The sequence below is a fragment of the Clostridium rhizosphaerae genome, from assembly GCF_016765585.1.
GTDB classification, from domain to species: Bacteria; Bacillota; Clostridia; order Clostridiales; family Clostridiaceae; genus Clostridium_AT; species Clostridium_AT rhizosphaerae.
Genome location: NZ_JAESWC010000014.1, coordinates 230,687 through 433,230, shown reverse-complemented (window position 1 = coordinate 433,230; position 202,544 = coordinate 230,687). Strand labels below are relative to the sequence as shown.

Here is a 202,544-nt window from a genome sequence, read left to right as displayed (position 1 = left end):
ATGATGCAAAGGTTACACCCGTTCCCATTCCGAACACGAAGGTTAAGCTTTGAGATGTCGATGGTACTGCTCGGGAGACTGAGTGGAAGAGTAGAGAGTTGCTAGATAATATATGGATCTTTAGCTCAGTTGGTTAGAGCAACCGGCTCATAACCGGTCGGTCCGGGGTTCGAGTCCCTGAAGGTCCACCATATGGGGGTATAGCTCAGCTGGGAGAGCATCTGCCTTGCACGCAGAGGGTCTAGGGTTCGAATCCCTATATCTCCACCAGAAAACAGTCCAAAAGGGCTGTTTTTATTTTGCAAATAATTAAATTGTTTCCTATTATATATATAAGTTTAATGAAAAAGCTAGCCCTTAAGAATGGCTAGCTTTTTTGTACTTTAAATATCTAATATAAAAGGAACCACTAGATAATAACCTCAGTACTCCGACTACTAATAGTGCAGTATATATATTTGTTAATCCTTTTAGCTTCATTCCAAGGATTGGAGCAAACATAAGAGTAATATTTGTTAAAACTGTATAAACTGCAATATAAAGCGTTCTATCTTTATTGGGAGCGGCCTCATATAAGTTACTTAAAAGCAGTAATGTAGTCCCAGCAACAGCACTGCCTGTTATTGTATTAAAAAGAACAACATGAATTATGTTTGTAGATAAAAGATATAAAAATGGAGTAACTCCCATTAGAAATATTGCTATAAATATTGCAAAAGCATTACCTTTTTTCTCAGAGAGCTTTTGCCATAAAGGAAAGGTCGCTGCTTGTGCTATACAAGAGACTGTAGCTATAATTGATGACCAAGATTCATTAGAATGAAGTACATCGAACTCATAGCTAAAAAATAGCGGCCAACCCATCTGCCAAGCAAAGTGAAATAGGACTACACATATACAGTAATCTAAAAAAATTCTGTTTTTTACTACAAGTTTAAATATATTTTTAAGTTGTAATGAGAGAGATTCATTTTGAAATTCTGTTATAGTCTCAACTTGTCTATTATTTTTGTCGAGTTTATGTTTAATTAAAGAAAATATTTCAAATACAGCTAATATGAAAGCTATTATAAAAAATATTTGATATAATCTAATTCTTTCAGTATCACTCTTAGGAATAAAATAAAGTAGATTGCCAGTAATTAATGTAACGACTAAAGCACTTAAAGTTGATAGAGTACTTCTTTTCGAAAAAGCTCTTCCTCTCCACTTTTCAGGAAATAAATCTGCTAAGTAAGACTGCCAACCCATATTTGCAATTGAGTTTGGAAAACTCATAGCACCATATAATAGAACGAAAAGTGAAGCTTGAATTAAAGGAGGCAGAAAAGGAATAAAGACAAATAATAAAAAGAAGGAACGGCTAAATCCGAAAAATAAGGCTGTAACTTTTTTCTTGTTTTTATATTTTCTAAAAAGATAGGTACCGAGGAAAACTGAAAGTATTGCAAAGATTGAAGGATAGGCGTTTAAAAGTGCTATGTCATTATCCGTACCATTTAAACGTTTTGTATAAAGGCTTGCAAAAGGCATTACAAGATTTATAGAAAGTGCTTGTAAAATTCCGTTTAGATTATTTATAGATAAATTATAATCTAATGTAGTTCCTTTAAATTTTTTAAAAAATTTCATATTTTAAGCCCCCCAATAAAGTATATATAATGTAATAAAGTTCTTACATTAACGATGTCATAAAATATCCAATATTCAAGGATTTTTGGGACATCGTTAATGTATTAGAACTTTTGAATTGTATATATTAAAAAGCCCCAATTTAATGCACTATAAATATATTAATCTAAAATATAATTAAAATCAAAATATTTAGTTAAGGTATGCTTTCATTAACAAATTGTTAATAGACTATGATATATAAATGTATTAAAATGTAAGTGAATGTCAAAAGTATAGAAGGTGAATAAAATATGTCTATCTATAGAATAAAACAATTTTACTGGTCAATAACGGCTAAGATAGATTCAAATGATATAGAAATAATAAATAAGTATTTAAATAAAAAAGAACAAGATTTATTTAAAAAGCTTTCAGAATATGAGCAAAAGCACTGCGTAAATGTAACAAGAGATATTATAAAATTTTGCAGTAAAAATAATATTGATAGCGATAATTTAATAAGAGCGGCTCTTCTTCATGATATTGGCAAAATTTATAGCAAATTAAATCCAATAGAGAAATCTCTTGTGGTTATGATTGATAATGTTTCAAAGGGAAGGCTTAAAAAATTTAAAAGGCTCCAAAAGGTAGATATATATTATAATCATGCTGAAAAAGGTTATAAACTCTTAAAGTCTTTTGGAGATTATAATGAAAGATTTCTTTACCTAATAAAAAATCATCATAATGACTATTTATTTGGAGATAAAGAGCTTGATATATTAAAAAAATGTGATAGTATGAATTAAGAAATAGGTTTATCTGAGCGTGGTTATTCCACGCTTTTAGAATAGGAGAGAGGATAATGAGTTCAAAGGATAGGAGAAAACTAATCGAAGAACTTCTAATCAAAAGAGCAGAACCTCAAAAAGGAAATAATCTTGCAGTGGAGCTTGGTGTTACAAGACAGGTTATAGTTAAAGATATTGCAATACTCAGGGCTGAAGGCATTAATATAATAGCAACACCAGAAGGTTATATGATGCCTAGAGAAAATAATCATAGAATAAAAAGAGTTATTGCAGTGAGCCATAAGCCGGATGAAATAGAAGATGAACTTACTTGTATAGTTAAATTTGGAGGAAAAGTTGAAGATGTTATTATAGAGCATCCTTTATATGGAGAAATAAGAGGTATGCTTATGCTTAAAAACTTGTATGATGTTCAAAGCTTTATGCAAAAATGTAAGGAGTATAAGGCAGAACCGCTTTCAGCACTTACTAGAGGAGTTCATATACATAATATTGAAGCAGAAAATGAAGAAGCTATTGAAAGAATTTTAATTGAATTAAAGAGTAGAGGATACCTAATTTCAGACTAGGCGGGGGACAATTTATGGAAAAAGTAGCATTATTAAAGTGTACGGAATATGAGGTTGATGTTCTTGAAAAAAAGCTAAGAGAAGGTTTTGAACTTTTAGGGGGAGATGATTACCTTAGAAAACTTATACCAGAGGGAAGCAAGGTTTTATTAAAACCTAATATGCTAAGCGTGGAACAAGCTGGTTCACCTGTTGTAACTCATTATGCTGTTTTTGAGGCAGTTATAAGGATAGTTAGGGAATATTCAAAGGATATAACCTTTGGTGATTCACCAGGTTTTGGTGATTCTAGAAAGGCTGCAGAGAAAAGCGGGCTTATGGAGGTTGCTAAAAGGTATGATGTTAAGTTTGATCCATTTACAGATACAGTGCATGTAAAGCTTGATGATTCTATTTTATGTAAGTCCTGGGATGTAGCAAGAGCACCTTATGAAGCTGACGTCGTTATAACACTTCCTAAGCTTAAGACACATGCTATGGCCTACTTTACAGGAGCTGTTAAAAATCAGTTTGGCTGTATTTCAGGTACTCAAAAGGCAGGATGGCATACTAGAATGCCTGATGCTCGCAATTTCTGTAAAATGCTTTTAGATTTAAATACATTAGTAGGTACTAATTTTGCAATTTTAGATGGTGTAACGGCAATGCAGGGTAATGGACCTAAAAACGGAGAACCATATAAGATGGATACCATCATTATGGGAGAATGCATGAGTGCTGTAGATTCTGTTGCAGTGAGACTAATAGGGTATGATGATCCTTTAAAAACTCCTACATTAAAGGAAGTTTATGATAATAAATGGGGAGCTGTACTGCCTGATGAAATAGAGGTTGTAGGAGAATCGATGGAGAGCATGAAGGCTAAGAACTTTAAGCTTGCGAGACATGGAGAGGGATTTCACTTCACAAGTCCTGTAGTTTCAAAATTTTTATCTGGAATGCTTGCACCAAGTCCAGTGTTAACTAAAGATGATAAATGTATAGGCTGCAGAAGATGTGAGGAAGTTTGTCCGGAACAAGGAAAAGTTATTACTATGGTAAAAATAAATGGTAAGCTAAAACCTAGCTGGGATATGAAAAACTGTATAAGATGTTTCTGCTGTCAGGAGCTATGTCCTGTTGGAGCAATAGAAACTAAAAGCACGACCTTAGGAAAACTATTAGGTATGAGTGGGAGGTAAAAGCCCTAAATGGGCTTTTACGGGCATCCTGCGAGGTTGAAGTCCTAAATGGACTTCAACGGGTAATCTATGAGCGGAGCGAATGCGTTAGATTACCCAGTGTTTCGAGTGAAAGGAGAAAGTATGAAAAAAAAGTATTTTGGAATTACGACTCTATTTATAATAATTTTAGCGGTTATATTCTTTGATAGAATAATTAATTTTGTTGTAAATATTAAATGGTACGGTGAAGTAGGATATCTTTCCGTTTATTTTACAAAGATATTGGCTATAGTTAAGCTTATGGTTCCTATATTTATTATAATGTATGTTGGAATCTGGCTTTATTACAGAAGTTTAAGAGCAAGTATTATGAGGCTTGCTAATGTTTTAGAGGTTAGTTCAAAAAGCAGAGCTTTAGAAAGAAAAATATTTGTATTAGCTAATACTGTAATCTCTCTTTTTATATCCTTTGGCATAGCTTCAAGCTATTGGTACAGGATACTTCAGTTTGCTAATTCAACAAACTTCGGAACAAAAGATCCTATATTTAATAAAGATGTATCCTTTTTTGTATTTAAGCTGCCATTAATAGAATCACTTTACTCGGCAGTGATGATTTTACTTGTATTACTAATAATAATAACTTTGGTTTCTTATTTTGCGTTAAGTACAAGGGATAAATTTTTTAATGGAGATTTTAGAGGCAATGTAATTAGAATGAAGGGGATAAGAAGCGGAATTACCAAGTTTGCAGGGAAACAACTTGCTGTGGTATCTGCACTTATTTCACTAATGATAGCTTTAGGATACTTTATAAAGGCATGGAATATAGTTTACAGCCCAAGGGGAGTTGCTTTTGGAGCAAGCTATACTGATATGCATGTAAGTCTTCCATTTTATAGAGTAATAAGTGTAGCAGCAGTGGCAGCAGCAGTTATTATTTTTATAAGCGTTTTAAGATCTAAGGCAAAACCTATAATTGTATCTATTATAGCAATAGTAGTCCTTATGGTTGGAGAAGGCCTAGTTTCAGTAGTTATTGAGAATTTTTTAGTTAAATCTAATCAAATAAGTCTTGAAAAGCCTTATATTGAAAACAATATAAATTACACAAGAAAGGCTTTTAACATTGATAATATACAAGAAAAGCCCTTTGAAGTAGTTAATAATTTGACTAAAGATGATATTAAGAGTAATAAAGATACTATTGATAATATTAAAATAAATTCTTTTACTCCAGCACTTGAATTTTACAATCAAGTTCAAGTAATAAGATATTACTACAGCTTTAATGATATAGACGTAGACAGATATAATATGAATGGTAAGTACAATCAAGTGTTTGTAGCACCAAGAGAAATAGACTTAAGCAAATTAGAAGGCAATGCTACAACCTGGCAGAATAAGCATTTGATTTATACGCATGGTTACGGTGTAGTTATGAGCAAGGTTAATTCAGTAACCTCAGAAGGACAGCCAGACTTTGTTATAAAGGACATACCACCAGATAACAGCACTAATATAGAGCTGAAAAATCCAAGAATATACTTTGGAGAAAAAACAAATGATTATGCTATAGGAAATACTGATACAAGCGAGTTTGATTATCCTAAAGGCGGAGACAACCAAGTAAACAAGTATGATGGAAAAGCAGGCATAAAGATGAGCTTTCTTAACAGAGTATTGTTTGCTATAAATGAAAGAAATATTAACTTCCTTCTTTCAAAGGATATAAGCGGTGAAAGTAAAATTCTTATAAATAGAAATATTAAAGACAGAGTAGAGAAAATAGCGCCGTTTTTAAGTTATGACAGCGATCCATATATGGTTATAAGCGGCGGAAAGCTTTATTGGATTATAGATGCTTTTACTACTTCTGATAGATATCCATATTCACAGCCTTATAACAATATAAACTATATAAGAAATTCAGTTAAAGTAGTTATAGATGCTTATGATGGAGATACTAACTTCTATATTGTAGATAAAAATGACCCTGTGGCAGCAAGTTATGCTAAAATATTCCCAAGTTTATTTAAAGATGCAAGTACCTTGTCTCAAGACATCAGGGATCATTTTAGATATCCGGAAGATTTATTTAATGTACAGTGCAACGTGCTTGGCAAATATCATATGACAGATCCAACAGTTTTCTATAATGGTGAGGATTTATGGCAGATAGCTGAAACTCAAAAGAAGGTTGGAGAGCAGAAGCAAAATAATGAAGGTGCCTATATGATTACAAGGCTCCCTGGTAATCAAAGTGAAGAAATGGTACTGCTTGAATACTTCAACATGAAGAGTAAGGATAATATGGTTGCTTTATTTGGAGCTAGAATGGATAAAGAAAACTACGGTAAAATGGTTCTTTATAAATTCCCTCCGCAAAAAACTATATACAGCCCATATTTGTTTAAGCAGAAGATAAATCAGGACCCTTCAATTTCCAAGGAAATATCTTTATGGAACAAGGAAGGCTCTGAAGTCATTTATGGTGACACTATGATTGTTCCTATTAAGAGTTCGCTTTTATATGTTGAACCGATATATATAAGAGCTACAGGAAAGAATAGTATACCGGAAATGAAGAGAATAGTTGTAGGTTATGATGATAAATTACTTCTTTCAGATAGTATTGAAAATGCTTTAGAGCAGATATTTAACTATACAGCAGAACAGCAACAAACACCAAATGCACCTTCTGTGCCTTCAAATGTAGATGCAAATATGAAAGAAAAAATAAAGAGTGCAAAGGAAGCTTTTGATAAGGCAGTAGAAGCTCAAAAGAATGGTGATTGGGCTAAGTATGGAGAATATATTAAAAACCTGCAGGATATTCTAGGAGAACTAAACAAGTAATGGAGGCATAACCATATGGATTATGATGTTCTTATTTTAGGAGGTGGAATAATAGGCTGTGCAGCTGCATATGAACTTTCGAAGTACAGCCTTAATATTGCACTTATAGAAAAGGACTATGATATAGCAGATGATGTTGCTCTTATAAACTCAGCTATTGTGTACGACGGAATAGAAAGCAGGGATACACTTGTAGCTAAGCTTGAGCGTATGGGAAATGAAATGTTTGATGACCTGTCTAATAAGTTTAATGTACCATTTAAAAGAACAGGCGGACTTATAATAGCAGGAAATGAAAATGAAGAAAAAGCATTGATTGAAATGTACGAAAGAGCCCTAAAAAGAGGAGTCCTAGATATAAGTCTTATAGATAGTAAAGAAATATATGAAATGGAGCCTAATTTCAATGGTAAAGCTGTAAAGGCAATACACTCCAAAAACCTTGGGGTGCTTTGTCCTTATGACTTGGCTATAGCTTATGCAGAAATTGCTTTTGATAATGGAGTTAATTTTAAACTTAATGAAGAGGTAATTGATATTGTTAAAATATCAAGAGGATTTAGAGTTGAAACTAACAAAAATAAATTTACCTGCAAGATGGTTATAAATACAACTCCAGGAAAAAGCTATAGTATAGATAACAGTGATAAAACTATACAAAGCAATGTGTTTTATCAGAAATATTTTATGCTTGACAGCACCTTTAAGGAGATTTATTCAAGTATACTGTTTACTATTAATGAACAAGGCGAAAGAGTTTATACTGTACCTTCTGTTCAAGGAAACACTATAGCGGCTTTAAATACAAAGGATAATCTTAAGTATAATGAAGCAGTTAACAAAGTTTCAAACCTTGTTAATGGGATTGTTGACGATAATATAACAAATTACTATCAAGCCTTATCTTATAAGAATGACGTACTTATTGATGACAGTTCTGTAGATAAAGGATATATAAAAATATCTGCAAAGCATTACGGAGAGGTTACTATGACTCCGGCTATTGCAAAAATAGTTTGTGAAACTATAGTAAGCAATATAAAATGTACTTTAAAAAAGGATTTTAATGATAAAAGAAGAGAATTTTATAGGTTTAGAGATTTATCCAATGAAGAAAGAAATCAATTAATTCAGCTGGATAAGAGATATGGAAAAGTAGTTTGTCTTTGTCAGCTTATTACTGAAGGAGAGATTATAGAAGCTATAAGAAGGCCTCTAGGAGCTCGTACAGTTGAAGGAATAAAGAGAAGAACAGGAGCAACTCTTGGAAGCTGCCAAGGCTCTTATTGCTTGAATAAGATAGTTTCAATACTAGCAAGAGAAACAAATAAAAAAATAACAGATATAGTTAAGGACTCTAAAAATTCTAGAATTATATTAAATAGAATTAAGGAATTCGATGGAGTGTAATTTATGAGTGAGCAGATAAAAAGTGATATTTTAACTACCTTAGTTAGAATTAAAGGTTCAAAATATAGTGTTGTGCCAGTTAAAAGCAGTAAGCCTATTGATAAAAAGCTTTGGATAGAATGTTCCAAAGCCTTGAGTCGAATTTATGTTGGTGCACCTATAAATATAGGAGATGTAGTCTGCAAAAATATTTTGAATACAGGAGTAGATATAATCTGTACAAAAAATATAACTAAGGAATAAATTAATAAAGGCAGGAGAGAAATAAATGCTAGACATAAGAAGAATAAGAAACAATCCGGATGAAGTAAAGAAGTTAATAAGCAGCAGAGGAGAGGTTTATGTTGCATACATAGATGAAATACTTCAGCTGGATGAAAAAAGAAGAGAACTTTTAGTACAGGTTGAAACTTTAAAAAGCAAAAGAAATCAAGTTTCAGCTGAAATTCCAAAACTTAAAAAAGCAGGTCAGGATGTAACTGAAGTTATGGCTGAAATGAAAAAAGTTGGGGATGAAGTTAAAGAGTTAGACTCTAACTTAGCTGAGATTGATGAAAAAATACAGAACATACTGCTTAGAATACCAAATACTCCAAATCCAAATGTTCCAGAGGGAAAGTCCGATGCGGATAATATAGAAGTTCGAAAATGGGGAGAGCCTTCAAGTTTTAATTTTGAACCAAAGGCACATTGGGATTTAGGTACAAAATTAGATATTCTGGATTTTGATAGAGCAGGAAAAATAACTGGTTCAAGATTTACTGTATATAAAGGTTTAGGAGCAAGGCTTGAAAGAGCTATAATAAATTACTATTTAAATACTCATATAGATGTAGCTGGCTATACAGAAATACTGCCTCCACTTATGGTTAATAGAAAGAGTATGACAGGTACAGGACAGCTTCCTAAATTTGAAGAAGATGCTTTTAAGATTACAGGAACTGATTATTTCTTAATACCTACAGCAGAGGTTCCAGTAACTAATCTATATAGTGATGAAATATTAAGCGGTGAAGAGCTGCCTATAAAACATGTAGCTTATAGTGCCTGCTTCAGATCAGAAGCTGGTTCAGCAGGAAGAGACACAAGAGGTCTTATAAGACAGCATCAATTTAATAAAGTTGAGCTTGTTAAATTTACAAAACCAGAAGAATCCTATAATGAGCTTGAAAAACTTACTAATGATGCTGAAAGAGTGCTTCAGGGGTTAGGTCTTCCTTATAGAGTAGTTAGACTTTGCATGGGAGATTTAGGCTTCTCATCAGCAACAACTTATGATATTGAAGTTTGGATGCCAAGCTATGGAAGATATGTTGAAATATCAAGCTGCAGCAACTTCGAAGACTTCCAGGCAAGACGTGCAAACATCAGATACAAGGAAACTCCTAAAGATAAACCTCAATACATTCATACACTAAATGGATCAGGAGTTGCTATAGGAAGAACAGTAGCTGCAATACTAGAAAACTTCCAACAAGAAGACGGCAGCGTTATTGTTCCTGAAGCTTTAAGACCTTATATGGGCGGAGCAGAAGTTATTAGGTAGTTAATAATTAAGAATGAAGGGGATGTCTCAAAACAGCATAAAACTACCGCGTGTTATTTGAAACCTATAGAACTTTCGCTGTAATGTTCCTAATGTTTCAAATAACACGCTAAGTTTAGTTGTTTTGAGACAGTCCATTTAATTCTTCATTTTTAATTGTTCATTACAATTTTTGCTATAAAAATTTTTAATAAAAAATGTTGACACGTTAAAAAGTCTTTGTTATAATAAACCTTGTCATTAGACGTGGAAAGATGGTCGAGTTGGTTTAAGGCACCGGTCTTGAAAACCGGCGTACGGGTGACCGTACCTAGGGTTCGAATCCCTATCTTTCCGCCATTTTAATATTTTTGGAGATGTACTCAAGTGGCTCAAGAGGACGGTTTGCTAAACCGTTAGTAGGGGTAACTCTAGCATGGGTTCGAATCCCATCGTCTCCGCCACAAAGGCACCTAACTTAGTTTAGGTGTTTTTAATTAAATTTAATATGCGATAGTAGCTCAGTTGGATAGAGTAGCTGGCTACGAACCAGTTGGTCGGGGGTTCGAATCCTCTCTGTCGCACCAGAAAGCATCAAGGGTTGAACTAATTCAATTCTTGGTGCTTTTTTATTTCAATGGAAATTAGATTTAAATAAAAATATTTTTTAAAATTTTGTGTATAAGTTGCTTTTTAACAGGTAATATTATATAATATAAGTGCAAAAGTAATGTTTGAGGCGTTTGTCGGAAGTGCCTGGCTAACAAAAAACCGAAAAAAGTTTGAGGTGTTTGTCGGAAGTACCTGGCTAATAAAAAACCGAAAAAAGTGAATTTGTAAGGAACATCGTTACGATGTTCCTTTTATTTTATCGGGGTGATGGTGAATGGATGCAGTAAGTAAGGAAAGCTGTACTATTATCTATGTTAGATTGGACAAGCAATATTTTAAAGATAACTCACATTTTATAGAAATGTTAGATCCTAATGATCCAGTAGAACAGAACAAAAGAATGTATTTGTTTTTAAGTGTTATTTATGAAAATAATACTCTTCTAGTACCCTTAAGAACTGAAAATGAAGGGGAGAGATCATTTGGTATCATAGGTTATTCTGTACCCTCAAGCACAAGACCCAATGCAGGCCTAGATTATAGGAAAATTTTAGTAGTCAATGATAGCAAATATGTAATGCCTTTGGAAAATGACGGAGTATCAAGTAGTCAACAAAGAATAATACGTGAGAACTATTCGACAATATGTAATCAAGTTATTGCTTATGTTAAAGGTTATGTAACTGCTGCAATAAAAAAACGTGAAAGAAGAGAACCAAAGTATTGTTTCTCTACACTACATAATTTTCATAAGGAATTAGGTGTTATTGAAGGTAGAAAGAAACGAAATGAGAAGAAAGAAAAAGTTTTGGACAAGATAGAAGTATGATAAAAATGATAAACTTCGCTTGTTAATGAAAAAAAATTTTATGTTCAAATGATGTGTTAATTTAATAAAAGTAAAATAATTAAAAAGCTCTCTAATTTTAGAGGCCACTGAAAAAGCTAAGTTTTTTCAGTAAACATTGAATTAAGTTTTAAAGGAAGCACGAAATATTTCAGCATTTTATGAAATACTTCGTGCTGTTTTCTTTTTTGTATATTTTAGAGCACTCGTGTTTTCGTTTCCACTAGCATACTAACACCAATATGGATTGAAGATTATTAGTTATTTAATATTCAAAAATGCTATAATTAAATAAATGGACATGTTCTAAAATAATAAAGAGTCTTTGAATAATTATATATTAACTATTATTATATAAAACATTTTTAGGAGGAGGTTAAATGAACTCAAAAATTACAACAGAAGCAATTGAGATATTAAAAAAATCAATTGAAGAGCTAGAGTCTTCTAAAGGAAGTGTATTATCAGGTGTTCAAAAATTATCCCGTGCTGCTCAAATACTTAGTAATGAAAAAGTTGTTATATGGTGCGAAATACAGTTAGGTAACTCAAAATATACTGAAGTATTAGAAAAATATTTAGATACTTTAATTGCAATAAATAAGAAAAAGAGTGAAGCTACTGAGAAGTCTTGTAAAGAGGCTGAAGATAATCTTATTGAACTTGGCTTAATTAAGGCTGAACATTATTCATTAGATGAGCTAAATGCAAAAGCAGCTAAATCAGGTGGTGGATATATAAATATAGGGTTTGTAGAAGAAAAATATGCAGACTTAGTACGTAGGAAGACAGGCAATGATGGAACTTATTACAAGTCTAACCTGAATAATCATCTTAATTATGTTAGAAAAGCTGCTCATAACAGGGCTACCTTATTATACAATAGTTTAGCATTTAGTGATGATCTTCAAACTAGTTTTGATATATTAAAAAATCAAATTGATGATAAATTATTAGATTTAAATCCAGAATTGGCTGAAAAACTTATGATAGCTTTTAAAGGTGTAGCTAACAATAATTCAGAGGAGTGGTCTCAATCTCTTACTACATGCAGAAGATTTATTGAAAATCTAGCTGATTTTTTATATCCTCCTAGAGAGGTACAGAAGAATGATAGACAACTTGGTCAACAACAGTACATTAATAGGATTTGGGCGTTTATGGATGAAGCTATAAAAAGTGAATCGAATCGTGAGCTTGCGAAATCGCATGTAGATTTTTTAGGTGCTTACCTCCAAAAAATTCATAAATTATCTAATAAAGGTGTACATGCAAGCTTAAGTAGAGTAGAGGCTATTAAAACAGTATTTCATACATATTTAATGGTAGCAGATATCTTGGAATATCTGGATGAAGATATGATTAATAAAGATGATGTATTGAATATTCATGTTGCATCTTTAGATGAGTTACAAAGCTTTTTAGATATTAGCAAAAATGCAGCAAAAGAAATAGTTAAACTTAGAGTACAGAAAGGTAAATTAGATCCAAGTGATTTATTAACTATCAGAGGTATAAGTACAAAAACAGTTTCTAAAGCAGAGGAGATGTTTTCATTTGTAGCTATTGATTAAGAGTTTGATATGATCAACTTTAGAATTGAGTGAGATACCCGTACTAGTGCATAGGAATATGTTTGTTTTTATAATTATAGAATTGATTTAAACAGTATATTTGGGTGTTGCGTTGATATGAAAAGTTACGAGTGAAGCTCTGAATTATATAATATGGATCGGTAATTTATTAATATATGTAATTGGGAATGTAATTATGGTAACAAATAAGATTTTATTTAATATCGTTGTTTTTCCCCAGATAGTCGTAGTTTACATAGGAGTATGTAATTATAGAAATTTAATAAACTTAATTGAAAAAGAAGTTATATGTCTAGGTTCCAGTTGGTCGGGGGGTCGAATCCTCTCTGTCGCACCAGAAGTTATTAAAAATATAGGGTTTACAGAAATGTGAAGCTTGTATTTTTTATTTTTTGGCATAATATTTCTATATAAAAAAGAAAAATAATTGGGAAATAATTGATATATGGTTATTAGTATTAGCGAAATAAATGATAATAGATTGAAATATAAAAAATCATGCTATATAATATAAAAAATATTTGATATAAGATATAGATAAACAATACGTAAACTTAACTTACAGACAATAAAAACAGCAAAGCTTCAATGCTTTTTTATTGTCTGTAAGTTAATAGTTGAAGTTGTTTATCTATATACACAATTTTATGATAGAAAAGTTGGGTGAATATGAATATAAAAAGGAGAATACACAAAAATTCTTTGGTATTTAAGCTTTCAGCAGGAACTGCAGTAGTAATGATAATTCTTTTTGCGGTGTTAATTACAAGTAACCTCTATTCATTGTATGTTGTAAGAACTAATACCATCAATTCTGCTATGAGTGAAATGAGAATTCACATCCGCGATATAGATAATTCTTTAAATAATGCGGTAAATGATTTAAATGAAGTTGCTATGAATATTGATGATATTACGGCTTTAAGAAGCAGTAATGAGTCGGAAAGGTACTTTTCCACAATGAGGTTATCAGATATTTTATCTGAAAGAATAAATATAAGTAGAACTACGGATGCATTAGCTATATATAATCATGAGCATGGAATATTATTGTTTAGCAACAGCAGCAGACTTTCATCACAAGAGAAGATTTCAGCAACTGATGTTATAAGGGCCGGATTAGCAAGTCAGAACCATAAACTTAATGATTTGTGGTCAACCATTGAGATTGATAAAAAGAACTTTTTTATTAAAGCATATGATTTTTCCGGAATTACAATTATTTCTTTAGTTAAGGCAGATACATTGATGGCTTTAGCTAACATAAAGGGTCTTAGTACAGATGAACAGATAGTTTTAACTGATAAAGCGGGCAATTCCTTAGCTAGGTCAGGGAATATGAGCCTTTCAGATATAAAATTTCCCTTAAAGAATGGCCAGCAAGTAGTAAATAATTTAGCAGGTAAGTATCTAATGGTTTCAACAGATTTAGATTCAAGTTATGCTAGGCTTTCTACAATAGTAAAAGAAAAAAGCGTATTGCTTGGACTTGGATATATTCAATGGGTTATTGTCATTTTAGGTATTATATCTATATTTTTGATGCCATATATTATTAATTATTTGAATAAGGAAATTATAAAACCAGTAAGAGCATTGGTTGTTGGTACAAGACAGCTTGAACAGGGAAATCTGGATTATCAGGTTGAAGATAAGGGGAGTTCATTTGAATTCCAAACCTTGAATAATTCCTTCAATTCTATGGCGAAAGAGATTAAAACTCTGAAAATAAGTGCTTATGAAGAAAAGATTGAATTGCAGAAGGCAGAGCTGAAGTACCTTCAGATGCAAATAAGACCTCATTTTTTCTTAAATGCATTAACAACTGTACATAGTTTAACATATAAGGATAAGAATGAGGATATTAGAAAGTTTATAGATGCCCTATCGAAGCATTTGAGGTATATGTTTAAAGGTGGACTTAACATGGTGCCGATAAATGAGGAAATAGAGTATATTAAAAATTACTTTTGTATGCAGGAAATTAGGTTCCCCAATAGTATTTTCTATGTTTTTGATGTTGAGTCATCTATGGAACAAGAACAAATACCACAATTTATTATTCATACCTTTGTAGAAAATTCATTTAAGTATGCAATGACACTAGAAGAGCCGCTTTCTATTTTTATTAAGATAAATAAAGATACTTTAGATGGAGAAGACGCTGTGAAGATTGTCATAGAAGATAGTGGTGAGGGGTTCCCTCAAGAGGTTTTAGATAAAGTTAACAACTCTGATGATACAAATACACTTGATGGTTACAGAATTGGAATTGCTAATATAAAAAGGACGTTATCATTATTGTATGGCAAAAATAATCTTTTAAAAATTTCAAATGTGGAAGCCTTAGGGGGCAGGGTTGAAATAATGATTCCTACTCAGAAAGGGGATAAAAATGAGACTGATAATAGTTGAAGATGACTTGCTCACAGCAGAAGTAGTACGTGATTCTATTAACTGGGGTGTGTTTGGAATACATGATGTTCAAATGGCTCATAATGTTACGGGTGCCCAAAAGCTCTTTGAAGAAAATATACCTGATATTGTTATCTGTGATATCGAGATGCCAAAGGGCTCTGGATTGGACCTTTTAAAATGGGTTCGAAGCAATAATTATAAAAGTGAATTTATATTTTTGACAAACCATGAAAACTTTCAATTTGCATCAACAGCATTGGAATACAATGCTATAAGTTATATAACAAAACCTTTTAATATTGAAAAGACAGAGATGGCTATTTCAAAGGCAGTTGATAAAATTAGAAAGGAAAATCACCTTCAGCAATATAGTGAATATGGACAATACTGGCTTGAAAATAAAAAGCTTATAGTAGAAAGCTTTTGGAGAGATATATTATTTTTTAATATACCGCCTGAACAAACGGCAATAGCAGAGGAAATAACAAAGAGAAAACTTTTACTGAATATAGATGAGTTATATCATTTAGTGCTGGTCAGTGTAATAAAATTTGAAAATCAGGGGGATGAACCTAATGATCAGACCTTTGAATATGCTTTAAAAAAGCTTTCATCAGAAGTTATACTTGGTGAATTGGATTTCGAGCATACAATTTATTATGTTACTGACAGAAATCATTATGTTGCCGTTCTCCTAGCTGATACATTTTCTGATGAGCAGATAAAGGATAAATGTGCAGAGTTTATTGAAAACTGTAAAAAATATTTGAAATATGCTGCAGTATGCTATATTGGCAATAAGACTACAATAAATGCGTTAGCTAAAAATAGAGTGAAGCTGGAGGAAATGGATCAGAATAATTTTATATTAAGAAATAATGTTTTATTTGAAAGTGACGTTGAAACTCTTAATCTTAAAGGTCAATATGCCCTCGATACAGATACACTTAGAACCATGTTTGAAAAGAGGGAGAAGATTCAAATTGTAAACTTTTTAAAGAGTGAGCTAGAATTATTAGTTGCAAAGAATAGTTTGGATGGTTCCACTATGTATTCAATTCATCAGGATTTTATGCAAGTAGTATATACTTTTTTGCATAAGCAAGAAATACAGGCACATAATCTATTTTCCGATAAAGTATCCCAAAAACTAAACCAAAGAGCGGATAATTCAGTATTTGATATGTTGAAGTGGGTACATTTTGTTACAACGAAGACAATTGACTATGCAGAAGAGGTAAGAAAGTCGGATAGTATTATAGATAAGGCTAAGAAATATATACAAGAACACTACAAAGAGGAAATCACAAAAAATGATGTAGCAGCAAGTGTTTTTCTTACACCGGACTATTTGGCTAAAATGTTTAAGGCAGAAACAGGTGTAGTTATTAAAGATTTTATTAATAATTGCAGAATTGAAAAAGCCAAGGAGCTGCTTAGAAACAGTGATGCTAGTGTTAGTATGATTGCTTCAGAGGTAGGCTTTGATAATTTTTCATATTTCTCCACTATCTTTAAAAAGTTAACTGGGGTTAGTCCACAGTCGTTTCGTAAAGAGGATGAAAGGTAAATTTCGTCCTCTTTTTAAAATTGCTTAAAATTGAAAACTCATCACTTGTTTTTGAAAGCGTTTACCCGGACTAAGAAATTATAATAGAAATATAGTAAAAACTAAATAATATAAAATATAAAAAGAACAAGGGGGATTCATATGAAAAGGTCAAAAAAACTTCTTAGTGCTTTAATGGCAGTGACTCTTTGTGGCTCAGTATTTACCGCTTGTAGCAAAAGCTCACAGGATTCAACAGACGGCAAAAAAGGCGAGCCAGAAGAAATAGTTTACGCTTTTACAACATTTAATAAGGTTTCAGAGGACTTGGGAACTGTAGAAAAAGCTATAAATGATATCACTGTTCCTAAAATAAATGTAAAGGTTAAACTAAAGCCTATGGCTATTTCAAACTATACTCAGCAGGTTAATTTGGCTATACAAAGTGGAGAGCAGCTTGATGTATTCCATACGCTAGGTGATTTAAATCAATATATTTCTAAGAATGAATGTGCTCCACTTGATGATCTACTTAATAATTATGGTAAAGACACAAAACAGATTGTAGGAGATGCTTTCTTAAAAAGTACTCAAGCTAATGGAAAAACTTATGCTATTCCAGCATATAAAGGCTATGCTCTTGCCCCTGACTTGGTATATAGAACTGATATAATGAAGGAACTTGGAGTTTCTCCAGATAGCATCAAAACAATAGCTGATTTAGATGCACTTTTTGCAAAAGTAAAGGCTAAGTACCCAAATATGATTCCGATTGCACCAACAAATCAAGGATTTTCAGGTGTTTTATCAACATTAAATGGTGTTGATTATCTTACAGATGATTTTATGAAACCAACTGCTGTATTGATTGGTGATAATACTAAGGTAGTTGATTTCTATGAAACAGATCTTTTTAAAGAAAGAGTAAAGTTAGCTAGAGATTGGTATAACAAAGGATATATTATGAAAGATGCAGCTACCTCAGCAACTTTAGCTACAGAACTTATTTCTTCAGATAGATGCTTTTCATATATAGCAAGCTACTCAGGAAAAGAAGCAGGAGCTCAAATTTCAGCAACTACAGGAAAGCCAATAGATATGATAAGAATAGATCAACCATATTTATCAACTACAAGTGTAAATGCTGTAAGCTGGGCAATATCTGCTAATAGTAAAAAGCAAGAAGCAGCAATGAAATTCTTAAATTTAACTTATTCTGATAAAGCTGTTGTTAATTTACTTATATACGGAATAGAAGGACAGGACTATGTTAAAGTAGATGCTGACCACGTAAAGTATCCAGAAGGAAAAGATCCAAATTCAGTACCTTATACTGCTCAACTTAGCTGTGGAATTATAGGAAATATGTTCAATCAATATGCAATGCAAGGTCAAAGCACAAATGACCTAAAGCTTATGGATAGTGAAAATAAATCTTCTGCTAAATCAAAGGCATTTGGATTTACTTTTGACAGCTCACCAGTTAAAACTGAATATTCTTCAGTTATGAATGTAATAAATCAATATTTACCTGGATTAAACTGTGGAAGTTTAGATCCTGATAAGGAAATTCCAAACTTCGTTAAGAAGCTAAAAGAAGCAGGTATGGATAAGATAGTTGCAGAAAAGCAAAAGCAGCTTGATGCATGGCTTGCTAAACAAAAATAAATATAAATTTTGTGAAGTGAAGTGTTTTTTAAACCTTCACTTCCTTTATAAGGTGGGAAGGAAAGTGAATATGGAAAAAGGTATTAAAAGAAAAAAAGCTAAAAGTTCATTGCCTTTATTGATGCTTACAATTCCAGGATTACTTTATCTGTTAATAAATAATTATATTCCAATGGCAGGAGTAATTATAGCATTTAAAAATCAAGACTTTTCAAAAGGAATTTTTGGAGGCAAGTGGATTGGGTTTAAAAACTTTGACTTTTTATTTAAGACAAAAGATGCTTGGATTATGACAAGAAATACAGTTTTATATAATCTTGCATTCATTGTTATAGGTACAATTTGCGCTATAATAGTTGCAATATTAATGACAGAATTAACTAAGAAGACAATATCAAAATTTTATCAAAATGCACTAGTACTACCAAGTGTTATTTCTATGGTAGTTGTATCTTATATTGCATTTTCATTTTTAAATTCAGATTCAGGACTTATAAATAAATCAATTTTACATCTCTTAGGAATGCCGGAAATTTCATGGTATTCAGAGCCAAAATACTGGCCTGTTATATTAATAATTGTTTTTTTGTGGAAAAATACAGGTTATGCATCAATAGTTTATATGGCAAGCATCGCAGGTATGGATAAAAGCATTTATGAGGCAGCCAAGATTGACGGAGCAGGAAAGCTTAAACAAATTACAAGTATTACATTGCCTTTACTAAAGCCTACAGTAATTATTATGACGCTTATGGCTGTAGGTAGGATAATGGCTTCAGATTTTGGGCTTTTCTATCAGGTGCCAATGAATTCAGGTGCATTATATAGTACTACTCAAACAATAGATACCTTTGTATATCGTGCTATGATGCAGCTAAATGATACAGGAATGGCTGCAGCTTCAGGTTTATATCAATCTATTGTTGGGTTTATTTTAGTAATTGTGGCTAATGGAATTGTTCGAAAACTAGATCCGGAAAATTCATTGTTTTAGGAGGTTAAAGTCCTAGATGGACTTTAACGGGTAATCTGGCGAGTGGTAACGAGCTAAGATAGATTACCCCATGTTCCGACTATAAGGAGGTAAGAGTCCTAAATGGACTTTTACGAGTAATTTTCGAGCGGAGCGAGAGTTCTAAATTACTCAGTGCTTCCGACTATAAGGAGGTTAAAGCCCTAAATGGGCTTTAACGAGCAATTAGCGAGCGGGAGCGAGTAATCTTTAATTGCTCAGTGCTTCCGACTAAAAGGAGGAAAGAAAATGGAGGAATTAAAAACTCGTGGAGAAAGGGCGTTTAGTATTTTTGCAGCAACAGTAATAACTGTACTAGCTCTATTATGCCTTGCACCATTAATTTTGATTTTTATTGCATCATTTACAAAAGAAAGTTATTTAGTAGCTAATGGCTATAGTTTTTTTCCTAAAGCTCTGAGTCTTGATGCCTATTATTACATGGTTTCTCAATCTAAAATAATTTTGAGAGCTTATGGTGTTTCAATACTTGTTACCGGAGTTGGTACTTTTTTAAGTATTATCATGACTGCTATGCTGGCATATCCACTATCAAGAAAAGATTTTAAGTATGGAAAAATTATTTCTTTTATTGTTCTGTTTACTATGCTTTTCAGTGGAGGTATAGCTCCAGCTTATATTATGTGGACAAGGGTTTTTCATATTAAAAATACAATATTTGCTTTGATGATTCCTAATTATTTAATGAATGCTTTTAATGTTTTTCTTATGACAAATTACTATAAGAATAATGTTCCTGATTCATTAATTGAGTCAGCGCAAATTGACGGAGCAGGCGAATTAAGAATATTTTTCAAGATAATGTTACCTCTTTCTACTCCTGCTATTGCAACTATTGGAATATTTACTGGACTAGCTTATTGGAATGATTGGATAAATGGATTATATTACATTACTAACCCAAAGCTTTTTGGAATACAAAATTTATTGGTTAGAATTATGGATAATATTCAATTCTTAAAGTCAGGATCCGCTACCAGTGCTGTAGGATCTGTAGCTATTCAACTGCCAAGTAATGCAGTTCGTATGGCACTAGCTGCAATTGGAATACTACCAATCCTAATAATATTCCCATTTGTTCAGAAGTATTTTATAAAGGGTGTTGTTGTTGGAGCTGTTAAGGGATAAAACATTTAGCAATTAAAATCATGAGGAGGTTATATTATGAAAGTAAAACAAATTATAGATGAAATTATTAATAAATTTGGAGGAATTAAATTTGAGCATACTTGTGATCAGCTTATGAGTGGAAGTTTTGACACAGAAGTAACTGGTGTTGTAACTACATTTATGGCTACTGTAGATGTTATTAACCAGGCTATAGATTGTGGAGCAAACTTTATCATTACTCATGAGCCAACATATTATACAGGACTTGATAAAACAGAATGGATTGAAAATGATCCTGTATATATAAAAAAGAAAAAGCTGCTTGAGGATAATGGTATTGCAATTTGGCGTTTTCATGACCATATGCATGCTGCGCCAACAGATTTGATATATGACGGATTATTAAAAGAGATAGGATGGGGAGATTACTTGATTAAAGGACTGCAATTTCCTCATTGTTATGAAATACCTGAAATGTCCTTAAAGGAATTAAGCGACTTTTTTAAAGAAAAATTAGAGATGGATGTGATTCAAATCGTTGGATCACCTAATACAAAATGTAGACGTGTAGGAATTTTAGTTGGTGGCGGAAGTCTTGGACTAGGAGTTGAAGAAATGCCTATGAAACTTATGAAAGATCAAGATTTAGATGTTATGGTTTGTGGTGATATTACAGAATGGACTTTATGCCCATACATCCGTGATGCGGCAGCACTTGGTATGAATAAAGCAATGCTTGTACTAGGACATGAGCGCAGTGAAGAAGCAGGTATGAAATATATGGCTGAATGGCTGGCCCCTATGGTGGCTGGCACTCCTGTATATTTTATAGATGCAAAAGAACCTTTTAGTTATTTGTAAAATTTAAAGGATAACAGAGATTTGTAAGAGAAAAGTATACATTATCTGATAATTATTCTATAAGAGGTGTTTTATTTATGTCATATGAAGATAAAGTTTTGCCTGAACTATTGCCAATGCTGCATAGTAACGTAATATTTGATTTAAACAAAGATTTAGTGATGATGAGGAACCTCAAACAGCCAGCTTTAGAAAAGTCCCCTCATGTATTGACAGTTACTCGTATGATTAAAGGCCCGGAATCACAATTGCTGGTTAAAATTTATGAGCCAAAGCATAGAAAGAATGAAAAACTCCCTGCACTATTTTGGATTCATGGCGGTGGTTATGTACTTGGTCATCCTGATGGTGATGATGGACTATGTGAGTGCTTTGTAAATGAAGTAAATTGTGTTGTAGTTTCAATTGATTATAGGCTGGCACCAGAGCATAAATATCCAGCAGCAATTGAAGATTGCTATGCAGGATTAAAATGGACAGCTGATAACAGTGAAGACCTAGGAATAGATGCTTCGAGAATAGCAATTGCAGGGGCTAGTGCTGGAGGCGGATTGACAGCAGCTCTTGCTTTGATGGCTCGTGATAAAGGAGAACCTAAAATATCATTTCAAGCTCCCTTATATCCTATGTTAGATGACCGTAATGTAACTCCATCAAGCTATGAGATTAATGAAGAGAATTTACCGGCAGCATGGAATAGGGAAGCTAATATAGTTGCATGGAATATGTATTTGGGACAAAATGCTTCAGCTGAAGTTTCACCTTATGCTGCTCCGGCTCGAGCTAAGGATTTGACTGGGCTTCCACCAGCATATACTTTCATAGGACAGTTGGACCCTTTTAGAGATGAAACAATAGAGTATGTTGCACGACTAGCTCAGGCTGGTGTACCGGTTGAATTTCATTTGTATCCTGGATGCTTTCATGGCTTCGATTCAATTATTAATAATGCGGAGATTAGTAGGCGAGCCAGAGGAGAGTTTATAAATGCATTAAAGAGAGCTTTGAATAAGCAAATATAAGAAGGAGTATATAAAAAATGGCTTTTTTACAGGTGAACTTTTATTCAAAAGCATTAAAAAGACTAGTTAATTTTAATGCTCTTGTACCAATAGATACTTTTGAGATACCAGGTCAGGAGAGGATTGATAGAGGACCAATGAAGTCCATTTACCTTTTGCATGGCTACTCAGGAAATCATATGGACTGGGTTTCTGGTTCTAAAATTCAGGAATTATCACTAATTCATAATGTAGCAATATTTATGCCTTCTGGAGAAAACAACTTTTATATAGATGATGTTGATAGGGGAGCGTTATATGCTGAATATGTTGGAAATGAGCTAGTTGAATTTACACGCAAGATGTTTCCGATTTCAGATAAGAGAGAAGATACATTTATAGGTGGATTGTCTATGGGAGGATATGGCGCAATAAGAAATGGATTAAAGTACTCTCATAATTTTAGCCGTATTATAGCATTATCTTCTGCCCTCATAACTCATAATATTGCTGGAATTCCTGTTGACTTTAAGGATTCAATAGCTGATTATAAATATTATAGGAGTGTTTTCGGAGATTTAAATGAGCTTCTTGGAAGTGACAAAGATCCTGAGGCTCTAATTATTAACTTAAAGAAAGAAAATGCAGCTATACCTCAAATATATATGGCTTGCGGAACAGAAGACTTTTTGTTAAATGAAAATCGTAGTTATCATGATTTTCTTACTTCAGAAGATGTAGAACATACCTATGTAGAAGGACCTGGGGTTCATGATTGGAACTTTTGGAATGAGTATATAGAAAAAGCAATTCTTTGGGCATTAAAATAAAGTGTGGTGATTTATGAATGATTAAAATAATTAAGCTTTTTCCTGGTGGAAATAAAAAAGCTTTTACGCTAAGTTATGATGATGGAATTACTCAAGATAAGAAACTTGTTGATATATTTAATAAATATAAACTAAAAGCTACTTTTAACTTAAATTCAGGACTTCAAGGGATAGAAGGTTCTTTTGTTATAAATGATTTGCTCATAAAAAGGATGGATAGAGAAGAGATAACTCATTTATATGATGGACATGAAATTGCAATTCATGGTTTAAGACATCTTTCATTAATTGATATACCTAAGGAACTTATGATTGAAGAAGTTCTAGAAGATAGGAAAAATCATGAAAGGATGTATGGATACCCTGTTAGAGGAATGGCTTATCCTTATGGTACTTATAATAAAACTGTTTTAAAGGTGTTAGAAGCTCTTGGAGTAGAATATTCAAGAACAGTAAATAACCATAGGGGATTTAGTTTACCTTCAAATTTTCTAGAATGGAATCCTACAGCTCATCATAATGATGCTAATTTAATGAAGCTCGCCGAGAGATTTGTTGAAGGTGATTCTTTAGGAATGGAGCTTTTCTATTTGTGGGGTCACAGCTACGAATTCGATTTGGACAATAATTGGAACGTAATAGAAGAGTTTTGTGAGTATATAAGCAATAAGGACAATATTTGGTATGCAACCAATATACAGATAGTAGATTACCTTAATGCTGTGAACAACTTGAAGTTTTCTGCAGATTTTACTTCTGTATTTAACCCCTCAGCTATTTCAACATGGATAGAGTTAAACGGAACGAAAATTGAAATAAAACCAGGGGAAACTAAAAAGTTGTAAGGATGTGAGAGCAAATGCAATTAGAAGCGGATTTAGTCCTAGAATTAGATGTAGAAGTTGGAGAAGTTCAGGAGGTTGGAAAAACTCCAGAGGGTTTTTTGAGACTTATTCCAATCACAGGAGGAACCTTTAAAGGAACTAATATAAAAGGAAAAGTAATATCCGGGGGTTATGACTGGAATATAGCCTTAGATGACAACATGGCACATGTCTTTGCAAAATATGCTCTACAGACAGATGATGGTGTCTATATTTCTGTTGAAAACGAAGGATATTTAGATTCCAGAACACAAGACAGAGTTATAAAGACAAATCCTCGTTTTCAGGTAGCTGATGGTAAATACGACTGGCTCAGAAGCGGAGTTTTTGTTGGAAGCTTGGAGGCTGCAAAAACTGAGAAACCTGGTGTATGTATAAAGATTTATAGGATGAAATAGGCGATTAAAAGGAGGTTAAAGTCCTAAATGGACTTTAACGGGTAATTTGTGAGCGGCAGCGAGCGGGTTAAATTACCCAGTGCTTCCGACTAAAAGGAGGAATTTATAATGACTTTTGAAAAAAATAATCATGATATAAAGTGGACTGCTCCTAAGATTTCTGATTTTAGTACAATACAAAAAGGGGACATGCCAGCGGATAAAATTGTTATAAATGAAGGCAATGTAGATAAGGCAAATGTTATTTTTCCAGAATTGCTAAGGTTTTTGAATCCAATATTGAAGGCACAGCCAAGTGAGAAGGCTGTTATTAGCGTACATGGCGGGTCAGGTGTTGGAAAATCAGAAATAGGTTCATTAATCGGATATTATTTAAATGATTTAGGAATAGGCAGCTATATTTTGTCCGGAGATAACTATCCACATCGTATACCTAAAGTAAATGATGCGGAAAGAATGCGTGTTTTTAGAGAAAATGGTATAAAAGGTCTTGTTCGAAAAGGTGAATTTACAAAGGAAAGAAATATTAAGCTTCAGGAATTGCAGGATCAAGGCAGTGATTCTAATCCTGAATTATGCAAGGAACTTCCATGGCTAGCTGTTTATCAGGAAGCAGGAAAGAGTGGACTTAGTAATTACCTAGGAACAAATAATGAAATAGATTTTAATGAAGTAAATCATATTATTGCTGAATTTAAAAATGGCGCAGAGAGCATAATGCTTAAACGTATGGGAAGAGAAGAAAAAGAACTTTGGTATGATGCCGTTGATTTTAGTAATGTGAAGGTTTTAGTCATTGAATGGACTCATGGAAATAACGATAATCTAGTAGGTGTAGATATACCTATATTACTTAACAGTACACCACAGGAAACCCTTGAACACCGCAGATCTCGTAATAGAGATGGCGGAACTGACAGTCCATTTACAATGATGGTGCTTAATATCGAGCAAAACTTATTGTGTTCACAGGCACATAAAGCAAAGATTATTGTAACTAAGGCCGGAAATGTAATTTCTTATGACGATTATCTTAAATTGATGAATGAATAATTGAAGGAGGTGAAGGACTATGTCCACAAGCACTTTAAATACATCAGAAAATAAGACTATTAAGGCAGGGCCTATGCTTAATGCATATCCTGATAGTATTGGAGGAACTTTAAAAGACATTGCTCTATTTATTAAAAATCCAAAGCTTAAAGATGTCTTTCAGTCCTTTTATATTCTACCAAGTCTTTTTAATACGGATTTAGACAGAGGTTTTTCCGTTATTAACTATGAGCTAAATGAAATGCTTGCTTCTTCAGAGGATTTAGAGGATTTAAAAGAATGTGGTATTGCATTTAAGTTTGATTTTATATTGAACCATGCTTCTGTGCTTTCAAAACAGTTTCAGGATATTATAAAAAATGGTGAGGCTTCTAAATATAAAGACTTTTTTATTAACTGGAACAAGTTTTGGGAAGGTCATGGAGAGATGACAGCTGATGGATATATACAGCCTGACCCAGAATTAATAAAGGATATGTTTTTTAGAAAACCTGGACTACCTATTCTTATGGTTCGTATGCCTGATGGAAAGGAAGTTCCTTACTGGAATACATTTTATCAAGAAGTTAAATATGAAAAAATCGATGCCCAAGATATTATGGCAGCTATAAATATCCAATATGCAACTTCAGATGCTATAGGGAGTTTAGTAAATGACTCACTTGATGCTAAGAAAAGACCTAAGGAAATAGACTTTGGCAGATTTGAAAAATACAAAGATAGTGTTGTAGAATTACTTGAATCAAGACGAAAATATTTAGGACAGATGGACTTAAATATTAAGTCACCGCTAGTATGGGAATTCTATGAGGATACCTTAAAAAAACTTGCTGGTTATGGTGCGGAAATAGTGAGACTGGATGCATTTGCATATGCACCTAAAGAGACAGGAGAAAAGAATTTTTTAAACGATCCAGGAACATGGGATTTGCTCGAGGGTGTTAGGGAACTGGCAGATAAATATGGTCTAGTGCTTCTTCCTGAGATACATTCAAAATATGAAGAAAAAATTCATGAAAAAATAGCCGAAAAAGGATATATGACTTATGACTTCTTTTTACCTGGATTAATTATTGATGCCTTTGAGAGAAATACAAATGAGACTTTACTAGCATGGATTAATGATATTCAGAAAAAAGGAATTAAAACAGTAAATATGTTAGGCTGCCACGATGGCATACCATTACTTGATTTGAAGGGATTATTGCCTGATGAGCAAATAGAAACCCTTATTAAAACTGTGGTTGAAAGAGGCGGCTATGTGAAGGATCTGCATGGTCAGAAAAATATGTATTATCAAGTTAATGCCACTTATTTCAGTGCATTAGGTGAGGATGAGCAAAAGCTTCTCCTAGCTCGTGCTATTCAGATGTTTATGCCCGGAAAGCCACAGATATGGTACTTAGACCTTTTTGCTGGCAAAAACAACCACGAGGCTGTAGAAAAAGCTGGCTCTGGCGGACACAAAGAGATTAACCGTACGAACCTTTCATTGGAACAAATTGAAGAAGGATTAGAGAAAAAAGTTGTTCATGAACAGCTTGAACTTCTTAGATTTAGAAATACTTGCCCTGCATTTGGATTTGATGCTAAGTTAACCATATTACCATCTGAAGCACATATTTTAAAATTGCAGTGGGAAAACAATGGCTGTAAAGCAACACTGGAAGCTGACTTGAAGAATTACAGTTATAAAATTAGTAAACTCCTATAATATGAACCAGTTGCTCGAGAGTTCGAACCCTCTCTGTCTCACCACAAAAACCCTAGAAGTTGTAATGCTTCTAGGGTTTTTTGTCGTCCATAAAATTAATTTGCTGATCATCCCTTCATATCCAATAATCAGCCTTTATGCAATCAGCAGCAATAGATTTCTCATACTTATAAAAGATTATAAAAATAAAAAAATGATATTTTTAATACTTTAAATGAAAAGCCTTCACATTCTGCATATTTATGTTTGTGACAGTAAGTCATAAAAATTCAAATTGGAGGTGAGAATTATTATAAGCGGTGTAAGATTATGCAGGTTAAAGGCTGGGCTTGAAACCAGCGAGGCAGCAGAGCTGCTTGGAATAGCTAGAGGTACTTTGTATAAGCTTGAACAAGGATATTTATATCCAAGCATTAAGCTGTTAAATCGGATGAGAAAGCTATATAAATGCTCAGCTGATGAGATTCTTAATGGGCTGAATATGAAAGAATCTTCAAAGGTTTCTGAGTGCGGTAAATGAAGTTCCATGTGGCTATTCTTTGTAAAAGAGACTTCTATAACTAATCCTGACGGCTCCATAAGGATAACTAAGACTACTAAGGTAACAGGCGAGGGGCAGATGTACTTTATAAATAAGTTTCAAGATAGTATGTTGAGCTAAAACAAAAGGAGGCTAAAGTCCTAAATGGACTTTAGCGGGTAGTCTGCGAGTGGAAACGAGCGTTTTAGACTACCCAGTGTTCCGACAAAAGGAGGAAATAAAATGTTAAATCTTACATTAACCATAACGGCTGCACCGGAATTACTGGCAGCAATGACAAGCTTCACAAGTGCTATTGTATCAGCAAAGATGGCAGCAATTCCAGAATACACATTAGATTTTACAGAGCCTAAGGCTTCTAAGGAGAATGCTATGCAGGTGCCAGTGCAGACAATACATACACCAATACAGGTGCCGGTGCAGACGGTACCAACTCAAGGGGTTTCTGTACCAACCTCAGCTCAAAGCTTCACCATGGAACAGTTAGCGGTTGCTGCAACTCAGCTAGTAGATGCAGGGCATCAAGCTGAGCTTGTGAGACTTTTAAGTTCCTTTGGAGTACAAACAATAACTGCACTTTCTAAGGAGCAGTATGGAGCCTTTGTAACTGAGCTTAGAAGTTTGGGAGCAAAGATATGATGGAAAGGAGGTTAAAGCCCTAAATGGGCTTTAACGGGTAGTCGCGAGCGAGAGCGAGTATGATAGACTACCCAGTGTTTCGAGTGAAAGGAGGTTGAAGTCCTAAATGGACTTCAACGGGTAATCTATGAGCGGAGCGAATGTGTTAGATTACCCAGTGTTTCGAGTGAAAGGAGAAATAATATGGCAAACATAAACAATCAAGATGTAGTAACAGGAAAGGTAAGGCTGAGTTATGTGCATTTATTTACACCATATGTAAGTGCTCAGGGGGGAGAGGCTAAGTACAGCACAACAATCCTTTTACCTAAAACAGATATAATAACCAAGCAAAGAATAGATGCAGCTATCAATGCCGCAATACAGGAAGGTATAGTTTCAAGATGGAACGGAGTAAGACCAACCGTACTTGCAATACCGGTTTATGATGGAGATGGAGTCAGACCTTCTGACGGTATGCCTTTTGGAGAGGAGTGCAAGGGACACTGGGTTTTCACAGCTTCTTCAAAGCATGCTCCTGAGATAGTTAACGTCACAATGCAGAGAATATTTAATGCGACAGAAATATATTCAGGCATTTATGCCAGGGTATCAGTTAGGTTTTTACCTTATGCTTCAAACGGTAAAAAGGGTATAGGTTGCTGCTTAGGTCCAGTGCAGAAGCTTGAAGATGGAGAGCCCCTTGGAGGAAGAGTTTCAGCTGCTGAAGCCTTCAGTGAGCCAATATATAAAGTGCAGCAATTTCAGATTGATCCAATAACAGGAGCACCGGTTAATGGCGGTGTTATGGGGCTATGAGGCATTTATCTATAGACATTGAAACCTTCTCGAGTATTGACCTGAAAAAGAGCGGACTGTACAAATATGTGCAGTCCCTTGATTTTCAGATACTGCTTTTAGCTTATTCCATGGACTATGAGCCAGTAAAAGTAATTGATTTGGCTCAGGGTGAAACTTTACCCATGGAGTTTGTTGAAGCTCTGCAGAATCCTGATGTAATCAAGCATGCTTATAATGCATCTTTTGAGTGGTATGCACTGAACAAGTTTTACCATTCACCTTTAGATCAGTGGAGATGCACTATGCTTCATGGACTTTACTGCGGATATACAGCTGGACTTGCTGCTACGGCTACAGTCCTAGGACTTTCTGAGGATAAAAAAAAATTATCAGTAGGCTCTGCCTTAATTAGAACCTTTTGTGTTCCGGTTAAACCAACAGCAAAAAACGGTCAAAGAACAAGAGATCTTCCTCATCACGAGATAGAAAAGTGGAATTTATTTAAAGAATACTGCAGGCAGGATGTAGCTGTAGAAATGGAGATTGAAAGAAGATTATCAGCCTTTCCGGTGCCTGAGGCAGAGCAAAAGTTATGGGAGCTTGACCAGAGAATTAATACCTATGGAGTAACGGTGGACAAAGAACTTATTGAAGGAGCTTTGTACTGTAGTGAGATGATAAACTCAGAGCTTACGCAGGAGGCAGTAAAGCTTTCAGGACTTCAAAATCCTAAGAGTGTTAAGCAGCTGACTAAGTGGCTTGAAGAGGAAACCGGAGCGGAAGTAGCAGACCTTAAAAAGGGAACGGTTAAAGAACTTATTAAAACTACAAACAGTGATGCAGCAAAGAGAATGCTTGAGATAAGACAGGAGCTTTCAAAGACCAGCGTTAAGAAGTACAAGGCCATGGCTGATGTCGTGAATTACGACGACAGGGTAAGAGGGCTTTTGCAGTTTTACGGAGCAAACAGAACAGGCCGCTGGGCAGGCAGGCTTGTGCAGGTGCAGAACCTTCCTAAAAACTATCTCGAAACATTATCTCATGCAAGGGATTGTGTTAGAGAAAAGAAGGTAGATGCACTGAAGCTTGTTTACGGAAATGTGCCTGATACCTTATCTCAGCTTATAAGAACAGCTTTTGTGCCTTCAGATAATAACATATTCCTAGTGGCGGACTTTTCAGCAATAGAAGCAAGAATCATAGCCTATCTTGCAGGGGAGCAGTGGAGACAAGAGGTGTTTACCTCCCACGGAAGGATTTACGAAGCGGCGGCTTCGAGGATGTTTGGAGTGCCTATAGAAAAGATAGTAAAAGGAAATCCGGAATATGAGCTTAGGCAAAAGGGCAAAGTAGCAGAGCTTGCGCTGGGTTATCAAGGCTCCACAGGTGCACTAATTGCCATGGGAGCTTTAAAGATGGCCCTAAAAGAAGAGGAGCTAAAAGATTTAGTAAAGAGATGGAGAGCTTCAAACAAAAGGATAGTTGACCTTTGGTACAGCATAGAAAATGCGGCTCTTGAAGTAATGAAAACAGGACAGGTAGTAGGAATTAAAGGGCTCATCATAGCTCGAGAAATAGATTTTAATAATAATCAGGATTTTTTAACTATAAAGCTTCCAAGTGAAAGAAAGCTGTTTTATGCAAAACCATTTCTAAAGACTAATGAAATGGGCAGAGAAGCACTTTACTATAGAGGCATAAATCAGGAAAAGAAGAAGTGGGAGAGCATCCCCACCTATGGAGGCAAGCTGACGGAAAACATTGTACAAGCAATAGCAAGAGACTGCCTGGCAGAAAGCCTCAAAAGGCTTGAGGCAGCAGGGTATCAGACCTGTTTTCATGTCCATGATGAAGTTATACTGGATGTGCCTAAAGATAAGGCGGATATAAAGGCTGTGACTGACATAATGGGACAGCCTATTGCATGGGCTCAGGGACTGCTATTAAAGTCAGAGGGGTATGAGACTGGGTTTTATAAAAAGGAATAAAGTATTAATAACAAAAAAATGATCTTTGAAAAGTGAATAATACGGTGTTGAAAAATATGATTCTAAATCCAATGATAAGTATATTAGTGTAATTGCTTCAAGTATATGGTACAATTTAGTTAGAATTTAATTCGGAATTGTAACCTATTGCGAAGCAAGAAAGGGGGATTTAGATAAATTTATGAAAAAAATAATATGTGCTTTTATTCTTATATTGGGGCTGATATATTGGGGTCATAGCACACCTGAAAATGCTATTCGCACTAGTATAATATTCTCTGGTCATCCTATCAAGGGTATACAAACCACCATATACAAAGGTTCTGTAGATAAAATATATGGACAAATATATTACTGCAAAAATCCAGAAATATATGAAGATCACTGGGGTTATTCAGTTCAACGGGGTATACTTGGAATATGGGTCATTAATGTTAGTGGTACAGGAAGAGGATAATACTTGCTTGTAACTGTATCAGAATCTTCTTATATGATTCGCTAGTTCAATACATAGATTAGGGAATCATAGTAAAAAAAGGGCGAAATAGATACGCAACGAGGTGTAAACAATGAAAAAGTTTTATTATATATGCTTAAAACTGCTTTGGTACTTCTTAATTACCGTTATAGCAACAACATACAAGCAAAACTACGGATGGTTATTTTTAGTGGTTTGTGCAATTATATTGGCTGTTGGAGATGCTGTATTATCAAGGCTCTTTAAAAAATAGTTAGGACACAATATTTTTATATGGTTGACTAATGATGCAAATGCAATAAATGAATAATGGTAAAGTATGGTGAACTATGAAGTGAAAATATTGTGGAGTTCTCTGCAACAGTAAAGATATACCGTCCTAATAAGATTATATTAGATGGGAGGAATCAGATGATGTATAAATGCCCTAAATGTAAATTACCTATGGGCAGGGCTGAAGTAGGAGCGGCTGGTGGTATCGGAATTTTTAAGAAAACAGGCAAAATATCTGCAAAGTGGAGTAATATACATTGTTATGTGTGTGCTACATGTGGATATATTGAACTTTACGCTGAAAAGCCAGATATATTTAAAGTTGATGAAAATAAGTAACACAGGAATTATGAAATTTAAACAAGTTCAGAATCTTCTTATCTTGCGACGCAAGAGTAATTTATTGTGCAGCAAAATTTATTGGAGGAAAAACTTTATGAATAAGTATAAATTAACGCGAAATCTGTGGTTATTTGCTGGAATATGTTTTTTAATATCCTCTGTAATTAATTTAAAAACTAATAAATCATATTTAGCGCTTATTCTAAATGTAATTACGAGCATTCTTATGTTTATTAATGCTTACATTAATCACAAGAAAGTTACCAAAGGTAGCAAGGATTAGAACTACGAGTAATATATTATATTGATAAACAATTTTAATCTATTGCAATTCACTTTAGTAAAAGATTTATTGAAAATTATATTTTATGAGATAAAAGTATAAGCAGTGTAAATTGAAAAAGAGTTTTAAGTTAGTTTATGGGGTGACGAATATGAGGTATAAAGTAAGACAGAGAATTTTTAGTCTCGGTGACAGCTTCACTATTAGGGATGAGTATGATAATGATCGCTATGAAGTGCAAGGAAAAGTTTTTTCTCTTGGAAATAAGCTGAGGATATATGATTTGGCAGGAAAAGAACTTGTCTATATCGAACAGGAATTATTTCACTTCTTTCCAACTTATAATATTGATCTAGAGGGTGGTCATGCAGCTTCCGTGAAAAAGGAATTAAGCTTTTTCAGGCCCAGTTTTATAATAGATAGTTCTATGGGAAACTATACTGTAGACGGAGACATATTTTCACACGAATTTCAGATATTAAAGAATGGCAGACCAGTCGCTAGTGTCAGTAAAGCTTGGTTCTCTTTTTCTGACAGCTATGGTGTAGATATTGATGATACTGAAAATCAAGCTTTTATGCTGGCTTTGGTAATTGTAATTGATCAAGTGCTTTATGATAAGAAGGACTAAAAAATAAAATTAAGCTAAAAACTATTTTTCTAAAAGAGTCACTAATTATAGTTATAGGTTAGTGGCTCTTTGTAAAATATTGTGCATTAGTGTAATAACAGGGGGCATTAGTTATAGTGATAAGAAATTTAGAAACAGATAGATTAATCATTAAAAAAACTATGAAAGAGGATACTGATTTTTGTTTGGATATATGGCTGGATAATGAAATGGGGAAATATTTATCAGACCCACCTCGTGAAAAAGCAAATGATACCTATTTAGAGTGGAAAGAGAATGTAGAAAATTATGATGGGTGTTATTACTTTGTTGCAATTTTAAAGGAAACTGGTAATTATATTGGAACATGTAGTGCTGTTCCAAGTGAAGATAAAAAGCATTGGGATTTAGGCTACGCTATTCATAAAAATTATTGGCGTCAAGGATATGCTACAGAAATGATAAAATCATTAATTGATTTTTGTCATACTAACGGTGGAAGAAAAATAACCGCTCCTGTTGCGAAAGAAAATATTGGTTCAAATGCTGTATTGAAAAAACTTAACTTTTATGTTGAAAAAGAAGGTGTTTTTAAAAAAAGTGGTACTGATATTATATATGACGAGTACACATACAGACTTGATTTAGAATAATTTTTAATTGGTTGTTTTAAGCAACTTATAATGAACAATCTTCTTATATAGCGTCTCAACTGTAAAATATCACGAATTGATTGGGGGATTTATAATGAAGACAAGTGAAAAGACAAAGTTTGCTTTTATATTTGGGGACCTTATCCTAGGAATGTCTATTTGTATTATTTACTCATTTTATAAGTTCTATTTCATGAGATATTACGGTTTTAATACGGTTTTATTTAATATCATTATCCCAGATATTTTGATACTATTAATATCCTATTTTATAGGTTTGGTTATTTATTCTTTAAGGCAACATATAAAGTCAAGAAATAACAAATTATAATTAGTTAGGTTATCATATGTTAATTGCTTTCTCGTAGGATATTACACAAAGGTAAAATATTGTGAATTATAAAAGGAAAATTATTATGAAGATTAACAGAGAGTTTTTTGATAATTATCTTAAATATTTATTATCGGCATTGTTAATTATTGTAATAGCAGTTGTGGTTTTATATAGTATAAAGACTGCTGTACCAAAGGTTGAAGCTGAAGGTATAAAGGTTTCAGGTATGTATAACTTAGATTTAAAATATGAGGATATACAGGATATTAAATTAGAGGATACTCTTCCGGAAGGTTTAAGAAAAGTTAATGGAATCGATCTTTTTGGTACTGCCTTTATAGGTAATTTCAGCTCACCAAATATGAATAAACTAAAAGTTTTTGTAGTTTCTGATAAAGGCCCTTTTATTTATATAACAACAAAAAATGTAGACTACCAGTATGTAATTATAAATAGAAAAGAAAAGAATAAGACAGAAGAGCTATATAACAATATCAGGTCAAAAATCAAAAAATAGTATTTATTTTAAATGGCTGGACTCAAAGTTTAGTCAATTCAAATACACAATTTTTATATGGTTCTCCAATCATTCAAATACGATAAATGATTAATGGTATTTTATTATGACTTAAAGAAAAATGAAAATTTGGTGGAGGGGGATATAAATGGAGTATAAGGAATTAAAACTGTTAAAAAGTATAAACTGCGATATTTACAAGGAGGATTCAGTTCAATTTAATATTTTGAGCCTAATATTAGAAAGTGAGCATCTAGAATTGTACTCTGATAATAGTCATATTATAATTTGTCGGTCAAGCCCTGATACAGCAGTATGGATTTGGACAGATTATACAATAACAAAGGATAATTCTCAAATGTTATATGAATGTATTTATAATGAATTTGAAATCAATACAAACATAACTTTTGTTATTAAACCTGTTATGTGTGATATTATAAAAAAAGTAATAAAGGATAAGATAGGAAAAGATAGTTGTATTATTACAGATATGATGACTTACCACTGTGTTGAGCCTATACAACCTAAAGATATTGATGGATTTATGCAACAAGCAGACTTGAGTGATATAGATATAATTGCTGGGTATAGAGCAGATGACTTAAAAGAAATGAATAACATTAATACATCAAAGGAAGAACAATCGAATAATTCGAAATCATTAATTGAAAGTGGTAATTTATATGTGTGGAAAAATAGTGATGGCGATATTACTTCAATAGCATTTGTTGCTCATCGTTCACAAGAACAAGCCAGAATAAACAGAGTATATACAGCACCAAAATATAGAAATAAAGGATATGCAGGTATGCTAATGTATGAACTATCAAAAATGCTTTTAAATGAAGGAAGAATTCCTGTAGTTTATACTGATAATACATATCCAGCTTCAAATAAGGCTTATAAGAAAGTGGGATACAGGGAATGCGGTGGTCTTTATGAAATAGGTTTAAACAAATAAAAATAAAGTCCATGTGAAGTTGAGTTAATTCACATTAGTAAAATATTGTTCGTTAATAAGGCGCTATTTAAAAGGCATTTGGAGGGTTTTATGCTCGATAAATCTATACAGTATTACGACGTGCTTATGAAAAGAAAAATAGGTACAGTAATTTCTAATCCATCACTTCCACCTGGATTTACTTTTAGTTTTTTTAAATTAGGAGATGAGAAAAGTTGGGCTGAAATTGAAACTTATGTTGGTGAATTTGAGGATGAAAAAAGGACTAAAGTTGCAACAATTACAAGTTGGTGGAATTATACAGAACTAAAACGAGACCCTTGGATACATTGGATGGCAGTTAAACCACAATATCAAGGTCTTGGATTAGGAAAAGCAATTGTATTTAAAGCAATGATGAATTTAAGAGAAATCGAAGGGGATAAAGATGTATATTTGCATACTCAAACGTGGAGTTATAAGGCTATAAATATTTATAAAAAGGCAGGATTTGATATAACTTCAGAACGTGGGCTTGGAGGGTATGAGAATAATAATTACGGAGAAGCTTTATTTATACTTAAGAACTATATTAGATAAGTTTATATGAATACCCTCATTAAAATGTGAATCAAGCTAATAAAAAATAGCGTTGAAAATTTTTGTTGTTTATTGTAAATACTACCCATTTGCTATATGATAGATTTAATTTGTGCTTGATGGAGGAAATTATATGATTCATCTCGAAAGAGTCAACATTGAGGATGCAGAAAGAATTGTTGAAGTGAAACGCCTTGCGTATACAGATGAGGACATCAGATTTGGCGGTGGTAGAGGAGAAAAATTAAAATATGTTGGAAATATTGATTTTATTAATTGGTGCATGAATAGATTTCATCTTTACAAAATAATGTTGGATGGAACAATAATAGGCACATTTTGGTTAGATCACGAGACCGATGAACGTCTTAATTACTTTGAATTACAGGATTTCTGCATTGCTCCAGAATACCACAATAGGGGGTATGGAGCACAAGCATTAGAGCTTATGGAAAAATTACATCCAGACATAAAAATATGGTCATTAAGTACATCAACCTTTAGTGTTAGAAATCAGCATTTATATGAGAAAATGGGATATATATAAAGTGGACAAACAGAAGAGAAAGTATTCTACGAAAAGGCTATTGACAGGAGGTGAAATACATGACAAAGCAATTTAATATGTATTGTAGAAAAGTGAGAAATTCCATTATATAACCAAATTAAATTAATGGAGGTTAATAATGGAAGAAAGATTTATAAATAAGTTTACAAAGGAAGTAATTGCAGAATCAGTCCAGAGGTACTGTGCGAAAAATACTGATATAACTATGATGGGGAATCATCAAAACTATGTATTTAGAGCTTATATACATGACAGAACAATATTCATTAGAATAACTCATGAATCTCATAGAACTAAACAGCTTATTCAGGCAGAAATAGAGTGGATTGAATACCTGTCAAACAACGGTATATTAGTTGCAAATCCTGTAACTTCAAGGAATGATTTACTCATAGAAACAGTTATAGCTGAAAATGATACTTTTTTTGTTGTAGCTTTTGAAGAAGCAATTGGAAAAGGCATCGGGCAGTATCCTTGGAGCACTGACAATGTTGAATTACTTGGTAGACTAACTGCAAAAATGCATATCTTATCGCAGGACTATACACCAGTTAGCAACTGCAGAAGGTTTGAGTGGTATGAAAATAATTTCATCTCCAGGGCTGGTGAGTATTTGCCCAAGGGACATTCAAAAGTCATTGAAGCATTAAATGAATTAATAGAGCAAATCAATAGATTACCTAGAAGCATGGATTCCTATGGATTGATACATGGAGATATGGTAGCTTGCAATTACCATGTTGATGGAGACAGAATTACCATATTTGATTTTGATGAATCAAGTTATTGCTGGTTTATTAATGATATAGCAATCCAGTTGTTTTATGAAAGCTTAACCTGGAGAGGAGAGCTAGATATAGAGGGGTCCAGACTAAGTGCCACACACTTTTTAAAAGGCTATTGTGAGAATAAAGCACTAGATTCCTTTTGGCTAAAACAGATACCATTGTTTGTTAAGCTTAGAGAGATAATCCTTTATATTGCAATAGTAAGAAGCAGAGACTTAAATGATTTGGATGAATGGAGCATGAATTTTATGAAGGGAAGAAAAGAACGAATAGAGAACAGGATTCCCTTTATTGAAATTGATTATTCCAAATTACTATAATTAATTATTTGCAGGGTCCGTAACAGTTCCAGTTACGGACTTTGTTTACCATTTACACGTAGTTTAAATTAGATAATTTGTATCGCAATATTCTTTAAGGTTGCATCAAGTATTTTTTATGACTGCTACAATTTGATAAATAATGGTAAACTATATATTATTTATATAATGGGTGGTGGAACATGAGAAGAAAATATATTGCAAAGAGTCAATGGCAAAGAATAAAGACAAGCAAATGTGTGCTATTTAATACATATCAAGAATGCTTTAATGGCTATGCATCAGCGATATTTGTTGAGAAAGTTCACGAAAAGCTTATATGTAAGTTAGACAGCAGGGAATTTTGCCTTGTAGATGATGGTTATTCGTGGATACTACGCTTACCAATCGGTAAAAATTGGTCAGTTACTACTATGTTTGATGACAGAAATAATATAATTGAATGGTACTTTGATATAACAAAACAAAATTCTATCGATGAGAATGGTCAGCCGTTTTATGATGATTTATACCTTGATATTGTTGTATTTCCATCAGGTGAGGTAGTCTTATTTGATGAAGATGAACTTAAAGAAGCTTTAGAAAGTGGAGATATTACACAAAGTGATTTTAACCTCGCATATAGTGAAGCTCATAAAATTTTGAAGGGTATGGCAAAAGATATTACATATCTGACAAATATGAGCTACAATGATTTAGAATTTTTCAGAGCTCAACTAAATACCTCAAACTCCACAGTATAAGCATAATAGAAGTTGTTTTAATTCGCCATCTTCTTATATCCCGATATAACTTCAAGAATTAAATAATCATATATAACACCGTATTATTCACCCCTGAATTCTACGGTGTTTTTTATTTACCAAATTTCAGAAAAAGGAGATTAAAGCCCTAAATGGGCTTTAACGGGTAACCTGTGAGCGAAAGCCAACATCTTAAGTTACTCAGTGTCCGAAGAGAAGCACTTTACTATAGAGGCATAAATCAGGAAACAAAGAAGTGGGAAATTTAAAGTCTGTGATTGACATAATGGGACAGCCTATTGATTGGCTCCGGGGCTGCTTTTAAAGTCAGAGGGGTATGAGTCTGTGTTTTATAAGAGGAGTAAAGAATAATGTTCGTTGAAAAGTGAATAATAAGGTGTTAAAAAATATGGCTTTCCTTTTAGTTGGAAGTATATTGCTGTGCTGATTTTAAGAATGTGGTACAATTGATTATAGCTAATTCGGAAGCGTAAAAAGTGTGAACTTAAAGATTATTTATATAAGGAGAAAAAATGATCTACTTAAATTGTTTTACATTTCCCAATGAAGATATGGAATTTGACTTTTTCTTGAAGATAAAAAGAACATGCTATGACTCCTTTTATCCCTTTAAGGTATTATCAGTACATGGTCTTGAAAGAATTGACTTTGAGCCAGTTACGATTCTATATGGCGGAAATGGTTCAGGAAAATCAACGGCATTAAATGTTATAGCAGAAAAAACAGGAATCGGACGTGATTCAATCTATAATAAATCAAATTTTTATCCTGACTATGTAAATATGTGCGAGATGTATCTTGAAACTGACATTCCTCTAAATAGCAGAATTATTACAAGTGATGATGTATTTGATTATATGTTGAATATACGTAACCTCAATGAAGGAATTGACCAAAAACGGGAAGAGCTTTTTGAAGAGTATTTAGATACGAAATATTCTCATTTCCAAATGAAGTCAATAGCAGATTACGAGCAGCTAAAAAGAGTAAATAATGCTAGAAGTAAAACACAGTCACGATTTGTGAGAAGTGAATTGATTGATAATGTCAGGGAATATTCGAATGGAGAAAGTGCATACAGATATTTCACTGAAAAAATTGGAGAAAATGGACTCTATATATTGGATGAACCTGAAAACAGTCTTTCTCCAAAACGTCAGATGGAATTAATGGGTTTTATTGAGGATTCTGCACGTTTTTTTGGATGTCAGTTTATTATATCAACTCATTCTCCATTTCTGCTGGCTATGCGAGGAGCAAAAATATATGATCTTGATGAAAATCCTGTTGATATAAAAAGGTGGACAGAATTGGAGAATGTACGCACATATTATGAATTTTTTAGGCTACATAATAATGAATTTTGATAATACTATGTATATTAATAGGTTGAAGTCAATAATTGATATGTATGGAGCTTATATTCCCATGAAGCTATAAAACAAAATAATTACCCAGAACACCGTATTATTCACTTCTGAATTTTACGGTGTTTTTTTTGCATAAAGGAGGGAAACCATGCTAATAAATGACAAACAAATTACAATATCAGCTGCGGGCAGCCGAAAAGCTACCTTCTGGCCACAGCAGAAGCTTTATTGGTCAGAGCTTGTGGAGAAGCTTAAAACGCCTGCCAGAGGAACAGAAACCTTGGCAGAATATCTACGCTATCCTAAAACTAGGCAGGACGAGCTTAAGGATATAGGCGGCTTTGTAGCTGGAACACTTAAAGACAACAGAAGAAAAGCAAGCAATGTGCTGACGAGAGATATTATAACTTTAGATTTAGACAACATTCCGACTGGTGGTACGCAGGAGGTTTTAAGAAGAATAGATGGTCTAGGCTGCAGCTATGCAGTTTATTCTACAAGAAAGCATGAAGAGGCAAAGCCAAGGCTTAGGGTACTTGTACCACTTAATAGACCTGCCACAGCAGATGAATATGAGCCTATAGCTAGAAAACTAGCTCAGATAATTGGCATAGAGCTCTGCGACCCAACAACCTTTGAAGCTTCAAGACTTATGTATTGGCCAAGCTGCTGTCTAAACAGCAATTATGTTTATGCATATGGTGATAAGCCCTTTCTTGATGCAGATGGAATACTTTCACTATACAAGGATTGGAGAAATGTTTTAGAATGGCCGGAGGTGACTGGAGCGCAGCTTAACTCTGTAAAACAGGCAGCAAAGCAGGGGAATCCGATTGAAAAAACCGGAGTTATAGGAGCCTTCTGCAGAACCTATGACATATATAAAGCTATGGAGGTATTTCTTTCCGGAGTTTATATACCTTGTGAGGATGGCTCAGGCAGATTTACCTACAGCGGCGGCTCAACTACAGGGGGTGCAGTAGTTTATGAGAACGGAAATTTCCTGTATTCTCATCACTCCACAGATCCTGCAGGTGGGAGGCTTGTAAACTCCTTTGACCTTGTTAGGCTTCACAAGTTCAGCGAAATGGATAATGAAGCAAAGATAGATACACCAGTCAATAAGCTGCCTTCCTATACAGCCATGTGCGAGCTTGCGGTTAGTGATGTAGAAGTTTCAGCCTTATTAAACAAAGAAAGGTATGAAAAAGCAGTGCAGGATTTTGCTTTGTCTCCTGAAGCTGCCGGCAAAAATGATTTCTCCTGGATAGCAAAGCTTAAGATAATACCTTCCACAGGAGCCATAGCAAAGACTACAAACAATCTTCTTATTATCTTTGAAAATGATCCGCTTTTAAAAGACAAAATAGCTTTTGATGAATTTGCAAGCAGAGCTGTGGTTATGGGAGCTGTGCCTTGGGATGCAAATCCAGAGCAGAGGCAATGGGGAGATTTAGACGATAAGGGAATCCGTTGGTATGTGGAAAATACCTATGACATAGTAAGTCCAAATAAAGTTGATGATGCTCTTGGAATATGTGCCAATAATCATTCTTTTAGCAGAGTGAAGGACTATCTTACTAAGCTTCAATGGGACGGCATAAAGAGGCTGGATACTCTCTTAATAGATTACCTTGGTGCAGTTGATACTACCTACACCAGAGCAGTTATGCGTAAATCCTTAGCTGCAGCAGTGGCTCGTGCCATGACACCGGGCTGTAAATATGACTATATGCCGATACTTGCAGGACCTCAGGGCATAGGCAAAAGCACCTTTTTAAGAATTCTTGGACAAAGCTGGTACTCAGACAGTCTTCAGACCTTTGAAGGAAAGGAAGCTTCAGAGATGCTTCAGGGTATATGGATTAATGAAATTGGAGAGCTCAGCGGCTTTAATCGTTCAGAAACTAATGCAATAAAGCAGTTTTTAAGCAAAAATGAAGATATCTACAGAGAGCCCTTTGGAAAGAGAACAAAGGCTTATCCAAGACGCTGCGTATTCTTTGGAACTACCAATGACAGCGAGTTTTTAAAAGACAGGACAGGCAACAGACGTTTTTGGCCTGTGGATGTGGGATTAAAGCCTGCCGCTAAAAACGTGTGGAACAACCTGCCTCTGGAAGCAGATCAAATATGGGCTGAAGCATATCTCTACTGGCAGCTTGGAGAAAAGCTGTTTTTAACTGATGAAGCAGAGCTGCAGGCAAGGCTTGAGCAGGAAGCACACTCTGAAAGCAATGCAAAGGAAGGTATTATCCGAGAATTTGTTAATAGACCTATCCCGATAAATTGGGATAAGCGTACCTTAAATGAAAGGCGGCTTTATTGGGCCGTAGAGTATGAAAATGATAATTCAGAAACGATGGAGCGGGACAGAATATGTTCGGTGGAGATATGGTGCGAGTGCCTTGGAGGGGATTTGAAATATATGAGAAGGGCAGATTCCGTTGAGATAAACAGTATTTTAGAAAAGCTGCCAGGCTGGAAAAGGCTTAATACGCTGTATCGTTTTGGAAGCGCTTATGGTCATCAAAGAGGTTTCATTAAAGACTAAATTCTGTTAACATTCACCTGTTAACATTGTTAACATTCAAAAGCACAATGTTAACGAGAATGTTAACGGCTTGAATGCTGATGAATACTAGCTTTATATTACTTTGTTATTATTGTTAACATTAAATTATATATAAATATAAAATAGATAATATAGGTATATATAGGTTATATATAATATACCTAATAAGCCTATATAAGTATATATAGTAGGTGAATGTTTTAATGTTAACAAACTCAAAGATGACTAGATAGCCTGAGGAAAAATATCATTGAAGAATATCTTAGAAACAAAGTTAAATCAATGTGAGGAAAAGGTGCAGGAATATGGAGGGACTAATTAAAGAAGTTTAACTGTTTTGCCCGGCTGGGTATAAATATGAGATTGAGAAGGCGCTGGGGAGGGTGAACTAATCAGCTGGAAGATACTTGGTGAAGACTTGTATATTGTTGCAACTTCTGAAGAAATATAATACTTTTCTTCAGAAAGATAAGTGGAAAGCAGTTTAAGGGGGTTAAAATCACCTTAAACTGCTTTCTATTTTTTAAAGCGAGCAGCATTTATCTCTGTAAGTACCATCTGTATATCTTCATTAAAAGTTAAAGATTTAGATAGTAGCTTTTCAGGTATATCAGGATACTGCATATTCATTCGAATAAGTACCGCATTAAGATGTTTCATTGTGATTTTTTCAAAAGGCCAGCGTATAATTCCAGGTGTATTAAAGCCGACACCTAACTCTATAAGAACTAATTTACCATCCATGGAATTGTTGACGTAATCCATATAATCCTTTTGTTTTTCCATATGTGGGGCTTCAACAAAGGTATCATCTACACGAAGATTTTTTGACATGTAGGAGCCGCATTTAGGACAACGAGGTATGTCTTCTTCCCGTATTTCAAACTTATCTTTATCCATATTAGCAATCATTTTATCAATGAAAGTCTTATTATCATAAAGATCATTACTACAGGGTTTGTCACATTGGAAAAGGCCGTAATTGCCCTGAGGAGCAAAGATTTTTTCTTTATCAAAACCAGCCTTAACAAATTGCTCATCTACATTTGTAGTTATAATAAAATGATTTTTATCCTTCAGTATTTCGTATAAATCGAGATAAGGCTTTAGTGCAGGGGCTTCATAACGTATTTTATTAATGTGATTTGCCCAATAGGCCCAAAAGCTTCTTCTATTTGAATCATCCGCATTCCAGTAGAATGAGATTGCTTCACCTATGGTTTCAATACCAAGCTCTGATAACTTCGGGAACCATTCTATAAATAATTCACTATCACCATAATTTAATCCTCCGGCTGCTGAAAGACCTGCGCCGGCACCTACAAGTATATAATCTGCTTCCTTAATAAGCTTCGCTGCTTTAGTTATATTATCTGAATAATTTTGCATATTCATTATAATCCTCCCCTGTGAAAACATTAAAAATAATTCTGTCAAACCTTTCTGGATTTTCCCTAAGCCAGTTACATACAGATTCTACTGCTATTTGTGAGGCCTTGTCTTTAGGAAACCTAAATTCTCCGGTAGATATACAGCAGAAGGCAATTGTTTTTATATCAGAATACTCACTGGCTTTGTTTAGACAGGAGGTATAGCATGATGAAAGCATTCGGCAGTCTTCCTTAGTTAATTTATCATCTATAATTGGGCCAACAGTATGAAGAATATATTTACTGGGGAGATTATAAGCCTTAGTAATTTTAGATAGACCTGTAGGTTCATCAAACCCTTGATTTTCCATAATCTCATCACATTCAAGTCTTAACTCTACACCAGCAGCTGAATGAATAGCATTATCTATGCACCTATGAAGAGGTACAAAACAACCGAGAAGCTTTGAATTGGCGGCATTAACAATGGCATCTGCACTTATAGAAATAATGTCACCCTGCCAAAGTACCAATTTTTCAGAAAAGGGTATTGACCTTCCCTTAAATGCCTCTGCTATGGTAGGTAATTTGCATGGATCAACCGGGTTTCTATTAACTGTTTCTTCCTTTAAAAGTTCATCCTGTAATTTAAGAATTTTTGAATCTATGGGCTCAGGTTCTCTTATATTCATTAAAGCTCTTAGAAGGTTTCTTTTTTCTTTATAATCAGAGGGAATAGAATTAATGTGTACATCTCTATTTTCATTTATAAAATATTGTAATAATTCATTTAAAATTTCTTCTTTATTCATAACATCACTACTTTCTAATTGATAGCAATTGAATTGCATTTGAAGGACAGCTCTCTAGGCATAGTCCACAATGCAAGCAGTTTTCCTGTCTTATAAAATAAGGTGCTCCTTTATCTATACATTGCTCAGGACAGATTTTTGTGCATTCATTACATCCAATACATTTCTCATCAATTACATACTGTGAGTGTTTTTCTTTTTTATCACCTAGAGTAAAAGTATCTCGGTATATAGGTTTAGATGACAAATCAAAATACTCACCTTGACCTTCATAAAGCTGAAAAACTTCAAGGGCATGACGGGCATTTTCATGATATATTTCTTTCATGTAGGGATTTTGTTCAAAACTTCATTTAACAAATGCTGTCCTACATTTCTTACTTTACCTCTAATAGAGATTGCTTTTTTCGTAAGAGAGTCCCCACTTCCAGAAGTCATGCCGGTAATTGCAACAAATTTTTGCTTTTCAAGCTGTCTGTAAAACTCCTTGCCCTTTGCAGTTATAAAATAGAGGCTGTCATCATCCACTAACATAATATCGATGATTCGGACCTGGGGAAGTCTACTTTCATCCACAGTTGCAAAGGCTGTAGAGTGAATTTCCTTATGAAGTATTTGAAGATATTCTTTTGCGTCCATTATATAGCCTCCCTAATATTTCTAATTCTATATCAAAAGATTATAAATCTTTAAATTTCGCTTTTATAAACTTTTACTACCTTCTAATCATTAGTATAAACAATATAGTATAAATAGTTAAGTAAACACTTTATAGTAACATAGTTATCTCTCGGTAACTATTAGTATTGCTAGTTTAAGCAGCATATTATCTTTCTACATACAAACAGGGTAAGTGTCCCAGTATTATAAAATATAACTGGGGCACATCATAATATCCTAATGAGGACTTAAATTAAAGAGTGTATTCTGCAGGGGGATTACCTGAGAAATCAGCTATAACTGCCTTTGCATCCTCTAGATAGAACACTTCAAATATTGGATTATCTGCAGTCTGATATTGACCTTTTACAATAGGGTTATTCATGCATGCTTCTTTTACAGTCATGTTGTTTTCAAATACAACCTTGCCGTTTAAGCGAATCCATGCATAGGTTGGACTGGAAACTGAAACTTCTACATAAGGATTAGCTTGTATATCCTTGTAAACATCCTTTGTATTGTTAGTGCAGAACCATAGATTGCCCTCTTGTTCAAAACAGAACATGAAAGGACGGCACTTTGCCTTTCCGTCTACACCAACAGTTGCAAGATACTGCACAGGGTTTTCTTGTAAAAACTTTACTACTTCATTCATATTTAACATCTCCACTTCAATTGATTTTTATCGGCTACAATTATATAATAGATTCAATAGTATAGTTTCGCAAGTAAGCACTTTAAAGTGCTATAGGTACCTAAAAGTAACTAATGGGTATTTTTATGATTTAAAAGAAAGAAGGATAGTTGATGAAAAAAGAATTACCTGCTTGTCCGGTTGAAACAACTCTTTTGCTTATAGGAGATAAGTGGAAAGTATTAATATTAAGAGACTTAATTGAAGGCACTAAAAGGTTTGGAGAATTAAGAAAATCTATTGGATCTATAAGCCAAAAGATGCTTACACAGCAGTTAAGAGACATGGAGGAAGATGGTTTAGTCGAGAGAAAAGTTTATGCTGAAGTACCCCCAAGAGTTGAGTATTCTCTTACTGAAGACGGAATTAGCTTGAAGCCTATCTTGGATTCTATGTTGGCTTGGGGCGAACAATATAAAGAAAAAATCAAACCATAATTCACAGGCAAACTTCCTTAAAAGCTATGTTATGAATATAATCAGTGATAAAAATATGGATGATAATATCCTACATATGAAAATTGGCAGCGAAGGCTCTAAAAGCAAGTAAATAACTATAGAAAATAATAACAGCACTTGGTTTAAATTTCAAAAAACAAGTGCTGCTATTTATTGTATTTACTTTATAGATTTTATTATGTTTTCAACTTCCTTTAAATAATCTTGACGAGTTTCATCTGGAACATAAGGTACAGCACCAAAGAAGGTGTGATTGATTACTTCTATTCCACAGAAATTAAAGATACCTTGGTCAGTTGTTTGCTTCATTGAATTGTGCATTCCGTTCTGAGCGTAAACATCATTTGGAGTTCCAGTCGTGCAGAATAGTAATCCTTTCTTGCCTTTTAGTAATCCATTTGGTGCTCCGTTTACATATTCATAGCCAAATCCATAGGATAAAACTCTATCAACATAACCTTTTAGCATAGCTGGCAGTCCAGCCCACCAAACAGGATATACAAACGTAATAACATCAGCCCATTTAACATGTTCCTGTTCAGCTTTAATATCTTCTGGTGTATTCCCACTTTGAAAAGCTACGAAATCTTCTGGCTTAAGTATAGCATCGAATCCAATTTCGTAAAGATCTCTAATTATTAAGCTGTCTCCTTTTTCTTCAACGGCCTTTTGAATAGTATCAACTATTCCTTTGCCAAAGCTCTTTGGATTTGGGTGTGCAAAAACTACTAGATGATTCATAAAATAACCCTCCTTTTTATTTCCAGTTTTAATAAATATTCAATACTTATATAATATAACCATCACCTGCATATGTTAGACATTATTAATCGTTTGAAGATATATGCTATAAATATTGATAAAATTTATTAAGCTTTAAGTAAATATTATATTATAAAGAAAAATACAACAAGTAAGCACTTAGAAGTGCTATACTTACCTGCAGGTAACTAAAATAATATCCAAATGAGTGAATGATGTTTATAATTTGATTTGTAATTTATCTTAGATGTTAGAACTGGAGGCAATTAGGAAGAATATTTACAAAAAAAGAAAATATTGATTTGTTGAAAGCAATTATTAGACTTAGACTTGACTCTTACACATAATAGGTATTTTAGAAGCTATGAATATTATTATTTTGATATATAGATTAACAAACATCTTATAGATATTTTAAGTCACAACATGCTTATATGATTACCTGCAATATAAGCAAACTAAAAGAGGTACCGCTCGGTACCCCTCCAATTATCTAACTACAAGATCAGTAACATTTTTCTCAGTTACCTGAGCTGAATGTTTAGTTATTAAATCTCCGCCGGTTGAAGAAAATATGTTTCCTGCTATTATAGTATCCATAACAACAGACACTTCCTGCTGACTTACATTATCTTTAACGCCTGGAAGCGTAATATTGGCTTTTGTGCCTTCTTCATTTAAAAAAGTCATTACTAAACTTTTATCTGCCATTTAAAATTCCTCCTTTCACATTAATAGTCAGTTCAATTATTCATTAACTAAAACACTGTCGTCGCTTCTTCCTACGCTTACAAACTCATTCTTTAACAGGGAGCCTAAAGCTGTTCCTATTTCAAGAAGCTTATCAGGAGTTGCTGTCACTTTTACATTTGAAAACTTCTTAGCCTTTATAATGTCCTTTCCATTTGAGTCGATTCCGGCCTTAAACTTGATGCTTAAAGCTGAGCTTACAGGTGTGCTTACTACTGCCATACTTATTCACCTCCTTGTTTGAATTCTGATTACAAACATATATATGCAGTTTTGAGAGCATTTTAAGGTTTGACTTGGGATGTATATACAAAAAAATCACTCCCGTAACAATTAAAGTTGTTACAGGAGTGATTTTTGCTTATGCGGATTTTCGCTCATCATTGCCAGCAAGCTTTACTGAAAGTATGGCTGAAAGCTGGTTTATTGAAGCAGCCAGACTGTCAATTTTCCCTTCAATCCTGATAAGTAAATAAGCAGCAACTGCTATGGGAAAACCTACATTTGCAATAGCTTTTAGAAAATCTTCCATGGTATTCCTCCTCTCTTGATAGGATATTTATAAATATGCAGAAAGAGAGGAGGTTTTGGAAGTTATGATTATTTAGACTTTTAGGAAATCATAAGAGAAAATTATGTATTTAAAATTTACAGTCTCGCAAGTTGTTTAAAAGTTCTTTATGTACTCGAATTAAAACCTGAACATCCTCTTGGCTTATTTTTTTTAAAGCTAAAGCCATAGCTCTATATGATAGGGCGTTTTCAGAAGACTTTTGAGATAGTTCTTTACCTTTTGGCGTTGAAGTTAAATGAATTTCCCTTCGGTTTTCTTCAGTAATTTTCCTATCAATAAGTTCTAAATTAACAAGACTATCAACATTGACGCTAACCGTACTTTTGGGGAGATTTAACTTGTCCGTAATCTCTTTAAGAGTTATTTCAGGAAAGGCACTTACTGTATTCAAAATACCCATCTGCTGTAATGTAAGTCTGAGACTATCAGCATTTTGTGATGTAAACCTTGTTAGAGTTCTGCTAATTGACATAAAAGATTGAACCACTTCTCCAGCCTGCTTAACCTTGAGAGTGTTGTTATCCATAATAGTAATCCTCCAATAAAAATTTAAAATAATCCACAATGGAACGGTTCAATCATGAACTATATTAATTATATCACTCATTATTAAATTTGCAATAAGTGATAACAGGTTTCTTAAAGGAAGGGTTAAGGAGCCTGAGGCTGCGGGGATAAGAGAGATGAGCAGGTTGTAATTTTTGTAGAGAAGGAGAGCAGCTGGAGCAATTAGAAAAAGGAACAGTCATTTTAATATCGGGATCTGTTTTGGAGTGCAAAACGAAAAATCACACCGAAGTATTAGTGTGATTTTTGTTTATTTACTTACTGGTAATTTTTTGATATTTTTAAAACTAAATATCTAATAACAAATCCAATGACTAACCCAATAAAAATACATGCCATAGGTAAAAATATGGGTCCCAGAAGCACTCCTTTTATTCTGTATATCTTGGAGTAGATTACACCCACTGTTTCAACATATGCAGCAATAGCAAAAGGCAAAAACAGCAAAGGTTTCTCTTTTTCTTCGCAGGCATCTTTGTATGCATCCCATATTGAATATAAATAAACACACGGGTAAAACATTAACCATTGATAGTTAGATAACTCCACTGCTTGCTCAGTTTGGCCTAAAAAACTTAAAACAATTGCTGTGTTTATATTTGCTTTAACATTAATAATAAGTTCCAAAATAATTAAAATAATTCCTTTAAAGTATTTTTTATTCATTAACTGTCCAAATCCGGGTATAGCTATGCTCCACAAAGCCTTTTCAAGTCTGCTCTCTATTGCCTGATTCAATTATTTCAGCCCTTTCCTATTTGCACGCTTAATTTATACATCTCTTGTTTAGTATAATCAATAAAGTTTGTTATTATATATAAATATTTTTCCTTAAATGAGGAATTATAACCATAGATAAAGACTTGTCTAATAGAGCAGATAGTATTTTACTAGAGAAAGGACTTTATATAAGACCTCCATACATTCAAATTCCTGATAGAGTGGAGTTTATGAAAGAAAAAACTTATATGGGTGGTTTTGTAGTAGATTTTCTAGGTAAAGAAAGACACATAAATGCAATGGAAGTTGCTCATGCTCAAATCAACTCAATGGGAAATGCTTTAATAGCAGGCTTCTCTCAAGTAATTAATGTATAATATTATAAGAAGCTGGGTATCAGCTTCTTATGTTCTTTGATTTTCAATTATTTCTTCAGCCATGGCCGTCTCCATTGCTGTAGGTTTTTCACTATTTATATCCAGTATGTTTTAACATACTTTTATTATTTAAGCCTTTTGCTTCACTGTTTTGGAGGTTCTTTTTTTTGGAGAGGTCAGCTTTGATATTTTTTCCTCAAGATCTAAAGCTTCTTGTGCTATTGCCAAACACTCAAGTTCCAGACGTTTCTGTTTTGAATGCAGCTCCTCCAGAATAGTGTTTTGAACTTCTGGCTTCACAGCCTTTAAAAATTTTTCAAAAGCCTCAGGATACTTAAATGCCTTATTACCAATATCATCTGTAAACTGCACTAAAATTTTAGTGGCCTCCTCTTCAATAACTACTCCTAAACCATAACTGATGTGTTCTACTTTTTCATTTATTAAAGTCATACCAATACCTCCTAAAAGTTTTTATACATAATAGAAACAATTTCTTAGCTTGTAAAATTATTTGTTCTTAAAAGCGCTCGGTAAACGTTTACATATTTACTTTCAAAAAAATATTTTTAAGTAAATTTAATTTTTTTTGCTTCAGACCACGGCATTTCCCCACCATAGTATCTATTTGCAATGCGTATTTGTAGTGAAAGGTCAAGAGCAGCTAAACGTTTATAAGCATATTCAAATGAGTTTATGTCTTCTTCGCAGGAATGCTTAAAGGTACATCCTTCTCCTTGACAGATAGAAAGTGTTAGCCGAGTACATCTTCCTCTTGTAGTTAAAGCACTGCAATTAGGAAATATCATTATATCCTGATGTATACTTTTCGGCATGCTATTCCCCCTTTCCAGGTTATTTTATAATAATTGGGGTATCTTTATATTCTATCACATAAAAATTAGCTGATGTAAGTAAAACTTTTTTAAATAAATTAACCAATTCTGTAAATGTAACAAGATTCTTTAAAACATGATAATAAAGTTTTAAAATAAGGTTTCTAATTTAGTTACAAGTATATTTGTGCATTATTTACAATAATATGGTATAATTAATAGTGGTCAATTAGATTTATCAAAGGAGGTTGAAGTCCTAAATGGACTTCAGCGGGAATCTTGTAAGCAGAAGTGAGCGTTCTAAGATTCCCAGTGTTTCGAGTGAAGGAGAAAGCTTAATGAAAGAGTATTTTTTAAACAAAACTAATTGTATGCTTCGCTATAATGATTTTCCGGGCAGCGATATGCCTATTATATTTATTCATGGACTTGGATGTGCTAGCTCGTTTGATTATCCGCAAGTTGCTGCACAAGAAGCCTTGAAAAATCATCGTTGTATTTTAGTTGATCTTCTAGGTGCAGGATACAGTGATAAACCTAATGACTTTGGTTATTCTGTTAAAGAACATGCAGAATATTTAATAGAATTTATTGATTTTTTAAAAATAGATTCATTTATATTATTTGGACATAGTCTTGGAGGGGCAGTTGCACTTTCTTTGGCTGAAATGTGTAAAAATAGAATTTCTAAGCTTATCTTAAGTGAATCAAATCTGGATCAAAGTGCTGAGGGTTCAACAAGCAAGTATATTTCTAATTTTGATATGAAAGAATTTATTAATTATGGATTTAATAAGTTGGTACAGGATAGCCGAATAAGTGGAAATGAGATGTGGTCAGCATCATTATCCATTTGGTTACCCAAAGCTGCCTATTTGATATCTAAATCAGCGGCAAAAGGTGAAGAGCCATCATGGAGAGAAATATTATATTCACTTGAATGTCCTAAAACATTTATTTTTGGAGAAAATTCATTACCAGACCCTGATATGCAAGTTCTATCTGATCATGGTATAAAAATACAGATTGTTAAGCAAGCTGGACATTCCATGGCTTGGGAAAACCCAAAAGGACTAGCTGAGGCAATTATGGAAAGTATCTATATAGAAAGTAATAAAAATCTTCACATTGAGCTGTCACAAAATATCCAATCTTCAAGGATTTATGGGACTGCTCAATGTGATTAGATTTTTACTTTCTATCTAGCCCCAAAAATTATATGAATCAGTGGAACTGAAGACTGTTGGAAATCTATATGTATATTTGTTACCATATTTGTGGTATACTATTATAATAGAAGATAAAAATGCTTATTTAAGCTTTTTATGTAACGAGAGCGTGTTATGCCACCTGAAGAAGGGTGGCCTTTTTAGATAATTAATTTTGGCACTAATATAATATATTATATAAAAAGGAGATTATTTATGTTTAATAAAAACTATGCTAGAAAAAGTAACATATCTATAAAAATGTTTATAAAGGAATTTGGAGGAAGTTTTACAGAGCATATGAAAGAGAGATTGATGGATCTTGAAGTCAGATGTTTTTTAACAAGGAAAGACATAGCTTACAGATTTGACTTGAAGCATGTTGAACATCTACAGTATGAATGTGCTGCTGATGGTGAAGATTCTGTTGCTGTTTCCAGTAAGGAATATGCCTATGGACAATTTGTAGTTATTGAGGAAAATCTTTATTTCTCTGAAAGCTGCCTTGAGAATAAAGATATTATGCAGTCGCCAATGGTAAGCACTATATACAATGCTTTAGACAGCGAAGGTTCCATTTTTGATGAAGGCAGAAACTTGAAGATACTAAATGATAAAAATATTGATTTTGTTGTGGATAGCATATTATCCTCATGTCCGGAAGTATCTGAAGCTTATCGTGATATTGTTAAAGGAATGATATCGAGGGCAAATAACAAATAAATTTTGGTGTTATTAAATTTTTTGATATTTTGTTTTTTACATAAACGATATAATATTGTAGTGTATTGTTTTACGACATAATGGTAATATTATTATTGAGTAAAGAAAGGGCAATACGAAAAATCAAAATGATTGCTTATTTCTGGCAATAGTGATATACTTGACGAGCTAAAAGAAAAATGTTTTTGATATAAATTTGATGTATCAAGGAAGAGATATTTTTCTAAGGAGGAAATTATGAAAACAGGTACAGTTAAATTTTTTAATACAGAAAAAGGATTTGGATTTATCGAAGTAGAAGGAGAAAAGGATGTTTTTGTTCACGCTTCTGCACTTCAAGGAGTAAGCCTTCAAGAAGGAGATAAAGTTCAGTTTGACGTTGAAAGAGGAACAAAAGGACCACAAGCATCCAACGTTGTAAAATTATAATATAAAATTGTAATATAATTTTGAAATGTCATGCCGCCTTGATAAGGTGGCTTTTTTTTATATCATTTTTTTTATAAGGTTTCTAATAATAGTACTCTCATGGCATCCTATAAATTTAAACAGAAAAATATCCCTGTTCTTGTAACCAATCCTATTCTTAATCATAAAATATAATTGATAAGGATTTTAGTTTTTTAAAAAGTATAGGATGATGCAATAATTTTAATAAGGGTGAGGATATGCTATGAAAAAGGTACCAAAATATAGGTTTGAGTATTTAGGATATGATGTAACTAAGTTAAAGCTTATAGGTCAGGGACATCAAGGCAAGGTTTATATGCTGCCCAATGACAAGGTATTAAAGATATTTTATAATCCAGAAGCATGTAAAAAACAACTAGAGGTACTTATGAGCGCAAAAAACAGCAGGTTTTTTCCTACTGTTTATGATTTTGACAGTCATTCTATTGTTATGAGTTTTGTATATGGAAGCCGTTTATCATACTATTTAAAGAATAATAACATTAATAAATCACTTTCCATTGAACTTGTAAAACTTATTGATGAACTGAAAAAACTAGGATTTACAAGGCTTGATGCGAGACTTGGCCATATATTTTTACAGCCGGACGATACTGTTAAGGTTATTGATCCAAGAGAAAGTTATGAAAGAAAACAGCCTTATCCTAAGTCTATGCTAAAGGGACTCCAGAAGCATGGCGACTTAATGCTTTTCTTTGATTATATTAAGCACGACTATCCTGAATATTATAAAAGCTGGAGAAAAATGATGTCTAGAGAGCCTCGTCATTAGAAATTTATAGGAACGCAAGTGAATTTTATAAATTCAAATCTACTTACGTTCCTTTTTAGGGAGATTATAACTTAACCTCCCCATCCGAAAGAGTGATTATCTTGTCTGCTCCTGCAGCTATTTCTAAGTCGTGAGTTACAATAACAAGTGTTTGATTATATTTTTTAGAGGATAACTTAAGCAGGTCTAATACCTCTTTTGAGTTTTTCTTGTCAAGATTTCCGGTAGGTTCGTCTGCAAATATAATAGAAGGCTTGTATATTAATGCTCTTGCTATAGCTGCACGCTGCTGCTGGCCTCCGGATAGCTGTGAGGGAAGGTGAGACCTTCTGCTTGTTAAACCCAATAGTTCTAATAACTCATTCATATAAGGTTCATCTACTTTTTGATGATCCAGCAGCACAGGCAGCTGTATATTTTCTTCCAAGGTTAACACAGGAATTAAATTAAAAAATTGAAATACAAAACCTATTTTTCTTCTTCTGAAAACAGCAAGATCATCTTCTTTCAAAGTATATATATCCTGGTCATCCATAATTATACTGCCTTTTGTAGGCATGTCTAATCCGGCCATGATGTGAAGAAGGGTGCTTTTACCGGAGCCGCTGGACCCTACTATAGCAACAAATTCTCCTTGGTTAATAGCCAAATTTATATTTTTTAAAGCTTCTACCTTTACTTCTCCGCTTCCATAGGTTTTATAGAGTTCTTTTATTTCTAACATTAAACTACCCCCAAATTTAATATTCTTTATATTGCAGTAGATTTTCTTTTTTAATTTTCCTTAAAGGAAAATATATTGCCGATATACCAACAATTATGAAAAACATTATACTTATTAAGGTTTCTTTATAAGGAAATACGTATGCTATATCATGTCCACTTCTAAAGATCTTACCGATTATTATAGAATTTAACCATCCTAAAGCAGTTCCATAGATTATTCCTATAATTGAGTATAGAATGCCTTCTAAATACATTATTTTCTTTATGCTATTCTTAGAAGCACCCACAACACCTAAAAGAGCCAGTTCCTTACTTCTTAAAATTACATTAGTATTTACTATATTAAATACATTTGCCATACTTATAAGAGCTATAAATGCTATAACACTAAAGTAAAAGAGTTTGCTAAACTTAATATATTTATCATTTTTTTCGCTAAAAATAGAACAACTATTAACTTTGCCATTGTCATAACATGTCTTCCACTTTTCTAACAGCTCGGAGCCAATATCTCCTCTTTCTTTATTGCTTACATTATCCTTATAGCTTACGACCATGCCTTTAAGCTGTGCAGGCTGTAATTTATCAAGCTCCAGCTTTTTATCAGCATCTGCTCCAATATTTTTAGGTATATTTACAGATTTTTTTTCAATCATCTTATTGTAAAGCTCCGTAGGCATGTATATTATTGGGGATGCATCACTAAAGTTTCCCTTATCGAAGAGTATGACTCTAACAATACCTAAGACCTTTACCTTCATAGCTTCACTCACTGTATTATCATTACTTTCAAATTTGCCGGCATAGGTCAAATTAGCTGTATCAATTAATATTTCATCTCCTGCCTTCAGAGTTGAAATATCTTTCTTCTTGTATTTTGTGCCGCTTAAACTTTTAAGATCTTGTTCATAGTATATTTGAGTAATAAATACACCATTTTCTTTTTTCATTTTTTCTTTGTTATTGAATTTGTTTAAAAGATATGGTGAAAGCTGATCAATAGTATCCAAATCAATGGGGACTATTTCAGATTTTATATTTGTATAATTATTGCCCTTTATATTAATTGCATCACCCTTTACCATTACTTTTTTCTCTGGTAAAAAGGTGTAAGATTTTATACATTGATATATGCTGTAAACATCTTTAACTCCATAAATTTTTTTTGTATTGTCTGCAACTAACTTTATTTGTTCACTATTATTTCTTATCATATCTTTGCTGTCTTTTTCTGTATACAAGTTAGAAAAATAATGGTTATGACTACATAGCTGCATGTCTATCGGCAAAGCTTCATAAGGAAGCTGTTCTATATTGCCGACTAAACTGCTAAATGTAATAAAGAGGGTTATTGAAAGTACAATAGAAACCACCGTTGTTCTAAATCTTCCTTTATTACTTCGAATATTTCTATTTGCTATAATTCCTTCAATGTTAAAAAGCTTATTAATAAAAGTCCATTTTTTTATATTTATCTTTTTAACCTCATAATTTCTGTTAGTGAAACAATCGAGAGGCGATATCTTTTTTACTTTTCTAAGCATAGACATTACTGATAAGTACAATGTTATAACAGTTAAAAGTATTGTTACTAAGATGCTGTACAGGGAATAATAAGTTTTTACAGTAATTGATTTGCTTAAAATCAAACTATTAAAGGCTTTAAACAGTAATGAGCCTGTGGACATACCTAACAGCAGACCAATAGGCAGGGCTATTATACCAACTATAAAAGCTTCTTTTAAAATAATTCTTTTTATCTGCTTATTAGTTCCGCCTATAGCCTTTATTAATCCATACTCCTTCATTCGTTCCATGGTAGATATATTAAAGGAATTATATATAAATACTAATGTTGAAATCATTACAATAACAGCTATCATAAAAAAAGTAATATAGTCTAATAGAGCACTTTTGCTTCTGCCTTCTCCTAATGCAGTTAATAGTGGTTCATTTTTTAAGACTTTATTAGCATCTATACTAAAGTCTTTGACTAAGCTTTCAATTTTACTATTTAATTTTCCTACTTCCTTTAACTTTACATAGACATCTGCACTATCAGACTGCATATTACTGCTTACTGAATATGCATCAAATGTCCTCATAAAAGCATTGTTAGTATATTGTGAAAAGCCTACAATAGTATAATCTATATTTGTATTATCATTTAGTCTGAAGGTTACTTTATCCCCGATATTTTTTTGCTGCTTATCTTTAAAGTCTGAATTTAATATTAGCTCATCAGCATGCTCAGGCAATCTTCCTTCTTGCAGCTTTACACCCAATAAATCAAAGCCATCTTTATTTATTTTATTGAGCAGCAGTGTTCTGTCTCCTAATTGTGTGCTTCCAAGCCTTTCGCGAAAGGCTGCTTTTTCTACTGCTGAATGTACTTTAATTGCTGGAAATTTATCCTTTTGTGTTAGCTTAAAGATAACATGATAATCTCCATCTTCCCGTAACATAGTAATAATATTTTGCTGTGAAGAATAAATCATGTGTCCTGTGCCGCTTATAAACATAGTAGCCAGTATTATTGCAATAATATTAACCAAGGTTCTTTTTTTATTTTGCTTAAAATACTTATTAGATACCTCTAAATACCCATTCATTTAGATTTCCACCCCGCTTTCATCTATGCTTATAAATATACTCTCTAATTCTTACTGCAAGATAAATACCTTCCTTACACATTTGTAAGAAAGGTAATTGTAAACTTGCTGCCATATTCCTTTGTGCTTTCTACCTGTAAAAAGCCGCCCTGACCTTCTATTATACTTTTGGAAAGAGCTAAGCCTATTCCTATGGATTCAGTGTTCTTAATACTGCTTCTGCTTTTTCCTTTATAAAACCGTTCAAAAATATGAGGCAAGTCTTCTTTATCAATACCTTCTCCATTATCGCTTATGGTAATTTTATGATAGAGAAGATTGTTTTCATAGCAAATAGAAATCTCACCCTGCTGTTTTGTATGTTCAACAGAGTTTTTTATTATATTTGTTAATGCTTCGCTTGTCCATCCTATATCATGAGAGTATGAGCCATCTTCAAGATTTACTGAAAGGTTTATATTTTTTTCTTCTATAATTATTAATAAAGGCTCTATAGCTTTTTCTATAGTTTCTTTAAAGCTTCTGCTTACCTTATTGTACTCTATTACTCCACTTTCGATTTTAGCCAGTTTTAATAATTTTTTTATAAGCCACTCCATGCTGTACAAGGAACTCCTCATTTTGCAGCCTATTTTTTCTATCTCGTTTTCATCCATGGAAGAATTGTTAATCAATGCTTCAGTAAATAAGTTCATAGAAGTTATGGGTGTTTTAAGCTGATGGGATATGTTGGCTAAGGTATCCTTTAAAAAAAACTTTTCCTTAGTAAGTTCTTTTAATGCATTTTCAAGTCTTTCTGCCATTTGATTAAAATTATGTGCAAGTACACTAAAGGAATCTTCTCCTATAAATGAAAATCTTAAAGAAAAATCTCCTTCAATAACTTTTTTTATTCCTTGATTTAGTTTTTCAATATAAATATTAATCTTCCTATAAAATAAGAGGGTAATTAAATATAACATTATAATAGAAAGGACAATAAGAATATTCACCCGTAATTTCAGGCTTTCGTAGGATTTATTTACACTAGGAATTAGCTTGATGTCCATGTCCTCTTTATAACCATAGGTAGCCATAATTTGCTTTCCGGCTTTATAATATTCTATTTTTGTATCTTGTGTAAAAACTGAAGCAATTTTATCTTCCTGAATAGAATGTGTATTTGAAAGAGCTCCAATTAATGCATAGCTTTCACTTATGTAATTGCTTTTGATTTTATCAAAGCTTATATTAATAAAAATATTCAATACAGCTATTAAAACAATTATATTTATAAGCCATAGGAGACTAAATTGTTTTAAAAAATTGTTTTTAAATATATTATTCATTTTAAAATTTACTCCTCTATAACATTTTTATCCCACTTATACCCTAAGCCTCTAACTGTTATTAGATAGCTTGGATTTGATGGCTCGTCTTCAAGTTTTTCTCTAAGTCTTCTCACATACACAGCAGCTGTATTTTCATCTACAAAATCTCCTTGAATATCCCACAGCCTATGGAGAATTTCTTCCTTAGAAATAACCTTATATGGGTACCCCATAAAATATAAGAGCAACTTATATTCAACAGCTGTTAGAATAATATCCTTTTTGTTTTTATAAACCTTTGCTGCTAAACTATTTACTTCTATATTTCCGGAAATAAGTCTTGTTTTTTGAGAATTGCTTGTCCTTCTAAGTACCGCTTTAATTCTTGACAAGAGTTCCTTAATTCTAAAGGGTTTTGTAATATAATCATCACCACCAAGATCAAAGCCTAGGACTACATTTACTTCTTCATCTAATGCTGTTAAAAAAATTATTGGAATCATGCTGTTTTCTCTTATGTACTTACAAAATTCATATCCATTGCCGTCGGGTAATCCAATATCTAAAAGAATAAGCTGAAACTCATCGCTAAATAATTGCTTTGCACTTAATAGGTCACCTGCTCTGATTACTTCGAAGCCTTCATTTCTCAAATTGTAATCTATTCCTAAGGCAACAGCCTCATCATCTTCAATCAGTAAAATTTTAATGTTATCCATACTTTCCTCCTAAAGCTTATATGAAGTAACGTATTAACAATATTCTCTTATGGAATTTATAACTAAAAAGTTAATTGATGGGTATTTATTTTATTCTAGCATAGAATCCTATTTCAGTGAATCTTGGCTAAAAACTGTAGAATAGATTTTATTAAAAAAATAAAGCTCCAAAGCACCTTACTGGTACTCTAGAGCTTCTAACTTTATCTATACTATATATTAACTTTTTTATTTTTATTAATTTTGCTATATCCTTTTTTGATAAGATAAATAACTAACCTGATGGCAAGATATACTCCAAATATTTCAATAAATCCCCATAGCCCGGCAGTTATATCCTTAAACTCCATATTACCTCTTTTTGTAATTTTCTGCTCAATCTCTATGGCAAATACAAAGACAACCATAACGGTAAAGGTATAAATAAAAGATATAACCTCAACACTGTATTTTGCTAATTGCTTAAATATAAGATTTGTAATAAGGAATATAATCATTCCTATAATACCAATTATTAAAAAATGAAGCTGCTTGTCAGTCATATTGTAACCCATGGTTTTAAATAACTGTATAAGCAGGTCATGTATATTATTAGTTATTGAAGAAATCATTTTTAACATATAAACCATTTTTATCACCCAATAATATTATAGCATACTTGTACGCATTGTTACATGGAAGATAAATTAGAAGCCGACATATAAATAGCTTATACAATAAATTTATTTTACTTCAATTTGACCATCTTCAATTAATTTATCAGCAATCCATCTTGCTACTTTTCCTGTTATGGTTATACAGTGATTTTTTCTTTCTGGGCTCTTAAAATTATCTCCAGCCCATTGTCTTGTTATTACACGGCAGCAGTTTGATTTATATTCACTTATTATATAATCATGAAGTGCTTTAGACATTTCAAACATTTTGTCATTCATAGCTTCACCTTGAACTCTTCCGTATACCATACCTAAAGCCATCTGTCCGCCTGATACAGCACCACATAAGCAGCCTGCCTTACCCATCCCGATAGGAAATCCACTTGCTAATTTAACAATGCTAGGATCATATGGTTTCCCTAAAAGTTCATTTATAGTTTGTACTACTGATTCACTGCAAAAATATGTACCACTTCTAAAAAGTTCTTCTGCATTTTCTTGTACTTTATCAAGTATTTCCTCTTTAATAAGTTCTTTAGTATCTAAAATAGTCACTATATATTCCCCCTCAAGCATATAACATAGTTATGGATAAACAACTTCAACTATAAACTTATATAGTATGAAAAGGCGGTGAAGTTTGGCCATTTTCCTACTATATAAGTTAAGTTTACGTATTGTTTATCTGTAATACGATTTTTATTATATAGTACATAACTTAAATCTACTAATAGATAAATCCAATAGAGCAGGCTGCAACTATTAAAAAACGTAATAATAAGGCTTGTCTATACTATGTTATAATATTAACATTGTTTGAAAATTTTAAGAACTTATAATGTAAGGAGCGGCATTTATGAATGAATTTTTAAAGAAGTATCCGGTACCTATAGTAGGACTCATATTAGGACTTGCAGCAGCAGGAAATCTTGTACAAAGTTATGGTAATACATACAGAAATATCTTTGGTATAATATCATCTATACTACTTATTTTAATGCTTTTAAAACTTGTGAAATATTTTAAAGGTGTATCAGAGAGTTTGGAAAACCCAGTAGTAGCCGGAGTCTTTCCAACACTTACTATGGCAATTATGATATTATCAACATATTTAAAGCCTTATAACTCAAAATTAGCGTATGCAATTTGGATTATTGGGTTTATAGGTCATGTTTGCCTAATTATTTGGTTTACAAAAAAGTTTGTAATAAATTTCAGCATAAAAAAGGTTTTTCCATCTTGGTTTGTTGTTTATGTAGGGATTGTTGTGGCAAGTGTTACAGGACCGGTTTATAACATGGTATCTATAGGAAAGCTATCATTTTGGTTTGGATTTGTCATCTATTTAATACTTCTTCCTGTAATATTATATAGAGTTGTGAAAGTTAAGGAGTTACCTGAGCAGGCTCTGCCTACACTGGCAATATTTTCAGCCCCTGCAAGCCTCTTGCTTGCAGGATATATGAATTCTTTTCAAGCAAAGAATATGGCTATAGTTTGGTTTTTGATGACATTATCAATTGTTATGTACGGTGCAATTATCATTATTTTGCCTAGATTATTACGTTTAAAATTTTACCCAAGCTATTCATCATTTACCTTTCCTTTTATAATAAGTGGAATAGCAATAAAATTAACCAATGGATTTTTAACTAAAATAGGACAACCTATTTTTATACTTAAGTATTTGGTTAAGTTTCAAGAAATACTAGGAATAACACTTACACTTTATGTTTTATTTAGATATATTCTATTTCTATTCCAAGGTAATAAAGTAGCGTTAAGCTCTAAAAGTGAAGCAAGATAATATTAATATAATAGGCTATGTTAAAGAATCATGTTGAAAACGGAACACCCTATTTATATACAGAATTATCCATATAATATATAATTGAATTAGTTCGCAGTTGTAATCCAATACGAATTAGTTTACTCTATTTAGCTCTTAGCAATTATTAACTTGATTTCATGAAGGAGAAAATTACATGGAGAATTGTGTAAGTATTTTAGGTATAAAATTTTCAAAGTTAAACCTCAAGGAAACAGTAGACCTAATAGATGCTAAGGTATCGGAATGTAGTAATAGTGTGTTTCATCTTATTACTGTAAATCCAGAAATTGCAGTTCAAATTCAGGATGACCCAGAATTAAAAAAAATATCACTTGAGGCAGACTTAAGAACGCCTGATGGTATAGGCATTGTTTTTGCTTCAAGATTAAAAGGGAATCCTGTACCAGAACGAGTTACAGGTTATTACTTACTTTTGGAAACACTTAAAGTTGGGAATGAAAAAGGATGGTCTTTTTATTTGTTAGGTTCAGATGAGGAAGTCAATAGGAAAGCATCTGAATATATTGCAAGAAATTATCCTAACGTTAAAATTACTGGAAGATATCATGGCTATTTTAAAGATGAAGAAGATTGTTTAATTGTTGAAAATATAAAGAACGCAAGCCCAGATATTCTTATTGTTGCATTGGGGTCCCCACTTGCAGATAAATGGATTTATAGCCATAAAGATAAGATAAACGCTAAGGTGGTTTTTGGTGTAGGAGGAAGTCTCGATGTGATTACAGGAAAAGTTAAACGTACACCAAGAATTTGGGAAAAGTTGAATTTGGAATGGTTACATAGAAGAATAACTCAGCCTTCAAGAAAAGAAAGACAAAAGAAATTAAAGGTTTTTGCATATAGAGTTTTCATAGAAATAATTCGTAAAAATACAATATAATTATTTCGCAATCTTCTTATGGGCTGCATTAATTAAATTTTTAGGATTAGTTTAGCCATGTAAACAATTATAAGCCAAGGGATCATTGGGAGGTTATAAATGATGATAAAACAAGCAGGTATTGATAACAGCAAAACAGTTGCAGAATTGGCTATGTTACTATGGCCAGACAATGAGATTAGTGATTTAGAAAAAGAAATGACAAATTACATTACTTCTGAAAATGGAGCAATTTTTATTTATTTTAATGGAACTTTACCAGTTGGTTTCGCACAGTGTAGTTTAAGAAACGATTACGTTGAGGGAACGGAAAGCAGTCCCGTTGGCTATTTGGAAGGTATCTTCGTAAAAGTTGAGTATCGTAAGAGAGGTGTTGCGAAAAACCTTCTTATTCAATGTGAAGAATGGGCAAAAGGTAAGGGATGTAGTGAATTTGCAAGTGATTGTGAGTTAAATAATACGGAAAGTTTAAAATTTCATTTATTAATTGGTTTCGAGGAAGCAAATAGAATAATTTGTTTCAAGAAAAATCTGTAAGGATAGAGTTTTAGTTCGTAATCCTCTTCTATGACGAACTAAAGAAGTCCATTAACTGGACTTCTTTTAATATGGTTATAATATCAACACTATTCTTTAACAAAGCTATATAATAAAATTAAGGGGGCTGTCCCCAAAATGACTTAAATCTATCGCGTGGTATTTGAATTCTAGGAAACGTTCGCTTCGCAGATAAGACTAATAATTAAAAAATTTATAAATCCTAAATCTTATAAACTCACTTCGCTCGGACAGTATAAGATTCTTAACGGCTTTATAAATTTTTTAATTAAAGTCTTATTGCTGCTTGCTCAAATGTTTCTACGTATTCAAATAACACGCTATGTTTAGTTATTTTGAGGACAGCCCCTTGTTTATTATTTATTAAATATACTATAATCAGGATTCTTGCCGTCTAATATATTCTTAACTCTAAGTCCTATAACAGGAAGATACTGAGGATGAGTAAGTATATAGAACTGCTCTTCTTCTATTGCAGTAAATACACTCATAGCTATTGAATGTATAGGCATACCTGTTTTTATAACAAAGTGAGCTCTTTCTAAACCAGCCTTATAAGATTCACTTTCATAGTAAGGATCCTTAGGGTCTATAGCAAATCTTTCAGGACGATGTCTGTCGCAGTTATCAAGATCTGTTTGTACAAAACCCGGACAGAAAACAGACATCTTTATTTTTGAGTTCATAGCTTGAAGGCTGTAGTTAACTGATTCAGTGAAGGCAACTGCAGCATGCTTTGTTGTATGATACGCTGCCATGCTTGGTGTAGTTAAAAGTCCAGCTACGGATGCTACATTAACTATATGGCATGGAGTATCCTGCTTTAGCATTATTGGAACAAAAGCTTTTACACCGTGAATTAATCCATATACATTAGTACCAAATATCCAATCCCAATCTCTAAGAGGAACCTCCCAGGCAGGACCTGAAACAACAACTCCCGCATTATTTATAAGAAGGTCCACTGAGCCAAATTTATCAATAGTAAGCTTTGATAGATTTTCTACATCTTCATATTTAGTAACGTCCATTACTAAGGTTTCAACTTCTGCGCCCATTTCTTTAACTGTGTCAGCAGTTCTCTTTAAATCAGCATCTATATCTCCTAGTACAAGCTTCATGCCTTTTCTGGCAGCTTCTTTTGCAAATTCTGCTCCAAATCCGTTTCCTGCTCCTGTTATTACCGCAACTTTGTTTTTAAATTCCCTCATTATAATATCCCCCTATTCTAAAACATAAGCTTTTTCAAAACCAGCTCTTACAGCTTCTGCAATTCTTCCTGGTTTGTCAGCATCACCAATTACTCTAACTTTATCAAAATGTTCTTCAAGAACTGATACAAGAGCTTTGTTTGATCTTATTCCAAGTGAAAGAACAACTTTATCAGCTTCTACCTTTATTGTTTCATTAGTTTTAGTGTTTACAAGTTCTATGAAACCTTCGCTGATTTTAGATAATCTATGTCCTGGAAGCATATTTACTCCGTGCGTTTGGAAGTTTTTCATAACAGTTGCAAGATTAGCAGGGTAGATTCCTGCTCCTATTGTAGGAAGCATATCTGCAACTGTTACTTTGTTGTTTCTTACAGCAAGGTATTCAGCAGTTTCTAATCCTGTCATACCTGCTCCAAGTATAACTACTTTTTCATTTTCGACTTTAATCTTACCGCTTAATATATCTGAAACATTATATACATTTTCTCTATCTATTCCTTCTACAGGAGGAACTACAGGATTTGAACCGGCACCAACAAATACAGCATAAGGATTTAATGCTTTTATAGCTTCTAAAGTAGCTTCTGTGTTAAGTCTTACTTCTACGCCAAGCTTCTTAAACTGAATATCATAGTATTCTACAAGCCAAGTAAGCTTATCCTTCTTTGGAGGTTTGTTTCCTAATGCAAGCATTCCACCAAGCTCACTTTCTTTTTCAAAAAGAACAACTTTAAATCCTTTAGTAGCTAAAACTCTAGCGGATTCCATACCTGAAGGGCCTGCACCTATTACAGCAACTGTTCTGCCTTCTCCATTTTTATCCATGCCATCAAATTCAAGTTCTCTTCCCATTCTTGCATTAACCGCACATTTGATTGTCTTGCAGCCTTCTAATTCTTCTATGCAGTGAAGACAAGAAATACATGGACGAATATCTTCATCTCTTCCTTCCATAGCCTTGATTCCCCATTCAGGATCAGCAAGCTGTGCTCTTCCAAGTGCCACAAAGTCAACATTGCCTTCTGCTATTAGACTTTCAGCAAAGTCAGGCTTTCTGATAACATCTGTTGCTATAACAGGAATCTTAACAGCATTTTTAACAGCTTGAGCCAAGTGTCTCTTCCAGCCTTGATCAAAGGCAATTGGCTCTATAATAGTATAGCCCGATTCATAAAGACCGCTGCTTACATTTATTGCGTTAACTCCTATGCTTTCAAGATAAAGTGCTGCCTTAACAGCTCCTTCAAGATTAAGACCGCCTTCAACAAACTCATCTCCGCTGATTCTTACGCTTATCGGGAAGTTAGGGCCGCAGATATTTCTTATTCCCATGATAATCTCTGTTATGAATCTCATTCTGTTCATAAAGCTTCCGCCGTATTTGTCAGTTCTCTTGTTTGTATATGGGCTTATGAATTGACCAATTAGATAACCGTGAGCACCGTGAAGCTCTACCCCGTCTATTCCGGCAGTCTGAGCAATTTTAGCTCCTGTTACAAACTTTTTAACTAAATCTTCAACTTCAGCAGTTGTAAGTTCCCTAGGCATTTCCTGACAAACCTTGCAAGGTATTGGACTTGGCGCTACTATCTGTCTTCCGTTTATTACTCTTCCATGGCTTTCTCTTCCCGGGTGGTGAAGCTGTACAAATATTTTTGTATCATGCTTATGAACTGTTCTTGCCAATCTCTCTAGTTGAGGGATATGGTTTAAAGTCATAGCGCTTAGCTGGTTTGGTGTTCCAACACCGGTTTCGCTATCGATTCTTGTTATTTCAGTTATTATAAGCCCGCAGCCGCCTTTAGCTCTTTCTTCATAATATCTTATAAGCTCTTGAGTAGCTTCTCCTGTTGAACTTGCCAGTGAAGTTCCCATTGCAGGCATAACAATTCTGTTCTTAAGTTCCAGATTGCCAATCTTACCTTTTGAAAAAAGATTTTTGTACTTCATATAAATCCTCCCCTAATCCTAAATTTAATGAAAACCTTAAAGTATGTTTATAATTTAACATACCAGGACTATGAATACATTGTTAATAAACCACAAAAAATCTTGCTGTAATTGTGCATGATGACATATAATTAAGCTGTGAGGTGATAGAATGTCCATAGAATTTAGTGAAATTTATAACAAAATAAAAAAGCAGCTTCCTGCCATAGATTTATTAAATGATATTAAAAGCTGCAGCTTAAAGGATATAAGATTTATTACTAAAACTTCAAACCTAGAGCAAAAAGACATTCTTTATGTTGGAAAAGCCTCACAACTTGAAAATATTAAAAGCAATAAGAATTTAGGAAATTTTATAATTTATAATGACAGTAATGAAAATGTTGATGGAAGCTTTACAAATATTGCAGAAGTAAAGGATGAAGAAGATTTATATACCGCTTTTAATCTAATAAAGGATATGTTTGTTAAAGACATGAAAGTTTCAAATCCTGCATCTACGCTTTTAAAGTCACTGGCTCAAGGAAAGGGACTTAAGTACCTTCTAAAAATAGGAGCAGAGACACTAAATAACCCTGTTATTTTAATAGATGCTAATTTTTCTATCATTTCTTATTCTAATAATAAACATATAAGCGATGAGATTTGGAGTAAAAATATTCAAACAGGCTACTGCAGTTATGAGTTTATAGCTGAGGTTCAAAAGCTAAAATCAGTAAGGAACTCTCCTTCAAACAACGAGCCTTTTATAGTTACCTGTGATGCAAGTCCTATAAAAAGAGTTGTAAGCAAGGTTATGCTGAATTCAAAGTTTATTGGATATCTGCTGCTTTTAGAATGCGGGGATACAATTACCGAAGATCATCTAGAACTTTTTAAGGTATTAAATAGTGCTATTACAGAGGAATTAAAAAATAATTCTTTGTATGGAAATATCAAAGGCTTAAAATATGAAAATCTAATTTATGATCTCTTAGAAGGTAAAATTGATTCAGAGGAAATAGCAAGAGAAAGAATGAAAAATGCCGAGTTTTCTTTTGGGGTCAATCTTTTTGTATTGACTATAAGTTTATCTGAATACAGTGCAAAAAGTACTCAAGGAAGAAATCTTAAAGAGAATATAGAGAAGCTTTTAATAGCTTCTAAGTCAGTATTTTATAAAGAAGATATAGTTATATTAGTAGATATGAAAGATAATAAAATAAATGATAAAGATTTTATAACTAAAATAGAAGGTTTTTTACAGGATAATAATTTAAAGGCAGCAATAAGCAGTAAATTCTCAAGACTAATTGAATTAAATAATAACTACTTGGATTCAAAAAAAGCTTTAGATATTTCAAAATCTCTAAATAGAACTAATAATTTTATTAAATATGATGACTATAAGTTCTATGCACTTTTAGGTAATATTTCAGGTGATATAAAAAAATACTGCCATCCAGCAGTTTTAAAACTTATAGAATTTGATAAAAGTAATTCTACAGATTATTTTGAAACACTAAAAACCTTTCTTATAAATAATCAAAATACAAACCTTACTTCAGAAAGGCTTTTTATTCATAGAAACACTCTAAATTACAGAATAGCAAAGATAAAAGAAATTATAGGATTAGAATTAAAAGACAGCGAGGAAATATTTAATATAAGCTATACTTATAAGCTCTTAGAATTTTTAGGATATAAAAGCCTCAATTGGACTGAGAAATAGTTCAATTGAGGCTTTTATAATGATAAAATAATATTAAAAATAAACTGGCAACTAAAGTTATCGCAGGCTTCGCTTTAAAGTCCGCAGTGCTTTGCGTGGAAAATAATATATAATCTTGGTGAGTACTTTGCGGATGTTCTAAGGTTCGTGAAGCCATAAAACCAAGAGCCTCTAGAAATTCGCTTTAACTTTTGCTATCTTTAAAGCGAAGCTTCTATTATAAATGTTAATATCATATTTTACTTTTGTTAGCTCAGAAGAGAGGCTCTAAGTTTTATGACTTCACTTCACCAAGAACATTGGCAAAGTACTCAATCAATCTTATATATTATTTTCTACACTGCCCTACATACTTTGAAGCAAGCCTATAATACTTTTGTTATTCTCTAGTTAATCAGGTTAAATATTAGGCTTTGTTAAAAGCAAATAATGGCCTTTTTATCATTTGTATATTTATATATAAACCTATTTAAATATTTAAATATTTAAATATTTACTTGAGCCATGCAGGTTTGCAGTAGAATTGCTTATATCAACACTATTATTAAACATCGCAAAATATTAAAAAGTTTTAATTATAAGACCAATCATTGCGTAAGTCGTATAGATATTATAATTGCGTATAAAAAATACATAGGCTGGGTGTAAAGACCGAGAGCAGGTGTAGAAAATAATATTTTAATTTAATTAATGACTTTGCCCATGTTCTTGGCGAAGTAAGGCCGAAAAGCTTAGAGCCTCTCCTCTGAGCAAGCTAAAAGTATTTTAAGTTTACTAAAAGTATTTTGAAGCCTACGGCTATTAAAGAAACAAGAAGTCAAAGCGAATTTATAGAGGCTCTTAGCTTTTCAGTATTACAAGCCCTAGAACATACGCAAAGTCATCATAAAGTAAAATATTATTTTCTACACTAGGCTCTATGGTCTTTACACCTCAGCCTGCGGCAATTTATTTCGCAATTTTATTAAATGGAGTAGAAAAAATGCAGATAACAATAAAAGATAAAAAAATAACTTATACTTTACAAAGAAAAAATCGTAAAACTATTTCTATAAAGATAACAAATAAAGGAGAGGTAGTAATAAGTGCTCCTTTGCATATAAGTGATGAAAAAATAAATGAAGTAATAGAAAAAAAGTCTAATTGGATTTTATTAAAGCTTGAAGAGTTTAGTTTAAGAGAGCCTTTAAAGGAAAATACTTTTTTAGATGAGAGAAAGTTGAAATTTTTAGGTGAAAAATATAATTTGAGTTTATTTGATACCTTTAATTCTAATATAGAAATAATATTTGATAGTAAAAATTTCAAGATATATGTTCCAAAATCAATAAAGGAAAATAAGGAAGATTATATAAAGGCAGCTCTTGTAAGCTGGTATAGAAATAGAGCTGAAAAAATATTTACAGAAAAAGTTAAATCTTATGCCGAAAAACTTAAGGTTTATCCCAAAAGAATAGTAATAAAAGATCAAAAAACAAAGTGGGGGAGCTGCTCATCAAAAGGAAACATAAATTTTAATTTTAGAGTTATTATGGCGCCTGAAAATATAGTAGATTATCTTGTAGTACACGAATTATGTCACTTAGTGCATATGAATCATTCAAGTAACTTTTGGAATTTAGTTAAAAGTATACTTCCTAATTATAAAGAAGCTGAAGAATGGCTTAAGATAAATGGTATAAATTTAAATATATAAAAGATTATTATATTAAAAAAGTATTAGAATTTTGCCGAAAAGTTGGTGTAATATAGCTAAAACTTTTTAATATATGTATAAAATATTAAATTTTATCGACCAAAAACGACAAAATGTTAAAAATATTGTATATTTTTTGTAGAAATATATTGACTATAAATATAAACAGTGTAACATAAAAAGTGAGACATTTTGTTTATTGATTTCTCATTTCTCATTTAAAAGAATAACTAAATTATAAAGTAATTGTTATTAATACCTTAATTTTAATATACAATGCAATAGTTCTAATACATTAATGTGAGAGCTATATTTCATTGTACATAGGTTAAGGTTGTATATAAGGTGGGTTAATTAATGGATATTAAGAGTGCAATAATTGAGGCTATGATTGAAATTTCACAAATGTTTGGCTTAAATATATCCTTTAAAGGAGAAACTAAAGAAGGTCATCAATTTACTGGTGAGCAGGTAAATGTTCTTATCGGTCTTACAGATGGAATTAGGGGAAATGTAATTATGGGTTTTAAGAAGGATACAGCTTCTAGTATTGTATCTGCAATGATGGGTGGAATGGAAGTTAAAGAGTTTGATTTTATGGCAAAAAGTGCAATCGGAGAATTGGCTAATATGACATTGGGATCTGCAGTTATGAAGGTAAAGTCTTCAAATGTAGTTAATTTATCACCGCCTACCGTGGCTGTTGGACAAGATATGTTTTTAACGGTTAGTGGAAATAGCTCAACTAAGATGGAATTCAAGCTTAATGATGAAATATTTAATATGATACTTTCAGAAAGTTAAAAGGGGAAGAAGCTTAAGCTTTATCCCCTATTTTTTCGCCCATAAGGACATAAGTTTCATAACCTAAATTAGTTTGCTTCAGTATTTCTTCATCAATTTTAATTTTATCAGGTTCAAAAAATAATATTACTGTAGAACCACCGAATTTAAAATAGCCCTTCTCTTCTCCTTTAGTAACCTTTTTGTTTGGAGTATAAGTTTGTATTATTGAACCAACGCAGGTTGCACCTACTTCTACATAAAGAATATCTCCAAAGTTATCTGATTTAAATACACTCCATTCTCTTTTGTTTTCACAAAAAAGTTTTTCTACTTTTTGAAGTGCTACTGGATTTACAGAATAATAAGCACCCTTTATTTTTTCCGTTTCACCGCATATGCCGCTGTCTATAAAGTGAAAGCGGTGATAATCTGTAGGACATAGTCTTAAAATCAGACATACACCTCCAGAATATTTAGAAGCTGTCTTATTATCTTTTATAAGCTCTTTTAGGCTGTAAGTAAAGCCTTTAACCTGAACAAGCTTATTCAAATCAATATTTTCGTAAGCGAAAAGTCTTCCATCTCCAAGTGATACCACTGCTTTTTCACTTATATCTATAGGACGGGCAACAGGTTTTAACTTTCTGAAAAAGAAATCATTGAAGGAAGTAAAGTTAGCTTCATCTTTTTCAGCTTGCGACATATCAAGTCCAAATTGTTTAATAAAGCCTTTAACTTTACTTTTACTTAAGCTTCTATCTAAGTACCAGCCATAAATACTGGAGAATAACTTTTTCTTTATAATACCTTCTAAGAGTTTCATGCCAACTGGAGAAGAGTAAGTCCAATTTAAATATTTTTCTCCTGCAACCTTTTCAACTTCATAATCTTTAGTTTTTCTGTTGTAGTACTTAATCATTTTTTTCCCCTTTCAGTGAAGACACAGGATAATTTAAGGTTATTTTATCACAATAGTAACATACTTAACCAGCAAAATATAAATTTTAAATTTGACAAATAGCAGAAAATTACATAAAATTAAACTGATTGTATCAAAATTTTAATAAATTGCTGACTGGTTAATAGTTTCATACACGTATGAATAAATTTGGAGTGAATTTTATGATGAATAAGACAAAAATGTCAATCTTTGAATCAGCTATAAAAGTATTTTCTATAAATGGATATGATGGAGCTACCATGGATGACATGGCACAGGAAGCCGGCGTAGCAAAGGGTACACTATACTATCATTTCAAAAGTAAAGAAGAAATATTTAGATATATAATAACTGAAGGCATGGAGCTTATTAAGGAACAGCTTGAAACTACTGCAGAAAGAGAGAAGGATTCCCTTTCAAAGTTAAAAGCTATCTGCAAGCTTCAGCTTAATTTAGTTTATGAGAAGAAAGATTTTTTCAAGGTGGTTATGAGCCAGCTTTGGGGTCAGGAAATCAGACAGCTGGAGCTTAGAGACATAATACAAAAGTATATTTGCAATATTGAAAAATATATTAAAGAAGCTATAGATGATGGCCTTATTAAGAATGGTGAACCATACTTTATGGCATATACTTTCTTTGGAGCCCTTTGTTCAGCCGCAGTATATGAGCTAATAAACAAAGACAAAAATAATATTGATGATATTTCAGAAAGTTTAATGCAGAATATTTTGCATGGAATACAAGCATAAAAGGATTAAATCCAGATTTCTAAGTTATTTGAAATCTGGATTTTTTTTATTATAAAAATATTGACAAACCCTAAAAAAAGAGTTATAACTATAACTGACCAGTCAGTTTATACTGAACAGTCAGTTCAGCAATTAATAAAGAGGTGAAGTTTATCTCTTAAAAAAGTATGGGCCTAGTGATTAAATTTTTTAGGCTTACTAGGAGGACAGGAGGGTTATAATGAATTTTTTTAAGGTAGCAGGAAGAGATATTTCTAGTATATTTAAGAATCGTTTTATTAGAGTATCTGTTATAGCAATTATTGTTGTACCGCTTTTGTATAGTTTACTATACCTCTATGCTTTCTGGGATCCGTATAATAGGCTGCAGGATCTGCCTGTAGCAGTAGTTAATATGGACAAAGGGGCAACAAAAGACGGGGAACCGGTAAACTACGGAAAAGATTTGGTAGACAAACTGAAAGATAACAATAAAATAGGCTGGCGGTTTGTGTCTAAGGAAGAAGCTGAGAAAGGCTTAAAAGACAAAAAGGGATATTATGCTATGTTTGTCGTTCCAGAGGACTTTTCAACTAAAGTTATTAGTGCAAAGGATGGAAAACCACAGGAGCCTAGTATTTTATATTCTTCAAACGATAAGAAAAGCTTCTTAGCATCTCAAATAAACGGAAAAGTATTAGTAGAGCTTAAATCAGAGCTTACTAAAAATATCGTTGACGAGTATACTAAGGTAACTTTTGATAATCTTTATGATGTTAAAGATGGCATGCAAAAGGCTTCAGACGGAAGTAAGGAACTTTATGATGGTGTTGGCACTTTAAATGATAAAGTTCCAGAACTAAAAGATGGAGTTAACAAGCTTGCTGATGGTTCAGGAGATTTAAACAGCGGACTTGGTCAGGCTAAGAATGGAGCAGCTCAGCTTTACTATGGTGCTAATGCAATAGATATAGCATTAGGTCAGGCAAAAGATGGAGCTGGTCAAATCCATGATGGTCTTGGTCAGTTAAATAGTCAGGTGCCTGCACTAAAAGATGGAGTTTCACAGCTTTATAAAGGCTCAGGAGACTTAAAAGATGGTGCGACACAAATAAATGATGGAATAAACACTTTAGGTTCAAAACTTGGTGAGGCAAAGGATGGAGCTAAAGCATTAGATGATGGTGCTGGCAAACTTCAAACTGGATTAGGTCAAGTTGGAGCAGGCTTATCACAATTAAATGATGCAGTTAGTAAGGATACACAAACAAGTGTAAGTCTTTCAACTGGAGTTAAGTCATTGTATGATGGAATAACAAATCAGGATCCAACAAAGGGATTGGGAGCAGCAATTAAAGTTTTAAATGCTAAAGTTAATACAGGAACAGATGCACAACATCCAAGTCTGGTTGCTGGGATTACTGGTATTAATGATGGTATAGCAAATAGGCTATCACCTGGTCTAAATGCATTAAATACTTCGGTAAGCAGTAAACTGTCACCAAATGTTAAAGCATTAGCTGCAAGTACAAAATCTTTAGATGATGCAGTTAAATTATACAATGATACAAATCAACCTCAACAGGTGAGAGATGCTGCACTTACTGCAATTTTACAAGGTATTCCTCAACTAAATGCAGGAATGTCTCAGCTAAATACATCAGTAAATACAACAACAGATCCTGCAAAGCCTAGTTTGGTAGATTCTGTAGCATATATAAATGCTGCGGTAAATACAACAACTGATGCTCAGCATCCAAGTTTAGTTGCTGCAGTGGGAGCTTTAAATACTGGAATAACAGATCCAGATCCAACAAAAGGGCTTGGGGCAGCAATAGGAGCCTTAAATACAAAAGTAAACTTAGGAACAGATGCGCTTCACCCAAGTTTAGTTTATGGAATAACGGCTGTAAATAGCGGAGTTAACGTAGGTACAGCAGAAAAGCCAAGCTTAGTTAATGCAGTTGCTCAATTAAATGGTGCTGTAAATACCGGAATTCAAGGTCAGCCAAGCGTACTTGCAGGAATTAAGCAAATAAAAGATGGTACTTCTCAGTTAGCTCCAGGAATGGTAGCTGCAGTGGATGGAACCAAACAATTATCTGCAGGAAGCCAAAAGTTATATGATGGAACTACTCAATTAAATAATGGATTATATACACTTAACGGCAACGTACCAGCACTTGCAGACGGAGTAGGAAAACTTTATGCAGGTTCTACTGATTTAAATAGTGGAATTTCACAAATCAAAGATGGCTCTACTCAGCTTAAGAGTGCTATAGCGAAACCAGAAGAGGTTAAAGATATACCTCAAAAGGAAACAAGTTCAACAGACACATTATTTGCAGGGATGACAAAGCTATACGACGGATCTAATCAGCTTAAAGATGGTCTTGGAACTTTAAAGGGCAATATTCCAGAGCTTCAAGATGGAGTAGGAAAGCTTTATGACGGTTCAAAGGAACTTAGTGATAAGCTAAAAGAAGGTTCAGACAAGATTAATAAGAATCTTGTAAATGACAGCAAGACTATGGCAGAATTCGTTTCAGAGCCACTTAAGATGGACGAAGAGCCAGCTTATGCAATTAAAAACTACGGAACAGGATTTACACCATACTTTATACCACTATCATTGTGGGTTGGAGCATTAATGATGTTCTTTGTTATTAGTGATGATGTAGATTCAGATGTTCAGGCAGGCTCTGCTTCAATAGTTTTAGGAAAGTTTTTAACTTATGGTGTTATAGGAACAATACAGGCATTACTTGCCAGCTCAATAGTTATAGTACTTGGTTTGCAGCCGGCAAATGTACCACTATATTTCTTGTTTAATATACTTTTATCCTTAGTATTTGTTGCTATAATTCAATGTTTAATATTCTTAATGGGTCAAGTAGGAAGACTTTTATCTATAGTATTATTAATACTTCAGTTAACAGCTTGCGCAGGTACCTTCCCGCTTGAGGTTGTACCAACATTCTTTAAGATATTAAATCCATTTATGCCATTTACCTATGCAGTTTCAGGTTTAAGAGAAGTAATTGCAGGTATGGATTACTCAGTATTTATGAAAGATGTAACAGTTCTTGCAACTACAATGGCAGTATTTTTATTCATATCTGTTCTGATGAAAGGTCATGCAGACAGAGTTAAGGAAAGAATAAAACAGGCTAAAGAAAGCGCTACAGTTGTATAAAATAAAAAGCACCCAATTTCAGGGTGCTTTTTACATTTTTCCGGATTTAATTATTGATATTAAAAGCCATAAACCTGTAAAACCAGCGGCTATAAAGCCAAGGATTCCTATTATAGATATATCCCAAAGCTTAGGGCCGATATTTGAATTTAGTATAAAGGAAGAACCTATTATCATGGATGAAACAACAACTCCAAATACAAGCCTATTTGTCATTTTATTGAGCTCATTTATAGATTTGTTTAAGTATCTTAATTCAAACTGAAGCTTTACACGTCCATTCAAAAGGCCATCTGATAATTCCATGAGTTTAGAAGGAAGCTTTACAGCAGCTTTTGCATTATTCATAGAACTTATTAAAAGTTTATCTAGATCTATATCTTTAAGCAGAGAAGCTTTAATATTTTCCTTAACATAGGGTATAGCTATATCAATTATTTTAATATTAGGAGATATTTTCGCTGCAACACCTTCTAATATAAGAAGACTTCTTGCAAGAAGAGTTAATTCTTTCGGTAGTATAAGGTTATTTTGCTTTGACATATCTAAAAGATCCTGCAGCATGACAGAAAGCTTTATATTTTCCAGTGAAGTGAATAAATACTTATCATAAAGATATTCAATATCTTCATATAGTCTGCTTCTATTAATTGAGCCTTTTTTTATGCTAATGCTGAGTATTACAGCAACTAACTTATTTATATCCTTATAAGCTAAAGCAATAAGAAGATCATTAAGACTCTCTTTAAGTGATTGTGAGAAATTTCCCATAAGCCCAAAATCAATAAAGCATATTTTATTATCTTTAATAATTATATTACCCGGGTGAGGGTCACCATGGAAGTATCCGTCTCTTAATACCTGTTTTAAAAAGAATAAAGCTAGTTTTCTTCCTATATCCTCTAAATCATAATCGTTTTTTATTAGTAAGGATGTATCGTCAATTTTAATGCCTTCAATTTTTTCCATAGTTAAAACCTTTGAACTGCTTAAATCCTTTATTAAGTAAGGAGTGTATAAAAATTTTACACTCTTATTTAGATCTCTAAACCGCTCTATATTTTCAGCTTCGTTATAAAAATTAAGTTCAAGTTCAGTGGCTATCAGAAGCTCATTTAATGCTTCTTCAGGATCAATAAAGGTTTCAAAGATTTTTGGCTTAGCTATATTAATTATTCTTTTAAGTATTGCAATATCCAGTCTCATTTTTTCGGCAATATCCGGACGCTGTATCTTTACTATAACCTTTCGCCCATCCTTGAGCACTGCATTATGTACCTGCGAAATAGAGGCAGAGGCAAAGGGAACTTTCTCAAAGTATGAAAAAGCAGATTCAAGTTTCACAAAAAACTCGTTGAAAAATATTTTACATATATCATTAAAGTCTTCTGAGTAGGCATTATCATGAAGCCTAGATAACTCTTTGATATAAGCAGCCGGAACTATGTCCGGCCGTGTGCTTAATATCTGTCCAATTTTTATAAAGGTAGGACCAAGCTCTTCGAAAGCTTTTCTAAGATTTTCAGGCGAATTATTTTCTTTTTTTAACTTATTATCTACAACATATCCAAAGCCATAAGCTGCAAAAACCTTTAATATCTCCCTGAATCTTTGAGAGGTGGACCTATACATTTTGATTTTTAGCTTCTAATATTGAAATTCTCTGTCTTAAATCCTCAAGATCATCCTTTGTAGCAAAGTTCATTTGTCTTAGAAGTTCAGCCATTTCTTCCTTTGTAATAGCTTTAGAAGCTGAAGAATTCGACATATGGTTTCTTTTTAACTCCTGAGAAAGTTCTTTTCCTTCGTCTACAGTCATCCTGCCTTTTTCTACTAAGTCTTCAATCATATCCATAGATTTTTCATAGGTAAGAGCCATGGAGCCTATACCGGCCAGCATTAAGTTTCTTATTTCTTCACTAACTCCCATAATTTAACCTCCGTTATTTTATAATCAGATTATATAAATATATACAATGCAAAAGTTCCAATACATTAAAGATGTCCCAAAAATCCCTGGAGATTGGATGTTTTGTGACATCTTTAATGTAAGAGTTTTATTGTATTATATATAGTATATTGTTTATTGTAAAAATTATAACGTATTATAAAAATTTGTATTATATATATGAAAGTTTGTTTAAGATTGATATAATATTAATATATTTTGGAAAAGAGGAATTTATTATGGCTGGCAGTTTAATAAAGATTAAAGAAATAATTGATAGTTTAAGTCCATCTGAAAAAAAAGTAGCACTATTTATTTTAGATAACCCTGCTGATATATCTCACTTAGCGATTGGTGAACTAGCAGAAAAAAGCGGCTCTAGTGAAGCTACTGTAGTAAGGCTTTGCAAGCTTTTAGATTTTAATGGTTACAAGGATTTTAAGATAAGTATAACTAAAGATACAGCCTCTATGTCATTTGACGATAGTAATGAGCAATATACTGATGTGGAGCCCGGTGATGAATTAAAATCAATAATTCAAAATATAAGTTATAACAATAAGAAATCTATAGATAACACACTTGAAATAATAACTTATAAGGACGTAGAAGATGCTGTAGAAGCAATAATAAATGCCAAGAGACTTGAATTTTATGGGGTAGGAGCATCTTTTATTATAGCATTTGATGCAATGCAGAAGTTTTCAAGAATAAATAAATTTGCAGTAAGTTATCCGGATCCTCATCTTCAGATAGCATCTGCTGCTAACTTAGGAAAAGGCGATGTGGCTGTTGCTATATCCTATTCAGGTAAGACTGTTGATACTTATGAGTCCATAAGGGTTGCTAAGGAAGCCGGAGCAAAAACCATTAGTATAACCAAGTTTGGACAAAACCCAGTAAGTGATATATGCGATATTAATTTATTTGTTTCAGCACCTGAAATTAGCATTAGAAGCGGCGCTATGTCCTCAAGGATTGCACAGCTTAATATAATAGATATACTGTTTGCAGGAGTTGCAAGCAGACAATTTGATAAAGTAAAGAGCAGTCTTGAAAAAACAAGAAAAGCAATAACAAATAAGAAGATGAAATAAGAAAGGTCAGCCTATACGGGCTGACTTTTATATTCTCTCCTATAATGGTCTGTAGTTGGATGCATATTTTTATTTTTTATAAATTCTTCAGCTATTTGAGGGAAAAGCAGATAGGATAAAATATCCTCATCATGAGTTGTCATGTCTTTGATTTGTTCCTTTGTTTTTTCAAACACAGGCTCTAAAGTATCAGCATATCTTATTGTTATAGGTTTTTCATCACCAAGAGCCTTTCTTAAAAGCTCTTCGTTTATACTGGCAGGAGCTTTTCCGTATTCTCCTCTGCAGTAGGCCTTAACTTCCTTTAAAATCATTTTATATCTTTCACCAGTAAGTACATTCATGGTAGCTTGAGTTCCAACCATTTGACTCATTGGAGTTACAAGAGGAGGAAAACCTAAGTCCTCTCTAACCTTTGGCACTTCTTTCAAAACCTCATCAAGCTTTTCTATAGCATTTTGAGCTTTAAGCTGTGATATCATATTTGAAAGCATACCTCCAGGAATTTGATAGGTAAGTGCTTCAGGCTGTGGTGTTAATACCTTTGCATCTAAAACTCCTGACTTTACAAAATCCTCTCTTATTGGCTTAAAGAAGTCATTTATAGTTTTTAATTTTGAAGCATCAAGTCCCGTATTATAGCCCATATCTTCCAAAGCAAAATGCAGCGATTCTGTAGGAGGCTGAGAGGTTCCGCTTGAAAAAGAAGAAATAGCACAATCTATCCCGTCTACCCCAGCTTCAACAGCTTTTAAGTAGGACATTTCAGCAATGCCGTTAGTTGAGTGAGAGTGAAGGTACACAGGAAGCTTTACAGTTTCCTTTATACTCTTAACTAAATCAAAAGCTACCTTTGGCATTATAAGACCAGCCATATCCTTAAGGCAGATAGAATCTGCACCCATGTTTTCAAGCTGCTTAGCAAGCTTTATATAGCTTTCTATATCATGTATAGGGCTTACAGTATAAACTATAGTTCCTTGTGCATGAGCACCCTGCTTCTTGGTTTCGTCCATAGCAACTTCAATATTTCTATAGTCATTTAAGGCATCAAAGATTCTTATAATATCCATGCCGTAATATACAGTCATTTTTATAAACTTTCTTACAACATCATCTGGATAATGTTTATAGCCTAAAAGGTTTTGACCTCTTAAAAGCATTTGAAGAGGAGTTTTTTTTGCTACAGTTTTTATTTTTTTAAGTCTTTCCCATGGATCTTCATTGAGGTATCTTATGCAAGAATCAAAAGTAGCACCGCCCCAGCATTCAAGTGAGTGATATCCTGTATTATCAAGCTCCTTTAATATAGGAGCAAACTGTTCAAAGGATAATCTTGTAGCTATAAGTGATTGATTAGCATCTCTAAGAACTGTTTCTGTTATATGTATGTTTCTCATAAATTCACCTTCCTAAATTTCTCATAGGTTTCTCTATATTTCAATTATAACACTATTTAACCCATCTTTCATTTTTTATATACTTGACTTTGAAAAGTACTTGTAATAAAATGTTAGGGTAAACTTAATACGTTTCCGTAGCTCAGAAGGATAGAGCGACCGCCTCCTAAGCGGTAGGCCGTGGGTTCGATTCCCGCCGGGAACACCAATATTTGAGGATTTGAACCAAAAAGAAAAGCCACGATGGAATTTTTCCACCGTGGCTTTTCTTTTATCTTGATCTATGGTTACCATCTTGCCATAATCTCAGTTGAACGAATTGAAAATTACTAATTGACATATTCTAATTAACAGAGTAAAATATATATGACCTAAAAAATATTTTGAGTCATATATAGGAGGCTGCAATGGCAAGAAGTTTTACAAAACAGGAAAAACAAAATATCAGAACGAAGCTGCTTGCGGAATGCCAGAAAAGCTGGGCGAAATATGGGTATAAAAAAACAAGTATAGATGAAATCTGCGCACAAGTTGGAATATCAAAAGGTGCTTTTTACTTGTTTTTTGAATCGAAGGAAGCGCTATTTACCGAAACTCTATGCATACTGCAGGATCACATGTATCGGCTTACCGAAGGAATCATGGAAAAACAACCAAACAAGCAAGGCTTCGCTCAAGCACTGAAAGCAAGCTATCGTGAGTACGATAAAAATTTTTTGATATGCGATATGCAGAGTGCGGATTTTCTTACCTTTGCGAATAAGCTTTCTCCTGAGCAGCTTAGTGTAATTGAAAAAAACAGTCGTCATAGCGGAGAGTTGCTCTTAAACAAATCATATTTGCAATTTTTAATCGATAAGGAGGAAGCAGCTTCAATATTGATGTCTCTTCTCTCTATCGTTTCAGTAAAAGAGCGTTTATCTTACGATCACTTTTTGGTCTTTGATTTCATGGTAGATAATTTAATTGATAAAATTTTAAAATAGGAGAAACTTCATGGAGTATGCAATAGAAGTAAAAAATTTGAAAAAAAGCTTTCAATCCCTAGAGGTAATAAAAGGTTGTAATCTGTCTGTTCGTCCGAATGAAATTTACGGATTTTTAGGGGCAAACGGTGCGGGAAAAACAACTGTTTTTAAAATGATGGCAGGTTTTCTTCATAAGGATGCAGGATCTATTCGTATTTTTGAATTTGACACCGAAAATCATCACAATCAAATTTTAAGAAGTATAGGTTTATCCATAGAAACACCTGTGTTTTATGAGCATTTGAGTGCAAAGGAAAATTTAGAAATTCACCTTGCATATATGAATGCCGAGGCAGATATTCCAAAAGTCCTTTCGATGGTAGGCCTTGGAGAAATTGATCTTCGCCCGGTATCGAAATTTTCTTTAGGTATGCGTGCACGCCTTGCAATAGCAAGAGCAATGATACATAACCCACGAATTCTGATTTTAGATGAACCCATCAACGGCCTTGATCCACAGGGCATTCGCGATATGCGGGAACTGTTTAAAAAGCTGACCGAGAAATATGATAAAACCATACTCCTTTCCAGCCATGCGTTAAGTGAAGTAGAATATGTAGCCGATACAGTAGGAATTTTAGTAAATGGTACGGTAACAAAGCAAGCAAAAATGAAAGATATTAAAAATCAATATTCGAATGGCTTAGAGGATTACTATTTTGAAGCGATAAAGGGAGCGGATACGAATGCATAAACTAATTAAATTGGAACTGAAAAGGAACAAACTAACGACTTACTATATCGCTCTGACTGTTATAAGTATTGCGATGACTGGTTTTTTATATATGATAGCAACAATTGCAAAGGTGGAAAATGATGTTGAATTCAGGGATTATAAAAATATTCTGAAGCTGCATACGGGAATAGCATTTCTTGTATTCTCAATATTTTCGGTGGTGATGTATTCAAAATTTATAATAGAGGACTATAGCCCTAAAATGGCATTGTTGATGTTTTCTTATCCGATATCAAGAACGAAAATATTCATTGCAAAAATGGTTTTAGTAACTGGATTTATTGCATTGGGTTTTTTGTCATCCACGCTCATACCAGACACTTTGTTTTTCCTGACGGAAAGCACATTCCCTATCTTGGGCCGCAATATCACGATCGGAATAGTTTCTTCACAGATAATCAATATTGTCACCTTTATTTTGGCGCTTAGTTCAATCGGTTTCATTTCTTTAAGAATCGGATTTATTAACAAATCTGTTTCTACAACAATTGTAACAGCAATCATATTGTCTGCTATTTTAGGAAACGTACTGATGGGCTTGGGTACAAATAGTTTTGTGTTTATCGGGGTTGTGGGGTTATTTATCATCGGACTTGCATTTGCCTATTCAACAAATAAACAGATTAATGACATGGAGATTTGAAAAATGAAAATAGGAATCATTTTAGGTGTTATTTTGGGACTGCTTTTATTAATTGTTGGAGGAGTTGGATTTTTTGTTGCCAAAAAGAGCGGTAAAAAGTGCAAATGGTGTGTATGGGTTTTGCTTGCAGGTGTTTGCGCTCTCATTACTGCCGGTGCAAATGCACTAAGATTTCTTATGTAAGCATTTTACTGGTTTTGATATCAAACCATTCGCATCTCAATTGAGCAAATGACACAAAAAGCCTAGAGAATTTTAGTTCTCTAGGCTTTTTATTTTATTTGTATAATGGAAATCTAGAGCAGATTTCTTTAATTTTCATCTTAATAGGGGTTAAGTCACTATCTTTATTTTCTATTATAAAGGAAATAATATCAGCGATTTCTACCATTTCTCTTTCTCCAAAGCCTCTGGTTGTAACAGCTGCAGAGCCTATTCTAATTCCGCTTGTTACAAAAGGGCTTTGAGTCTCAAAAGGAACTGTATTCTTATTAACTGTAATGCCCACTTCATCTAGAAGATGTTCAGCTTCCTTACCAGTTATATTTTTGTTTCTAAGGTCAACCAGCATAAGATGATTGTCTGTTCCTCCTGAAACAATTTTGAAGCCTCTCTTCATAAGCTCCTTTGCAAGGGTTTGTGAATTATTAAGAACTCTTTTTTGATAGTCCTTAAATTCTTCGCTCATTGCTTCTTTAAAGCATACAGCCTTTGCAGCAATTACGTGCATGAGAGGGCCGCCTTGTATACCAGGGAAAAGACTCTTGTCTATAGCCTTAGCATACTGCTCTTTGCAAAGAATTGCTCCTCCTCTAGGGCCTCTAAGGGTTTTATGAGTAGTTGTAGTTACAAAGTCAGCATAAGGAACTGGGCTTGGATGAAGTCCCGCAGCAACAAGTCCAGCTATGTGAGCCATATCTACCATCATATAAGCACCGATTTCATCACAGATTTCTCTTATAAGTTTAAAATCAATAGTTCTTGAATAAGCACTGGCTCCTGCAACTATCATTCTTGGATTTTCTTCTAGAGCTATTCTTCTTAGTTCCTCGTAATCAATAAAGCCATTCTCATTAACCCCATAGGAAATAAATTTATAAAGCTTTCCGGAGAAGTTTACTGGGCTTCCGTGAGTTAAATGACCACCGTGTGATAGATTCATACCTAAAACCTTGTCTCCAGGTTCTAAAACAGCCATATAAACTCCCATATTTGCCTGAGATCCCGAATGAGGCTGAACATTGGCATGGTCTGCTCCAAAAAGTTCGCACATTCTGTCCCTTGCTATGTTTTCAACTACATCAACGACCTCACAGCCACCATAGTACCTTTTTCCTGGATAGCCTTCCGCGTATTTATTTGTCATCGCTGATCCCATTGCTGCCATAACCGCATTGCTTGTAAAGTTTTCTGAAGCAATAAGCTCGATTTTGTTTTCCTGTCTATCCATTTCGTTTTGGATAGTTTCAAGTATTTCAGGATCTATATCTCTTAAGTATTCTAAATTCATATTTTTTCTCCTTTGATATAAATAATAAAATTGAGTGGCAAAGATAACATTTTTTTACTACCTTGCCACCTTATTAGCTTTATCTTTTTATAGGAACTAAGTGAATAGCTTCTCCTGTAATTCCCATTACAGCCTCAGAGAAGGCTTCGGAAAGCGTAGGATGAGCATGAATAGTATTTTTAATATCATCAATCTTCATATTGTGAGTAATAGCTAAAGTACCTTCGTGTATTAAGTCTGATGCGTGAGGGCCCATAATATGAACTCCTATAATTGAGTCATCGCGAGCTATAACCTTAACAAAACCTTCACCTTCTCCGAGAGCAAGAGCTTTGCCATTAGCTCCAAACATAAATTTGCTTGTCTTATAAGGTATGCCTTCTTTTTTAGCTTCATCTTCAGTTATACCAACAGATGCAATCTCAGGAAATACGAATACACAGCTTGGTACTATATGGGTTAAATCTGAAGCTTTAAGCCCCATAATTTTTTCTGCTGCAAGCATACCTTGATGAGAGGCAGCATGAGCCAGCATTATTTTTCCGTTTACATCACCAATAGCGTAAATTCCTTTAAGATTTGTCTCATAATTAGAATCTACCTTAATTCCTTTTTTGTCAAAATCCATACCAATGCCTTCAAGGTTAAGCCAGTTTACTGATGGAGTTCTTCCAGCCGAGAGAAGAAGTTTTTCTGCCTCAACTTTAAGTTCACCTTTTTTACCTTCTCCATAAACTATATATCCATCGGAACTTCTTTCAATATTTGTTACCTTTGTTGAAAGATTTATATCTATACCTTTTTTCTTTAATGATACTGCAAGTCTCTTTGTAATATCACTATCTATCTGTCCCAGGATATTAGGCATATACTCAACAACAGTTACTTTTGTTCCCATAGCATTGAATATACAGGCAAGCTCCATGCCGACCACTCCACCGCCAATAACTATTAGAGATTTTGGTAGGCTTTCAAAATTTAATATCTCCTCACTTGAATAAATTCCTTCTAAGTCTGCTCCTTTAATCGGAGGAACAGCAGGGATAGATCCTGTAGCAACTATAATGTTGTTGGAGGATACTTCTTTATTAGTGCCGTCTTCACAAGTTATTGAAACAGTATTCTTATCTTTAAATACAGCTTTTCCATATATTACTTCAACACTATTAGCCTTTAGAAGCTGAGCCACTCCACCTACAAGCTGATCAATAATGCACTGCTTTCTGCAGTGTATTTTTTCAATATCAATACTAAAATCACTAATACTTATTCCAAAGTCATTTATATGTCCTAAAGTATTTAATATTTCTGCATTTCTATAAAGTACTTTAGTTGGAATGCAGCCTCTGTTTAAGCAAGTGCCGCCTAATTTATCTTTTTCTATTAAACATACCTTTGCACCAAGCTGAGCAGCTCTAATTGCAGCTACATATCCACCAGGACCTCCTCCGATTACTATTAAATCTTTATCCATTGATTAACCCTCCCACTTTAGTACAGGAGTTCTTGCTGCCTTAACCTCGTCTACTCTTCTGACAGGAGTATTATAAGGCGCATTTTTAAGAAGCTCTGGATTTTCTACTGCTTCTTTTGCAATTTTTATCATAGCATCTATAAACGCATCTAAGGTTTCAACGCTTTCAGTCTCTGTAGGCTCTACCATAATTGCATTGTCAACAATTAGAGGGAAGTATATTGTTGGCGGATGATAGCCATAATCTATAAGTCTTTTAGCTACATCCAGGGTAGATATTCCACTGCCATATTCCTTTAATCCGCCTAAAACAAATTCATGCTTACAAACTGTATCTAAGGCTACATAATAATCCTTAAGCTTTTCTTTCATATAATTAGCGTTTAAGACAGCTGTTTCACTAACTTCTTTAAGACCTTCAGCACCCATTGTAAGGATATAAGTGTATGCTCTTACTAGAATTCCGAAGTTTCCATAAAAGCTTTTAATTTTTCCTATAGACTGAGGTTTATTATAATTCAATATAAATTCGTCCTCTGATTTTTCAATAACAGGTACAGGAAGGTAAGGTATGAGCTTTTCCTTAACTCCAACAGGACCGCTTCCAGGACCTCCGCCTCCATGTGGAGTTGTAAAGGTTTTGTGAAGATTTAGATGAACAATATCAAAGCCCATATCTCCAGGTCTTGTAATACCCATGATTGCATTTGTATTGGCTCCATCATAGTATAATAGACCGCCAGCTTCATGAACTAGCTTTGATATTTCGCTTATATTTGTTTCAAAAAGGCCTAGGGTACTTGGGTTGGTAAGCATAAGTCCTGCTGTATCATCGCCTAAAACAGCCTTTAGGTTTTCTAAATCAACTGCACCATTTTCATCAGATTTTATTTCTATAACCTCGTAGCCTGCAACCGCAGCGCTTGCAGGGTTTGTTCCGTGAGCAGAATCTGGAACTATTATTTTATTTCTATTAAAGTCACTTCTGCTTTCATGATAAGCTTTCATTATCATAAGACCGGTAAGCTCTCCGTGAGCTCCTGCTGCCGGCTGAAGTGTAAATCCATCCATTCCCACTATTTCTGAAAGTTTCAGCTGTAAATTATACATAAGCTCAAGGCAGCCTTGAGTAGTTTCTTCAGGCTGATAGGGATGAATATTTGCAAAGTGAGGATTTGATGCCATGTCTTCATTGATTTTGGGATTGTATTTCATAGTGCAGGAGCCTAGTGGATAAAATCCTGAATCAACACCATAGTTTTTATTTGAAAGCAGAGTATAATGCCTTATTACATCAACTTCACTTACTTCAGGAAGCTTTAAATCTCTTTTTCTAAGAAGCTCGCTTGGAATCAAGTCTTCTTCGCAGCATTCAGGTACATCACAGTTTGGAAGTGTATAGGCTCTTCTGCCTTCCTTTGATAGTTCAAATATTAACTTACTGTATTCCTTCATACTACATCACCCCCATGAGATTTACCAATTTATCAATTTCTTCTTTGCTTCTCTTCTCAGTTACGCAGAATAAAAGAGAATTTTTAAGTTCAGAATAATTTTTTTCTAAGGAGTAACCTCCTAAAATACCTGCCTGAAGAAGCTCGTCACTAACTTTATCGGAATCTAGAACAGTCTCTACTACAAACTCCTTAAAGAATGGTTTATTAAATACAGGTTTGCAGGTTCCGGATTTTATTAACTGATTGTAAGCATAGTGAGATTTTTTCATGCATTGCACAGCAACTTCCTTAACGCCTTCCTTACCCATAACAGACATATAAACTGCAGCGGCAAGAGCATTAAGAGATTGATTTGAGCAGATATTTGAGGTTGCCTTTTGCCTTCTTATATGCTGCTCTCTGGCCTGGAGAGTTAAAACAAAGGCACGTTTTCCATCTACATCCTCTGTCTGACCAACAATTCTGCCGGGCATTTTTCTCATAAGTTTTGTAGTAGAAGCCATAAAGCCTAAATATGGACCACCAAAGTTCATGGCATTCCCTAAGGATTGGCCTTCGCCTACAACAATATCTGCTCCAATTTCTCCAGGAGTTTTTAAGATACCTAGAGATATTGGATCAACGCTCATTATAAAGATTGATTTACTTGAATGAACTATTTTTTCAACTTCTGTTAAGTTCTCAACTATTCCAAAGAAGTTAGGATTTTGAACAATAACTGATGCAGTATTTTTATCAACTACGGTTTGTAATTGTTCTACATTAGTTTCTCCATCCTTTGAATCGACTTCAATGATTGTTCCTCCGTGAAATTTAATGTAGGTATCTAGTATCTTTCGAGTATCAGGATGAACAGTTTTAGAAACTACTATATTCTTTCTCTTCGTATTTTCCATAGAAATCATTGCCGCCTCGGCACAGGCTGTTGCACCATCATACATAGAGGCATTGGAAACTTCCATACCTGTAAGTTCAGAAATCATTGTCTGATATTCAAAAATAGCTTGAAGAGTGCCTTGACTTATTTCTGGCTGATAAGGAGTATAGGCAGTATAAAACTCTGATCTTGAAGTAATATGCTTTACAACCGATGGGATATAGTGGTCATAAGCTCCTGCTCCAAGAAAGCATATTAAATCTTCGTCACTAAGATTTTTATCCGATAGATTTTTCAGCTCTCTCCTTACCTCAAGCTCTGACATAGGCTTGTTAATATCTAGTCTTCTATTAAGCTGAAGATTTTGTGGTATATCTTTAAATAATTCATCTGTGCTTTTTATACCAATACTTTCAAGCATTTTCTTTTGATCTAAATTAGTGTTTGGTATATAAGGAAACATATTATTCACCTTCTTTGCAGAGCTCTTCATAAGCTTCTGGTGATAATAAGCTCTCAAGTTGAGATTTATCCGTCATTTCAATAGCAACCATCCAATTTTCAAAAGCATCTTCATTTACTAAGGCAGGCTCATCTACTATAGTTTCATTAATTTCGACTATCTTTCCATCTAGCGGAATAAATATATCAGAAGCTGCTTTAACTGATTCAATAGCGCCCAAAGTCTCTCCAGCGCTCAATTCTGAATCTACTTCCGGTAATTCTACATAAACAATGCTGCCTAGTGCGTGCTGAGCAAAATCAGTAATGCCAATGTAAGCTTTGTTGCCCTCAACCTTTATCCATTCATGTTCTTTTGTGTAAAGTAAATTTTTTAATATTTTCATAATAAAATTCCCCCTATAAATTTATTTTTTATAATTTTTAGAATAAAATTTTTTACTAATTACTTTTGCTTTTACAGATTTATTTCTAATTAATATATCTATTTCAGTTCCAAGTTCAGTATATTTAGAATCAATAAGAGCTAGACCAATATTCTTCTTAAGCGTTGGTGACATATAGCCTGTAGTAACAAAACCAATGTTTTCTCCATTAGAAGTAACTTCATAGCCGTGTCTTGGAATACCTCTCTCGTTCATCTCGAAGCCAACAAGCTTTCTTTTTAAGCCCTCTTCTTTTTGTCTTACCAGAGCTTCTTTTCCTATAAAGCTTTTCTTATTCAGCTTTACGAAAAATCCTAGGCCTGCTTCCAGTGGAGTTATGTCTTTTGATATTTCATTACCGTACAGAGGAAGAGCAGCCTCAAATCTTAAAGTATCTCTGCATCCAAGACCGGCAGGTTTAACTCCATAAGTTTTTCCGGCTTCTAGTATGCTATTCCAGATTTTTGTTATATCTTCGTTATTGGTATAAATCTCAAAACCATCTTCTCCTGTATAGCCTGTTCTTGAAACAAGACATTTTATGCCATCAATAACTACATCTCTTCTGCAGTAGAAAAATTTAATATCGTCTAAATTAAAAGCAGTTAGAGTTTGAAGTATTTCCTGTGCTTTTGGTCCCTGAAGTGCAACTTCAGAAATTTCTTCAGAAATATTCTTAAGTTCTACCTCATAATTCATTTTATTTTCAAGCATCCATTGAAAGTCTTTTTCTACATTACTTGCGTTAATAACTAGGAGGTAGTCTTCTTTATTAAATTTGTAAACCAAAAGGTCATCAACTACACCGCCATTTTCATAGCACATAAATGTATAAATAACTTGGTTATCTTCAAGTACACTTATATCATTGGTAACTAAGTTTTGGACAAAATTAAAAGCATCTTTACCTGTTGCTTTTATCTCTCCCATATGTGAAACATCAAATAATCCGGCAGCATTTCGTACAGCCTCATGCTCTTCGATTATGCCTTCATATTGCACCGGAAGCATCCATCTCGCAAATTCTATAAGCTTTCCTCCATATTTAATGTGGGCATCATAGAGTCTGGTTTTCTTTAAATTGTCCATTTATAATTCCCCCTTTGAAAAATAAAAAAAGAGATATGAAAGAAATAGCAATGCTATGCACCTTCATATCTCTGTATGTTTACCTGAAAGTTTTAACATAATAAAATGTTTTTCTTCTTCGGCGCCCAAATGGGACTTTCCAGAGTTTCATCAGTCAACGGTAATTTTGCCTGAAAGTTTCTAAATTAATCGGAAATAATTTATTGCTTCTTCGGCTACCACAAAGTGATATCTCCCGTTAGCGTCATTTGATAGTATTAAGTTTTATAATATACATCTTATAATTATATGATAGTATATTCCTAATATTGTGTCAATTACATGTCGTTTAATTATTTATTTAACAATTAAATAGTTGAATGGGCATTTATTGTATATCATAATAGTTTATAAATACTCATAATATGACATTGTATATAAAAATTATATTTGATATTATTTTCTTATAATTTCAGCAACTGATTTATGGGAGGGGTAGACATGCTGTTTATTGATAATAATCTAACTAATCCGTATTTTAACCTAGCCACTGAAGAGTATCTATTGAAAAATTTTAATGAAGATGTATTTATGTTATGGAGAAATGAACCTTCGATTATTGTGGGTAAAAACCAAAATACATTATCAGAAATTAATTATGAGTATGTTAAGGAAAAATCTATACCAGTAGTCAGAAGATTAACCGGAGGCGGTGCGGTATTTCATGATTTGGGTAATATAAATTTTACTTTTATATCTACAGATGATAGTAAAAGCTTTACTAATTTCAGAAAGTTTACTCAACCAATTATAGATGTATTAAAAGAATTAAATATAAATGCAGAGTTTACCGGAAGAAATGACTTAACAATAGAAGGAAAAAAGTTTTCTGGAAATGCGCAGTGCAATTATAAAAATAAGGTTATGCATCATGGTACTTTGCTATTTACTTCAGTAATAAATGATATATCTTCTGCACTTAAAGTAAAACCAACTAAGTTTGAGGGCAAGGGAATAAAATCAGTTGCAAGTAGAGTTACAAATATAAGTGATCATCTAAAGACACCTATAACTATATTAGAATTTAAAGATATGATAATGAAGCATGTATCAAAAATGAATGATAATTATAGTGTTTATGAACTTTCAGAAGAGGATTTGGGAAATATAAAAAAGTTATATGATGAGAAATATAATACTTGGCAGTGGAACTATGGAAGTTCACCTAAATATAGCTTAGTTAATGAAGTAAAGTTTTCTGGAGGGAATTTAGAGTTTTATTTAAATGTTGAGAAGGGGAAAATTACTGAAATTAAGATATTTGGGGATTTCTTCGGAAAAGCTAATGTTTCTGATATTGAAAGCTTGCTGATAGGAGAAGAACATAATGAAGAGGTTATAGAAGCTGCTCTTTCAAATATTAATATTGATGACTACATTGCTGGAGCAATAGTTGAAGATATAGTAAAAGGATTAATGTAGTCGGCAACTTTAGTTGGTAAATATGCTATTTGAATTTTTTAAAGTTGTATAAACACTACAATTTTTACTAGTTCAAATAGCATATTTGCTTTAGCTTTATATTTTATACACTTCCGGTAAAGGTAAGGTAAAGCAGCATAATATTTAGTGATACTATTATAGTAGTTATTAGTATTCCAAGTACTTTTACCCAAGTTTTATTTACGAATATACCCATCAAATTCTTTCTGCTTGTAATGATAAGCATTGGAATTATAGCCATTGGAAGAGCAAAGCTTAGGCATACTTGACTTAAGACTAATGCTTTCATCGGATTTATACCTATAATAAGTATAAGCATAGCTGGGGCCATAGTTATAAGTCTTTTTATATTAGCAGGAAGCTTTATATCAACAAATCCGTCCATAACGGTTTCGCCTGCCATTGCACCTACTGTTGATGAGGAAAGTCCAGAGGCTAAAAGAGCCATTCCAAAGGCAAAGCTTGATAACGAGCCTAAAAGCGGTTCTAAGGATCTATGAGCCTGCTCAATTGAATCTACTACAAGTCCTTGGCTGTGGAATACTGAAGCGGATACCACAACCATTGCTGCGTTTACGATAAATGCAATATTCATTGCTATAACTACGTCTATCTTTTCCATTTTTAAATGTCTTTTTTTATCTTCCAAGGTTGCCTTTTTACCATTTCTACTCTGTACCAATTCTGAGTGGAGATATATTACATGAGGCATAACTGTAGCTCCAAGCATACCAGCAGCTATTAAAACAGCATTTCCATTAGGAAGAGAAGGTATTAATGTATGAATTCCTATTTGAGTCCAATCTGGTTTTGCAAGAACTAATTCAACAGCGTAGGAAATACTTATAACAGCTACAAGTACAGTAATAATAATTTCAATAACTCGCTGACCGTATTTTTGAAGATAAGTAATTCCAAAGGTAATTATTCCTGTTAGTAGCCCTGCAAGTGGAAGAGGAATTCTAAATAAAAGATAAAGTCCTAAAGCACCGCCAATAAATTCTGCCATGGTAGTTGCTATGGCAGCAAGTTCTGCTACAACCCAAAAGAACCAGTTTATTTTTTTGGAAAAAATTTTTCTGCACATTTCTGTAAGATTGGAACCTGTTGCTATTCCGAGTTTTGCTGACATTATTTGAAGAAATATAGCCATTATGTTGCTCCAGAGTATTACCCAGATAAGATTATAATTAAATATGGAACCTCCGCTAATATTTGTTGCAAAGTTCCCTGGATCCACATAAGCAACACTGACTACAAAGGCAGGGCCCAAAAACTTTAATAGGCTTTTAAATCTATTTGACAGCTTATTATTTATTTCTTTAACATTTACTGGATAAACTGCATTAGATTCTAATGCAATTTCTAACGAATCTTCTTGGTTTTTCATGTTAAAATCACCTCATATGCGATTAATTAAAGTTATAGAAGATTAAGTATTTTAGTCTTGGCTAAAATTATTTGCCTAATATAACATATGGATTATTAGATAAAAGTGTTACATAGTTGTAATTTTTTATAGATATACAGCATATAATTAATTAACAATTGTATTGTCAAAAGAAGGTGGAGTTATGAATAACAAAGATTTTTATACCTTTAGTGAATATATGAAAAAAGAAGATAATTCTCTTACTGCTTCTATGGAAGACTATTTAGAAATGATATATAGACTTTCAAAGGACTTAGGTTTTACAAGGATACATGACTTATCTGAAGCTTTGAATGTACAACCCCCTTCTGCTACAAAAATGGTACAGAAGTTGGCAGAGTTAAGTTTTTTGAAATATGAAAAGTATGGTGTTATTATGCTTAAGGAAGAAGGAAAAATGCTTGGAGAGTTACTATTAAAAAGGCATAATACTATAAAAGAATTTTTAGAAATGCTTGGGGTTTCAGAGAAGGACACACTAGAAGAAACAGAAAAGGTTGAGCATACAATAAGTAAGACCACAGTACAATGTTTTGAGACCTTTATAAATTTCATGAAGGAAAACCCTGATATTTATGAAAAATACAAAAGCTATTTTATAGAGCGGTAACGCTCTTTTTTATTTGAAAAATATAAATTGGTAAAAAGTTTTTATATGTGAATTATTACTTGATAAATACTTTCTAAAAAGCGATAATATTCATATGTGATAAGACTACTTTCAGGAGGGCAAGATTTTGAGTTTTGTAAAAGATAAGTCTATTGAAGAACTTTATAAACAACATATTAGAATGATAGGTATGGTTATATGCTTAATAATAATATCTGTATTTGTTCTTGTTTTTATTAATATAAGTAAAGGCAGCAGTGACAGCATGATTATTAATATCCTTGGAAGGCAGAGAATGCTTTCACAGATGATGGCTAAAGATGTAGGGAGAATTTATGAGTTAACTACTATAAGAAATGAAAATCTATATGATAAAAATGATGAAGCAAATATAGAGGATAAGCTTTTAAAAACTAATAAAGAACTTAGAGAATCTAAAGAAGAGTATGATAAAACCTTAGGAGCTATAGAAAAAGGTTATATAAATGCAGGAAGTACAAGAATAAATTTTAAAGGTACTTTAAATGAGCTTAATCCAATTTTAATTGAGCACCAAAAGGTTTGGAAAGTTTACAAAAACTCAATTGATTCTGTACTTAAAGATAATCATAATAGTAATAATTATTTACAATCAATAAAATATATTAATGAAAACAATGAAGTTCTTTTAAACTATAGCGATACTATTTTAAATCAAGTTTTAAACTATAATAATAAAAAAATCTTATCCATATATTATGCGTTATTGTTTTTTATAATTGCGGTGCTTATACTTTTAGTGGTTTTTATAAAAAGAGCGTATCATGATTTGCTGCTTCCTATAAGACAATTATCAAAAGGTATGTCAAATCTAAGAGTAGATAGAAACATCATGGAAAACACACAGGTGTTTTATGAAGTTCGCCAGGTTTTTAATGAGTTTAATAGTTTAGTTGGACTTATTGAAAACTTAAATAAAAATATCCCATTCAAAGATACTTTAAACTATATATTTAATAGTTTTTCAGCTTATATACCCTATACTTATATAGGGGTAGCTTTAATTGAGGATAATGGCTCTAGTATCAAGGCTTCTTATGCTGTTACAGGGAAATATCATGAAAATCTTCCTAAGAGGTTTCTGGGAAGAAAGGTATCTTTAAGTGAGACAAGCCTTAAGTATGTTGTAGACAGCGGTAAGGAAAGAATAATAGATGATTTGGAAAAGTATGTTGAGGGTAAAAAGGCAAAGGAATATAATGGAATTTTACTTGAAGAAGGGATAAGATCTTCAATAACATTTCCGCTTAAAAGTAACGATAAAGTTATAGGGATAATATTTTTTTCGAGTAAAGATAAAAATGTATATAAAAAGGAGCACATAAGATTCTTAAAAACTTTAGCAAATAGTATAGTATTAAGTTTGGAAAAAGACATTTTAATGCAGGATATGGTAATCAGTTCTACACTGGCTTTGGCGAAGCTTACGGAAGAAAGAGACTCAGATACGGGAGAACATCTTAATAGGATGAAAACATATGCTAAAATGCTGGCAAAATTTTTATCTGAGGAAGAAAAGTATAAGGATATAATAGACAGAGATTATATAGATGATATAGAAAGATTTGCGCCTCTTCATGATGTAGGAAAAGTAGCTATTCGTGATGAAATTTTATTGAAGCCGGGAAAGCTTACCTATGAAGAATTTGAAACAATGAAAACCCATACTACTTATGGAGCAAGAGTACTTAGCATGGCAGATGAAAACTTAGAAAAGCATGGGAGAAGTATTTTTACACTGGCTGTAGAAATAGCAGAAGGGCATCATGAAAAATGGGATGGAAGTGGGTACCCCCACGGAAGAAGTGGGGAGGAGATACCTTTAAGCGCAAGAATAGTAGCTTTAGCAGATGTATTTGATGCTTTAACAAGTAAGAGACCATACAAGAAGCCTTTTACTTTTGAAGAATCAATTAATATAATTAAAGATGGATATGGAAAACACTTTGATCCGTATATTATTGATGTATTTATAAAAAATATTGAATCAATTAGAAATTTGTATGACGGTTTTAAAGAAGGAAATTTACTATAAATGTTTTATTGCAGTGTAATAATTAATGGTAATTTAGGCAGAATATAAGAGGTAAATAATATTAACTGGAGGGAATATTATGCCTTATACTTTACCTGAATTACCTTATGCTTATAATGCACTAGAACCACACTATGATGAACAAACAGTTAGAATTCATCACGATATGCACCACAAGGCTTATGTAGACGGACTTAATAACGCGGAAACAAAGCTGGCTGAAGCAAGAGAAAAAGGAGACTATGCTTTAATAAAGCATTGGGAAAGAGAATATGCCTTTAATGGAGCAGGACATGTACTTCATACAATGTTTTGGAATAATATGAAGCCAAACGGAGGCGGAAACCCAACTGGACAAATAGCTGATCAGATAAACAAGGATTTTGGAAGCTTTGAAAACTTTAAAAAGCAGTTTAGTGCTGCAGCAACAGCTGTAGAAGGTTCAGGCTGGACAGTTCTTTGCTACAACAAGATGTTTGGAAAACTTGTAGTTTTACAGGTTGAAAAGCATCAAAACCTTACTCAATGGGAAGTATGTCCTCTTCTAACTGTAGATGTTTGGGAGCATGCTTACTATCTTAAATTCCAAAACAAGAGAGCAGCTTGGGTAGAGACATTTTGGAATTTAATAAACTGGGATGATGTAAATAACAGATTAAACAGTGCTTTAAAATAATTCTTGGTTAAATTTCTAATCACCGCAAAAATATATAAAATATATTTTAAGAGCTGATTGCTGCGCAAGAAGTTCTAGGCTCAGAATAGACACAAAACCAAGTGTTTTCGTTAAACTCATATTCATTCAAACAAACGAACAACACTAAGGCTTTGTGTCTATTCTTTCACCAAGAACTTCTAAAGCTTGCAATATGATTCTCAAATATATTTTATTTATTTTTATTGGGTTAGTAATTTACCAAATAGAGTATGTTAATTCAAGCAGGTGGAAGGTATGATATGAAAGATTTTTATATGAAAGAAGCCTTAAAGGAAGCATATAAGGCTATAGATTTAAAAGAAATACCAGTAGGAGCAATTATAGTAAAACATAATATAATAATAGCTAGAACACATAATCTCAAAGAAAGCTTAAAAGACGCTGCAGCTCATGCTGAAATATTAGCTATTAAAGAGGCTTCAAAAGTATTAAATAATTGGAGACTTAAGGACTGTGAGATGTATGTAACCTTAGAGCCTTGTCCTATGTGTGCTTCAGCCATTGCGCAGGCTAGGGTAAGTAAGCTTTATATAGGGACCTTCGACCCAACTTCAGGAGGCTGTGGTTCTGTAATAGATGTTTTAGGACATGCACATTTAAATTACAAGGTCTCTGTTGAATGGATGTATGATGAGGAGTGCAGTTATATACTTAAGAATTTTTTTACTAATAGAAGAAGGCAAATTTAGGCCGCTTTTAAAAAGCGGCCTTGGTTATTTTTATTTAACAGAATGCAATTTGCCTAAAACAACTTCTTCCATAGAAGATATTTTTTCTTCTGCTGCTTGATTATTATCTGCTTTAGAATATAAGTAAATTTTTATTTTAGGCTCTGTACCTGAAGGTCTTACTGCATACCAGGAGCCATCCTCTAAAGTAAACTTTAATACATTTGAAGCAGGAATATCACTCTTTGTTTCGCTGCCTGTTATAATATTAACCTCTTTTCCATACTTATAGTCAGCATACTGAGTAAGTTTTACTCCTTTTATTTCTGTAGGATATTCTTTTCTGTAAACTTCCATCATTCTGCCTATTCTTTTGCTTCCCTCAACACCTTCAAGCACTAAAGAAATCTGCTTTTCTCTATAGTAACCAAATTCCTTATAGGTCTCTTCAAGTACATCAATTAAATTTTTTCCCTGTTTTTTATAGTAAGCAGCAGCTTCACAAAGCATCATGGAAGATATTACTCCGTCCTTATCCTTAACAAAATCACCAGTAACATAACCTATACTCTCTTCATATCCAAAAACAAATTTATAATCTCCTGTCTTTTCGAGCTCATTTGCTTTACCACATATATTTTTAAATCCGGTTAAAGACTCGAAGGTCTTAACACCATACTTTTCAGCAATAGTCTTTCCAAGATTTCCGGTAACTATTGACTTTACTATAAATCCGTTAGCTGGAAGCAGTCCTAATTCTTTTCTAGCCTCAACAATATATTTTACAAGCATTGCCCCGGTTTGATTTCCATTGAAGGATACATATTTTCCATCCTTATTTCTAACCATTATGGCAAGTCTGTCGCAATCAGGATCTGTAGCAATTAAAAGCTCAGCACCAAGCTTTTGACCAAGTTTTTCTGCGTATTCAAAAGCTCTAGTATCCTCAGGGTTAGGGAAAGGTGCAGTAGTAAAGTCAGGATCAGGATTTTCCTGCTCAAGAACTACCGAAATATTAGAAAAGCCTCTTTCTCTTAATACTCTTCTGACAAGTACATTTCCAGTACCATTTAAAGGTGTATATACTACCTTAATATCTTTATCAATATCTTCTCTTAATGCAAGCTCTTTAACCTTTGAAACATATATATCATCAATCTCGCTTCCAAGTATAGTAAGAAGATCTTTATCTAGAGCCTCTTTCTCATCCATAACTTTAATATCTTCAAAATTATCTATTTTTAATATATTTTCAGTAATAGCATCAGCAAGGTCTTGACCTATTTGAGCGCCGTCTTCCCAATAAACCTTATAACCGTTATATTCCTTAGGATTATGGCTTGCAGTTACAACTATACCAGAAGCAGTTTTTAAATGTCTTACTGTAAAGGATAATAGCGGTGTAGGTCTAAGACTTTCAAAAAGATATGCTTTAATATTATTTGCTGCTAAAACAAGAGCAGCTCTCTCTGCAAATTCCTTTGAAAAATGTCTGCAGTCATAAGCTATGGCAACTCCTCTATCCATATAGGACTTCCCTTGGCTCTTAATATAATCAGCAAGGCCTTGGGTAGCTCTTGAAATTATATACATATTCATTCTGTTTGTTCCCGCACCAAGCTTCCCCCTAAGCCCTGCAGTACCAAACTCTAAATCCTTGTAAAATCTATCTTCTATTTCTTTTTCATCCTTTTCAATTGAAGCAAGTTCATTTCTTGTAGCTTCATCAAAAAAGTTATTTGTTTTCCACTTATTATAATTTTCTTTATAGTCCATGATTTCCTCCCTAATAACAATTATCTTTAGATAATATTTTCTATTTGCACTAAATATTATATTACTATTTTAAACCTAAAGTAAACAAATATGTAGCATAATTATTGTTTACTTCAAAATAATATAGTATAATTATTAAGATATTTATTTGGAGAGATGTCCGAGTGGTCTATGGTACCTGCCTCGAAAACAGGCGAACGGGTTATTCCGTTCCGTGGGTTCAAATCCCACTCTCTCCGCCAGAATGAAAGGCTCTAGCAGTTTTTGCTAGAGCTTTTTTGTGCGGATTTTTTGATGAAGTTGTGCTTTGTGTCACCTGTTTGACGACGAAATTGAAAAAATTAAGCGAAAGTGGATGATAAAGTGAAAACCGAAATACTGGGTTTAGAATTTTGTACAATGAACCGTATCATAAGTAACGGAGGTTTTTTGATAAACTTTTGTTTATCGGTAGAAAAAAGAAATTAAGAAAAAAATGAAAAATACGATAATAGTAATATTATAATAGTTTTATCTACTAATAAAAAAATGAAATATTTTTATTTTTGAAAGGAGAATAGAGATGAAAAAGAGTAAAATGAAGATAATATCATTAATATTTGTTATGATGGGTTTATTTGTAAGCTTTAATGTCATGCATGTTGTTGCAGCTACAACAGGCACAGATGCAAATGGTTTTACTTGGCAGTCTGAAGATGGAGTTACATATTCAATTACAGGTTATAATGGGAGTGATACAAATATTACAATACCTAGTTCCATAGATGGACATACGGTTACGAGTATAGGGAATAATGCTTTTAGTGGAAATGATGGTATTAATGGAGATAATGCTGCTAAATACAGAGCATTAACCAGTGTAACAATTCCAAATACTGTTACAAGTATAGGTAGTTTTGCATTCTATTATTGCTCATCTCTTGTAAACATATCAATACCAAATAGTGTAACAAGCATAGGAGATAGTGCATTTGCATATTGTATATTGCTTCCTAATATAACACTTCCAACTAATCTTCGTAATATAGAAAATAGTACTTTTCAAGATTGCAAAGCATTTACAGCTATAACAATTCCGGGTAGTGTTACACGTATTGGGGATCGTGCATTTTTCGATTGTAAAGGTCTTACAAATATAATAATTCCAAACAGTGTCACAAGTATTGGAGATAGTGCATTTCAAGAATGTAATGTGCTTAATAATGTGGTAATGCCTGACAGTGTTATAAATGTAGGAGATTATTTATTTTATGATTGTTGGGCTTTAACAAATGTAAAATTATCAAATAAGATCACAAAAATTAACGATTTTATGTTTTATAGATGTTGGAAACTTGCAAGTATAACACTTCCCAATGGTATTACAAGTATTGGATATAGGGCCTTTGAGGAATGTGAAGTTCTTACAAATATAACAATTCCAAACAGTGTTATAACTATTGGAGGTCGTGCTTTTCTAATGTGCAAAGCTCTTCCAAACATAACAATCCCAAACAGTGTTAAAATCATAGATTTTAATGCCTTTGCTCACTGTGATGCATTTACCAATATAATAATTCCAGATAGTGTTACAAGCATTGGGGATTATGCATTTTATTCCTGTCCATCTTTAACAGAAGTAACCGTACCCCAAAGTGTTACTGATATTGGCTATTTAACATTCGATAGCTGTAATTCGAATTTTAAAATAAAGGGGGTTGGAGGCTCTTACGCACAGACTTATGCAACTTATAATCATTTAATATTCCAAGAACTGCCTCCAATAAAGTATACAGTGACATTTAACAGTCATGGAAGTGTTGTAGGAAGTGTACAAGCAGATAATAATACTTTAATAACGGCACCAATAGTACCTACAAAAGCTGGTTTTACTTTTGGAGGATGGTATAAGGAGTCAACATGTATAACGCCATGGTATTTCGCAGCTGATAAAGTTGCAGGGAACATAACTTTATATGCAAAATGGATTAGTAATCCAGCGACACCTGTAAATACAAAGTCAGTATCTTCAGGATATAATAGTATAAGTACAAGTTGGAGTACAGTAGCTGGAGCAAGCGGATATGAATTATGGAGAGCAACAAGCAGTACAGGAACATATTCATTAGCAGGGACAGTAGCTAGAACAGTATTAAGTTACAATAATACAGGACTATCAACCGGAACAACGTACTATTATAAAGTAAGAGCATATGCATTAAATGGAACAACCAAAGTATATAGTGACTATTCACCAATAGTAAGTGCAAAGCCGGTTCCGGGTGCACCAACAGGAGTAAAATCAACATCAGCAGGATATAATAGTATAAGTACAAGTTGGAGCACAGTAGCTGGAGCAAGTGGATATGAAATATGGAGATCAACAAGCAGTACAGGAACATATTCATTAGCAGGGACAGTAGCTGGAACAGTATTAAGTTACAATAATACAGGACTATCAACCGGAGCAACGTATTATTATAAAGTAAGAGCATATGCATTAAATGGAACAACAAAAGTATATAGTGACTATTCACCAATAGCAAGTGCAAAGCCGGTTCCGGGTGCACCAACAGGAGTAAAATCAACATCAACGGGATATAATAGTATAAGTACAAGTTGGAGTACACTAGCTGGAGCAAGCGGGTATGAAGTATGGAGATCAACAAGCAGTACAGGAACATATTCATTAGCAGGGACAGTAGCAGGAACAGTATTAAGTTATAATAATACAGGACTATCAACAGGAATAACATACTATTATAAAATAAGATCATATAGATTAGTAGGAACAACAAAAATATATGGAAATTACTCAACTGTAGTAAGTATAAAGGCAGTACCAGCAGTACCAGTAAATTGTAAAGCAGTAAGAACAAGTTCAACTAGTATAACTACTTCATGGAATGCAGTATCAGGAGCAAGTGGATATGAGTTATACAGAGCGAGTTCAAGTAATGGAACATATAGTTTATTGAAAGCCACAACATCTTTGAGTTTTGTAAATACAGGATTAATAAGAGGAAATACTTACTATTACAAAGTGAAAGCATATAGATTAGTTGGAACAACAAAAATATATAGTAACTTTACAAATGTAGTTTATGCTAAAGCATATTAGACAAACTAAATAGTGATATTTATATTACTTCTGATACTAATGCTGTATGACGCCCACACGACGACAAAATATCGACGACTTTAATAAAGTAATACTAATTAGCTGAAACTAGATGTCATGGCGTCGAAAATAAGCATCAATAAAAACAAGCATTCATCAATGCTAAAGACTATAAAAAAGTCTTCAGCACAACTCGAAAACAGGCGAACGGGTTATTCCGTTCCGTGGGGCATAAGGCCTAAATGACCTTATGCGGGACGATTGGTGGCTGGGAAGCCACCGCTCTTAAGCGTCCCCGAACCAAATCCCACTCTCTCCGCCAAAAATTAATGGCTCTAGCAGATTTTGCTAGAGCCATTATGTTAAATAAACTAAAACCACAAATAAGCTTAATATTATCTATTGTGGAGTTTTATTGTCCATAGACAAAATGCATTTCCTATCATTTTATCATATATACATAATTTATGATTATCTACTTCAGTATTAAGCTCCTTTGTTGCCTGCAATGAGCGTGAGGAAGGATTTGTAAGGCAGTTGTTCAAGTCATTACTTACCATATATTGATGGATATCATAGCTGCCGTTTTCTAGCTTGTCTAATACTAATTCTATTTCGGTTTCTGCTTGTCCTGGATTTGAAATTAAAACACATATCCTCTCTTCATCTATTGTTGCAACTACTTTGTTTTCCAGATACTCTTCAATCATAAGCTCATGCTCTCCAAGCATTTTAAACATGGTCATTGCATGCGCATTTGGTGTAGGAAGATATTCATTAGCTTCATTTAGTATGAACATGGTTCTGCCAAGCTGTTGATTGGGGTTATGGAAAGTACACCAAGGAAATATTTTTAAGCTTGGGCAGTGTGAGGCCAATATCATTCCTGCAATTTCACCGCATGAGTTTTGAATATTTGTAGGTCGTCCTGCATCACCAAGTCCCACTCTCAGTCCATATTCAGTCATAAGTAAGGGTAAATCAGGGAGCTTCAGCTCATGAATTATCTCTTGGTGGCGCATGTAGAACTCCATGATACGCTGTGGGTTAGTATGGTATTCATGCATGGAGTAGAAATCAATGCTTCTATTCTCATCCTTACTTAATAACTCTAAAAATTCCTGCCAATAGCTCCAGTGGGAGATACCGCTGGACATTCCGAAGCCGCCGATTTTAAGAGGCATTTTGTAATTGTGCTTTTGATTTAATCTTTGAATTCCGCGGCAGGCACACTTATAAAGTTTATAATACTCTTTCATATTTAAGTTTCCAAACTGAGGCAGCTCTACTTCATTGCAGCATTCGATATAGGTGATGTTTGGGCACAAATCCTTATAATATTCCACAACTTTTTCAAATACCCTTTCATACTGTTCATAGGTGATTACACCATCTACAGTTTCTCGCTCATACCTGCGTAAATTTAAAAGTACCTCATCCGAATATGCTGAATGTGAAATCAGGTATTCCTGTATATGGGCGTTGACCGGTGATGGAACAGTTAATGGCCAATCATAAGCGTAGTGATTTTTATCCCCTATATATGGGTTCACGCCAATAGGATAGTCCCAATGATATGTGTCGGTACGATAGTCCCAGACCTCATCTAATGTCACAAATAACCTGATAATCGATGGGCGTCCAATTACTTTTTCCATTACTTCAGGAAATGAAGAAGAAGGAGTATAACGCAAGGTTGTATTCTGAAATTTTTCAACATGCGGCCACTTTCTATATGCATGTTTAGCATCGACAGTGATTTTCATATTTTCCCTCCTAAAACACTTAATAAGAAATAATTTTATATTAATTTAATTGTAACATTATTGAAACACAATTACAAACAAAATAAAAATGTAATAAAACATTGAAATCATATTACAAAAGGTTTATATTAAAAATAGAGAATAAATTCACTATTATTTTATGAGGAGAGGGGAAAATATCATGAGTTTTATGTTTAAACCATTAGCATATGATGATTTAACTGCAATTAATCGTCCAAAATTATCGTCATATGTTAAGAATGCCATTATAGTAGGGAATCAGGATGTAGCAAAAACAATCATAGGAAGTGTAAAGCCATCTGCAAAGTCTGTCATTTTGGTAGATGGGTACGTAGGGAGCAGCTTTGAAAACTTTGTAAATGAACTGCAAAGACAAATAATCGGTCAAAACAGTAAGTTGTTTGATATGAAAGATGTATATTTAAGTGAAAAAGAAATTAATGAACTCACAAAGTCAAATCTGCCTTTAAACTATGAGGATGACCCTGTACTGCTGTTTGGAAAATTGTTTGATGGAAAAATTGATAATTTAATAGATGATAAAAAATTAAATGACAGCATAAAAGAGATTCAAAGCTTTAAAGGAATCTGCATTGTCTATGGACATGGGGCTACAGTACAGCCTCTGCTTAATATTGCTGATAAGGTAGTATATATTGACATTTCACCTAAGAGTGCTGCCATCCGTGCACGTGAAGGTAAATTCATGAATATAGGTGATAAAAAACCAAGACCTTTTAATGCTCTAATGCGCCGCAACTATTTTGTTGATTTTGAAGTGGTGGTTCATCAGAGAAAGAGGCTTGTGAATGCTGGTACAATCGATTTTTATGTTGATGGAAATAATGATGATGAATACATGATGCTGCCCTTTGAAGCGCTTAAGGACATGCTAAGTACACTAGTTCAATATCCTTTTAGGTGCAAACCTGTTTATTTGGAAGGTATTTGGGGAGGGGAATACATTAGAAAAGTAAGGAACCTTCCTATGGATATTGCGAAAAACATAGCTTGGATTTTTGAATTTATTCCTATGGAAGTCAGTATTGTTGTGGATGTGAATTCATATAACTTTGAATTGCCCTTTGCAACTTTTATGAGTTATGCTAGTAAGAAAATCATAGGTGAGAAGGCAGATAAGAAATTTGAAGGCTATTTTCCAGTTCGCTTTAATTATGATGATACGTACCATAGCAACGGAAATATGTCAATACAGGTACATCCAAGAGGAAGTTTCTCAAGGGAAAATTACCGTGAAAAAGGATCTCAGGATGAAGCTTATTATGTTATCGCTACGGGGCATAATGCAAAAACCTATGTGGGCTTTAAAAACAACGCAGATGTGAAGGAATTCATTGACTTAACGGAAAAATCTCAGCAGGATGGAACCGAGGTTGATTACAAAAAATATATAAACGCAGAAGATTCCATTCCAGGTAAGCAGGTTATGCTGCCAGGGGGTACTATCCATGCTTCAGGTCAGAATCAGCTTATACTAGAACTTGGAAGCTTAACTATAGGCTCCTATACCTATAAGATTTATGATTATAATCGCAAGGATAAGGATGGCAACACTCGTCCTATTCACCTTAATAATGCTAAGAAAGTTTTGGAATATGATAGAAATGCGGATTGGGTTAAGAAGAATATTGCAATAGAACCAATTTTATTGAAAGAAAGCGATGACTTTAAGGAGTTTATTGTAGGTGATACAGATTTAATGTATTACCAAATCAGACGTGTAGAGCTCAACACAAATGGAAGCTATGAAGCAAGTAAAAATGATCAGTTTACGGTAATAACGCTTGTGGATGGTGAAGAAATAGAGGTATATTCAAAATCTAATCCGGACTTTAAATTTTGTCAAAAGTACCTGGAGATTGTAGTTATTCCAGCCTCAATTACGGATTATGTAATTGTTAATAAGGGATATCAGCCTGCAGTTATTCATAAAACTTATCTAAGGCCTAATTTTGAAAATTATATTTTATAAATGGGGGGTAAATCATGGATTTTATTAGAGAACCAAAAGCTATTCAAAAATTCTGGGATGATTTTGAGTTAAGTGGACAGAATGTGAAGTGGCGTCAAAAATTGATTAGAGAATGTACAAATGTATACAAGAATAATGAGGCTATCAAAGATTTTGGCGATGAAATTGCATATAAGGTAGCGAATCAGAACTTTAATCGTGAGAGCTTCGTTAAGGGTAATCTCCAGTGGGGTATTACCTATATAAATCCCTTTACCGTAGATGGAGAATGTGCCATGACTTCAGGCCACTACCATGATGACAGTGATTGCGATGAATATTATTACGGTTTAGGTGGTACAGGCTTTTTGATATTTTGGGACGGCAAAGATGACTTTTATGTAGAAAAAGTATTTAAGGGATCACTTCACTATATTAATGGGCATTACGCTCATAGAATAATAAACAGTGGGGATACGGTGCTAGCTGTTGCTGCCTGCAGCCTTCCATCCAGCAAGCAAAATCATAAAAAAATCGAAGAAAAAGGTTTCCCATACCGCTGCTATAAAGAAAATGGTGAAATCATATGGAAAGGACAGATATGATGAAACCAATTAGGCTGCAGTCTGTAAACATAAAGACACCTTGGGCAGGGGATTACCTTTCTAATTTAAGAAAGCTGGAGACAGGTGTAGGAATAGTTCGTGAAGTGTGTGCCTATAAAAAAAGTGAAAATTCCATATTGAATAGTGAGTATGAAGGTATGAATCTGCGTGATTTAATAAGCCTTCACCAAAAAGAGCTTATGGGAGATGACACAAGCGACCAGATGATTCGTGCCGCATACATTGATGCAAAAGAGGATTTGTCTATTCAGGTTCATCCAAATCAGGAGTATGCTGAAAAAGTTGAAAATGACTTTGGTAAATCAGAATCCTGGTATGTACTTCAATGCGATGAAGATACATCTGTTATTGCTGGCTGCAATACAGATGATCAGGAACTCTTGAGGCATGCTGCAATAAATGGTAACATTGAAAAGTATCTTACTAGAATTAATGTTAAACCAGGTGATTTTATTTATATTCCTGCTGGTATTATACATGCTTGTGGAAAAGGAACACTGGTTATGGAAATAGGAAGCTTTGGAGGTGTAACCTACCGTATGTATGATTACGGCAGGGGACGTGAACTGCATTTGGATAAAGGATTTCAGGTGCTTGACACTTCTCTTAGCGCAAATAAAAAGGAATTTCCGCTGAAGGCAAGAAATAAGAACGGAATTAGGACTGGAGTTGAATCAAAAGAATTCAAAGTAGATGTAATTGACACCATTGGAATTCAGAGAATATTTAAAGAGAATAAGTATCATATAGTTACTTGTGTGCTCAATGATTGTGATATTATAATAGATAAAGAAAAGTATTGTCTGCATTACACAGAAACACTTTTAATTCCGGCATCTGTAAAGGAATATGAAATACGAGGAGACTGCAGGATTTTGTGCAGTTACAGACCATAATAAGGAGACTTTACTATGGATATGATTTCCACAATAAGAAATATATATAGCAAGTTATCACCATCAGAAAAAAAGGTTGCCGATTTTGTAATGAAAAATCCACAGCAAGTCTTAAATCTCAGCATATTTGAATTAGCTGATTTATGCAATGTTTCAGCACCTTCTGTTTCACGATTTGTAAAAAGGACCTTTGGACTGAATTTTCTTGAAACAAAGGTGGAATTAGCTAAGAATTTCTCCAAAATAGAGAAGAATAACGTGACTGAACTTTTAAGCTGGGCAGATGATCTAGTTGATATGCCTTCTAAGATAATCAATGAAATTTCACTGACCTGTAATGATGTTATTACTGCAAATACAACTGACAAATTTAAGGATGTTATAAACTTGATTAAAAACGCTGATACAGTTTACTTTTTTGCAGTAGGTTCTTCAGCTAATGTGGCTACGGATTTTCAGAATAAGTTATTAAAGATTGGAATTAAATCCATATTTATTAGTGACAGTAATTTGAATATGTTAAATTCTAACATCTGTACTCCACGGGATGTAGTCATAGCTATCAGCTTTAGCGGGCGGACGAAGGAAGTAAATATTGCTGTAAGTAATGCAAAAAAACGTAATACACCAATTGTAGCTATCACTCAGGGAATGGACAATCGCTTAGCTCAAATGGCGGATTATGTACTATTAAGTCCGAGCTATGAAATCAATGAAAACAGACTAGGGGCAATTTTCTCGAGGTATGGTCAATTGTTTATAGTGGATTATTTATTTGTAGGACTTGCAAAACAGGTAATTAAGAACACCAAACAATTTGCCGAGAGTTATCACAAACTCTTCGAGATTTTAAAGGAAGATAAATAATTAATGTTTAAACAGATCTATATAGTGAAAGTTTAAATATAGAAGGAGAATCCTTAGGTGGAGATTCTTCTTCTTTTATTAAAAGTATTAATTCCTGTCCGTGAAGAATTTAAAAATGCATTTATATATTATTCATATTAAATAATTAATGTTAACAAACCATAAACTATGGAAGGCTAGTTTGCAAGATGCTTCTTACAATAATGAAGCAAAAAAACTAGTAGCCTTTGGCGGCTACCAGTCTTTCTAGAAATCTAATTTACGATAAAGAACATGTGAAGGGTTTAATCCATTGCCAAGGGAACCATAAATATTACCTAAATGTGGATCTATCAATTCACTTTTATTAAAATAAACTCTTGGAGTCTTCCATAAGGCTACTATGGCCTGGCTGAGTGGCATTTCATGATATAAATCTGGCCATAATCTTTTAATATTCTCCTTAATCAGAGGATAGTACTTTGGACTCACTCCAGGGAAAAGATGATGCTCTGTGTGATAAGAAAAATTAAAGTGAAGAATGTCCATCCACTTTGGTACAGTAACAGTCAAGCTGTTAGCTAGAGGATCATTTACTGAAACAAGTGGATTTAATCTATGATTAGTTGAAATATAAATCATAACAATAAAATTACCTATTAGTAGTGGTAATAAGTATGCAAAAAACCATCTTCCTGGCCCAATCAAAAGTAAAAGCCCTATCCAGGTTGCTAAAGTAATAATAAGCTGAGCTGTTGTAATAAAACTTTCTTTCTTATTCATATTCTTCATATAACGAAGAAACATGTATATACCATGGCCGGTAAAGGTAAAGGCTAAAGATATAAAGCTTATTATTGCCCTAAAGGCAATTGGAAGTCTATATATCCAAGTAATAAAAGAGCTGTTGGCCAATTGCTCTGTGCTAAGCCAGGAATCTGGATCTCTTTTCTCGTCCTGTGTATAAACATGATGATTCATATTATGCCATTCTACCCAAAGTTTTGGACCAATATTTAGGGGCCAGAAGCATAGAGCCCCAAGTAAATTTCTAATCAAGGTATTCCTAACGACTGTGCCGTGAAGAATCTCGTGGCCTAAAAAACCAATGGAAGCAAAGCTTGATCCCAATATAACCGCAATTAAAAGCTTTAACCATGTATTTAAATTAAATAAACTTATTGCAACAATGCCGGACGCTATAATAGAAGCATATATAAATCCTCCTACAAGACGAGTAGCAGCAGGTTTATAAATTTCCTTTGGTAAGTGTGGAGCAAGATGCTTTCTATACCACACAAGTGTGTGCAATTCTCTCATAAGTTTCCTCCTTTTAGTCGGAACACGGGGTAATTTAACCTCGTTCGTTCCACTCACAAATTACCCGTTAAAGTCCATTTAGGAATTTAACCTCCTTTTATTCAACACCGTCAAAACAATTAGTAGTACAAATAAATAGTTTGATTATCAAAATATTTTTCCACAACTATAATATCAATAATTATTATTAAATGTCAATGAATATTTATAGATAAAAAATATTCAATATTATTGGTAAAGTTTAAATTAAAACCAAAAAATGTAGATACCGAATATTTTGATGAAATGGTAAGAATTATAGTATTTGATGAATAATAATGGTATAATATAATTATTTTAAAAAAATGATAAATCAATAATTTGATAAAAACAAAGATGTCATAAAAAATTAAGGGGTATGTATTATGATAGAAACCATAATCATAGCTATGTTGATGGCAAAGATAAGAGGGTACAAGTTAAAACCTATCTTTATGTCTTGGGAAATATATCCTGTATTAGTCTTTGTGGGTTTATATATGTTTTTAAATATGCAAGTATTCTTTGGAAATTATAACTTTATAAAATTTGCTGGTATATTAGAGACTTTTTATATTTGTATATTTTTAATTTTAATTTTTAGGTACAAGCAATACATTAGTGCAATTATTGGGTCAATATCTATTATTATTGGAACAATACTAAACAAGGTAGCAATTTACGCCAATGATGGTAAAATGCCAGTGTTTCCAACATTATCATATATAACTGGTTATGTGAGACCGGATGTTTTTACAAAAGTTAAGGACATACATGTCATAGGAAGTGGAACTAGTAAACTTATATTTTTAACTGACATCATTGATTTAGGCTATAGTATTTTAAGTATTGGTGACATATTTATAAGAGTCTTTGCCTTTATTATTATTTACAGTTGTATTAAAAGTACTAATAATATTAAAGAAAAAGTAGATGATGATATAGTTCAAAGCATTATATAGAACATAATTTTTACTAAGGAGAAAAAGTCTATGCTAAAATTGTCATTTTTAGAATTGATAATAAGAGGAATTCCAGAAGACTTAGTATTTTTTTTAGCAGTTTATGCATTCACAAAAAGTAAGGTTCATAAAAAGAGATATTTAAGCTCAGTTATAATTCAATCTATAATTGTGTATCTTATTAGATTCCTTCCAATTCAGAATGGAGCGGATTCAATATTAAATTTGATTTTATTAATAATGATGAGTGTAATTGTAATTAAAATTGAAATTATTCAAGCTATTAAAGCAGGAATTATTATAATGCTATGTGAGTTTATAAGTGAAGGTATAAATGTATTTTTTGTTCAGTTTATACTAAAAAAAGATTTAAATTCTATTTTTAAAGATCCAATGTTAAAAATATTATATTCATACCCTTCATTATTAATTTTTGCATGCTTTGTAATTATTTATTATGCAATATTATGGAAAAGAAAAGAGTTGAAGATTATTTCATATGGAAAAGTTAACGAATAATATTGCTGGCAAAGTTGCAGCAGAATTAAAACTTGATAATGATAACAAAGAAGTAATCTCCTATGGAATGTTTGCGTTAATGCATATAGCCCTATCCATAATTCTAATTATTATATTTGGACTAATATTTCATGTTACCATAGAGGCTCTTATAGTTTGTTTTACAGGAGCTATATTAAGGAAATATTCCGGAGGTGCTCATGCAAGTTCACCTGGTAATTGTGCTGTTATAGGAACTATTATTTGTATTGGACAGGCATTGCTAATTTCAGCAGTAATTGGTCCTGTAATTACTTCTAGTGTATTAATATTCTTAGGAATGGGTACTTTTGGAGTGTCTTATTATTTTATTTATAAATTAGCTCCAGTTGATAGTTCTGCAAAACCAATAAGGTCAAAAGAGAAGAAAATCAGGATGAAAAAAGGTTCTATTTTTGTATTATGTGCTTATATAGTAATCGTAATTATTAATGTAGCTATCAATATTTTTTCAAGGGATAAGAGATTTATAGTTTATTCTCTATGTATATATGGAGGAGTGATTTGGCAGGTGTTTACACTAACTAGACTTGGTCATAGTACAGTAAATAAAATAGATTCCTTTTTAAATAATATTTTAGGAATTATAAAAAGGAGGGGATTACAATGAAAAAAAGAATGTTACTTTTAGTTGCTTCTGTTTCAACTTTGGTTGCTGCAATGGTAGCTTCATCAGCATGTTATTTTTTCAACTATCAGCCAGAAGAGCCAAAGTGCTTAAGAGAAGACTAGGTAAGAGGTCGGTTTTACCGACCTTGCTATTTTTAGTTTGATATAAGGTAGTGAAGATATGAATAAAACTGATGATGAAAGAAAGCAGATAAATGATATAGTATCCGTAGTAAAATTATGTTCATTATTATTTTCAGGTATGGGAATTTTTAAGTATGTTTTAAATTATTATAAAATTACTGTAGATAATTCAAATAATACTCTAGCTATGGACGTAATTATTGTAGCAGTACTTGTTTTAACACTTATTTACTTTATATGGACTTTTTCCACTACTAAGAAATTTAATAAAAAAAATATTGCCAGAATTCAAATTGCTGAAACTTATTTATTCGTTTTAATATTCTCTATAATTATACTTCTTACGGATTCGTATAAGAGTGATTTTAAATTTTTATTTTTATTTATTATAATAACTACCACCATACAATCCGGTATGAAACAAGGAGTAACAATTGCTTTTGTTTCTTCAAGTATATTGCTCATAATGGATTTGATATATGGTCCACGTTCGCCTGAAAACATATATTTTGAAAAGGATTTGATAACAGCTGGAGTTTTTATACTTACAGCATGGACACTAGGCTTTTATGTGAAAATCGAAAGCAGCCATATAAAAAAGCTTGAAAGTTTGGCAAATGAAGATGGACTTACTGAAGTTTACAACCATAGGTTTTTTTATGATGCATTAAGAGAGAAATTAACTGCATGTGAAAAGGATAATAAGCCTATTTCACTGATATTTATAGATATAGATTATTTCAAATATTATAATGATTTGAATGGTCATCAAAAGGGTGATCAGGTACTAAAAACTATAGGGTCTCTGCTAAAAAATAGTGTGAGAGATGGAGATGTTGTGGCAAGATACGGCGGGGAGGAATTTTCTATTATACTACCTGATACTTTGGAACAGGATGCAATTACAATAGCAGAAAATATAAGAAGAAAAATAGAAGAAACATATTTTGAAGGTGAAGAAAACCAGCCTAATGGAAAGCTGACTGCCTCCATAGGAGTATCTGTTTTCCCTGACAAGGCTAAGAGTGATGTTGAACTTATAAAATCTGCAGATGATGCTCTTTATAGAGCTAAATTCTTTAACAAAAACAGAGTTGAAGCATATCATTCTATACTGGATGAGTTAAAAGAGGATATAGATGATAAAAATATAGACCTTGTTACTTCTATAAAGACATTAATAAGTGTTATTAATGCTAAAGATAGATATACCTATGGTCACGTTGAAAGAGTAGTTATTTATAGTAGATTAATTGCAGATAAGCTTGGACTTAGCGAGAAAGATAAAAAAAAGTTAATATATGGAGCATATATGCATGATATTGGTAAGATTAATATTTCCGAAGAAATATTAAATAAAAAAATGCCATTAACTAAGGATGAATGGGAAATATTAAAGCAGCATCCAGTAAACGGAGTTGAAATTATAAAGCCTGTTGAATCGTTGATGGATATTTCTCCTCTAATATTACATCATCACGAAAGATATGATGGAAATGGTTATCCCGGAAAACTAAAAGGAGAAGACATACCTTATCTTGCCAGAGTTTTGACTGTTGTGGATAGTTATGATGCTATGACATCTAATAGACCATATTCAAAATCAAAAACTCAGGAGGAAGCAATAGTAGAGTTAAAAAAATGTAGCGGCACTCAGTTCGATTCTTCTATAGCTGATGCATTTGTGGAAGTTATTGAAGAAAATAAAAATAATATTAATTATTAGATTAATCTAGGAATGTACTGGAATGTGTTTAGGTATAACTACATTTTGCCTTGCTTAGGAGTATACTGTGCAATAATAACATATAAAAACATAAAAGTCTTCAGCATTACTCGAAATCAGGCGTACTGGGCAACCAGTACCGTGGATTCAAATCCCGCTCTCTCCGCCAAATAAAAGGGCTCTAGCTATTTCTGCTAGAGCCTTTTTGCTGTAATCAATCGTATAAAAATAGTACCTGCGTCGCCCATTTTGATACGAAGTAGAAAAACCTAAACGAAAATAGTTAGTAAAGAAAAAATCAAAATAATGTATTTTAGAATATACTATTGTCATCTTTATTAATAATATCCTGATTTAAAAAAAGCACTTATAAAGTGCTTTTTTTGCATTACATTACTAAACCGTACTAAAGGACTTATTCTTCAATAGTAAGTCCTTTAACATTTCTACAAAAAAATCTACCTTATTTAAGGTACGATTCATCTGATATAATTCTAAAAGCTTTTTAATCATAAAAGAATATTTGAATTACGACGCCGACACGACGATAAAATAGCGACGACTAAAGTAGATTGATAATAATTGCTTAAACGATATATTGACAAAAAAGAAATAGCAATCTATAATATAAAGTAAACTAACAGTTTACTTTATGTTACTTGTATGCAATAAGGAGGTTTGGCAGTTGGGAAGTAATGAACGCAAGGAAAAAGAGAAAGAAATCCGCAAAAATGATATCATAAGCGCAGCGGAAAGAATCTTTTTCACTAAGGGATATAATTATGCCACAATGGATGATGTGGCGAGAGAAGCCGAATATAGCAAAAGAACAGTATATGTGTATTTTGACAGCAAAGAGCAGATTTATTTTGAGATCATGATCAGAGGCTACAGGCTTCTGATGGAAATGCTGAAAGCTAATATGAAAAAAGATAAAGCTCACACTGCTATTGAGGAATTAAGTCAGATGGCTTCAACGTTATACCAGTTCAGCAATGATTATTCGGAATACTTTAGAGCAATTATGGAGTATGAAAACAGTGAGCTTGATTTTCAAAAAAGCATCCCGGATCATTCAAAAGAAGAGTGCTATGCTCTTGGAGAGAAAATCTTGGGTTATTTGATGGATGCATTAAAAAAAGGTATCGCAGAAGGTTCCGTTCGAAGTGATTTGAATATTAAAAATACAGCTCTTACTTTATGGGCTTGTATAATCGGCGTATTTAATACGACTAAGAAGAAGAAATACTATATTGAGAATTATCACGGAATAAAACCAGAGGATTTGGTTTCTGAAGCTTTTAATTTGATGATTAGGTCAATACAAAATTAAATGGAGGGATTAAAATGGCAAAGAAAGGAGTAATAAAAATAATGGGTGTTATACTTACTGGCATAATCGCTTTTATAGTAATTGCTGTTACTGCTTTGTTAATCATAAGCGGCAATTTTGAGAAATCAACATATCTGGAACCATGGAAAAAAGATTACGCACAAAAATTTGATGACCCAAGAATTCAGCTTACGGCATATGGGTTGCTGGCGGCGAACGGTCATAATATGCAGCCATGGAAAATACGTTTGGATAAGGATAATCCTATGGTATTTTTCTTATACGCCGACAGTGAGCGTTTAACAAACGAGGTAGACCCTTTTGCACGGCAAATGATGATTACGCAAGGTGCCTTTTTAGAATATATCAATATCGCCGGAGATAAATTAGGGTATAAAACAGATATAGAACTGTTTCCTCAAGGCGGTTATGATGAGCAAAAATTGGATGAGAGTATGAATACTACACCCGTAGCAAAAATTACGCTTACCAAGGCAACTTCCCAAAGCGCCCCTCTTTATGCCTATATGTTTTTACCGGATACAAATAGAGCGCCATATCAGTCAACCAAGTTGACCTCTGAACAGATAAATGAGTTGGAAAATTTAAATACTGATGATAATATATCAATAAAGATTTTGCAAGATAAAGAAAACGTAGATAAATTGAGAAGCTATGCAATGAAAGGGGCATCCATCGAAGCGGGCGTGAATCGTGTTATGAAAGAATCGGAGACTATCTTTCGCTCCAATGAATACCAGAAAAACAAATATCGCTATGGATTTTCTATTGAAGGGCAGGGTACTTCAGGAATCATGAAGCATATTATGCAGGGGCTGGTTACGCTTTTCCCTTCAATGAATAGCGGAAAAGCTGCATCGAATATGTTTATTCAGTCTACTCAGATATCAGTTGACAATACACCTGCTTACGCCATGATTATTACGAAGGATAATACCCGGTTAAGTCAGGTCAAAAGTGGAATACTTTACAGTAAACTTATATTGGCAGCTCATCAGCAAGGCGTCGTTATGCAGCCTCTCAGTCAGGCTCTTGAGGAATACCCTGAAATGAAAGAACTCTATAGGAGCATCCATCAGGACTATACTCCTAAAGGAGGAACTATTCAGATGCTGGTGCGCTTAGGCAAGCCTACAAAAGAAGTTCCGCAAAGTATGCGTCGCGATGTAATAGACTTGATTGTCAAAGAATAAATTTTCAAATACAATATTGCTTGCTTTACAGGCTTCAACATGCTTTTTTACATCAAATTTTCAACTGCATTAACTTTTGACATAAAAAAATATCCCGAGTGTAATTTCACACACTTGGGATATTTTTTATTCTTGTATTATTAAAAAAAATAATCTAAAAAAATTGATTCATCAGCTGATTTATATATCAAGTATCATACCGTCATAGGCTACTAGCATTCCGAGGTCTTTAACTCGTTCTTCTAATTCATGGTGTAAAAGACAACCATTATGAGAAAAATGAGTTATTACGAATTTAGTATTCTCGTCAGCACAGCCTACTTCTAGCATTTTATTTCTGAGAAGTATGGTTTCCTCAAGTCCCATGTGACTTTTGCATCCCGGAGTTCCACCCATTGTACAATCCAAACTAACTACGTCAAAGTAAAGTGATTTTATATGATTCCAAGTTTCTTCTGTAATATCTCCTGTGTCATTTCCATAAAATAATCTTTTCCCATCTTTGTCGGTTAAGCTGTATACAAGACAGTTTTCTCTCGGATCATGCTGTGCCTGAAGAGGGAGAATATCATAGCCATGAGACTTAAAACCATCAAAAGCTTTGATTACGCTATAATCAATACAATCTTTGAGATTTGCAGAATCATCTTCTTCAACAAGCATACGATTATAAAAAGCTTCACATTTTTCATTTCCGTATATAGTCATCTTATTTTTGTCTCTGTCATAGGCATATGGGATTCCTCTTAATATTAAATCCAGAGGATAAAGATGATCCATATGTGAATGAGTCATAAGGACAGTTTGTATCTTTGAAAAATCAAGATCAAAGGTCATTGCATGATAGAAAGAATCAGGACCAAAATCAAAAATTAAATCATCGTTAATTAGCACCTGGGCTCTGGAACGGTAATTTTTACCCTTTAGTTCACGTGCTCTTTGACAGTTATTACAAGTGCAAAATAATGCTGGCCATCCCTCAGCAGCAGCAGTTCCAAGAAATTGTATTCTCATAAAAATTCCTCCTTTTAGTCGGAAGACTGAGCAATTAAAGATTACTCGCTTCCGCTCGCTAATTGCTCGTTAAAGGTCATTTAGACCTTTAACCTCCTTTTAGTCGGAAGCACGGAGTAATTTAAAACTCTCGCTCCCCTTTGGGCACTGGGCAACTTAAGACATTCGCTTCGCTCATAAATTACCCGCTAAAGTCCATTTAGGACTTTAGCCTCGAAAATTACTTGTAAAAGCCCATTTAGGGCTTTTACATACTAAAAATTAATTAAATGCTTTAGCATATATAGTTATATTGTCTCCACAACTTGTGAGCTCTTCTTTAGAAATTAAGATACCACTAGCTCTATATGGGTTTACTACAGGAGAAGATGGTATTTCATTTTTATTATTCCATGCTGTTGTCCTACCAGCTTCACTAATTTTAAATTCAAAGTGAAGGGTTCTGCCAAAGCATTGGTATGTGAATTTTAGTCCATCTAATTCAGCTGGCAATACAGGATCAATAATAAGGCCTTCTTTATTAAAACGAATACCAAGCACATTGCTTACTAATTGTCTTATATAGATTCCGGGACCGCTTGAATAAAGTCTCCAGCCACCCTTTACTTTTATGTCACCTGTTTTTAGTAGTCCAAAGTTTTTTTCATACTCATAACGATCGTTATAATTTCCATCAGAGCTGCTAAAATATAGATTGCTTTGACGGATATTAGCATTCTTAACGCTATGTTGAATGAGTATTGGATTAATAGTAAAAAGTGAATTCCATGCTTCTTCGCCGTTACCTATCTTTGCCATTGCCTCGATATAACGAATATGAGCATGAGTATATTGCAAGCTTATCTCACGTCCAACATTTGCAGCTTGTTCTGCGCGTTTGAATAGATGACTAACTCCTCCATCATAATGAGCAGGGCAATCCATCAGACGTACACCATCCGGACACTTTAAATTATTTTGAATAGTAGCTACATTTGTTCTTGCTTGATCTTGATCAACAAGCTCTGCGATAATACTTCTTGTCATTGGAAGCAGGCGATAATGAATGCCTGTAGATTCATCAGCAGGATGAAGCATATAACGATATGTATCATCACACTCTAGGAATCCAGCTACAACACCATCTTTAATTAAAATGTCATGGAAGGATTTTTTTACTAAAGCAGCTAGTGAAGCAAATTCTTTGCATAATTCATTATGAATATCTGTAAGCGCTTCACAAAGAGAATTAAAGGTTTGATAAGCTAGAGCAACAGTCCAAGAACTTACTAGCTTTGTTTTTAGTTCTTCACTTGCAGGCTGAAGCGTATCATCCCAATCTCCGCCTGCGTATGTTATCAAACCAGTATCCTTAATAAACCTGCTTTCCTTGATGTTTTCTAATGCGTAACATATATGTTGTAGTAATGTTTCCTTCCGTTCAGGAGCACCGTCATAAGGAAGCAGCTCATTTAATATCTCCTTATCGCCTGATGCTATGATATAGTCTGAAACACTCTTTAGTGGCCAGAAAATAACATCTCCGTGGCATTCTCCTGCATTAATTGGATATTTATCGAACATAAACCACTGAGGCCATTCTTTTGTATCGATATTCTGGTGTGAGAATATAATTAACAGTATTTTTCTCATAATAGTATAATTCTGAGTAGCTAAGAAGAATTCCATAGGACCTTGACAGACATCACGAGTACCCCATGCAGCTCCTCCGGGTTGTTCTAAACCATGAGGCATTGAAAAATGGATCATAGCATTATGCGAGTACCACCAGATGGTCTCGTTAAGTATTTGTATTCTCTCTTTACTGTTTTCATTGTCGATATCTAAGTGAAAGTTATTAATTAAACTCTGATAAAAAGAGTAAACTTTTTTCTTCTCTTCTACTAATGTGTATTTTGTATCATGAGAAATATCATTTTCTGTTAAATAAGCTTTGATTACCAGCTCAAAACTACTAGTATCTTTTAATGAAACTGTTAAGAAAGTTTCATCAAAGGGTTTTTCATCTTCAAAGAAGACACGATCATCACATAAAGTAAAGTTCTGTCCAGGAATAGTAAGATCATAATGCAATCCTGGATAATTTTCTGTGTCAAGATTAAAACGGATGCCATCTTTAATCTCTGTATAATAAATATCTTTAGTATATTCATTAGTACCCATAACTAATTGGTTAGTTATAATATAGTCATATTTTTTATTACTTTTACTTGAAACTTCTAATATTAAATCAGATCTATCAGCAGCAGTGTAAGCTGTTATCGTAAGCATATCACTTGGTAATTTATAATACCATTTTGAATAATTCATCCCCATTTCAAAAATACCTGGGAGTGTCATCAGTCGATATTTTCCGTCTATACGCAAGTAAATACGCTGACCGCTGTTTTTCATCACATTTAGGAAACCTCTTGGAGTCGAAAGCAGTTTATGAAGGTCAGTGTTACCTGTAACAACATGGCTGTTAAAAATTCCATACATATATTGTGTCGAGGATATAATGTGACTATCAACATTTTTTATATTTGGGGGTGTAATGATAATTGTGCCATGAGGTCTTTCAGTTAATAATTCCTTATCTTTTGTTACAATATGAGAGTGTTCTGTAGTGAAAAATGAGAGTAATTTATTATCCATTCTTTCTTCTAAAACTCTCTCTGGATACAAAGTATTTATTTCGTCTTCAGTAAAAGATGGAGACGAAAAAGGTGAAGAAAATTCTTTTTTAGTTTTTATTGGATTTATTAATTTAACTTCATCAGGCTCCTTTTGAGCTTTTATGTACGCTTCCTCGATTTGAGTTTTGAATTCCAATTCCTTTACTGCTTCTGGATGCGTAGAAAGAAAAAGTCCATAAAATGATAAGGAGTATTCTCCATTAATATTAATTCGTTCTGTTTGTAATGCTGTATAGGCAAATTCATATTGGAGATTACAGTCTAACAAATCAGATGTTAAAATCTCAGGTGTATTGGTTTCTTTGTATGACAATCCAAAAAATTGTAATCCATCAGTAGAGTAATGTACTGCCTTGGCACCGATTACACCTTGCTGTATGTATGGATAACAATCTGCACTCGGCATATTTTGTCTTGAACACACAACATAGCTGTTGTCATTTTGAAACACAGTATGTCCAAGATACTCAGATATATAAAGTTCATTAGTATAGACACCATTCTCTTCAGCAATTCCAATATCCTGACCATATATTAGGTCAACATTCTTATTTGATCCTTCTAAAGTTATGTTCCAAAACCAAATATGATTCACTGGGTGAAAAGTAACTTTGTAGTTTATTTCTTCTATAGTTCCTTCATATATTAGCGAGTTAGAAGTTGCTGAAATAATACTTTTCGATCTGATCCCTAGAAGAGGATAGACTTTTATAGACTCTCCATCATAAATTCGTAGATAAATATTATTTGCAGAACCATCTTTTACATTGCCACGAAACTGATTAATCAGAAATTTATCGTAGGTAAATGTAAATATATCGCCACTTTGAAGAAAACGATATAGCATTTTATCCTGCTTAATATCTATAAAACTGTTCATTTTATTCATATTGCGTACAGTCCTTTCTAGAAAATAAGTAAATTATTTTTTGTGGAAACGTTTTTGCGATATTAAGGAAAATCGTATGAAAATGTTTTTATATTCACTAAAAGTATATAAGAATTAGCTTTTTTTGTCAACCTGAATAGGTAAAGTGTATGATTAAATAACAAATTTTATTAATTTATACAAAAAACTCATTGACAAATATGTTGATAACGAATACAATTTACTCATAAAGTTAATTTTTAGTAGCTAGTGGAAACATTTCCTCAGTATAGTGGAAATGTTTCCACTGATTCTAGCATAGCACTGAAAACATTTCCTCAAAAGAAACCGACGTGAAAATTGCAAGAGATGTAAAAATGAATATTTAGAAGGGTGGGTTTAGCATATGGCGAAAACTAATGGGAATATGAAAGGCTTTATTGATGAATTAAAGCGAAAGAAAGTTTTGTTTCTGATGATATCCCCAGTAATTATTTATTTCATAATATTTTCTTATATACCAATGCCAGGTGCTTATATTGCTTTTGTTGACTATAACATTGGCAAAGGTATTTTTGGAAGTAACTTTGTTGGGCTTAAAAACTTTGAGTTTCTGGTTAAGACAGGAGATCTTTGGAGAATTACAAAGAATACCTTACTTTATAACCTTGCATTTTTAGCACTGACAAACATATCTCAGGTAGCTTTTGCAATTATGATTTCAGAAATTAAAAGCAGATGGTTCAAAAAGTTATCTCAGTCAATTATCTTATTACCACATTTTATTTCAATGGTAATTGTAGGATTTTTCGCATATAACTTTTTTAATTTTAATCATGGTTTTATTAATACAATACTTACAAACTTTGGACTTGCAAAACATGATTTTTATTCAGATCAGGGGATATGGAAATATATCATTGTTTTCTTTAAACTTTGGGCAAGCACAGGTTACGGCATGATTATTTATCTAGCTGCTATAACAGGTATCAGTAGTGAAATCTACGAAGCAGCAGAACTTGATGGTGCTACAGCTTGGCAAAAAATTCGTTGTATTGTAGTTCCTTTATTAAAGCCAACCTTTATCTTATTATTCCTATTTGGTTTAGGCGGTATATTGAAGGGTTCATTTGATCTTTTCTATAATCTTATTGGTAATAACTCAGTGTTATATAAACAGACAGATATTATTGATACTTTTGTATTCAGAAGCTTAGTTGGTCAGTTTAATTTCTCACAAGGTGCAGCTGTTGGTTTTTATCAATCTCTTTTCGGTCTCATACTTGTATTAACAGTAAATGCTATTGTTAAGAAAATTGAGCCTGATAGTGCATTATTCTAAATAGAAAGGAAAAATAAGTATGCAAGAAATAACGAATATCAAAAGACCTATAGGAAAAGATGAGTTAACAATGAGGGTTATCTTCTATATTGCTGTAGCTATATTTGCCTTAATATGCTTAGTTCCTTTTGTACTTATGATCTCATCTTCATTTATGAATGAGAAAGAAATCTTAACAGAAGGTTACAAGTTGATTCCTAAAAAAATCAGTTTCAATGCATATGAATTTTTATTTCATAACTCAGCTAATTTAATTTCAGCTTATCGTGTAACAATAACAATTGCTGTATTAGGAACTGTCCTTGGACTATTCTTTATGTCAATGGCTGGTTATGTACTATGCAGAAATGATTTTAAATATAGAAATCAGATTTCTTTCTTTATATATTTCACAACTTTATTTAGTGGAGGATTAATTCCTTCTTATATTCTTATGGTAAATGGACTTCACCTGAAAGATAGTATTTGGGCAATGATTTTACCGGGAATAATGAGTCCGTGGTCTATATTCTTGATGAGAAACTTTATGAAAGCAATTCCAGATTCTCTATACGAATCTGCAGCAATTGATGGAGCGGGAGACTTCTATATTTATTGGAAGATATTTTTACCGCTTGCAAAACCTTCACTTGCAACTATTGGATTGTTTCTAACTCTTGGATATTGGAATGAATGGTATAATGCTATGCTTTATATCCAATCTACCTATAAGTATCCATTACAGTATTTCTTACAAAGAATTGTTAGCCAAGCAAATGTACAATTGTTAGTACAGCAGGGGCTTTCGATTAACACTGCAGAATTACCTTCTGAATCTATTAAGATGGCAACGGCAGTAGTAGCAATAGGACCAATTATTCTTGTTTATCCTTTTGTTCAAAAATATTTTGTAAGCGGACTGACCGTTGGAGCAGTAAAGGGTTAATTTGCTGTTAATACAGCTTATTATAAATAAAAGTGAACTGCAGTATGAAAACTCAAATTAAACAGTTCATCATATGCAGTCACAAATAAAATATAAATTTAAGGGAGGATATCATGAAAACTAAAAAACTAATTGCGGCAATATTAGGAGTGATGATGTGTGGAAGCCTTCTTTCTGGATGTGCCAGTAAAGGAACAGGCTCCGGCGCTAAAACAGTAGATGGCAAGGTAGATACTTCAAAAGAAGTAAATCTTGTTATGTATTTATATGGAGGAGAAGGTGTAGCAAATAAAAACATTTTAGCTGAATTAAATAAAAAGCTAAAAGCAAGCATTAATGCAACACTTGAAGTAAAATATATTGACTGGGGAGATGTCAATACTAAATACCCATTATTATGGACCTCAGGGGAACAATTTGATATGTCATATGTAGCATCAGGAGCTGCTGTTCCTTACGCTACTTTAGCAAAACAAGATGCACTTGTTGATATTACAAATATGATAGATACTTATGCTCCAAAGCTTAAAACAGAATTAGGCAGCAAATGGAACAATGTAAAAGTAAATGGCAAGATATATGCTGTTCCAAATAACTATAGTGAATATACAGCATATGGTTTTGTAACAAGAAAAGATATTATGGATAAAAACAATATTAAAAAGGTTTCTTCTGTTTCTGATATGGAAACATATATGGATGCTGCATTAAAGAGTGGAATGGTTCCGCTAAACGGAAGTTCCAACTTATCAATGGACCTTTATAAAATGCTTATTGGAACAACAGGTGATTGGATTGATGCTCCTGGTATTCCATCTTCTGAAATGTACTTAGCAGCAAGTAAAAAAGATCCAGGAAATGTGTTCCACCCAGCATTTACAGATGAATTTGAAAACTTTGCAGTAAAAATGCATGATTGGGCACAAAAAGGTTACTGGTCAAAAGATATTTTATCTTCTTCACAAGATGATAAAGATAACTTCTACAATGGTTTATCTGCTTCTTATATCAGCCATCAGCCAGACTGGACTGGTAACTATGGTAATCAGTTAAAGAAATTACCTGGAATTGATACTGAATTTTACGCTTTCCCAGAGGCTAACGGTAAGTTCATAAAGTCAACTGGAGTTGGAGCAGCAACAGGTATTAGCAAAAACTCAAAGAACCCTGAAAGAGCTTTAATGTTAATTGAAAAGTTAATGACAGATAAAGAATGCTATGACTTATTCCAATATGGTATCCAAGGCAAGCAGTATGAGCTTAAAGATGGAAAAATCGCACAGCCTGCAAACTTTGATGCTAAAAAAGATGGCGGCGGATTTGCTGGATGGGCATTCCGTATGGACAATCTTAACATTCCTCAAAGCACTGAAGATCCTCGCAGATATACTTTAAACGATGCTTGGTCAAAAGTTGCAATGGAAAGTCCTTATATTGGATTCAGTTTTGATAGCACAAGCGTTTCTTCTCAATTATCAGCTATTGCAAATATTGATTCACAGCTTGGTATTCAAATTCTTTTAGGTAAAACAAAACAGGATCCTAAAGCAGCAGTTGCTGAATATAGAAAACAATTAAAAGCTGCTGGTGTTGATGACGTTGCTAAAGCAGTTAAAACACAATACAGTAAATTATCTGCAAAATAATTATTGTACAGTTAGTTTAATAAAAAGGTAGTTATAATAGAGAGTATCTAACATTTTTATATGATTAGGGCTCTCTCTACCTGTTTTATTGATAAATTAATGTAATATTCTATAGTTTTGAATTTGAAGAAATGGTAGAATATGTTTAAGAACTAGATTTTTGTGTCATATGGAGGGTACAAATTAGTTATGGGTGTAACGATTAAAGATGTAGCTAGATTATCAGGAGTTGGAATTGCAACAGTTTCCAGAGTATTAAATAATAGCGGTATTTCGAGTAGTGAGACTAAGGAAAAAGTAATGGCTGCCGTACGAGAACTTAATTATGTACCAAATAACAATGCAAGAAGTCTGAGGATGGTGCAGTCTAAAACAATAGCTCTATTAGTAAAAGGTATTACAAACCCATTTTTTCAAAAAATGATTCACACAATTGAACAAAAGGTATTCCTAAGAGGATATCATCTAGAGATTCGTAATGTAAATTATTCAGATCATGAGATGTCAATGGCTATTAAGGAAGTACAGGATCGAAACCTGAACGGTGTAATTCTTATGGGCGGTAATTTTGAATACACAAACGAAGATTTTGATAGACTTGGCGTTCCATGTGTACTATTAACTGTTTCCGCAGGAAAAGATGTTGATGAAAATTTATATTCCAGTGTAATTATTGATGACGAGGCTGAAAGCGCTAAAGCTACAGAGTATCTCATTAATTTAGGACATAGAAGAATTGGATGTATCTATAGTACAGTTGGCAATATTGTAACACCGAATCGTTTGCGTTTTGGTGGCTATAAAAAAGCTCTTGAAGCGAATGGAATCCCATTTGATCCTGTATTAGTATCTTCCATAAATGTATCGGAATCTGGTTATGAGTTCGGTTTTAATATGATGAAAAACCTTATGAGTCGTAATAAAGATATGACTGCAGTTGTAACAATGGCTGATACAATGGCAATTGGAGCAGCAAAAGCTGCTATATCTTCAGGGCTTCGTGTTCCAGAGGATATGTCGATTATAGGGTTTGATGGTATTGAGGTAGCAGAATATTACAATCCATCATTAGATACTATATGTCAGCCAGCAGAACAAATGTCACTGGGTGCAATCGATGCCTTATTTGAAATGTTACAGGGTGGTAACACAAGTCATTTAGTATATGAGGCGTCATTATTAAAAAGAGGTTCATGTGCTAGCAGAAATAGATGTTCTATAATATAACAACCTTATAAATTGAATGAGAAAGCAGATTAGAGGCGAGTTGTATGAAATATATAGATGATAGAATAAAAGAGTATGAGTCTTATATGCCTGAGCTTACAAAAAAGAAAGATTTTGATGAGTTCTGGGATAGTACAATTGCAATGTCAAAGTCAGTTAAACTGAATGCAAAACTTGAGGAACAGGAATATCCTTCTCCTTATATGAAGGTATATGATTTAACCTATGATGGTTACGACGGTACCAAGATAAAAGGATGGTTTTTGATCCCTACATTTACTAAAAAAGAAAAGTTTCCTTGCCTAATACACTATCATGGGTTTACCGGTGGAAGAGGAGTTCCTCACGAGTATATGACCTGGTTAATGATGGGTATGGCAGTGGTTGCAATAGACTGCAGATTACAAGGTGGAGATACGGGAAGCAACGCCGATTATGAAGGCGGGCTTTTTCAAAATGTAAATTCCCTTGGAATATTAAACAAAGAGAATTATTATTATAGGGCCGTTTATATGGATTGTATGAGGGCAATCGATTTCGCAGAATCAAATGAAAAAGTTGATTCTTCCCGAATTGTTTTGCATGGTGTAAGTCAAGGTGGAGCGCTTGTTATGGCTATGGCAGCTCTTGATGATAGAGCAAAGCTTGCAATAGCTGATGTTCCAAGTAACAGCAATATTGAAGCAAGAATAGAAGGAGAGAATGGTTCTTTTGCCTCTCTAACAGAATATATTCGAAGATTTCCGGATCGCGCTGAAAAGGTGTATGATACCATAAGCTATTTTGACACCATGAATATGGCAGATAAAATAAAATGTCCGGTGTTAGCATCGGTAGCATTAAAAGACAATATTTGTCCTGCAAAACATTATTATGCAACCTATAACCGAATAAATGCACCAAAAGAAATTGCAGTATATCCGTTTAATGGCCATGATGGTTGTGGTAATGTCCATATGCAGAAAAAGCTTGAGTTTTTGAAAAGAAATAATATGATCGGTTAGGTTTTAAAAGGAGAAAATTAATGGATAGAGAAAAGCTGATAGAATTACTTGAAGATATGTCATTGGAAGAAAAAATTGATCAACTATTACAAGTATGTAGTTATTATTATGAAAAAGAAGGGGTTATAACCGGACCTGAAAATGAAGCTGGTTTTTCTGAAGAAGAAATTCAAAATGCTGGTTCAGTACTTGGTGGAGGGGGAGCAAAGCTTTTACGAAGAATTCAAGAAAATTATATGAAGAAGCAGCCTCACCACATTCCACTTCTTTTTATGGCAGATGTCATTAATGGATATCGCACTATTTTCCCAATTCCTCTTGCTCAAGGTGCTACCTTTAACCCAGAAATAGTTGAGAAAGCAGCAGCTATTTCTGCAAAGGAATCAGCAGCGTCAGGACTTCACCTAACATTTTCACCAATGGTAGATTTGGTTAGAGATGCAAGATGGGGAAGAGTTATGGAGTCAACTGGGGAAGATACTTTTTTGAACAGCCGTCTTTCAAGGGCTATGGTAGAAGGATATCAAGGAAAAGGTGAGCTTAAAGAAAAAGGCAGAATTGCTGCCTGCGTAAAACACTTCGCAGGTTATGGTGCTCCAATGGCAGGTCGAGATTATAATACTGTAGAATTATCAGAAAGAACTTTAAGAGAAGACTATTTACCAGCTTATCAAGCGGGTGTAGATGCAGGTTGTGCTACAGTCATGACTTCCTTCAATACTTTAGATCGTATTCCATCTACAGGTAATAAAAAATTACTGAGAGACACTTTAAGAAGTGAGATGGGATTTGATGGCGTAATTGTTTCAGATTGGGCAGCAATTGAAGAATTGATTCATCATGGAATGGCAGTGGATAAAAAAGAAGCTGCAGCGCTAGCAATTGAAGCAGGCGTTGATATAGATATGATGACAACTTGTTACTGCTCAAACTTAAAAAATTTAGTTGAAGAAAAAAAGATAGATGAAGCACTTATTAATGAAGCAGTTCTGAGAATTCTTGAATTGAAAAATAAGTTAGGTCTATTCGAAAATCCATATAAAGATGCAAGTGAAGCAGATGAAGCAGAGATTATATTATGTAAGGAACATAGAGAGGCAGCAAAAGATGCTGCTATCGAATCAATGGTTCTATTGAAAAATGATAATATACTTCCACTGCAAAAAGAAGGACAAAGTATTGCGGTAATAGGACCTCATGTTGATAATAAGTGGATATCCGGTGTATGGTCCATATTTGCAAAGATAGATGAGAACGTAACGGTTCAAGAAGGAATAAAGAACCTTGGAATAGATAATGTAACCTTTGCAAAGGGATGTGGTTTTATTGATCCTGACAGCGGAATAGATACTTATCATAAAAATCAGAATATATTAGAGGATAATAAAATCGCGGATAAACTATTGGAAGAGGCTATACAAAACGCGAAAAAGGCTGATGTGGTAGTAATGCCTTTAGGTGAGATTGCTATTCAATCCGGAGAAGCTTCCAGCCGTTCAAATATTGATATTCCTAAAGTACAGATGGATTTATTTGAAAAAATATACGAAGTAAATAAAAATATCGTGGTTGTACTTTTTAATGGAAGACCGCTTACAATTAAGAGTCTCAGTGAGAAAGCAAAAGCCATTTTGGAAGGTTGGCTTCCTGGGACAGAAGGTGGAAATGCAATTGCAGAAGTTTTATTCGGTGATGCAAATCCTTCAGGTAAGCTTTCTATGAGTTTTCCTTATAACGTAGGACAAGTTCCTGTGTATTATAGTGAATTTCATACAGGAAGACCATATTCTGATGAGCAAAAAGATGTAAAATATCTTTCAAAATATCTTGATGTTCCAAATGCACCGTTATATCCTTTTGGTTATGGGCTTTCCTATACTAATTTCGATATATCAAAAGTTACACTAAATAAGAGTGAACTTAGAAATGGAGAAAGTATTGAAGCTTCAATCCTTATTAAAAATACAGGTAAAGTTACTGGTAAAGAAGTAGTTCAGATGTATATTCAAGATAAAAAAGGAAGCGTAGCAAGACCAGTACGACAGCTAAAAGGCTTTCAGAAAATAGAATTGCAGCCTGGAGAAGAAAGAAAAGTGACGTTTACGATAACTGAAGAAATGTTAAGGTTCTATGATATCAACATGAATTTTACCAGTGAAAAAGGTGAATTCGTTGTATACATTGGAAATGACAGTCGTACACAGAATCAGCAAGAGTTTGTTTTAGTATAAAATTCTTTTTCATATAATATTCCCTAAACAAAGCAAAAGCTCCTGAGACTTTCTCAGGAGCTTTTAATATACAGCTATTGTATTACGGCCCTTCTGTTTTGCAGAATATAAAGCTTTATCTGCAGAATCAGTTAGAGAGCTTATTTTTAAGTTTTCATCAGGCATAAGAGTGCAAATACCAAAGGTTAAGGTTATATGATCTGACACCTTTGAAAACTTATGCTCTATATTTAAAGCGTTAATATGACTTTTCATAGTTTCTGCTAAGCTAAAAGCGGCATCTGAGGAGGTGTTTGGGAAAACCCCTACAAATTCATCCCCTCCATACCTTGCAACAAAGCCATCTACATTATTTAATACAGATTGTAAGGTGCTTGCAACTTGTTGAAGGCAGTAATCCCCTAGTAGGTGACCATAGTTATCATTGTATTCCTTAAAGTTATCTACATCGATCAGCATAAGAGAAAGAGGCTCCCTATTAACTTTTGAACTTTCCCATAAGATTTCAAGTTCTTCATCAAAATATCTTCTGTTTGGTATTTTTGTTAGTCCATCTAGATTTGATAAACCAAGTAATTTTTTATTCAATTTTTCAAGATCATTTGATTTCTGTGCATTTCTAATAGCAATAGCAATATAGGAAGCAAGAGCTTTTACAGTATCAAGATTATATTGAGAGTAAGCATTTTTAGATATACTCTGAACAGTTATTACACCTAATACGCTATCCTCAAATATCAGCGGACAATAAATTAATGATCCTGCTTTGGTACCATGAATAAAATTTCTATCCTGGATATAATTTCTATACTCTTTTTCTACATCGTTAATAAGTACTTCTTTTTTATTTAAGATACACCAAGCTGCCCAAGTATTCTTGTTATTAATACTGCTTTTAAAAACAGGATATCTTATAGAGTTTTCGATAAATAGACTATACTCAATATTCTCGGTAGATTTATCATATAGTGCAATTCCAAAAGCATAAGCTTGCATTAAATCATTTATGCTTTTATATACTAAGTTTAAAATCTTTTCAAAATCTAATGTAGAAGTAATATTTTGGCCTATTTCACTTATAGTTTTCATATTATTATAAGATTCTATAAGTTCAGTTGTCTTCTTTTCCAAAGCTTCCGTTTTTTCTTTTAACTCAACATTTTTAAGACGATAAATCTCTTTTTCCTGATGGGATTGTTCCATTTTAAACTGCATAGTAATATTTTTTAATTTGTGAGCAATTTCCTCGTTTATTCCTTTTCTTTCTTCATCATGAAACTTTTTATAATAATAAAGGGCTTTATCAAGCTTCCCTATTTTTTCATGATTTTTTGCTAAGTAGGAATATATTTTCATAATCATCTCTTTAGAGTTGATTTCGTGAGCTATGATTAAAGCTTTTTCAAGATATTCAATAGCTTCATCATTATTATTCATTCTGATTAGCAATTTATATATATCTATCATTACGCTAATTATAAAATATCGTTCTTCGGTTTCTTTGCTTATTTCAAGACTTTTTAAAAATAAATTTAAAGCTTTATCCGAATTGTTCTGCTTAAAAACAATTTTGCCAAGCTGATGAAGACAGGCAGCCTCAATCATTCTATCCTTAACCTTGCGGGACAAATTCAAACTTTTTTCGGTATATTTTTCTGCCATATTAAAATTATTTAAATAATAATATACCTCTCCAATATTCTGAATCACAATACATTCAACATTTTCGTTATTAGCTAAGCTACATAGTTCAAGACTTTCAGTATAGTAGTCCAGCGCAATCTCATAATTTTTTAAATCTTTATAAATCTCTCCAATATTATTTAATACTCCAGACTGACTTTTCTTATAGCCAATATTACGTATGATATCAAGAGATTTCATGTAATATTCCAGGGCTAAATTATAATTTGCAAGGGCTAGATTAACATTACCTAAAATATTCAATAAATCCGCCTGGTATTCTTTAAAATTTTCAATTTTAGCAATTTCAAGAGCATCCATTAAGTATATGATTGCTTTTTCAAAATTTCCAACTATGTAAGAAGACTTTCCAAGTATAAGCAAGCTTTTTAAAGTACCTATTTTGTATTCAATATGTTTTGAAAGTTCATAAGCTTCATTGGATAGTTCAATAGATCTTATAGGTTTATGGCGTATTACATCTTCAGCGCAATTATTTAATTCATCAATTTTTTTAATCATATCATTAGAATTCATAAAATAACTCCAATCAAGCTAATATACTATTTAATATTATATATATCTTAGGATATATATAATATTATCAAATTTACCTTTTTTCTACAAGAATAATTGCTAGACAGTTATTTGATTATATGCCTTTTATTAATTCCAATATTTTCCCCGAAGGAATATAAAGGAAAAACAATAGAAATGTCGAATACTTATCTGTAAAGTTATGAAGATATACAACTAGGGGGAAAACTATGTTTAAATCATTAAAGACAAAAATATTAGCTTCAATGTTTTTGTTAACTTTAATTTGCACTCTTACTTTTATGGGAGTTTCCTATTATGAAATGAGAACAGCAGTTACTAATCAGATGAAAAATGATGGTGAGAATCTTGTTACAGTAGTTAATAGGGAAGTTAGCAAATATAATTTAAGTGATGGAGAGAAAATAAGTGAAGTACTAAAAGAAGTCAAAGATCAAAGTAAAGATAATATTTCATACCTATCTCTTTCAGATACAAATTTAAAAGTTATTGCATCTAGTGATGATAACTTTGCTGCTGCAAACAAAAGTGATAAAAGTACCGATGCGGTAGCTTCCGCAAGCACTGAAAATACTGCAGCTGTTACAGGAAATATAAAACAAGGAAAAAGCACTGGTTATATTTATAAAACAGATAAAGGTGATAAGGTATATAATGTTTCAACTCCTTTTTATCAAGGCGATAAACTAGTTGGTAATATAAGTGTTGGAATATCACTAAATGCTATGAATTCAATGATAGCTAGCTCTATGATACAAATAATTATAATATCATTGATTGTTCAGTTTATTGCAGTTATCTTAGGTATAATCATATCAAAAAATATAACTACGCCGATTGTTAATGTAGTTAATAAGTTGGATGACTTTTCAAGGGGTGATTTTACAGTAAAGTTTGAAAGCAGGACTAAAGATGAAATAAAGAAATTAACTAATGCTTTAAATAAATCTGTAGAAATGCTAAAGCAGATGATAACTGATACAAAGGGAAATATGGAGGAGCTTTCAAAGGTTTCTTGCACACTAAAATCTTCAAGTCAAAAAGTAGAAAATTCCAGCAAAGTTGTATCCGAATCTATTACAGAGGTGGCACAGGGAATTGAAGAGCAAGATGGTAATATAGGACAGGTAACAACAGCATTAGAAAAGTTTAACCAAGAGCTCGAGCAAATACAAGCTAAAGTAAATAATACAACTTCAAGCAGTGCTGCAATCGAGAAAACTGCTGATGTTGGAGCTGAAAAAATTAAAGAATTAATAGGTTCAATTGAGGAAGTAAGAGACTCCTTTGGATATGCAGCTTCAAATATACAGCTTTTAAGTGAGGATACAAATAAAATTGGAGAGATAATGAATGTAATTAACAGCGTCGCTGAGCAGACTAACTTATTAGCTTTAAATGCAGCTATAGAGGCAGCAAGAGCAGGAGAAGCTGGAAAAGGTTTCTCGGTTGTAGCAGAGGAAATAAGAAAGCTCGCAGAACAGGTTGTAAGTTCTTCAAAGAGTATTAATGATATAATAGGTGGTATAGTTACAAATGTAGAAGGGGTAGTTGATACTACTAAAGATATTTCTAGCAAGATAGAGAGTCAAATTAGCATAATAGATGATACAAGATATGCTTTTAAAAATATACAAACAGAGGTTCATAACACTACACCGCAGTTCAAAAATATATCTGAGGGTTTGAAAAACATAGTTCAGGAAGAGGAAACTTTAACGAGTAATGTTCATGAAGTTTCAGCGATATCAGAACAGATTTCAGCTTCAACTCAAGAAATCTCTGCATCTGTTCAAGAGCATGCCTTAACAATGAGACAGTTTACTAATCTGGCATCTAAAATTGATGAAATGACAAACAAAGTAAATGATAGTGTTGGAAAGTTTAAAATAGATTAATTTAAAGCCCTGGCTAGATAAGCCGGGTTTTTTGCTTATATGTAATGAAAAATTATGTATTTTGATAGATTACCTTCATGGGTTTTTATGGTATAATTTATAAAATGTAGGCGTTGATATGATTGAAAGTAAGGAGGAAAATGAAATATGAAACCTTTTTTTGATTTTTTGATAAAAAAATTTGTTAAAGACCACAAGAATGTCAATTCTCAAGATGTCAGACAAGCTTATGGAAAGCTTGGTGGAACTGTAGGTATTATTATTAATTCTACAATACTTATATTAGAACTTATTGTTGGACTGTTTTTGAACAGTATTGCTGTTACAGCGGATGCTTTTCATAATTTAACTGATGCAATATCGTCTTTGGTTACTATTATCAGCTTTAAAATAGTAAACCGGCCTGCAGATGATAAACATCCTTTTGGCTATGGAAGAGTTGAATATCTTACTGCCCTTCTTTTTGCAGGAGCGATACTAGTTGTAGGTTATGAATTTTTAAGAAATTCAGTAGTTCGTATAATGCATCCTGTAACCGTGCCTTTTAATAAAATAAGCTTTATCTGCATGCTGTTTGCTCTGCCTCTGCAGATTACTCTTAATAGGTTTACAAATTACCTAGGAAATACTATAGACTCTTCAGCACTTAAGGCATCTGCTTTAGAATCTTTTACAGATATTTTAGTACTTGCTATGGTTATTTTTTCACTTTTAGTAACAAGATTTACTACTTTTCCTATAGATGGGTATGTAGCATTTATCGTATCATTATTTATTCTTCATTCAGGAATTGAGCTTGGAAAAGAAATGGTAGATACCTTGCTTGGAAAAGCTCCAAGTGAAGAGTTTGTTGAAGAACTTAAGAGTAGTGTATTATCATATCCATATATAACAGGAGTACATGATTTAGTTATACACAACTACGGTCCGGGAAGATACATCACCTCTCTTCATGCGGAGGTTCCCTGTGATGTATCCGTTATGGAAATACATGATGTTATTGATAAGGCTGAAAAGGAAATAGGAAGCAAAATGAATATGTACCTTTCAATTCATATGGATCCTATAAAAATAGATAGTCCTGATGTACGAGAATTAAAAGAAACGGTATCGAAAGAAATAGCCCAAATAACAGGAGTATTGTCCATGCACGATTTTAGAGTAGTTGGAAATGATGAGAATAAAACACTTATTTTTGATGTTGTTTTAGATAAGGCCTGTTTTAATGATGAAAAGAAAGAACTTATTAGCGAACAGATTAAAGGTATTATATCAAATCTATGTTCAAGTTATAGAAGTATTGTTACTTTTGACAGGGAGTTTTATTAAAATTAAAGTTACATAAATTTATGGGGGATTTATTATGACAAGAGTGAAAATATTAAGTTTTATTACTGCTGCTTTGTGTGCCTCTTCAATTTTAAGCGGCTGCAGCTCTGCAGCTGTTTCAAAAAAATCGGGGGTAGTAACAATTAAATGTTTTATGCAGTCTCTTCCGACTCTTCAGCAGACAGAGCTTTTAGATTTAAAGGATAAGTTTGAAAAGAAACATACTTCGATTAAAATTGAAATTGAAGATGGTGGGAATAATTATGGGAATGAATTAAATAAGAAATTACAAGCGGGGCAGGCTCCGGATATTTTTATGATGGATAGTGTTAGTACCTCAAAACTTGCAGCTTCAGGAAAGCTATTATCCTTTGATGAACTTATTGATAAAAAAGATCTTGAGGATTTTAATGTTAATCTTTTAAATCAATTTCGTATTAATGGAAAGCTTTATGGACTTCCTGAGGCAGGACAAAGCTTAGGTTTGTTTTATAACAAGGATATGTTTAATGAGGCAGGGGCTAAACCGCCAACAACTTGGGAGGAGCTAGAAGCTTCAGCAACAAAGCTTACAAAGGGAAGCATAGTTGGTTTATCAGTGGAGTATAATCCTATGTTCTTTATACCTTTTATGCTTCAAAGCGGCGGAAAAATAACGGAAGGGAACAAACCCTCTTTTAATAGTGAGGCATGTATAAAGGGTTTAAACTTCTTTAATTCATTATTTACAAAGAAAATAGCTGCAGATGGAAGAGCTTTATCAAGAGATTATTCAGTGGAAGCCTTCATCAAGAAAGATGCAGCTATGGCTATAGGATTTTCAGGAGATGCAAGTTATGTAATAAGCAGCAATCCTGGTTTTAACTGGGGAGTTGTTACTTTACCAAAGGGAAATACAACAGGAGGCTTTTTTCAATCCACTGGAGTTTTAGTAAGCAATAGTACAAAGTATAGAAAAGAAGCTGTTGAAGTTGCAAAATTTTTCTCGGAAGGTGAAGTACAAAGACTTGTTGCAGAAAGCGGAATAGCTATACCATCAAGAAAATCCATGCAGCAGGAGTATACAAAAAAATATCCTCAAATGGAAGCTTTTCTTACAATGCTGGAGAAATCAGAGCCTCTTAACTACGGAGATGACCTAGGAAAGTTATTTAATGCTTTAAATGATGCAGGAGCAAAACTTCAGTCAGGACAAATGAAAGATGCAAAAGAAACCCTAGACTATGCGGTAACCTTATACAACGGAGCTCATTAATTTGAGCTCTTTTTTTATTTTTTAGTATAAATCTAATTAATATTAAATATTATTTAATGATAGGTTAAAGCCCTAAATGGGCTTTAACGGGCAACCTGTGAGCGGAAGCGAACGTGCTTAGGTTGCCCCGTAGTCGGAGACAAAGCCCTAAATGGGCTTTAACGGAAAATTTTTCAGCGGGAGAGAGGCTTTAATTGCTCAGTGCTTCCGACTAGAAGGGAGGGAAAAGCATGAAAGTAAAAATAGACGTATTTTCAGGATTCTTAGGTGCAGGAAAAACAACATTGATTAAAAAACTTATAAACGAAAGCTTTTATAAAGAAAAGGTAGTTGTTATAGAAAATGAATTTGGTGAAATTGGTATAGATGGCAGTATACTCAAGACCTCTAATATAGAGGTTAAGGAAATAAATGCAGGTTGTATCTGCTGCAGCATTGCTGGTGATTTTAAAAAGGCAGTAAAGGAAGTTATAGATAAGTATAGACCGGTGAGGATTATTATTGAGCCTTCAGGAGTTGCAAAGCTTTCTGAGATATTATCAGCTTGCAGCAGTGCAGAACTTAAAGGCCTTATAGAAGTAGACATGGTTATAACTGTTATTGATGTCTTAAAGTATGATATGTATATTAAGAATTTTGGTGAGTTTTATAAAAATCAAATTATGAATGCAAAAACTGTAGTGTTAAGCAGAACTCAGAAGATAAACTCAGATAAGCTTTTAAGCATTAAAGAAAATATCAGCAGTTTAAACAACAGAGCCTTTGTTGTAACAACACCTTGGGATAAGCTTAGCGGACAAAAAATTTCAGAGCTTAATGATAAAAAGTCAGTACAAAATGAAGTTAATTTGATAAAAAGAGCTTCTGGAAGTTTAGGATTAAGAGCTTCTGCTGGGCATAAAGGCAACGATGTGTTTCAAACTATAAGCTTTGAAACTCCAAAAGCCTTCAGTAGTAAGTTGTTAAAGAATTATTTGGATAAAGCAAATGAAAATAAGGCTTATGGAACAATTCTTAGGGCAAAGGGTATTGTCCAAGTAGAGAATGAAGAATGGATACAGTTCGACTATGTGCCTGGAGAATTTGAAATGAGAAAAACAGCACCAGATTACTCGGGAAGACTTTGCGTCATAGGGGTGGATTTGAACAAGGAAAATATAAAAAGGCTCTTTAGTCTTTAGAGGATAAAATATATGAATATGAAAAGTGAAATTGATATTTTTACAGGCTTTCTTGGTTCAGGAAAAACATTTTTTATAAATACCTTTCTTAAAGATACTTTAGTACCTAAGGAAACAGTCCTCATAATTCAATGTGAGGAGGGACAGCAAAGGATAAATATAAAACTGCATTTCAAAAGCAAAATAATATTAAAAGAATATGGCCCTTCAGAAGCATTAACTTCAGCATATCTTAAACAAATGATTGAGTTTTATAATCCCAATAGAGTTATTATTGAGCATAACGGCATGAGACTTTTAAGTGAAGTTTTAAATATTTTTAACGAGGAACAACTATCAAAGCTATGCAGTGAACCCACAATTTATCATACAGCAGATGCTTTAACCTTTGATATGTTTTACAGCAACATGAAAGAGCTTGTGGAGCCTTATATAGTCTACAGCAATTTAATAATAATAAATAATTGTAATATGTTAGAGAAAGAAAAGTTAAAAACTTTGAAAGAGCTGTTTAAAAATATAAATGCAAATGCGTTTATATTTATGCTTGAGAATTTAGAAGAATTGGAAGAGGTTTTAAAAAGGTCTGATGTACTAGAGAGTAGTCTAATAAGAAATATACGGTTATATATACACAATGCAATAAAGTTCTTGCATTAATGATGTCATAAAATATCCAATTTTCAAGGATTTTTAGGACGTCATTAATGTATTATAACTTTCGCATTGTATTTATTAGAAATTTAATGCTTAAAAAATTGATTAGGAGAAGATTAAGAAGTGAGTAACAGTATTATTCAAAATTTTTCAGTGATATTTATAAGCATAGTACTTGAGGCGCTGCCTTTTATACTACTTGGTTCTATTATTTCAGCTGTAATTCAGGTATTTATATCTGAAGATACAATTGCAAAAATTCTGCCTAAAAATAAGCTTCTGGGAGTTTTGGCCGCAGCACTCTCGGGGCTTATATTTCCGGTGTGTGAGTGTGCAGTAATACCCATAGGCAGAAGGCTTATTAAAAAGGGGGTTCCTCTAAATATGGCGGTTGCCTTCATGCTTTCTGTGCCTATAGTAAATCCTATAGTTCTTTTGTCTACTTACTATGCCTTTCATGGAAGACCCTATATAGTGCTGCTACGAGGCGGATTAGGACTTTTTATAGCAGTAGCTATAGGAATGCTGGTAGATATATTTCAGCAGGGCAAAGAGGCCGTAAAACTCTCTTACATAGATAGTGGAAATTTATGCTCCTGTGGCTATGATCATAGCTATAAAAAGAAAGAGTCAAGATTTATGGAGGTAATTTACCATACAAACTCCGAGCTTTATGATATTGGTAAATTTCTTATACTGGGAGCTTTTATATCGGCTTTTTTTCAAACGATTATAGAAAGAGACTATGTACTTAAGCTTGGACAGCATCCTGTATATTCAATAATAGCAATGATGCTTTTTGCTTACTTAATATCACTTTGTTCTGAGGCAGATGCTTTTATAGCAAGCACCTTCTTAGGTCAATTTACACCAGGTGCTATAATAGCTTTTCTTATTTTAGGACCTATGATTGATATAAAAAACACACTAATGCTCAGTGCTTCTTTTAAAAAAGGTTTCATAGTAAAGCTTATATCCTTAATTTTTATAATGTGCTTTGCAGCAGGCTTTATTGTGAATGCAGTAATTAATATATAGGAGAGACATAATGAAAAAATTTAATATAAGTGAATTCATATGGTTTTTTATACTTTTAATGTTCACCTTGTACATATACTTTCTTCTTTATACAGGAAAAATAACTTTATATATTCATCCAAAGCTTGTTAAGTACTCTATGTTCTCTTTTATAGTTCTTGGAGAGCTTACAATAGTACAATTATTTAAGATATTTACTGTTAAAACAAGAATAACCCGCAAAAATGGTTATACTTTATTTCTTCTTGCTCTAGTATTTGGTATTTTCTTTGCACCGGGCGGATTAACCTCAGATATTGGAGATAAGAAGGGGGTTATTCTTGTAAGCTCGGAAGATGTTGAGAATATAGGAAGGCATTCTCACAGTGAAGAACAGGTGATTGAAGGAAATGAAGTAATATTTACTGAAAAAAATTACATTCACTATCTAGAGGATTTGAGTAAAAATCTTGATAAGCATGTTGGCAAAAAAATAAAAATAACAGGCTCTGTTTTGAAAAACGATAAACTTAAAGAAGATGAGTTTATTTTAACAAGATTGCTGATAAACTGCTGTGCGGCAGATTCACAGGTTATGGGAATAACGGTTAAGTATGACAAAGCAATAAGCTTAAGCAAAGATGAGTGGGTAAATATTGAGGGTATAGTAAGTAATAAAGGAAAGCAGCCCGTTATATTGGTGCAGAAGATAAATAAAGTAAATAAACCAGGTAATCCGTACATATATGAATAAAGTTCAGAGCAGAGGGCTTCTGAACTTTTGCTTTGTATAAGTAGATTAAATATGATAAAATAAAAAAGACATACATTCGTATGTCTTTTTGGTGGAGGAAGATGGATTCGAACCATCGAAATCACTGATAACAGATTTACAGTCTGCCCCCTTTGGCCACTCGGGAATTCCTCCATGTGGAGCTGGCAATAGGAATCGAACCTACAACCTGCTGATTACAAGTCAGCTGCTCTACCGTTGAGCCATGCCAGCATATTAAGTTTTTAATGGTGGGCACAACAGGGATCGAACCTGTGACCCTCTGCTTGTAAGGCAGATGCTCTCCCAGCTGAGCTATGCGCCCTCGCTTCAAGGTTTATTGTTTATCGGCTTACCCGACGAATTTTATTATATATGCTGTATTAAATTTCATCAACCCTAACTAGCAGTCGTTATATTAAATTAATCTTTGTTTACTAGTAAATATGCAGGTTTTTCTCGGGATTACATATAAGTTTATATTTATTAACATTAAATATTATAGTTGATGTTGTTTATATACAATACAATAAAGTTCTTACATTAATGATGTCATAAAATATCCAATCTTCAAGGATTTTTAGGGCATCATTAATGTATTAGAAACTTTGCATTGTATATAATGATTCCTTAACAAACATAGAATATACAGAAAGTATTGAAGAAATTTTGTATAGATACTTATTAAAGAATAAATTTCATTACTTTCCATAAATATTTATAATAAAGTCTATTGATTTAAAATAAAAATCATAGTATAATCAATCTTGTCGTTATGACAACAACAGAAAAGTTTAGTTTCATGAGTATATGGAGAGATGTCCGAGTGGTTTAAGGAGCACGCCTGGAAAGCGTGTGTAGGGGAAACTCTACCGGGGGTTCGAATCCCCCTTTCTCCGCCAGTTAAACTTTTCCGTGCTAGATGGGGAACTAGCGGTGCCCTGTAACCTGCAATCCGCTACAGCAGGGTTGAATTCCTCGCTTAGGCTCTAGCATGTGAGGTCTGGTCTATAAAAGTGGCGTTGAGAATTGGGTCCTACGCAACAGAAACTCATGAACCCCGTCAGGTCCGGAAGGAAGCAGCGGTAAGTGATCATTTTTGTGTGCCGTAGGGAAACCTGGTTTGAGTTAACTGTATAGATAACGCTCATATGCTATCAGTCGAAGCGAGGTGCACGGTTTACATAACAATCTTATAATTAAGTTTTGTGATGCTAAGAAGGCATCTTTTTTTATTTTTTGATAAAGTAAAAACTTAAAAATGTAATGGGACAAGCAAATTATTTATTAAATATCAGTTAATAAATGGATATAATGTTTATAAGTTGATATAATTATTATAGTTACAAAATATAAGGCATGAAAACAGAGTTTATGTTTTGTATAGATTTTACATAAGGGTAAAGTGGTGGTATAGATGAAATTTCTTGATGTGGGCGAAAAAATAAAAAAGTTAAGGAAAGAATTAAACATAAGGCAGGAAGAGCTTAATGCTACGGGAGTATCCAGAAATTTTATAAGCATGATTGAGAATGGAAAAAGAAAACTGCCTTATCATGTTGCTTCTGAACTTGTGGGGATTTTTAATAAAAAGGCTGATGAATTGGGGGTAACTCTGGTTATAGATGAACATTGGCTAATGATTACTGCAAAAGAACAGGCCGAGGAGTTCTGTCGTGAAAAATTAAAGAATGAGCTAACCTCTGAGGATATAAATGTAATAACAATGTTGGTGAAAGATTATAACATTAAACAATTAATACCGGAAGTATATAAAATAAAGGCTGACAGTCTTTATGAAAATAGATTATATGAAGAAGCTTTTACATATTATTATGAAATTTTGGATAATGTTGATGATAAGCCTGAGGAAAAAGCTTTCATTTATAATAAGTTAGGTAAATGCAAGATCATGATGCTGAATTATATAGAGGCAAAAACTTACCTTAATAGATGTTATGAAAACTCTATTATTGTTAATGATAAAAATACAATGAAAAGCGGTCTTTATAATATAGCATTATGCTATAAAAGATTAAATAATACTGAACTTGCAATAAAATATATAGATAACTATATAGAATTATGTGATGTTTCTATAGATGTTAAAGAGTATGCTGGTGCAGTTATTTTAAAGTCTAATTGCTATATCGAGAGTAATAATTATCAGTTTGCAGCTGAGATACTTAGGGATTTAATCAATAAATTTGATAATCCAGAGGATTTGCTTTTAGGCTATATATATAACAGCTTAGGAGTTTTGTATATGGATATGAATGAGCTTGACAAATCTCTTTTGTATTTGGATAAAGCTTATTTCATAAGACAAAAAAAAGATATTTATAATCTCAGTCATACAGTGCTTAATAAGGCTAGGGTATTTTTAAAGCAGGATATGAAGATAGAAGCCCTACAGCTGATTAATTATTCAATAGTTATTGCAGAAAAGAATAATGACTATAAATTTATAATCGATGGGTATAAGGTGTTGGAAGACTTATATGCTGAATATAAAAAGTATGAAGAGCTTATAGATATATATCTTAAAATGATAAGCCTATTTAATAAAATGGACAACACAGAGGAAGCTTTAAAGATATATATAAAACTATTAGCTTTAAGCTCTGATACTAATAACAAAGAGGAATATAAACTTTATTTAAAAGAGGCACAAAAAATTCTGTAACAAAAAAGTATAAAATGGGTAGTTACAAGAGTGGGAATATATGGTATAATATGGTTAATAACTAATGGGGGGATGAGAATTTATGAAAAAAGTATTAAAAGGTCTATCAGTTTTATTAATTACTTTCCTTATAGTAGGGGCTGTGGTAACAAAATCGGACAAAGGTACAGATGAACCAGGACCGATCGGACAAAACACTACCACAATAACTATGAATGCATAAAATTATTTTCTATTATTAAATTGGGCCAATAGGTAATAGAAGGTAAAGTTAAGCATCAATTTTAACTAACTTCTGAGATATTACTGCTTAATAAAGAATAAGTACTAGATTACTAAAGGAATTAATTTTATAATCTAGTACTTATTTTTATATTAAATATTAAAGGAGAGTTTTAATGAAGAAGAGTATTTGGATAATAATATTGATAATAATAGCCTTTTCTGCATGCTCTGTTAAAAAAGATGAAACACCTATCGTAACTTCAAATAACATGAGCGGAAGTACTAAGGTGATAATTAATAAAGAAGAATTAAATATTGAAAATATTCTTCCAAAAGGCATAGGTATGAAGTCAAGCTATGAAGATATTATTAAGTTGTATGGAAAACCGAAAAGTACTACCAATTTTAATAATGAAACGCTCATTACACAAAAGGGATACTTTACTGATTTGGGCTATAATAATATGAATTTTATAATATATTGTTATGATAAGGAAAAACCTTTTAATCTGCAAAAGGATAATGAAATTTTTCAAATTGATTTTTATGGAGAAGGCTCATCACTTAATAACTTAATTAAGATTGGGGACAGCTACGATATAATTTCAAGCAAATATAAGACTGATGAACTAACTTCAGTGAACATTGAAGATATAAAGGAAAAGTTAAATAGATTCCGCAAGGACAATACATATTTAAAATACAATAAAATCTTAAGTATAACATCGAAAAATATGAACACAGCACCTGTTTCTATGATAATGCTTTTTGATGACAATAACTTGCTGGAAAGAATTTGTTATATCAAACCTAATGCAGATTAATAATAAAGAAGGTGTTACAAAACTGATCTTAATGAGGTTTTGCAACACCTTTTTTATTTAAAGCTAAAAATCCTATGATTGATTTGCCACACAGTTTAATAATACAGTGTAGTTATATAATGACTTAGCAGTGCTGTCAGTATAGGCGATATCGTGCCAGGTTTGATATGAAGATTTCAAATCATAATTTTCATTTCCTATATCAATATAAGCGGTATGAGGACCCTTGCTTCCATTTGAGTGAGCGTACCATATTCTTGTAACTACATTGCTTGAGTTCGTCTCAACTTTATATACTACAGCAACGTGGTTTCCATTATCCATTCTAAAAGTACATCCCGGAACAATTTGCTTTGCAGAAGTTTTTTGAACTCCGTTAACAGTGGTTGCTAGATTGTTTGCGCTTACACCATATGCATAAGACACGTTAAAAAAACTATTAACAGCTCCGTAGCTTGCTTCGTTTAATACATAATATACAAGACCTGAACAATCAACTCCGGCAGAAGATGGATTATTTGTTGCAAGCTGTTGGATTTCAGCAGTAGTTTTGTTAAAATACCCATTAGAATCTGTACATAAAGGCATTAAATAGCTGTTAATCATGTTTGGGGTATTTTTAGCTCCAAGCTTGTAAGGAAGTTGTATAAAACCGCTGTATTTAATTCTTTCTAAATCATTTTCTATTACCCATGTACGAACTCTGAATGATGTGTATTGATTTTGGAAAGCTTCTAAATTACTTTGAAAAAGTCCCATAATAAATTCCTCCTAGTTTATGTTTATTTGCAGTTAAGAGAAGCGCTTCAATCTAACTACATACATTAAAAAGTAAGTATAGGCTAAAATAGCAACTGCCTTTTATAATATTTTTAATTAAAGAGGGAGAGGAAAATTAAAAATTCCTCTCCCATTTCTTATTTATGTAAATAATCTTTAATATCTAAAACATCCTTTTGAATATCTTTTATTACATTAAATTCATCAGTTAGTTTGGTTATTATCTCTTGATATTTTTCTTCTCTTTCTGCTTGTGTAAGATCTCTTTTTTCCTGTGCTTTTAGGATGTAAAAGATTAATACAACAGCTAGTGCAGCCCATATGCCCTGGGTTGAAGCTAGTTTTATTAAATCATTTTCCATATTTTTTTCCCCCCTTTTAATTTAAAAACTTTCTCAAGTTATTGAGCGCTCTATTTTTTGTTCTGTTTATAGCCTGTCTTGAAACTCTTAGCTGTTTAGCTAAATCATTCTCGGCTATATTATTTATATATATCTTTTTTATAACATCTTTCTGAAAAGCAGGAAGCTTGTCTAAAATCTCCTGAATAAATAATTTATCATCAACAGAATTGTATGGATTTTCCCCAAAGAAGTCGGTATTTAATTCGGTTTCACTGTTAGTTATTTTACAATTCTTTTTAGAAAGAATTATGTATTTATGTTTTATTGAAGTGTTAATATAAGCAATAATACCAGCATCATTTCTTAAATTTTTATTAGTATATACAGGAATGCTTTCGATAGTTTCGAGAAGGCATATTACTAAGTCCGTGTGAGCTCCATCATAAGCTAATTTTCTAGAATATTTGTTTATCAAGGGGCTGAACTTGTCCAAAATAGCTAAAGTACTGCTTTCGTTGTGCATTTTTGAATTGATTATAAGCTTGCATAGGTCTTCCATAATAATCCCACCCTTTTATAATTTTTTATAATATAAAAAGGTTTAAGATTTAAAAATGTAAACCTATGGTAACAATAAAATTTATTATTATTAGTTACGTAAAAAGTGCGTAAATTAGCTAAAATTATTAATCTAAATTACAATAAATATGTATAAATAAAAATACATAAATTTAACAGAAGATATAACAAAGAGAATATATTTTGGCAACCTGGCAGTCATAGGAAAGTATATTCCTTTAGATCCATGGCTTTGCGGCCCTACCTTTCAGTAAGTGTGCTATTATCAGTATATAAACCTTTTCATATCCTATTTTAAATTAATTGTATATAATAATTACAAAAATGTAAATATATTCAAAATTAATTTGCTAATGATAATAAAATATGTAACTATAAAATTCATAATTTTAAGCTTAATTTACAAGATAATAAATATTATATATTGTTTGTCCTAAATTCGAGTAATTAATATTGCAAAAAAGCTATTGAGTACAATCGATATTATATAAATTTTAGTGAAAACAATCTTTATAGAAAGCAACTATACAAAAACTATTTTTAAGTAAAGTTATTTTAAATATAATCTTATTAAGGTATAATATAAGCTGATATCTAATACACAAAGGGGTGAAACTATGGCATATACCGCTTTATACAGAGAATGGAGACCAAAAGCTTTTAAGGATGTGGTTGGTCAGAAACATATAACTACAACCTTGAAAAATCAGATAATAAATAATAGAATAGCTCATGCTTATCTTTTGTGCGGAACAAGGGGGACAGGAAAAACCTCTACCGCTAAAATACTTGCAAAGGCGGTAAATTGTCTTAATATACAAGATGGTGAGCCCTGTAATGAATGTGAAATGTGTAAAAGCATAAATGCTGGACTCTCAATAGATGTAGTTGAGCTGGATGCTGCTTCTCATAATGGAGTAGGTAACATAAGAGACATAATAGATGAGGTTCAATATCCGCCTAGAGAGGCTAAATATAAGGTTTATATAATGGACGAGGTTCACATGCTTTCAGACGGTGCTGTAAATGCCTTTCTTAAAACGTTGGAGGAACCCCCGAGCAGAACAATATTTATACTTGCAACTACAGATCCTCAAAAGCTTCCTATAACTATACTTTCAAGATGCCAGCGCTTTGATTTTACAAGAATTAAGTCTGAGGACATTTTTGAAAGGCTAAGAAGAATAGTTAATGAACAGGGTGTTTTTGCAGATGATAAAAGCCTTCATTTGATCTCAAGAATGTCTGACGGTGCAATGAGAGATGCTTTAAGTGTACTTGATCAGGCCATATCTATGGGCAATAGTAAGGTTGATTATGATGAACTTATAAATATGCTTGGACTTGTTACAAATGATAATCTGCTTAAACTTACAGATGCACTTATAGATAAAAATGTAGAAAGATCCATGCGAGCTGTTGATGATATAGTAATAAGCGGCAAGGATATTTATAATTTTATTAAAGAAATGATAAGCCACGTGAGAAACCTCATGATGGTTAAGGTAAGTAATAATCCTGAAGAAATACTTGATATGTCCTTAGAAAATATTCAAATTATAAAAGAGCAGTCTCAGAAGATAAGAATGGAAGAGCTTATGAGAATTATTAGAATACTTCAGGAAACAGAGGAGCAGTCAAAGTGGAGCAAGCAGACAAGAATATATTTAGAGCTTGCGATAATAAAAATATGCAAAATTGAATATGATACTTCTAAGGAAGTAATGTTAGCTAGGATAAACAAGCTTGAAGAAGCAATTAAAAACGGTCAGGTTACTGTGACTATTGCTGAAGGCTCTGCTGATTCTCAAAAAATAGTTAATAGAGCTCCAGCACAGCAGGTTAAAAAGCCTGAACAAGTTAAAGAGCAGGTATATGAGGAGGCTAACCCTCATTCAACGGTAACACTTGACACGGTAAGAAAGTCCTGGAGAGACATAATGGAACTTTTAAAGTCGAGAAGACAAATGGTTATTTATGCTTCTTTGATTACAGGTGAGCTTGTAGGCTGCAAAGATGGAGTAATAGAGATAAAATTTGAGGAAATGTATGCTTTCAATAAACAAAGGCTTGAGAAGGAAGATAATAGAAAAGTTGTTGAAGAAGTATTTTCACAGGCACTAAAAGAAAAAATCAGAATAAGATATATTGTGGACAAAAGGCAGGAAAAAGCAAAATCTCCAGAAGCAATGCTCATGGAGACTTTTGGCGAAGAACTTGTAGAAATAATTGATGAATAGGTATATAATGGTGCATGTATATAGAATTTTTTATATTCTATATACAAAGCAAAAATTCTAGTACATTCTGCTCTCGCAAAAATTCTTGAAGATTGGATATTTTGCTTGGCACAATGTAAGAATTTTAAAGCTTTCTATATATATAATGCGCGAATAATATTTTTAAAAATTTTAGGAGGGTATAAATAATGGCTAAAGGCGGTTTTGGAGGCTTCGGAGGCGGAGCTAATATGAATAATCTTATGAAGACAGCTCAAAAGTTCCAACAGCAAATGGAAGATATGCAGAAGGATCTTGAGAACAAAAGATATGAAGAAAAAGCAGGCGGCGGTGCTGTTGTTGTAACTACTAATGGAAAGAAACAAATAGTAGAAATAAAAATAAATCCAGATGTAGTTGATCCAGATGATGTTGAAATGCTTCAAGACTTAATCATGACTGCTTGTAATGCAGCACTTAGAAAAGCTGAAGAAGATACAGCAAACCAAATGGGTAAATTAACAGGCGGACTTAACATACCAGGAATGTTTTAGTTAATGAAGAATGAAGAATGAAGAATGAGAGACAATAATAGTAACTCATTCCGAGTTTTTCATTCTTAATTTAGTTTTGGGTATTTTAACTATATAGATTTGAAAGTAAATCTGCTGTTTGAGTTCCTCAAAAACCTGTAGAGGCATCAGGATTTTTGCTCACTCAAATAGCGATTTACTAATTGAAACTATGAAGATATCGCGATATCTAGCATCAAAGGAGGTTAAAGGTCTAAATGACCTTTAACGAGCAATTATCGAGCGGAAGCGAGAGCTTAATTGCTCAGCGCTTCCGACAAAAGGAGGTTGAAGTCCTAAATGGACTTCAACGGGTAGTCTGCGAGTGGGAACGAGCACTTTAGATTACCCAGTGTTCCGATAAAAAGGAGGTTAAAGGTCTAAATGACCTTTAACGAGTAATTTTCGAGCGGAGCGAGGGTCTTTAATTACTCAGTGCTTCCGACTAAAAGGAGGAATAACTATGGATTTTTATCCAGTTGCTATAGAAAAGCTTATAGAAGAATTTGCCAAGCTCCCCGGTATTGGCTATAAAACTGCTCAGAGGCTCACTCTTCATGTTTTAAACCTTCCTCAGGAAGAGGTAAAGGAATTTTCAGAAGCCTTGGTTAAGGCTCGTGGAACAATAAAATACTGCTCAATTTGCGGAAACTTTACGGATAAAGATCCATGCAGCATATGCGGAAATCCAAGCAGAGATAAAAGTATGGTTTGCGTAGTAGAACAGCCTAAGGATATTATGTCTATGGAAAAGGTAAGGGAATATAATGGGGTATATCATGTGCTCCATGGAACAATTTCGCCTATGGCAGGCAGGGGACCTGAGCAGATAAAGCTTAGAGAGCTTATTAGAAGATTAAACGGAGAGGTTAAAGAAGTTATTGTAGCTACAAATCCCAATATTGAAGGTGAAGCTACAGCTATGTTTATATCAAAGATTATAAAACCTTTAGGAGTTAAGGTTACGAGAATTGCTCACGGAATTCCTGTAGGAGGAGACCTTGACTATGCTGATGAGGTTACGCTATCAAAGGCATTAGAGGGAAGAAGAGAAATTTAAGTTATAATGTATACAAATTCCAAATTGAGGCAATGATTTAAATAACAGATTGTCCAAATTGGGAGGGTTATATATGAACAGATTAGCAATAGTTGAATATTTATCAAATAAAATTAAGTATACAGAAGATCAAATAGAGCTTATTAAAGCTATTGAGGAAGCCAAGGGAGAAATGGAAAAAGCGGCTCACTATTTTGAACAGGTAAGTACTCCTGAGCTTGTAGATTATGCAATATATATGGAGCAGGCTGCAAAGTCAAGATTTATATATCTTTTAAAAGAAGCAAAGGATAAAGGAATAAGGGTCGATAACTCCTTTAAGCATTACGAGGAAGATATTGTGTGATTTTATTAATAGTTTGTGATATATTAGAATATAATTATATATAGATTTCAGAGTAAATCTATATAACAACAGTTTAATAGGGGGTATACAATGGAATATGCAGGATATTTTCTCATTGCAATAATATGTTTATTTCTTGTTGTAAAATTATTTTCCTGGCCGATTAAAATACTGTTTAAGCTTATTGCCAATGCCGTTTTAGGCGTAATACTTCTTGTAATAGTAAATTTTATCGGCGGATATTTCAATTTCTTCATAGGAATCAACTGGATAACAGCTTTAGTTGCAGGGTTCTTTGGAGTTCCAGGGGTTATATTCTTAATAATCTTCAAGCTGTTACTTTAGGGCAAAAATATAAGTTTGAGTAAGTCCCAAACTTTTAACTAGATTTTTTTACGATAATAAAAAATAAAGCTGGTTTGTATTTATAGAAAATACAGACCAGTTTTTTTATTTAAAATTAATTAAGATAAATAATCTTGCATTCATCTTTAATTTTTGCATTATCATCAGACTCATCATTTTCTATATCCTTAGAGGGTATAAAGTCCTCCTCAATCAATGTTCCGCCGCAGTTGCCGCATTTTTGATTTGGTCTTGTATTTGCTGTATACCAACTCTCACCACATTCCTTACATATAAGCTTTATCATGATAAATCCCCTCTCTTAAAACTATCTATATAATGCAGTAAAGTTCTTATATCATTTGTGTACTAGAACTTTGCATTGTATCTATTGTTATTTTGCTTAATTTACTATATTAAGTATGCATAAATAATTATGATACATATTTACTGGAAAATATAGTAAAATATTTAGACAAATTAATTTGATGTTAAGAAGAATTAATCGAATATATAGAAGTTTATGTAAAATAATACCAGATTATTATAGAAGGGATATAATTTTGTAATAAAGTATATATAATGCAATAAAGTTCTTACATCAACGATGTCACAAAATATCCAATCTTCAAGGATTTTTGGGACACTGTTAATGTATTAGAACTTTTGCATTGTATATAGCTTTAAAAATAATTATTTAATTTTAAAATTAAGTAAACATTACTATTAACTAAGAATAAATATATATAAAGAAAGTATATGAGGTGTAGTTGATGTGAAAAATTTAAAAAAGTTTTGCTGTTTTATATGTATATTTATTTTTATGGTAGGTATCACAGTGCCAAAGATTCTAGTAAAAGCAGATGATAATAAGATAATCTATCATCTGTCTGATAAAGGGAATCTAAATGAGATTTTATTTACTGGAGAAGAAATAATGTGGCCTGGTAAAACCTTGGAGAAAGAATTTTACATTTCCAATGATAATGACTTTCAATGTTATGTTAAAAATATTATTGTTGATGGAAAGCTTTATGATAAGAACGGAAAGGAATTAGATAAAAGCACAACAGAGTATACGAACTTTATTAAGGATACAAAGCTTTCCTTTAGTTATGAAGGAAAAGAAATTTGGAAAGGAAATGAAGACGCACTTTTAAATAAAAACTTAGTTGGAGAAAATTCTATAGCAATAAATGCAAATGAAATGAAAAAATTTAAGGTTCAGTTTTTATTTGATAAGGATTCCGATAACTCTACTATGAAGCTTCAATATAAGTTTAATATTCAGGTTAACTTTGCTGAAATTGAGTCTGTCTATCTTCCTCCAATAGATAAGGGAGTAAAGGGTGAAACTTTGGTTCAAACAGGCTCTTTTTTTGACACATATGTGCTCACTATATTTGGAGTTTTATTATTTGTATTAGGTTTTGTGCTGTATTTAAAAAAGGGTAAGAAGGAATAAAGTAAGATGTGAAAGGTGATGGGGATGAAGGTTTTAGTTGTAGATGACCACCCAATTGTAAGATCTGGAGTAAAAGCTATTTTACTTAAGGAATTTAAAATATATGAAGCCTATGAGGCTTCTAATAAAAAAGAGGCCTTAAGTTTATTAGAAGCTAAAAATATAGATCTTGCTATTATAGATTTAAAGCTTAAAGAAGAAGATGGACTGGATATAATTTCTGAGATAAAGCAAAAACAAAGCAAAGTTAAGTTTATAGTAATAAGTTCTGTTATTTCTAATTCTGATTTTATTAGAGGAGAACATATAGGTGTAGATGGATATATTCTAAAAAGTGCTAGTATAGAAGATTTAATTTATGCTGTTAAAACAGTAAATAGAGAGATAAAATACTATCACCCTTCAATAGTTCAATATAAGCTTGGAAATAATATGAGTTTTTCTGTAAACAGTTTAACCTCAAGAGAAAAAGATATACTTATGGAGGTCAGCAGGGGGCTAAGTAATATAGCTATAGCAGAAAAACTGTTCTTATCAGAGAGTACAGTAAAAAAGCACGTAAGCAGCATATTGGGTAAGTTAAGTCTAAGCAAGCGCTCTCAGGTAGCTTATTACATGAACAGTATGGAGCTTGGAGGCATTGAAGGATAAATGAACAAAAGATTAATCAATTTTCTACTGGTACTTATGCTTGGAATTATTTATACAGTTGATAATCTTTCTGTTTTTACCTTCAACAAAAAAAGCTATTTCATATATGGCATAAAACCAATACTATGGATTTTAGTAATATTATTTGTTTCAAAACTTCCGAAGCTTAAAGGAGCTGCGAAATCAAAATATAAAAAGTTTTTAACGGAATGGGTAGTATACCTTGCAGTATTTTATATTGTAATACAAGTAATGGGGGGCTTTATACAAGGTTTTGGAAGCAGTCCCTATGATTTAAGTCCGTTAGGAATATTTAAAAATGCTGTTTTGCTATTATCAACCTTAGTTGGAAAAGAAAAAATTAGAGCTTATTTAATAAATAATGGTTCAAAAGATAAGCCTTGGATTAGAATTAGCTTTGCAGTTGTGCTGCTTACAATTATAAATCTTCCTTTGAATAAGGCCTTAAGCCTTAAGGGAAACTTTGAAATTATGAAGTTTTTCGGTGAAACTGTGCTTCCTCAGCTTTCAATGAGCATAATGGCAGCTTATTTAGTTTATTTAGACACGGAAAGGCTATCAATAATATATTTAGTAATAGTTCAAGGAATTTTGTATATTTCTCCTATACTTCCTAATTTACAATGGATAGCTACTGCAATTATGGGAGGCTTAAGTCCAATCTTCAGCATGATGCTTTTACAATACTTTTATCTTAAGGAATCAAAAGGAATCAAGAAGAGAGATATAAATAAAGAAAAACCAGCTGGACTTATAATTACAAGTCTAATTTCTGTAATCATAATATGGTTTTCTATGGGGGTGTTTCCTGTATATCCTGCAGTTATTGCTACAGGAAGCATGAAGCCTTTAATAAATCCTGGAGATGTAGTGCTTGTAAAAAGGCTTAAAGAAGCAGATGTAAAAACTGGGGACATAGTGGCTTATAAAAAAGATAATATATATATTTTTCACAGAATAACAAAGCTTGTAGATGAAAAAAATGAAATTAAGTATGAGACGAAGGGTGATAACAACTCTATAGCTGACAGTGAACTTGTAAGCATAGATATGATAAAAGGAAAGGTCATTAATATAGTGCCTAAGATAGGCTGGCCCACGCTTATATTAAAAGACAGCAGAAATAAGGTTTTGAAAGAAAAAGTGGAATTTTAGCACAGAGTTTAGGCTCTGTGTTTTTTATTGTACCAAAGTACTATATGTTTTTGTACTTAAGGTCGTAGGTAATGAGAATTAATTTCAATATAATAGAAACATAGGATAAAAATTATTAATTGATAATTAAAACTGAAAGGGGATATTTTAATGAAAAAAGCAAAGGTTTTAACAGCTGCCCTAGTAGCAGGCTTACTGACAATGGGAGCAGGTTATGCAGCATGGACAGACAATCTTAATATAACAAATGTAATTCAAACAGGAGAACTTGCAGCTACATTTACTTCAGCAAGTGCATCAGGTGATGCTTATGTAACAGCAAATGCATCAGCAATAGCTCCAACAGGAAGAACTAACAGCATCAACTTCACAATCCAAAACTTATATCCTGGAGCAGGAGCAACTTTAAATGCTTCTTTCAAAAATGATGGAACTATACCGGCTAAAATAGGCAGCGTGGCAGTTACTTATAATCCTTTGAACGAGACTGCACCTAATGGATATACAGCAATATCACAAACAGACTATTCAAAAATAAAGGTTTCAGGAAATGTAACAGTTTATAAAGCTGATAGAACAAAGATAGTTAAGTCAGTAGATACATCTTTGGCAGGACTTCAAGCGGCTCTAAATACACAGCTTTCAGGCGTTCAATTAGAACCGGCTCAAGGTTCAACTCCAACGGAATATGTATCCTTTGAAAATCTTAAAGTAAGCTTAGACAGTGCAACAGGAACAGCTCAAAAGCCAAATGAACTCGAAAAAAGCTGGATTAAATTCAAAGTAGACTTCAACTTGGTTCAACATAATTAATATAAAATCATAGAAAAGAGGTGCAATCTCGTAATGAAGAAAAATAAAATAATATTATCCGCTGTACTTGCAGCGCTTCTTACAACAGGAGCAGGCTATGCAGCTTGGACTGATAACCTAAATATAACTGCTTCGGCTTCTACCGGAGAATTAAAGGTTGAGTTTGTGGGACCTAAGGAAATAGAGTTAGATGGGTTATTATTTGACAGGGGTGAGACTATTCCATGGAGCTCACGAGTTCTCGAATCAGGAAATAAAAATTATTCTACTTCAACTTTAATAAAGAATGACTCAAATAACGCAACATTTACATTAAGCGGAATGTATCCAGGTTCCGGTGCACTTTATGCTTTAGGCTTTGAAAATAAATCAACCATACCAGTAAAAATAAGCAGCGTAACTATATCAAACATAAACAGTAAGTTTGCTGATAATGCAATAGCAATAAGCGGTTATAGACAGTATAGAAAAGACGGCAGAAATGAATATAAGCTGGTTGCAAGTGATGTGTTAAGCAGAATTAAGGATTTGTCAGACTATAGTGAAGAGGCTCTTATGACCATGCCAATGCCAAGGCTTAGAGATCTTCAAAGCGGATTAAACAGTATGCTTGGTGGGATAACTATGCAGCCCGGAGATATAATTACCCTAGATGTTCCGGAAGAATATAAGGGTGCTGTTGACAAAGTGCTTAAGTCTCAAGGAATCAGCGGCTATGATCCTGTAAATGATAACTGTGTAATAATAGGTCTTCCTTACACAGTAAGTGATAACTCCTTAGAGAAATTAACAGATACATTTACCGTAACCATAAATGTAAAACAATTTAATCAATAAAATGAGGGGCTGCTGCAAAGATACATTATGGTTTTAATGTCTTGCAGCAGTTCTTTTCTATAGAATGAGTAATATTAAGGTGTGGTGGATAAAAATGAAAACAATAAATAACAAATTAAGAAAGCAGCTTCTTTTCGTATTTGTAATTATATTTTTAGTATCAGCAGCTTTACTTATAAAAACTATATCAAAGGATAAATATATGGATAAAAAGGAGGCTGTAATTTCCTATAACAACAAGGCAGTAGTAAATTATAATGTAAGCCTCATTCCAAATCCATTAATTGAACAAAAGGTCTTAGGGGAAGGAAACATTTATTTAACTGATTATGTAGATAAGATAAACACAATTTTAAAATATAATATTTCATCAGACAAAAATATTCAGGTTTCAGGGCAATATGAAATAACAGCTCTTCTTGAAAGTTCCATAGGCAATGAAAAGGACAGCAAGAATGTATTTACTAAGAAATTTATACTTCAAAATAAAACAGACTTCAGCTTTGACAGCTCTAATGGAGAACTCCAAAAGGAAATGCCATTAAGTTTAAAAACTTATAATGATTTGATTCAACAGATAAATAAAAGTGTAAATTTAACTTTAAATAATAAGCTTACTGTAATATGGACAATAAATATAAACACTAAAGCAGATTTGGGAGTTATAAATGAGCAGATGTCCCCAAGAATGGAAATCCCATTAGGAAACAAATACTTTGAGATAGGGGGGAAGCTTTCTCAGGATAAAAAAGGAGCTTTAGAAAAAACAATAAAAGTTGTATCACCAAAATATACTCAAAGCATAATTATATTTTCCATAGCTTTGGTAGGAAGTATTTTGGGAACTTTATTTATATTATTCTTAACGAAACCTGAAAAGCGTAAAAAGGCAGCTTTTGAAAAGTCAGAAAAAATATTAAGAGACTACAAAGATAGATTGGTAGCACTCAAAGACAACCCTGTTGATGGCACTGAAACAGTAATAAGAGTGGTTGAAATGGAGGATTTAATAAGACTTGCAGATGAAGCTGAGAAGCCTGTGCTTTATGTTTATGCCGGAAAGGAAAGTGAGATAAGCTGCTTTTATGTATTGGAAGGCAGGAAGGTGTTTTTGTTTGAGGTGGTGTGAGAATAGATAATTGGCCAACTTTTATTATATGGGGTATTTGGAAAAGATATAACTAATTGACACTAAAAAATTATGACAAAATCTATGCTTGCATATGTAAATAAAGTGATTTATATGGGAGTATATGCACAATATATGGTACTTAAGCAGAAGAGATATTATACTTTTGTACTATTGATGTCAATAAATTGGATAATATAGCCTAAAATTTTTATGGAAAAAAAAGTAAATTATTTATATAATAATTACGGAAGCTAAGATATGAATTCCTCATTTGGGCACTTCGAATTCATGGAGCTAGTAGTGCAACCGGCCGATTGATTTTTTAAGTCAGTTGGTTTTTTATTGCTAAAAATACTGTTTATACGAATGAGGGGGAAGTTACGTATGAAGGTAGTTATTATAGATAGCTATTATTTGGTTAGGCAGGGGTTAAAGGGGATATTATCAGAGAATAAAGATATTGAAATAGCTGGAGAAGGCAGCAGTATAGAAGAAGGGCTTAGACTTATCATCGAAAAAAGACCTGATATTGCAATAGTGGATTTAAGGTTAGGTAAGGAAAGCGGATTAGAGATAGTAAAAGAAATAAAAAATAATATGATAGATTGTAAGATTATAATATTAACAACCACATCGGACTATAGGGATTTTAGAGCAGCTGAACAAATGGGCGTTGAGGGGTATATTTTAAAGGATGCTCTGCCTGAAGAAATAATATATGCAATAAAGATAGTTAATGCAGGAAGAAAATTTTATGATGCAAACTTAATGGCTAGTGCCATGAGACTGGATAAAAGAGGACTTCCTTCCGATGATCCTATACAAAACTTAACAGAAAGAGAATTTGAGGTGCTTGGTGCCTTGGGAAACGGATATAAGAACAGTGAAATAGCTGATAGGCTGTTTATTACAGAATACACAGTTAAGAAGCATATTAGACAAGTACTTAATAAGCTTAATTTGTATGACAGAACACAGGCAGCCATATATGCCAGCAATCATGGAGTTGTTGGTTAATAAGTTAAATATATAATTTTTACGGAAGCTGAGATATAAATTCTTTACTTGGGCACTTGGAATTTATGGAGCTAGTAGTGCAACCGACCGATTGATTTTACAGTCAGTCGGTTTTTTATTTTTAAAAGATTGTTTATACGGATGAGGGGGTAAGTTATTTATGAAGGTTATTATTATTGATAGTCATTGCTTAGTTAGGCAGGGGTTAAAATCAATATTATCCATGGATAATAATATTGAAATTACAGGAGAAAGCAGTAATGTAAAAGATGGATTAAAGCTTATTTTAGAAAGTGAGCCTGACATTGCAATAATAGACCTGAAGTTAGGTAACGAAAATGGATTGGATATAGTTAAAGAAATTAAAGGCAATATGAGACGATGCAAATTTATAATATTAACAACTTCATCAGATTATAGAGATTTTAGAAAAGCAGAAGAGCTAGGAATTGAAGGCTATATTTTAAAAGATGCTCTTCCAGAGGAAATTTTATATGGAGTAAAAATAGTTAAAGCAGGTAGAAAGTTTTATGATGCAAACCTTATGACCAGTGCTATGAGACTTGAAAAAAGAAATTCAATAAACGATCCAGCTGTAAATAATTTAACTCAGAGAGAAAAGGAAGTGCTGGCAGCTGTAGGAAAAGGTCTTTGCAATAATGAAATAGCAAGCAGTCTGTATATTACAGAATATACTGTAAAAAAACATATGAGCCAAATATTAAATAAGCTTGGGTTTAGTGATAGAACACAAGCTGCTATATATGCCAACACGCATGGATTGGTAGGATAATCAGGGAATGGAGACATTCCCGTTTTTACTTTTTGCAAACAATAGTTTATTACACTTTTGATACTTTCTTATTACACTATAGTATACCAAACAGTAAACCTGTAGTTAATATACATATTATTCCATAAATTGTAAAATAAATTTGTCAGGTGAGAGGAGGGATGAGATTGTGAAAAAGACAAAAGCTTTAGTAACTTCAATGGTGCTTATAACATCGTTAAGTACTGGAACAGTATTTGCTGTTAGCGATGCTGGAAAGCAGCTGCAAAAGTGGTATCAAGGTAGATATAAGACTGTAACAAAGAGCATAACAAAAAATACGATTGATCCTAGAGTTGATGATATGTTTAATAGGATTGATGATTTACAGGAATTCTTGATTTCAGATGCTAAAGAAAAGCTTCAAAAAGCTGAAGCAGGGACATCTTTTAACAGCGTATCAATATTACAATACAATAATAAGTATATAAATCAAATCAGCACCAAAAAGAATCAGTTAACTAAAAAGGGCGGCATAATTGCAAAGGACTTTGATAACTATATTGGGCAGCAAAATGAGGGGTTTGATAAGACTATAGATGATAGTGTAAATGAATTTTTCACTGATTTAAATGTTTCCTTGGATAATGAAGTAAACGCCAGTAAAGAAGTAATGGAGAGCGGTTCAAAAAATGCTCAGGAGGAGCTGGCAAAAACTATTTCAAATTCAAAGGAACATATAACATCTAATATTAGTACTTATCAAGGAAAGGCTTTAAATAGTATTAAAGATAATATGGATTCAAATATTATAGAATCAAAAAAGAACGTAGAAGAAAATACTCAGGTTCTTGTAGATGGACAAGCTAAGGGCTTGCAAAGCACAGGCAGTGAGCTTGAAAATCAAGCTAAAGGACAGTTAATAAACATTGTAGGAAAAATAAATTAAATTGAATTTTTAGGAGGAATATAAAAATGATAACAAAAGGTTTAAAAAATAAAATTGCTGCAGGAGTTATAGCTGCTACATTAGTAGGCGGAACAGGAACAGTTTTTGCAAGTACAAATGCTGGAGCACAGTTAAAAACTTGGTATGATGTACAATTTGGAAAGGCTGTAGCTAGTGCTACATTAGATGTAACTAGCTATGCAAAAACTAAAATTCCAGATCTTACAAGTTGGTTTAATACAACTAAAGGAAAAGCAGTTAGTGATGTTAAGACAGCAGGAGAAAATGAAGAAAAGCGTGCAAATGATGCTATAAATGCAGCATTAAAGGAGCATACGGATGCTATAACAACTATGCAAGGTACAATTGAAGCAGGAATGCCAGGACAATTCGATGGATTTGTGACTACATCAAATATATATATCGATGGTCTTGCAAAGCAAGGACAGAATTACGCACAGGGAGAAATAAACAAGGCAGTTAATAATCAAGCAGCAGCTTCATTAAGTGCAGTTAATACAAATGTAGGAGCAACTAAAACATCAGCAGAGAGCACTTTAACTAACACAATTAATACGGCAAAAGATTCTATTAATGGAAAGATAGATACTGAAAAGAAAGCTGCAGTAGGCGAAATTAAGTCTCATATGGATGAAAAAATAACAAATACAGAAGCTGCAATAGAAGCTGACACGAATAAGCTAGTGGGCGACAAGACAACTGAAATTCAAAGTGCTGGAAAGTCAATTGAGGATGCTGCTAAGACTGCTTTAGATACTTTAGTAGCCGGAATTACTAAATAGTAAATAAAAATCAATTATAAATTAAGAGCCCTCACAGGAGGGTTCTTAATTTAAAACTTAGGTGGGTGATTGGATCATGAAAAGATTAGATATAAATAAAAAAAAGAAAAGTCAGACAAGAAAAAAAGCCGTTATAGGGACGGTTATTATAAGCAGTATGTTATTTACTAATATTGGAGTGGTTTTTGCTGATGGAGATATTAATGCAATGTTAAACAATTGGTTTAATAAGAAAACAACCATAGCAAAAACAGAGATAGAAAGGACAGTAAAATCAGAAACTGAGCTTCAAAAGCAGAGGATTACAAAAGAATTAAAGCTTAAAATGGAGGCTTCCTCGAAGGATTTAGACAAGTTTACTGAAGAAGAAAAGACAAAAAGAAAGCAGGCTGTTATTGATTATGCTTCAAACATAATAAATAGTACCAAGTTTTCAAATGAAGCAGATAAAAAACAGATACAGGATAAATTAAATGTTATTGTAGAAAGTGCTAAAAACGCTATGGATAATTTAAATCAAAGCTATAATCCCCCTAAACAAGTTTATGAAGCACCAAACAATACAAATTCACAGCAGGCTAAATAGTTAGGGGGGAATACAAATATGGAAGCTGCAAAAGAAAATGTAAATATGAAAACACAAGTATTTGATTGGATAAAGTTTATAGCAAAGTTATTTATCATATATGTCTTAATAACTAATACTATAGGCTTAACTAAAGTGTCTGGACTTTCTATGAGTCCAACTCTTAAGGATAATAGTCTAATACTTATAAATAAATTTTCTTCACATTTTGGCAAGCCAAAGTATGGAGATGTTGCAATTATAAATGAGCAGGGAAAAGGCTATGAAATTATAAAAAGGGTTCTTGCTCTGCCGGGAGATAAAATATTTATAAAAAATGGAGTTGTTTATGTGAACAATAGTCCTGTTCCTGAGGTTTATGCCCAGGGAAAATCAGAGGATATGAAAGAGCAGGTAGTTCCAGAAGGTAGTGTTTTTGTCATTGGAGATAACCGTGAACCGGGAGAAAGTTTAGATAGCAGAGATCCAAGTGTTGGGCCTCAGTTAATTTCTGATATAAAGGGTTATGCAGTTGTTTCCTTGTTTCCTTCGTACAAAATAGCAAAGCCTTTGAAGCTTTAAAAGGTATAATTATTGCTAATAACAGCATCTATTGATGCTATTATTATATAATCTAATCACCTGATAAGGAGTTGTAACAAAGGTAAAAAAAGCTTTTGATACAGCTCCGATTTTTTTACTGCATAAGCCGATATTTGAAGCATATGTATGTTAAAAAAGTATAAATGGGGGAAAACGAATTGTTTAAAACAATTTTTAAAAAATTAATGGATCTATTATTTATAGTCGTAGTTGTTTTAATCGTATTTTATTTACTGATAAATATTAGGGGTATGGGGCAAAAGGATTATATTCCAGGGTTAGGACCTTACAAGATAATGTCCGTTTTATCAGGCAGCATGAGTCCTACTTTTAATGCAGGAGATGTTATTGTTGGTAAAACAATTAACCCATATGATTTAAAACAAGGCGATATTATAACATTTAGGTTTGGAAATTCCCTAACCACACATAGAGTAATAAATGTAATAAATAAGGATGGGAAGCTGCTATTTAATACTAAGGGTGATAATAATAATGTGGAAGATCTGGAATCTGTAGGTGATGAAAATATAATAAGCAAATATTTATTTAGGGTACCACTTCTTGGATTTGTAATTATGTTTATGAAAGGCACTGCCGGAGTAACCACTATTTGTTTTCTAATTATTTTAAGTATATTTATCAATGTATATAAGGGGAGAAATAAAAAAGGTAAAAAATATAGATTTTAATAAAAAACAGTGTAGCATTACCCTTCTAATATAGAAAACCTTGAATAAATATAAGAATGTAAGAAAATGAAAAAATAAATTTTACTTACATAAAAAAATTCATTACCTATAAAAGATTATGGTAATAGCTTGAAGAAGTAATGAATAAATATAATATGTAGGAAAATCTGAATAGCTTAAATTCAAAAGTTAAATTGTTGTATTAATTAATATTTTGGAAAGAGGCGAAGAAACAATGAAAAAAATTGTTGAAAACATAAGAAAGGTTTTTGGTAATAAGGCTGTTAAAAGAACTTTGAAATATACAGGGAATGTAATTATTGCATTGCTTATAGTATTGGTTGGACTTTCGGTATACGGGAATATTCAATCGAAAGGAAGAGATTGGGCAGTACCAACAGTTGGATCCTATAGATGGCTCACAGTTTTATCTGGAAGTATGCAGCCAACTTTTAATCCTGGTGATTTGATAATTGAAAAGAAGGTAGACCCGAGCTCGCTTAAGAAGGGCGATGTAGTAACATACATGTTTGGAGGGAACTTCCTTTCAACACATAGAATAATAGAAGTTAACAAAGATGATAAGGGAAAATATGCATTTAAAACTAAGGGTGATAATAACCAAACTGCAGATGAAAATGTTATACCTGAAAATATGATAGTAGGAAAATATTCATTTAGAATACCATTCGTAGGTTTTGTCCTGCAAAAGTTGAAGGGGCTGCCTGGAATAATAGCTATATGGTTATTATTTTTCTATGTAGCAGGCTCAGAGGTATATAGAAATATAAAGGAATCAAAGAAGCAGAAGACAGAAGAAACAGTAGTTCAATAGTATTGGTAAAACAGCGCGCTTTTTATATAGATATGTTTACGGTTACTGGCCATAGCCATAAGCATGAAAAATTTAAGAAATATTAAATTTTATAAACCAGGGGGTATTATTGTGAACAAAAAGTCAATAGGAGCATTATTATTATCAGCAGCATTATTAGTAGGTTCAACAGGAGCAACTTTTGCTTATTTTACAGACCAGAAGAAAACAGATGTACAGTCAATTACTTTAGGTAATTTGCATGTGGATTTTCAACCTGTTAGTGGAAATGCTAACTGGGATGTTGTAGGAAGAGCAGTACCTAACTATATAGAAGCTGCTAAAATCGACCTTAAATCTGCTTTGGAATTAATTGATAATGGATATGACGAAATAGTTAAGGCTGACAAAAACAATATAGCTAATGTAGCGCCTGGTGATGTTCTTAGAAAGACCTTCACACTTAAGAATACTGGTTCATTAGATGCTAAGGTAAAATTAAGTATAGCAGATGCTCAAGTTGTAGGAATGGATAATACTGCAGCTCTATTACCGTGCGGAAATCATTTGTTTAAAGCTTATACTTTGAATTCTGATGGAACACTTGGCGATGATGTTTTATTAACTGTAGATGCTACCAATCCTGGCTCATTTATTTTGGATGCAAAAAAAGGTGAAAGTATAGCAATTCTTACTATGGTATATCTTGATAGCTCAATAAATAATGGCGGAATGGATAAGAACATTAAGTTCGACGTTCAAGTAGATGCAACTCAGTGGAACAATCCAGGTTGGAACAATTAATATATTAATATACACAAATAATTACAGTACGCTTGTACTGTAATTATTTATATATGGAGGGAGATGGATGAGGCGTTATAAGCTGTTAGTTTTCATATTATCTATAATTATAATTGTGTGTTTGAATAATAGAGTGACATATTCTTATTTTAGGACTGGAGATAAAACAGACACACAATCAATAATTCTTGGAAACTTAAAAATTGAAACAAATGATACCCCTCAGAATTGTTGGAGGTATGCTCCAGTAGCTGTAAAAGGAAATGAATATATATCAAATGACTCTATAGATATTAAAAACTTATCTGGAGGGCTTGAGTCAAATAACCTTAGACCTGGAGATGCATTTGAAAAAGACATTATTATTACTAATACTGGCTCGCTAAGTTCAAAATTGAAGATAACAAAAGGTACGCTCTTAAATGGTTCGCCCTTTAAAGTAACTGTTAGCCCAAGAGGAAATGATGCAAATGTTACTATAAGAAATGATGCAAATGATAAAAATACTTGGTATGTTGATAATTTAAAAAATAATGCTAAAGTTACGTTTACAATAAAACTCGAACTTCCAATAGATATAACGAATAATGATCTAAATCAAAATAATATAAGACTAAGCAATAATGCACTAGAGCTATTAAATATAGTATCCACCCAGTGGAACAACAATACTTGGAGTGAATAGCTGTGAAGGAGGAGAGAATTTATGAAGATTAAAAGATATATCAATAGAAAAACTATCATTTCCTTTATAGCTATAACAATATTTATGTTCTTTACAGGTAGCTATTTTAAGATAAGTGCACAGCAAAATACTGAAAATAAGGTTACTATAGTTTCAAAAAATAACGATGGAGATGACAAAATATTTAGTGATAAAGATGGGTTTTGGTATCCGGGGAGAACTTTAGGCAAGCAATTTCTTATAAAGAATGCAAACGCTGGTGAAATAGAAATCAAGAATGTTTCTGTAAATGTTCAATCAGTAAATAACTTTATCTTGAATAGAGTTATTAATCCCGATGAAGAAGTATATAAGGAATTTTTGAGAAATCTAAAGGTTCAGCTTAAGGATGGAAACAATGTTATTTTTGAGGGCACCTTTGAGGATTTTAATAATAAGGCTATACTGAAGAATCCGGTTAAAATCGATGGAAATAATGAAAAGGAATTTCTATTAAGCCTTCATTTTCAAGAGGAGGCAGGCAATATATTTCAAGACCTGCAGAACCTGTTTAATATTAGCATCCAATATAACTTAGACGATGGGACTACAGTAAGTGATAATATAACAACCTTGCCGAAAACTGGTGGATTCTATAATTTTATTACACTTGTTGTAATAGGATTAACAATATCAGGAATCGGATTCTTAATTATTGGGCATAAAGAAGAAGCCTCTTTGAGAAAAGGAGGTAGTATTAATGTTAAGTAAAAGAAAGCTATTAATAATTATACTAGGTTTGGTATGCATATATACAAGTACTACTTATACCTTTTCGTACTTTGTAGTAAATCAGAAGGTGCAAAACAGCGTTAATTTATCTATAGGAAATATTGACTCAAATTTCATAGCCATTGACGGAAAAACTCCATACAGCAGTGCTGTAGTAAACGCTGCTGGGCTAATCCCGGGAGCCAATCAAAGTTTTGATTTCTTTATTAAAAATACTGGAACTTTAACCAGCAAAGTAGAAGTAAGCTTTGATAATTTTACTGGAGATGGAATTGAGGCATTACTGCCATATTTAAACTACAAGCTTGTTATTGGAAGTAACAGCTATGAAGGTCCGCTAAAAGAATTATATAATACTCAAAAGTATTTTTACTTAATGAACAACAGTAAGCCTGTACTGCTTAAAAATGGTGATAAAACTAGCTGTAAGATTACAATAAAGCTAGATAAGGATACACCGTATACTGCTCAGAACAAAACACTTAAGTTCAATTTAAATATTTATGCGACACAACCTAACAATCCAAATTGGGCAAAGTAAGGGGGAGGTACTGTATGCGAAAAATATATATCTTAATTTTGGCTTTTATTACAATCTGTTTCATGAGTGCTGGATCCTTTGCTTTTTTGACAAATAAAACTACTAACGAGAATAATACTGTATCCGCAGGTGCCTTCCCTAAGTTTAGGGTTAAATTATATTCTTCAGCTGGGCCTGTATTTAAGGATACTTTGTCAGGACATCAAAACCAGCAAAGCTTAAGCTATCCATTGTGGTTAACAGATGCTTCTAAATATATAATTAAGGATTTAACCGGGCAGGTGTTAGATGTTCCAGCTCCTAGAGATCAGTATGAAACCTACGAAAGCATTGCGAATAATTCCAAGAACATAAGCAGAAAAAGTACTATGGTAAGTGCTAACTTTTATAGCTGGAAGGGTGTAGCTATAGATAAGCATGATAGTAATTTGGATAAAGCAGAAGATAAAAAAGAACATGGCACTACTATACATCACATAGTGGTTATAGAAAATTCCAATAGATATGGACAGGAAAGCCCTAAAATTAAGTTGGCTGATTTAAAACTTGATAATATAACTATCTCAATCTCCCAACACGATGTCTTTAAAGGCAGCAAAGGAGAGTACAATGTTCAGAGACAACCGGAAGCTTTTTCACCGGCAAATCCCCAGAACAGTACTAGAGTTAGGACCTTTGATTTGATAAATGGTAAGTATGTTAGAAGTTTTAAAAATAAGGATGGAAAGTTAACATATGATAATCAGTCGAGCAATGGAGATTTACCAGCTAATGAAGCCGATATGATCTTATTCGATGTAGGTGGAGAGGGATACTATGCTGAACCTGGTGATAAGGGTCAATTAACTGAGCAGCAGGTTCTGGATCAGCTGTACGGGAGATTGTGTGGTAATCAACCTCATGCAGACTTGAATAATGATAAATATGATATACATTATCAAAATTCAACTCCTATGTATAATGCAGTTCAAGAGATGATAAAGAATAATGATTTAAAATGCAGCTTAGATAGAAGTATTTGTGATGTAAAACTTATTAAAGATGGTAATACAATTTCTGAAGAAATAAACTCTATCTATTTCGGAAACTAATAAGGCATATGCTATTTCTCTACATGAAGTTTTTGTGGGGGGATAGCTTTTTTTGTATATAAAAGTTAACTATTCATATGATTATGTATAAGCATTTAAATAATAAGGAAAATGAATAGAAGCAGGCATCTTTATATGAAGTGCCTGCTTCATTTTTAATAATAGCTTAATCAGTATATGCTCTATGGTAAAAAGATATACTAAAAAAAATCGACAGTAATTATGCTGATATTTTTTAGTAGAATATTGATTTTGCTGGTTTTCTTAATAAATTAATTAATAATTAACAAAACCTACATTAGATTATTTTGTAATATAAGGGGAAATATAAAGAATTATTATTCTTATATGATGAAACAAAATCAGTATCGACAACTATATTTTACAAAATATGTAAAAATAATAAAGTAGAATAATAATGTAAAAAGTGTAAATAAATTTAATGGGAGACATAGAGGTAAGTTTTGTATGTGGGCACCTAAAACTTACTGAGTCAGTGGTGCAACCGACCCAATCTGCAAAAGAGTAGATTGGATTTTTTATTTATAAAAAATATAATTCGTCAGAAAGGTAAAATGTATGAAGAAAATTATTAAGTTGGTAGGAAATATACTTTTTAGTGCTTTAGTAATCGTAGTTGTTTTATCTTTAATAATGTCTATAAGAGCAAAAGGAAGCAAGGATAAAATACCATCCTTTCTAGGGTATAAGCCTATGACTATTTTGACAGGAAGCATGGCACCAAAAATTAATCCAGGAGATGTAATTATTGATAAATCAATAAAGGCTGAAGATATCAAAGTTGGCGATGTAATAACTTATAAAGCTAATGAGAATATGCTTGTAACACATAGAGTTATAGGAATATTTTTACAAAATGGAAAAAATGTGTATAAAGCTAAAGGAGATGCCAATGATACAGATGATGGCAAGCTTATAGAGCCAGAACAGGTTGTTGGTAAGGTAAGTTTTAGAATACCATATGGAGGGTATATTTCAAGATTTGCCGGAAGCGTTTATGGATTTATATTATTAATATTAATACCAACGGGATTGTTAATTTGCGAGCAGATGAAAACCATATTATCAGAGCAGAAAAAAGGGAAAGCCGGAAAAATTGGACAAGAATAGTACGGACAAATATATCTATGATTTACTGTCAAGGAGGTAGGGATATAGAACAGGTGAAAAAATACGAAAAGTTAAAAAATGGGAAACAGTAAAAAGAAAGTAGAGGAATTATTAAATGAAAATGAATAAAAAGACAGTATTAAGTCTAGTATTAGCAGGAGGTTTAGCTTTTGGGGCTGGAATAGGATCCTATGCGTGGTTTACCAGCACTGCAACTAGCTCAGCAAACACATTTAAGGCAGGAACAATAATTGTTGATGTAAATAATTCAAGTAAAAATAGTGGAAGTTTTGATATAGCATTAAAGACTAATAACATACAGCCAGGAGAGGTTCTTACAACAGGTGATGGCGGATACTCAACAATAACTGTAAAAAATACTGGAACTTTAAATATGGCCACCTTTGGAAGATTTACATTAGCTGATGATAATGATTTAGCAAAAGATATGTTGATTACAGATTACTCAGTAGATTTTTATAGAGAAGGTGCAACAACTCCTTATCGTAAAGATAATTTTATAGACAAGGGTGTTGCAACTAATTCACAATTTGCTTCTAATATGAAAGACTGGGTTAATGGAAATGGTCCTTTAGATATTCCTGGAACTGCTTGGGATGAAGAAGCTATGAAGCCTGGAGATTATTATGTTATTAAGTTTAAACTTGCATACAACCCAAATGCTACTGAGCAAGGAAAAACATGTAAGCTTAAATATGAAGTAAAAACAACTCAAGTTAATGCTGATGCTATAAAAGCATTAAATCTTGACGGAATCCCAGGAGTTAATGGGGCAAATTATATAGAAAACAGCATTATGCCATATTTTAATTCACAGCTTCAATAATTTATAAAAGTAATAGGGTTGCTTTCCGCCCTTATGCTCAGCAGACAAAAAAGCCAATACCAGGTGAGAGTGGAAGGAAGAAGAGATATATTTAAGAATATTGATACTATGGATTGGAGCCATTGGAGCCTTCAAGGACTGAAAAGATAAAGAAATATTATTAATCCTGCCTATTTCAACAGAATCAGGCAGGTAAAATTCAAAAGAACTTAAGTTCATAATTGAGTTTTTTTGAATTCTATAAAAATATAAGGGTTAGAGAGGTATTAATATGATATGGAGTGTTGAAAAGTCAGGCTTGATAGTTACTGAAAATGAAAGTGCTGCTGAAGATAAGCTTGTTAAAAGATCAGAAAAACATAAAAGTTTTATTAGCAGATTAAAGATTAGCAAGACTCTGTTAATATGTTCTATTCTAATCGGTTTTATAAGTTTAGGTGCAGGGGTAGGCACTTATTCTTGGTTTGTTTCGAGCGCGTCAAGTAACGTGGCCTCTATTACGGTAGGCTCTTTTGAGTTAAGATTTGATTCAGACAGCTCTGCAAATGCTCCAATTAAAATGGATAATATAGAACCGGGATATATTTCAAAGGATTGGACAGTTGTATCTTTTGCTAATGCAGGAACTTTGGATATGATACTCATGGGAAATCTTAATATTCAATCTAAAAAGTTTGGAAATGATGGTAACAAGGTGAAAGCTTATAAGGTTATTTCACAGATATATAAAGGTGATACATTAATATATTCATCTAATGAAAAAAGCGAAAGTTATGATGAATTCACTAAAAACTTAAATAGTAAATTGCAAGCCATTGTGTTCAAAAAAGATGAAAAATTGATATGCAAACTTAAGTTTATATTAGATAAAGAATTAGCAACAATAGAATATCAGGGCGATGAAGCAACTGGTGATATTACTATTAAAGCAAAGCAAAATGTTGATGGAGCGACATTTTAATAGCATTCATGTAGTAAATCGTATAATTATCAGAGAGGAGGCATTATAGATGAGTTCTAAAAAGAAGCCAAAGATAGTATTGCTTACTGGTATCGCTGCTATGTTTAGTATAAATATATTACTTATGAATATATCAAAATCTTATTCTCAATTTAATACGAGTAAATCTGTGGCACTGGAAGCAACAGTGGCTGACAAAGGAGATATTATAAAAAGTATAAGTGTTGATAATTTTGTTAATCCTACGAAAATTAAAATAATTAAATCTGAAAGGTGTAAAACAAATCCTATAGTTTACTTAGAGCTAACAGGAAGGCTTCCTTATTATGTACAACCAATAAATCCTGTAGAATTAGATGATACAAAAATGAAACGTGAAGAGTGTGATGATAAAGTAACAAGATATGTATATGAGATACCTATTACATTGAAAAATAATAGCAATGAGCAAAGTAAATTAAATACGGATGTAGGTGGGAAATTTGTTGCAAAGTATCTAAATGGATTTGAAAGTATGGAAACTAAAGATGTTGTATATAAGGCTCAATACATAAAGGATTATCCACATTACAGCGGCAATTATCAAAATATTAGCGTGGGACAGTTTGGAAATGCTATAGATAATATAGATAATATAGACGTTAAGTATTTAAAGTCTAAAGGAAATCCAGGTATTAAAGAAACACCTGATAAGCTTATAATAACTAGGAATAAAAAGTGTAGTAACAATCCTATAATATATTTTGAGGTAACAGGCCAGCTACCTTATTTTATACAACATATTAACCCGATTGAATTAAGTAAGGAAAGAGCAACGAGAGAAGACGGGGACAACTATATATATGAAATTCCAATACCATTAAAGGTAGATTCTATTCAATCTTTTCCATGGAGCTCTATATTAAAGGGTGGAGTATATATAAGATATTTAAATTATTATTGTAGTAATCCCATAAATATTGGGTATAGTGGTAAGGAATTAAGTGATGCAAGAATGCTATTTAGCTGGGATCCTGAAATAAAGAATTAGGCGCAATTATAATTAGATATAATAAAATAGCATGTTTAAGTTAGGAAAAATCGCCAGTTTATTTTACGCTGGAGGTTTTTGTTTTAAATAACAAATGAAGGCTCACGACTAACTTGCATTGAACTATGATATAATTAAGGATATAGTGCAAGATTAAAAATTATAGAAATTGAACTCAAATACTGTTTATATCAGAGGCGGTGAGTTAGTTGGTATTAAGTGATAATGAAATAGGTAAAATACATAGTATTTTAGTAAGTAGAATAGAACCATACTTATTTTTTTATTTGGCTCAAGTGTCAAGGGTGCCTTCAGAGAAGACAGTGATATTGATATAGCATTTTTATCTGATAATGAACTTAGCGATTATGAAGTTTTTATGATAGCTCAGGAAATAGCTTGTGTTTTTAATAGGGATGTAGACTTAATTGATTTAAACAAGGCTTCTGCAGTTTTTAAAGCACAGATTGTTGGTACAGGAAAGGTTATTTACTGCAGCGATGATAACCGAAGAATGTGTTTTGAAATGAGAAGCTTTAAAGAGTATGCTTTACTAAATTAAGCAAGAGAAGTTATTCTAAAATCAATTAAGGAAAGAGGTTCTGTATATTAGACTACTGCACACGCACTAGTCTTTTTTTATTTTTTCAAAAAATATCGTAACAACCCCTTTACAACGTAACAATGTTTTGTTACACTATATCTATAGTCAATATAAGGAAGTGAACAATATGGAAGAAAACCTAATATCAAAAAAAGATTTGCTAGAACTTATGGGTATCTCCTATGGTCAGTTGTATAGGTGGAAGAGAAAAAATCTTATACCTGAGGATTGGTTTATAAAGAAGTCCAGCTTCACTGGTCAGGAAACATTTTTTCCTAAGGATAAAATACTAGAGCGAATTGACAAGATTATCAATATGAAGGATGATGCATCCTTAGATGAGCTGGCGCAGGTATTTTCGCCAATGCCCTCTGATGTGGCGTTAACTAAGGAAGAGCTTTTTAGTAAAAAGATTGTTGCTCAAATGTCTATGGATATTTACGAGAGTATCCATGGAGAAACTAAGATTTTTTCTTTTGAAAAGATACTTTTTGTAGGGTTGCTAGAAACCTTGCTGCATTCAGGTGAGGTAAGCTTGGATGAAGGGAAATTAGCTCTTCAGACTGTAGAGCAGTATTATAAAAACTTTGAAGGAAGAGATTGTGAGATAGTTCTGGTTCGTAAGTTTGGAGTTGCAACCTGTTTTTTAATAGGAGTTCCTAATGAAGCATATATTGAAACCGGCGCAAAGTTGGTTTTAAAGGTTAATATAAGTAAGTCAATTGAAGAATTAAAATTAAAGATATAATATAGGAGGCTATTTAAATGATGAATGGAGCAAATGGAAGTATAAAAATATCAGGTTCGGGTTCTGCCGGCGGTGGGATCTATGAAGAAGTTAAAATAAGCGGTTCAGGTAAAATAACAGGGGATATTGAGTGCGGTGAGTTTTCCATAAGCGGTTCAGGTAAAGCAGAAGGTAATGTTAAAGCATCTGAATTTAGAACCAGTGGATCTTCAAGAGTTGTTGGAAATCTTGAGGCAGAGGAAATAAAAATAAGCGGATCTTCTCATATTGAGGGTAATGTTAAATGTGAAAGTATAAAGGTTTCAGGCTCTGGTAATTTTGATAAAGATATAGATGGAGAAGAGGTTGAAATATCAGGTTCTGCTAAAATTGGAGGAAATCTTCATGGAGAAAGCGTAAGGATTTCAGGCGGCATAACTATAAACGGAGACTGCGAGGCTGAGGAATTTACAGCTAAGGGAGGCTTTGAAATTGATGGCCTTTTAAATGCGGACACAATAGAAATATATGTAGGTGGTTATTGCACAGCTAAGGAAATAGGCGGAGAAAACATTCAAGTTAGGGAATTAGGCAGTGCAGGTATATGGAATAAAATAATAAGCTTGTTTACAATTCATGGAGCAGGACTTAAGGCTGATGTTATTGAAGGTGATGAAATTTATCTTGAATATACAACTGCTAAAATCGTAAGAGGTAAAAACATTACTATAGGAAGAGGTTGCAATATAGATAATGTTGAATATAAGGAAGAGCTTTTAATAAATGAAGACGGAAGAGTAAAAAATCAGGTTAAAATAAGCTAATATTAAATAAATAAAGGTCGTAATTAATAAAATTAATTATGACCTTTAATATTTTTAAATATATTTAATGGAAATATTAAAATATTTAATTTATATATTGATTTATTTAATTTATGGTATTATAATGTAAATATACCAAGAGAGAAAAATTTAGGTGGTGATGATCATAGCGTATAGAATTATAAGCAAATGTCCTGTGTGTAGTGCAAAACTAAGGGTTACAAGGCTTAAATGCAATAAATGCGGTACAGTTATTGAAAATGACTTCGAACTTTCTAAATTTGAGTATTTAAGCAGTGAGCAGCTTAACTTTATGGAAGTTTTTCTAAAATGCAGAGGCAATATTAAAGATGTTGAAAAAGAGCTCGGAATATCATATCCAACAGTCAGAGCAAAGCTTGACGATGTAGTTTCTGCTTTAGGCTATACAGTTATAAAAAAGCCTACTGTAAGCAGTAAGGAAGTTTTAGATATGCTTGAAAGAGGAGAAATAACTCCAGAGCAGGCTCTAAACATGATGAAAGAAGAATAAATTATAAATTGAAAGGATGGGTATTGAAATGAAAGAAGAGGTTAAAAGAATTTTAAAAATGGTTGAGGATGGAAAGATTGATGCGGATAAGGCTACAGAACTTATAGAGGCTTTAAATAAGCCTGCAGTAATTGATCAGCCGGCTGTAATAAGCAATTCCGATAAAATGGTTAAAATTAGAGTTTTATCAAGTACACAGGATAATGTAAATGTTAATGTTCCTGTTAAATTTTTAAAGGCTATAGGAAATGCAGTTAATAATATAAAGATTCCTGGAGTTTCAGAGCAGGATGGAATAGATGTAAGAATGATAATGGAAGCAATTGATTCAGGACTTGAAGGAAAGATAGTTGATGTTAAAAGCGGTAATGGTGATATAGTAGAGGTTTCTATAGAGTAATAAGAGAATGTTAGGCAGCTTAGGTATGGATGTATTAAAGCTTAAGCTGCCTGAGACTACCCAGTATTTCGACTGAAAGGGGAAAGTATTGTGAGAATTTATATTAAAACAGATGACGGCAAAAGTTTTAGAATTCCGGCGCCTTTATGGCTTGTTAAGGGTGCTCTTGGTCTTGGAAACTTTGGTCTATCAATAGGTAAAAAGTATATTCCTGAAGAGCAGCGCCACTATGTTGATAGCATAGATTTAAGAGAGCTTAGACATGGCTTTGATGTGCTTAAGGATTATAAAGGCTTGATCCTGGTTGATGTAAAAGCAGGAGATGGAACAGAGGTGAAAATTATTGTTTAAGCTGGGAAGATAAGAAGATATCGCGATAAGAAGATAAGAAGATATCAATATAAGAAGATTTCCAGATGAGAATATAATGATATAACCATATAGCCATTTAAAAGGTTAGCAATTGTTGTTGAAAGGAATAAGGGTATGGAAAAAGCGGTAGAGGTTAAGAATTTAAAAAAGTATTTTATAACGAGAAAAAAGAAGTTTTTAAAGACTATAGAGAAGAAGGAATTTAAAGCTGTAGATGGTGTCAGCTTTGATATATATAAAGGAGAAATTTTTGGTCTTTTAGGTCCAAACGGAGCAGGAAAGACCACAACGATAAAGATGATAACGGGACTTTTAAGACCGACCTCAGGCAGCGTATGTGTTATGAATAAGGATGTAGATAAAAAACCTTTAGAAGCCCTTAAGAGCTTGGGGACAGTTCTTGCAGGGGATAGGAGCATCTATTGGAAGCTTACTGCAAGAGAAAACCTTGAGTATTTTGCATCGCTTTACGGCTGCAATAAAAGTGAAGGTAAAAAGAGAGCAGAGCTTATAATAAATAGGCTTGGACTTTCAGAAAAAGCAGATGAACTTGTTGAAAAGTTTTCAACTGGAATGAAGCAGAAGGTTGCTCTCGGAAAGGCTCTTATACCAAATGCACCCGTAGTTTTATTGGATGAACCAACCTTGGGACTTGATCCTCAATCAGCGCTTAATTTAAGAGAAATAATAATGGATATTAAAAATGAAGGAAGAACTGTACTTTTAACAACTCACTACATGGAGGAAGCAGATTTCCTTTGTGACAGGATCGCAATTATAGACGGAGGAAAAATAATTGCTTTAGATACTCCGGAAAATTTAAAGAAAAGTATAAATGAGATTAAGAGTATTAAAATAGAGTTAAACAAAGTAGATAATAAATTATTAGAAGAAATAAAAACTTTAGATAATATTAAAAACGTCATAAGCGATTACAATTCAGAAAAGAGAAATTACACTTTAACTATTCATCACACCAATGGAAATACAATCATACAAAAGCTTTTAGACTGCATCTCGAAAAATAAATCCCAAATACTTAATATAAATGTGCTGGAGCCTTCTCTCGAGGATGTATTTATACATCTTACCGGAAAGAGCCTTAGGGAGTAGGTGAGATAATGCAAAGATTTAGAACTATATATGCAGTTTTTAAAAAGGATTTTATTCAGATGATGAGATATCCAACCTGGTTTATTCAGCTTATAATCTGGCCGCTGATATTTCCTCTTATGTATATATTAAGTGCATACGGTATGGCTGGGCCTGATAGGTCAGGACTTCAGGCTTTTCAAAATACAACAGGTACAAACAGCTTTGAGCTTTTTATTGTAATAGGAACTATGGCTTGGATGTGGGTTAATACAACCATGTGGAGCTTTGGAACATACTTAAGAGAAGAGCAGACTAGAGGAACACTAGAGTCAAACTGGCTTTGCCCTATAAATAAGTTTGATTTGCTTATAGGTGGAGGCTTAGTATCTATTATACAGGCTATTTTTATATCTGTAGTTTCGGTTTTGGAGTATAGATTTATTTATGGGATGCATTTTACAGGAAGCGTACTATCCTGGATAGTGATGTTTATTATTATGATGCCGGGTGTTTATGGACTTGGAGCATTATTTGCAAGCATAATTTTGTGGCTTAAGGAAGCAAATGCAGCAGTTAACGTAGCAAGGGGAGTTATGATGATACTTTGCGGGATAACCTTTCCTATAGCTGTAATGCCAAATTGGATGAGAGTTTTGGCAAAGGGAATTCCTTTCACCTATGGTATAGAGGCTTCGAGACAGATTATGGTCAATGGAAATGGACTGTTTGAAGCAAGATATAATATTATGATGTGTTTAATAGAAGGTTTTATTTTGCTTGTACTTGGAAGGGTATTGTTTAAGGTTATAGAGAATAAAGTTAAGAACTCTGGGTCACTAGAGAGGTTCTAAGGTTAAAGTCCTAAATGGACTTTAACGGGTATCTTGCGAGTGGGAACGAGCGAGTATAAGATACCCAGTATTCGGTAAAAGGAGAATGAAAATTGAAGTTTAAAGATATAATGATTGTTTTTCGGTCGAGATTTATTATAAGTATGAAAATATATTTTAGGTACCCTGTTAATTTTATAATGACCTTGTTTGATCCTATAATGTGGCTTACACCCTTTTATTTTATGGGAAAAAGCTTTTCTGGCAGCGGAAAGCTTATGGGGTTTGAAAAATATACGGGAAACTCCGACTTTATGAGTTTTTTAGTTATTGGCTACATGATTTCTTCTTATGTGTCAACAGTATTTTGGACTATGGGCTTTTCACTAAAGGAAGAAATGAGGCAGGGGGTTCTGGAATCTAATTGGAGTGCTCCTGTAAATAGGATAGTTTTAATGACAAGCAAGAGCATTTTTAATTTTTGTGCTACAACCTTTGAGGTAATACTCACAGGTATTGTATGTCACTTTGCTTTTGGCTTTACAATAACGGCAGGACTTCTTAAGGCTATATTGTTCTTGATTCCGGGTATAATTGGAATGCTTGGGCTAGGCTTAGCTGTTGGTGCTTTAGTGCTTCTTGCAAAAGAAGCAAACGGAATTATTGATATAACAAGTTCAATGGTCTCAGCCTTTTCAGGAGGATACTTTCCGGTAAAGGTTATGCCAAGAGGATTTCTATTTATCTCTCTTATACTTCCGATGACATATATTTATGACAGCAGCAGAGCAATACTTATTAATCAGACTCCCCTATTTTCTCTTCAAAAGGAGTTTATAATAATTATAATAGCTATGATAGGTTTTGCAGTTCTAGGAAGCTTCATATTTATGAGAGTTGAAAGAAAGTGCAGGGAACTTGGAATACTTGGAACACATTAAAAGCGGCCTCAAGGCCGCTTTTAAATTACACTAAAATTTTAAGGAATTAGCAGTTTCAGACTTGTTATAAAATGGCTCTATATGAACGGTTACCTGAAGATTTTGGTTTATCTCCTTTTGCATCTTCTTTTCTAGGAGGTGAATAAGCTCATGAGATTTTTCAACACTCATTTTAGGTTCGATCAATATATGCATATCAACGTACATTTCATTTTCGCTTCCACGGCTTCTTATCTTATGAACGCCTTTTACTTCCTCAAATTCAAGCGCTATTTCTTTAACTTTAGAAGTATCAATAACAGCTTTATCAACTAATATACCGCCTGCTGATGAAAAAATTTCATAGGAGGCATGAAATATGAAGCCTGATACAACTAAAGAAGCTATAGGGTCTATTATTGCCGGAAGACCAAGTTTTACACATATTAATGTAAAGATTACTCCTATGGATACGTAAATATCGCTTCTTGTATGAAGTGAGTCGGAAATCAGAATATAACTGTTTAGGTTCTTTCCTTGTTTATATTCATAGGTGCTTACAAAGATATTAATAGCAAGAGTTACAGCTAAAGTAATAAGGCTTTCAATAGTAATTTGTGGTGCAACAGGGTTTACAAATCTACCTATAGCAGTAAAAACAATTTTTCCTCCAATAAATAAGAGCATTCCCGCTATGAAGAGGCCGGATAAAGTCTCGAATTTTTTGTGTCCGTATGGGTGATCCTCGTCAACAGGTTTTGATGCTAGGCTTATTCCGATAAGTCCTACTATATTAGAAGAACCGTCTGTCAGCGAATGAAAACCGTCTGCAGTCATGCTGGCACTTTTTATTGAACTTCCTATTATTATCTTAAGTAAAGCTACTGCTAAATTAGCAAATAGTATTATCCAAAGTACTTGCTTAATCTTTTTAAAATTTTGCGTGGTCATTTTTAAGTCTCCTTGTTTTATTAATATGTTTTCAATTGATAATTAAGTATATGATAATTATAGTTGGAATGTTACACTATTTCAATATAAAAATGCAAATATTTTACAAATATTAAATCTCAATTGAGAATATAAAACAAGTAATAATTAATTACAGATATAAAAATCCCATAGAAATTGATGATTCTATGGGATTTGTTTATTTAATATTTAATTCTTCTAAAAAGTTTCCAACTAATTTGTCATACTCTTCTTGATTGTTCCAGTAAGCCTCAGCATGGTCTGAATTTGGTGCAAGATAAAGCTTTTTCACACCCTTTTTAATATTGAACATATCAACGCTCATTTCGTGAGGTATGTAATTATCATTTTGACCATGAATAAAAAATATTGGAATTTCTACATTATGAATATCCCTTACAGGAGATACGTCGCTTAAATAAACCCCGTATCTTATCTTTGAAACTATATTAGCTATATATAAAACTGGAAATGGTACAAGGTGGTAATCCAGTTTCAATCTCAATCTTAAAAGTTTAAAAAGATCTGAATAAGGGCAGTCTGCTATACAAAAGGCTATTCTATCATCTATAGCGAGGTTTTGAAGCACAGTTGCTGCTCCCATGGATTCACCATGAAGCCCAACTATAGAATCTTTTCCGTTACGGGCTAGCACCCAATCTGTACAAGCCTTTAAATCATATTTTTCATAAAATCCAAAGCTGCAAAAGTCTCCTTGGCTTTTTCCATGGAATCTATGATCGTAAATTAAGATGTTAAAACCTCTTTTATAGAACATATTCATATATTTAACAGAAACAAATAGATTACAGGTTATTCCATGAACTATGATTATTGTCTTTTTTGAATTTCCATTTGGAAAGTATATCGCGTGAAGGTTATACCCATAGGGCGATTTTATATAAAACTCTTCTTTAAGGAGTTTTTCATATTCATCTTTTATGATTCTGCCTTTTTCCTGTTCGTATTCATAAGTTTCTTCATAATCGCGGGTTTTGGGCTTGAGCGCTACATTTGAAAAATAAATTCCTGAGACTATTGACAAAATTAATAATAAAGCTAATATTAATGCAATAAGCATTGAATTTCTCCCTCCTAACATATTCTCTCGATTATTATACCATATAATTACAGATAATTAATGGAAAGGACAAACTTTTGTTGCATTAATACCTAAAAATAACTAAAATAGATTTATAGAGTTATTGAAAATGGTTACTTTGTATACAGATGGGGGTAAAAGTGCTAAATGCACTTTTACGGGCAGTTTGCGAATGGGAATGAGCAGGCTTAAACTGCCCCGTGTTCCGACAAAAAGGAGGAAAGCTAATTGAAGAGAGATGAATTTAATATAATGTCCAATATAAAGATAATTGAGCAGCTTAAGGCGGAACTGCTTTGTATTATAGGAGATTTTTTTAAACTGCTTACTAAAGGAAGTAATGTAGCTCATGATGCAATTTTAGACTGCATTTCTGGGGCAATTATAATACTTTATATTCTTGCAGAGAGATTAGGTTACTCTTTTACTGCAGTGGATGAAAGCGTTAAGAAAAAGCTTAAAGTGGGTATAATTGAAGAAGATGGAGTAGAAAAACAGGGGAAGGATTTAAGCAGACTTTATAATCATATAAAAGAAAGAAACTAATAATCTAGGAGAATACATAAATGGAAAACAGAACAAACAGTACAAAATCTACAGTTGAAGCAGGCCTTATATCAGCTATAATTGTAGTTTTAATGCTAATTACAGGTTATGTGCCTATGATAGCTTTTTTAGGGACTTTAATTTTACCTATACCTGTAGCTATACTTTACCTTCGACATAATTTCAAAGTAACTTTGACAGCTATAATTGTAAGCACGATTATTACAGCTATGCTTTTTAACCCTATTCAGGCCGCTTTGTCAGCCTTATCCTTTGGCTTTACCGGGCTGGTTTTCGGTTACAGCATAAGAAAAAATAAAAGTATCAATTTTACGCTGATAATACTAACGTTAGCATCTTTATTGGCTATTGTTATAAACTTTTTAATTACAATACTAATAATTCAAAAAACAAGCATTACAGGTTTTTTTACAACAACGGTTAATCAGTTTAATGATATGATGAAAGAAACCATACCAATGGTTAAAGAGCTGTACGTAAAGGCTGGTATGACTGAGGAGCAGATAAATCAATCTCTAAGCGTGTTCAATATGCTAACTCCTCAATATATATTGAATTTTTTAGCAGCAGCTTTAATTATGCAGTCTATAGTGTCCTCATTTGTTAACTATGCTGTTTCAAGGGCTGTACTAAGAAGATTTGGATACAACTTAAAAAAGTTTACTCCATTTACAGAGTTTTATATTAATAGCTTTATTGGTGCTCTTATTGTCATGCCTGTACCGCTTGGTGTACTTTTAAGTGCTAAAAATATACCTATAGGTAAGCCTATACTTGTGTCAGGACAAGTGATTATGCAGTTCGCATTTTTATTAGTGGGTATTTCTGTAGTTTCTTATTATCTTAAAAATAGATTCAAATTAACAAACGCTATAATAACTATAATAGTTATCTTCCTTGCGCTTAATCCAATGTTTGGAACTATACTTGTTTATTTAGGTTTAATAGATATGCTGTTTGATTTTAGAAAAATAAATCCTAATAGAATCCTGAAGAAATAATGCGGGAGGCCAAATAATGGATAATAAATTCAATTATTTTAATGCAAGCAACAAGCTTTATATGATCATTATTGCAGTTTCCATAATAGTGATGTTTGCTTATGGTCATTTTATTGCAGGTACTGCAGCATTAGTTGTATACGCTGTTCTTTTAATTTATAATATGTATCACTCACGAAAACGAAAGGATGAGTGGAAAAGATTTGTTGAAGACTTTTCTTCACAACTTGATGTTGCTACAAGAAGTACTCTTGTTAAACTTCCTTTTCCTTTTATCATGGTAAGTGATAAGGGTAGTATTGTCTGGTATAACCAAAATGCTTCTTCTATTATGGAGGGTCAGGATATATTTGGTAAAAACATCACAGAGGTTGTTAAGGATTTTAATATTAAGTATGTTTTAAATGAAAAGAGAAGCAATTTTAAAAATATTAAACTTAAGAATAGATATTACGATATATATACAAGCATAATAGATACTTCTGAAGTTAAAAACAAAGAAGATAATATTGTACTTTTGTATTTTTATGATGTGACGGAGCTGGTTGAACTTGAAAACAGCATAGAGGGGAATAAGCCTTCTGTTATGCTTGTAGAAGTGGACAATTTGGATGAGGTTATTAAAAGTATTGAAGAGGATAAAAGACCTATTTTAAATGCAGAGATAGAAAGGGCTATTAATAATTATGCTCTAAGCTTAAATGGGATTCTTAAAAAATACTATAACAATAAATATATTATTGTCTGCCAGGATAAATGTATTCAAGCTGAAATGGACAAGAAGTTTGATATATTGGATTCGATAAGAGATATTAATTATGGAAATACATTAGCTGTTACGCTTAGTATTGGAGTAGGAAGAAACGGTAAAACTCCTCTTGAAAATCATCAGTTTGCTTCTTCAGCGCAGGAGCTTGCTTTGGGACGAGGCGGAGACCAGGTAGTTGTTAAAAATGGAGAAAAGCTTTCTTTCTATGGTGGTAAAACTAAAGAGGTAGAAAAGAGAACTAAGGTTAGAGCAAGAGTTATAGCTCATGCTTTAGTTGATCTTATAAATGGAAGCAGCAATGTTTTTGTTATGGGACATAAAAATCCTGATATAGACTGCTTTGGTGCTGCTATTGGAATAAATAGTGCAGTTAAGCTTTTAAATAAACCCTGCTATATTATACTTGATGAAAAAAATTCAGCTATAGAGGGAATACTTAAAAAGTTTAGTGAGGAGCCGGGTTACCAGAATACCATGATTAACACTGAAGCTGTAAGGCAGAATTTAAAAGAAGATAGTTTACTTATAATTGTTGATGTCCATAATAAAGGATATGTATTAGATTTTGAGCTGGTTAAGCAGTTTAAAAAGATAGTAATTATAGATCACCATAGGAGATCACCGGATGCTGTAGAGGGGGTACTTCTAAGCTATATCGAAACCTACGCATCTTCAACCTCTGAGCTTGTTACAGAGATGCTTCAGTATATGATTGAGAATCCTAAGATTAAGCCTATTGAAGCGGAAGCGCTTCTTGCAGGCATATGCGTAGACACAAAGAACTTTTACTTTAAAACAGGTGTTAGAACCTTTGAGGCTGCAAGCTTTTTAAGACGCCTTGGCGCAGATACTATAGACATTAAAAAGTTGTTTGCGGAAAATTTGGATACTTATCTCAAAAAAGCCGATATAATTAGATCTGCAAAGGTAGTAAATGGAATAGCTGTGGCTACTTGTCCAAAAGAAATAGAAGATACTGTATTGGTTGCCCAAGCAGCGGATGAACTGCTAAATATTACTGGTATCCAAGCATCATTTGTTCTTGCTAAAATAGGTGATGAGGTATTTATTAGCGGAAGATCCCTGGGTGATGTCAACGTACAAGTAATCATGGAATCTATAGGGGGAGGCGGCCATATGACTATGGCAGGAACTAAGTTTGAAGCCGATTCTATAGAGGATGCATTAGAGATATTACAAGATGCAATTGATAAAAACTTAAGGGAGAGTGAAAAGTAATGAAAGTTATATTATTAGCTGACGTTAAAAATGTAGGTAAAAAAGGAGAAGTTATAAATGCCTCTGATGGTTATGCAAGAAATTTTTTGTTTCCAAAGAAGCTTGCTCAAGAAGCTACAGAAGCAAATATGACTGTTTTAAATCAGAAGAAAGAAGCAGAAAGAAGAAAAAAATTAGCTGAAATTGAAGCAGCTCAAAAGTTAGCTAACGATCTTAAAGGAAAAGAAGTTAAGATAAGTGCAAAATCAGGAGAGAGCGGAAGATTGTTTGGTTCTATAACAAGCAAGGATATAGCTGATGCAATAAATGCTCAATGCAAGATAAACGTAGATAAGAAAAAGGTTAATGTTGATACTATAAGAACTTTAGGAACTTATGAGGTTGAAGTTAAACTTTACCCTGAAGTGTCTACAAAAATTAATGTTGTCATTGTAGAGCAAAAATAGATTGCATATAGATTTCAAAGTAAGTGTGCCGTTTAAGTTTCTTAAATGGCAATTTACCATGTGAAACTATAAAGTTCTCCTAAACATAGAAATTACGCTGCAGCATAAGGGGGAAACATAATGAAATCAGAATTTAAGTTTGACTATAGCTTTGATGAAAATAAAATAAATACAGTTCCGATTGAGTCTCAAGTAGATGTTTTGTTCCAAGTAACTAAAAATGTACTTGATGAAGGTGCTATGAGAGCAAGAATAACAAAGTTTAAGCTTCAAAAGCATATTCACAGCGGCGATGTATATAAAAGAATTTATGCTTTAAACAGAATTGTAAGTGATGGAAAAGGTATAGATACTATACCAAGCGAGAACAACTTACATGAGGTTTTGGCTGATACAAATAAATGGATTGCAGAAGCTGTAGCTAAAAGATATGTACAAAATGAAATTGAAAAAGAAGTTGAACAGGCTCTTATGGAAAAACAGGATAAGTATGTTGATGAAGTTAGATTAGGCATACTTAAAAAGCAAAAGGGTCCTGAAAATGCAAAGACTTTAAAGAAGTATGCAGACCTAGAAGTTTTGGATACAAAAAAGCTTACCAAAAATATTCAGTCTATGCTTAGACCAGATAGCTTTGATGAAATAGTAGGGCAGGAAAGAGCCATAAAGTCATTGTTGTCAAAAATGGCTTCACCATATCCTCAACATATAATTTTATACGGACCTCCAGGGGTAGGTAAAACTACTGCTGCAAGACTCGCACTTGAAGAGGCTAAAAAAATTAAGCATACTCCTTTTAGAGAAGATGCTAAGTTTGTAGAAGTAGATGGTACTACTTTAAGATGGGATCCTAGAGAAATAACAAACCCTTTATTAGGTTCTGTTCATGACCCAATTTATCAAGGGAGCAAAAGAGACTTAGCTGAAATTGGTGTTCCAGAGCCAAAGCCGGGACTTGTTACAGAGGCCCATGGCGGAATACTATTTATAGATGAAATTGGAGAACTTGATGAAATTCTTCAAAACAAGCTTCTAAAAGTTCTAGAGGATAAGAGAGTTGAATTTTCATCTTCCTACTATGATCCAGAGGATGAAAATACACCTAAATATATAAAATATTTATTTGATAATGGAGCACCGGCAGACTTTGTTCTTATTGGTGCTACAACAAGAGAGCCTTATGAAATAAACCCAGCTCTTCGTTCAAGATGTACCGAGGTTTATTTTGAGCCTTTAACTGCAAAGGATATTGAGAAAATAGTTGAAAATGCAGCAGAAAAGCTTAAGGTAGAGCTTGAAGATGGGGTAGCTGAGCTAATAAGCAGATACACCATAGAGGGAAGAAAAGCTGTAAATATACTAGCTGATGTATATGGTTATGTTTTATACAGCAAGGGTGAAAGTGAAAATATTAAGCTTCAGATAAAAGATGTTCACGAAATAATATCTATTGGAAGATTAACTCCTTATGAAGAAGTTAAGACTGAAAATGATAGGGAAATAGGTCATGTTTATGGTCTAGGTGTGAATGGATATATTGGTTCAACTTTAGAAATAGAAACAGCTGTTTTTGAAGCAAAAGATAAAGGAACTGGACAGGTTCGCTTTAATGACACTGCTGGAAGCATGGCAAAGGATTCTGTATTTAATGCGGCTTCCGTTATCAGAAAGATAACTGACAAGGATATAAAAGACTATGATATCCATGTTAATGTTATTGGAGGCGGAAATATTGATGGCCCTTCAGCAGGTGCGGCAATAACTGTATGTATAATAAGTGCTTTGTTAAACAAGCCAATCAGACAGGATATTGCAATAACCGGTGAAATATCCTTAAGAGGAAATGTTAAGCCTGTAGGGGGAATATTTGAAAAGGTATATGGTGCAAGAAGAAAGGGTATTAAGCTTGTAGTTGTACCTAAGGATAATTTAAAGGAAGTTCCATCAGGTCTTAAGGATATCGAAGTTAAAGCAGTAGAAACAATAGAAGAATTAATGGAAATGGTATTTTAAAAAATAATATACGCAAGGAGGTCTCTTCATGGATACACCTCTAAGAAGTTTGCCTCACAATATTGAAGCAGAGCAGTGGGTATTAGGTGCTATGCTTAAAGAAAGAACTTCCATAGCTTCAGCTGTGGAAGTTTTAAAAAGTGAGGATTTTTATAGAGATGCGCATAAGGTGCTTTTCAGCACGATGGTTGAATTATATCAAAAAGATACACCTGTAGATATAATTACCTTAACCGAAGCTTTAAAATCTGCCCAAAAACTTGAATCTGTTGGAGGGCTTACTTACATAAGTGAAGTATATGGTACAGCTCTGTCTACAGCAAATGTTAAGTCATACATAGAAATTGTAGGACAAAAGGCAATGCTTAGAAAGCTTATAAGAGCTTCAAATGAAATAATAGAAGCCAGTTATAATAAGCAGGACGATGTTGAAGGTGTGCTTGACTCAGCAGAGCAGAAAATATTTAATATTGCAGAAAAGAGAAATACAGCAGACTTCGAACCTATGAATGTAGTTCTTGAAAGAGGCTTTTTAGAAATTGAAAGACTTTTCAATAACAAAGGTCAGGTAACAGGGGTACCATCAGGGTTTGGAGACCTTGATGCAAAGACTTCCGGTTTTCAAAAGGGTGATATGGTGCTTATAGCAGCAAGACCTTCTATGGGTAAAACAACCTTCGCCCTTAACTTAGCTCAGCATGCAGCTTTAAGATCCGGAAAAAGTATTGCTATATTTTCTCTTGAAATGTCTAAGGAACAGCTTGCTTATAAGCTGCTTTGTGCTGAGGCAAATGTTGATATGCTTAGACTCCGAACAGGTAACCTGGATGATAGAGATTGGGAGAACATAGCCAGGGCTTCAGGGCCTCTTGCTGCAGCAAAGATATTTATAGATGATACAGCAGGGGTCTCTGTAATGGAAATGCGTTCTAAGTGCAGAAGGCTTAAGATTGAGCATGGTAGTATTGATATGATTTTAATTGACTATCTTCAGCTTATGTCAGGAAGCAATCCGGAAAACAGGCAGCAGGAAGTTTCTGAAATATCAAGATCTATAAAAGCTCTTGCTAAAGAGATGGGATGCCCTGTAATTGCACTTTCACAGCTTTCTCGTGCTCCTGAGCAAAGAGCAGACCACAGACCTATGCTTTCAGACCTTAGAGAATCAGGTTCTATAGAGCAGGATGCTGACCTTGTTATGTTCCTATACAGAGATGAGTATTATGACAAGGAAACAGAAGATAAGAATGTAGCAGAATGTATAATAGCAAAACAGAGAAACGGCCCGACTGGTACTATAAAGCTTGCATGGCTTGGTCAGTTCAGTAAATTTGGAAATCTTGATACGGTTCACAGTGATTTTTAATAAAGGTACGGTGTAATACTGTGCCTTTGTTATTTTAATATTGTAATTAATTATAAAATTAGGATATAATTAAGATACAAGATAATTATGTATATGATGGTTTGCACTTTGGGGGTAAGAATGGAAGTATTTGTTGCACGACAGCCTATATTGAATACCAACAAAAGCGTAGCTTATTATGAACTCCTTTTTAGAGAAAATAAAGAAAACTACTATAACGAAGTTGATGGAGATAAGGCTACTTTAGATGTTATAACAAATAGTTTTACTCTTATAGGCATGAAGAATATGACTAATGGGAAAAGAGCCTTTATAAACTTCACAGAAGGCCTTCTTCTAAACGAAACAGCTCTTCTTTTGCCCAAGGACAAGGTAGTAATAGAAATTTTAGAAACTGTAACCCCTACTGCTAGATTGGTTGAATGCTGTAAAAAGCTTAAGGCTAGAGGGTATCAATTAGCTTTGGATGATTTTGTTTTTAAGTCTGACTATGAAGAGCTTATACAGCTGGCAGATTATATTAAAGTTGATTTCTTGATCACAAAAGGTGAAGAGAGAAAAAATATAATTAAGAAAGTTAATAATAGTAATATTAAATTCTTAGCTGAAAAAGTTGAAACCATAGAAGACTTCAACGAAGCTGTAAATTTAGGTTATACTTATTTTCAAGGTTATTTTTTTAGTAAACCTACTATTTTAAGTGCAAAAGAAATGCCTACAAATAATTTATGTAGTTTTGAACTTTTAAAATTCCTTAAGGAAGATACTTTTAGAGTAGATGATATAGAAAATGTTATAAAGAAGAATGTAGCTCTTTCCTACAAACTTTTAAAGTATATCAATTCTGCAACGCTGGGACTAATGGCAGAAGTAAAATCTATTAAACAGGCTTTAGTTTTGATGGGCAAGAAAGAATTAATGAAATGGATTGCTTTAGTGACCATAAGGGATTTTTCAGATACAAACAGCGAAGCTGTAATGGATATATCCATTGTAAGAGCAAAATTTGGAGAATCAATTGCAGAGAAAATAAATTTTAAAAGCAGAGCTTCAGAAATATTTATTATGGAGATGTTTTCAAACATAGATGTCCTTTTAAATCAACCAATGGAGCAAGCCCTTGTGGATTTGCCATTAGCAGATGACATAAAAGCAGCACTTCTAGGAGAGGAAAACATTTTTAAATTTATAAACGATCTAATCTTCTATTATGAAAACGGAGATTTTAGAATGCTTAGCGAATGTTCTCGAAGACTTAATATAAGCGAAAAGGACATATCTGAGCTATACACCCAGGCATTAGAGTGGGCGACAAATATAATGAATGAGTAAGTTAAAATGCTTCCATAGCGCAGCTGGCAGCGCAACTGATTCGTAATCAGTAGGTCGGGGGTTCAAATCCCCCTGGGAGCTCCAGTAAATCAAGGCTTTCAGAGCCTTTAATAAATAGAAAAAATGATTTTGCCGACGGATTGCCGACGAAAAAATAATTTAATAATAAAAGAGAGTTTTAAGATGAGTACTTTAATAATTTGAATTTGAGTAATCATCTTTTATTTTAATATTTTTAATAGAATATACATTATTGTGTTAATATATATTCCTTACGTATAAAAATAAAATTAATAACATTTATGTTAAATAATTTGTGGATTAATATGTAGTAGATGTAATCCCAGTAAGATTAAGTTATAATTATATTGATTAATATAATTATGTTTTTAGCATTAACGTCGAGAATATTAGTTTATTAATGGTATATAGCTATATATGTATAGAGATTTTTAAGTTACTTGAAATATGTTTAGTCTTAAATAAATACTGTAAAAAGTCAATATTGGCCAAAAGGATCAGATTTTAGGTTGGAGGGATTCATATGGAAACAATAAATATCAAATTTCCAAATGGGGAAAGTAAGCAGTTTGAAAAGGGGAAACCGATAGTAGTACTTGGATCAAACGGAGCCGGCAAAACACGTTTTAGTGTAAAGATAGAAGAGTTAAATGATAACAATTATAGAAACTTTTACAATAGCGATAATTTTTTAGTACATAGATTATCTGCTCAAAAATCCTTACAATTAAGTGATAATATAATTATAAAAGGATTAGATGTATCAGAGAAAGAAGCATTTATTGGTGATAGTAGTCAATATTCGGTTAAATTAGGTAGTAGGTTTAATAATAATCCAGCAACATCTTTTTTAAATGATTATGATAAAATGCTTTCATTATTTTTTGCACGAAATAATAAACAAACAGAAGAATATTATGAAAAATGTAGAAAAGCCCAAGCTGAAAATAAACCATCACCTATTGCAGATGAATCTATGAAAGAACAAGCCGAAAGTATTTGGAAATATCTGTTGCCCAACAGGCAAATTGATTTATCAGGTAACGAAGTACATGCTCAAACTAATGAATCTCGTTATCATGGTAAAGAGATGAGTGATGGAGAAAGAGTAATTCTATATATGATTGTTCAATGTCTATCGGTTAAATCTAATTCATTAATAATAATTGATGAGCCTGAGTTGCATATTCATAAAGCTATACTTAATAAACTTTGGGACAAACTTGAAGAGTTACGGCAAGACTGTGTATTTATGTATATTACTCACGATTTAGATTTTGCTGTATCAAGGAATGTTGATGAAGTATTATGGGTAAAATCTTTTAACGGTTTGGATAAATGGGAATATGAGTTCTTGTTAATAAATGAATATTCGGATTTACCTGAAGGTTTGATATTTGAAATTATTGGTACTCAAAAGAAAGTTATTTTTGTAGAAGGTACTAAGGATAGCCTGGACTACCTTATTTATCAAGAATTATATAAAGATCATGATTATCATGTAATACCATGTGGTGGATGCTCTCAGGTAATAAATTATGTTAAAGCTAAAAAAGGTTATTCAAAGTTTAATCATATTGAAGTATACGGAATTATTGATCGTGATTTTAGGCCACAAAATGAAATTGACTCACTAAAAGATAATGGTATATATGCTATTGATGTAGCTGAGGTTGAAAATTTATTTATTGTGCCAGAATTGTTAGATTTTATGGAAGCACATCTTGGATGCCAGGGTGGGACAGCAGAGAATGTTAAAAATTTAATTATTGAAATATTTAAAGAACAAAAACCAAAACAAATACAAGAAGCCTTTGTTAAAGAGATCAATCACCAACTTAATATAATAAAATTTGATGAAAAAGTAACTAAGGAAAAGATCAAAGAAAATATTAATAATAAGTTTTCTATAGAAAATATTAATTCTATATATGAATCAAAATGCTACCTTTTTGATCAAGCTCAAGATTATAAAAGTATTATAAAATTATTTAACTTTAAAGAATTAAGCAAATGTGCTGATTCAAAATACGGATTGCAAAAAGGGCAATATAGGCAAAAGATAATAAATCTATTAAAAAGATCAGGAAATATTGAAACAAAGAAAAAAATTATTGATGCTGTTAAAACATATATACCAAGTTTGATATAAAATATATCTGATTGAAGTAGTATTTGGGTTCTTTCATAAGAACTAAAATAAGAGAGCACCTAACAATACACCCAAGTTCGCTTTAACATAGAGAATTATGACAAGCAGACTTGATAATTCTAGGCCTCTATACTAAGTTTTGGTAGAGCTATAAGTATCACCAATGAATATTACTTTCCTGATGCAATTGCAGCTAAGGGGTATTCCTATAGTGGCTAATTTGGCATCTACAGATTGAAGTATTTTATAAAATATATTGTAAAGTCATATAATTGTTCATCTTACAATTTATAAAACAAATCATTCAACTTCCTAACCGCATCCTTCTGCATATCGGGCAGCAAATGACTATAAGTATTCAAAGTCATAGCCACAGATGTGTGGCGAAGCCTTTCACTAACTGCTTTTATATTAGCCCCGGCTTTTAAAAGTAGCGTAGCATGGGTATGGCGTAAATCATGCAACCTAATTTTATGCATATTAAGTTCTTTAGATATAGGATGTATCCAACGAGCAAAGTTTCTTGATATATAATCAGGATCAAAAGGCGTTCCGTCTACGTGGGAAAGTACGAAGTTTTCTGTTTTGTACTTATCTCCGTAGACTTTTTTATTTTCTTCCTGGTGATCCTTATATTCTTTTAAAATAGATATAGTATAGTCTAGTAATATAACTTTACGCTTTGAACCTGCAGTTTTTAAAGGAACTATCTGCTTAATATTATCAATAGTTTGAAGCTGATTCTTTACATAAATTACTCCTTCATCAAGGTCAACATTCTCCCATTTAAGACCGCAGAGCTCACCCCTGCGCATACCAGTAGTAACGGCTAAAAATACTGGAATATAAACGCTTAAGTCCTTTATTCTATTAAGCAGCGAATCAACTTCGTGAGTGTCTAAAACTTTCATTTCAGGCTTGCTCTTTCTTGGCTTATCAACCATGTTTGTAGGGTTAGTTTTAATAAGCTGCCATCTAACCGCTTGGTTTAATGCAGTATGCAATATCCTGTGGCAGTATAATGCTGATGTTCCGGAGAGTCCAAATTCCTCAATACAGCTCTTATAAAAATTTTGTATATGAAGAGGCTTCAGCTTTTCTAGAGTTATTGCTCCAATCTTAGGAACAATATATGTATCAATCATATTTTTATAGCTATCATAAGTTTTTGGAGCGACATTTATTTTTGCATATGTATCAAGCAACTTAATTCAAAACTTTTCTGTAACACTAAGTTCTTCTGCACACTCAAAAGTACAGCCGCAGCTATTTAAAGCTTATACTATTTCATCGGCTGACAAAATAGTATGTACTGCCCATCTTAGAGCTTTCAATTCAACTTTATCAATAAGAACCCTATCTATATATCAGAAGCACTCAGCTGTTGTATCTCATATAGTTGTAAAATGATGCCATAGCTCTTCTGCTAATGTACAGATTAATAGTGATACAACTACGCTTAAATCTTCAAGAGTAAAGCTTGATAGAGAAAATCAAACTTTGGATGTTGCTTTTACAAGTTTGAAGAGTACAGTAACAAGCCAAGGGAATACGATAACTTCATAGGGAACTTCTATTTAAACAATACAAGGTTAAATAAACTTAATACAGGTTCAACCTCAGGTGCAGAAGTTGCTAATTCTTTTATATTCAGTTCAGAATTTATAAATAATAATGTTTCAGATTCTGAATTTTTAAGAATTATGTACAGTACGTTTTTCAATAGAGATATAGAAACGGACAGCTCAGGAAAAAATTACTGGTCAAGTAAACTTAACAGTGGAATAGCAAGACGATATGTATTTACATCGTTTGTTAATTGGAAAGAGTTTGGTGATATATGTACAAGCTACAATATAGTAAAAGGAAACATAACAATAACAGATGTTGTTGATAGATATCCAGATATAACTGCATTTACATATAGGTTCTACTCTAAATCACTAGACAGAAAACCTGACCAGGATGGCCCTTCTTATTGGGCTAATAGATTGGTTTTAAGTTCAGGCACAGCTGCAGATATGGCTTTCGGATTCTGACTATGTAAGTATAATGTATAGGTTGTTTTTTGATAGAGCTGCAGATACTTCAGGGCAAAATTACTGGCAAGGTAAATTGACTAATAGAAATAGCAGAAAATATGACATTTATATATGAAAATATTCAAATTATTGAAAATGAAAATGTTGAAATAAGCAATAATCTGTAATACACTGATAATTGTTATGAAAAAAATTAATATATTTATGAGGAATTTATGTATTAATTAAAAGGAGTAAATAGTTATGGTTTCTCAAATATTCATAAATTCATGTATTTTAATAGCATTTATTAGTATTTCTCAAAATTTTATAAGGAGAATAGACATAAATCACAAATCATCATTTCTATTAAAATTTATAACAGGTTTATGGGCAGGCCTTTTAGGGGTAATACTTATGATGTATAGCGTAAAGATTGCTCCTACGATAATTACAGATTTTCGGGCTTTACCAATTTTATTATCTGCAATATATGGAGGAGTAATACCTCCAATTATTGCTTCAATAATAATTGGGATATTTCGAATTTGGCATTTTGGTATTTCTTATGCGTCTATACTTGCAGTGATAGCCATTATACTAATAGGAATAGGGTTTTGCTTTATTAGCGCAATGAAGGTAACTAACAAAAGAAAGTGGATTTATTCTATCGGATATTTATTAACAGTTAATTTATTTCCAATGATAATTCTTATTAAAGATCCAAGTTCAATACTTGAAATTTTTATCGCATATAGTTTAAGTACAGTTATAATGTCATATTTCGTTTTTAAGTATACAGAATATATAAATGAAGCTATAAAACTATATTGGAAATTTAGAAATGAAGCTACGGTGGACTTTTTAACTGGATTAAATAATGTAAGACAATTTGATAAAGTTTTTAATATTGTGGCTCAACAGACAATAAGAAATGATGGGTATTTATCACTAATTTTTTTAGATATAGATTTCTTTAAGAAAATTAATGATACCTATGGCCATAATATTGGAGATATTATACTGAAAGATTTAGCTGATATTTTACGTAATTCATGTAGAATATATGATAATGTATTTCGTAATGGCGGAGAGGAATTTTCCATTCTATTGAATAATTGTCAATCTGATAGTGCAATGGAAATTGCAGAGAGAATAAGAAAAAGTATAGAGAATAATAAATTCTATATATCCGATAAAAAATTTATAAATATAACTATCTCTATCGGAGTCTCAACATATCCGAATATAACACAAAATGTAAATGAGCTTTTAGAACATGCTGACAATGCATTATATAAAGCAAAAAGAACTGGAAGGAATAAAGTTGTTTTATATAACAATGAAGATAATATCAAGTAAAATATTAAAATAGGAATGTAAATAAAGATAAGGAAAAGTTCTGAACAATCAAAACTTTTTTCTTTATCACGATTTTAACTTCTTATATAGAATATATTAAAATGTTATTGAGATTATATTTAAGAAGTTGTATGAAAATTATAGATTATTTGGTTCATAAATAGACAAAATATCAACATAATTAATTAGGTACCTTAAAATATTTCTTGACTTAGTTATCTAAACAGTTTATATTAATATTATAGTTAGGTACCTTATTATATTTCGAGGAGGATTCAAATGGACAACAATACTTTTGATGGAAAGGATGAAAAAATAATTATTTCATCAAATGAATTATTAATTGCACTAAACAAATTTATAAATATGTACCAAAGAAGCTTATATCAAACACGAGTTCATTATACACCTTATCGTGGCCAGGTCAGACTTTTAAATATTATAGCTGAAAATGATGGATTGAACCAAAAAGAACTTACTGAAATATTGGATATCAGAGCAGCAACATTATCAGAGCTTCTGGATAAACTAGAACATTCAAGCCTTATTAACAGGACAAAAGATAAAGTGGATAAACGTAAAATGCGGGTATTTTTAACCCCTAAAGGATTAGAATTTGTAAAAAAATTTGAAAATCAGAATGATTTTTCAGAAGAAATATTTAAAAATCTATCTAGTGATGAAAAACATTCATTTTATAATACCATTAAAAAGCTTTGTACTCATTTTGAAGCTCAGGCAATCCTTGAAGATTATGATTTAAATGAACCATTACCACCTCACCTGAGAGGACATGTTCCACCACATGAAAGAAATGGGCATGATCCAGTTCTTCCATTAAATCATGACAAATAAAATGTATTTACATCATAAATCAAAATATAATCTTTTTCCAGATTTGTGCATAAAAAAATTATTTTTACAAAATAATATCTAATTTGCTAATGCATTATAGATATTATTTCAGCATTTATTCCTATTATTGTTGCTTTGCCAATATCACCAATTCATATTTATGAAATGGTCATACCTATCTCAGAGGTTTAAATGAATATTTTTATTTATTTAATTGGTCATAAAAAATATAGATCTTATTTTATATAAAATAATTAGAGGAGTGATCTATAATGAAAACTGTCTTAAATACTTTGTATGGATTTAAATCATTTCTATTAAATGAAAATTACGAATTTTTAATTGAAATATTAGCAAAAATAAAAGCAGCTTTGAAAAATGATTTGTTTTTATCCATTTCCTTATTTGCTGCTATTATAACTTCATTTTTCAACACTCCAAATTGGAGGTACTTAGATATTAAAGTGATTATTTGCTTGTTTGAATTAATGATTATTGTGAAAGCTTTTGAAGAATACTCCTTGATTAACCATATATCGTTATTGATTTTGAATCGGTGTAAAAATGAAAGAATTTTACTCCAGGTTTTGTGCTTATTTGCTTTTGTATCAGCCATGTTTTTAACAAATGATGTAGCATTGATAGCAATTATCCCAATCATAATTAATATCTCTAGGAGAAGCAGTTATAATATTATTTTCCCCACTATCCTTATAACAATTTCAGCAAATCTTGGAAGCTGTGCAACACCAATTGGGAATCCTCAGAATTTATACATTTTCTCTCATTACAAATTGCCTGTTGAGACCTTCTTTTCTTATTCATTACCGATTTGTATTGCAAGTTTGTTCTTAATAATTTGTATAACCTTCTTTGTTAGGCCTAAACGAATTTTTTTTACCATAAATGAAACACCAATACTTGAAAAACAAATAACCGTGTTTTTAGTATTATTTGTTTTACTGATATTTAGTGTTCTTGGTACTATACCATATTTTGTGATTTTACCCATTTTAATATTAGTAACACTAGTTTTAAATAGAAGTTTATTTAGAAAACTTGACTACCAGCTGTTACTTACTTTTATTTGTTTTTTCATTTTTGTAGGCAATATATCAAATATTGCTATAATACGAAGTTACCTAACATTTCTAACTCATACACCAGCAACTACTTATCTGTCTGCATTGCTATTAAGCCAAATCATAAGTAATGTGCCAAGCAGTATTTTGCTTGCTCCATTTACATTCAACTGGCATGCATTATTTTATGGAGTAACTATTGGTGGACTAGGAACACCTGTTGCTTCTCTTGCAAGTATTATTTCTTACAAGATGTTCATCCTTGAATATCCTTATAAAAAGAGAGAATATCTATTGAAGTTTATTTTACTAAACTTTTTTTGTCTATCAATTATAGGTTTAATTTTTTATAGCTATACTAAATAGAATTAAATTAAAATATAGCTACTAAACAATATCTTGAATAAGAGTTCTGGGATATTACAACTAAGTTCTAAGCGGATACAGCATACATGTATATTAATACGTCCTCTTTTAAAGGGCATCTCTTTTGCTTTCCTGACTATTTTGCAAGGTTTCTCTTAAATTCCTTTCGTAAAAAGTCTCCTGTTTTATCCGGTATATTAATTCACCAAAAAACACAAATAACCCTGTATTGAGTTGTTCCCTTGTGTAACATTTATTTGGGAAGAAGACATATAAAAAAATTAGTTTTATTGAAACAAAATACCATATTTATATATCCTTTATAGTAGGAGGTGATTATAATTGAAAGTTCCGGAGATAAATGAACTTTTTACAGACATTTATAATTCTACATATAGTGATGTCCTGAGATTTGTGGTGATAAAATGCCATAATCCGGATGATATTCCGGACTTGATACAAAATATATACCTGAGCTTCTATAAAAGATTTAAAGCCAAGGGTGATATCAGGGAACATAAAAGGTATGCTATCAAAATAGCAAAGCATGAATTATTCAAGTATTATGGTATTTTTAGTTTCACAAAGAATTTTATACCGGTATTTTCACAATCGGAGGATGAAACCTTAATAAATTTCGAGCAAGGATTATATGACGAGGAATTGAGCGATGATAAACTTATATGCAATGATATATGGCAGTACCTGAAAGAAAGAGACATACTCACTTTTAAAATTTTCACATTATACTACAGTCATGACTTAAAGATTTGTGATATATCAAAAAGCTTGGGGATAAGCGAGTCTATGGTAAAAAACCGGCTGTACAGGACTTTGAAGGAAATAAATGATAAATTTAGTCTTCAGGAGGAATAATGTATATGAAAAAAAGTATGTTGTTTAAAAGAGTGATTGATGAAAATATAGCTGATAAAGACCTTATATTGAAAAATGTACTGAACTCAAGCACCAGGAATAGTATTGCAAACAAACGCAGGACAAGCAGACATGTGCGGTTATCATTCAGGTTTGCAACAACATTTTTAATCATAGCTGCAGTATTATTGTTCAACTTTCCGAATATGTCTCTGATACCCAATACAAAATATGCTGAAAATAACCCTGACACCGGGACTACAGTTAAGCAGAAAAATGACTTCATGATAGTTGCCTATGCAGCATCAATTGATAATTCTAAAACTTCACCTGGTATTAAAGTAGATCCAAATACAAAGAATGAGTTGAAACCCAATTTAAAAATCCAAATGCCATCCGGAAAAATTAAAAGAGGAAATGTAAAGAAAAGCAATGGATACGAGGTTAACTTTGAAGGTGGAAGTTTGGGGCTAACCAGTATGGGAGAAAATATTGTAAATATCACATATACTTCAGAGAATGGTATGCTTCATTATTTTGATGTGGAACTCATGAAAGAGATGGAGACAAAGGGAGAACTGTACATTTGCCAAATTCCTGTTTCAGTAGATCTCATAAATCCGGAAATGGGCTATAACAGTATTAAGAAAGCTTTTTCAAAGCTGTGGGCCAGCGGGGACCTTGATGAATTCAAAAACAAATATTTCAATGGAAAAGATATAAACCTTGATGATTATACGATCGGCTTCCATGGATCTCCAGACACAACAGGAGAAAGAAGATATATGCAGATATACAATAAAGAGAATGGAAGGCCTCCATATTTCAAAGAGGGGCTGGTAGTAAAAGCAACCCCGGGTAAAGTTATAAACTGGTCGCCGGATAACGCCATGGGTATTCTACAAAAAGATGGTAATATACTTTATGAGGATTTGCCGGCAGATACCATAACTGTTTCTGCAGAGTTTAATAATGGAGATATAGTGACTAAGACAATAAAACTGTCTTTTAATAAGGACGGAAATGTTATCGGCGAGCTTAATGAAAAGTAAGAAAGGCATGATTGGCTTAAAAGCCCAGATGAAAGTTATAAAACTCCAATTACCTATTCTTATATGACGTATCAATAAACCTGGAGGGAGAAATCCCTCCAAGTTTATTTGCTTTTCAGAAAGATTTAATTTGATGTAACTATTACCAACCTTCACTTCCTACAGCATTGTGAACAAAAGCAGCAATTCTATCTGCAGGAATATCAACTACTGCGCCTAGTCCTCTTCTTCCATTACAATCAAATCTGTCTCTGTCTCTGTCTCTGTCTCTGTCTCTGTCTCTATCCCTATCCCTATCTCTGTCCCTATCTCTGTCTCTGTCGAAAGATTCTTCTTCACATTCGTCATTTCTACGTCTTCTTTCTTCTCTTTCTTCACAACAGTTTCCCAATGCACATCCTGGTGCTGGACCAATATTAGTTACAAGTCTAACAAAATCACAATTGACTGATGCAAGAACTCCTGTGAATCCTCTTCCAGATTGACCTCCACTAGTTGTAAAAATAGTTACTGTTTGTCCTATGTGTCGTGCTAAATCATTAATTAGTCTAGAATCATTAGGCATATTAATATCCTCCCTTATATATAAAATCGTGGGACTTCTTGTCCTGGTATATATTATGTAGCTATCTAAATATGGTTACTGTTTTTTATTTTTTCAAGGAATTTTAATTCATTTGGAGAATATTATATTTGCAATACAATGTAGAAATGTTTGGAGTGATATTTACGAAACTTATTTGCAAATGTGGAAATATAGAAAAAATCATAACAGAGAAAGCATTAGAAAATTTCAGCATAAAAAGTATTGATGATGGTTCAATAGCTTTAATATGTAAAAAGTGTAATGATGTTGTTTATATTATTAAATAAAAGCTCTGGAGTTTATTCCAGAGCTTTATTTTTATTATATGCTTTTAAAACAAAACGTAGCTCTTATAATATCTTCTCCAGTTTCTTCATTAACGCATCCCAAGGCCATAAGCTCATTTTCTAATAGTCTTATTCTCTTCTTATTACTCTCTTTAACAATCAGCTTCACCGTAGCATAAAAGCTTTCCTCTTCATCATACATGAAATTCACCTCTGCTTAAACTCTTAACAAATAAAGGATTATTAAACATGTTAATAAACTTACTTTTTTATACTTGACATACGAACAAATGTTCTAATATAATTTGGCTATAAAGAAGATTCATGGTAGGTGAAATTATGAAGATAATTGCTAAGCCTGTGGATATGGTGTGCTGGTTTGAAAAAACAGGGTCACCTCATCCTGTTAGATTCAAGTTAACAAGTGAAGATGAAAGTGAGAGAGTAATAAAAGTAGATAGAATCTTGCATAAGGATAAAGAGAAACTGGCAGGAAATGAGATGCTGATATTTAGATGCCAAAGTGTTATTAATAACCAGTGGAAGTTATTTGAATTAAAGTATGAACTAAAGACATGTAAATGGATTTTATGGAAGTTATAAAAAAGGGGAATGAAAGTTATGAGTAATAAATTGTCAGAAAAACAAAAGAATGTACTAGAGATAATATCTATTTATATTGATGATAATAAGATATCTCCAACTACCAGAGAGTTAATGCATCTATTTTAAATAAAATCAACTTCTACGATGCATAGTTATTTGGAAAAGCTAAAAGAAAAAGGATATATAACGTGGAAAGAAGGTATGCCGAGAACACTCCAGATATTGAAAAGAGCTTAGTTCTTTTCTTATTTTCCCACAACTAATCCACCTCAAGTTATAAATAATTATATTTACTTACAGAAATACTTAGTTATAAAAGTTAGATATATCAATACTTCTACGACAAGGGCAAAAAATATAAGAATGAAAGCATTACTGAGTATCCTGTAATAATTGACACACGTGTGGAGGTAGCGTATACTTCATGTAAGTAGTTTTGGCAGGTGTGCGTTTACTATATTAACTGAGAGACTCACTGGCAGACTTATCAATTTATATGTTAATTATTTTTGCCGACGGCGCATATTATTTCTAGTTTTTTTCTGTTTTTAATTTTATACAAAGAATTCCTGAAATTTGATAGTGGTTGGTCTGATAGTATAGAAATTGTCTTTGAAGGTGTATTGTCACTTAATTTGCGGCCTGCGAAAGATAATTATTCTTCTGATTTGTTTTCAGCAACTATTATGCTAAGAGATGAAGCTATTTTGTTTTATGATGATGATGTGAATTCAGAACAGGAAGATTACGAAGGGACATGGATAAATGCATTAGGGATGAGATGGAGATTATTATAAGTTTTATATCCATATCCATCTGATAACAAAATGTTCAATTCCTCATTGCATGAGAAGATTGCAAATCACATCTGCAAAGCTAAGTGCAGTCGCTCCAGGCCTTTCGGCATCTTGAGTACGAAACGGTGGATGGTATGACAAAATAAGGGGTGTTCTGCAGGGTCGTATAATATATACGATTCTCCAATAGTAATATACTAAACTAAAATAGTAAGGGGTTGAGGCTATGAATCTTGCTAATAAAATTACAACAATTCGATTAATACTTGTACCAATTTTTGTTTTAATTTTAACACCTATGCCAGAATGGATTGCTAATAAAAATTTGGTTAATTTTTTCATAATCAATTCCTTATTTAATAGTTAGTACTTTGAATGCTAACTATTTTTTTTAGTTGGTTGTTTTTATTTACTAATTATTAAAATGTAGTTAATATATAGTTTCTAAAAAAGTCATGGAATGGTCATAATTGGAATGTATTATATAAACATGACAAATAAGTCCCCCCATTTAATATAAACACTAAGAAGTTGATTAGTATCTAATCAGCTTTTTTAGTTTTTTGATAATAAGTTTTTATTTATTAGGTTGAAGTTAATAGATAGCTTTTATTATTGTCATCAAACCATTACATTTAGAATTTACAACATAAGCATAAATAATTAGCAATCTCCCATAGAAGTATTGCTATACCTTATAAATAAGTAGAAAGCAGCCAACTATTTATATAACTGACTGTTTTCTACTTATTTATATATTCTCTATTAAGATTTTAGTTGAATTATTATTAAATATATGATTATTATATTAATAATGAAACACGTTGAAATATGTGTGATAGTTTTTAGTAATAATTAACCGAAAATGGCTTAAATACAAGCTTTGAGATACGTTAAACTTATGGCGCGTTTGAGGGGCGTGTGGGAGGCGGTACGGGTTCAAGTCCCGTCTCTCGCACCATTTTTTTGTCTGGAAAGCATTGAAAAAACTGAATTAACGCACGTTTAAAATAGACGCACGTTGTGTATTGCAAAAATACATAAGCGTGCGTTGTTTTTTCGCACGTAATAGGAGGAAAAATATTATGCGTAAGAAAATTGAAATGAGAGAAACATACAAAACAATAACCGACCTCATGGAATTCTATAGCAATAGGAGAATGCATTCGAGCTTAAGTTTTATATCACCAAATGAATTTTATAATCTTAATTTTGGATAAAACCTAACTAATACTGAAATAAGTGTGTAAATTTGAGAAAAACAGAAAAATTATTAGGTTTTGTCCAAAGCGAAGGGGTTAATCCGATAGCTATGTAAAATGGTGTCGAGAAAATATAATGTATTTTAAAAGGTATTCTGTAATCTATATAGAAATACATTTATACATTAGTATTATAATGATAAAAAATCGCTTTGTACGAAAGTAGTAATGTTGTGGGGGATTATTATGAAATTTGGTTTTACTAAAAATAAGTCTTTAGGCCTATTAATAATTGGAATATTAATAGCTATTATTTTTATTCCAACATCTGTATATGCCTATAAAAATTATAATTACAACAAATATTACAAGCTAGCAATTGAAACACTAGCAAACGAAAAATTTGATGATGCCGTAAATTATTTTAGACAGTCCATAAAATATAGCGACAAACATAACAGCGATATTAACTCTAACATTGAGCTGGTAAATATTTTAAAAAAATCAAAGATAAGTTATGATGAGGCAACGAAACTATTAGATGATGGAAAGTATTTGGAGGCTATAGATGAATTCAAAAAGGTTCCACAAAAAGATACTAAATACTTTGAGGAATCCAAGTTAAAAGCTGATTTTGCAAAAAGCGAATATATAAAAGCAAATCTGGTAAATGCAAAAAAAGAAGCTGAAAATAAAAATTATAGTCAAGCAATAGTTTTTCTAGACAACATTGTAAAGATAGAACCTCTGAATCAAGAAGCAGGGAATTTAGTGGAACAATATAATATAGAGATACAAAAAAAAGCGGAAGAAGATGCAAAGAAGAAAGCGGAAGAAGATGCAAAGAAGAAAGCAGGAGAAGATGCAAAAAAGAAAGTAGAAGAAGATGCAAAAAAGAAAGCTCAAGAGGATGCAAAGAAAAAAACTCAAGAACCTAGTAAGCCATCTTCTGGAAGTACTGGATCCAGTGTTAATTATATTGTATCCGCATCATATGATATGTTTAACGTTAAGGACTCAAATGGGAACTTAGTAGATGCTTTCGGATTAAGGTTTTTAAGCTATTCGACACAGCCTAATGGAATATATTATAGCTTTGTTGGCAATGATGTATCGTACAAAGTAACCTTTCATATTATAGGAAGAGATGTTAGTGTTTCGGGTAAATCATCAGAAGATATGAAGCTTATACCTGCAAATAGAACTGAAGTACCTAGAGATGCAAAGATAAAAATTGATATGGTGGCGGTTTATAAAGGGAAAACATACAGTACAACATTTGAGGAAGTCATAAACAAACTTGATTAACATGTTCAGGAGAAATTTATATATATGGTAATATATCAATATTCTAATCAATTAAAATAATAAAAACTCAAGAGCTAAATAGATTTTTTTCACTCCTACTTACTTGATAAAATAGCTCTAGTAAAATATTACGTTAAGGAATGATGTTATAAAGTCATACTTAAAAACACATAGAATGGTTTAAATTATTTCAGCCAGCTATTTAAATATAGTTGGCTGCTTTCTAATTTTTTATATATTCTCTATTAAGATTTTAGTTGAATTCAACGGTAATCGTACGAATATTGCATCGCACGATTTTTTTATTTTTTGTTTATCAGCCTAGGGGAAACAAGGATTTTAGTCCTCTACATTTTTCTGACAGCGTATTTTCTTCAGCTTTACTTACAGGCTTAAAGTTTTGAACTGCCTCTACTGCCCATCTGAAGTGCTCTATATCCCCTGGAGGCACTGCTGCAGTTATAGGCTGAGAAAGAGTATACCTGTATGCAAGCATTGCAAGTTCTTTATCATCTATGGCTTCATACCAGCCTTTAGGATATTTATTGACTGCACCTTTCTCAAGTTTTGTTTTAGCCATAGCTTTTAAAGCAAGTATTCCCATGTCTTTTTCCTTAGCTCTAGCTATTACCTTAGGCCCAAAGTTTGAGTTCATAATATTTACCCAGTTAACAGGGAAAAGTATTGAGTCAAAATCAAATCTATCCATTAAAGCCATAGCGGCTTCTTCAGAGTGAGCTGAGAATCCTATATGTTTTATAAGTCCCTGCTGCTTTGCTTTAATGAAGGTTTCCATAGCACCATTTACTCCCAATATTCTCTCTACATCTTCAGCGGTAGTAACTGCATGAAATTGATATAAATCAAAGTAATCAGTATTAAGCTTTCTTAAGGATTCCTCAAGCAGTGCTCTAGAGCCGTCCTTAGTTCTGTCTTCTGTTTTGCAGGCTAGGAATACATTTTTTCTTTTTCCGACAAGAGCAGGACCAAGCTTATCTTGTGCATCCCCATAAGTAGGGGCAACATCAAAGTAATTTACTCCCGCATCAATGGCTTCTGCAACATAGTTATTCGCATCATGTTGAGATTCCCCCGTGACTATAATTCCGCCGAAACCAACTATGGACAGCTCTTCTTTTGTTCTTCCTAGAACTCTTTTTTGCATAATAAATTTCCCCTTTCTGCATATATAATGTGATAATTTTAAATAAAAATTTTCTTTATTATACCATACAGAATACCATAA

At 32.8% G+C, this 202,544-nt stretch carries 197 protein-coding genes, 12 tRNA genes, 1 rRNA gene, 1 other RNA gene, 2 pseudogenes and 6 riboswitches; of the genes and pseudogenes, 160 read left to right on the top strand and 53 right to left on the bottom strand.

The window, feature by feature from the left end:
• The 3 genes from rrf to JK636_RS18160 form a co-directional block, all read left to right on the top strand.
• Window positions 1-107 (top strand): 5S ribosomal RNA (rrf, locus tag JK636_RS18170); the annotation flags it as partial.
• A 7-nt stretch (window positions 108-114) separates the two neighbouring features.
• Window positions 115-191: transfer RNA gene (locus JK636_RS18165), tRNA-Ile, on the top strand.
• 3 nt (window positions 192-194) lie between these two features.
• Window positions 195-270, top strand: a tRNA-Ala gene (locus JK636_RS18160).
• Between the two features lie 87 nt (window positions 271-357).
• Here the strand turns inward: JK636_RS18160 and JK636_RS18155 are convergent.
• Window positions 358-1,632: an MFS transporter gene (locus JK636_RS18155; protein ID WP_202750385.1), complete on the bottom strand. Its 1,275-nt coding sequence runs from the start codon at window positions 1,630-1,632 to the stop codon at window positions 358-360.
• A gap of 293 nt (window positions 1,633-1,925) precedes the next feature.
• On the opposite strand from JK636_RS18155, the gene JK636_RS18150 reads away from it, so the two are divergent.
• The 42 genes and pseudogenes from JK636_RS18150 to JK636_RS17945 all read left to right on the top strand — a co-directional run bounded on the left by JK636_RS18150 (window position 1,926) and on the right by JK636_RS17945 (window position 42,870).
• Entirely contained in the window at window positions 1,926-2,423 is a 498-nt protein-coding gene (locus tag JK636_RS18150) for an HDIG domain-containing metalloprotein (protein WP_202750384.1), read from the top strand.
• A gap of 56 nt (window positions 2,424-2,479) precedes the next feature.
• Window positions 2,480-2,995 carry a transcription repressor NadR gene (locus JK636_RS18145; RefSeq protein WP_202750383.1) on the top strand — a complete coding sequence of 172 codons (516 nt, stop codon included), beginning with the start codon at window positions 2,480-2,482 and terminating at the stop codon, window positions 2,993-2,995.
• Between the two features lie 14 nt (window positions 2,996-3,009).
• Window positions 3,010-4,176, top strand: a complete 1,167-nt coding sequence (locus tag JK636_RS18140; protein ID WP_202750382.1) for a DUF362 domain-containing protein — start codon at window positions 3,010-3,012, stop codon at window positions 4,174-4,176.
• Between the two features lie 123 nt (window positions 4,177-4,299).
• Window positions 4,300-7,017 carry a UPF0182 family protein gene (locus JK636_RS18135; protein WP_202750381.1) on the top strand — a complete coding sequence of 906 codons (2,718 nt, stop codon included), beginning with the start codon at window positions 4,300-4,302 and terminating at the stop codon, window positions 7,015-7,017.
• A gap of 15 nt (window positions 7,018-7,032) precedes the next feature.
• Window positions 7,033-8,427: an NAD(P)/FAD-dependent oxidoreductase gene (locus JK636_RS18130; RefSeq protein WP_202750380.1), complete on the top strand. Its 1,395-nt coding sequence runs from the start codon at window positions 7,033-7,035 to the stop codon at window positions 8,425-8,427.
• A 24-nt stretch (window positions 8,428-8,451) separates the two neighbouring features.
• Window positions 8,452-8,670: pseudogene (locus JK636_RS18125) on the top strand (DUF1667 domain-containing protein); the annotation flags it as partial.
• A 25-nt stretch (window positions 8,671-8,695) separates the two neighbouring features.
• Window positions 8,696-9,973 carry a serine--tRNA ligase gene (gene serS / locus JK636_RS18120; RefSeq protein ID WP_202750378.1) on the top strand — a complete coding sequence of 426 codons (1,278 nt, stop codon included), beginning with the start codon at window positions 8,696-8,698 and terminating at the stop codon, window positions 9,971-9,973.
• A 248-nt stretch (window positions 9,974-10,221) separates the two neighbouring features.
• Window positions 10,222-10,312: transfer RNA gene (locus JK636_RS18115), tRNA-Ser, on the top strand.
• Window positions 10,313-10,325: 13 nt separating this feature from the next.
• A tRNA-Ser gene (locus JK636_RS18110) sits at window positions 10,326-10,416 on the top strand.
• Between the two features lie 46 nt (window positions 10,417-10,462).
• A tRNA-Arg gene (locus tag JK636_RS18105) sits at window positions 10,463-10,539 on the top strand.
• Between the two features lie 299 nt (window positions 10,540-10,838).
• The gene (locus JK636_RS18100; RefSeq protein ID WP_202750377.1) at window positions 10,839-11,393 is read left to right on the top strand and encodes a hypothetical protein; all 555 of its coding nucleotides are present in this window, start codon (window positions 10,839-10,841) and stop codon (window positions 11,391-11,393) included.
• Between the two features lie 398 nt (window positions 11,394-11,791).
• Window positions 11,792-12,985, top strand: coding sequence for a helix-hairpin-helix domain-containing protein (locus JK636_RS18095; protein ID WP_202750376.1), 1,194 nt, complete (start codon window positions 11,792-11,794; stop codon window positions 12,983-12,985).
• A 690-nt stretch (window positions 12,986-13,675) separates the two neighbouring features.
• On the top strand, window positions 13,676-15,421 hold the full coding sequence (locus tag JK636_RS18090) for a sensor histidine kinase (RefSeq protein ID WP_202750375.1): 1,746 nt from the start codon (window positions 13,676-13,678) through the stop codon (window positions 15,419-15,421).
• On the top strand, window positions 15,402-16,994 hold the full coding sequence (locus tag JK636_RS18085) for a helix-turn-helix domain-containing protein (RefSeq protein WP_202750374.1): 1,593 nt from the start codon (window positions 15,402-15,404) through the stop codon (window positions 16,992-16,994). The genes JK636_RS18090 and JK636_RS18085 overlap by 20 nt, the downstream gene beginning before the upstream one ends.
• A gap of 141 nt (window positions 16,995-17,135) precedes the next feature.
• Window positions 17,136-18,641 carry an ABC transporter substrate-binding protein gene (locus JK636_RS18080; RefSeq protein WP_202750373.1) on the top strand — a complete coding sequence of 502 codons (1,506 nt, stop codon included), beginning with the start codon at window positions 17,136-17,138 and terminating at the stop codon, window positions 18,639-18,641.
• Window positions 18,642-18,711: 70 nt separating this feature from the next.
• A complete protein-coding gene (locus tag JK636_RS18075; protein ID WP_202750405.1) occupies window positions 18,712-19,635 on the top strand; it encodes an ABC transporter permease in 924 nt (307 codons plus the stop codon).
• Between the two features lie 267 nt (window positions 19,636-19,902).
• Entirely contained in the window at window positions 19,903-20,802 is a 900-nt protein-coding gene (locus JK636_RS18070; RefSeq protein WP_021655592.1) for a carbohydrate ABC transporter permease, read from the top strand.
• Window positions 20,803-20,838: 36 nt separating this feature from the next.
• Complete coding sequence (locus JK636_RS18065) at window positions 20,839-21,645, top strand: Nif3-like dinuclear metal center hexameric protein (protein ID WP_202750372.1); 807 nt, start codon at window positions 20,839-20,841, stop codon at window positions 21,643-21,645.
• A 77-nt stretch (window positions 21,646-21,722) separates the two neighbouring features.
• Window positions 21,723-22,667, top strand: a complete 945-nt coding sequence (locus tag JK636_RS18060; RefSeq protein WP_202750371.1) for an alpha/beta hydrolase — start codon at window positions 21,723-21,725, stop codon at window positions 22,665-22,667.
• Between the two features lie 17 nt (window positions 22,668-22,684).
• Window positions 22,685-23,476: an alpha/beta hydrolase gene (locus tag JK636_RS18055; RefSeq protein ID WP_202750370.1), complete on the top strand. Its 792-nt coding sequence runs from the start codon at window positions 22,685-22,687 to the stop codon at window positions 23,474-23,476.
• Between the two features lie 17 nt (window positions 23,477-23,493).
• Window positions 23,494-24,321, top strand: a complete 828-nt coding sequence (locus tag JK636_RS18050) for a polysaccharide deacetylase family protein (protein WP_202750369.1) — start codon at window positions 23,494-23,496, stop codon at window positions 24,319-24,321.
• Window positions 24,322-24,335: 14 nt separating this feature from the next.
• On the top strand, window positions 24,336-24,758 hold the full coding sequence (locus JK636_RS18045) for a DUF3237 domain-containing protein (protein ID WP_202750368.1): 423 nt from the start codon (window positions 24,336-24,338) through the stop codon (window positions 24,756-24,758).
• 108 nt (window positions 24,759-24,866) lie between these two features.
• The gene (locus JK636_RS18040) at window positions 24,867-25,811 is read left to right on the top strand and encodes an adenylylsulfate kinase (RefSeq protein WP_202750367.1); all 945 of its coding nucleotides are present in this window, start codon (window positions 24,867-24,869) and stop codon (window positions 25,809-25,811) included.
• Between the two features lie 19 nt (window positions 25,812-25,830).
• The gene (locus JK636_RS18035) at window positions 25,831-27,525 is read left to right on the top strand and encodes an alpha-amylase family protein (RefSeq protein WP_202750366.1); all 1,695 of its coding nucleotides are present in this window, start codon (window positions 25,831-25,833) and stop codon (window positions 27,523-27,525) included.
• A 280-nt stretch (window positions 27,526-27,805) separates the two neighbouring features.
• The gene (locus JK636_RS18030) at window positions 27,806-28,045 is read left to right on the top strand and encodes a helix-turn-helix transcriptional regulator (protein ID WP_338025797.1); all 240 of its coding nucleotides are present in this window, start codon (window positions 27,806-27,808) and stop codon (window positions 28,043-28,045) included.
• A 6-nt stretch (window positions 28,046-28,051) separates the two neighbouring features.
• Window positions 28,052-28,186: a phage antirepressor KilAC domain-containing protein gene (locus JK636_RS18025; protein ID WP_202750365.1), complete on the top strand. Its 135-nt coding sequence runs from the start codon at window positions 28,052-28,054 to the stop codon at window positions 28,184-28,186.
• A gap of 102 nt (window positions 28,187-28,288) precedes the next feature.
• The gene (locus JK636_RS18020) at window positions 28,289-28,705 is read left to right on the top strand and encodes a hypothetical protein (protein ID WP_202750364.1); all 417 of its coding nucleotides are present in this window, start codon (window positions 28,289-28,291) and stop codon (window positions 28,703-28,705) included.
• Window positions 28,706-28,888: 183 nt separating this feature from the next.
• Window positions 28,889-29,503 (top strand): DUF2815 family protein, encoded by a 615-nt coding sequence (locus JK636_RS18015; RefSeq protein ID WP_202750363.1) that lies wholly within the window; start codon window positions 28,889-28,891, stop codon window positions 29,501-29,503.
• The gene (locus tag JK636_RS18010; protein WP_202750362.1) at window positions 29,500-31,473 is read left to right on the top strand and encodes a DNA polymerase; all 1,974 of its coding nucleotides are present in this window, start codon (window positions 29,500-29,502) and stop codon (window positions 31,471-31,473) included. The genes JK636_RS18015 and JK636_RS18010 overlap by 4 nt, the downstream gene beginning before the upstream one ends.
• Window positions 31,474-31,654: 181 nt before the next feature.
• Window positions 31,655-31,930 carry a hypothetical protein gene (locus JK636_RS18005; protein WP_202750361.1) on the top strand — a complete coding sequence of 92 codons (276 nt, stop codon included), beginning with the start codon at window positions 31,655-31,657 and terminating at the stop codon, window positions 31,928-31,930.
• A gap of 112 nt (window positions 31,931-32,042) precedes the next feature.
• Window positions 32,043-32,204, top strand: a complete 162-nt coding sequence (locus JK636_RS18000) for a hypothetical protein (protein WP_202750360.1) — start codon at window positions 32,043-32,045, stop codon at window positions 32,202-32,204.
• A 158-nt stretch (window positions 32,205-32,362) separates the two neighbouring features.
• Window positions 32,363-32,563 carry a hypothetical protein gene (locus tag JK636_RS17995; protein ID WP_202750359.1) on the top strand — a complete coding sequence of 67 codons (201 nt, stop codon included), beginning with the start codon at window positions 32,363-32,365 and terminating at the stop codon, window positions 32,561-32,563.
• Window positions 32,564-33,000: 437 nt separating this feature from the next.
• Window positions 33,001-33,480 carry an LURP-one-related/scramblase family protein gene (locus JK636_RS17990; protein ID WP_202750358.1) on the top strand — a complete coding sequence of 160 codons (480 nt, stop codon included), beginning with the start codon at window positions 33,001-33,003 and terminating at the stop codon, window positions 33,478-33,480.
• Window positions 33,481-33,596: 116 nt separating this feature from the next.
• Window positions 33,597-34,112 (top strand): GNAT family N-acetyltransferase, encoded by a 516-nt coding sequence (locus JK636_RS17985; protein WP_202750357.1) that lies wholly within the window; start codon window positions 33,597-33,599, stop codon window positions 34,110-34,112.
• A gap of 416 nt (window positions 34,113-34,528) precedes the next feature.
• Window positions 34,529-34,963 (top strand): hypothetical protein, encoded by a 435-nt coding sequence (locus JK636_RS17980; RefSeq protein WP_202750356.1) that lies wholly within the window; start codon window positions 34,529-34,531, stop codon window positions 34,961-34,963.
• 148 nt (window positions 34,964-35,111) lie between these two features.
• Window positions 35,112-35,927, top strand: a complete 816-nt coding sequence (locus JK636_RS17975) for a GNAT family N-acetyltransferase (RefSeq protein WP_202750355.1) — start codon at window positions 35,112-35,114, stop codon at window positions 35,925-35,927.
• 90 nt (window positions 35,928-36,017) lie between these two features.
• Window positions 36,018-36,506, top strand: a complete 489-nt coding sequence (locus tag JK636_RS17970) for a GNAT family N-acetyltransferase (protein ID WP_202750354.1) — start codon at window positions 36,018-36,020, stop codon at window positions 36,504-36,506.
• Between the two features lie 133 nt (window positions 36,507-36,639).
• Window positions 36,640-37,053 (top strand): GNAT family N-acetyltransferase, encoded by a 414-nt coding sequence (locus JK636_RS17965; protein WP_202750353.1) that lies wholly within the window; start codon window positions 36,640-36,642, stop codon window positions 37,051-37,053.
• A 139-nt stretch (window positions 37,054-37,192) separates the two neighbouring features.
• Window positions 37,193-38,182, top strand: a complete 990-nt coding sequence (locus tag JK636_RS17960; RefSeq protein WP_202750352.1) for a phosphotransferase enzyme family protein — start codon at window positions 37,193-37,195, stop codon at window positions 38,180-38,182.
• 182 nt (window positions 38,183-38,364) lie between these two features.
• Complete coding sequence (locus tag JK636_RS17955; RefSeq protein WP_202750351.1) at window positions 38,365-38,925, top strand: ribonuclease FAU-1 family protein; 561 nt, start codon at window positions 38,365-38,367, stop codon at window positions 38,923-38,925.
• 533 nt (window positions 38,926-39,458) lie between these two features.
• Window positions 39,459-40,313, top strand: coding sequence for an AAA family ATPase (locus tag JK636_RS17950; RefSeq protein WP_202750350.1), 855 nt, complete (start codon window positions 39,459-39,461; stop codon window positions 40,311-40,313).
• A gap of 151 nt (window positions 40,314-40,464) precedes the next feature.
• Window positions 40,465-42,870 carry a virulence-associated E family protein gene (locus JK636_RS17945; RefSeq protein ID WP_202750349.1) on the top strand — a complete coding sequence of 802 codons (2,406 nt, stop codon included), beginning with the start codon at window positions 40,465-40,467 and terminating at the stop codon, window positions 42,868-42,870.
• A 537-nt stretch (window positions 42,871-43,407) separates the two neighbouring features.
• Here JK636_RS17945 and JK636_RS17940 read toward each other — a convergent pair.
• The 5 genes from JK636_RS17940 to JK636_RS17925 form a co-directional block, all read right to left on the bottom strand.
• The gene (locus JK636_RS17940) at window positions 43,408-44,286 is read right to left on the bottom strand and encodes an SIR2 family NAD-dependent protein deacylase (RefSeq protein WP_243428263.1); all 879 of its coding nucleotides are present in this window, start codon (window positions 44,284-44,286) and stop codon (window positions 43,408-43,410) included.
• Window positions 44,261-45,073, bottom strand: a complete 813-nt coding sequence (locus JK636_RS17935) for a protein-ADP-ribose hydrolase (protein ID WP_202750348.1) — start codon at window positions 45,071-45,073, stop codon at window positions 44,261-44,263. Before JK636_RS17935 ends, JK636_RS17940 begins: the two co-directional genes overlap by 26 nt.
• 7 nt (window positions 45,074-45,080) lie before the next feature.
• The gene (locus tag JK636_RS24070; RefSeq protein ID WP_338025796.1) at window positions 45,081-45,401 is read right to left on the bottom strand and encodes a 4Fe-4S binding protein; all 321 of its coding nucleotides are present in this window, start codon (window positions 45,399-45,401) and stop codon (window positions 45,081-45,083) included.
• The gene (locus JK636_RS24065; RefSeq protein WP_338025795.1) at window positions 45,398-45,712 is read right to left on the bottom strand and encodes a pyridoxamine 5'-phosphate oxidase family protein; all 315 of its coding nucleotides are present in this window, start codon (window positions 45,710-45,712) and stop codon (window positions 45,398-45,400) included. Before JK636_RS24065 ends, JK636_RS24070 begins: the two co-directional genes overlap by 4 nt.
• 274 nt (window positions 45,713-45,986) lie before the next feature.
• A complete protein-coding gene (locus tag JK636_RS17925) occupies window positions 45,987-46,388 on the bottom strand; it encodes a pyridoxamine 5'-phosphate oxidase family protein (protein ID WP_202750347.1) in 402 nt (133 codons plus the stop codon).
• A 152-nt stretch (window positions 46,389-46,540) separates the two neighbouring features.
• On the opposite strand from JK636_RS17925, the gene JK636_RS17920 reads away from it, so the two are divergent.
• On the top strand, window positions 46,541-46,864 hold the full coding sequence (locus JK636_RS17920) for a winged helix-turn-helix transcriptional regulator (protein ID WP_202750346.1): 324 nt from the start codon (window positions 46,541-46,543) through the stop codon (window positions 46,862-46,864).
• Between the two features lie 180 nt (window positions 46,865-47,044).
• Here JK636_RS17920 and JK636_RS17915 read toward each other — a convergent pair whose 3' ends face one another.
• The 6 genes from JK636_RS17915 to JK636_RS17890 form a co-directional block, all read right to left on the bottom strand.
• On the bottom strand, window positions 47,045-47,626 hold the full coding sequence (locus JK636_RS17915) for an NAD(P)H-dependent oxidoreductase (RefSeq protein WP_202750345.1): 582 nt from the start codon (window positions 47,624-47,626) through the stop codon (window positions 47,045-47,047).
• A 510-nt stretch (window positions 47,627-48,136) separates the two neighbouring features.
• Window positions 48,137-48,358 carry a DUF2922 domain-containing protein gene (locus JK636_RS17910; RefSeq protein WP_202750344.1) on the bottom strand — a complete coding sequence of 74 codons (222 nt, stop codon included), beginning with the start codon at window positions 48,356-48,358 and terminating at the stop codon, window positions 48,137-48,139.
• Window positions 48,359-48,394: 36 nt separating this feature from the next.
• On the bottom strand, window positions 48,395-48,619 hold the full coding sequence (locus tag JK636_RS17905) for a DUF1659 domain-containing protein (RefSeq protein ID WP_202750343.1): 225 nt from the start codon (window positions 48,617-48,619) through the stop codon (window positions 48,395-48,397).
• Between the two features lie 139 nt (window positions 48,620-48,758).
• The gene (locus JK636_RS17900) at window positions 48,759-48,929 is read right to left on the bottom strand and encodes a YvrJ family protein (RefSeq protein ID WP_202750342.1); all 171 of its coding nucleotides are present in this window, start codon (window positions 48,927-48,929) and stop codon (window positions 48,759-48,761) included.
• Window positions 48,930-49,038: 109 nt separating this feature from the next.
• Window positions 49,039-49,497 carry a MarR family winged helix-turn-helix transcriptional regulator gene (locus JK636_RS17895; RefSeq protein ID WP_202750341.1) on the bottom strand — a complete coding sequence of 153 codons (459 nt, stop codon included), beginning with the start codon at window positions 49,495-49,497 and terminating at the stop codon, window positions 49,039-49,041.
• A 299-nt stretch (window positions 49,498-49,796) separates the two neighbouring features.
• Window positions 49,797-50,276 (bottom strand): hypothetical protein, encoded by a 480-nt coding sequence (locus JK636_RS17890; RefSeq protein ID WP_207751774.1) that lies wholly within the window; start codon window positions 50,274-50,276, stop codon window positions 49,797-49,799.
• Window positions 50,277-50,488: 212 nt separating this feature from the next.
• Here JK636_RS17890 and JK636_RS17885 point away from each other — a divergent pair, with 212 nt between their 5' ends.
• Window positions 50,489-50,635 carry a YvdQ family spore coat protein gene (locus tag JK636_RS17885; protein WP_202750340.1) on the top strand — a complete coding sequence of 49 codons (147 nt, stop codon included), beginning with the start codon at window positions 50,489-50,491 and terminating at the stop codon, window positions 50,633-50,635.
• Between the two features lie 129 nt (window positions 50,636-50,764).
• Here the strand turns inward: JK636_RS17885 and JK636_RS17880 are convergent, their stop codons facing one another.
• The gene (locus JK636_RS17880; RefSeq protein ID WP_202750339.1) at window positions 50,765-51,088 is read right to left on the bottom strand and encodes a hypothetical protein; all 324 of its coding nucleotides are present in this window, start codon (window positions 51,086-51,088) and stop codon (window positions 50,765-50,767) included.
• A gap of 116 nt (window positions 51,089-51,204) precedes the next feature.
• Complete coding sequence (locus JK636_RS17875) at window positions 51,205-51,471, bottom strand: hypothetical protein (protein WP_202750338.1); 267 nt, start codon at window positions 51,469-51,471, stop codon at window positions 51,205-51,207.
• A gap of 260 nt (window positions 51,472-51,731) precedes the next feature.
• On the opposite strand from JK636_RS17875, the gene JK636_RS17870 reads away from it, so the two are divergent.
• The 4 genes from JK636_RS17870 (at window position 51,732) to JK636_RS17855 (ending at window position 54,645) form a co-directional block, all read left to right on the top strand.
• A complete protein-coding gene (locus tag JK636_RS17870; RefSeq protein ID WP_338025794.1) occupies window positions 51,732-52,658 on the top strand; it encodes an alpha/beta fold hydrolase in 927 nt (308 codons plus the stop codon).
• A gap of 237 nt (window positions 52,659-52,895) precedes the next feature.
• The gene (locus JK636_RS17865) at window positions 52,896-53,402 is read left to right on the top strand and encodes a hypothetical protein (protein ID WP_202750337.1); all 507 of its coding nucleotides are present in this window, start codon (window positions 52,896-52,898) and stop codon (window positions 53,400-53,402) included.
• Between the two features lie 237 nt (window positions 53,403-53,639).
• The gene (locus JK636_RS17860) at window positions 53,640-53,831 is read left to right on the top strand and encodes a cold-shock protein (protein ID WP_202750336.1); all 192 of its coding nucleotides are present in this window, start codon (window positions 53,640-53,642) and stop codon (window positions 53,829-53,831) included.
• 244 nt (window positions 53,832-54,075) lie between these two features.
• On the top strand, window positions 54,076-54,645 hold the full coding sequence (locus JK636_RS17855; protein WP_202750335.1) for a serine/threonine protein kinase: 570 nt from the start codon (window positions 54,076-54,078) through the stop codon (window positions 54,643-54,645).
• A gap of 64 nt (window positions 54,646-54,709) precedes the next feature.
• On the opposite strand, the gene JK636_RS17850 is transcribed toward JK636_RS17855, so the two are convergent.
• From JK636_RS17850 to JK636_RS17825, 6 genes are all read right to left on the bottom strand, one after another.
• A complete protein-coding gene (locus JK636_RS17850) occupies window positions 54,710-55,369 on the bottom strand; it encodes an ABC transporter ATP-binding protein (protein WP_202750334.1) in 660 nt (219 codons plus the stop codon).
• Between the two features lie 16 nt (window positions 55,370-55,385).
• On the bottom strand, window positions 55,386-57,983 hold the full coding sequence (locus tag JK636_RS17845) for an ABC transporter permease (protein WP_202750333.1): 2,598 nt from the start codon (window positions 57,981-57,983) through the stop codon (window positions 55,386-55,388).
• 74 nt (window positions 57,984-58,057) lie between these two features.
• Window positions 58,058-59,311, bottom strand: coding sequence for a sensor histidine kinase (locus JK636_RS17840; protein WP_202750332.1), 1,254 nt, complete (start codon window positions 59,309-59,311; stop codon window positions 58,058-58,060).
• A gap of 8 nt (window positions 59,312-59,319) precedes the next feature.
• Entirely contained in the window at window positions 59,320-60,012 is a 693-nt protein-coding gene (locus JK636_RS17835) for a response regulator transcription factor (protein WP_202750331.1), read from the bottom strand.
• Window positions 60,013-60,224: 212 nt separating this feature from the next.
• On the bottom strand, window positions 60,225-60,641 hold the full coding sequence (locus JK636_RS17830) for a hypothetical protein (RefSeq protein ID WP_202750330.1): 417 nt from the start codon (window positions 60,639-60,641) through the stop codon (window positions 60,225-60,227).
• Between the two features lie 93 nt (window positions 60,642-60,734).
• On the bottom strand, window positions 60,735-61,223 hold the full coding sequence (locus JK636_RS17825) for a C-GCAxxG-C-C family (seleno)protein (RefSeq protein WP_202750329.1): 489 nt from the start codon (window positions 61,221-61,223) through the stop codon (window positions 60,735-60,737).
• Window positions 61,224-61,524: 301 nt separating this feature from the next.
• On the opposite strand from JK636_RS17825, the gene JK636_RS17820 reads away from it, so the two are divergent.
• The 3 genes from JK636_RS17820 (at window position 61,525) to aac(6') (ending at window position 63,937) form a co-directional block, all read left to right on the top strand.
• A complete protein-coding gene (locus JK636_RS17820) occupies window positions 61,525-62,475 on the top strand; it encodes a TDT family transporter (protein ID WP_202750328.1) in 951 nt (316 codons plus the stop codon).
• A 178-nt stretch (window positions 62,476-62,653) separates the two neighbouring features.
• A complete protein-coding gene (locus tag JK636_RS17815; protein WP_202750327.1) occupies window positions 62,654-63,400 on the top strand; it encodes a WecB/TagA/CpsF family glycosyltransferase in 747 nt (248 codons plus the stop codon).
• A 99-nt stretch (window positions 63,401-63,499) separates the two neighbouring features.
• Complete coding sequence (gene aac(6') / locus JK636_RS17810; RefSeq protein WP_338025793.1) at window positions 63,500-63,937, top strand: aminoglycoside 6'-N-acetyltransferase; 438 nt, start codon at window positions 63,500-63,502, stop codon at window positions 63,935-63,937.
• A gap of 377 nt (window positions 63,938-64,314) precedes the next feature.
• On the opposite strand, the gene JK636_RS17805 is transcribed toward aac(6'), so the two are convergent.
• Both JK636_RS17805 and JK636_RS17800 read right to left on the bottom strand, forming a co-directional pair.
• The gene (locus JK636_RS17805) at window positions 64,315-65,169 is read right to left on the bottom strand and encodes an SDR family NAD(P)-dependent oxidoreductase (protein WP_202750326.1); all 855 of its coding nucleotides are present in this window, start codon (window positions 65,167-65,169) and stop codon (window positions 64,315-64,317) included.
• Window positions 65,170-65,181: 12 nt separating this feature from the next.
• Complete coding sequence (locus JK636_RS17800) at window positions 65,182-67,122, bottom strand: NAD(P)/FAD-dependent oxidoreductase (protein WP_202750325.1); 1,941 nt, start codon at window positions 67,120-67,122, stop codon at window positions 65,182-65,184.
• Window positions 67,123-67,273: 151 nt separating this feature from the next.
• On the opposite strand from JK636_RS17800, the gene JK636_RS17795 reads away from it, so the two are divergent.
• From JK636_RS17795 to JK636_RS17785, 3 genes are all read left to right on the top strand, one after another.
• Window positions 67,274-68,833: a PucR family transcriptional regulator gene (locus JK636_RS17795; RefSeq protein WP_202750324.1), complete on the top strand. Its 1,560-nt coding sequence runs from the start codon at window positions 67,274-67,276 to the stop codon at window positions 68,831-68,833.
• Window positions 68,834-69,815: 982 nt separating this feature from the next.
• On the top strand, window positions 69,816-70,529 hold the full coding sequence (locus JK636_RS17790) for a M48 family metallopeptidase (RefSeq protein ID WP_202750323.1): 714 nt from the start codon (window positions 69,816-69,818) through the stop codon (window positions 70,527-70,529).
• Window positions 70,530-70,886: 357 nt separating this feature from the next.
• Window positions 70,887-71,333: a chemotaxis protein CheX gene (locus JK636_RS17785; RefSeq protein ID WP_202750322.1), complete on the top strand. Its 447-nt coding sequence runs from the start codon at window positions 70,887-70,889 to the stop codon at window positions 71,331-71,333.
• 13 nt (window positions 71,334-71,346) lie between these two features.
• Here the strand turns inward: JK636_RS17785 and JK636_RS17780 are convergent, their stop codons facing one another.
• On the bottom strand, window positions 71,347-72,234 hold the full coding sequence (locus JK636_RS17780; protein WP_202750321.1) for a phosphatidylserine decarboxylase: 888 nt from the start codon (window positions 72,232-72,234) through the stop codon (window positions 71,347-71,349).
• A gap of 206 nt (window positions 72,235-72,440) precedes the next feature.
• On the opposite strand from JK636_RS17780, the gene JK636_RS17775 reads away from it, so the two are divergent.
• Both JK636_RS17775 and JK636_RS17770 read left to right on the top strand, forming a co-directional pair.
• Complete coding sequence (locus tag JK636_RS17775) at window positions 72,441-73,007, top strand: TetR/AcrR family transcriptional regulator (RefSeq protein WP_202750399.1); 567 nt, start codon at window positions 72,441-72,443, stop codon at window positions 73,005-73,007.
• Between the two features lie 220 nt (window positions 73,008-73,227).
• Window positions 73,228-76,182, top strand: coding sequence for a YhgE/Pip domain-containing protein (locus tag JK636_RS17770; RefSeq protein WP_202750320.1), 2,955 nt, complete (start codon window positions 73,228-73,230; stop codon window positions 76,180-76,182).
• A 30-nt stretch (window positions 76,183-76,212) separates the two neighbouring features.
• On the opposite strand, the gene JK636_RS17765 is transcribed toward JK636_RS17770, so the two are convergent.
• Entirely contained in the window at window positions 76,213-77,814 is a 1,602-nt protein-coding gene (locus tag JK636_RS17765; RefSeq protein WP_202750319.1) for an ABC1 kinase family protein, read from the bottom strand.
• Window positions 77,807-78,112 (bottom strand): phasin family protein, encoded by a 306-nt coding sequence (locus tag JK636_RS17760; protein WP_202750318.1) that lies wholly within the window; start codon window positions 78,110-78,112, stop codon window positions 77,807-77,809. Before JK636_RS17760 ends, JK636_RS17765 begins: the two co-directional genes overlap by 8 nt.
• Before the next feature lie 257 nt (window positions 78,113-78,369).
• On the opposite strand from JK636_RS17760, the gene JK636_RS17755 reads away from it, so the two are divergent.
• Complete coding sequence (locus JK636_RS17755; RefSeq protein WP_202750317.1) at window positions 78,370-79,227, top strand: MurR/RpiR family transcriptional regulator; 858 nt, start codon at window positions 78,370-78,372, stop codon at window positions 79,225-79,227.
• An 11-nt stretch (window positions 79,228-79,238) separates the two neighbouring features.
• Here JK636_RS17755 and JK636_RS17750 read toward each other — a convergent pair whose 3' ends face one another.
• Window positions 79,239-80,627, bottom strand: a complete 1,389-nt coding sequence (locus tag JK636_RS17750; RefSeq protein WP_202750316.1) for an oxaloacetate decarboxylase subunit alpha — start codon at window positions 80,625-80,627, stop codon at window positions 79,239-79,241.
• A gap of 131 nt (window positions 80,628-80,758) precedes the next feature.
• Between JK636_RS17750 and JK636_RS17745 the strand changes: the two genes are divergently transcribed.
• From JK636_RS17745 to JK636_RS17725, 5 genes are all read left to right on the top strand, one after another.
• Window positions 80,759-80,835, top strand: a tRNA-Arg gene (locus tag JK636_RS17745).
• A 199-nt stretch (window positions 80,836-81,034) separates the two neighbouring features.
• Window positions 81,035-81,613, top strand: a complete 579-nt coding sequence (locus JK636_RS17740; protein WP_202750315.1) for a TetR/AcrR family transcriptional regulator — start codon at window positions 81,035-81,037, stop codon at window positions 81,611-81,613.
• 10 nt (window positions 81,614-81,623) lie between these two features.
• Window positions 81,624-82,349, top strand: a complete 726-nt coding sequence (locus tag JK636_RS17735; RefSeq protein WP_202750314.1) for an ABC transporter ATP-binding protein — start codon at window positions 81,624-81,626, stop codon at window positions 82,347-82,349.
• Window positions 82,342-83,034, top strand: coding sequence for a hypothetical protein (locus JK636_RS17730; RefSeq protein WP_202750313.1), 693 nt, complete (start codon window positions 82,342-82,344; stop codon window positions 83,032-83,034). The genes JK636_RS17735 and JK636_RS17730 overlap by 8 nt, the downstream gene beginning before the upstream one ends.
• A 3-nt stretch (window positions 83,035-83,037) precedes the next feature.
• Window positions 83,038-83,217 carry a hypothetical protein gene (locus JK636_RS17725; RefSeq protein ID WP_202750312.1) on the top strand — a complete coding sequence of 60 codons (180 nt, stop codon included), beginning with the start codon at window positions 83,038-83,040 and terminating at the stop codon, window positions 83,215-83,217.
• 94 nt (window positions 83,218-83,311) lie between these two features.
• Here the strand turns inward: JK636_RS17725 and glyA are convergent, their stop codons facing one another.
• From glyA to gcvT, 6 genes are all read right to left on the bottom strand, one after another.
• On the bottom strand, window positions 83,312-84,544 hold the full coding sequence (glyA, locus tag JK636_RS17720; protein WP_202750311.1) for a serine hydroxymethyltransferase: 1,233 nt from the start codon (window positions 84,542-84,544) through the stop codon (window positions 83,312-83,314).
• Window positions 84,545-84,623: 79 nt separating this feature from the next.
• Entirely contained in the window at window positions 84,624-86,018 is a 1,395-nt protein-coding gene (gene lpdA, locus JK636_RS17715) for a dihydrolipoyl dehydrogenase (RefSeq protein ID WP_202750310.1), read from the bottom strand.
• Between the two features lie 3 nt (window positions 86,019-86,021).
• The gene (gene gcvPB / locus JK636_RS17710) at window positions 86,022-87,473 is read right to left on the bottom strand and encodes an aminomethyl-transferring glycine dehydrogenase subunit GcvPB (protein WP_202750309.1); all 1,452 of its coding nucleotides are present in this window, start codon (window positions 87,471-87,473) and stop codon (window positions 86,022-86,024) included.
• A 1-nt stretch (window position 87,474) separates the two neighbouring features.
• Window positions 87,475-88,815: an aminomethyl-transferring glycine dehydrogenase subunit GcvPA gene (gene gcvPA, locus JK636_RS17705; protein ID WP_202750308.1), complete on the bottom strand. Its 1,341-nt coding sequence runs from the start codon at window positions 88,813-88,815 to the stop codon at window positions 87,475-87,477.
• Window position 88,816: 1 nt separating this feature from the next.
• Window positions 88,817-89,200 (bottom strand): glycine cleavage system protein GcvH, encoded by a 384-nt coding sequence (gene gcvH, locus JK636_RS17700; RefSeq protein ID WP_202750307.1) that lies wholly within the window; start codon window positions 89,198-89,200, stop codon window positions 88,817-88,819.
• Window positions 89,201-89,221: 21 nt separating this feature from the next.
• Window positions 89,222-90,328 (bottom strand): glycine cleavage system aminomethyltransferase GcvT, encoded by a 1,107-nt coding sequence (gene gcvT / locus JK636_RS17695; RefSeq protein WP_202750306.1) that lies wholly within the window; start codon window positions 90,326-90,328, stop codon window positions 89,222-89,224.
• Between the two features lie 61 nt (window positions 90,329-90,389).
• Window positions 90,390-90,476: riboswitch (glycine riboswitch) on the bottom strand.
• Window positions 90,477-90,576: riboswitch (glycine riboswitch) on the bottom strand.
• 232 nt (window positions 90,577-90,808) lie between these two features.
• On the opposite strand from gcvT, the gene JK636_RS17690 reads away from it, so the two are divergent.
• Entirely contained in the window at window positions 90,809-91,789 is a 981-nt protein-coding gene (locus JK636_RS17690; RefSeq protein WP_202750305.1) for a lipoate--protein ligase, read from the top strand.
• A 103-nt stretch (window positions 91,790-91,892) separates the two neighbouring features.
• On the opposite strand, the gene JK636_RS17685 is transcribed toward JK636_RS17690, so the two are convergent.
• The gene (locus JK636_RS17685; RefSeq protein ID WP_202750304.1) at window positions 91,893-93,200 is read right to left on the bottom strand and encodes an Nramp family divalent metal transporter; all 1,308 of its coding nucleotides are present in this window, start codon (window positions 93,198-93,200) and stop codon (window positions 91,893-91,895) included.
• A 184-nt stretch (window positions 93,201-93,384) separates the two neighbouring features.
• Between JK636_RS17685 and JK636_RS17680 the strand changes: the two genes are divergently transcribed.
• The 4 genes from JK636_RS17680 to JK636_RS17665 all read left to right on the top strand — a co-directional run bounded on the left by JK636_RS17680 (window position 93,385) and on the right by JK636_RS17665 (window position 97,333).
• The gene (locus tag JK636_RS17680; RefSeq protein ID WP_202750303.1) at window positions 93,385-93,852 is read left to right on the top strand and encodes a metal-dependent transcriptional regulator; all 468 of its coding nucleotides are present in this window, start codon (window positions 93,385-93,387) and stop codon (window positions 93,850-93,852) included.
• Between the two features lie 127 nt (window positions 93,853-93,979).
• Window positions 93,980-95,926 carry an HD domain-containing phosphohydrolase gene (locus tag JK636_RS17675; RefSeq protein ID WP_202750302.1) on the top strand — a complete coding sequence of 649 codons (1,947 nt, stop codon included), beginning with the start codon at window positions 93,980-93,982 and terminating at the stop codon, window positions 95,924-95,926.
• 79 nt (window positions 95,927-96,005) lie between these two features.
• Window positions 96,006-96,602, top strand: a complete 597-nt coding sequence (locus JK636_RS17670; RefSeq protein WP_202750301.1) for a superoxide dismutase — start codon at window positions 96,006-96,008, stop codon at window positions 96,600-96,602.
• A gap of 281 nt (window positions 96,603-96,883) precedes the next feature.
• Window positions 96,884-97,333, top strand: a complete 450-nt coding sequence (locus JK636_RS17665) for a nucleoside deaminase (protein ID WP_202750300.1) — start codon at window positions 96,884-96,886, stop codon at window positions 97,331-97,333.
• A gap of 30 nt (window positions 97,334-97,363) precedes the next feature.
• Here the strand turns inward: JK636_RS17665 and JK636_RS17660 are convergent, their stop codons facing one another.
• Entirely contained in the window at window positions 97,364-99,088 is a 1,725-nt protein-coding gene (locus JK636_RS17660) for a phospho-sugar mutase (RefSeq protein WP_202750299.1), read from the bottom strand.
• Between the two features lie 150 nt (window positions 99,089-99,238).
• Here JK636_RS17660 and JK636_RS17655 point away from each other — a divergent pair.
• Together JK636_RS17655 and JK636_RS17650 are read left to right on the top strand one after the other, a co-directional pair.
• Window positions 99,239-99,330: transfer RNA gene (locus JK636_RS17655), tRNA-Ser, on the top strand.
• A 320-nt stretch (window positions 99,331-99,650) separates the two neighbouring features.
• Complete coding sequence (locus JK636_RS17650) at window positions 99,651-102,188, top strand: leucine-rich repeat protein (RefSeq protein WP_202750298.1); 2,538 nt, start codon at window positions 99,651-99,653, stop codon at window positions 102,186-102,188.
• 395 nt (window positions 102,189-102,583) lie between these two features.
• Here the strand turns inward: JK636_RS17650 and JK636_RS17645 are convergent, their stop codons facing one another.
• Complete coding sequence (locus JK636_RS17645; protein WP_202750297.1) at window positions 102,584-103,954, bottom strand: GH39 family glycosyl hydrolase; 1,371 nt, start codon at window positions 103,952-103,954, stop codon at window positions 102,584-102,586.
• Between the two features lie 181 nt (window positions 103,955-104,135).
• Between JK636_RS17645 and JK636_RS17640 the strand changes: the two genes are divergently transcribed.
• Genes JK636_RS17640 through JK636_RS17625 form a run of 4 tightly spaced genes read left to right on the top strand, consistent with a single transcriptional unit; the run spans window position 104,136 to window position 108,336 of the window.
• Complete coding sequence (locus JK636_RS17640) at window positions 104,136-105,968, top strand: class I mannose-6-phosphate isomerase (protein ID WP_202750296.1); 1,833 nt, start codon at window positions 104,136-104,138, stop codon at window positions 105,966-105,968.
• Between the two features lie 14 nt (window positions 105,969-105,982).
• Entirely contained in the window at window positions 105,983-106,552 is a 570-nt protein-coding gene (locus JK636_RS17635; RefSeq protein WP_202750295.1) for a glucose-6-phosphate isomerase family protein, read from the top strand.
• Window positions 106,534-107,469, top strand: coding sequence for a type I phosphomannose isomerase catalytic subunit (locus JK636_RS17630; protein ID WP_243428262.1), 936 nt, complete (start codon window positions 106,534-106,536; stop codon window positions 107,467-107,469). Before JK636_RS17635 ends, JK636_RS17630 begins: the two co-directional genes overlap by 19 nt.
• 15 nt (window positions 107,470-107,484) lie before the next feature.
• Entirely contained in the window at window positions 107,485-108,336 is an 852-nt protein-coding gene (locus JK636_RS17625; RefSeq protein WP_202750294.1) for a MurR/RpiR family transcriptional regulator, read from the top strand.
• A 246-nt stretch (window positions 108,337-108,582) separates the two neighbouring features.
• Here JK636_RS17625 and desB read toward each other — a convergent pair whose 3' ends face one another.
• The gene (gene desB / locus JK636_RS17620) at window positions 108,583-109,635 is read right to left on the bottom strand and encodes a Delta(10) desaturase DesB (RefSeq protein ID WP_202750293.1); all 1,053 of its coding nucleotides are present in this window, start codon (window positions 109,633-109,635) and stop codon (window positions 108,583-108,585) included.
• Between the two features lie 404 nt (window positions 109,636-110,039).
• On the opposite strand from desB, the gene JK636_RS17615 reads away from it, so the two are divergent.
• The 7 genes from JK636_RS17615 (at window position 110,040) to JK636_RS17585 (ending at window position 116,199) form a co-directional block, all read left to right on the top strand.
• A complete protein-coding gene (locus tag JK636_RS17615) occupies window positions 110,040-110,615 on the top strand; it encodes a DUF5317 family protein (protein ID WP_202750292.1) in 576 nt (191 codons plus the stop codon).
• A 30-nt stretch (window positions 110,616-110,645) separates the two neighbouring features.
• Window positions 110,646-111,134, top strand: a complete 489-nt coding sequence (locus JK636_RS17610) for a hypothetical protein (RefSeq protein ID WP_202750291.1) — start codon at window positions 110,646-110,648, stop codon at window positions 111,132-111,134.
• Window positions 111,115-111,783, top strand: coding sequence for an accessory gene regulator ArgB-like protein (locus JK636_RS17605; protein ID WP_202750290.1), 669 nt, complete (start codon window positions 111,115-111,117; stop codon window positions 111,781-111,783). Before JK636_RS17610 ends, JK636_RS17605 begins: the two co-directional genes overlap by 20 nt.
• Entirely contained in the window at window positions 111,780-111,905 is a 126-nt protein-coding gene (locus JK636_RS17600) for a cyclic lactone autoinducer peptide (RefSeq protein WP_202750289.1), read from the top strand. Before JK636_RS17605 ends, JK636_RS17600 begins: the two co-directional genes overlap by 4 nt.
• Window positions 111,906-111,963: 58 nt before the next feature.
• Complete coding sequence (locus JK636_RS17595; protein WP_202750288.1) at window positions 111,964-113,652, top strand: bifunctional diguanylate cyclase/phosphohydrolase; 1,689 nt, start codon at window positions 111,964-111,966, stop codon at window positions 113,650-113,652.
• A 685-nt stretch (window positions 113,653-114,337) separates the two neighbouring features.
• Window positions 114,338-114,985: a TetR/AcrR family transcriptional regulator gene (locus JK636_RS17590; protein WP_202750287.1), complete on the top strand. Its 648-nt coding sequence runs from the start codon at window positions 114,338-114,340 to the stop codon at window positions 114,983-114,985.
• Window positions 114,986-114,999: 14 nt separating this feature from the next.
• Entirely contained in the window at window positions 115,000-116,199 is a 1,200-nt protein-coding gene (locus JK636_RS17585; protein ID WP_243428261.1) for an Acg family FMN-binding oxidoreductase, read from the top strand.
• Between the two features lie 180 nt (window positions 116,200-116,379).
• On the opposite strand, the gene JK636_RS17580 is transcribed toward JK636_RS17585, so the two are convergent.
• Together JK636_RS17580 and JK636_RS17575 are read right to left on the bottom strand one after the other, a co-directional pair.
• A complete protein-coding gene (locus JK636_RS17580; RefSeq protein ID WP_202750286.1) occupies window positions 116,380-117,213 on the bottom strand; it encodes an MBL fold metallo-hydrolase in 834 nt (277 codons plus the stop codon).
• A gap of 261 nt (window positions 117,214-117,474) precedes the next feature.
• A complete protein-coding gene (locus JK636_RS17575; protein ID WP_202750285.1) occupies window positions 117,475-120,738 on the bottom strand; it encodes a GH36-type glycosyl hydrolase domain-containing protein in 3,264 nt (1,087 codons plus the stop codon).
• A gap of 427 nt (window positions 120,739-121,165) precedes the next feature.
• Between JK636_RS17575 and JK636_RS17570 the strand changes: the two genes are divergently transcribed.
• The 6 genes from JK636_RS17570 (at window position 121,166) to bglX (ending at window position 129,134) form a co-directional block, all read left to right on the top strand.
• Window positions 121,166-122,101, top strand: coding sequence for an ABC transporter permease (locus JK636_RS17570; RefSeq protein ID WP_243428260.1), 936 nt, complete (start codon window positions 121,166-121,168; stop codon window positions 122,099-122,101).
• 19 nt (window positions 122,102-122,120) lie between these two features.
• Window positions 122,121-123,026: a carbohydrate ABC transporter permease gene (locus JK636_RS17565; protein WP_202750284.1), complete on the top strand. Its 906-nt coding sequence runs from the start codon at window positions 122,121-122,123 to the stop codon at window positions 123,024-123,026.
• A gap of 113 nt (window positions 123,027-123,139) precedes the next feature.
• Window positions 123,140-124,672, top strand: coding sequence for an ABC transporter substrate-binding protein (locus tag JK636_RS17560; RefSeq protein ID WP_202750283.1), 1,533 nt, complete (start codon window positions 123,140-123,142; stop codon window positions 124,670-124,672).
• A gap of 189 nt (window positions 124,673-124,861) precedes the next feature.
• Complete coding sequence (locus JK636_RS17555) at window positions 124,862-125,899, top strand: LacI family DNA-binding transcriptional regulator (RefSeq protein WP_202750282.1); 1,038 nt, start codon at window positions 124,862-124,864, stop codon at window positions 125,897-125,899.
• 44 nt (window positions 125,900-125,943) lie between these two features.
• Complete coding sequence (locus JK636_RS17550) at window positions 125,944-126,903, top strand: acetylxylan esterase (protein WP_202750281.1); 960 nt, start codon at window positions 125,944-125,946, stop codon at window positions 126,901-126,903.
• A gap of 20 nt (window positions 126,904-126,923) precedes the next feature.
• On the top strand, window positions 126,924-129,134 hold the full coding sequence (bglX, locus tag JK636_RS17545; protein ID WP_202750280.1) for a beta-glucosidase BglX: 2,211 nt from the start codon (window positions 126,924-126,926) through the stop codon (window positions 129,132-129,134).
• Window positions 129,135-129,197: 63 nt separating this feature from the next.
• Here bglX and JK636_RS17540 read toward each other — a convergent pair whose 3' ends face one another.
• Entirely contained in the window at window positions 129,198-131,354 is a 2,157-nt protein-coding gene (locus JK636_RS17540) for a diguanylate cyclase domain-containing protein (RefSeq protein WP_202750279.1), read from the bottom strand.
• A 230-nt stretch (window positions 131,355-131,584) separates the two neighbouring features.
• Here JK636_RS17540 and JK636_RS17535 point away from each other — a divergent pair, with 230 nt between their 5' ends.
• The 7 genes from JK636_RS17535 (at window position 131,585) to JK636_RS17505 (ending at window position 139,466) form a co-directional block, all read left to right on the top strand.
• Complete coding sequence (locus tag JK636_RS17535; protein WP_202750278.1) at window positions 131,585-133,273, top strand: methyl-accepting chemotaxis protein; 1,689 nt, start codon at window positions 131,585-131,587, stop codon at window positions 133,271-133,273.
• A 147-nt stretch (window positions 133,274-133,420) separates the two neighbouring features.
• The gene (locus JK636_RS17530) at window positions 133,421-134,602 is read left to right on the top strand and encodes a cation diffusion facilitator family transporter (RefSeq protein ID WP_202750277.1); all 1,182 of its coding nucleotides are present in this window, start codon (window positions 133,421-133,423) and stop codon (window positions 134,600-134,602) included.
• Between the two features lie 34 nt (window positions 134,603-134,636).
• Window positions 134,637-135,857 (top strand): ABC transporter substrate-binding protein, encoded by a 1,221-nt coding sequence (locus JK636_RS17525; protein WP_202750276.1) that lies wholly within the window; start codon window positions 134,637-134,639, stop codon window positions 135,855-135,857.
• A 230-nt stretch (window positions 135,858-136,087) separates the two neighbouring features.
• Window positions 136,088-137,038: a CobW family GTP-binding protein gene (locus JK636_RS17520; RefSeq protein WP_202750275.1), complete on the top strand. Its 951-nt coding sequence runs from the start codon at window positions 136,088-136,090 to the stop codon at window positions 137,036-137,038.
• 12 nt (window positions 137,039-137,050) lie between these two features.
• Window positions 137,051-137,698 carry a GTP-binding protein gene (locus JK636_RS17515; protein WP_202750274.1) on the top strand — a complete coding sequence of 216 codons (648 nt, stop codon included), beginning with the start codon at window positions 137,051-137,053 and terminating at the stop codon, window positions 137,696-137,698.
• A 120-nt stretch (window positions 137,699-137,818) separates the two neighbouring features.
• Window positions 137,819-138,733, top strand: coding sequence for a permease (locus JK636_RS17510; protein ID WP_202750273.1), 915 nt, complete (start codon window positions 137,819-137,821; stop codon window positions 138,731-138,733).
• Window positions 138,734-138,743: 10 nt separating this feature from the next.
• On the top strand, window positions 138,744-139,466 hold the full coding sequence (locus JK636_RS17505; protein ID WP_202750272.1) for a TIGR03943 family putative permease subunit: 723 nt from the start codon (window positions 138,744-138,746) through the stop codon (window positions 139,464-139,466).
• A gap of 89 nt (window positions 139,467-139,555) precedes the next feature.
• Here JK636_RS17505 and JK636_RS17500 read toward each other — a convergent pair.
• The 3 genes from JK636_RS17500 to JK636_RS17490 all read right to left on the bottom strand — a co-directional run bounded on the left by JK636_RS17500 (window position 139,556) and on the right by JK636_RS17490 (window position 139,809).
• Window positions 139,556-139,640: transfer RNA gene (locus tag JK636_RS17500), tRNA-Tyr, on the bottom strand.
• A 3-nt stretch (window positions 139,641-139,643) separates the two neighbouring features.
• A tRNA-Thr gene (locus tag JK636_RS17495) sits at window positions 139,644-139,718 on the bottom strand.
• A gap of 15 nt (window positions 139,719-139,733) precedes the next feature.
• Window positions 139,734-139,809 (bottom strand) — tRNA-Val (locus JK636_RS17490).
• Between the two features lie 487 nt (window positions 139,810-140,296).
• Here JK636_RS17490 and JK636_RS17485 point away from each other — a divergent pair.
• From JK636_RS17485 to JK636_RS17465, 5 genes are all read left to right on the top strand, one after another.
• Window positions 140,297-140,386: transfer RNA gene (locus tag JK636_RS17485), tRNA-Ser, on the top strand.
• Between the two features lie 11 nt (window positions 140,387-140,397).
• Window positions 140,398-140,663: signal recognition particle sRNA large type (gene ffs, locus JK636_RS17480), an RNA gene on the top strand.
• Window positions 140,664-140,901: 238 nt separating this feature from the next.
• Complete coding sequence (locus JK636_RS17475; protein ID WP_202750271.1) at window positions 140,902-142,170, top strand: helix-turn-helix domain-containing protein; 1,269 nt, start codon at window positions 140,902-140,904, stop codon at window positions 142,168-142,170.
• Between the two features lie 82 nt (window positions 142,171-142,252).
• The gene (locus tag JK636_RS17470; RefSeq protein ID WP_202750270.1) at window positions 142,253-142,393 is read left to right on the top strand and encodes a hypothetical protein; all 141 of its coding nucleotides are present in this window, start codon (window positions 142,253-142,255) and stop codon (window positions 142,391-142,393) included.
• A gap of 175 nt (window positions 142,394-142,568) precedes the next feature.
• A complete protein-coding gene (locus tag JK636_RS17465; protein WP_202750269.1) occupies window positions 142,569-143,219 on the top strand; it encodes a hypothetical protein in 651 nt (216 codons plus the stop codon).
• A 72-nt stretch (window positions 143,220-143,291) separates the two neighbouring features.
• On the opposite strand, the gene JK636_RS17460 is transcribed toward JK636_RS17465, so the two are convergent.
• From JK636_RS17460 to JK636_RS17450, 3 genes are all read right to left on the bottom strand, one after another.
• Window positions 143,292-143,978 (bottom strand): hypothetical protein, encoded by a 687-nt coding sequence (locus JK636_RS17460; RefSeq protein ID WP_202750268.1) that lies wholly within the window; start codon window positions 143,976-143,978, stop codon window positions 143,292-143,294.
• 158 nt (window positions 143,979-144,136) lie between these two features.
• Window positions 144,137-144,361, bottom strand: coding sequence for a BhlA/UviB family holin-like peptide (locus JK636_RS17455; protein ID WP_202750267.1), 225 nt, complete (start codon window positions 144,359-144,361; stop codon window positions 144,137-144,139).
• Between the two features lie 16 nt (window positions 144,362-144,377).
• Window positions 144,378-144,902, bottom strand: coding sequence for a sigma-70 family RNA polymerase sigma factor (locus tag JK636_RS17450; protein WP_202750266.1), 525 nt, complete (start codon window positions 144,900-144,902; stop codon window positions 144,378-144,380).
• Window positions 144,903-145,104: 202 nt separating this feature from the next.
• Window positions 145,105-145,193, bottom strand: a riboswitch (cyclic di-GMP riboswitch).
• A gap of 346 nt (window positions 145,194-145,539) precedes the next feature.
• Here JK636_RS17450 and dnaX point away from each other — a divergent pair.
• From dnaX to JK636_RS17425, 5 genes are all read left to right on the top strand, one after another.
• Complete coding sequence (gene dnaX / locus JK636_RS17445) at window positions 145,540-147,162, top strand: DNA polymerase III subunit gamma/tau (RefSeq protein WP_202750265.1); 1,623 nt, start codon at window positions 145,540-145,542, stop codon at window positions 147,160-147,162.
• 188 nt (window positions 147,163-147,350) lie between these two features.
• Window positions 147,351-147,695 (top strand): YbaB/EbfC family nucleoid-associated protein, encoded by a 345-nt coding sequence (locus JK636_RS17440; protein ID WP_202750264.1) that lies wholly within the window; start codon window positions 147,351-147,353, stop codon window positions 147,693-147,695.
• Between the two features lie 481 nt (window positions 147,696-148,176).
• The gene (recR, locus tag JK636_RS17435; protein ID WP_202750263.1) at window positions 148,177-148,773 is read left to right on the top strand and encodes a recombination mediator RecR; all 597 of its coding nucleotides are present in this window, start codon (window positions 148,177-148,179) and stop codon (window positions 148,771-148,773) included.
• Window positions 148,774-148,846: 73 nt separating this feature from the next.
• The gene (locus tag JK636_RS17430) at window positions 148,847-149,119 is read left to right on the top strand and encodes a YaaL family protein (RefSeq protein ID WP_202750262.1); all 273 of its coding nucleotides are present in this window, start codon (window positions 148,847-148,849) and stop codon (window positions 149,117-149,119) included.
• Window positions 149,120-149,209: 90 nt separating this feature from the next.
• Window positions 149,210-149,464, top strand: a complete 255-nt coding sequence (locus tag JK636_RS17425) for a pro-sigmaK processing inhibitor BofA family protein (RefSeq protein ID WP_202750261.1) — start codon at window positions 149,210-149,212, stop codon at window positions 149,462-149,464.
• A 115-nt stretch (window positions 149,465-149,579) separates the two neighbouring features.
• Here the strand turns inward: JK636_RS17425 and JK636_RS17420 are convergent, their stop codons facing one another.
• Window positions 149,580-149,771, bottom strand: a complete 192-nt coding sequence (locus JK636_RS17420) for a hypothetical protein (RefSeq protein ID WP_202750260.1) — start codon at window positions 149,769-149,771, stop codon at window positions 149,580-149,582.
• 468 nt (window positions 149,772-150,239) lie between these two features.
• Here JK636_RS17420 and JK636_RS24060 point away from each other — a divergent pair, with 468 nt between their 5' ends.
• From JK636_RS24060 to JK636_RS17260, 32 genes are all read left to right on the top strand, one after another.
• On the top strand, window positions 150,240-150,929 hold the full coding sequence (locus JK636_RS24060) for an LPXTG cell wall anchor domain-containing protein (protein WP_202750259.1): 690 nt from the start codon (window positions 150,240-150,242) through the stop codon (window positions 150,927-150,929).
• 24 nt (window positions 150,930-150,953) lie between these two features.
• Window positions 150,954-151,580, top strand: coding sequence for a response regulator (locus JK636_RS17410; protein WP_202750258.1), 627 nt, complete (start codon window positions 150,954-150,956; stop codon window positions 151,578-151,580).
• A complete protein-coding gene (locus JK636_RS17405; protein WP_202750257.1) occupies window positions 151,581-152,756 on the top strand; it encodes a signal peptidase I in 1,176 nt (391 codons plus the stop codon). It begins immediately after the preceding gene.
• A 150-nt stretch (window positions 152,757-152,906) separates the two neighbouring features.
• On the top strand, window positions 152,907-153,569 hold the full coding sequence (locus JK636_RS17400) for a hypothetical protein (protein ID WP_202750256.1): 663 nt from the start codon (window positions 152,907-152,909) through the stop codon (window positions 153,567-153,569).
• A gap of 33 nt (window positions 153,570-153,602) precedes the next feature.
• A complete protein-coding gene (locus JK636_RS17395) occupies window positions 153,603-154,406 on the top strand; it encodes a hypothetical protein (protein ID WP_202750255.1) in 804 nt (267 codons plus the stop codon).
• Between the two features lie 94 nt (window positions 154,407-154,500).
• Entirely contained in the window at window positions 154,501-155,535 is a 1,035-nt protein-coding gene (locus JK636_RS17390) for a DUF5305 family protein (RefSeq protein ID WP_202750254.1), read from the top strand.
• A gap of 241 nt (window positions 155,536-155,776) precedes the next feature.
• Window positions 155,777-155,859, top strand: a riboswitch (cyclic di-GMP riboswitch).
• A gap of 63 nt (window positions 155,860-155,922) precedes the next feature.
• Window positions 155,923-156,555, top strand: coding sequence for a response regulator (locus tag JK636_RS17385; RefSeq protein ID WP_202750253.1), 633 nt, complete (start codon window positions 155,923-155,925; stop codon window positions 156,553-156,555).
• A gap of 14 nt (window positions 156,556-156,569) precedes the next feature.
• A riboswitch (cyclic di-GMP riboswitch) is annotated at window positions 156,570-156,653 on the top strand.
• Window positions 156,654-156,715: 62 nt separating this feature from the next.
• Complete coding sequence (locus JK636_RS17380; protein WP_202750252.1) at window positions 156,716-157,348, top strand: response regulator; 633 nt, start codon at window positions 156,716-156,718, stop codon at window positions 157,346-157,348.
• Window positions 157,349-157,517: 169 nt separating this feature from the next.
• Entirely contained in the window at window positions 157,518-158,276 is a 759-nt protein-coding gene (locus tag JK636_RS17375; RefSeq protein WP_202750251.1) for a hypothetical protein, read from the top strand.
• Between the two features lie 26 nt (window positions 158,277-158,302).
• Window positions 158,303-159,079 carry a hypothetical protein gene (locus JK636_RS17370; protein WP_202750250.1) on the top strand — a complete coding sequence of 259 codons (777 nt, stop codon included), beginning with the start codon at window positions 158,303-158,305 and terminating at the stop codon, window positions 159,077-159,079.
• A 76-nt stretch (window positions 159,080-159,155) separates the two neighbouring features.
• The gene (locus tag JK636_RS17365; RefSeq protein WP_202750249.1) at window positions 159,156-159,665 is read left to right on the top strand and encodes a hypothetical protein; all 510 of its coding nucleotides are present in this window, start codon (window positions 159,156-159,158) and stop codon (window positions 159,663-159,665) included.
• Window positions 159,666-159,683: 18 nt separating this feature from the next.
• Window positions 159,684-160,226, top strand: a complete 543-nt coding sequence (lepB, locus tag JK636_RS17360) for a signal peptidase I (RefSeq protein WP_202750248.1) — start codon at window positions 159,684-159,686, stop codon at window positions 160,224-160,226.
• A 179-nt stretch (window positions 160,227-160,405) separates the two neighbouring features.
• A complete protein-coding gene (locus tag JK636_RS17355; protein ID WP_202750247.1) occupies window positions 160,406-160,939 on the top strand; it encodes a signal peptidase I in 534 nt (177 codons plus the stop codon).
• Window positions 160,940-161,174: 235 nt separating this feature from the next.
• On the top strand, window positions 161,175-161,774 hold the full coding sequence (locus JK636_RS17350) for a signal peptidase I (protein WP_202750246.1): 600 nt from the start codon (window positions 161,175-161,177) through the stop codon (window positions 161,772-161,774).
• 111 nt (window positions 161,775-161,885) lie between these two features.
• Window positions 161,886-162,557 carry a SipW-dependent-type signal peptide-containing protein gene (locus JK636_RS17345; protein ID WP_202750245.1) on the top strand — a complete coding sequence of 224 codons (672 nt, stop codon included), beginning with the start codon at window positions 161,886-161,888 and terminating at the stop codon, window positions 162,555-162,557.
• A 67-nt stretch (window positions 162,558-162,624) separates the two neighbouring features.
• A complete protein-coding gene (locus JK636_RS17340; RefSeq protein ID WP_202750244.1) occupies window positions 162,625-163,242 on the top strand; it encodes a COG1361 family protein in 618 nt (205 codons plus the stop codon).
• 21 nt (window positions 163,243-163,263) lie between these two features.
• A complete protein-coding gene (locus JK636_RS17335; protein WP_202750243.1) occupies window positions 163,264-163,992 on the top strand; it encodes a hypothetical protein in 729 nt (242 codons plus the stop codon).
• Window positions 163,982-164,554 (top strand): hypothetical protein, encoded by a 573-nt coding sequence (locus tag JK636_RS17330; protein WP_202750242.1) that lies wholly within the window; start codon window positions 163,982-163,984, stop codon window positions 164,552-164,554. The genes JK636_RS17335 and JK636_RS17330 overlap by 11 nt, the downstream gene beginning before the upstream one ends.
• 14 nt (window positions 164,555-164,568) lie before the next feature.
• On the top strand, window positions 164,569-165,645 hold the full coding sequence (locus JK636_RS17325) for a hypothetical protein (RefSeq protein ID WP_202750241.1): 1,077 nt from the start codon (window positions 164,569-164,571) through the stop codon (window positions 165,643-165,645).
• 436 nt (window positions 165,646-166,081) lie between these two features.
• Window positions 166,082-166,165, top strand: a riboswitch (cyclic di-GMP riboswitch).
• 59 nt (window positions 166,166-166,224) lie between these two features.
• Window positions 166,225-166,776, top strand: a complete 552-nt coding sequence (locus tag JK636_RS17320; RefSeq protein WP_202750240.1) for a signal peptidase I — start codon at window positions 166,225-166,227, stop codon at window positions 166,774-166,776.
• Between the two features lie 115 nt (window positions 166,777-166,891).
• A complete protein-coding gene (locus JK636_RS17315; protein ID WP_202750239.1) occupies window positions 166,892-167,623 on the top strand; it encodes a SipW-dependent-type signal peptide-containing protein in 732 nt (243 codons plus the stop codon).
• Between the two features lie 271 nt (window positions 167,624-167,894).
• Entirely contained in the window at window positions 167,895-168,584 is a 690-nt protein-coding gene (locus JK636_RS17310; RefSeq protein WP_202750238.1) for a hypothetical protein, read from the top strand.
• 49 nt (window positions 168,585-168,633) lie between these two features.
• A complete protein-coding gene (locus JK636_RS17305; protein ID WP_202750237.1) occupies window positions 168,634-169,614 on the top strand; it encodes a hypothetical protein in 981 nt (326 codons plus the stop codon).
• A 271-nt stretch (window positions 169,615-169,885) separates the two neighbouring features.
• Window positions 169,886-170,176 (top strand): type VII toxin-antitoxin system MntA family adenylyltransferase antitoxin, encoded by a 291-nt coding sequence (gene mntA, locus JK636_RS17300; protein ID WP_338025798.1) that lies wholly within the window; start codon window positions 169,886-169,888, stop codon window positions 170,174-170,176.
• A gap of 169 nt (window positions 170,177-170,345) precedes the next feature.
• On the top strand, window positions 170,346-170,966 hold the full coding sequence (locus JK636_RS17295; RefSeq protein WP_202750236.1) for a YhbD family protein: 621 nt from the start codon (window positions 170,346-170,348) through the stop codon (window positions 170,964-170,966).
• 17 nt (window positions 170,967-170,983) lie between these two features.
• Window positions 170,984-171,769 carry a polymer-forming cytoskeletal protein gene (locus JK636_RS17290; RefSeq protein WP_243428258.1) on the top strand — a complete coding sequence of 262 codons (786 nt, stop codon included), beginning with the start codon at window positions 170,984-170,986 and terminating at the stop codon, window positions 171,767-171,769.
• Window positions 171,770-171,935: 166 nt separating this feature from the next.
• Window positions 171,936-172,301 (top strand): DUF2089 family protein, encoded by a 366-nt coding sequence (locus JK636_RS17285; RefSeq protein WP_202750393.1) that lies wholly within the window; start codon window positions 171,936-171,938, stop codon window positions 172,299-172,301.
• 28 nt (window positions 172,302-172,329) lie between these two features.
• Window positions 172,330-172,701, top strand: coding sequence for an SHOCT-like domain-containing protein (locus JK636_RS17280; protein ID WP_202750235.1), 372 nt, complete (start codon window positions 172,330-172,332; stop codon window positions 172,699-172,701).
• A 90-nt stretch (window positions 172,702-172,791) separates the two neighbouring features.
• Window positions 172,792-173,052, top strand: coding sequence for a hypothetical protein (locus tag JK636_RS17275; RefSeq protein ID WP_202750234.1), 261 nt, complete (start codon window positions 172,792-172,794; stop codon window positions 173,050-173,052).
• A 135-nt stretch (window positions 173,053-173,187) separates the two neighbouring features.
• Complete coding sequence (locus tag JK636_RS17270; RefSeq protein WP_202750233.1) at window positions 173,188-174,186, top strand: ABC transporter ATP-binding protein; 999 nt, start codon at window positions 173,188-173,190, stop codon at window positions 174,184-174,186.
• A gap of 8 nt (window positions 174,187-174,194) precedes the next feature.
• Window positions 174,195-175,019 carry an ABC transporter permease gene (locus JK636_RS17265; protein ID WP_202750232.1) on the top strand — a complete coding sequence of 275 codons (825 nt, stop codon included), beginning with the start codon at window positions 174,195-174,197 and terminating at the stop codon, window positions 175,017-175,019.
• A gap of 92 nt (window positions 175,020-175,111) precedes the next feature.
• Window positions 175,112-175,939, top strand: a complete 828-nt coding sequence (locus JK636_RS17260; protein ID WP_243428257.1) for an ABC transporter permease — start codon at window positions 175,112-175,114, stop codon at window positions 175,937-175,939.
• 30 nt (window positions 175,940-175,969) lie between these two features.
• Here the strand turns inward: JK636_RS17260 and JK636_RS17255 are convergent, their stop codons facing one another.
• Both JK636_RS17255 and JK636_RS17250 read right to left on the bottom strand, forming a co-directional pair.
• The gene (locus tag JK636_RS17255; protein ID WP_202750231.1) at window positions 175,970-176,869 is read right to left on the bottom strand and encodes a cation diffusion facilitator family transporter; all 900 of its coding nucleotides are present in this window, start codon (window positions 176,867-176,869) and stop codon (window positions 175,970-175,972) included.
• Window positions 176,870-177,068: 199 nt separating this feature from the next.
• Window positions 177,069-177,971 carry an alpha/beta hydrolase gene (locus JK636_RS17250; protein ID WP_202750230.1) on the bottom strand — a complete coding sequence of 301 codons (903 nt, stop codon included), beginning with the start codon at window positions 177,969-177,971 and terminating at the stop codon, window positions 177,069-177,071.
• Window positions 177,972-178,220: 249 nt separating this feature from the next.
• Between JK636_RS17250 and JK636_RS17245 the strand changes: the two genes are divergently transcribed.
• The 9 genes from JK636_RS17245 (at window position 178,221) to JK636_RS17205 (ending at window position 188,898) form a co-directional block, all read left to right on the top strand.
• Window positions 178,221-178,538, top strand: a complete 318-nt coding sequence (locus JK636_RS17245; protein ID WP_202750229.1) for a MazG-like family protein — start codon at window positions 178,221-178,223, stop codon at window positions 178,536-178,538.
• 20 nt (window positions 178,539-178,558) lie between these two features.
• Complete coding sequence (locus JK636_RS17240) at window positions 178,559-179,560, top strand: YybS family protein (RefSeq protein WP_202750228.1); 1,002 nt, start codon at window positions 178,559-178,561, stop codon at window positions 179,558-179,560.
• 16 nt (window positions 179,561-179,576) lie between these two features.
• Window positions 179,577-181,568 (top strand): DHH family phosphoesterase, encoded by a 1,992-nt coding sequence (locus tag JK636_RS17235; RefSeq protein ID WP_202750227.1) that lies wholly within the window; start codon window positions 179,577-179,579, stop codon window positions 181,566-181,568.
• Window positions 181,568-182,014: a 50S ribosomal protein L9 gene (gene rplI, locus JK636_RS17230; protein ID WP_202750226.1), complete on the top strand. Its 447-nt coding sequence runs from the start codon at window positions 181,568-181,570 to the stop codon at window positions 182,012-182,014. The genes JK636_RS17235 and rplI overlap by 1 nt, the downstream gene beginning before the upstream one ends.
• Before the next feature lie 120 nt (window positions 182,015-182,134).
• Window positions 182,135-184,027: a Lon family ATP-dependent protease gene (lonC, locus tag JK636_RS17225; RefSeq protein ID WP_202750225.1), complete on the top strand. Its 1,893-nt coding sequence runs from the start codon at window positions 182,135-182,137 to the stop codon at window positions 184,025-184,027.
• A gap of 28 nt (window positions 184,028-184,055) precedes the next feature.
• A complete protein-coding gene (locus JK636_RS17220) occupies window positions 184,056-185,393 on the top strand; it encodes a replicative DNA helicase (RefSeq protein ID WP_202750224.1) in 1,338 nt (445 codons plus the stop codon).
• Between the two features lie 120 nt (window positions 185,394-185,513).
• Complete coding sequence (locus tag JK636_RS17215) at window positions 185,514-186,725, top strand: EAL and HDOD domain-containing protein (RefSeq protein ID WP_202750223.1); 1,212 nt, start codon at window positions 185,514-185,516, stop codon at window positions 186,723-186,725.
• A gap of 8 nt (window positions 186,726-186,733) precedes the next feature.
• Window positions 186,734-186,809, top strand: a tRNA-Thr gene (locus tag JK636_RS17210).
• Window positions 186,810-187,269: 460 nt separating this feature from the next.
• Window positions 187,270-188,898: a DUF4435 domain-containing protein gene (locus JK636_RS17205; protein ID WP_202750222.1), complete on the top strand. Its 1,629-nt coding sequence runs from the start codon at window positions 187,270-187,272 to the stop codon at window positions 188,896-188,898.
• 281 nt (window positions 188,899-189,179) lie between these two features.
• Here JK636_RS17205 and JK636_RS17200 read toward each other — a convergent pair whose 3' ends face one another.
• Entirely contained in the window at window positions 189,180-190,103 is a 924-nt protein-coding gene (locus JK636_RS17200) for a tyrosine-type recombinase/integrase (RefSeq protein WP_274601623.1), read from the bottom strand.
• Between the two features lie 357 nt (window positions 190,104-190,460).
• Here JK636_RS17200 and JK636_RS17195 point away from each other — a divergent pair, with 357 nt between their 5' ends.
• The 4 genes from JK636_RS17195 (at window position 190,461) to JK636_RS17180 (ending at window position 193,136) form a co-directional block, all read left to right on the top strand.
• Window positions 190,461-190,937 (top strand): DUF4214 domain-containing protein, encoded by a 477-nt coding sequence (locus JK636_RS17195; RefSeq protein WP_202750391.1) that lies wholly within the window; start codon window positions 190,461-190,463, stop codon window positions 190,935-190,937.
• Between the two features lie 13 nt (window positions 190,938-190,950).
• Window positions 190,951-191,055 (top strand): DUF4214 domain-containing protein, encoded by a 105-nt coding sequence (locus tag JK636_RS24170; protein WP_202750220.1) that lies wholly within the window; start codon window positions 190,951-190,953, stop codon window positions 191,053-191,055.
• Between the two features lie 128 nt (window positions 191,056-191,183).
• A complete protein-coding gene (locus JK636_RS17185; protein WP_202750219.1) occupies window positions 191,184-192,281 on the top strand; it encodes a diguanylate cyclase in 1,098 nt (365 codons plus the stop codon).
• Window positions 192,282-192,560: 279 nt separating this feature from the next.
• The gene (locus JK636_RS17180) at window positions 192,561-193,136 is read left to right on the top strand and encodes a MarR family winged helix-turn-helix transcriptional regulator (RefSeq protein WP_202750218.1); all 576 of its coding nucleotides are present in this window, start codon (window positions 192,561-192,563) and stop codon (window positions 193,134-193,136) included.
• Between the two features lie 12 nt (window positions 193,137-193,148).
• On the opposite strand, the gene JK636_RS24165 is transcribed toward JK636_RS17180, so the two are convergent.
• Window positions 193,149-193,214, bottom strand: a complete 66-nt coding sequence (locus JK636_RS24165) for a KxYKxGKxW signal peptide domain-containing protein (RefSeq protein WP_202750390.1) — start codon at window positions 193,212-193,214, stop codon at window positions 193,149-193,151.
• Between the two features lie 194 nt (window positions 193,215-193,408).
• Between JK636_RS24165 and JK636_RS17170 the strand changes: the two genes are divergently transcribed.
• From JK636_RS17170 to JK636_RS17160, 3 genes are all read left to right on the top strand, one after another.
• Complete coding sequence (locus JK636_RS17170) at window positions 193,409-194,584, top strand: SLC13 family permease (protein ID WP_202750217.1); 1,176 nt, start codon at window positions 193,409-193,411, stop codon at window positions 194,582-194,584.
• A gap of 342 nt (window positions 194,585-194,926) precedes the next feature.
• Window positions 194,927-195,460 (top strand): RNA polymerase sigma factor, encoded by a 534-nt coding sequence (locus JK636_RS17165; protein WP_202750216.1) that lies wholly within the window; start codon window positions 194,927-194,929, stop codon window positions 195,458-195,460.
• A gap of 5 nt (window positions 195,461-195,465) precedes the next feature.
• On the top strand, window positions 195,466-196,512 hold the full coding sequence (locus JK636_RS17160) for a hypothetical protein (RefSeq protein ID WP_202750215.1): 1,047 nt from the start codon (window positions 195,466-195,468) through the stop codon (window positions 196,510-196,512).
• Window positions 196,513-196,654: 142 nt separating this feature from the next.
• On the opposite strand, the gene JK636_RS17155 is transcribed toward JK636_RS17160, so the two are convergent.
• Window positions 196,655-197,077, bottom strand: coding sequence for an LSm family protein (locus JK636_RS17155; protein WP_202750214.1), 423 nt, complete (start codon window positions 197,075-197,077; stop codon window positions 196,655-196,657).
• A 128-nt stretch (window positions 197,078-197,205) separates the two neighbouring features.
• On the opposite strand from JK636_RS17155, the gene JK636_RS17150 reads away from it, so the two are divergent.
• Window positions 197,206-197,385 (top strand): hypothetical protein, encoded by a 180-nt coding sequence (locus tag JK636_RS17150; RefSeq protein WP_202750213.1) that lies wholly within the window; start codon window positions 197,206-197,208, stop codon window positions 197,383-197,385.
• Between the two features lie 34 nt (window positions 197,386-197,419).
• On the opposite strand, the gene JK636_RS17145 is transcribed toward JK636_RS17150, so the two are convergent.
• Entirely contained in the window at window positions 197,420-197,587 is a 168-nt protein-coding gene (locus JK636_RS17145) for a hypothetical protein (protein WP_202750212.1), read from the bottom strand.
• A 137-nt stretch (window positions 197,588-197,724) separates the two neighbouring features.
• Here JK636_RS17145 and JK636_RS17140 point away from each other — a divergent pair, with 137 nt between their 5' ends.
• The 5 genes and pseudogenes from JK636_RS17140 to JK636_RS17120 all read left to right on the top strand — a co-directional run bounded on the left by JK636_RS17140 (window position 197,725) and on the right by JK636_RS17120 (window position 201,298).
• Window positions 197,725-197,988 carry a hypothetical protein gene (locus JK636_RS17140; protein ID WP_202750211.1) on the top strand — a complete coding sequence of 88 codons (264 nt, stop codon included), beginning with the start codon at window positions 197,725-197,727 and terminating at the stop codon, window positions 197,986-197,988.
• A gap of 9 nt (window positions 197,989-197,997) precedes the next feature.
• A pseudogene (locus tag JK636_RS23700) lies at window positions 197,998-198,228 on the top strand (LexA family protein).
• A gap of 386 nt (window positions 198,229-198,614) precedes the next feature.
• On the top strand, window positions 198,615-198,788 hold the full coding sequence (locus JK636_RS17125; RefSeq protein WP_202750208.1) for a hypothetical protein: 174 nt from the start codon (window positions 198,615-198,617) through the stop codon (window positions 198,786-198,788).
• A gap of 1,085 nt (window positions 198,789-199,873) precedes the next feature.
• Entirely contained in the window at window positions 199,874-200,008 is a 135-nt protein-coding gene (locus JK636_RS23940; protein ID WP_274601622.1) for a hypothetical protein, read from the top strand.
• 228 nt (window positions 200,009-200,236) lie between these two features.
• Complete coding sequence (locus JK636_RS17120) at window positions 200,237-201,298, top strand: cell envelope integrity TolA family protein (RefSeq protein WP_202750207.1); 1,062 nt, start codon at window positions 200,237-200,239, stop codon at window positions 201,296-201,298.
• 316 nt (window positions 201,299-201,614) lie between these two features.
• On the opposite strand, the gene JK636_RS17115 is transcribed toward JK636_RS17120, so the two are convergent.
• On the bottom strand, window positions 201,615-202,463 hold the full coding sequence (locus tag JK636_RS17115; protein WP_202750206.1) for an aldo/keto reductase: 849 nt from the start codon (window positions 202,461-202,463) through the stop codon (window positions 201,615-201,617).
• Between the last annotated feature and the right edge of the window lie 81 nt (window positions 202,464-202,544).

What these genes read in the sequence shown, in the direction of transcription:
- JK636_RS18155 (WP_202750385.1), bottom strand. Translation starts at nt 1,632, where the DNA reads ATGAAATTTTTTAAAAAATTTAAAGGAACTACATTAGATTATAATTTA.
- JK636_RS18150 (WP_202750384.1), top strand. Translation starts at nt 1,926, where the DNA reads ATGTCTATCTATAGAATAAAACAATTTTACTGGTCAATAACGGCTAAG.
- JK636_RS18145 (WP_202750383.1), top strand. Translation starts at nt 2,480, where the DNA reads ATGAGTTCAAAGGATAGGAGAAAACTAATCGAAGAACTTCTAATCAAA.
- JK636_RS18140 (WP_202750382.1), top strand. Translation starts at nt 3,010, where the DNA reads ATGGAAAAAGTAGCATTATTAAAGTGTACGGAATATGAGGTTGATGTT.
- JK636_RS18135 (WP_202750381.1), top strand. Translation starts at nt 4,300, where the DNA reads ATGAAAAAAAAGTATTTTGGAATTACGACTCTATTTATAATAATTTTA.
- JK636_RS18130 (WP_202750380.1), top strand. Translation starts at nt 7,033, where the DNA reads ATGGATTATGATGTTCTTATTTTAGGAGGTGGAATAATAGGCTGTGCA.
- serS (WP_202750378.1), top strand. Translation starts at nt 8,696, where the DNA reads ATGCTAGACATAAGAAGAATAAGAAACAATCCGGATGAAGTAAAGAAG.
- JK636_RS18100 (WP_202750377.1), top strand. Translation starts at nt 10,839, where the DNA reads ATGGATGCAGTAAGTAAGGAAAGCTGTACTATTATCTATGTTAGATTG.
- JK636_RS18095 (WP_202750376.1), top strand. Translation starts at nt 11,792, where the DNA reads ATGAACTCAAAAATTACAACAGAAGCAATTGAGATATTAAAAAAATCA.
- JK636_RS18090 (WP_202750375.1), top strand. Translation starts at nt 13,676, where the DNA reads ATGAATATAAAAAGGAGAATACACAAAAATTCTTTGGTATTTAAGCTT.
- JK636_RS18085 (WP_202750374.1), top strand. Translation starts at nt 15,402, where the DNA reads ATGAGACTGATAATAGTTGAAGATGACTTGCTCACAGCAGAAGTAGTA.
- JK636_RS18080 (WP_202750373.1), top strand. Translation starts at nt 17,136, where the DNA reads ATGAAAAGGTCAAAAAAACTTCTTAGTGCTTTAATGGCAGTGACTCTT.
- JK636_RS18075 (WP_202750405.1), top strand. Translation starts at nt 18,712, where the DNA reads ATGGAAAAAGGTATTAAAAGAAAAAAAGCTAAAAGTTCATTGCCTTTA.
- JK636_RS18070 (WP_021655592.1), top strand. Translation starts at nt 19,903, where the DNA reads ATGGAGGAATTAAAAACTCGTGGAGAAAGGGCGTTTAGTATTTTTGCA.
- JK636_RS18065 (WP_202750372.1), top strand. Translation starts at nt 20,839, where the DNA reads ATGAAAGTAAAACAAATTATAGATGAAATTATTAATAAATTTGGAGGA.
- JK636_RS18060 (WP_202750371.1), top strand. Translation starts at nt 21,723, where the DNA reads ATGTCATATGAAGATAAAGTTTTGCCTGAACTATTGCCAATGCTGCAT.
- JK636_RS18055 (WP_202750370.1), top strand. Translation starts at nt 22,685, where the DNA reads ATGGCTTTTTTACAGGTGAACTTTTATTCAAAAGCATTAAAAAGACTA.
- JK636_RS18050 (WP_202750369.1), top strand. Translation starts at nt 23,494, where the DNA reads ATGATTAAAATAATTAAGCTTTTTCCTGGTGGAAATAAAAAAGCTTTT.
- JK636_RS18045 (WP_202750368.1), top strand. Translation starts at nt 24,336, where the DNA reads ATGCAATTAGAAGCGGATTTAGTCCTAGAATTAGATGTAGAAGTTGGA.
- JK636_RS18040 (WP_202750367.1), top strand. Translation starts at nt 24,867, where the DNA reads ATGACTTTTGAAAAAAATAATCATGATATAAAGTGGACTGCTCCTAAG.
- JK636_RS18035 (WP_202750366.1), top strand. Translation starts at nt 25,831, where the DNA reads ATGTCCACAAGCACTTTAAATACATCAGAAAATAAGACTATTAAGGCA.
- JK636_RS18025 (WP_202750365.1), top strand. Translation starts at nt 28,052, where the DNA reads ATGTGGCTATTCTTTGTAAAAGAGACTTCTATAACTAATCCTGACGGC.
- JK636_RS18020 (WP_202750364.1), top strand. Translation starts at nt 28,289, where the DNA reads ATGTTAAATCTTACATTAACCATAACGGCTGCACCGGAATTACTGGCA.
- JK636_RS18015 (WP_202750363.1), top strand. Translation starts at nt 28,889, where the DNA reads ATGGCAAACATAAACAATCAAGATGTAGTAACAGGAAAGGTAAGGCTG.
- JK636_RS18010 (WP_202750362.1), top strand. Translation starts at nt 29,500, where the DNA reads ATGAGGCATTTATCTATAGACATTGAAACCTTCTCGAGTATTGACCTG.
- JK636_RS18005 (WP_202750361.1), top strand. Translation starts at nt 31,655, where the DNA reads ATGAAAAAAATAATATGTGCTTTTATTCTTATATTGGGGCTGATATAT.
- JK636_RS18000 (WP_202750360.1), top strand. Translation starts at nt 32,043, where the DNA reads ATGAAAAAGTTTTATTATATATGCTTAAAACTGCTTTGGTACTTCTTA.
- JK636_RS17995 (WP_202750359.1), top strand. Translation starts at nt 32,363, where the DNA reads ATGATGTATAAATGCCCTAAATGTAAATTACCTATGGGCAGGGCTGAA.
- JK636_RS17990 (WP_202750358.1), top strand. Translation starts at nt 33,001, where the DNA reads ATGAGGTATAAAGTAAGACAGAGAATTTTTAGTCTCGGTGACAGCTTC.
- JK636_RS17980 (WP_202750356.1), top strand. Translation starts at nt 34,529, where the DNA reads ATGAAGATTAACAGAGAGTTTTTTGATAATTATCTTAAATATTTATTA.
- JK636_RS17975 (WP_202750355.1), top strand. Translation starts at nt 35,112, where the DNA reads ATGGAGTATAAGGAATTAAAACTGTTAAAAAGTATAAACTGCGATATT.
- JK636_RS17970 (WP_202750354.1), top strand. Translation starts at nt 36,018, where the DNA reads ATGCTCGATAAATCTATACAGTATTACGACGTGCTTATGAAAAGAAAA.
- JK636_RS17965 (WP_202750353.1), top strand. Translation starts at nt 36,640, where the DNA reads ATGATTCATCTCGAAAGAGTCAACATTGAGGATGCAGAAAGAATTGTT.
- JK636_RS17960 (WP_202750352.1), top strand. Translation starts at nt 37,193, where the DNA reads ATGGAAGAAAGATTTATAAATAAGTTTACAAAGGAAGTAATTGCAGAA.
- JK636_RS17955 (WP_202750351.1), top strand. Translation starts at nt 38,365, where the DNA reads ATGAGAAGAAAATATATTGCAAAGAGTCAATGGCAAAGAATAAAGACA.
- JK636_RS17950 (WP_202750350.1), top strand. Translation starts at nt 39,459, where the DNA reads ATGATCTACTTAAATTGTTTTACATTTCCCAATGAAGATATGGAATTT.
- JK636_RS17945 (WP_202750349.1), top strand. Translation starts at nt 40,465, where the DNA reads ATGCTAATAAATGACAAACAAATTACAATATCAGCTGCGGGCAGCCGA.
- JK636_RS17940 (WP_243428263.1), bottom strand. Translation starts at nt 44,286, where the DNA reads ATGAATATGCAAAATTATTCAGATAATATAACTAAAGCAGCGAAGCTT.
- JK636_RS17935 (WP_202750348.1), bottom strand. Translation starts at nt 45,073, where the DNA reads ATGAATAAAGAAGAAATTTTAAATGAATTATTACAATATTTTATAAAT.
- JK636_RS24070 (WP_338025796.1), bottom strand. Translation starts at nt 45,401, where the DNA reads ATGAAAGAAATATATCATGAAAATGCCCGTCATGCCCTTGAAGTTTTT.
- JK636_RS24065 (WP_338025795.1), bottom strand. Translation starts at nt 45,712, where the DNA reads ATGGACGCAAAAGAATATCTTCAAATACTTCATAAGGAAATTCACTCT.
- JK636_RS17925 (WP_202750347.1), bottom strand. Translation starts at nt 46,388, where the DNA reads ATGAATGAAGTAGTAAAGTTTTTACAAGAAAACCCTGTGCAGTATCTT.
- JK636_RS17920 (WP_202750346.1), top strand. Translation starts at nt 46,541, where the DNA reads ATGAAAAAAGAATTACCTGCTTGTCCGGTTGAAACAACTCTTTTGCTT.
- JK636_RS17915 (WP_202750345.1), bottom strand. Translation starts at nt 47,626, where the DNA reads ATGAATCATCTAGTAGTTTTTGCACACCCAAATCCAAAGAGCTTTGGC.
- JK636_RS17910 (WP_202750344.1), bottom strand. Translation starts at nt 48,358, where the DNA reads ATGGCAGATAAAAGTTTAGTAATGACTTTTTTAAATGAAGAAGGCACA.
- JK636_RS17905 (WP_202750343.1), bottom strand. Translation starts at nt 48,619, where the DNA reads ATGGCAGTAGTAAGCACACCTGTAAGCTCAGCTTTAAGCATCAAGTTT.
- JK636_RS17900 (WP_202750342.1), bottom strand. Translation starts at nt 48,929, where the DNA reads ATGGAAGATTTTCTAAAAGCTATTGCAAATGTAGGTTTTCCCATAGCA.
- JK636_RS17895 (WP_202750341.1), bottom strand. Translation starts at nt 49,497, where the DNA reads ATGGATAACAACACTCTCAAGGTTAAGCAGGCTGGAGAAGTGGTTCAA.
- JK636_RS17885 (WP_202750340.1), top strand. Translation starts at nt 50,489, where the DNA reads ATGAAAGAAAAAACTTATATGGGTGGTTTTGTAGTAGATTTTCTAGGT.
- JK636_RS17880 (WP_202750339.1), bottom strand. Translation starts at nt 51,088, where the DNA reads ATGACTTTAATAAATGAAAAAGTAGAACACATCAGTTATGGTTTAGGA.
- JK636_RS17875 (WP_202750338.1), bottom strand. Translation starts at nt 51,471, where the DNA reads ATGCCGAAAAGTATACATCAGGATATAATGATATTTCCTAATTGCAGT.
- JK636_RS17870 (WP_338025794.1), top strand. Translation starts at nt 51,732, where the DNA reads ATGGACTTCAGCGGGAATCTTGTAAGCAGAAGTGAGCGTTCTAAGATT.
- JK636_RS17865 (WP_202750337.1), top strand. Translation starts at nt 52,896, where the DNA reads ATGTTTAATAAAAACTATGCTAGAAAAAGTAACATATCTATAAAAATG.
- JK636_RS17860 (WP_202750336.1), top strand. Translation starts at nt 53,640, where the DNA reads ATGAAAACAGGTACAGTTAAATTTTTTAATACAGAAAAAGGATTTGGA.
- JK636_RS17855 (WP_202750335.1), top strand. Translation starts at nt 54,076, where the DNA reads ATGAAAAAGGTACCAAAATATAGGTTTGAGTATTTAGGATATGATGTA.
- JK636_RS17850 (WP_202750334.1), bottom strand. Translation starts at nt 55,369, where the DNA reads ATGTTAGAAATAAAAGAACTCTATAAAACCTATGGAAGCGGAGAAGTA.
- JK636_RS17845 (WP_202750333.1), bottom strand. Translation starts at nt 57,983, where the DNA reads ATGAATGGGTATTTAGAGGTATCTAATAAGTATTTTAAGCAAAATAAA.
- JK636_RS17840 (WP_202750332.1), bottom strand. Translation starts at nt 59,311, where the DNA reads ATGAATAATATATTTAAAAACAATTTTTTAAAACAATTTAGTCTCCTA.
- JK636_RS17835 (WP_202750331.1), bottom strand. Translation starts at nt 60,012, where the DNA reads ATGGATAACATTAAAATTTTACTGATTGAAGATGATGAGGCTGTTGCC.
- JK636_RS17830 (WP_202750330.1), bottom strand. Translation starts at nt 60,641, where the DNA reads ATGGTTTATATGTTAAAAATGATTTCTTCAATAACTAATAATATACAT.
- JK636_RS17820 (WP_202750328.1), top strand. Translation starts at nt 61,525, where the DNA reads ATGAATGAATTTTTAAAGAAGTATCCGGTACCTATAGTAGGACTCATA.
- JK636_RS17815 (WP_202750327.1), top strand. Translation starts at nt 62,654, where the DNA reads ATGGAGAATTGTGTAAGTATTTTAGGTATAAAATTTTCAAAGTTAAAC.
- JK636_RS17805 (WP_202750326.1), bottom strand. Translation starts at nt 65,169, where the DNA reads ATGAGGGAATTTAAAAACAAAGTTGCGGTAATAACAGGAGCAGGAAAC.
- JK636_RS17800 (WP_202750325.1), bottom strand. Translation starts at nt 67,122, where the DNA reads ATGAAGTACAAAAATCTTTTTTCAAAAGGTAAGATTGGCAATCTGGAA.
- JK636_RS17795 (WP_202750324.1), top strand. Translation starts at nt 67,274, where the DNA reads ATGTCCATAGAATTTAGTGAAATTTATAACAAAATAAAAAAGCAGCTT.
- JK636_RS17790 (WP_202750323.1), top strand. Translation starts at nt 69,816, where the DNA reads ATGCAGATAACAATAAAAGATAAAAAAATAACTTATACTTTACAAAGA.
- JK636_RS17785 (WP_202750322.1), top strand. Translation starts at nt 70,887, where the DNA reads ATGGATATTAAGAGTGCAATAATTGAGGCTATGATTGAAATTTCACAA.
- JK636_RS17780 (WP_202750321.1), bottom strand. Translation starts at nt 72,234, where the DNA reads ATGATTAAGTACTACAACAGAAAAACTAAAGATTATGAAGTTGAAAAG.
- JK636_RS17775 (WP_202750399.1), top strand. Translation starts at nt 72,441, where the DNA reads ATGAATAAGACAAAAATGTCAATCTTTGAATCAGCTATAAAAGTATTT.
- JK636_RS17770 (WP_202750320.1), top strand. Translation starts at nt 73,228, where the DNA reads ATGAATTTTTTTAAGGTAGCAGGAAGAGATATTTCTAGTATATTTAAG.
- JK636_RS17765 (WP_202750319.1), bottom strand. Translation starts at nt 77,814, where the DNA reads ATGTATAGGTCCACCTCTCAAAGATTCAGGGAGATATTAAAGGTTTTT.
- JK636_RS17760 (WP_202750318.1), bottom strand. Translation starts at nt 78,112, where the DNA reads ATGGGAGTTAGTGAAGAAATAAGAAACTTAATGCTGGCCGGTATAGGC.
- JK636_RS17755 (WP_202750317.1), top strand. Translation starts at nt 78,370, where the DNA reads ATGGCTGGCAGTTTAATAAAGATTAAAGAAATAATTGATAGTTTAAGT.
- JK636_RS17750 (WP_202750316.1), bottom strand. Translation starts at nt 80,627, where the DNA reads ATGAGAAACATACATATAACAGAAACAGTTCTTAGAGATGCTAATCAA.
- JK636_RS17740 (WP_202750315.1), top strand. Translation starts at nt 81,035, where the DNA reads ATGGCAAGAAGTTTTACAAAACAGGAAAAACAAAATATCAGAACGAAG.
- JK636_RS17735 (WP_202750314.1), top strand. Translation starts at nt 81,624, where the DNA reads ATGGAGTATGCAATAGAAGTAAAAAATTTGAAAAAAAGCTTTCAATCC.
- JK636_RS17730 (WP_202750313.1), top strand. Translation starts at nt 82,342, where the DNA reads ATGCATAAACTAATTAAATTGGAACTGAAAAGGAACAAACTAACGACT.
- JK636_RS17725 (WP_202750312.1), top strand. Translation starts at nt 83,038, where the DNA reads ATGAAAATAGGAATCATTTTAGGTGTTATTTTGGGACTGCTTTTATTA.
- glyA (WP_202750311.1), bottom strand. Translation starts at nt 84,544, where the DNA reads ATGAATTTAGAATACTTAAGAGATATAGATCCTGAAATACTTGAAACT.
- lpdA (WP_202750310.1), bottom strand. Translation starts at nt 86,018, where the DNA reads ATGGATAAAGATTTAATAGTAATCGGAGGAGGTCCTGGTGGATATGTA.
- gcvPB (WP_202750309.1), bottom strand. Translation starts at nt 87,473, where the DNA reads ATGAAGGAATACAGTAAGTTAATATTTGAACTATCAAAGGAAGGCAGA.
- gcvPA (WP_202750308.1), bottom strand. Translation starts at nt 88,815, where the DNA reads ATGTTTCCTTATATACCAAACACTAATTTAGATCAAAAGAAAATGCTT.
- gcvH (WP_202750307.1), bottom strand. Translation starts at nt 89,200, where the DNA reads ATGAAAATATTAAAAAATTTACTTTACACAAAAGAACATGAATGGATA.
- gcvT (WP_202750306.1), bottom strand. Translation starts at nt 90,328, where the DNA reads ATGGACAATTTAAAGAAAACCAGACTCTATGATGCCCACATTAAATAT.
- JK636_RS17690 (WP_202750305.1), top strand. Translation starts at nt 90,809, where the DNA reads ATGCTGTTTATTGATAATAATCTAACTAATCCGTATTTTAACCTAGCC.
- JK636_RS17685 (WP_202750304.1), bottom strand. Translation starts at nt 93,200, where the DNA reads ATGAAAAACCAAGAAGATTCGTTAGAAATTGCATTAGAATCTAATGCA.
- JK636_RS17680 (WP_202750303.1), top strand. Translation starts at nt 93,385, where the DNA reads ATGAATAACAAAGATTTTTATACCTTTAGTGAATATATGAAAAAAGAA.
- JK636_RS17670 (WP_202750301.1), top strand. Translation starts at nt 96,006, where the DNA reads ATGCCTTATACTTTACCTGAATTACCTTATGCTTATAATGCACTAGAA.
- JK636_RS17665 (WP_202750300.1), top strand. Translation starts at nt 96,884, where the DNA reads ATGAAAGATTTTTATATGAAAGAAGCCTTAAAGGAAGCATATAAGGCT.
- JK636_RS17660 (WP_202750299.1), bottom strand. Translation starts at nt 99,088, where the DNA reads ATGGACTATAAAGAAAATTATAATAAGTGGAAAACAAATAACTTTTTT.
- JK636_RS17650 (WP_202750298.1), top strand. Translation starts at nt 99,651, where the DNA reads ATGAAAAAGAGTAAAATGAAGATAATATCATTAATATTTGTTATGATG.
- JK636_RS17645 (WP_202750297.1), bottom strand. Translation starts at nt 103,954, where the DNA reads ATGAAAATCACTGTCGATGCTAAACATGCATATAGAAAGTGGCCGCAT.
- JK636_RS17640 (WP_202750296.1), top strand. Translation starts at nt 104,136, where the DNA reads ATGAGTTTTATGTTTAAACCATTAGCATATGATGATTTAACTGCAATT.
- JK636_RS17635 (WP_202750295.1), top strand. Translation starts at nt 105,983, where the DNA reads ATGGATTTTATTAGAGAACCAAAAGCTATTCAAAAATTCTGGGATGAT.
- JK636_RS17630 (WP_243428262.1), top strand. Translation starts at nt 106,534, where the DNA reads ATGGAAAGGACAGATATGATGAAACCAATTAGGCTGCAGTCTGTAAAC.
- JK636_RS17625 (WP_202750294.1), top strand. Translation starts at nt 107,485, where the DNA reads ATGGATATGATTTCCACAATAAGAAATATATATAGCAAGTTATCACCA.
- desB (WP_202750293.1), bottom strand. Translation starts at nt 109,635, where the DNA reads ATGAGAGAATTGCACACACTTGTGTGGTATAGAAAGCATCTTGCTCCA.
- JK636_RS17615 (WP_202750292.1), top strand. Translation starts at nt 110,040, where the DNA reads ATGATAGAAACCATAATCATAGCTATGTTGATGGCAAAGATAAGAGGG.
- JK636_RS17610 (WP_202750291.1), top strand. Translation starts at nt 110,646, where the DNA reads ATGCTAAAATTGTCATTTTTAGAATTGATAATAAGAGGAATTCCAGAA.
- JK636_RS17605 (WP_202750290.1), top strand. Translation starts at nt 111,115, where the DNA reads ATGGAAAAGTTAACGAATAATATTGCTGGCAAAGTTGCAGCAGAATTA.
- JK636_RS17600 (WP_202750289.1), top strand. Translation starts at nt 111,780, where the DNA reads ATGAAAAAAAGAATGTTACTTTTAGTTGCTTCTGTTTCAACTTTGGTT.
- JK636_RS17595 (WP_202750288.1), top strand. Translation starts at nt 111,964, where the DNA reads ATGAATAAAACTGATGATGAAAGAAAGCAGATAAATGATATAGTATCC.
- JK636_RS17585 (WP_243428261.1), top strand. Translation starts at nt 115,000, where the DNA reads ATGGCAAAGAAAGGAGTAATAAAAATAATGGGTGTTATACTTACTGGC.
- JK636_RS17580 (WP_202750286.1), bottom strand. Translation starts at nt 117,213, where the DNA reads ATGAGAATACAATTTCTTGGAACTGCTGCTGCTGAGGGATGGCCAGCA.
- JK636_RS17575 (WP_202750285.1), bottom strand. Translation starts at nt 120,738, where the DNA reads ATGCTATATCGTTTTCTTCAAAGTGGCGATATATTTACATTTACCTAC.
- JK636_RS17570 (WP_243428260.1), top strand. Translation starts at nt 121,166, where the DNA reads ATGGCGAAAACTAATGGGAATATGAAAGGCTTTATTGATGAATTAAAG.
- JK636_RS17565 (WP_202750284.1), top strand. Translation starts at nt 122,121, where the DNA reads ATGCAAGAAATAACGAATATCAAAAGACCTATAGGAAAAGATGAGTTA.
- JK636_RS17560 (WP_202750283.1), top strand. Translation starts at nt 123,140, where the DNA reads ATGAAAACTAAAAAACTAATTGCGGCAATATTAGGAGTGATGATGTGT.
- JK636_RS17555 (WP_202750282.1), top strand. Translation starts at nt 124,862, where the DNA reads ATGGGTGTAACGATTAAAGATGTAGCTAGATTATCAGGAGTTGGAATT.
- JK636_RS17550 (WP_202750281.1), top strand. Translation starts at nt 125,944, where the DNA reads ATGAAATATATAGATGATAGAATAAAAGAGTATGAGTCTTATATGCCT.
- bglX (WP_202750280.1), top strand. Translation starts at nt 126,924, where the DNA reads ATGGATAGAGAAAAGCTGATAGAATTACTTGAAGATATGTCATTGGAA.
- JK636_RS17540 (WP_202750279.1), bottom strand. Translation starts at nt 131,354, where the DNA reads ATGAATTCTAATGATATGATTAAAAAAATTGATGAATTAAATAATTGC.
- JK636_RS17535 (WP_202750278.1), top strand. Translation starts at nt 131,585, where the DNA reads ATGTTTAAATCATTAAAGACAAAAATATTAGCTTCAATGTTTTTGTTA.
- JK636_RS17530 (WP_202750277.1), top strand. Translation starts at nt 133,421, where the DNA reads ATGAAACCTTTTTTTGATTTTTTGATAAAAAAATTTGTTAAAGACCAC.
- JK636_RS17525 (WP_202750276.1), top strand. Translation starts at nt 134,637, where the DNA reads ATGACAAGAGTGAAAATATTAAGTTTTATTACTGCTGCTTTGTGTGCC.
- JK636_RS17520 (WP_202750275.1), top strand. Translation starts at nt 136,088, where the DNA reads ATGAAAGTAAAAATAGACGTATTTTCAGGATTCTTAGGTGCAGGAAAA.
- JK636_RS17515 (WP_202750274.1), top strand. Translation starts at nt 137,051, where the DNA reads ATGAATATGAAAAGTGAAATTGATATTTTTACAGGCTTTCTTGGTTCA.
- JK636_RS17505 (WP_202750272.1), top strand. Translation starts at nt 138,744, where the DNA reads ATGAAAAAATTTAATATAAGTGAATTCATATGGTTTTTTATACTTTTA.
- JK636_RS17475 (WP_202750271.1), top strand. Translation starts at nt 140,902, where the DNA reads ATGAAATTTCTTGATGTGGGCGAAAAAATAAAAAAGTTAAGGAAAGAA.
- JK636_RS17470 (WP_202750270.1), top strand. Translation starts at nt 142,253, where the DNA reads ATGAAAAAAGTATTAAAAGGTCTATCAGTTTTATTAATTACTTTCCTT.
- JK636_RS17465 (WP_202750269.1), top strand. Translation starts at nt 142,569, where the DNA reads ATGAAGAAGAGTATTTGGATAATAATATTGATAATAATAGCCTTTTCT.
- JK636_RS17460 (WP_202750268.1), bottom strand. Translation starts at nt 143,978, where the DNA reads ATGGGACTTTTTCAAAGTAATTTAGAAGCTTTCCAAAATCAATACACA.
- JK636_RS17455 (WP_202750267.1), bottom strand. Translation starts at nt 144,361, where the DNA reads ATGGAAAATGATTTAATAAAACTAGCTTCAACCCAGGGCATATGGGCT.
- JK636_RS17450 (WP_202750266.1), bottom strand. Translation starts at nt 144,902, where the DNA reads ATGGAAGACCTATGCAAGCTTATAATCAATTCAAAAATGCACAACGAA.
- dnaX (WP_202750265.1), top strand. Translation starts at nt 145,540, where the DNA reads ATGGCATATACCGCTTTATACAGAGAATGGAGACCAAAAGCTTTTAAG.
- JK636_RS17440 (WP_202750264.1), top strand. Translation starts at nt 147,351, where the DNA reads ATGGCTAAAGGCGGTTTTGGAGGCTTCGGAGGCGGAGCTAATATGAAT.
- recR (WP_202750263.1), top strand. Translation starts at nt 148,177, where the DNA reads ATGGATTTTTATCCAGTTGCTATAGAAAAGCTTATAGAAGAATTTGCC.
- JK636_RS17430 (WP_202750262.1), top strand. Translation starts at nt 148,847, where the DNA reads ATGAACAGATTAGCAATAGTTGAATATTTATCAAATAAAATTAAGTAT.
- JK636_RS17425 (WP_202750261.1), top strand. Translation starts at nt 149,210, where the DNA reads ATGGAATATGCAGGATATTTTCTCATTGCAATAATATGTTTATTTCTT.
- JK636_RS17420 (WP_202750260.1), bottom strand. Translation starts at nt 149,771, where the DNA reads ATGATAAAGCTTATATGTAAGGAATGTGGTGAGAGTTGGTATACAGCA.
- JK636_RS17410 (WP_202750258.1), top strand. Translation starts at nt 150,954, where the DNA reads ATGAAGGTTTTAGTTGTAGATGACCACCCAATTGTAAGATCTGGAGTA.
- JK636_RS17405 (WP_202750257.1), top strand. Translation starts at nt 151,581, where the DNA reads ATGAACAAAAGATTAATCAATTTTCTACTGGTACTTATGCTTGGAATT.
- JK636_RS17400 (WP_202750256.1), top strand. Translation starts at nt 152,907, where the DNA reads ATGAAAAAAGCAAAGGTTTTAACAGCTGCCCTAGTAGCAGGCTTACTG.
- JK636_RS17395 (WP_202750255.1), top strand. Translation starts at nt 153,603, where the DNA reads ATGAAGAAAAATAAAATAATATTATCCGCTGTACTTGCAGCGCTTCTT.
- JK636_RS17390 (WP_202750254.1), top strand. Translation starts at nt 154,501, where the DNA reads ATGAAAACAATAAATAACAAATTAAGAAAGCAGCTTCTTTTCGTATTT.
- JK636_RS17385 (WP_202750253.1), top strand. Translation starts at nt 155,923, where the DNA reads ATGAAGGTAGTTATTATAGATAGCTATTATTTGGTTAGGCAGGGGTTA.
- JK636_RS17380 (WP_202750252.1), top strand. Translation starts at nt 156,716, where the DNA reads ATGAAGGTTATTATTATTGATAGTCATTGCTTAGTTAGGCAGGGGTTA.
- JK636_RS17370 (WP_202750250.1), top strand. Translation starts at nt 158,303, where the DNA reads ATGATAACAAAAGGTTTAAAAAATAAAATTGCTGCAGGAGTTATAGCT.
- JK636_RS17365 (WP_202750249.1), top strand. Translation starts at nt 159,156, where the DNA reads ATGAAAAGATTAGATATAAATAAAAAAAAGAAAAGTCAGACAAGAAAA.
- lepB (WP_202750248.1), top strand. Translation starts at nt 159,684, where the DNA reads ATGGAAGCTGCAAAAGAAAATGTAAATATGAAAACACAAGTATTTGAT.
- JK636_RS17350 (WP_202750246.1), top strand. Translation starts at nt 161,175, where the DNA reads ATGAAAAAAATTGTTGAAAACATAAGAAAGGTTTTTGGTAATAAGGCT.
- JK636_RS17340 (WP_202750244.1), top strand. Translation starts at nt 162,625, where the DNA reads ATGAGGCGTTATAAGCTGTTAGTTTTCATATTATCTATAATTATAATT.
- JK636_RS17335 (WP_202750243.1), top strand. Translation starts at nt 163,264, where the DNA reads ATGAAGATTAAAAGATATATCAATAGAAAAACTATCATTTCCTTTATA.
- JK636_RS17330 (WP_202750242.1), top strand. Translation starts at nt 163,982, where the DNA reads ATGTTAAGTAAAAGAAAGCTATTAATAATTATACTAGGTTTGGTATGC.
- JK636_RS17325 (WP_202750241.1), top strand. Translation starts at nt 164,569, where the DNA reads ATGCGAAAAATATATATCTTAATTTTGGCTTTTATTACAATCTGTTTC.
- JK636_RS17320 (WP_202750240.1), top strand. Translation starts at nt 166,225, where the DNA reads ATGAAGAAAATTATTAAGTTGGTAGGAAATATACTTTTTAGTGCTTTA.
- JK636_RS17315 (WP_202750239.1), top strand. Translation starts at nt 166,892, where the DNA reads ATGAAAATGAATAAAAAGACAGTATTAAGTCTAGTATTAGCAGGAGGT.
- JK636_RS17310 (WP_202750238.1), top strand. Translation starts at nt 167,895, where the DNA reads ATGATATGGAGTGTTGAAAAGTCAGGCTTGATAGTTACTGAAAATGAA.
- JK636_RS17305 (WP_202750237.1), top strand. Translation starts at nt 168,634, where the DNA reads ATGAGTTCTAAAAAGAAGCCAAAGATAGTATTGCTTACTGGTATCGCT.
- JK636_RS17295 (WP_202750236.1), top strand. Translation starts at nt 170,346, where the DNA reads ATGGAAGAAAACCTAATATCAAAAAAAGATTTGCTAGAACTTATGGGT.
- JK636_RS17290 (WP_243428258.1), top strand. Translation starts at nt 170,984, where the DNA reads ATGATGAATGGAGCAAATGGAAGTATAAAAATATCAGGTTCGGGTTCT.
- JK636_RS17280 (WP_202750235.1), top strand. Translation starts at nt 172,330, where the DNA reads ATGAAAGAAGAGGTTAAAAGAATTTTAAAAATGGTTGAGGATGGAAAG.
- JK636_RS17270 (WP_202750233.1), top strand. Translation starts at nt 173,188, where the DNA reads ATGGAAAAAGCGGTAGAGGTTAAGAATTTAAAAAAGTATTTTATAACG.
- JK636_RS17265 (WP_202750232.1), top strand. Translation starts at nt 174,195, where the DNA reads ATGCAAAGATTTAGAACTATATATGCAGTTTTTAAAAAGGATTTTATT.
- JK636_RS17255 (WP_202750231.1), bottom strand. Translation starts at nt 176,869, where the DNA reads ATGACCACGCAAAATTTTAAAAAGATTAAGCAAGTACTTTGGATAATA.
- JK636_RS17250 (WP_202750230.1), bottom strand. Translation starts at nt 177,971, where the DNA reads ATGCTTATTGCATTAATATTAGCTTTATTATTAATTTTGTCAATAGTC.
- JK636_RS17240 (WP_202750228.1), top strand. Translation starts at nt 178,559, where the DNA reads ATGGAAAACAGAACAAACAGTACAAAATCTACAGTTGAAGCAGGCCTT.
- JK636_RS17235 (WP_202750227.1), top strand. Translation starts at nt 179,577, where the DNA reads ATGGATAATAAATTCAATTATTTTAATGCAAGCAACAAGCTTTATATG.
- rplI (WP_202750226.1), top strand. Translation starts at nt 181,568, where the DNA reads ATGAAAGTTATATTATTAGCTGACGTTAAAAATGTAGGTAAAAAAGGA.
- lonC (WP_202750225.1), top strand. Translation starts at nt 182,135, where the DNA reads ATGAAATCAGAATTTAAGTTTGACTATAGCTTTGATGAAAATAAAATA.
- JK636_RS17220 (WP_202750224.1), top strand. Translation starts at nt 184,056, where the DNA reads ATGGATACACCTCTAAGAAGTTTGCCTCACAATATTGAAGCAGAGCAG.
- JK636_RS17215 (WP_202750223.1), top strand. Translation starts at nt 185,514, where the DNA reads ATGGAAGTATTTGTTGCACGACAGCCTATATTGAATACCAACAAAAGC.
- JK636_RS17205 (WP_202750222.1), top strand. Translation starts at nt 187,270, where the DNA reads ATGGAAACAATAAATATCAAATTTCCAAATGGGGAAAGTAAGCAGTTT.
- JK636_RS24170 (WP_202750220.1), top strand. Translation starts at nt 190,951, where the DNA reads ATGTATAGGTTGTTTTTTGATAGAGCTGCAGATACTTCAGGGCAAAAT.
- JK636_RS17185 (WP_202750219.1), top strand. Translation starts at nt 191,184, where the DNA reads ATGGTTTCTCAAATATTCATAAATTCATGTATTTTAATAGCATTTATT.
- JK636_RS17180 (WP_202750218.1), top strand. Translation starts at nt 192,561, where the DNA reads ATGGACAACAATACTTTTGATGGAAAGGATGAAAAAATAATTATTTCA.
- JK636_RS17170 (WP_202750217.1), top strand. Translation starts at nt 193,409, where the DNA reads ATGAAAACTGTCTTAAATACTTTGTATGGATTTAAATCATTTCTATTA.
- JK636_RS17160 (WP_202750215.1), top strand. Translation starts at nt 195,466, where the DNA reads ATGAAAAAAAGTATGTTGTTTAAAAGAGTGATTGATGAAAATATAGCT.
- JK636_RS17155 (WP_202750214.1), bottom strand. Translation starts at nt 197,077, where the DNA reads ATGCCTAATGATTCTAGACTAATTAATGATTTAGCACGACACATAGGA.
- JK636_RS17145 (WP_202750212.1), bottom strand. Translation starts at nt 197,587, where the DNA reads ATGTATGATGAAGAGGAAAGCTTTTATGCTACGGTGAAGCTGATTGTT.
- JK636_RS17140 (WP_202750211.1), top strand. Translation starts at nt 197,725, where the DNA reads ATGAAGATAATTGCTAAGCCTGTGGATATGGTGTGCTGGTTTGAAAAA.
- JK636_RS23940 (WP_274601622.1), top strand. Translation starts at nt 199,874, where the DNA reads ATGCGTAAGAAAATTGAAATGAGAGAAACATACAAAACAATAACCGAC.
- JK636_RS17120 (WP_202750207.1), top strand. Translation starts at nt 200,237, where the DNA reads ATGAAATTTGGTTTTACTAAAAATAAGTCTTTAGGCCTATTAATAATT.
- JK636_RS17115 (WP_202750206.1), bottom strand. Translation starts at nt 202,463, where the DNA reads ATGCAAAAAAGAGTTCTAGGAAGAACAAAAGAAGAGCTGTCCATAGTT.